Source organism: Levilactobacillus acidifarinae DSM 19394 = JCM 15949, assembly GCF_001434835.1.
Lineage (GTDB): Bacteria > Bacillota > Bacilli > Lactobacillales > Lactobacillaceae > Levilactobacillus > Levilactobacillus acidifarinae.
Genome location: NZ_AZDV01000028.1, coordinates 176,363 through 407,048, shown reverse-complemented (window position 1 = coordinate 407,048; position 230,686 = coordinate 176,363). Strand labels below are relative to the sequence as shown.

The window sequence follows — 230,686 nt, the reverse complement described above, 5'->3', positions numbered from 1 at the left end:
CTTTGCCGGGATGGACGTTGCCCAGGTGGCGGGGTTCGATCTGGAAATTGACGTGGAGCGGATTGCCAGAGACGACGAGATGATTCGTAACGTCCGCAAGATTCGCGCCACGATTCAAAATGCTCGGGCCATTACCCAGATTCAGGCCGAGTTTGGCAGCTTTGCCGACTACCTTTGGGACTTTGTGAACGGCACGCCGTTGCTATTACCCGTGGTTACGCGTGACGAAATCGTGAATCAATCGACCATCGGTTCCGCGGTTGCTAAGGATTTAAAGCGCCGCGGGTGTAAATTTGTGGGCCCGGTGGTCACGCACATGTTCTTAAAGGCGGCCGGTATTTTGCAAGATCAGATTTTGGACGAATAGCGCCTTAATGGTGCGCTGCAAGTATCTGAAATTAAGATGAGAATTCTCGTTTGACTGAGAACGATTTCTTCAAGACTGGCGGGGGCTTAACGACCAAACGCCGGTCTGACGCGTTTTGATATAAATAAATTTATTGCGGCTGCGCCTTGACACCGGATTAAAGTTGCATTAGACTTACTTGTAAATTAAGTGATTGAAAACAATGTGATCAGGAGAGTAGCCACCGGTAATGGTTTGATAGAGAGCTCGCGATTTGCTGCAAGCGGGTAGCCCACGCCGGGGTGAAGATGGCCTGAAATGAATTGGCGTTGCTGAGTTCGTTAGAATGAGGTGACGATGACTGGCACTCATTACCGTGCACGCACTTCCCGCTTTAGCGGTGAGTGTTAATGAGGAGCCGGCCGTCAAACGCTGACTTAAACTAGAATGGTACCACGACAAGTTCGTTTCTATTAACTTAGGAGCGGACTTTTTCTTTTGGTCCGGGTTCAATCACTTGGCAATTAGCTATTATAAATTTTGAGGAAAAAGGGGATTTTATTAATGAAGCAATTTAAACGATTTGCCTGGTTATTTCTATTATTGATTCCGTTGTTAATCGTTGCTGGCTGTGGGAAATCCAGCTCAAACAAGACGGTCAAGGTCGGAATCATGGGATCCGACGAAAAGATTTGGAAGCCGATTAAGACCAAGTTGGCCAAGGAAGGCGTCAACATCAAGTTAGTGACCTTTACGGATTACAATCAACCCAACGCGGCGCTGACCAACCACGAAATCGATATTAACTCGTTCCAACACACGTTCTTCATGCAAGCGTGGAACAAGGCCCACAAGACCAACATCGTTTCCATCGGGAAGACCGTCCGCGCACCACTACGGTTATATTCCAAGAAGGTTAAGAACGTGTCGGCCATCAAGAAAGGTGACCAAATCACCATTCCTAACGATTCGACCAACGAAGGGCGGGCTTTACACTTACTGCAATCCGCTGGTTTGATCAAGGTGGACAACAAGGTTGAGTTACCAACACCTAAGAACATTACGGAAAACAAATTAAAGTTAAAGATTACGCCAGTTGATGCCGCGCAAACGCCACGTTCCTTATCGGATGCGGCCGGTGCCGTGGTCAACAACGAATTTGCGGCTGAAGCGAAGTTACCGAACAACGAATGCATCTTCAAGGAAAAGCTTAACAAGGCCTCAATCCCGTACATCAACATCATTGCGGCGAACAAGGCGGATAAGAACAACAAGACTTACAAGAAGATCGTTAAGGCTTACCAAAGCGAATCAACTAAGAAGTTAATCAAGAAGTACTACCACGGGTTGTCCGTTCCAGCATGGTAGACAACCCCGTGGCGTTAAGTGAGAATTGCCGGCATGGCGAGTAAGGAGAATGCGATAGTGACCAAAGATGCGATTATTCAGTTAAAGGACGTTGACGTGACCTTCCATAATAAGGGCCAAACGGTACCAGCCGTTAAGCACGTCTCGTTAGATGTCAATCGGGGGGACATCTACGGCGTGGTCGGGTATTCCGGCGCCGGAAAGAGCACCCTCGTCCGGGTGATTAACCGTCTTCAACGGCCCACATCCGGCCAAGTCATTGTTAACGGCCAAGACATCCTCGCGATGAAGGCTAAGGATTTACGGCAAGCCCGGACGAAAATCGGGATGATCTTCCAACACTTCAACCTAATGAACGCCCGGACCATCGCCGACAACGTGGATTATCCGCTGAAGGGCGGTAAGCTGACCCACGCCCAACGGAAAGAAAAGGTCGCTAAGCTATTGGCTTTAGTCGGGTTGAGTGAAAAGGCCAACGACTATCCTGCCCAGTTATCTGGGGGCCAAAAGCAACGGGTCGCCATCGCGCGGGCGTTAGCCAACGATCCTGAAATTCTGATTAGTGACGAAGCCACCAGTGCTCTGGACCCCAAGACCACCACGGCGATCTTGGAACTGCTTAAGCAGTTGAACAAGGACCTGGGTTTGACGGTGGTCTTGATCACCCACGAAATGGAAGCTGTCAAGGAAATCTGTAACAAGGTGGCCGTGATGGAAGACGGTGAGATCATCGAACGTGGGGACCTGGTCACCATCTTCAGTGAACCCAAGCAGAAGTTGACCCAAGACTTCATCAACACCGCCACGCAGATCGACCAAGCGCTCGACAAGATCTACAAGCAAGCCAACGCACTGGGGTTGGACGACCATCACCGGTTGGTCCAACTCAAATACGTGGGCGCCAGCACCGACGCACCGCTAATCACCGAACTGTTCAAACGTTATCAGGTGGTCTCCAACATCCTGTACGGCAACGTGGAAATCCTGCAAGATACGCCATTAGGGAACCTGGTGGTGGTCATGGCCGGGGAACCCGACCAACTGGATCAGGCCTGGCAGTATTGCCGGGATGCCGGGATTCAAGTCACGCAACTCAAGCCAAATGATTCGGAGGTGGCCTAGTTGAAACTCTTTGCCCAATATTTTCCTAACGCGGTAACCATGAAGAGTGATTTCCTGCAGGCCACTGGCGAAACCATTTACATGACCCTGTTCACCGCGATCATCGCGGGGATCATCGGGATGGCCATTGGGATTGGCTTAACGGTCACCCAATCGGGCGGGATTCTCGAAAACAAGGTCGTCTATAACATCCTCGATAAACTGGTCAACCTGTTCCGGTCGATTCCGTTCGTGATCTTACTGGCCGTCATCGCGCCGGTGACGCGGCTGATCGTCGGGACGGCGATTGGGACCACGGCGGCCATTGTGCCGTTGATTATCGGGTCCGCACCGTTCTACGCGCGGCAGATTCAAAACGCTTTGGCCGAAGTCGACCGGGGCGTGATCGAAGCCGCCGAAGCAGTCGGGTCTGGTCCCATTGCCATCATCTTTCGGGTTTACCTCAAGGAAGGCTTAGCGGATATTATCCGTTCGTCCGTCCTCACGTTGATCAGTCTGATCGACCTAACCGCCATGGCCGGCGCCATTGGTGGGGGTGGCCTGGGGAACTTGGCCATCAACGTCGGGTACAGTCGCTTCGAAGGTGACGTGACCATCCTGGCCATGCTGATTATTCTGGTGATTGTTTTCGCCATTCAGCTGTGTGGGGACTTACTGGCCCGCCACGTGGACCACAACGCTTAACCTTAATTAAACAGAGAAGACGTGATCTGAGCGGATCACGTCTTTTTGTCTGGCAACCTTTTTATAAGTAAATTTATATAGAGGGAGATTAGCGGTGCCACCCATAAATTAGTGAAAAAAGTTGCTGTTTGTTAGCAAATTTTAATCATGATTCGTTAGAATTAGAAAATTAAAAATGGTGAACGAAAGCGAGGATTTTGCGCGTTGAAAACAGTAAATACGCCAGCCGGCAGTATCATGAAGGGGATTTTCTGGGCGACTGTGGCGTCGACCATGTTTGGGATTTCCGGGACCGTGTTACAGTTTATTTCACAGGGCCAGGATATTCCGGCCAGTTGGTTCTTATCCGCCCGAACTCTGGGCGCCGGCGTTGTTTTGTTACTGATTAGTTTAGTTTTATATGGTAAGAAAACGTTCGCAGTCTTTGGTAGCTTACGCGAGATTGCTTGGTTGGTGGCCTACGCCATCATTGGACTGGGGGCCAACCTGTTGACCTTCTACATGTCCGTGCAGACCGGGAACGCCGCGGCGTCGACCATCTTGCAATACTTGAGCCCCTTATTTATCGTGTTAGGCAGCTTCCTCTTTAAGCACGAGCGGCCGTTGCGTAGCGACATGGTGGCCTTCGTGGTGGCCATGATCGGGGTGTTCTTAGCGATTACCCGGGGGAACATCTCCCAACTGGCGATTCCCTTTGATTCGCTGCTCTGGGGGATCGGTTCCGGGATCACCGCGGCTTGCTACGTGGTCTTACCCCGGACGTTGGTCAGAGACGACGGGCATTCTCCAATCACCGTTTTAGGGTGGGGCACGTTGATTGCCGGGATCGTCTTTAACCTGAACCATCCGGTCTGGGTTAGTACGCCGCCGTTAACGACCGGGTTACTCGCCTCCATGAGTACCGTGATTTTGGTGGGGACGATCTTGCCGTTCTCCCTGTTGTTGTACAGTAGTCACTTTGCGCCGTCCGACGTGATCAGTATCGTGGACGCGACGCAGCCCGTGATGACGTTTATCTTGTCGATTCTCTTCTTAAGTCTTAAAATTACCATAGCTGAAGTGATTGGTTCCGTCTTGGTTATCGTGGCTATCTATCTGCTCCAACGGGGTCGACGCAAAGTCACGACTGTTTTTGAAGAACAGGAAGATTGACTGGAGGATAACGGGTATGACAACGATTGATTGGGTGCGACACGGGCAAACCCAAGCTAACGTGAATCGCATCATTCAAGGACAATTAGATACGACCGTCACCACCTTAACGACGACGGGGGAACAGCAGGTCCAAGATCTCTTGGTGCACCTCGAGATGACCGATTATAACCGCCTGGTCGTGAGTCCGTTACAACGAACACGTCAGACCGCGGCGATTCTCACTACCGGATCGGCCAAGACGTTGCCCCTGACGCTGGATTCACGGTTGATGGAGGGAAACTACGGCGATTGGACGGGGCAACCGACCGCTGAGTTACAGAAACGCTATCCGGCGGCCTTTGACCCGTTAACTCACGAGGTTTTACCGAATTGGCTGCCCCGAACCAAGGGTGAAAGCTACGGTCAGATCCAGGAACGGGTGGGCCAACTGGTGGCTGAACTGGTGGTCAAGTATCCGTATGAGCACATTCTGGTGATCAGTCACGGCCTCACCATTAAGGTGGCCGCTTTGATGATGCTGGGCTTAGAGACGTCGGTTGCGTTGCCCGAACCGCGTAACGCCAGCTTAACCCGCACCACGATTGACCCGGCCACGGGCCACCGGTATTTGCGGGGGTACAGCCTCACACGGCTGAGCCTGTGAGTTAAAATGAACCGCAACCTCGGTGAAGAGGTTGCGGTTTTTTTAAGCTTGCCGGAAACTTTTTAAGTTCCGTTAGAAGTTTTGTGTCCCGCGGTTATCCGCCTTATAATTAACTTTAAAAATTAGATATGGGGGAAACTACTATGGCAAACACTATTTTGGTGGTTGAGGATGAGGAAGCCGTGATTACCTACTTAACCAGTGAATTACAGTTTGAGGGGTATACGGTGCTCAACGCCACCGACGGGCAGGCGGCACTGGAAATCTACGAGAGTCACCGGGGACGGCTAGATTTGATTTTATTGGATTGGATGTTACCTGGTCTGGATGGGTTAGAGGTCCTACGCCGGATTCGAAAACGCGATGATTTGCCGGTCATTATGATGACGGCCAGAGACTACGTCGGTGACAAGGTGGCCGGGTTGGATACTGGGGCGGACGATTACATTACCAAGCCGTTTAATATTGAAGAGTTACTCGCTCGAATTCGGGTCATTTTGCGCCACCAACAGGGCCATCAACGGCGAGCCCAGCAATTACAGGTGGCCGATTTGACCCTCGACACCACGGCGCGACAGGTCCTACGGCAAAATGGGCTTATTCAGTTGACCCAACGCGAATACGAACTATTACTGTGCCTGATGCAACACGCCGGGCAGACGCTAACGCGTGATGAGTTGTTAGACGCCGTGTGGGGGGTAGACTTTGACGGACAACCCAACATCGTTGACGTTTACATTCGCTATCTGCGACATAAGGTGGATCTGATTACGCCCCACCTGATTCACACGGTTCGGGGCGTGGGGTACGTCTTGTCGGCCGATTACCGGTAAGGGGGCTGTCATGACGAAACGTTTAACGACCGCTCAAGAGATTCAACGCCGGTTCCTGATTATGTTAGTGGCGCTGACTCTTCTAATGGGCCTAAGCGTTGTCGGAACGGTGGGTTATCAGCTACTCAAGCAGCAGGAGCGAATCTCGAACCACGTGGTTGCCAGTCTCAAACGCTCACTGAACGATTGGGAACCCGACTGGCAAGCTTGGGACTGGCACTTGTGGCGACAAAATAGTGCCATCGATACCCGCCGAACTTACGTGCTGGCTAATCTGGAAGGGAAAGTGACGAAAACTTATTATTCGCCCAACGCACGCACGTTTATCAAAGCGAAACATTATGATATTCCCTTCTTTGAGGCGTTGACCTACACGCCGGGGTACGGGATTACCTATTATCGTTCGGGATCGCGGGCTCACGTTTCGTTCGAGACCTGGGTCAGTCTAGAACCAATTACGAGTCTATTGTGGTTGGTGGCCGCGGTGGTGACGGCGGTGGCCCTTTTGATTTTACTGATCGGGTGGGCCTACGTCCGCGTGAGTGCCCGCAGCATCACGAAACCGTTGGCGACTCTGAGTGATACCGCACGGCAACAGGCGCAAAGTCCGCAGACCAAGGTGGCGTTACCGGTGCCGGAGCAGCCCTTAGAGGTCCATCAGTTGGCCCAAAGTATTAACGCGCTATTGGGAGCCATTAATCAGCATACGCAACAGGAACGGGAATTTATTGCCAACGCCGCTCACGAACTGCGCACGCCGATCACGGCGATTCGGGGCCACGTGCAGCTGGTTCAACGGCGGGGGGCCGCGCATCCCGAAATCATTCCCCGTTCGCTGGGGTTTATCGATGACGAATCGGCGAAGATGCAACGTTTGGTTAATAGTCTGCTCACGTTATCGCGGGCCGATCGGGGGATGCTTAAATTGACGACGCTCGATGTGGTGCCCCTAATTCACGAGACGCTCGTGGAAAAGCGGGCGGTCTTTACGCAATCCATTACCTATCAGGGGCCCACAACGGCGGTCGTTAATGGGAACGCCGCTAGCGTTCAACAGATGGTGAGTGCCCTGCTCGACAATGCCGGTAAGTATAGCCCGGCTGATCAACGCATTACGGTGCGGGTAACGGTGGGGACTCACGTGACGGTGGCCGTAGAGGACCTGGGGTCGGGAATTGCGGCCGCGGACAAAACCAAAGTTTTTGACCGATTTTACCGTTCTGCGTCCGCCCGTGATCAGAAGGTGGCTGGCACGGGCTTGGGGTTAGCCATTGTTGCGCAGTTGGCGGCGTTAAACCACGTGACGGTGACGATTCAAGATAACCAGCCCACGGGAAGCCGGTTTGAATTAACCTTTGCGGCGCCCAATTCTGAAAAAATCTCAGATTAATCTCTTTTCCTATAAGTAGTTAAAAGGGCAAGTCTTGACTATCATAGAAGGTGTTCTGAAATAGAAGGCTTTTAGGCGGAAAGAGACGGGTGCAATGGGGAGTTTGCAGTTAGGCATTTTAATTGTCACGAGCTTGATTAGTTGGCTAGCCGGATAGGGGGAGACGAAGACATGTCACGACGACAAGAAAATGAATATTTTGCGCTGAGTGGTTTAGGGCTTTTTGGCATTTTAGCGTTACTGGCGAAATTTCGGTTTGCCTTTCTAACTGCCGTGGATCAGCGGGGGTTGGCCATCGTCTCGGCGCACTTAGCGCGGGGGGGGATTCGGTGGTTTCACGCTATGACGCTTATCGGGAGTCCAGTCGTGACTGGTGGCTTAATCCTGCTCATGGCGGCCGGTTATTGGTGGCGGGGACACCGTGAATGGGCCGCGTTTCTGGGGACGTTATTGATCAGTGGGGATGCCATTGCCTGGTGTTTTAAACAGCTGGTGGCTCGATCGCGACCGGTCTTGCCGGTCATTGCCGACAGCGGGTACAGCTTTCCCAGTGGCCACGTGTTTAGTGCGACGTTACTGGCGTTGGCGTTAGGGGTACTCATCGCTCAATGGTTACCGGCGGGTCGCTTACGCTTTAGTTTACAGGGATTAGTGGGCTTGGGGGTCCTCTTGATCTTAATCTCGCGGTTGGTTTTACGGGCTCATTATCCCAGCGATACGCTGGCTAGCCTGCTACTGGCCACGGGGTGGTGGTATCAATGGCGTGTCTGGTGGCCGGTATTGGTCAAACGATTACCGCAACGCCCACAGGCTAAGCATGGTCAACGGAGTAAGCAACGAGAAAAAATAAATTGGGGACACTAAAGAAGACGGCATAAAAATAACGGACGGTCTGGAATTGGGGAATTCCGGACCGTCCGTTTTTGATTGGCCAGGTAGGTTGGTGGGCATGCGGCTAAATTTAGGCCAAAAAAAATAACGCCACCATAATGGACGACGTTATTTTTAAGTGAGCCGGTTACTTCTTCAGATTTTCTTCAACGTAAGCCTTGACGTCAGCGTCAGACTTCGCATCGATCTTCTGCATCGAAGCTTCAGTTTCATCGGTGTTGTGACCATTGGCTTCCATGAAGTGATCCCAAAGGGCGTCACGAACAGGAATTGAATCCTTGGACCAGTCAAAAACTTCGTCCATCTTTTCATCCAATAAAGCGGTCTTAAATACAACAGCCATAACCATTACCTCCAATTAAAAATTGGGTCAGTGTAGCTCAGTTGATTGGCATGGGTACCACCGGCTTCAATTCTCATGATAGTTCATTTTAAGAAAAATGGGAACTAATTTATCCAGATTAGGAGGTGCTTGGTCAGGCGACCTGTAAATCTAAAATCCAATTGTCCGCTTGGCGTTTAGGACTGATGGTACTGGGATCGGCGACCAAGGCTTCGTTGACCTGAGTCACGGTACCCGCGTAAGGTGTCTTGAAATTTTCGACCGCCTTATCACTTTCGACCTCTAAGATGTCGTCGTTGGCTAGCAGGTCGTCGTCGACCATGATGGGCAGGTCGGCGAAGCTGATCTCACCGATCTGGGTGAGCGCGTCGCTGGCCAAGCCTAGGCGATAGTGACCGTGCCCCCGTTGCTCGATCCACACACCGTCCTTGACAGTCAAAGGTGGGGTGCTGGGGATGTGGCGGTGGTGCCACCAATTTTTTAGGCGTTGCCAGAAGGATGGGGTTGAATTAGTCATCATAAACTTCCTCTCAATTGTGAATTTGACTCTAGTATACGGATTTATGGAACCGCTGACAACCATCGACGTTCCGCTATCCTGGGGAGTTGTTGGGGGTCGGTGCTTATGCTAAACTTAACTTAAATTTGCTGGTTGCCTAGTGAAAAGGCACGAAGGGAGCTACCCAACTATGTTTTTGATCGATACGACGCGTCGGGGGCAAGTGGTCACCGACGCAATCGTGAATCAATCCATTGATAATTACCTGGTCAACGAGTTAAAGTTGCCGGGTCACGGCCTCATGATGTACGTCAACCAGCCGGCGGTCATCGTGGGCATTAACCAGACGGTGACGGCCGAGGTCGACTTTCGGTACCTCGCCGAGCATCACGTCCAACTAGTTCGGCGGACGTCCGGAGGCGGAGCCGTGTACCATGACGAACGCAACCTGATTTTCGAGCATATCGTTAACGGCGATCCGCAAGACGGGTCGAAATTTGGCGACTACACGGTCTTTGCCGACCCGATTTTACGGGCCCTAAAGGCCATGGGTGTGGCGGAGCTGGGCATCAGTCAGAAGAGCGCGTTGACGGTAGCCGGCAAGAAATTTTCGGGGATGACCATGTTTAAGAACGGCGACGGCTACGCGGCCGGGGGGACCATCATGTATGATTTGAACGTCGATGCCGCCCACGCGGCGTTGATTCCGGCGGGCGACCGGCCCCACCGCGGTGTGGCCTCGAACCGGGTCCCCATTACGAATCTGCGCCAATACCTCGCACCGGCATACCAGGACTTAGATATTCAAGCCTTCCGCGAGGCCTTACTCTGCCACGTCTTTGACGTCGAACGGGTCGACCAAATCGACACTTACCACCTGACCGACCACGATTGGGCGGTCATCGACCAACGCTTGGCCGAGAAGTATCACACGGATGCCTGGAATTACGGGGCCAATCCCGGTTTTCGGCAGTACCAGCGATTGACCGTGCCCGCCGGTGACCTACACGTCAACTTCACTAGTCAGCGGGGAGAACTGCGACGGGTCGCGCTCTTTGGGACGGTCGCTAGTGCGCCACAACTGGCGCAGATCGCCGAGCAGTTGGTCGGTGTTGCGACGACGGCCGCGGCGTTAACGCCCGTGTTGACCCAGCCGGCCGTAACGGCGGTGCTGGGAACCGCAACCGTTGCGCCGTTAATCGACGCATTGACGAAGGGGGCGTAAACGTGGCGAAGGCAAAGTACGCGGTGAATCAATACCTGGGGGTACCGGTAGAGACCGATGCTTCGGGACATTACCAGATCAAACGGGAGCCGGATGGCGATTTCAAACTCCATTCTTGGCGCACCGGGCGCCACAGTAAGGGCAAGTACCGGGGTGCGGGACAGATCTTTCTGACCGAAAACAATCTGAAGGTGGCGGTGGTCGCCGCCTATCCGGTCGCTTACAAGGAACGGCACGGGTACACGCCAATGCAACGCTTGACCAGTGAATTCATTGATGAGGCGGTGCTGAAGGTTGCCCAGGAGCGGTTACCCCAGGCAAAATAAGGTTAAACCATTTAAAACGCGTCCGTTCAGGTCTAAATTTCTGAACGGACGCGTTTTAAATGGTTTGCCAATCGTTTAGTGACATTATTTCACGAAGTAAGCTTCCTTGAAGTTCGACTGGGTACCCACGGTGTTAAACTGCACGCCGTTCAAGTGTGGATTGATCAGGTACGTGCTGGCGGGTTGAAACAATGGGGTGACGCCCTGTTGTTGCATCAAGATGCCATCGGCCTTGAGCAGGGTCTTCCACCGGTGGGTGTTGAACGCCGGCGCGGTGCTGGCCTGAGCTACTAAATCGTCGTAGGTAAAGTTACGCCAGTGACCGGTATTGGCCGTACTGGTGGAGGTGTACAGCGACAGCATTGACAACGGATCGGCGTACTGGGCTCGTTGGGTGGTGAGGTTGAGGTCACTCGTTAACGGTGCCGAGCGGTCGGTTGTAAGTTGCCAGACCCGGGCTTGGGGTTTGATCGTCAGGCCGGGCAGGGTTTGGGTCAACTGCTTAATCAATTGTTTGGCTAGGGACTGACTGTTTGTCGCGTCCAGATAGCTTAACGTCAGGGTGACGTGGGTCAGGCCCGCTCGTTTTAAAGCGGCGCGCCACTCGCGTTGGGCCACCTTAGGCTGGTACTTTAGTGTTTTTTGGTGAGGCTGGCTGGCCGCAAAGTCGGCGGTGCCCCTTAGGCCGCGGCTAAGGCCGGCGGGGACGATGCCTTGGGCGGGTAACGAGGCACTCCCATAGGTGTTACGTCCTAACGTTTTGCGGTTGATGGCGTGGGAGATGGCCAGACGAGCCTGGCTTTGAGCTAACAGTTGATTGTGGTGAACGTTGGGGCCGTTACGCCGGTAGTTTAGGAGAATCATGCGTGAATAAGGCCGGGCGGTGTAGGAATTCTTGTATTCGTAAGCTTTGACACTCTTCTTCGTGAGGAGACGCACCTCGTCGAGTTTGCCGGCTCGATAGTCGTGCCAGGCCTTCGCCTGACTCCGGTAAACGTTGACGTTGATGCGGGTCAGATAGACGTGCTTACGGTCCCAGTAGTGGGGGTTGGGGACCATGTGCCAGTGTTGGCGGGTGTCGCCGTGACTGCTGACCATGAAGGGGCCCGCGTAGACCTGGTATTCCGGTTTGGTGGCGTACTTTTTGCCAAACTTTTTAGCAATCCGTTGATTTTGCGGGCCGAACAGGGGATAGGCCAAGCGTTGGGGGAGTTCGGCCATGGGGTGGTCAAGGTGCACGATGAGCTTAAACTTGCCCTGGGCTTGGACGCCCAACTGGTCGGCGGGAAGCTGCCCGGCCAGAATTTGTTTGGCGTTTTGAATCCCCCGGAATAGGTCGGCGTCGGGCGCCTTGGTTCGTGGATCGAGGGCCCGGCGCCAAGCGTATACGAAATTTTGAGCGGTGATGAGGTCACCGTTACTCCAGTAGGAATCCTTCCATAAAGTGAAGGTATAGGTCGTTTTAGCGGCGTTGACCTTGACGCGTTGGGCCAGGGCTAACTGGGCCTGACCATCGCGGTTCGTTTGATATAGACCTTCGATGGTGTTGTTGAGGCGACCAAACTGATCCATTTTGTCGGTGTCTAAGGTGGTCAGCGGGTTCCCGGTCGCCAGGTCCAAGGTTTGCCGCTGGGCCATGACCCCTTTGCTGTCACTGGTAGAATTGACGGTGGTATTTTGCGTACAGCCGGCTAACCCGCCGACCAGGATAATTAAAAATGGGATAATCCAGTGTTTCACTATTGACCCCTCCGATATGTAAACAGCTTCCTGTTTGATGATAGGGGAGCAAAATAGTGGCGTCAAGTCCCAGTTAAGGGCCGTGACTTGTGATGGGCCGGGGAATTCGCTAGAATTAAGAAAATGATTATACACTAGGTTAGGATCTAAGACTCTAATCCGGGTGAGCCAACGCTGCCGGGCTAGTCAGCAACGGGCTGAAACGGGGTGGGCACAGCTTCAACTCCATAAATCAGGCCTTGAAAACCGGCCCTTGTCTAGGCCGGTAAAAGAACACCGGCCAACACAAATTTCGCCCCTGAGCCCATTTCTGACTAACCCTTCAGCTTACACTGGTCATGAAGGTAATTTTGGAAAGTAACTTGGCCTCTTCAGTTGATCAGTGTCCGGTCTGGGGGCGTGTCAACCGTTCACCCTGAGTATTGGAGGGCGCCTAATTTTAGTCTAGCTGATTTAATTAGTGCATTATTGATGTATTAAATCGTCATTCTGGAGGGATGCTCATGGAAAAATGGTCAACCACGACGATTGCCGACTTTCGGCGCACGTTACTCGCTTGGTACGATCAGGAAGGTCGCGATTTGCCCTGGCGGCATGACCAGGACCCCTATCACGTGTGGGTCAGTGAGATCATGCTCCAACAAACGCAGGTCAACACGGTGATTCCGTACTATCAACGGTTTATGGCGGCTTTTCCCACGGTTGAAGCGTTGGCCCACGCCGCCGAACCGGATTTGTTGAAGGCCTGGCAGGGGCTCGGCTACTATTCACGAGCCCGCAACCTACAACGGGCGGCCCAGCAATTAGTCACCGATTATCATGGCCAGTGGCCCCGGACCGCAGTGGCCCTCCAGGACTTAGTCGGCATCGGGCCGTACACGGCCTGCGCAATTGCCAGTATCGCCTTTAAGGAGGTGGTGCCGGCCGTCGACGGCAACGCCTTTCGGGTCTTTGCGCGGCTATTACTGATCGACGCCGACATTGCCCAGCCCAAGACGCGCCAGCTCTTCTTTGACGCGATTCACCCCATCGTGGATCCTCAGCGGCCGGGGGACTTCAACCAGGCCGTGATGGACTTGGGATCGAGCTACATGACCGCCAAAAATTCCGATCCGGCTCATTCACCCGTGCGGCGGTTTGACGCGTCGTATCGTGATAATCGGGTACTAGATTTTCCGGTAAAAACCAAGAAACCCCGGCCCAAATTGATTCCGTATTATGGCTTACTGGTTCACTCGCCGGCTGGTGACTTGGTGGTTCAGCGGACGAGTCAGCAAATGCTGACCGGTTATTGGACCTATCCGTTGGTCACTAAAGCCGATTTACAGCCGGATGAAGCCCCCGAACCAACCACGTTAGCGGCCGATATCACGGCGATAGAGCAGCGGTGGGCGCAAGACTACCACCTAGCAGTGACCTTTCAGCCACTGGGCGGCCAGGCCGTCAGTCAGACCTACACGCATCAACGGTGGCAGGTCAAACTCTTGGTCGCTGAAGTTTCAAGCGCGTTAGACCTGACCTATTTTCCGGGTGAGTGGGTGCCACGTGAGCAAGTAAAGGCGTTACCGTTACCGAAGGTGCAAGAAAAAATGATGCAGCGCTGGGCGAAAAGCCGTTCAGCCGTCAATAAATAGGGGGAGTTTACTTATGCCAACCATTTTTACGATTTTAAAATTCGTTTCCGTCAATCACCAACCCATGGCCAGTTCACAAGTCATCATTACGGATGCCACGGGCAAGCCAAACGGGTTACTGAGTGATTTGGTCCACGATTTGATCAACGATGCGCTGCTGTTTGTCAACTTAGCGGACCTGGAGACTCCGGAAGAGCTGGTTGCCAAGCTTCACGAACACACGCCACTCCCTAATGACGTTTTAGACGAATACGGTAAGATTTTAACCGAACCCTGTTTTGGGCTGAACGTGGCTCCCCAGAAGGATACGGTAGAAATCGTGGTTCACCGGTAGGGGTGGTTAATCATGAGTGAGTTGATTGAAACCATGCCCGGCGCTAATACGGCGCCACCATTGTTGTTGCTTCAGGGAACGGGCGGAACTAGCCGCGAAATCTTGGAATTTGGTCGCCGGTTAGCGCCGCAAAGTCCGCTATTGACGATTGCGGGGCGGCAGGGCGTGGGGGCCCAACGGCAGTATTACACCCAAACGGCCAGTTCACCGGCCCAACCGGCACAGGTCGACCAAGAGACCCGGTGGGTGGCCGCTCAAGCCCGCCGAGTGTGTCGTGAGAACCACTGGGACGTGTCGCAACTGGTCACGGTTGGATACTCTAACGGGGCGGCGTTAGGGGCCTACGGGATTCGTACGGGGCTGTTACCTGGTCGGGTCGCCCTGCTATTTCACCCGTTATGGTTGGACGTGGCCCAACCGGTGACGGACGCTCGGCGAGAAGTTTGGTTATCGGCGGGGCAACGAGATCCGTTGGTCAGCGTGGCCACCGTTCAAAAAATCGCGACGGCCTGTCAGAACCTGAAAATAGCGACCACCCTTGAGGTGACCGGGGGAACGCATCATTTAACACCCCACGAAGTAATGGCGGCGTACCGGTGGTTAGCGGAACGATTAGACTAATTATTATCAATTTCAGCAAATATTTAGGATTTCCCATTTGCTATTCTGGGCAATACCTGTTATCCTATGGTTAATGTATTTATGGTTCGGAAGTTTTAAAGGCTCGACGTTCTTTAAGAATGGCTCCTTTTTACCCCAGCTTTCAAATGCAAATATTATTGCGCTATGCGCACGGAGGTTTCATTCTTATGGAACAAGGTACTGTTAAATGGTTCAACGCTGATAAAGGTTACGGCTTCATCACTCTTGAAAACGGCTCAGACGTTTTCGTTCACTTCTCTGCTATCAACAGTGAAGGCTTCAAGACTCTTGAAGAAGGCCAACACGTATCCCTTGACGTAGAACAAGGCGATCGTGGCCCACAAGCTGCTAACGTTACGGTTGTTGACTAATTTACATTAGCCTATAGCCAAAAAGGTCACCATCTTCGGATGGTGACCTTTTTTCGTGCTCAACTTTTAGATTAAAAAATAATGAGTTCAATTAATACTCAGGTAAACATTGTATTTACAGGGTTTTTGAACATAACTATGCTTAATAGCCTGAAATTAAATTGACAATTATGAGAAGTTCTCTTAGAATTTGACTAATTACTGAATTCAAGGGAGTTTTGTTCATGACAAAAACATTTTTACACGCCCAGCTCTTTAACGGCGTTGATGACCAATTACAACCCGATACCTACCTGACCGTGGACGATCACGGCGTCATTACGGCCCTCGGTACGGGCGCGCCGGCAGCGGAGACCGTAGCGGGGGAAACGATTGATTTACGTGGTAAGGTGGTGATTCCCGGGCTGATGAACGTGCACACCCATATCATGAGTGGAGCGGCGGACCAACCGGGGGATCATCTCTCCGAAACGGAAGTGACCTACCGGGCGTTAAAGAACTTGAAGGCGTTACTGCACGACGGGGTGACCTATATTCGGGACTGCGGTTGTGCGTTCGGGGTGGACATCAAGTTGTCGCGCCTGCAAAAGGCCGGTGAACTGGGTGGAACCGAGATCGACGGTTCCGGGCGCCCGATTTCCATCATTGGCGGCCACGGGGATGAACCGCAGGGCCTTGACGGGGAAAGTAATCTGGGGCACCTGGTCAATTCCGCCACCGATGTGCGCCGGGCCGTCCGGGAAAACTTTAAGTTAGGGGCCGGTAACATCAAGGTCATGGCTACCGGGGGCGTCATGTCCGCCGACGACGAGGTTGACGATACGGAACTGACCGAAGAAGAGATTCGCGTGGCCGTGCAAGAAGCTCATAGTAAGCACATGACGGTGGCCTCACATGCCCAGGGTAACCGGGGGATCCAACTCTCACTTGAAGCTGGGGTAGATTCTATCGAACACGGGATCTACATCGACGCCGATCAGATTCAACTGATGAAGGACCAAGGCACTTATTTGGTGCCGACGCTGAGTCCTTGCGATAAGATCGACCGCTACGGCAAGGAAATCGTGCCAGATTACGTCTACCGAAAGAACGCCGGCGTGAAGGAAATCTTCTATAAAAATATGCGCATTGCGTTGAACTCGGGGATCAACTACGCCGTGGGAACCGATGCGGGAACCCCGTTTAACGGGTTTACCACCGGGACCACGGACGAAATCGTCTTAATGACCGAGATGGGTCTTACGCCGTACCAAGCCTTATTGGGCGCGACGCAAAACGCCGCGAAATTACTACAAATCGATGATCGATACGGCACGTTAGCAACGGGGAAGGTGGCGGACTTCGTTGTCTTAGACGCCAATCCGTTAGCCGACATTCACGCCGTCCAACAGACCGACAAACAAGTTTATAAGAAGGGGATTCTGGCCGACTAGGCCGATTCACCCAATCTTAGCAAAAAACGTCACCGTTAACGGGAATTATTCTCGTAACGGTGGCGCTTTTGATTAGAGGGCGTTGTGGTGGCCAATCTGGCTAATCAGGACAATCGCCGGTGCCAGAAGCAAGGTGAGGCTGACGCGGCCCAATGCCGGTAAAATATGGACTTGGTGCGGGTCGTAGTCTTCTAAGGGCATTAGGGGCAGACCCGCGGCGTAGAGGGCGGCGCGAGGTTTCGGTGCGGTGGGGGCTGATTCGGCGCGTTGACTCAGTAAATTGATGAGATGGCGCACGTCTCGGTCCGCCAACGGAAACAGCCCGTAACTCAGGAACCAATACCAGTTTATCGGTGACCAATTCCAAACGAAATGGCCGACGATGAACTGACAATTTAACAATACAAGAATGCTGACTAACGGTAATGCCTTTAAATAAGCACTCGCCACTTGATGGGCGAGTGGGTGTTTAAATGTTGTCATGGAACCCCCTCCTTAGATTATCCTCAGCATAGGACCAATTTAGAAGTGAGCGGGGTTAAACGGCCTTACAGGGAAATGGTTAGGATGACTATTATGGAAACACGCACACATTGATTACGGGGGTCAATAAAAAACTCGCGGCTGATTGCGGCCACGAGTTTTGAAAAGGATTAAGGTTACCGATCCGTTCTGGCCCGTAAGGCGTAGAGAATCGTAATGGTGTCCACGGCCTCTTGGAACAAGGCGCCGATGATGGCGGGGATGATCCCGAAGCTGGCAATCAGCATGAGCCCAGTGCAGATGGCGATGCCGATCAGAACCGATTGACGGGCAATCCGCATGGTGTCCCGCGAAATTTTGACGGCGGTGCTGACCCGGGTCAGGTCGTCTTTTAAGACCACCGCGTCGGCGGATTCACTGGCCGCGGTGGCGCCGTGAGCGCCCATGGCGATCCCCACATCGGCCGTGACCAGCGACGGTGCGTCGTTGACCCCGTCACCGACCATGGCCACGGGCCGCTGGTCGGTGGGAAGCTGACGTAACACGTCAATTTTATCGGCCGGTAGGCACTCCGCGTGAATTTGGTCGATACCGACCTCGCGGGCAATCTGGTGGGCGATAGCCGGTTGGTCCCCGGAAATCATTAGAAGATTGGTGATGCCCAGCCGGTGAAGGGTGGCCATGGTCGTGGCCGCTTCCGGCCGTACCCGGTCGGTAAAGGTAACGCACCCCACGTACTGGTCGTTGACCGCGACGTAAACGGCGGTCTGTTGGACCTTCCGAATGGGTTCGTTAGTCACGTAGCCGGCTTTACCGGCCCGGACCGTTTGACCGTCAATGGTGGCCTGAATCCCGGCCGCGGTGGTCTCCGTAACGTCGCTGGCGGCTAGTAAGGCTTGTTGGTTAGCGGCCAGTAACGATCGCGCTAACACGTGATTGGAGTGCTGTTCCACGCTGGCGGCGAGCTGGAGTAGCCGGTCGCTGGTCATCCCGGCCTGGGGCAAGACGCTGGCCACGACCAGGTGACCCTGGGTAATCGTTCCCGTTTTGTCGAAAGCAAAACTGCGAACCTGGGCCAATTTTTCTAGCGTGGTCCCGGTCTTGACGATGATGCCGTTCCGACTGGCGCGACTCATCCCGGAGACGAGGGCGATGGGCGCGGCTAAAATCAACGGACATGGCGACGCCACCACTAAGACCTCGGCGACGCGGACGGGATCACCCGATAACCACCAAGCGATACCGGCGATGAGGTAGGCCCCCAAGGTAAAGGGGACGGCGTAACGGTCGGCCATGCGGACGAAGTGGGCCGGTTGATTTTCGGCCTGTTGGACCAAGCGCACGATGTTTTGGTATTGACTATTGGCCGCGGTCTGGTCGGCCCGGATATGGATGGCTTGATCGCCGTTGATGGCCCCAGACATCACGGTGTCGTTGGGCCCCTTATCGATGGGACGAGATTCACCGGTCAGCGAGGATTCATCGACCGTGGTGGTCCCTTGCAACACCGTGCCGTCTACGGGGATGGCTTCGCCGGGTTTAACCAGCAGCTCTTGGCCGACGGTGACGGCGTCAATATGAATGTCCGTGAGGGTATTGGCCGTGACCAGGTGGGCATCTTGGGGCGAATTTGCCAAGAGGCTTTGCAGCTCGGTGTTGGCCCGGTGGGCGGCAAAGTCTTCTAGGGCGTCCCCACCGGTCAGCATGAGCAAAACGATGAGGGCGGCCCAGTATTCACCTACGGCCAGCGTGGCGATCACCGCCGTGATGGCTAAGAGGTCGACCCCAAATTTACCGGATTTTAAAGTCTGCACCATGTCGATGAACATAAGTAGGGCGATCAGACTGCCGGCGACGATCAGAATCCCGGCCGTCCAGTGTGGTTGTTGAAAGATGAACTGAGCACTTAACGCGGCGATCCCGGCCACCAGAACGCCCCATAAGCGTTTATAATTTGCGAGTTTCACGTGACACGCCTCCTAATAACGGACCACATCTTGGGATAACTGATACAGCCCGTAAAGTAATTATCTTTAGTATAACAACTTTTTTGCTGGGCGTATTCCACCAAGTTGCCGAGAACGCATGGTACACTTTATCTAGACAATGATTAACGTGGGAGGGAGTTCGATAGGATGGCGACGAAACAGGAAACCGATCAACGGATTCTAACCGCCTTTTCGGAATTGGTTTTAAAGTACGGCTATCACGGCACCACGACCCGGAAGATTGCGGACCGGGCGGGGGTCAACGAAAGCACGGTCTTTCGCCACTTTAAAGATAAGCATCATCTATTAGACCAGTTGATTGAGCTGTACATTGAAGATATTGACAAGATCAATAAAACGTTTCAAGTTGACGGCGACATCGAAACGGATCTGCAACGGGTCGCAGAACTCTACGCCGACTTTATTCAACGGCACCAGGCCGTATCGCTACTGGGTGTTAAGGAGGGGAATCAATTCCCCGAGATTCGGCAGGCGGTCAAAAAGTTGCCGTTGCAATTTGCGGCTTCGTTAACCAACACCTTTAATCAGATGGTGGCTAGCGGGGAGATCAATGCGCAGGTCAACGTTCCCCAAGAAGTCAGTAACTTTATTCTGATTAACTTTGGGAACGCCGTGTTCAACGACGTGTACTCGTACGGTGAGCTTGGAATCCCGCTCGATCGGTTCGTAGCGGAAAATATTAAGACCTTTGCTCAACATTTAAAGTAGCTAACCAAGAGTGGGACAAAAGGCGCTTAGCTGGCTTACGGGGTTAAGCGGAACCAGCTGCCCTTTGGCGCACGTTTCGGCACAGATGTTCGGAAAACAAAAAAGCCTGAGACTTTTGCCCCAGACTCTGGTGTTTCAATCGATTAAACGATTTAACGATGTCGCAAGAGAGATTCGAACCCTCGACCTACGGTTTAGAAGACCGTTGCTCTATCCAGCTGAGCTATTGCGACAAAATCACTCACAGTCATTTATTATAGAGAAGCCAACGCGCCGTGTCAATCGCGAGTCGTCGGGCGTGTTAAGGGCGAAACCACGTCGATTAGAGGGGGGCGAGACCATGACCATTGTGCATATCTTGGCGGAAATTGGGGTATTTTTTGCCGCCATTAGTTTGATTTACTATTTCTTTCAGATCACCCAGGCACAGGGAGATCGCCGGAAGAATTTACGCAACGTCGGCATCGCCATCGTGGTGTTGCTGATTGCCTACCCGGTATCGAACCTGGCGGGGAAAAAGGACGTTAGCCCAACCAACCAAATTTCTAACCAGGTCAAGAAGGTTAAAAAACAGCATCAAGACCGCCAACGCGAGTCTTCCCGTTCTTCGGAATCAACCTCAGAATCGACCAGTTCAGCACGCTAATTCTCAAGAAATTTCAATTTTTGGCGATTGGGTCTTGCAATCTTTCTGTAACATTACGATAATGTAATTGTAATCTCATGTTGACGGGGGGAATTTCTGATGATGGCTGTTTTGATCATTTTGTTGATTATCTTGTTCGCTGCGGGAGGGCAATTGTACCTCAATAATTTAGCGGCCTTTCGGAAAAAGAGTAAGCATTTGGCCGGCCACGACCGCTTCACGGATCATTCCAAGCAACGATTAAGTTAAAACGACGGCTCACAAGCGCTGGCTTGCGGGCCGTTTTTGCTGGTAAAAAAGTAGTTCTATGCTACAGTAAACCCAACGATAAAGGAGTTGACGGAGATGCAGACGTTAGTCTTGGTGGCCCATCCGCATTTGGCGGATTCGACCACCCAACAATTTTTTAAGGCGAGTTTACCCGCGACGGGGGTGACCTACGAGTCTTTGGATGCGCAGGAGACGTACGCGGTTGACCGGGAACAGGCCGCGTTGCGGCAGGCCGACCGGATTATCTTGCAGTTTCCCCTGTACTGGTACGCGGCCCCGGCCAGTTTGGCTCGCTGGGAAGCAGCCGTTTTGACCCGGACCTTTGTTTACGGCGATCGGCGCTACCCACTTGCGGATAAGGAACTGGGCGTCGTGGTCACCACGGGGATGCCCGCGCAGGCCTTTCGCCGCGGGGGCCTCGAAAACGTCACCATTGATACACTGATGGCCCCGTTAGCGGCCCTGGCGCACCGCGCGCACATGACTTGGTTACCGACGATGGCGGTCCATCAATTTAACTATTTAGACGAAACCCAAAAATTACAACTAGTAGTGGCTTATCAGCGCTACCTGACCCAATCCGCGCCCGATACGCTGGCTAACCGGCAGGCTTGGTTTGCGGCCCGCCTACCGGCCATGGTGGCAAAGTTAGCCCCGAAGGACCGGGCGATCGGGAAACTAATTACCGCGACTTTGACGCAACAAGCAGACGAGCTAGAAGCGCTCATGGCGACGTTAGCCATGATTAAGGAGCAAGACGATGACTGATAACCAAGCGTGGTTACACCAACAGTTACAAACGGTGGCCCAGCACCAGACAAAATTTACGGACCGGGCCTTTTGGGTCGCGTTAGACCATCTAGCGGCCGAACAAGCGCAACGTCAAGATCAATTACAGGGCGAAATCGACGGTCGCACCTGGCGACCGGATAAATGGTAAGCCATGACGACCAAAAACGCCCCGGACGATTGTCCAGGACGCTAGGATTTAGAGCTGTTCGTAAGCCCGATTTTGGGCGGCCCAATGGTTGATAGGACCAAACTTGTGAGCAACGTCGATGGGGTGGCCAATCGCGGTGTTGACGAAGGCCTTGGCAATGGTGATGGCTTGCTTCATCGGCGTACCCTTGGCTAGTTCGGCCGTGATGCAGGCCGATAAGGAGTCCCCGGTACCGTTGACCCGATCGGTCGCGTGGTAGGGTTCGCTCAGCCAGAAGCTGTCGCCGGATTCAAGAAGCACGAAATCTCTAACGGTGGTCTGGTCGGCGATGGCGTGGCTACCCTTGGCGATGATGTTCTTCGCCCCCATGGCCTGCATCTTTTGGGTGGCGGCGACCATGTCCGCGTCGGTGCGAATCGTGGTTTCGGCAATTTTTTCGACCTCGTAGAAGTTCGGGGTGAGCACCGTCGCTAAGGGGAGTAGTTGCGTCCGCAACGTTTCAAAGGCGCTTTCTTCCAATAACTGATTGCCGTGCTTGGTCATGATGACGGGATCGACTACTAAGGGACCAAAATCGGCGGCTTGGTAATTTTGAACCACGTCGTTGATCAGTTCGGAGTCGGCGAGCATCCCGGTCTTAGCGGCCCGAATGTGGTAGTCGGCCGCCAGGTCTTTAAACTCCTGATCAATGAAGTCGGTGGGCATGGGAACGCTAGCATGGATACCGTACGAATTACCGGCCACGCAGGCCGTAATCACGGAAGCACCGTAAACGCCCCGGGCAAAAAAGGTATGTAAATCGGCTTGCATGCCGGCGCTCCCATCGCTATCAGAGCCCGCAATGGTGAGGGCCTGTGGATAAGTATTAGTCATCTGAATTCCTCCTTAGAACAAACCTGATTGTTCTAAGGATAGCATGAAATCGTGAAAATGCGACCAGAGATGTTTCCAAGATGAAACGAGGGGATGAAAGAGATGTCGCGACAACAATGGTGGGGGTTAATCTGGGGCCTAGTGGGACTTCTGGCAGGAATATTTGCCCTGAACGGGGCCACGGGTTGGGCCTACCGGATTATTGGTCAGGAACCCGTGACTTTATCGCTCGGTTTAGGTGGATGTGTGATAAGCTTAATAGGAATCGTGAAGGCGTTTCCTCACCAGTCGGGCTGGTGGCTAGCGTGGCTGGTCGTGGCAACTTGGGTTGCGGGACTTGGTGCGCTGGCTGATGGACTGTTGTTGTGGTTCGGCCAAACGATTTCGGGATTTTATTAAGTCGGGTTGCAACGCATCGGATGGTGTGGCGACGGACATACCCGTTTCAGGAGGAAATAGTAGACATGTTAATTCAACAAGGATTGATTGAAAATGCCACCGCCCCACAGGACATTCGCATTGAGGACGGGAAGTTTACCGCCATTGCGGCGCACCTTACGCCTAAAGATCACGAGACGGTCATTGACGCGCACGGCAAGCTGATCTTGCCACCGTTTGTCGATCCCCACGTGCATCTGGATAGCACCATGACGGCGGGAGATCCCGAATGGAACCAGTCCGGGACCCTGTTCGACGGGATTCGGATCTGGGGAGAACGGAAGAAAACGTTGACTCACGACGACGTGAAGCAACGGGCCCGGCAAGCGTTGGAACTCCAAGCTTCGCACGGGATTCAGTTCGTGCGTTCCCACGTGGACGTGACCGACCCGAACCTCACGGCGTTAAAGGCACTGTTAGAAGTGCGAGATGAGGTCAAGGACTTCATTGAACTTCAGTTGGTGGCCTTTCCGCAAGACGGGATCTTGTCGTTTCCTCACGGCAAGGAATTGATGGAGCAGGCGGCTAAGCTGGGCGTCGACGTGATCGGGGCCATTCCTCATTTTGAATTTACTCGCGAATACAGCGTGGAATCACTACACTTTGCGGTTGGTTTGGCGCAGAAATACGGTAAGTTGGTTGACGCTCACTGTGACGAAATCGACGACCCGGCTTCCCGGGGCTTGGAAACGTTGGCGACGTTGGCTTACGAAACCGGCTTGGGCGACCAAGTCACGGCTAGTCACACCACGGCCATGGGCTCGTACAACAACGCCTACGCTTACAAATTGATGCGGTTATTACAACTCTCGCACATTAATATGATTTCCAATCCACTGATCAACACTCACTTGGGCGGACGGTTCGACACGTATCCTAAACGGCGGGGCTTGACCCGGGTCAAGGAACTCAACGAAGCCGGCGTTAACGTGGCCTTCGGGGAAGACGACATCAAGGATCCTTGGTACCCGATGGGCGACGGCAACATGCTTGACGCGCTGCACACCGGGATTCACGTGACTCAGATGATGGGGTACGACGATATCTTGAACTCGTACCAGTTCGTCACGACTCACGGGGCCAAGGCCATGCACGTGAGTGATCACTACGGCTTAACGGTGGGCAAGCCCGCCAACCTGGTCATCATGAACAGCGATAACTTCTATAACGCGTTGAACACCCGGGCGGAGATTCTATACTCAATCCACCACGGCCGCGTTATTGTGCAGACCGATCCTAAGCAGGTTCACTTGAACTTAACTAAATAACACTAAATTTAGAGGCCAGGACATCAGTATAAGTCCTGACCTCTTTTCTACGGTTAGTCAAGGACAGATTGTGAAAGTCATCCGTCTTGCCGGTTGGCCCTGAGGGAAGCCAGCGCAAAGACGCTGACTACCCCCAACGACACCACTACTAACCGCCTTCTGGCTCACTCTTTGAATGCGGGGCAAACAAAAAGCGCTCCGAGGATTCGGACCGCTTACTTTTTTAAGTGTTTCGTCTTTTTCACCGTGGAAACCGTGGGCTTCTTGGGTGTCTCGACGCTCTTCTTCTTTTCGTGATGTTGCGTGCGGAGCTGTTCTTTTAAAACCTCAATCTCGGCGACGTGGTTGGTTTTCCATTCCTGGTAGGAACTCGTCGAATCGGTGTCGTTGGGTTTTAAGCCGGTATTTAACCAAAAGCAGGCTTCGGATAGACTAGGGAAGTTATGAATCCATAACGTTTGACCGTTATCGGAGTCAAAGGCGACGTAGGAGCGAAAATGCTTCTTTAAAAACGTATGCCGCCGAATCTTAAAGGCTTCCCGTTTCCGCGTTAAGCGATAATCTGGCAGGATGTACTGGCCGGAGAGTGCAAGTTCGGGAAAACGTTCACCCCGTTGGTCACGTTGATCTTTCAACATGGCGCGGGCTTGGTCGACGGTGATGAGGGTGGCGCGAATAGGACTTTCCATAAAAAACCTCCTTAAAAATTTGGGCGAGACAATTGGTTATTTACCCGCCGGTCAGTAAAATCCTTCTACCTACTAGGTTAGCATAATCCCTACATGATGAAAACAATTTCTCCCTCTAAGTTACCCATTCTTAACGTTCTAGTTACCGTAAAAGTCAGTTGGCACGGGACCCACAAATGAGTGGCGTGGTAACGGCTTCATGATTTTGGTAATACTCAATTTCATCGAAGTGCGGGAAAAGTATGGTAAACTAGCTAAGATTAGTGCGAAAGTGGGGATAGAATGGCACAAAAGTTTTATGCGGTCCGTCAAGGACGCCAAACCGGAATCTATCGGACCTGGCCGGATGCGCAAAAGCAGGTGAGTGGGTACCCGGGCGCGCAATATAAGAGTTTTCCCACCGAGGCGGCGGCCCAGGCCTTTATGGCCGGCACGTCGACGCCGACTCACGCCACCCCCGGGGCAGCTAAGGTACGAGCAACCGGTTCGGCAACTCCCGCTGACATTACCGTCTACACGGACGGGGGGTCCCGGAACACGGGCAATGTCGCGGGCGGTCACGTGCGCAATGACGACAAGGCGGCCTGGGCTTACCGAATGGAACTGCCGGACCAAGTGGTGACTGATTCGGCTGGCGAGTGGGGGGCCAGCAACAACCGGATGGAAATCATGGCGTTTTTGCGGGCCTTACAACAGTTAAGTCGGTTGGGACAAGCAACTAAGTCCGTGCAGTTCGTCTTGGACTCCCGTTACGTTTTAAATGCGGTGACGCAGGGCTGGTTAGCTGGTTGGAAACGGCGCGGTTGGAAGCGCAGTGCTGGTCCGTTGGCTAACGCCGAATTATGGCGGGAAGTCGACCAGTTACTGCCCCAATTTTCGCACCTGAGTTTTCATTGGACCAAGGGCCACGCCACCAACCAAGGTAACGTGTTTGTCGATCACCTATTAAATCAAACGATGGATCACATGACGACGCCGGGCGTAACGCCACCAGCCAAGGGACCCGTCACCACGGCGAGTCCTAAAGCAGCGCCGGCGTCTGTCGCACCGCACCCCACTCAGGTGGCCGCCCAACCCGCGAGTCATCAGACGGTGGACCGTTCGGTGGCGGCGATTCGGCAGATCTTGCGGGATGCAGGCGTCAGTGACGATCAGTAACTACCAGACTAAATAAAGTAACGAGGTACCGATGATGCAAGCAAAGTTAATTCCCTATTTGGAATTTGAAAGTGCCAAGGAAGCCCTGGCGTACTACCAGGATGTCTTTGGCGCAACGAACGTTTACCGGGTCAGCCCAACGGCGGATGAGGCGGAACAGTACGGATTAGAACCGGATGTGGACTTAGACCAGTTGACCATGCGCGGGGGCTTTCAATTATTAGGCCTGGACGTGCAGTGTGCCGACGCGCTGATGGGGCAACCGACCTCGTCAACGTTAATTTCACTGATGCTGGTCGTCGATGAAGACGATAACGACAGCGTCAAGGAATTATTGGCGCTGTATCAGCGGCTGATCAAGTCCGACGTGAAGGTGATCAATCCGTTTGCCGACCAGACTCAGGGCGGTAAAATGGGACAAATCGTGGACGCTTACGGGATCACTTGGATCCTCAGAGAAGCGCCATCGATGAGCATGAATCCTAACGTTGAAGATTAAGTTTAAACCCAGTTAATGGCGGTCGTCCCAGGGATGGCCGCCATTTTTGGTTTGACTCGTCTTTTGAGGCCCGTCCCTTAGAAGTGGTATGATGGCCCCAAGAGGAGTGATGTTAGACTATGGCAACAGAACGGGAAAAGATGACAGCTGGTCAACCGTATGATCAATTTGATCACGAGTTGATTGCTCGGCGGACGACCGCCCGGAAGCAACTGCGGGCCGTTAACCAGTTAGACGACAACGACGAGCGTAATCACGGGTACCGCCAACTCATCACCGATACCGGTGACGATTTCTTCGTGGAAGCGGGATTTAAGTTCGATTATGGGTGGAACATCCACATTGGGGACCACTTCTACGGAAACTACGACATGACCTTCCTGGACACCTGTCCAATCACCATCGGGGAACACTGCTACTTCGGCCCGAACATCGGCCTGTACACCCCCGTACACCCCTTAAACGCTATGGCTCGCGTGGCTGACGTGGAAATGGGGGCGCCCATCACCATTGGCGATAACGCTTGGTTGGGTGGTCGGGTAACCATTTTACCCGGCGTAACGCTGGGGAATAACGTGGTCGTTGGCGCGGGGTCCGTGGTGACCAAGTCGTTTGGCGACGACGTGGTAATCGCAGGGAACCCGGCACGCGTAATCAAGGTAATTGATAACGGCGCGACCGGAGATGCGGCCGCAAAGGCGCAGTGGCCCCACGCTTTTTAGTTGCCGACCAAACGATGGTGGACAACTAAAATTCTCATCAAATTCTTAGATTCGTATCATGATAGGCGGTGAAACCGGTTACTTTGTTCAGAAAACTTGGAAACCAGTTGTGCCATTTTACTAATCATGCCGTCCGCGTATAATGAAACGTGGATATTGCTTCACAGGAATGCAGTCGCAACGGCTGTTTAGGCGCATGGCGTCGGACTCGTGGGACGACCCGGTTCGGCGCTTTTTGTGTATCTTGGGAAGTAACGCTCTGAACAAATGGGGTTCAGGCAAAAAATGAGGAGGTAATTGATGATTTCTAAATTCAATTAAACATCTGCTGGTGCAGTTTGCCAGCAACGTTTCGAATGCGGTTATCATTTACGATTACCGAAGATTGGCTGGCTGTTGAGTTCAACGTTTCTGGCAGTTATGTCCGTGTGACCAGACCCATTGGCGTTTTGCCAATCGTGAGGCCTCAACTTGCGACGCCGTGGCGCGTCAGACGGACAGGGAACTTGAACGCAACTCCCGTAGGCACTAATTTTAGTTAAGAGGCTTCTCGTCAGTATCTTGCACTGCAGGCCAGACCGAAGAAGGAAGGAAAATCTGCTACTGATTTTAACCTAGCGAAACTAGGCTGAACGTGCAAAAACTCTATCAGAGACGTTAACCGCGTCGCTGCGCCCAACGAAGTGTCGTCAAAGCTTCGTTAAAAATCTAGAGATACTGAAAACTTTGTGCGGTTAACCGCCGCCAACAAAGCGCTGTACCGGTTGCTAGCCGGGAATTTACGCTTGTGGACTAGGCACTCAGTTGTACAGGATACAATTTGACCAGTGCCAACTAGGACGAAGCAAGAAATTCTGGAACTTAAACTGAGTCATCAGTAGCAGGATTTTTATTTTAGCGCGAAAAAATATTGATAAGTTAGTGTTCGTGCCAACGTTTGTCTTGTTTGCCATTGCGTCCGTGATCTTTATCATGGGCGGGGATCGGCTACAAGCGGTATTAGGGGCAATTCTTAACTGGATTGATACCCAGATGTCGTGGGCTTACCTGTTGGTCTATGCGATTAACTTTTTATTCTTTATGTATCTCGCTTTTGGAAAGTTTGGGAAGGTTAAGTTGGGGGATCCCGACGATAAACCGCGTTACAGCAGCTTCCAGTGGGGAAGCATGGTGTTCGCCACGGCGATCGATGCCAGCATCTTGATGCTGTCGATCGTCGATCCCTTACGGTACCTGCAACACCCAGCCTTTGGGTTGAAGCCGTTTTCGACGGCGGCCTACGGGGCAGCGCACATGTACGGCCAGTTCAACTGGGGCCCCATGGCGTGGATGATGTTTGCGCCCGCGACCATTGCGATTGCTTACGTCTTATTCGTCAAGCACGGTAAGGTTCAACGGGTCAGTGCCGCCATTACCAGCCTCCAAGGCGATAGTCGCGGGAAAAAGATTGCGCGGCAGATCATCGACTTCTTGGTGGTCTTCGGCATCATGGGCGGGATTGGCTCTTCCGTCGGGATGGAAATTCCAATTATCTCGAAGGTTCTGAGTCGCCTGACCGGGGTTCAAGATAACCTCGCTTTAAAGATTGAGCTCTTTATTATTCTGTTTATTCTCTTTGCCGTAACGGTCTTCCACGGGTTAAACGGGGGGATCGACCGGTTAAGTGCCGCGCATATCTGGACGGCCTTAGGACTCTTGGCCTTGATTTTAATCATTGGCCCGACCGTCTACATTTTAAATTCCGAAACCAATAGTCTGGGTTTAATGGCCCAAAAGTTCATTTCGATGTCCACCAACACGTTACCGAACGGTGGGGATTCCACGGCTCAGCAGGAAACCATTTTCTACTGGGGCTGGTGGTTGTCTTATATGCCCGTTATGGGACTGTTTATCGCCCGGATCTCTAAGGGTCGGACAATCAAGCAGGTCTTGGTCGGAATGTTGACTTACGGGGCCTTAGGGTGCATGAGCTTCTACGCCATCTTCGGGGGTTACTCCCTGTGGCTGCAACGGACCGGGGCCGTGAACTTGGTCCACATCTTAAACACGCAGGGTCAAGCCGCCGTGGTTGCCACGGTGATTGCCACGTTACCGTTTAAGATGATTGTCTTAGCCCTGTACTGTATCTCGTGTTTCATCTTCTTGGCCACCACGATTTCGTCTTCGGCGTTTATCGTGTCGTCGTTTACCAGTCTTCACTTGGATGACGGCCAACAACCAAGTCGCTGGAACCGGATGATCTGGGTCGTAGTCTTCATCGTCTTCTCCTTCGGGATTGTGATGGTTGGGGGCTTCAAGACCGTGCAAACCGTGTCAACGATTGCCGGCTTCCCGTTGATGATTGTCTGTTTGCTGCTGATCCATTCGATCTGGCACATGCTGACGGCCAAGACGGCGCCAGCGAAGGTGACCGAACCGGTGGTGGTTCCCAAGCCCGTCGTCATGCGCCGGATTACCGTCGAATTACCCCGTGCCGTTCGCGGACCAATGATCTTATCGCCGGATCACGCGCGGTAAACAATTAACTAAAAATCAATTTAAACTTAAAGCAGCAACCCGAATTTTACCGTTTGGGCTGCTGCTTTTTACGGGAGAAGTACTTAACCAGAATCTAGCTGCTAATTAGCGTCCAGTCTAGCGTTAACCGGGACGCCAGTTGCGTTTCCAATTAGGCTTGTTATAATGAGACCAGAGATTGTGACGCCAGGAGGGGTTTTATGCCAGATGAAAATTACCGACCACTGTTTTTCCACCGCGTGTTGATTACGATCGATGAAGATGATCGGCCGTCAACCGCCCGGGCCTTTCGCTTTGCGTTGACCACGGCCCGAGATTACGGGGCGGAACTCGGAATTGCGTCGGTCCTAGAGAGCGACGATATCAGTATCTACGAATCGTTGATGCCGGATAAGGTCCACGAGAAGCGTCAGGAACTCCAAGACGTGGTCAAGGATTACGCCGCTAAGGCCAAGGAATTTGGCGTGGAGAACGTGCGGCCCATCGTGGCGGAAGGCGGCGACGTCGACGACGTGATCTTGCAACAGATCATTCCGGACTTTCAACCGGACTTAGTCGTTTGCGGGGCCGACGTAGATTTTGCCAGTCACGGACATCCGGGGGCTATCGGGTTACGCTTGGCGCGGAAATCCGACGTTTCCGTGATTGTGATTCGGTAACAGAATCGTTAAACCAAGTAACTTAAATAAGCGCCAACGGTAAAGGCCGTTGACGCTTTTTTGCTGCGCGATAGGTGTATAATAAGACTTGTTAACACCCATGATGACGAGGGGGTAATCGAATGACGACGATTCACGGGTTTTTATTCGATCTGCACGGGGTCATTGCGGACTCGTGGCAGTACCATTTGAAGTCTTGGCAAACCGTTGCGCGGGAACTAGATATTCCTTGGACGTCAACGTTAGCGACTCGCTTACCAGGAATGAGTCGTGCGGACTCACTGACTACGATTTTAGCCTCGGTCGGCCGCGCAAAGACGCTGACGGCGGCTCAGTTTCAAGCCATGACCGACCACGAAAACGACCTGTATCGCCAGTACGTGACCGCTATGACCCCGGCCAACCGGTTGCCCGGGGTGACGGCTTTTTTGACCGAACTCCAACAAGCGGGGTACCCGTTAGCGTTAGCTTCGGCATCCACGAACGCGGCGGCCGAAATTGACCGGTTGGGGTTGTCCGCCGTTTTCGATAAAATCGTACCGGCCGCTAATCTGGGTGCCAGTAAGCCTGCGCCGGACGTTTACCTGGCGGCGGCCGAACTCTTAGATTTGGCCCCGGGGGCCTGCGTGGCGTTTGAAGACACCGTAACGGGCGTTCAGGCGGCTACGGCGGCTGGCTGTGTGACCATCGGCATCAATGCGGTCCCCTTGACCCCCGTAGCGGCCATGTTGCCGGGAACTCACGCTCTTAGTCTTGCAACCGTGCGGCGGGTACTTGCCCCGCAAGCTGTGCTTGCAGAAAAGCTTTAAGCACGACGGCCTGGTTATGGGTCTCGTCCTTAGCGCCGTACAGGAGGATCACGTCCTGGGTGGCGAGTTGTTCGGTGAGTTGTTGCAAGAACGCTGGCAACGCGGGGTTAGCTTTTAATTCCGCGAGGTAGCGGGTTTTAAATTCGGAAAATTTTTCGGGATCATGGTTAAACCATTTTCGTAAATCGGTCGAAGGGCCGATTTCTTTGTCCCAGTGGTCGAGATGGGCGTTGACCTTAGAGATCCCGCGGGGCCATAGGCGGTCGACCAGGACCCGGTAACCGGTAAGGTCGGCGGGTTTTGTGTAAATACGTTCTAACTTTAATGCCATAAAAACATCATCTCCTAGGCCTATTCTACCGTTTGTTAGTGGTCATGCAAAGGAACGGGGGAGCTGAAAAAATAGTTATGGGGCAACAGTAACTTTTATTAATTGAAAGGAGTTCTAGCAATGACAGCAATCGGCGATTTTTACATGGGCCGGCCCACCCCGGAGATTGCCCGCGACCTGTTGGGCCACGAGTTGATCTATGAGACTAAGGCCGGAATAATGAGCGGCTGGATTGTGGAGACCGAAGCTTATCTGGGGGAACAGGATACCGCCGCGCACGCGTTTAACGGGCGACACACGGCGGCTAATGCGGCGCTATACGATGCGCCGGGAACCATTTACATATACGTCTTGCGGGGGTATTACATGTTGAACGTGGCGGCCCAACCGCAAGGCACCCCCCAAGGAATCTTAATTCGGGGAATTGAGCCCCACCAGGGACTAGAATTGATGCAACTGCACCGTGATAAGCCGGTGCCGGACGTGACCAACGGCCCGGGAAAGTTAATGGCGGCGTTGGGGATTCACACCAAGGATTTGAACCGGACCCTATTAGGGGCGCACAATCTGCGGATTACCCCTACGGCTAGCCGGACGCCCCGGCAGATCGCGACGTCGGCCCGGATCGGGGTCAGTGAGGGCAGTTGGCACAATCAGCCGCTACGCTTTACGGTCGCGGGTAACCCGTTCGTGTCGGCGAGCCGTAAGCGTGATTGGGACAAAAATCAGCATGGTTGGCAATCAGGTGATAATCTTGTACACTAAAAAGACAAGCCCAAAACCATTCAAGGGATGAGGAACTGACAACATGAACGTAGAAATCTTCATTGAGACCCGCAAACGGATGCACCTGTCGCAAGATCAACTAGCCCAGGGAATTTGCACGCAGGCAACTTTAAGTAAATTTGAACGGAACGGGAAGGTCCCGTCATTAAAAATCTTACTGCAACTCTGTGACCGTTTGGAGCTCACGCTAGACGATCTGTTTCCGGTCAATCAGAGTGGTGATTCTAAGCGCGCGGTGATTCTGGAGTCGGCCGAAACACACCTCCAACAAGAGATGTACCCAATGGTGCATGCGGATTTGGAGAAGTTAGGCGATCCCATCGACGATTCCGTGACTTTTCAACTGCGCTACTACTTCCTGCGGGGATACGCCACGGCGCTGTCGCACGGGAGTATTAGCGATGCGTTGTACGATTTTTCGCAGATTTTAAACCGGTTGGACGAGGGCCATCACTCGATGTATGCCATGTTGGCCTACACGGGGATGGGGATCGCCTACAATCAGGCCGACGATTCTAAACGCGCGGAGTTTTATTTCAATAAAGTCTTCGGTGAGATCCGTAAGTTATCGTTTAAGACCCGGCACAGTATCTGGCGGGCGCTCAACATTATTAACTACACTGCCGAGTTCTACAGTCAGCAGGGCGATTATGAGACCAGTAATGATCTACTTGATTACGGGGTCAAGGTCTGTGCACAGTACCACGTGACGTTTTATCTGGCACGGATTATTTTGCGGCGGGCGTTGAATCGGCAACAACATCACGCTGACCGCGCCAAAATCCAGCAGGATCTAGACGATGCGGCGGCCTTTGCGCGGCTCAACGATAACCAGCACGTGTTGGGGTTGATTCGCGATGCCGAAGCCACTTTGGACTAGGCGAAAGGGATGAACTAGTGGTAATCAGTCGCCTTACCGGGTGGCTCTGAGCAAGCTGGAACGTGGTGGGCGCAACTTGAAGCCAAAGAGCGGTCTTCAAGATTGGCCTTTGGGTAAGCCAGCTCAGGACGCTGACTAACCCAAACGACACCACTGAGCTCGCTCAGAGCCACCCTCACGGCTAAGCTTGTGAGTGGAGGTTACGGGCCACGATTGCCCACCGTACGGACTTATCATTGCCAAATGGTAATTCAAAGGCACTGTCTAAGAAGATCATCTTCTTAGACAGTGCCTTTGATGTTTATGATAATTAGGATATCTATCGGCGCTTAATTGTGGTGTTAACTCTAGTGCGAGCTGGAGAGCCGGTCAGAAATGGACTTAGGCAAAGGTCGGTCTTCAAGCCCCAGTGTTTGGGGCTTGAAGCCGTACCTCCCCCGTTCCAGCCCATTCTGACTGGCTCGGAAGCGGTGGTTCGGATAAGTCTTTAATCATTTTGAGCGCGGCTTTAGTCCGAAGTGCACGGCCGCCGCGCCCAGATTGAACCGAGCAAAGTGCACCTGTTGCAGCCCCGCTTGGGTGAACATTTGCGCTAAAGTCTCGGCCGAGACGAATTCGTGAGTGGTCCGTTGGAGGTAGTTGTAGGCTTGGTAATGGTGCGCTACCACCCGCCCCATTAGCGGTACCAGGTGACCGAAGTAAACCTGCCAACCGGCGTGGACTAACGGATTGGTGGGTTGCGACGTTTCCAGACAAACCACCTGACCGCCGGGCTTGACCACCCGAGTCATTTCGTTTAAGACCTGCTGAGCATCGGGGACGTTACGTAGGCCGAACCCGATGGTGACCACGTCGAAGTGGTTATCCGGGTAGGGGAGGTGCATCGCGTCGCCAGCCTTTAGCGTGATTTGACTTTGCAGATGGGCCGCTGTCACCTTCTGGCGAGCGACCGCCAACATTTCGGAACTCAGGTCGAGGCCAACGACTTGACCACGGGGGCCGACTGCTTGAGCCAAAGCCAACGTCCAATCACCGGTGCCGCAACACAGGTCGAGAGCGAAGTTACCCGGCGCCACCCGCATGGCGCCCATGACCCGTCGGCGCCAGAGTCGGTGAGTGCCCAGACTGATGACGCTATTCATCTGGTCGTACTGGGGTGCAATCTGATTGAACAGGTGCGCCACGTTTTTCTCGGACGTGTGGTTGGTTAACGCCATGGGGATCGCCTCCTTAATTAAAGATACTTGGCGTCAAATTCGGGATCTTGAGACGTTAAGATCTTGGGACCGTCCTTGGTAATGGCCAGGGTGTGTTCGTATTGGCAGGACAGCGATCCGTCGGCCGAAACGTAGTATTCCCACGATTTGTCAGCCGTGGGCTTAGATTTGATTTCCCAAGTGCCTAAGTTGACCATGGGTTCGATGGTGATAGTCATGCCTTCGCGTAACCGTAACCCGTGACCGGCTTCCCCGTAGTGGGGGACGTTGGGTTGTTCGTGCATGGTCGGGCCGATACCGTGGCCAATCAATTCCCGAACGTCGCCCATGTGATTTTGAGTTTCGACGTAGTCTTGAATGGCGTGACCGATATCACCGATGCGGTTCCCCACAACGGCTTGATCGATGCCCAGGTACAACGCCTTTTTCGTAACGGCCATTAGCCGCTTGGCGTCGTCACTGATCTCACCGACCGCGTAAGCCCAGCAAGAGTCGCTTTCAAAACCGTCCAAGTTAACGGTCATGTCGACCTTGACCACGTCACCGTTCTTTAGAATTAAGTTCTTGCGCGGAATAGCGTGGGCCACTTCGTCGTTGACGCTGACGCAGGTGGCGTACTTATAGCCTTCGAAGCCCTTTTCGGACGGTTTAGCCCTGTGTTCTTCGATGTACTTGTTGGCAAATTCTTCAATTTCCCAACTGGAGATACCGGGCTTGATGAGCTTACGTAAGCCCAAATGAACACCAGCCAGGACCGCACCGGATTCACGCATTTTTTCAATTTCACGAGCTGATTTAATGGTTATCAACGTGTTACCCCCTCTAAATTGATTGACACTTCTAATTTACACCAAAACGACCGATTCGGCGAACTAAGTGGTGGCTTAGATTCGCTGAAAGCCAAAACGAGGGCGAGATGGTGGCCTCGCCCTCGTTGAATCACCTATTCGGTTTTGGTCAGTTGAGTGATGTCTCCGGCTTCAATCTTGTTTAAGAGGTGCTTGGCTTCTTCGATCCGGGCATCGCAGAGAAACCGCATGGAGCTGTTCTTATCTTTTTCCGCTTCGTTCATTTGTTCGGTGAGAAAGTTAATTTCATCATGTAAATAGCTTACTAAGTCCATGGCTTGCCCTCAATTCCTTTAATTTACCAGAATGATTTCTATTCCTAATAAACTCCATTGTACCAAAAAAGGCGCTGGAAGTAACTTATCCTGCCGGAGGGAAACCGGGAACCGTCCTGGCTAAGTCAGTGGCCAAACTAGGGCGATTACCGGGCGTTACGAGTTTACAGAAACTAAGAAAAGGGCTACGATAGAATAGTTAAGAACAGTTCTAAACTAGGCAAAGAGGAGTGGGTAAGATGGCAGAAGCACAACCAATCGATTTAAAGGGGCGGCCTTATAATCATTTAGCGTTTATCTGGACGCTACTGGCCGGGACGTTTACTATGTCCATCAGTCAGTCATCGCTCTCAACGGCCTATCCGACACTGATGCACTACTTCAACGTGCCGGCGTCAACCGTGCAGTGGTTGACCACCGGATTCATGTTGGTGATGGTGGTGATGATGCCGGTCAGTCCGTGGTTGTTGAATAATTTACGGTTTCCCGTTTTGTTCATGAGTATGTTGGCCTTATTCGATGTGGGGACCTTTATCATTTACTTAGCGACTAGTTTTCCGATGATGATGCTCGGGCGGGTCATGGAAGCCATGGCCGTCGGGGTGATGTTCCCGTCGTATCAAACCGTGATGTTGCGCATTACGCCGGAGGATAAACGGGGTGGTGTGATGGGCTTCGCCGGATTGGTCATGGGGTCCGCGTTAGCCGTGGGGCCGATCATTTCCGGGATCGTCCTGAAATACACCACCTGGCAGGGACTCTTCGTGGTCTTCATGTTGATCATCACGGTGGTCTTCGTCCTGTCGCTTAAGACCATTAAGGACGTCATGCCCCAGCACACGTCACGGTTGGATTACTTGTCCGTTGTGGGGAGCTTAGGGTTCATCGGGATTTTGTACGTGGTCAACCAAATCGGGAAGGCCGGTGTCAACTGGGGGTTACAAGGGGCCCTGTTGATCGTCAGTCTGTTACTGGTCACGTTCTTCGTTTGGCGGCAGTTCCACGTCGACACGCCCTTGCTGGAGTTACGGGTCTTAAAGACCTTTAACTTCGACTTGGCGGTTTTGCTGACCGGGACCTCGTACATTGCGTTGATCGTGGTCACCATCATCTTTCCGTTGTATTATCAAACGGTGCTGGGCTTATCGCCGTTTGCTTCCGGGATGTCACTGGTTCCTGGGGCCGTCTTACTCAGCCTGTTGAACCCGGTTACCGGACACTTAGCGGATAAGATTGGGTTTAAGGGTACCATGTTGACCGGGATGGGCATGATTGTCGTCGGTTGGGCCTTACTGGTCTTGATGCCGGGGAAACAACCCTTACTCAGCATGATCTTGATTGCAGCCCTGATTGAAGGGGGTAACGCCTTCGTCATGATGCCAGCCGTTACCTTGGGCGCTAACTCGTTACCCGATAACCTGATTTCACACGGAACCGCCGTGATTACCACGGTCCGGCAGATCCTAGGGTCGACCGGGGTTGCCGTGGCCACGCTGATTTTGGCGATGGTGACGGCCAGCCACAAGGCCACGACCACGGCGGCGAACGCCAACTTGGCGGGTTACCGGGCGGTCTTTGCGACCTTCTTGGTCGTCTCCATCGTGGGCTTTATCTTCGCGGCCATGTTACGGGATGGTCGGAAGACCAAGGCGCAAGCTTAAACCGATGATTGGCTTGATCCGGGTCGCTTGAGGGTGACCGGTTCAATCAACTAAACAAGGCTAAAATTAAAGACGTCCATTGTGCGCTGAATGCGTTCAATGGGCGTCTTTTTGCGTGATTAGTGGGCTTAATCGCCGGGACCGTCGTTACCTAATGGAGTGAAGTAGGCGTGACCGCCAACCGTGTAGCAACTATAAAACCAGCCGGCGAGGTCGTTATCACTGTTACCCGGATTGTGGATGGGGCGGTGATTATTGGTCAACGTGAGGCGGTACCGGGCCGTTCCCGTTCGTTGGACGTATTTGGTGGTGAGACCCGGAAGCTTGGTTTTGAAATACAGGTAACGCGTCCCGTTTTTGGTCACTTGAGTCCGCTGGATTTTCGCGTGAAGCGTGGGGGTGACCTGTAAGCGAGCGGTTGCGAGAACCTGATGGTTGGGTTTGTAGCGGTCTAAGTAACCATCGGCCGTTAGCTGAATTCGGTTAGCTTCTTGGTTGCCCGCGGCCCGGGTAATGGCGGCCTGGCTGTGGCCGGGATAGAGGTCACCGTAGCTGTAGGCTGGCAGAAACGCAGGTCGTTTGACCTTGACTAGTGTGCGGGACTTCAGGGTGGTCATCTCCCCCGAAACGGGAACATAACCCTGGCTGATCAACGGCTTGAGCCGTCGATAACTGAGTAGAGAAGCGTCTAACCGATAGTTGGCACCATTTTCGTGTTTAGCGGCCAGCGTCACGCCCTTGGGGAGGGTGAGCGTTTTGGTCTTAGCACTTTGGTGGCTGTGAATGGCCGTGACCATCACGTGGAGCTTGGTGGTTCGGGTCGTGCGGTAATGTTGCGCAATATGTAAGAAGGTTTTGTCCGCAGAAACAGAGCCGATTTTGACGGTCCCACTGGCGGCCAGTGCGGTGTTGGGAGCACTCAGAAATCCCAAGCTCAGAAGGCACGTCATAAGACCTAGTGCGTGTTTATTAATAAAATCATCTCCCAAAAAATTGTTAACTCACAGTATAAGCCTGTAGTTTCGGGGAAGGCAACTCCCTAGGGCGGTACCATGAGACGAAAAGTGAGTACAAAAACTGGTCCGGGGCGCAGTGGCCTAGGACCAGTTAATTTAGAAGATCATATCTGTTAGTCGCCGGACCCGTCGTTACCCAGCGGCGTGAAATAGGTTTGCTTACCTAAGCGGTACAAACTGTAGAAGCTACCGGCACCGTCATCATCCGAGTTTCCCTGTTGGTAGATGGGCTGATGGCGGTTGGCCAACGCGAGGCGGTAGCGGTAGTTCCCCGTTGAGCGAACGTGTTTAGTGGGGATGCCCGCGACCTTAGTCTTAAAGTACAGGTAGCGCGTTGCCCCCTTGACCGTGGTTTTTTGAATCTTGGCGCTGCTCTGGGGACGTAGCTGTAAACGCACAAATTGGTTGGCCTTCAAGTTGGTGGCCACGTGACGTTCGAGGTAACCATCGGAGGTCAGGAGGACTTTGGGGCCGACCTGTTCACCGAAAACGTGATTGATGGTCTGAGTGGTTTGGCCGGGGTAGAGATCCCCGTAACTGTATGCCGGCAAATAGGTGGGCCGAGCCACCTTCGTTAGGGCGTGAGCGCTGGCCTTAATTTTGCCGTAGAACTGGTCGGTGGGGACGACGCCCTTCTTAATCAGGGGTTTTAAAACACCGTAGCTTAATTGCGCCGCATCGATCTGATAAACTTTACGGTTAGCGATGTTGTTGGCGGCCAGGACGGTTCCTTTGGGAATGGTCAGCGTTTGCGTAGCTGCCGCGGTGCTAGTGCGGGTGATGGGGTTGGTGTCAATCTGAGCCTTGACGGTCTTAGTGGTGCGATAGTACGGCGAGATATGTAAAAATTCTTTAAAAGCCGTGGTGGGACCAATCTTGACAGTGTATTTAGCCGCCTGAACGGGAGTGCTTCCCAGAAGTCCCAGTCCCATGAGTAGGGCGATACTGCCCAGTAACCATTTTTTCATCGGTAAATGCCTCCATGGTGATTAGTTACACTTAGTATACGCCAGTTTAGGGGGCGGTAACTAGGAGAAACAGGAGAAACAGGAGAAACAAAAGGTGTAGCCGCCACCCCGAAAACGGGCTGATAGTTACACCTAAAATTAGCGATTAGCTCTGGAATTAATTAGAAATGGTTAGTGCGTTTCTGCAAAGCCCCGGCGGCCACCGGGCTTAGGAATCTGGTTTTGCATCATCACGCTGAAACCGCCATCGATGGGAAGGGCCGCGGCGTTGACGTAGCTGGAGCGGTCGCTGGCCAGAAATAAGATGGCGTTGGCGATGTCTTGGGTGGTTCCGATTCGCTTGCTGGCGGTCAGTTCTTTACGACCGTTTTCGACTTGCGGGTCCGCGTAGAAGGCCGCCGACATGGGCGTCTTGACCAAGCAGGGTTCCAGCACGTTGCTGCGGATGCCGAACATGCCCCATTCGGCGGCCACCTGTTTGGACAGCATGTTGACGCCGGCCTTACTGGTGCTGTAAGCGCCACTGTAAGTCTCGGGGATGTCGCTGGCGACCGTGGAAATGTGGACAAAGGTCCCGTGTTTCTGAGCGATCATTAGCTTACCAAATTCGTGAGTCACCAGGTAGTAGCCGTTTAAATTAACGTCGAGAACTTGTTTCCAGGTGGCATAGTCGAGATCCTCTAACGGGTCAAACTTCAAGATGCCGGCGGTGTTGATCACCACGTCGACCCGGCCAAACGCCGCTTTGACCTGGGCGACGGCCCGTTGCACGCTGGCCTCGTCGGTGACGTCGCAGACCACGTCGAGGGCTGAAACGTTTTCAGTGTCCTTTAAGTGATTAACCAACTTGTTTAGTGGGTCCGCCTGTCTGTCTAGGGCGACGACCGTTGCCTTTTGGGCGGCTAAGTCGCCACAAATTTTGGTGCCCATGCCGCCGACCGCCCCGGTGACCACGCACACCTGATCCTTGAGTCCTAACCAATCGGTTGTCATCTCATCATCCTCCTTAAATTGTGTAACCGTTCACTATCTATGCTAGTCGGGTGAGGACCAAAGTCCAATAGCAACGGGTAGAGAAATTGATAGGCGGCTTCTATGAGTTAGGCCATTCACTAACCAAACGGGAGGTGATCAGCCGAATTTAATTTTAAGCCAAGCTTGGTGAAAGGCTTTCATCTGGTTGGAAAATAGGCTAAACTTGTCATAATCAAATAATGAGACAACTATGAGAGGGGTTTTTCTATGTCAGTACCAGCACCGATTGATTTACGGACCTTCTACGCCAACCCGGACCGCAACGTGGCCGTGTTGAACTACAGTGCTCGCTTCTTATCAAGCACCTTTGATTTGATCAACAGTGACGAGTTCGCCGCCTTCGTCAAGCTCTTTTTGGACGAACAACGGGCCTTTATTCCCGACGATGCCGATCCCGAGACCACCTATGACCGGGTGGACCCCGAGACCTACATCACCACCTTAAAGGACGTCTTGACCGATCAACCGCGGGCGTTTGACCACTTCTCGCGTAAAGAGATCCTGGTCAGCATCGAAGACCTCTACTCGTATTACCGGTCATACTTACGGGTCGCCACGATGACCACCCAACAAAATCACGTGGTCGCCAGTGAATTTATGACCATCGACCAACGCTTCAACGACGTGGTCTTACGTCTGTATCGCACGGTGGAGGAAAAGCTACAGGGCCACGCCAACCACGTCTACCGGCAAACCAACGCTGCGACCAGCGCCTGCGTCCTGTTACAACAGGTTCAGTGGCCCGTTCCGGCAGGGTACGAAGCCTTAACGGACATTCGGTTCATGAACCGCTTGATGCTGCGGCCACCGATGATGCTCCACACTAAGAGTAACAAGCGGAAGGGCCGCTTCACGGCCAGTCACGAAAACCCCTTGAAGAACTTCACGGGGACCACGCAAGACTGGCTGTGCTACCCGGCTAAAATTGGTGAAAGCTTGGCTTATATCTACTTCCACCGCGACTACATGGCGTCGGGATTGGCTCTGGCCAACTTATTCCAACTGGCCGATCGTAAGGAAGTCTTGAACCAGAAGCCGGACCTGATCTTACTTTTCGGGTCACCGAGTGCGCAGGGCGATGCGGATCCCGAAAATGGACACTACTTCTACGATGCGCAGAACCAAATCTACGTGGGGCAAGTGCCGTACAACGACCAGACGACCTACTTTGGGTACATGAAGAAGATGTGCCTGACGCTGCATAACCTGCACCAGATCGCCCAAAAGCGCCTGCCGATTCACGGTTCAATGGTCAAGATTACCTTTGCGAACGGCAAGACCAAGACCGTGGTCTTCTTCGGGGACTCCGGGGCGGGCAAGTCCGAATCCATCGAAGCCTTGCAGAACGTGGCCGACGAACAAATTGTTAATATTGAAACCATCTTCGACGACATGGGGAGCTTTACCCTCGATCCCGAGAAGGGCGTTTACGCGCAGGGGACCGAAACCGGGGCCTTTGTTCGTTTGGACGACCTCAGCAGCGAAGTCGCCTTTAACAACATGGATCGCGGGATTTACATGAATCCCGAATTATCTAACGCCCGGGTGATTATCCCAGCTAACACCTGGGATCGCGTGGTGGCCCAACACCACATCGATATGTGGGTCTACGCCAACAACTATGACGATGCCGTTGGCGTGCACCGCTTCACGGACCGCGACGAGGCCGAGGCGACCTTCGTGGCCGGCAAACGGCGGGCGTTAGGGACCACCGATGAGGTCGGCATGAGCACCACCTTCTTTGCCAACCCGTTTGGCCCCGTTCAAGAAGAGGCTCAGACGCGGCCCATCATTGACGCGGTCTTTACCGAACTCTTCAAGGAACAGGTGTACATCGGTGAAATCTACACCCATTTAGGCAACGATAAGTCCCAGGACAAGTTAAATGCGTCTGCCCGGGACCTCTTAACCGAATTAATGAATAACTAGCCCGAGGAGGCGATAGCGATGGTGACTCCCGAACAACGCGATTTGATTTTGCATACGCTGCTTCAAATTGACGATCCGTATTACCTGAATCAATTTCAGGATGCCAGCAGTGAAGACGAGTGGTTTCATATTAACGAACAGTTCATTCAGCAGGATTTACAGCGCTTTTTCCCGTCCACCATCGATACCCACGACCCCGAGACCTGGCAAATCATCCGGGCCCAACTTAAGCAGTATTAAGAGTGGGGAGACGCTTCCGAACGTTCCAGTGTTATTTAATCGGAAAAGTCTATCCGAGTAGCCATCGTGATCAGTGTGAGCCGGAGGGCCAGGCAGAAAATGGGCTCAGGGGTGAAATTGGTCTTAGTCGGCGTTCTTAGACGACTTAGACCAAGGTCGGTCTTCAAGACCCGGTTTGGGGGGCTTGAAGCCGTGCCCGCTCCGTTCCAGCCCGTTTTCTGACCGGTCCCGGAAGCGTCTGGCCTATCTAAATTGATTTTGCGTAATGATCATTAATTTATAGAAAGTCCCAGCTCCCGCTACGCGCGGTGAGCGGGGGCTTTTTGTTAGGAAAATTTGCGTAAAATTTTACTTAATCGCGAAAAACAATGGTACTTAAACGCCGAGTATTATACAATGTAACCGTATTCTTAGAATTTTTGGAGGTGTCTCTTTTATGCAAATTACTCAAGAAGTTGCTGGCGAACTTCACCAACAAAAAGTGACCAAGTACGTTTTAACCAATCAACACGGGACCCGCGCGGCGATTCTGACCTGGGCGGCCACCCTGCAAGAATTTAGTGCCTTAGAAGATGGGAAACGGCAACAACTCGCCGTTCACGAAGACAACTTAGCGGCTTACGATAACAATACTTATTGTCTCTGCCAAGCTCTCGGTCGGGTTGCCGGACGGATCAAGGGGGCCGAGTTTGAAATTGATGGGACGCCCCACCACATCGAAGCTACGGAGGGCAAAAACGCCATTCATGGTGGGCCCCACGGCTTTCTGCACGTTAACTGGGACGCCACGACGAAGGAAACGGCCAGCACGGCTAGTGTGATTTTGACCCACACCTCAACCCCGCAAGATGACCAGTATCCGGGGAACTTAACGACCACGATTACCTATACCTTGGACGAAAACGACCGGTTAACGGTAACGTTTGACGGGAAGAGCGACGCTGCGACGCTGTTTAATCCCACAATTCACGCGTACTTTAATGTAACTGACGATCAACATGATTTGGATCAACAATGGTTGACCTTGAATGCCGACAAGCGTTTAATTTTAAACGACGAAAAGATCCCAACTGGTGAAAAGGCTGACGTGGCTGGTACGGGCTACGATTTCCGTGAATCCCGGACCATCAAAGACGGGTTAGCCCAACTCGCCGAAAATGGCGGTGTCGAATACGACGATGCCTTTGAGGTCAAGGCGGGCGACGAGCCAATTGCCACGGTCGGCGATACGACCGGTCACCGGGAAGTGCGGATCTATTCCGACCGCAACGGGGTGGTGGTCTTCACAGCCAACGCCACGGATCCGGCCCGGGCTGCCAAACGCGATTACAACGCCTTGGCTTTGGAAGCGCAGAATCTCCCCGATGCTATTCATCACGAGGACTTTGGGGACATTGTTCTTCCTGCTAACCAACCGGTCACGCACACGATTGCCTACCAATACGTCCGCAAGTAACGGCGTAACTGGTCAGTCCCAGTAGAAACGAGTACGATAGAGATTAACTAAGGTTATCAGCAGAAGGAGAGATTCGATTTGAGTTGGCAAGAAAACTATGCCGTTTGGCAAAAACAACCGACCATGTTACCGGACGTGCAGCGTGAACTGGACGCCATGGCGGGCGACGACCAAGCCCTCGAAGCCGCTTTTAGTGGGCCGATGAGCTTCGGGACCGCCGGTATGCGGGGCGTTATGGGCCCCGGTATCGGGCAAATGAACGTTTACACGGTGCGGCAAGCGACCGAAGGGGTGGCCCGGTATCTGGACACCCTAGACGACGCCACCAAGCAACGTGGGGTCGCCATTAGCTTTGATTCGCGCTACCATTCCACGGAATTCGCCCACGAAGCGGCCCGGGTCTTAGGGGCTCATCAGATTCCGAGCTTCGTGTTTGATGACTTACGGCCCACGCCGGAATTGTCCTTTGCCGTGCGGCACCTGCACACGGCCATGGGAATCATGATCACGGCCAGCCACAACCCCAAGCAGTACAACGGTTACAAGATCTACGGCCCCGATGGCGGGCAGATGCCGCCCAAGGCCTCGGACATGATCACCAAGTTCGTCCGGTCCGCTACCGACGTGTTTGCCATCCAGGTGGCCGACGAACAGGCACTGCGCCAGGCTAAACTGATGCACATCATCGGTGAGGACGTTGACCAGCCCTACCTGCAAAACGTCACCAGTGTGACCATCAACCATGACCTCATCAATAAGGTCGGGAAGACCATGAAGTTGATTTACACACCCCTGCACGGAACCGGGAAAGTGATCGGTGAACGGGCCTTACGAAAAGCCGGTTTCGAGAACTTTACCATGGTGCCACAACAGGCGATTGCCGACCCTGAATTTCCGACGGTTGATTTTCCGAACCCCGAATTTCCGGCGGCCTTTGACATGGCCATCGCGTTAGGGAAGCAAGAAGGGGCCGACCTGTTAGTGGCTACCGATCCCGATGCCGACCGGTTAGGCGCCGCTGTCCGGCAACCGAACGGTGAGTACCAACTATTGACTGGGAACCAGATTGCGTCGATCTTGTTAGCCTACATCTTAAAGGCGCGCAAGGCCGCGGGTGATTTGCCAGCGAACGGCCGCGTAGTCAAGTCCATCGTGTCAACCGAATTAGCCACCAAGATTGCGGCGGCTTACGGCGTGGAAATGACCAACGTGTTGACCGGCTTTAAGTTTATTGCCGAACAGATCCACCAGTACGAAACGACCCACGACCACACCTTCCTGTTTGGGTTTGAGGAAAGTTACGGTTACCTGATCAAACCGTTCGTGCGCGATAAGGACGCCATTCAATCGACGGTCCTGTTGGCCGAAGTGGCGGCGGACTACAAGCAACGGGGAATGACCCTGTACGACGGCATCGAGGAGCTCTACGCGACTTACGGCTACTACGCCGAAAAGACCACGTTTGAGGAATTCCAGGGCGTCGACGGTTCCGCGCAACGGGCGAAGTTGATGAGTGAATTCCGTGAAAATGCACCGCACGACTTTGCCGGCACCGCGATTGACGCCGTCGAAGACTTCCAGACCAGCGTGAAGACGGCGGCCGATGGGACGACCACGGCCATTGATCTGCCACAATCCAACGTCCTGAAGTACTGGTTACACGATGGGACTTGGATTTGCATCCGGCCTTCCGGGACCGAGCCTAAGGTCAAGTTCTACATCGGGACCAGCGACCAGACGGCCGATGCAGCCAATCAACGCTTAAGCAAGTACGAACAAGCGTTGAAGGACTACGTAGCGTCGATTAACTAATTAAAAATTAAAGTGGCTCCCCGGGGTGTTCAACTGTGGGGAGCCACTTTTACGTGGACTGACTCGTTACTAGGGGCTAACTTAACGGTCGCTAGAACTAGACGGTCATCTTTTTTAAATCGGTAGCGGTTACAACATTGCCAAAACTTTCACAAGTTGCTATAATGCATTTTGGATAAACTATTAGTGACCGAAATGGTTGTAAAATAAGATAACCTAGCGACCAAATAACTGGGGAGCTGGGACGAGAAAGCGGGACTGTGTGATGGCAAAAGATAAGATGAAGTTAGATCCTGAGAAGTTTGCGGCAGCGGTATTGGGCGGTAACGCGCAGAAAAAGGACGAAGAAAATAAGTTGTACATCAAGCGGCAACTGACTTTGTACTTGGAAGCCACCCTTTTGGCCCAGGACTTTAACGGGTTGGAACAAACCCGGTTCAGCGATGCTAAGGAACAACAACGTGACGATATTCTGTTGAAGTTAATCGAACGGCGCTACAATTAATTAACCTAGAGTCTGTCTTAAAAGACTAATCTGGAAGATTCAGCGCTGGCCAGTCAGAAACGAGTTATAACAACGACTAAACCAGATTTTTCAACTGAGAGGTCATGAATGGTCATTTAACTCTGTACTTGAGTTTTAAGACGGACCCTAGTAACTCCCGTCTAACCCATTAATTGGGCTAGACGGGTCTTTTTTATGGCTTAAGTCGTTAGCTTTACTAAATTTTTTACCTCAAAATTACAACCGGTTGCAATCCCGAAAAAACGCCGATATAAAGGATTTTATGTTTAACACTACACAATGATTGAGGTTGCAACTTCGCCGGAAAGGTCCTACTATAAGTAACGTAAAGCGCTTACATTTACTTAAATTTCAGTGATAGGCTTTACCGAATCTTATGATGAACGGAAAGAGGGTATTTTTGAATGGCTGACGACAAAATCACGTTAGATCCAGCTGCTTTTGCAGCCGCGGTGTTGGGCGGTAACGCGCAACGTCCCGACGAAGCCAATAAATTGTACATTAAGCGGCAATTGACGCTGTATCTGGAAGCAACGTTGCTGGCTCAAGATTTTAACAACCTTGAGGAATCCCGCTTCGACATGGCGAAAGCCCAGAAGCGTGATGACGTGTTGTCCAAGATCATTGAACATCGTTACCACTAGGCACTTCGTTCGTTAACTTAAGTGATTAATTTGAAAGGTGTGAAAAAGAGCCATGAATTTATTTAAGCAGTATGCGTCTTATGCGTTTGGGGCGTTCGGGCACGATGCGTTCTACGCAACGTTAAGTACCTACTTCCCAATCTTCGTCACCAGTGTCCTGTTCACCGGTCACGCGAACTCCGCGCAAATGATCGGGGCCGTCAGTGCCATGCTGGTGATTATTCGGTTGATTGAAATTGCCTTTGACCCGATGATCGGTGGGGTCGTGGATAACACTCGGACCCGTTGGGGCAAGTTCAAACCGTGGTTACTCGGTGGTGGGCTGGTTAGTTCCATTACCCTGATGATCATCTTCACCAGTATTGGTGGGTTGGCCGATCACAACGACATGTTATACCTGATTGTCTTTGGCATTGTGTTTGTTATCTTAGATATTTTTTATTCCTTCAAAGATATTTCGTTGTGGTCCATGTTGCCCGCGTTGAGTGTTGATTCCAAGACCCGGACTAAGTTTGGGACGGTCGCTCGTTTTGGGTCCACGTTAGGGGCTCAAGGGGTCATCATCGTGGTTATGCCGTTGGTTTACTTCTTCAGTCAGAAGTTCTCCGGCACCACTGGTCAAACGCAGACCCGCGCCGGTTGGTTAGGGTTTGCCGCCGTCATCGCCGTCGTTTCCTTCTTAGGGGCCTTGACCGCTGCGTTTGGGACTAAGGAACAAAAGAACCTGATTCGGGAAAACACCGAAAAGACCCGTTTACGCGACGTCTTCAAGGCCATTGGGGAAAACGACCAATTAATGTGGTTGGCACTTTCCTACTTCCTGTTCGCCTTTGGGTATGTCATCACCAACTCCCTGTTGCTCTACTACTTCCGTTACGTTATTGGGAAGCCGGCCGCTTACAGTATGGTCGGGGTCATTACCGCCATCTTAGGAATTATCTCCGTGGTTCTGTTCCCATTCATGGTTAGCCTGATCAAACGGCGTGGGGTTTACGTCGGCGGGATTGCCTTGATGGTGGTCGGTTACTTAATCTTCTTGTTTGCCGGTACCAACGTCACGATGGTCTTGGTCGGGGTTGCGTTCTACTTCTTCCCATACCCAATGATCTTCTTGGCCGCCTTAATGACCATTACCGATAGTGTGGAATACGGCCAGTGGAAGAACGGCACGCGGAACGAATCCGTGACCTTAGCCGTTCGGCCGTTGATCGATAAATTGGCCGGTGCGTTCGCCAACGGGGTGGTTATGTTAGCCGCACTGCAATCCGGGATGACCGGGAACGCCAAGCCGTCCGATATTTCGGCCGGTGGGTTGATGCAGTTTAAGATGTTTATCTTCTACATTCCAATTATTCTGATTATCTTGGCCGCCATCGTTTACTTTGGCAAGATCAAGTTGTCCGAACAACGACACGCGGAAATCGTCGAAGATTTGGAAAAGAAATTAAAGGCTGAAAAGGCTGCTGGTCAAAAGATCGGGGACTAATCAGTTGTTCGGGGGTCTCAGGTCTCAGACCGGGGCCCCTTTTCTTGAAATGTTGTTGAAACCGCTTTAATTATATTTGACACTGAGACTTTTACTGAGTATAGTTAAACTATAGTAAAAGTTTACTAAAATTCTAAAGGAGTTCATCGCCATGGATTATGCCAGCCTTGCATCAGAATACAAAGAAACTTTTAACGCCGAACCACAACGGGTCTTCTTCTCCCCAGGTCGAATCAACCTGATTGGGGAATACACCGACTTCAACGGGGGCCACGTTTTCCCAGCTGCCATTAGCTTAGGGACGTACGGGGCCTTCAGTAAGCGCGATGATCGGACGGTCCGGATGTTTTCTGCCAACCTGCCCAAGGCTGGCACCATTGAATTTTCGTTAGACGACCTGAGCTACAACGACGCCGACAACTGGACCAAGTACTTTAAGGGCATGTTGTTCGAATTAGCCAAGCAGGGCAAGACCATCGATCAAGGGTTTGACCTTTACGTTCACGGGAACTTACCCGATGGCTCCGGCTTATCGTCCTCGGCTTCCGTAGAAATGCTGATGGCCCAAATCCTCTTGGATGCTTACGGTCAAGACATTTCCCGGGTGGACCTGGTCAAGGCCGGCCAATTAGTTGAAAACGACTACTTAGGCTTAAACACCGGGATCATGGACCAATTTGCGGTCTTCATGGGCAAAAAGGACCAGGCCATCTTGCTGGACACCAACACCCTGAAGTACCAATACGCCCCGGTCAAGATGGACGGGTACGTGGTGGTCATCATGAACACCAAGAAGCGTCGGGAACTGACCGACTCCAAGTACAACGAACGCCGGGCCCAATGTGAAGAAGCCTTGCGGCGCCTACAAACCAAGTTAGACATTCAAACGTTGGGTGACCTGAACGGTGACCAATTCGACGAAAACAGTTACCTGATCAACGACGACATCTTAATCAAGCGAGCACGCCACGCGGTGGTGGAAAACCAACGGACGTTGCGGGCTTTCGATGCCTTACAAAATAACGACCTGACCACCTTCGGGAACTTGGTCAACGCATCGCACGTGTCATTACACTACGACTTTGCCGTAACCGGGACGGAACTGGATACGTTGGTTGAAACCGCATGGCAACAACCAGGCGTCTTAGGTGCCCGGATGACTGGTGCCGGTTTCGGTGGTTGCGCGATCGCTATCGTGAAGGAAAGCAACGTGGACGCCTTCGAAAAGGCCGTGGGCGACACTTACAACGAAAAGATCGGCCACCCGGCTGAATTCTACATCGCTCACTTAGCCGATGGTTCCCACGAACTGACGAAGTAGGCGGTAATAGACGCCTTACCGGTCAGCCCTGATATGGCTGGAACGTAGCCGACACGACTTGAAGCCTCGCCAAAGGCGCGAGTCTTCAAGCTCGGTCTTGGTCTAACCCGAGAAATTCACTCGGCTAAGACCAACGAGGCTATTGAGCCATATCAGGGCTGACCTCACGGCTCACGTTAGATTAACATTTAACGCTAGTATAGTCGTGAGGAAGGTCCTGGTGGGGCTCAGGGGTGTCGTTTGTGTTAGTCGGGGTTCTTTCCCGGCTTACACAAAGGTCGAACTTTGAGACCTGTTTTTCGGGCTCAAAGTCGTGCCCACCCCGTTCCAGCCTCACCAGGGCCGACCGGTAGACGAATGATTCACATAAAGTAAATTTTAACAACACAAGACAGATTGAGGAGGAAATGCGCAATGACAGTTTTAGTTTTAGGTGGTGCTGGTTACATCGGCTCCCATGCCGTTGATCGATTGGTTGAGAAGGGGTACGACGTGGCCGTCGTGGATAACTTGGTCACGGGGCACCGCGCAGCCGTGAACCCTAAGGCGCGCTTTTACCAAGGTGACGTGCGGGATCAAGACTTCTTAAACGACGTCTTCGATAAGGAAGACATTGAAGGGGTCATTCACTTCGCAGCCTTCTCCGTGGTTCCTGAATCCATGAAGAAGCCGTTGAAGTACTTCGACAACAACACGGCCGGCATGGTTTCCTTACTGGAAGTCATGAACAAACACAATGTTAAACGCATCGTCTTCTCCTCAACGGCTGCCACTTACGGTGAACCGAAACAGATTCCCATCAAGGAAACCGACCCGCAAGTGCCAACCAACCCTTACGGTGAAAGTAAGCTGATGATGGAAAAGATCATGAAGTGGTCCGACGAAGCTTACGGCATCAAGTTCGTGGCTTTACGCTACTTCAACGTGGCGGGGGCCAAGCCAGATGGCAGCATCGGTGAAGACCACCACCCCGAAACCCACTTAGTCCCAATTATTTTGGAAGTCGCTGCGGGCGAACGGCAAGAACTGTCCATCTTTGGGGACGACTATCCAACCAAGGATGGGACTAACGTCCGGGACTACGTGCACGTCGTTGATTTAGCCGACGCTCACATCCTGGCCTTAGAATACCTGAAGGCCGGCCACGACAGTAACGCCTTTAACCTCGGTTCTTCGACCGGTTTCTCTAACAAAGAAATGCTGGAAGCCGCACGGAAGGTCACGGGCAAGGAAATCCCGGCTAAGATGGCGCCACGCCGGGCCGGTGACCCAAGTACCTTGATTGCGGCGAGTGACAAGGCTCGCGACGTTTTGAACTGGCAACCCCAATACGACAACGTGGAAGACATCATCCGGACGGCCTGGAACTGGAAGCAATCCCACCCCGAAGGCTACGCTGACCGGGGGGCGAACGCCTAATGGCTCAAGATACCCTACAGCTATTTTTGGACGACATCGTGGCTTCACCGTCGCCGTACACGGCACTGGATCGCCAGTACGTGGAAAACCGCATCTACGCGTTGATTGGCGACGGTGCGGTCCAAGCGGCCACGGCGGCCAATCCGATTGATTTAGTCACGGCGTTGGTCAATACGGCCATTGCTCACGGTAAAATTAACGACACGCCGAGCGAGCGTGAAATTTTAGAAGCCCAACTGATGGACTTAAAGACGCCGCTTCCGTCCGCGCTTAACCGCGGTTTCTGGGACCGGTATCAGGAGAGTCCGTCCAAGGCGACCGACTGGTTCTACCAGTTAAGCCGGGCCAACGACTATATCAAGACGCGCAACATTGCACGCAACGTGGTCTTTGACGCCGACACGCCAGCGGGGACCTTGGAAATCACGATTAACCTGTCGAAACCGGAAAAGGACCCCAAGGCCATCGCGGCCGCACGGAACCAACCGAAGACGGGTTACCCGTTAGACCAACTTTGCATGACCAACGAAGGCTACCTGGGACGGTTGGGCTATCCCGCTCGGAGTAACCACCGGATCATCCGGTTGATGCTGGGTGGCGAAATCTGGGGTTTCCAGTATTCGCCGTACGCCTACTTCGCCGAACACGCCATCTTCCTGTCTCAAGTTCACCGGCCGATGAAGGTCGACCAACACGGCATCACCAACTTGTTGGAAATCGTGCGGCAGTTCCCGACCTACTTTGTTGGTAGTAACGCCGACTTGCCAATCGTGGGCGGCTCAATGTTGAGCCACGACCACTATCAAGGCGGGAAACACACCTTCCCAATGATGAAGGCGCCGTTGGATCGCGAATTTGACCTGAACGTACCGGGCGTCACGGCCGGTGTCGTTCAGTGGCCAATGACCGACTTACGGTTACGGGGTGCGCACCCCGAAGCCTTGGTCACGGCGGCGGTCAAGATCATGAACAGTTGGAAAGACTATTCCGACGAAAGCGTCGACGTGCGGGCTTACACCGACGGCACGCGGCACCACACGGTCACCCCAATCGCGTACCGCGATGGGGACGACTACGTGTTGGACTTGGTCTTACGGGACAACCAAACGTCCGCCCAGTATCCGGATGGGATTTTCCACCCGCATCAGGACGTGCAACACATTAAGAAGGAAAATATCGGCTTGATCGAAGTCATGGGCCGGGCCATCTTGCCCGCACGCCTGAAGACGGAAATGGCCGAAGTCGAAAAGTACCTGGTCGGGCAACCGAACCAGATTGCGGCGATGCACCAGCCGTGGGCGGACGGTTTAAAGGCCCGCCACGACCTCACGCCAGAAAACGTGCAGACCGTGGTTCACCAGGCGATTGGGAACACGTTTGCCCGCGTTCTGGCCGATGCTGGGGTCTTCAAGCGAGACGCCACGGGTCAGGCAGCCTTAGACCAATTCTTAGCACAACTTTAATCAGAATTTGACTAGTAGATCAGGAGGTGAGAACGATGGCAGCAACGTTAAAGGATATTGCCCAGGCCGTGGGCGTGTCACTGGCAACGGTTTCGCGGGTCTTGAACTACGACCGGACGTTATCGGTTAGTGACCACACCAGAAAACAGATTTTTGAGGTCGCCGAGAATTTGAACTACGCCAAGCTCAAACGGCGCCCGGTCTTGGCCAACAAACAGTTGAAGATTGCCGTCGTTCAATGGTATTCCAAGACCAAGGAACTCGACGATCTGTATTACATGTCGATCCGGTTGGGACTGGAGAAGCGGAGTGAACAGCGCCACTTCATCACCATGCGCACCTTTCAAAATGACCTGACTAAGATTGACGACGATGTTGATGCGATTATCGCCATCGGGAAGTTTAGTCCCCAACAAGTCCAAAGCTTAGCGGAAATGACCCCGAACTTAGTATTCGTGGATCAGGATCAATTAGCGAACGGCTACGATAGCGTCGTAACGGACTTTCAGATTGCGGTGCAACAGGTCGTCGACTGTTTTGCCCAACAGGGGCAGACGCGGATTGGGCTTTTGCACGGAACCGAGTGGACCACCGACGAGCAGTGTGAGGTCTTGGATCCACGGTACCTGGAGTTCAAACGGGTGATGCAAAGCCGGGGACAGTACGACGAGTCGTGCGTGTTTGCGGGAGATTACACCAACCAATCCGGGTACGCTCAGATGACTCACGCGATTGAGACGTTGGGTGACCGGTTACCCGCGGCGTTCTTCGTGACCAACGATCCGATGGCCGCCGGGGCGTTAAAGGCGTTACGCGAAGCCGATATCGCGGTGCCTCAACGGGTAAGTCTGATTGGTTTTAACGACACCACAATTGCCCGCTACGTCTTTCCGGAGCTGAGTACCGTGCACGTCAACACGGAGCTACTGGGTACCACGGCGGTGGACTTGATCGAAAATCGGGTCCAGACTGGCCGAACCACCCCGCAACGGGTGACGGTCGGCACGAGTCTGGTTTTACGGGAGAGTACATTACAGAAATGAAAAGTAAACGAAAGACCGGTTGCACGCCGCTATGGTGGGTGACCGGTTTTTTTGACGGTTAGTTTCTAAAATGGATTAAACCAAAAAATCACGCCTTGGTCGGTTAGACGAGGGCGTGATTCTTAGATTCAAAGTAAAATTGTAAGTGAGTCGTGACTAGTTTCTGATGGCTTAAAGTTACCATTAACGTCAGTCTAAGCTGGAGGGTCAGTCAGAAAGGGGCTCAGGGGTGAAATTTATCTTAGCCGGTGTTGTTTGCCGGCTTAGATAAAGGTCGGTCTTCAAGACCCGGTTTTGGGGGCTTGAAGCCGCGCCCACCCCGTTCCAACCCATTTTCTGGCTGGCCCGGAAGCGATTAGTTTAGACCTGACTTACCAGATTTTCACCCGGTCGGCTGGCTTGAGGTACATGCCGTCACCCGGCTGGACGTTAAAGGTGGTGTAAAAGTCGTCGAGGTTCTTGACCTGCACGTCGGCCCGGAGCTTAGCGGGGGCGTGGACGTCGATCGACAGCAGAAGCTGCATATACTCCGTTGTGGCCTTCATCCGCCAGACGTTGGCCCAGTTGATAAAGAAGGCCCGTAAATCGACGTCAGCGGCCGATTTAGCGGCTTCTAGGGCACAACTCAGGCCCCCGGCGTCGGCGATGTTTTCGGAAACGGTCAGTTTACCGTTAACCTTCTGACCGGCAAAGTCGATACCGTCGAATTCCTTAATCATGGCTTGCGAGAGGTCCTTGAAGTGCGCCAAGTCCGCGTCGGTCCACCAGTTGTTCAGGTTCCCGAATTCGTCGAACTGGGCACCGTTGTTATCAAAGGCGTGGGAGATTTCGTGGGCCATGACGGCCCCGATTCCCCCGTAGTTAGTACTGCTGGACTGTTCCAGACTGTAGAACGGTTTTTGCAAGATGGCGGCGGGGAAGACGATTTCATTGTTCGACGGGGAGTAGTAGGCGTTGACCGTGTTGGCACTCATGTCCCATTTTTCCCGGTCAACGGGGTGACCCCAGTGGCCGAAGTGTTGGGCTAAGGCGATTTCGTCGAAGGCTTGGGCGTTGTCAAAGAGGGACTTGGTGGTGTCGACCTTAAACTTGGCGTAAAGCGGATCAATCTTGTCCGGGTAGCCAACCTTGATCGTCAGCTTCTGGAGTTTGACCACGGCCTTTTGGCGGGTCGCCTCACTGAGCCAGTCGTTGGCGGCCAACCGGTTTTGGTAAACGCCAGCCATCTTTAAGACCATCTTACGCACGTCGGCCTTGGCGGCTTCACCGAAGTACTTACGACCGTAGTAGTCGCCAACGACTTGGCTGAAGTAGCCACTGGCCAGGTAATAAGCGGCCTTTTCCTGGGAGCGGGCTTGCTTTTGACCGGATAGGGCCCGGCCGTAGGTGCCACCGACTTGGCGGAAATCCTCGGTCAAGGTGCCACTAGCGCCCAGCACCGTCTTGACCAGCATCCAACTCTTTACGAGTGGGAAGTTGGCGGGCGTTAAGAGATCGCCAATGGCATCGAAGTAGGTTGGTTGGGGCAGGATGGCTTGATCCGGTGTGGCGCCTAAGAGGGCGGTGACGGCACTGGTCAGGTCTAGCGCATCGGTCTTAGCGGCCACGTCGGCCAACGGGAACGGGTTGTAGTCCTTCACGTAGTCGGCCGCTTCTTCGGACGACTTCACGTGCGGCGCAATCAGCGCGTCGAATTGTTTGGTTTGATCGACCAGCTTAGCGGCGTCTTCCGTGGAATATCCCACCATGGTCAGTAACTTGGTAGCCATCTGGGTGTAGATCGGCAGTAACTGCTTAGCCGCCGGGTTGTCCTTGGCGTAGTAGGTTTTGTCTGGCAGAATCAGGTTGGGCGCGTCGACGTATAACGCGTAGTTGCTGGTGTCCTTCATGTCGGGGTCGACACTCAGCGTGATTGGCGTAGGAATGCCTTCTCGGTAGAAGTCGACTAGAGCGGCGTTTAGGTCGGCAAAGTTCTTCAGCGCTTCAATCTTGGCCAAATAGGGCTTGAGAGGCGCGGCCCCGGCTTGTTCACGGGCGGTAAAGTCACGGGTTAAGGTGTAGAATTTTTTGAATTCGGCCATTTCGGCGTTGGCGGGGGCCAGTTTACCCGCTAACAGGTCGTCGAAATCGGCCATCAAGGTGTGTTCGATGTTGTCGACGAGGTCCATGAAGCCCCCGGTCGAGGCGTGGTCGGCGGGAATGGTGGCCTGGGTGGCCCACTTGCCATTGACGGCATCGTAGAGGTCTTGGTTGAGCAGGGACTCGTCAACCGGAAAAGTCGTTGCGGAACCACCGGGTTGGCCGGCAGCAAAATGAGTGGTGTGCATAACGAAATTCCTCCTTAAATATTGTCATTAGTCACAGGTTAACCCACTTAGCGGGGAAAGGAAACTATTTTATCATGCAATCCTCATGATTAGCGGGGGCACTCAAAAAGGAGTTTGAGGCTGGCCCCAAACTCCCAATTTTAAACGGAATTTAGTTGGTTATTCTTCCGCTTGTCGCCGGGTTCGCGTGACGGGCCGGTGAAACTTCGGCCGGTTACGGTCCCAGATGGCAACGTTAGCCTGATAGCGGGTGAAGAAATCGGTAATGGTTTCCGGCGCTAAATCGGACGGTAATTGATTCCAAGTTCGCGCACTTTGTAAGAAGACTTGATGAATATCGTCTTCCACCCGGGTGCCTTTAGGTGTTAACCGCAGGTACTTGACCCGCCGGTCGTCCATCTTCGCTTCCTGTTCGACGTAACCGTCTAACAGTAAGGCCCGTAACTTTCGAGCTGCGGCGGAACGCGTGGTCCGGGTGTCATCCGCAAGCTCACTTAGCGTAATGTTGCGTTGTTCATGAATTTGTTTTAACAGTAAATATTGTTCGAAACTCAATGAGTATTGCCCCGTGATCTGCTCAGCGGCGTTAATCAGGACGCAGAAAATCTCCCGGTATTGCCGCAAGAAGCTCTCAAATACTCTCTCCTCGCTTTGCATGCTTGACTCCCCCTAGATAGAAACAAATTTTTGCTGACTTAGTTGCGACGCGCTGACACCATGAGCGCTGGTCTCCGCTATCACAGCTTACCGTCATTATGCGGCACTATCGATGGGGATGAAAATGATTACACTTTATTGCGCTGGGTTAAGACAACTCAGCTTTCCATCTAGTCAAGAAAGCGCTAGCGGGGATTAACCGTTAGCGCCGGGAATCAAACTTACTTAGATTAAGAATGGTTGCTTTTCGACGCTCAGAGACTGGGACACGCCGTACATTGGTGGATTGGAGTAATAATTGATTAGGAATAGTCTTAAAAGCCAATCACTAAAACAACGGCTTGTTACTGTCATAAGCAATGTGAGCTGAAGGGGCAGTTAGAAATGGGCTCAGGGATGTGGTTTGTCTTAGCCGACGTTTTTGGTCGGCTTAGACAAAGGTCGGACTTTGAGACCCGGACTTAGGGCTCAAAGCCGTGCCCATCCCGTTCCAGCCCGTTTCTGACTGCCCCAGAAGCGCCTGATTAATTAAGTTTATTTAGTCATGTAAATGTAGAGGTGGTCCGCCGAGAACCCGGTGTTAAACCGAATCCCGTTGGAGTGGATGGTCTTGGTATTGGTGGAACTACTGTTAGACTTGGCATCCTTTAGGACCTTTTCGAACTTATTGATTACGTACTTAGGCTTGGCCTTTAGCGTAGCGCCCAGTAAGGCGAAGGTGGTCCCAAATTCCTTTTGGCCGGCCTTAGTTTTCATTTGAGCGGTCGGGGTGATCAGGGCGAGTCCCATGAGTTGGCCATCCTGCACGTTAGCCCGGACGGTTGCGGCCTTGGTGGTCACGAGGTTCTGCACGCCGTCCTTAGCAGTGGTGGGCAGGAGGTCGTCCTTGGCCCGTTTTTTAGCGCTAGCCAGTTTGACCTGAAGTTGTTGGGCCGCGACCTGTTGCTGCTTAGCAGCCGCTGCTGCGGCCGTCGGATCCGTTTTGGCTAGGGCAGTTAGCTTTTGTTTAGTTTGAGCCTGAGTTTTTTGCGCGGCCTGTAACTGTTTTTGCACCTTGGTTGGCAGGTAGCTGGCGATGACCATCTGATTGTAGCTCGCCGCAAACTTTTGGTAGTCGCCTAGCGCTTTGGTGGCCTTGACCGTAACGGTCTTGTGAGCCCCGTTGGCACTGAGTTTAACCGTTTGGTCGTGGGGGGCGGCGGGAACCTGGAAGAAGTAGGTGCCGGCCGCGACCTTGGTGGATTGTTTAGCGCCATCTTCAATCTGATAGGTCACGTGTTTGGCTTTGGCGTCACCTTTGACCACCGCGGTTAAGGCCGTGGGATGGTAGGTGGACTGCTTGGTGGTGAGGGTGTTGGAGCAACCGGCTAGGGTTAAAGCCATCAACCCTAGGGCGCTCACGAGAAGTTTTTTCATAATAATTAGATACGCCATCCTTTGAATGAGTAAAGTACTTGCTACATCTTACCACAAGTCGTTCAATCCCGCGCGGGGAGATGAGTTTCCAGCCCCAGCCCATCATTAAAAATTTGATGAAAAACACCGCGAGAGGCTTTCATAAGTTAGGCTTTATTGGTATGATTAAGGTGTTGAAAGCGATACCACTCAGGTGGATTTTGGAAAGGACGGGATAGGATGTATGAACGGATTTTAGTACCCATGGATGGCAGTAAGAATGCCCACGCAGCACTAGTGGAGGCCATTAAGTTGGCGCAAAAGCTCGGCTCCAAACTGTTCATCGTCTCCGTCGCCAGTGATCAGACCTACGCACATTATGGGGCAGAATTTGGGAGTGAAATTGTCACTCATTTCAAGGACGCGGCGACGAAGTTTTTGGACAGTGCGGTACAGGAAGTGGAAGACGCCGGGGTACCGGTCGAAACCAGTTTCAAGGTGGGCCTGCCTAAACCAACGATTGCGACCACGTTGCCCCAAGAACTCAACACCAATTTAACGGTAATTGGTCGTTCCGGGGTTCACGGGTTGGGCCGGGCCATCATGGGTTCCACCACGGCCTACGTGGTGCGCAACTCGGAGACCAGCGTGCTGGTGGTTGATTAAGTCATTAAATTAAACAAAAAAACGCACTGACCAATTGGTCAGTGCGTTTTTTCAGTAATTGGCGAGATTACTTGTTCTTGATTTCGCCCTTCAACCAACGTTGAAGATTAGCGATTTCGTCGCGCCGCTTCAGGTCCTTCTTACGGTTAACCTTCCGACGGCCTTGTACGCCATTTGGATGTGCTTTTCTCATTGTAAAAACCCTCGCTTAATTAAAATAACAATCGGCTACTATTCTACTGGTTTTCTGTCGAAATTGCAAGGTCAACTAGAAATTTCACGGGACCCCCTTCGATTTACTTAAGTTTTAAGCGGGAAATCGGTGGGGTGCAGGGAAAGTGGTATATTGAAAATTGAAAGTCTACGAGAGAGGAACGGTTAGTGTGCAATCATTCAAGAAAACGACCACGGTGACCTGGTGGGTCTGGCTCGCCGTGTTAATCGTCGGTGGCCTCTTACTCTGGGGAACCGCGCACGATGCGATTTTATACCATGATCCTATCATGCGAGTGACCGCGGTGCAACAACACCAGACCACCAAGGAGACCGACGATTTTCAAAACGTCGATTATCAAACGCAGCAGACCCTGACGGGACAACTCTTAAACACGAAAAATCGGGGGCACCAGCTGAAGGTGACCAACACTTACTCGGCTTCGGGGGCCATGGATCAGCGCTACCACGTGGGCAGTCAGCTTTTCGTGGTGTTACACCGTCATGCCGGTCATCTTAGTGCGACGGTCAAGGACCGTAAACGCGACACACCACTCGTTTTCATGCTCTGGCTAGTCGTGGGATTACTGTTACTCCTCATGCAGTTCAGCGGGCTGATGGCCTTTCTCAGCGTGGCGGCTAACGGGGTCCTGTTCTTCCTGGCCATCCTGTTAAACGGTTCGACGCAGGGCGCGCAGGTCTTATGGATCTTCGGGAGCCTAGCGGTGGCCTTTGCGGCGTTAACGTTGTGGCTGGTCTTGGGACGAACCCGCCAGATGCTGATCACGTTGGCGACTACGTTGGGTGGCACCCTGTGCGCGATTTTAGTGGCGTTACTGGTCTTTCACGTCACCCACGAGAAGGGGATGTTCTACGAATCCATGCAGTACGTCACCCAACTTCCCCGGCCGTTATTTCTGGCCGAAACCTTGCTTGGTTCGCTGGGGGCAGTGATGGACGAATCGACCGATATCATCTCGTCGTTGTTCGCGTTAAAGCGGGAGCGTCCGGAAATCACGCCGCAACAGATTTTTAAGTCGGGTCGGCAAATCGGGAGTACCATCATGGGCCCCCTGATCAACGTCCTGTTCTTTATCTTTGTGGCCGACACGTTTCCGATGGCCCTGTTGTACCTGAAAAATGGCAATAGTTGGGGGTACACCTTCTCGATGAACATGTCGATGGGCGTGGTCCAGAGCCTGATTAGCGGGATTGGGATCGTCCTGGCCGTACCGTTGGCCAGTTACCTGGCTAGTCGTTGGTTGCCTAAGGAGGTGGCCGCATGAGTACGATTACCGTGTTGGGGCTGATCTTACTGCTCCTGATGGTCCTGGTCGGCGGTAAGGCGGGGGCCCAGTCGTTCCTGGCGTTACTGCTTAACTTCGGCCTATTATTCTTAGCCATCGTCCTGGTGGCCTTTCACTTCTCACCCCTCATCGTGACGGTGGTGGTGGGCCTGATGGTATTGGCGCTGACCATCTTCATGAGTAGCGGGGATGACCTTTCAAGCACCGTAGCGTTTATTGCCTCGGCCATCGTGTTGGTGGTTTTGGTCTTACTGATTGTGCCGGTCGAGCAATGGGCCATGGTTCAGGGCTTCGGACCGGAAGACAGTGAAGACCTGGAAGGCTTGTCGGTGCTAGTTGGCATCAACTTCGTCAAGGTCACTACGGCGACGGCCATCCTCAGTACGCTGGGGGCGATTGCCGAAGCGGCGATGGCGATCTCGGCGGGGCTGAGTGAGATTCTCGAGCAGCACCCCCAGGTGGGCCTAAAAGCGCTGTTTGGCGACGGCATCAGTGTGGGTAAGCAAATCATCGGGACGACGTTTAACACGCTGTTTTTCGGCTTTTTTGGCGGTTTCCTGGCGTTATTCATCTGGTTTACCGGCGTGCACTACTCGTTTGGCGAAATTTTTAACGATAAAATCTTTGTTTCGGAAATTCTGATGATCCTATTTGCGATGTTGAGTGTTCTGTTGACGGTCCCAATCACCACTTGGGTGATGACCAGAGCGGCGGCCAATCGGCGGAAACGTACGGCAAAATAGGGGAGGGCGTGGCCCCTTAAGAAAGTGACTAATTTTATTTTTCTAAACACAAGCAAAAACGAGCGGCGACAATCCATCTGGACTGTCGCCGCTCGTTTGAGGTTTGAAACGTGAATTTAAAGTTTAGTTGCTGGCACTCACGCTGCTGGTACTGGTGCTAGCTGCGCTAGTGTCGCTGGAACTCGTTGCGACCGACGAACTGTCGGAACTGCTCGTGGCACTAGCTGAATCCGCGCTGCTGTCCGCACTCGCCGTGGTGGCCGTGGCCGTCGACGTGTTCACGTCCTGGACGTCCGTTAAGACCTTTGAGTAGACCCAGTAACGTTTGCTACTGTTCTTGGAAGGCCGGATTCGGTACCAGGTTGACCCGGTCGATTTCTTAGCCGTCATGTCGACGTAGTAGGTCTTGCCAACCTTCGGCGTAATCTTCGACCACTTCTGCTTAGCGGCGTTCTTATTTGAGCCCTTAACGTGGTTGTACAGGTAGTACTTAGCGTAAGTGCTGCTCAACTTAGCCTGCTGATTGACCGTCTTGTAAGTGGCGGTCGTCAACTTGGTGTGCGTGGTGGTGCCCATGGCGGTGTAGTACTTCTTGACCATCTTATAGAAGGCGGCCATGGTGTACTTCTGACCGAAGTACTTCTTCCCAGCGGAAGCGTAGTAACCAACTGGATCGGTATGCGTTGAGCCACCCAGGTGCTTAGCTACGGATCCGTGAGACCAAACCGTTCCTTTACCATCGTAAGCGGCATCGTTAGGCTTCAGGTTGTATTCCTTTAACAGGTAAGCCGTGTACCAAGCCGCGTTGGCGATTTCGTGGGCGAAAGCGGATTTACTGTGAACTTCGATTTGTTCAAATTGAATGAACCGAGCGTTCCCAGGATAACCAACCCCCCAGGATAAATAGTTGGTATTAGCGATGTTGATGATGTGCGAAGCGTCCACGAAGCTGTGGACGAACGCGTTGTTGTAGTTACGCTTCATGTAGGCAATTTCGTTGTAGATCGTCGAAGACGGATTGGCCGTTTCGTGAATCACGACGCCTTCTGGTTTGCCGACACCATGCCGATACTTGTACTTCGGAAAGCCACTCCAAATGCTTTTAGTGACCTTCGCTGGCTTATAATTATGACTTTCAATATAACTGTTGACCTTCGAACTAGCATTAGCCGAGAGCGTACCGCCGAAGAGGCCGGCAAATCCCACAGCGGCTACTGCCGTTAGGAGAACTTTAGACATTTTCACCCGAATCATCCCTCAAATCTTTCATTATCTTATTTGTTAACAACCGTCTATACGGCTGCATCGACGTGATTTCGTACCTTACTATATCGGTAAATGCCGCTCACGACAACCGGTTAGTAAGGCCGAGGTTTTAATATTACGCTTCTAATATCAATAACCACGGGCTTTGTTTCGGGTGTTTTCAAATAGATTAAAACTGCACGACGCCTGTAATCTCACTGTAATATCAGAAGAAACCGGTTTAATTGGCCGTTGGCGCCGAAGCGGCACCTTGCGCCCACTGTTTTCTGGCGGGATCGATGTGCAACTTTTGTTGACACTCCGGACAGAGCCCGTAGACTTCCACGTGGTTGCTGGTGACCAGGTACCCGGTTTGGGCACTGGCTTCTTGGTTGAGTTGCTGTTCCAACTGGGCAAAGTCGGGCGCAAAGACGTCGGTAATCTTACCGCAGTTTTCGCAAATCACGTGGTAGTGGGGTTGACCATAGAAATCGTAACGGATACCGCCGTTATCGTTGGGTAGTTCGATCACAATACCAAGGTCCACTAAGAGGTTTAACGTGTTATAAATCGTGGCCATACTAAGATTAGGTTGTTCCGCCGCGAGTGCGGTGTAGATGGTCTCGACCGCCGGGTGATTGTGATGGTTGACCAGGTAGGTCAAGATGATCCGTCGTTGGGGTGTTACCCGAATATGGTGTTCCTTTAAGGTCTTCAATGCTTGTGCGAGAAGTTGGTTAGGTTGGGCCATGGAAATCCCTCCTTATAATTAGTCTTGTTTGACTCTATTAAACCACATTTTAGCGAGACTTCCAGCTTTCTGTTTTAATTTAGAATAATTCGCAGTTACGAAAATTTCTTGGACGCAGGTGATTTACATTTGGGATATTCGTGCTAGAATAGAATTGTTGTCAGATAAGAACGATTCTAAAATAAATAAAAATTTAGCCGTACCAAACTTTTGAATTCAATTCGTGTTATGATAAAAGTACTGCGGTTTTAAAACCATGTAGGGGGTTATATGATGAAATCAGAGAAGAAGCCAGCAACCTTAGCGCAACGGATCAACGTGCTACGGGCCAGTGTCATGGGGGCCAACGATGGTATTTTGTCCGTCGCGGGGATTGTCATTGGGGTGGCCGGTGCGGCCACGAGTAGCTTTGCCATCTTCATTTCGGGGATTGCCGGTATGATTGCCGGGACGGTATCGATGGCCATGGGGGAATACGTGTCGGTCAACACACAAAAGGACGCGCAACGTAAGGCCATTGAAACCCAAACGGTGGCGTTGGACGACGACTACGACGGTGAATTTAACTTTGTTAAGAACAAGTATATGGCTAGTGGCATTAAGCCGGAACTGGCCGAACGAGCGGCGCACGAAATGATGGCCAAGGATCCCGTCAAGGCCACGGTGCGAGAACGCTTTGGGTTTAACGTGGGGGAATATACCAATCCGTTTTCGGCGGCGATTGCTTCGATGATCTCGTTTCCAACGGGGTCCATCCTGCCGCTATTATCAATTAGCTTACTACCCAAGAATTTACGAATCTGGGGAACGTTTGTGGCAGTCATCATCGCGTTATCGATTACCGGCTACATCGCAGCAATCTTAGGTAACGCTGATCGCCGGAACGGGACCGTTCGTAACGTGGTTGCCGGGGTGATCACCATGTTGGTGACGTACTTTATCGGTCGGTTATTCGCATAAGAGGGAGCGTTAAACAATGGTAGCAAATGATACGCTGCGTTTAAAGAAGAGTAAGAAGCAACACCAAACCATGGACGAAAAACTCAATACGTTACGAGCGGGGGTCCTGGGATCTAACGACGGGATCTTGACGGTCGTCGGGGTACTGTTCAGTGTGGCCGCGGCGACCACCAATCAATTCACGATTTTCATTGCCGGGTTGTCCGACCTGATTGCCTGTGCCTTCTCGATGGCGTCCGGAGAATACGCCTCCGTCAGCACGCAAAAGGATACCGAACGGTCGGCGGTCGCCAAGGAAGCCGAACTATTAAAGACCAACTTTGACGACGAACTAGCCACGGTACAGAAGTTCTATGAGGGGCGGGGGGTGTCCGCCGAAACGTCACTGGCGATTGCCCAAGATTTGATGAGTAAAAACGCCCTGGAGACCATCGTTGAAGTGAAGTATGACATCAAGCTGGGACACTACATGAACCCGTGGGATGCGGCGTTCTCATCCCTCTTCTCCGCGTCGGCCGGTGGGGTCTTCCCACTAGTGGCGATGACGTTCTTGCCGGTCGCCTGGCAGTGGCCGGGAACCATCATTGCCGTGATCTTATCCGTGGCGTTGACCGGGTTTCTGAGTGCGAAGTTGGGTCACGGTTTAGTTAAAACGGCGATTATCCGCAACATTGTGGTGGGAATTATTACCATGTTTATTCACTACTACGTCGGGCAACTCTTCTAAGAAATTTCTAAGCCATTTGCCAGACAGGTAGTGTACAATAGCCAAATAATCCCGCGACGGGAATTAGAAACTGTCTCAAACGTTGGTCGAAGATTGAATTAGGCATGAGGCTCGTGTTATTAAAATAACAATTGGTCAATGACCATGAAGAAGGTCATTGGTGCTAGTGTGAGCTGGAGGACCAGTTAGAAATGGGCTCAGGGGCGAAATTTGTCTTAGCCGGTGATTTTTACCGGGTTAGACAAAGGTCGGTCTTCAAGACCTGGTTTAAGGGCTTGAAGCCGTGCCCGCCCCGTTCCAGCCCGTTTCTGACTGGTCCGGAAGCGTTTGACCTTTAAGCCAGTTTTTAGTGATTGTCGCGGTTGAAAGTGAGGAAATTTGGCTTGAAGCGGAAAATGAGTTTGTTTTCATTAGTCATGCTAACGCTCAGCGCCATCATTGGGTCGGGCTGGTTATTTGGGGCCGGAATGGCCGCCCAGATTGCCGGACCGGCCGCTATTTTGTCCTGGATCTTAGGGGCCGTCGTGATTGGCCTGATTGCGTTAAACTACATCGAACTAGGCACCATGTTTCCCACTAGCGGGGGCATGAGTCAGTACGCCTCCTTTTCCCACGGGCCGTTACTCGGGTTCGTGGCGGGATGGGCGAACTGGTTGTCCCTCTTAACCATCATTCCCATTGAGGCCGTGGCGGCCGTGCAGTACATGAGCTCGTGGCCCTGGGCCTGGGCCAACTGGACGCGAGGTTTCCTGCACGCCGGAAACGTGACCAACCTGGGGCTAGTCATCGTGTTCCTTTTTATCTTGGCTTTTACGTTATTAAATTTCTGGTCGGTCAAGTTGTTGACTCGTTTTACCAGTTTTATCTCGATTTTTAAACTGGGGGTCCCAACGTTAACGATTCTGGTGCTGGTGCTGACGGGGTTCGAACCGCAGAACTTTGCGGCCAAAGCGGGCTTCATGCCGGGTGGGAGTGCGTCGATCTTTGCGGCAACGACCGCGGCGGGAATCATCTTCTCGTATAACGCCTTTCAGACTACCATCAACATGGGAAATGAAATCGAGCACCCGGAACGCAACATCTTCTGGGGAATCGTGATTGCCTTTGGAATTAGTACCGTGATTTACACCCTGTTACAGGTGGCCTTTATCGGTGCCGTCCCGGCGAGTGCGTTGACGCACGGCTGGTCCGGGGTCAATTTTGAATCGCCGTTTGCCGATATTGCAATTCTGTTGAATCTAAATTGGTTATCGACGCTACTATACTTAGACGCGTTCGTATCGCCGTTTGGGACCGGGGTGTCGTTTGTGGCTACCACCAGTCGGGCGCTAGCGGCGATGACCGGGACCAAGCACATGCCCACCAAGCTGGGCGAGGTCAACCGGAAGTACCAAACACCGCGGCGGGCCATGATCGTTAACCTGGTCTTGGGCGTGGTGCTGGTCGCTGGATTTCGGAACTGGAGTGCGTTGTCGAACGTGATTTCCACGTCCACCCTGATTGCTTATTTGACCGGGCCGGTGACGGTGATGAGTCTGCGGCACCAAGCCCCGGATTTCACCCGGCCGTTTCGTTTGCGTCACCTGAACTGGTGGGCACCGTTAGCCTACGGGTTAGCCAGCCTCGCGATTTACTGGGCCAAGTGGCCAACTACGGTCGAGGTCTTTGGCGTGACTGCGTTAGGCTTAATCTTTTACGTGTATTACGAGGTTCGCCGACCAGAGGGCTGGCCGCAACTACGAGCCAGTCTTCGCGGGGGCCGTTGGCTGTTGGCCGAAATGATTTGGTTGACTCTGATGTCGGTGGTCGGGAGTCACCAATTCGGCGGGGCCGGCTGGTTGCCGTACCCGTTAGATTTTGTGGGTGTTTTGCTGGGCAGTTGGGGGTGCTACGCGTTAGGCGTGCACGATGCCTATCGTAGTGAATCCCTGAACGTGGCCGCCGAATTAAACCAACGCGTCACGGAGTAAAATCTTTTGCGTCGATTCTCATAAGTTAAAAAAGCGGCATTCCCATGACGGGAATGCCGCTTTCGTGTTAATTTTGATAGAACCAACCCATAGCGTGCTTGGGCGACCACTTGATATGTTGGCCGTCCAGGAAGCCTTCCTGAATCTTTAGGCGTTTCTGCTGGGCTAGGGGACTGTAGCTGGCCTTCACGTAAAGGATGCCACTCGATAAATAGTGACCCTTTAAATAGTAAGTATGCGCATTGATCTTCCGGTACGAGACCTTACTCAGATGGTCGGCCGCGGTGGGCGGATTTAACTGTAACGTTAACTTGGTCGTGGTGAACTTGAGGTTAGGTTTTTGACCGTTGGCGTCCTTTTTATGCATGGCGTAAGTGCCCCGTAACACCTTGGGCGTACCCGCGTGCCACTTGGCCGCCTGTGCGGTCGTGGTCGTCATGGCGGTTCCCAGCCCCCAGGCGCTGAGGGCCACTACCGTTAATATTAAGATTCGACTTTTTAACATGACAGATTCCTCCCATATTGACTGAGTGCGCTGAAAATCAGGTCATTGGTGAAACTAACTGATGAATTCGTTTTCAGTATACCACAGCTAACGGGGTGATGATGATCCGGTGGGCTGATGATTTTGACCGTTAATTGACAGGTTAGTGCTGAGACCACCGCCAATTTTGGTGGGCGTCTTGTTCGAAGCCGGCTGCGGCCACGACGGCATCGTCTAGATTTTGAGAATCTTTGAGGGTGAGGACGGTAAGTTGCAGTTCTTCACGCGCAAAGTTGACTAACCGGTCGACAATCTCTTGCTGTTCGCTGGCCGGCAACGTTTGGCCGCTCAGGTAGGCTTGTCCCTTGTGGGCGGGCAGGTCAACGGTGTGGAAGCCCCCCCAGCCCACAAGTCGGTGGGTGGCACGGCGTTCGATTCCCCAGGTCAGAGCGTTACGGCTCATGGTTTGGTGCATGGTGGTGTTGATCCATTCGGCCGTTTCCGCGAGGTCTTGGTCGGTCACGGCCGCAACCTGCTTGAGCCGAAATTGGGTCAACCAGTCGAAACGGAACTGGGGGGTGAGCAGCGGGTGGTAGCCTTCAAAGCTAGACATAAAATTGGGATCCTTTCTGTGCTAAACATGGAATGTGGCGAGAAAATAAAGTGAGTGAGTTAAGGCGTTAGCTTATCGCTCAATTAGTCGCGCCGTTAAATTAGTTTCATTGTACCGGTTATTGGCGGCGACCACCAGTGACTTAATCGTTTTTGTTTTCGGAGCTGTGCTATACTGAAAGGGGATACAGATAAGTTGAAAGGGGTAACAGTATGACCGAAGAGTTTTACATTGGGACTTATACCAAGCGCATCAGTCGTGGAATTTATCAGGTGAGCGTCGACAAGGACGCCGCTAAATTAACGAATTGCGAATGGTTGGCATCTGCCGGTAGCCCAACTTATATTGCGAAATCAAAAGCACAACGTTTATACGTCATTAACAAAAAAGAAACCGATGGCCAAACGGAAGGCGGCTTGATTATCTATGATATGTCAGATAAGAAGCCACGGGCCATTCAACAGGTCTTGAATCCGGGCTCTTCACCCGCTTACGTTTCTGTCGACGAAGCGCGGCAGTTGGTCTACACCGCCAACTACCACACGGGGAAGGTCACGGTTTATAAGATTGCGGCGGACGGATCGTTGACTCAGGCCGACGAAATTACCGATACCGATCCCGTGGGACCAGCCCCAGAACAAGCGGACGGGCCACACCCCCACTACGCTAACTTAACGCCGGATGGGCGCTTAGTCGTTTGTGACTTAGGGACCGATCGGGTTTACCTCTACGACGTGGCCGATGACGGCAAGTTGAGCGCCGTGAGTCACGTTGACCTACCAGCGGGTTACGGTCCCCGGCACATCGTGTTCGATGCGCCGAAGAGCGTCGCTTACCTGGTCGGCGAACTGAGCAGTAACGTGGCTACGTTGACTTACGACGAACAGGCCGGCAAGTTTACGGTCAAGCAGATCACCCACGTCATTCCGGATGACTGGACGGCCCACAACGGGTCCGCCGCGATTCGGTTGAGTAGCGATGGGCGGTTCGTCTACGTGTCAAACCGGGGAAACAACTCGATCACGGTCTTAAAGACCGCCGATGATGGCACCCTGACTGAGATTCAACGAATCGCCACGGAAGGTGACTTCCCCCGGGACTTCAACTGGACGGCCGATGAAAGCTTGGTTTTGGTCGTGCACCAAAAGTCCGATAACGCGAGTCTCTTCAAGCGTGATGCGGAAACCGGGAAATTAACGCTGGCCCAAAAGGACTTCATGGTTCCGGAAGGGGTCAGTGTCTTGCCCGCCTAAGCGAGAATAACTGACTTATTTTTTAAGGCGTCGACAATCATTGTCGACGCCTTTTTGCTGGGCAGATTTGGGGGAGTCCGCCACGACTGAACTCGGTGTTTTGCGGCCGGTTAGATAGTTAATAGACTATATTGTAAGTCAGCGATTGGTCAAAATAACCAACTGGGAAAAATTCAGGTATATTTATCGTGAAGGGGAAGGATGGTGATTTGAACCCATGATTTGGGGGCGACAAATCACCGGAGGCAGTCTATCTTGAAAATGGGGGTAATCACGATGTTTGCACTACTAGGGTCTTGGCTATCGTTGATTGTGACGTTTTTAGCGATTTTCTTTTTCGTCTACGGTGTGGTTACGTTCTGTTACCAACGCTGGGATAATCACAAGAAGCGCAGTGCCAAACGGAAGTTGCAAGCTTGGGCAAAACCAACGGGGGTCCAGTACTGGACGGTTACCAAGCTCGAACCGAATAAACACTAAACGAAAGGGTCTGGGACAAAAGTCCCAGACCCTTTGTGTCTCCGAACAGCTGGTGCCGAAACGTGCGCCAAAAGGCAGCTGGTTCCGCTTAACCCCGTAAGTCAGATAATCCAAGTTCGGGATTATCCGCCTTACGACGTTAATGCTCACCAGCTAATCGCCTTTTGTCCCACTCTCTTTTTGATGGACTAAACGGGATAGTTCTGGCGCAAGAAGGCCGCCATGACTTGCAAGTGGTGTTCCAGACTCAGGCGTTTGACCACGCCTAATCCCGGAAAATGGTGCTGGTCGTAATAGGCGGCCAGTTGGCGGGCCGCCGGGGTCTGCGTTGCCATGGGTTGTGCGGGTAACCAAGCCGCTAATTTGGCGACGGCTTGGAAAAACTTTTCTTTAGGGTGTTTGAAATCGTTCCGGTCGTCCGAGACGAACCGGTGAATTCGCAGTTGGTTGCCGGCAAAGTAGGTCAGGTGGAGGGTCACGGCGCGGGCCGGATAACCGTGCTCACTGTAACGTCCGCCACCGATGGTGTAGTCGCTAAAGCCCTGATTGTTAGTTTCAGTCACGCGTTGCCAATCATCGCTAAAGAAACCATCAACCAGATTGGCGTAGGTTTGCTCTTTGGCGGGAAACCACGCGTGGTCGAACAAACTGACGGTCGGCCGGTGAATCAGCTGACGAATTCGGGCTTCGGGTGGCACCAGAAGATAGGTGGGTAAGGTGAGCCATCCGGCGGCCTGCGCCGCAACGAGTTCGTCGTATTGCCGGGCAATCAGGAGGGTGCGGTGACCGGCTAGCGGTTTCAGGGCTTCCGGGGTCGTGGTCGGTCCCAGGACGTGACCCAAGATGAGGTTAGGATTATCCCGCCAGGGTTGCCAATCGTGGAGCTTTTGCTGGGTCAACGCGTAGTCACTGACCGTCGGGTTGGTCACGAGGACTAGCGGTTGATCGTGTTCGACGAAGGCGGCGACGGTTTGCGGGAGGGCTTTGATGTCGCGAACCGGTTCGATGATGGGGATGAGATTGGACGGTAAGATGTGCTGTTGGGCAACGGCCCTTAAGGCCTGCAGGTCGAACTGCCGCCCGCGAAAATACGGTAAGTAGATCATGGGCGCGCCTGCTTTACCCGTTGGTGGAGCTGATGGACATCTAAGTTGAGCGCGTCGACTTCTTCTTGGAGGGCGGTCACGGCGGTCGCCTCGGTATCGGCCACGAATTGGTCGTAGAAGTTGCGGTCGGGATTATAAACATCGTAGTGTTGGTGGCGTTTCTTCAGTTCCTGGTAAAGGTGTTCGGTACTGTATTGTTTCAGACCGGTCGCCATCTGCTTAGCCTTGAACACTTCGCGGCCCTGTGACGCAATGAACCGGCTTTGCAGTTCGGTTGCGGGAACTTGTAAGTCTTGATGCCGCGGCGGACGAGCCACCGTCAAGTACCCTGGCGTGACCGGGGGTTCGCTCGCCGTTGCCAGTAATTGCGCGTCAAACGGCCGGTAAATCAAGACTCCGATACCGGCGGGAATTTCGTCGACCACCGTTTGGTAGAGTTTTAGTGGAAGCACGAAGTAGTTGTAGTGGCCCACGAACGAGAGCTTGGCGCTGGAGTGAAAATCACTTTTAGTGACCTTGAGTTCGTAACAGCGCCATTCCACGGTGTGGTCGGGTAGTTCTTGATAACTGAGCGTGTCGACGATGCCCTGATCGTCGGGCATGGTGACCTCTTCGACCGCGGTGGCCCCGGCTTCGCGGCAATAGTAATACAGCGTGTGTTCCATGGCTAACGTGAGTTTAGTTTTCATGTTGTGGGGCCTCCTGAGTCCAAAAGTGGGCGATGGCCGGCCCTAACTGTTCGGGGCGGTAGAGTCGCTGGTAGTGTTGCCAGTGCTGCGGGTAGAGCTGGGTGTAACGTGACGTGGTGAAGCGCTGGTCCATGAGTAAGACCACCCCGACGTCCTGAGCTCCCCGAATCAAGCGGCCAGCCGCCTGGAAGACGTTGTTGAGACCGGGTAACTGGTAGGCAAAGGCGAAGCCGGGTTGTCCCTGCTGGTCAAAGTAGTCGCGAATTAGATCGTTTTCGGGACTGATGCCCGGTAGACCGACACTTACGATGCCGACGCCAATGAGCCGGCCGGCTTTCAGGTCAATACCTTCGGAGAAAATCCCCCCCAGTAGCGCGAAACCGACCAACGTTTGGTCGGGGTCGGCGGTGAAGGCGTCGAGAAAGTCCTGCCGAGCAGTTTCCGTCATTTGGGCCTCTTGGCTAATGGTGTGGAGCTTGGGGTAGGCCATCTCGAAGGCCTGTCGCACGGTCAACAGGTAGCTGTAAGACGGGAGAAAGATCAAGTAGTTGCCGGTTCGTCCGTCGACTAGCGTTTTAATGGCCAGGAGAATATTGGCCAGGTTGGCCTGACGTTGTTTGTAGGTCGTTTGGATGTAGTTGGTGATGAGTAATTGTTGATGTTCCGGGGGAAAAGGAGATTCTAGACGGTAAGCCAGACTGTCGTCACCACCGCCCAGAACGGTCTGGTAGTAATTTAGTGGTGAGAGGGTCGCCGAGAACAGCACGGCGCCGTGCCCCAGCGCCAGACTGTCGGCCAGAAAAGCACTGGGATCGAGGCAGAGTTGTTTCAGGGTGATATTGCCGTCTTCCAGGGTCAGGCGCATCCGGTAGGTATCATCGTAAAATTCACCGATGCGCTGATAACTGATGGCCGTGAAGTAGAAGTCCAGGATGGCCTGGGTGAAGGGCGTTTGGGGTTGGTCGGGCAGCCAGTCGTGAATGGCTTCAATCAAACGACCGAGGTCGTGGTTGAAGTCTTCGGGCGGCGTTAAAAAGGTGGCGTCGACCTGACCACTCTGACGCAGGGGCGCGCTGACGTCGGTAAAGGTGTCGCGGAGGTCTTGCAACCGGCGGCGGAGTTTGGCAGAGGCTTGGGGTAGGTCCTCACTTTGGTCCAGTAACCGGTCCACGGGCCGGCTACTGATGGCCGCCGAGTACATGTCCCGGGAGCGGTCGACTAGGTTATGGGCTTCGTCGATCAGAAAGAAGTTGTCGGGATCGGTGGTGGCAAAGAAGCGTTGAAGGTGAACCTGAGGATCGAAGAGGTAGTTGTAGTCGCCAATCACCACGTCACAAAAAAGACTGGCATCCAGTTGAAATTCAAACGGATCCAGGGTGTGTTTACGGGCGTAGGTTTCAATCACGTCACGGGTGAGTTGGTCGTTATGCTGAATCAGGTCGAGTAGCGCCGGCTTCAACCGGTCGTAGTACCCCAACATAAACGGGTTGTTCTCGGGTAACAGGTCGGCTTCTTCGGGGAACTGAAGCTTGTCCTTAGCGGTCAGGGTGATGCTTTTAAGTCGCAGTCCCTGAGCAGCCATGAGCGTGACGGCTTCTTCGGCCACGCGACGGGTGCTTTGTTTGGCGGTCAGGTAGAAGATGCGCTGGATGACGCCCTCGCCGATGGCCTTGATCGTGGGAAACAGCGTTGAGATGGTCTTCCCGGTCCCGGTGGGGGCTTCGGCGAAGAGCCGTTTACTGCTGAGAACGGTCTTATAAACGGCGACGGCCAGCTCACGTTGACCGGGGCGGTACTGACCAAAGGGAAAGGTTAAGGCCTTAATCGTCGGGTCGCGGCGTTGCCGGAGGTCGTCGCGGAATTTTAACCAGGTCTCGTATTCGTCGATGACCTGCTGGAAAAAGGTTTGTGCTGCGTCGCGGTCAATCGTTTGGTCGGTTTGAGTGACCTGATCCGTACTGGTCTGATAGTAGGTCAACGTCAAGGTCAAATGGGTCAGTGCCGGGAACTTACAGAAGAGCAGGTGGGCGTATAGTTTGACCTGGGCCCAGTACAGGGTCAGGGTGTTGTCGCTTAGCTGCTCAAAGTCCGTATCCGATGTTTTGATTTCTTCAATTGTGGCCGTGTCAGCCTCGTCGGTGCCTAACGTGACCCCGTCGGCGCGACCGTGGAGGAGGTAGTCGTGGCCCACGAGCGTCAAGGGAAGATCCAGGTAATATTCTTTTTGGTAGTCGGCCCCGCGTTGTTTTTGCAGGCGCCGGTGAATCTGTGCGCCCAATAAGGCGGTGTTTTGACTGTTCGACGTGGTGCCCAGGTCGCCGGTTCGTAAGGTGAACTCGACCAGGTCGCGGACCCCGAGTTTGATTGGCATGGTGACTTCCTCCGTTTCTGGGCCTAATCATACCATATTTTAAGGGTGGTTTGAACGCACGTTCGCGGGTGGAAACTGTGGGGGATAATCCTGATTGTGAAAAAGTTATAGAAGTGGCTTGGCAATTTAAATGTAATCGCTTACAATTAAGACAGAGGTGATTAGGATGAAGACAATTGGACTTCCACTATACGCAGAGATTCCCAATGTTGATGAGACGCCAGCCTTGCAAAAGATTTGCCAACACTATACCGGACGCGCCACGATTCGGGTTCGGGACCTGGACATTGATCCTCACGAACAACCCGAAGTTGCCCAGCTCGGCCAACACGGGGGCGAGTTTATTCAGATTATTGCGGACGGCCCCGATGAAGGCTTGCTCGCCGCTGCCATCCATCAGCAATTGGCGAAGGATAAGTATTGTTACTAACAGAGAAAGAAACCTTGAGAGTTTTGAAATCAAAACGACTTGACGCGTTCCGGCGCTTTCGCTAAGCTCAATTTGGGAGGCGACGGGATGAATGAACAACAGATTCAACGACTCTGTCAGGTCGTGGGCCCCAAGTATGGGCTGAACTTGACCCATGAAGGGTTAGTCATCACCAGCGTAAACGGTGAACCCACGAGCTTTGACGCCAGTCAGTATATGCCCGATCAGTTTATCGATTTTTTGACCAAGATTATTGGCACAAAAATGAAAGCCGATTTGTGGAACTGGCAATAGCCATTATTAATAGGAAAAAATAGCGACCCGAGAATTTTCTCGAGCCGCTATTTTTGCGTTAGGCTTCTTCCCAACGGTCAAAGTCCTGAGCGTGCGCCCCCAGGTAGACAATGGCTTCTTGGGTCAGAGCAGCGCTTTGCTGTTTCATGGCGTCAGTTTCCTTGACGGCGTTGACGTCTTCTTCGTCCCACAGGAATCCGGTGGCGAGTTCTTCGTACTTGGTCCGACGCCCCACCCCGTTATCCTTGAACAACTTGTCTAATCCCGTTAAGTCGGGCTGACCGGCTTGGGCCACTTGTTGCGCTAAATGCGGTTGCCGACCTAATTTAACGGCGGCATAGTCCATGAGAAAGTCGTTCATATCAACAATAATGTCATGACGTGCTTTTTTTTCATTTTTCTTTGCCACTTCAGATCACCTCTTAGGTCAATTCTAGCCATTTTGGTGAAGAGACGCAATTGTTCTGGCGGGTTAGGGGGAGTCACCGAAGAAAGGTCAGCGAAATTCACCTCAAAATAGTCAGAGTCTCCCAACGAATTGATCGGTAAATGGTTGGCCAGAGCGACCGCTAACCCTTGATATAAAAGGATTTATGGCAAACTGCCCAACATTTACTCAAAATTTACACGATTGCGACAATTACTATATATTAGTCGCTTAGAATGGGGTTTGTAAGTTAAGGGGAGGCGTCACAGAGTTCGTTGCCTAACTTACGAAGTTGACGTATCGACTATATTAAAAGACATGGAGTGACAGGGATGAATAAAGGAACAAAGTTAGCAATGGGGTTTGCCACGATCACCTTATTATTAGCAGGTTGTGGGAAAGCCACCAGTTCAACTAGCAGTAGCAAGTCTAGCAGTGCAGAACTTTCTGGTAAGGTAACCGCAGTGGGTTCAACGGCGCTACAACCCTTAGCAGCTAAGGCTGGCGCTAACTTTACGTCAAAGCACAGTAAGGTTAACTTGACGGTTCAAGGCGGCGGTTCGGGGACCGGGCTGAGCCAAGTTCAATCTGGTGCGGTTTCGCTTGGGGATTCTGATATCTTCGCCGAAGAAAAGAAGGGGATTGACGCTAGCAAGTTGACCGACCACAAGGTGGCCGTTGTCGGCATGGGTCCGGTGGTTAACAAGGACTCTGGCGTGAAGAACCTGAAGATGTCGCAATTGAAGCAAATCTTTACGGGTAAGATTACCAACTGGAAGATGGTCGGCGGTAAGGATCAAAAGATCGTCATCATCAACCGGGCCCAAGGTTCCGGTACCCGGGCAACCTTTGAAAATGCTGTCTTGAAGGGTGCCACGGCGGTGAAGTCCCAAGAACAAGACTCCAACGGTGCGGTTCAAAAGATTGTCGCCACGACGCCAGGGGCAGTGAGTTACTTAGCCTTCTCCTACTACACCAACAAGTTACAAGCCGTTTCGGTCGATAACGTGGCCCCAACGGACAACAACGTTGAAAACAACAAGTGGAAGATCTGGTCCTACGAACACATGTACACCAAGGGGACGCCGAACGCAACTACGGCTGCTTTCTTGAAGTACATGACGTCCAAGGACGTGCAAAACAGCTTAGTTAAGGATATGGGTTACATTAGTATTCATGATATGCAAGTGACCAAGGATGCTAAGGGCGTTGTGACGTCCAAGTAATCCGGGTTTAAGGTGAATGTTTGGGTGAAGGTGCGCGGTTATGCGGCACCTTCACCTTTTTTAAGGGGGAAGTTAGCTCATGGAGCAAACAAGTTCAGGCTTCAAGCAGGAAGATACCCAGCCGAAAGACTGGGCGCAACAATTGCATCACGCCACCCGAGCGACCCGGGAAGACTGGTTCGGTCGGGGAATCAGTTACCTGTGTATCGGGGTCATCATTTTGGTGGTGGCTTCGATGCTGTGGTTCATTACGTCGAAGGGGATTGCGACGTTTACGCACAACCATGTCAACGTCGGTCAATTCTTGACCGGCACCAACTGGGCGCCGGATCAAGGGAAGACCGGGGCGTTGCCCATGATTATCGGGTCGTTTGCGGTGACCTTTGCCGCCGCAATCGTCGCGACGCCGTTTGCGGTGGGCACGGCCATCTTCATGACCGAAATCGCACCGAAACGAGGGCGAAAGGTCTTACAGCCCGTGATTGAACTCCTAGTTGGGATTCCGTCCGTGGTCTACGGGTTCATCGGACTGGCCGTGGTGGTCCCGTTCATGCGCCACTTGGTCGGGGGCTCCGGGTTTGGGATTATCTCGGCAACCTTTGTGCTGTTCGTGATGGTGTTACCGACGATTACCACGATGACGGTCGATAGTCTACGGGCCGTTCCCCGTTTCTACAAGGAAGCCTCGCTGGCCTTGGGGGCAACACGCTGGCAGACCGTCTCGCGGGTGATTCTCCGGGCGGCAACGCCAGGCATCCTGACTGCCATTATTTTCGGGATGGCCCGGGCCTTCGGGGAAGCCTTAGCCGTCCAAATGGTGATTGGGAACGCGGCCATTATGCCGAAGAACCTGATTTCGCCAGCTTCTACGCTGACGAGCCAACTGACGACGGGGATTGGGGACACGATTGATGGGACCTTGCCCAACAATGCCCTGTGGTCGTTAGCGTTAATTCTATTATTGATGTCACTGTTCTTTAACGCCTTAGTGCGGATCATTGCCAAGAGGGGGCAACTTAGCCATGAACGCTAAACGGAAAGACTTATTGGCGACGATTATCATCGACGTAATTGTGGCCACGGTGGTCGGCATCTTGGTATTCTTGCTGGCCTACATCTTGATTTCGGGGTTACCCCACGTTAGCTGGTCGTTTCTGACCGGGTCCGCCGACTCCTTTAGTGGGGCCGGGGGCATTGGGGTTCAACTCTTCAACTCGTTTTATCTGTTAATCTTGACCATGCTGATCTCAATTCCCATTTCACTGGGGGCTGGGATTTACTTGGCCGAATACGCCAAGGATAATTGGCGCACACGTTTGATTCGTTCCGCCATCGAAGTGCTCAGCTCGCTACCTTCCGTGGTGGTTGGACTGTTTGGTTTCCTGTTGTTTGTGGTGAAGTTTAAAATTGGATTCTCGGTGATTTCCGGAGCCATCGCGTTAACGTTCTTTAACCTGCCGTTATTGACCCGAAACATCGAAGAGTCCCTGAGTGCGGTATCCCGTAGTCAGCGGGAAGCCGGACTTTCGTTGGGCTTATCGAAGTGGAAAACGGAAATCGGTATTATTTTACCGGTGGCCTTACCCGGCATCGTGACCGGGGTGGTTCTGAGTGCCGGCCGGGTCTTCGGGGAAGCCGCCGCGTTGATTTACACCGCGGGACAAAGTGCTCCCGTGACGAACTTTGCGGACTGGAATCCAATGGACGCGGCAAGTCCCTTGAACCCGCTACGTCCAGCCGAAACGTTGGCCGTTCACATCTGGAAGGTCAACACGGAAGGCCTCGCGTCTAATGCGGCGCAGTTATCCGCGGCGGCTTCGGCGGTCCTGATTATTGCCGTACTGTTGTTCAACCTGTTCGCCCGGGTCCTGGGGAATTACCTCTACCGGCGCGTCACGGCTAGCAAGTAAGGGGGCTCGCTCATGTTAAAAGATTATTCCTTTGATCAAACGGCCGTGCAGACGTTCGATGATCACGTTGCACTGGCTTTAAAAACTGAAGATTTACAAGTCTATTACGGGAACAACCACGCGATGCATGACGCTAATCTGGCCTTTCCTAAGAACCAGATTACCGCGTTGATTGGGGCATCGGGCTCCGGGAAATCGACCTATTTACGGTCGCTGAACCGGATGAACGATACCATTGCCACCGTCACCGGTAAAATCTGGTATCACGGGGTGGACATCAACCAACCGGACGTCAACATTTACGAAATTCGCCGACACATCGGGATGGTGTTCCAACGCCCCAACCCGTTTGCCAAATCCATTCGCGAAAACATTATTTACGCGTTGCGGGCCACGGGAATCAAGGATAAAAAGGTGCTCAATCAACGCGTGGAACAGAGCCTCAAGGGAGCGGCACTCTGGGATGAAGTCAAGGATACCCTGGATAAGAGTGCTTTAGCGTTGTCCGGGGGGCAACAGCAACGGCTGTGTATCGCCCGGTCGATTGCCATGGAACCGGATGTCTTATTACTGGATGAACCCTGCAGTGCCCTGGACCCGATTTCCACGGTCAAGGTCGAAGAGACGTTACTGGAACTGCAGAAGAAGTACACGATTATCATCGTGACGCATAACATGCAACAGGCGGCCCGGATCAGTAGTCAGTGTGCCTTCTTCCATCTAGGCCACGTGATGGAATACGCCCCGACCGCCACCATGTTCAGCACACCCAAGATTCAAGTCACCCAGGACTATGTGTCGGGTAGTTTTGGTTAAGCTAAGTGTGGTTGACGCATTAAAGGCCCCCAGGCCACAGGAGAAATCCTGCTGGTCCGGGGGCCTTTTTTAACGCAGCTAACAATAGCATTAGTATCAATGGTGCATTTTAAATTCAAGGTACCGGTCGTTGTACGTTTGAACCACGCGCGGGGCCAAATTGCGGTAGACCTGCAGGTGACGCAGTGTTTTTTCGTCCGGGTAGAATTGGCGATCGTTGCGAACGCTGGCCGGCAACAAAGCTTTGGCTTTAGCATTCGGCGTGGCGTAACCGATGTACTCGGCATTTTGCGCCGCGTTTTGGGGCCGGCTCATGAAGTTGAGAAAGGCGTAGATTGCCTGGTAGTGTTGGGCGGTCTTGGGAATCACCAAGTTATCGAACCACAGGTTACTGCCCTCACTCGGCACCACGTAATGCAGGTGCTTGTTCTGGGTGAGCATCTCGGCGGCTTCACCGGACCAATCCACCGCTACGGCAGCCTCGTCTTGACTCATGTACATCTTAATCTCGTCAGCCACCACGGCCTTGACGTTCGGACTCAACTGGTCTAACCGCTTAGTTGCCGCTAGGAGCGTTTGCGGGTTCGTGGTGTTCATAGAATGGCCCTGTTCGACCAAGGCCATGCCCAAGATGTCGCGGGCCGAATCGACTAACATGAGTTGGTCCCGGTACTTAGGGGACCAAAGTTGCGACCAATGGGTCAAGGTTCCGGGCTTCACCACCCGGTCGTTGTACACGATCCCCAGCGTTCCCCAGAAGTAGGGAAGTGAGTAACGGTTTCCCCGGTCAAACGGCTGGTTCAAGAAGCGGGTATCGTAGTTGTTGAGGCCGGTCAACCGGGTACGGTCCAACGGTTGCAGCAGGTGGGCGGCCTTCAGCTTGCTGACCATGTACTCGCTGGGCACGGCCAGGTCGTAGTGGGTACCGCCCTGTTTTAGCTTGGTGTACATGGCCTCGTTACTGTCGAAGGTTTCGACGTTGACGTGGTAGCCGGTCTCGGCCTGAAACTTTTTCAGGAGGGCCGGATCGATGTAATCGCCCCAGTTGTAGAGGTTCAAGACTTTGCCGTTAGCGGCACCGCTGGACTTCTGGAGTTGGGTGCTGGCGTAGGCCAGGCCGCCACAGACCAGGAGCAGTAGGGCCACCAAACTCATTAACCGTTTCATGGTGTCACCTCCCGTTTGCGGGCTCGTCGTTTACGACTACTCTGTTGGAGCAGGTAGTATCCCCCGACCAACAACAGGGAGAACAGGAGCATCACTCCGGACAGTGCGTTGATTTCCAGGTTGATCCCTTGGCGGGCGCGCGAGTAGATTTCCACGGACAGGGTGGAAAAGCCGTTACCGGTGACGAAGAAGGTCACGGCGAAGTCGTCTAACGAGTAGGTCAACGCCATGAAGAATCCGGCCAGAATTCCCGGCGTGATGAACGGCAGAATAATCTTGGTCAGGAGTTGATGGGTCGTGGCCCCCAGATCCTCGGCGGCACTCAGCAAGCTTGGCGACATTTCTCGTAATCGGGGTAACACCATCAGCACCACGATGGGAATTTCAAAGGCGATGTGGCTCAGCAGGACCGAGCCAAAGCCCAAGGGGATTTTTAAAGTGGTGAAGAAGATCAGAAAACTGGCCCCGATGATGACGTCGGGCGACACCATCAAGATGTTATTGAGGTTTAACAACACGTCGCGGGTGACCCGTTTAGACGTTCGCTGAATGCTCAGGGCGCCCAGGGTTCCAATGGCCGTGGCCATTAATGCCGAGAGTAGGGCCACCAGCAGGGTGTCGGCCACGATGGCGAGCATCCGGGGATCGGCGAACAAATCGCGGTAGTGTTGCCAGGTAAAGCCGTGGTAGTTCGTCATGGTATCGCCCTGGCTAAAGGAGTAGACGATTAAGTAAATAATGGGGACGTAAAGGATGATGAAAACCAAAACCAGGTATAGGCGGGAGAGCTTTTTCATTTCGCCGCCCCCTTGGTGTGGTCGTTGGTCAGTTGCATCACGATGATCATGGCGACAATTAGGACGACACCGATTGTCGAGCCCATGCCCCAGTTCATGGTCGTCAAGAAGTGTTCTTCAATGGCGGTCCCCAGGGTAATCACCTTATTGCCCCCGATTAGACGGGTCAACATGAACAGGGATAATGAGGGGATAAAGACGGCCTGAATGCCGGCCTTAACACCGGGTAAGGTCAGTGGAAAGATCACGTGGCGAAAGGTCTGCCAGTGCGTGGCGCCCAAGTCTTGACTGGCGTTGATAAACGCCGGGTTTAGGTCGTCAAGGGCGTTGTAGATGGGCAGGATCATGAACGGAATTTGAATGTAGGTCGCCACAAAGATGAAGCTCGCGTTGGTGAATAGCAGTTGGTGCGGCCCCAAGCCGATGAAGCGTAGAAAGGTGTTGGCGAGCCCGTCTTGGCTAAAGATCCCGATAAACGCGTAGGCCTTGAGCAAAATATTGATCCATGTCGGCAAGATGACCAGTAAGAGCCACAACTGCCGGTGCTTGAGCTGATGCAAGACGTAAGCGGTCGGGTAACTGATCAGACCGGTGAAAAGCGTGATTAAAAACGCATACCAGACGGAATTGAGCGTCATTTTCAGGTAGACGCCCGACCGAAAGTAGTCGGCGTAGTTGGTCAGGGTGAGTTGGTGATCCAGGTTGAAGAAGGATTGGTAGACGATGAGCGCCACGGGGGCGATGACGAACAATCCCAACCACAGGCCGTAGGGCACGAAGTAACCCCAGAAATTACGCTTGGTCATGGTTGGTTTCCGTCCCTTCGTAGGTTTCTAACCGCGCGTCGAACTCGGCTTCCTTTTCGTGAAGCCGCATTACGTGCAGGTCGTCGGCCAAAAAGGTCAACCCGACTCGCGCGCCGTCTTGGGCGGGGCGCACCGAGTGGATCAACCAGTCGTGGCCGCGGTCGTCGGTGGCACTGATTTCGTAGTAGTCCCCCCGGAAGAGTTGGGTGTCGATGGTCACCCGTAACTTGGCGTGAGCCAGGTCGGTCAGGGTAATGTCTTCGGGCCGCAGAACGATTTCGATGGGTTCGTGGTCGGGAATCCCGGCGTCGACACAGTCAAACTCGTGACCGTCAAAGCTGACCCGGTAGTCGGCGACCATCTTCCCCGGTAAGATGTTACTCTCCCCGATAAAGTCGGCGACAAAATGGTTGATGGGTTCGTCGTAGATGTCGACGGGCGAACCACTCTGCAGGACCTCGCCGTGGTTCATCACGAAGATTTCGTCACTCATCGCTAGGGCCTCCTCCTGATCGTGAGTCACGAACAGAAAGGTGATCCCCAGGCGTTGTTGTAGCTCGCGCAACTCGTACTGCATGGCCCGGCGTAATTTAGCATCTAGGGCCGAAAGGGGTTCGTCGAGGAGCAGCACCTTAGGTTGCATCACGATGGCCCGAGCAATGGCAATCCGTTGCTGTTGACCGCCGGATAACGCGGTAATGTCACGGGCACCGAAGTCGCTGAGTTGCACTAGCTTAAGGGCTTTAGCGACGCGGTCGGCGATTTCATCGGCGGGCAGCTTCTTTAAGGTTAGTCCGAAGGCCACGTTTTCGGCCACGGTCATGTTCGGGAAGAGCGCATAGTCTTGAAAAACCGTGTTCACGTTGCGCCGGTTAGCCGGCAACTCGTTGATTCGTTGGCCGGCAAACAAGACGTCCCCGGACGTGACCTGGTTGAAGCCCCCGATGGTTCGCAGAATCGTGGTTTTACCGCAACCGGAAGGTCCCAGTAGCGTGTAAAACTTCCCCGATTCCAGGGTCAAGTTGATATTGTTCAGAATGGTTTGCGCCCCGTACTTCTGGGTGACGTGACGCAGTTCGATAATGGGTTGGCTCATTTAAGCAACCTCCTTTGAAAGGTCCGCTACCGGTGAGGTTAATCCCGGCGGCTCACCTGATTATAGCGGGTTTGGGTCTAAATGAAAATACGCAAATGGTCAAAGCGCTAATTTCTGAAAAATCCTGAAAAGTGGGGGACACCTTACCGGGGCGTGTGACCCGTGAAAAGTAGCGACAATCCGGGTGGCCGTAAGCTGGCGACCGGTGAAGCGTCCTGACGAGGTGGGTCCGATTTAGGGCCGGTTTAGGGCGATTACCTTGAGAATTTGACACGACCGTGTGACGTGGTGTAACGAATAAGAGTGGCCTATAATTAAGCCCCAAAAGGAAGTGTCGGAGATTATGACCATCAAGTTTCGCTTAGCGACCCGTGCGGATTTACCCCGCATCGTGGCCATTTATAATGAAAGTATTCCCAGTCGGTTAGCCACTGCCGATTTAACGCCCGTTAGTGTGGCGGATCGGCAGGCGTGGTTTGCCGCGTTTGACCCGACCAGTCGGCCCATTTGGGTGTTTACGCAGGACTCGGTCATTGCCGGTTGGGTCAGCCTAGAGTCGTTTTACGGGCGGCCTGCTTATTACCAAACGGCCGAAATCAGTATTTACATCGCCAATGACTTTCACCACCAGGGTCTAGGCCAACGGGCGTTAGACTTCGTGTTCGGTCAATTAGACACGCTGGGGATTAAGACGGTGGTGGCCTATATCTTTCACCACAATCAGCCCAGTCAGGGCCTCTTTCATAAGAACGGCTTCACGACCTGGGGCCATTTACCCGACGTGGCCGTGATGGACGGCCAATTGCGTAGCCTGGATATCCTGGGCCGCCGCTTTCATGCGTAATCATGCCGTATAAATTAGTCGTGTTTCCGGGGCCTAAATTGTCACGGGAAAAGCCCGAGCTAACGGCCTTCCCTAAAAGTTTAATGAGAATTTAGCGCGTTTGCGTCGTCTCAGGCAAATTTGACGGCAGTTTCGGCCAAACTGCGTGCATCGGCGGGCAAGCCAACGGTCCTAAACGCTGAGAAAATTCTCAGGCAACCGAGAATTTGGACGGGTATACTCGGTCTTAACCGATAGGAGATGACAGGATGATTGACCACCAAACGCTGACCGCAACACAACTTACGCCTTACGAAACCTACAGTGAGTGCACCATAACGGCGACTAGTCTACCCAGTAAAGTGAGTGATGTGACCCTTGATAATTGTGTTTTAACGGGCACCTGGAGCCAAAGCGAATGGCTCGACTGTACCTTTCAGGCCCTCAACCTCGCCAATCAGGATTGGAACCAGGCGGTCCTTTACCGCTGTCACTTTCAGGGCTGTAACTTGCTTGGCACTAACTTCAGCAATGGGGTTTGGAAGACCGTGCAGCTAACCGATTGTCGGGCGGATTACGCCAACTGGAGTGGCGCCAAACTGACGGCCTGTACGGCACAGAACGCGAGTCTCCGCGAGGCCTATTTCCGCGACGTGACCTTTAAGCAGGGCTTTATCGCGCAACAGTGTGACCTCGACCGGGCCAGTTTTTGGGAAAGTCCGTTAGCCGGCGTGGATCTGGCGGCCAGTACCTTTGACCAACTGGAAGTGACGCCCGAATCGAAATACTTACGGGGGCTGGTCCTGAATTCATTTCAGGCCGGTACGGTCTTAGGCTTGTTCGGTGTTCGACTCAAGTAGGCGCTGACCCGTTAGTTTTGGGAAACGTCCGCGTATAATGACCCCTGAAAAAGAGAAGTTGAGACGGGGGGCGTGGACCATGGAAATTGGACCAATCTCGGAGTGGGTGGCGGCGATCGCCGAAATTTTGGCGGTCGTTGTCGCGTTGTTTCTACCGTACTATACGGCCTATAAGGCCAAAAAGCATCAGCAACGGAACTTGCGCGTCGTGTTACAGAAGCTGGTTCAGGCGGCCTTAGCCGACGAACCGGACAGTGTGAAGACGTTAGACATCTTCTTGAAAATTTCGTTTCTAGGGAATACCGATCCGGCTAACGATAATCTGCTGTTGGTGGGAAATCAGGCCTTAGCCATCTTGAAGGATCCGGCGGTGGCCGGTCCAGACAAACGGGACCGAATTACCGACCTATTCAGTCAGGTGCACTTAACGTTGACCGATTAGGCAAAACAACCTAAAAAATGGACCAGCCCAAGCAAAGTTGAACTGGTCCATTTTTTTAGGTTAGTTTTAGACTTGAGTGTGGTGAACCAAGTCGATGGTGTGTGCCGTGGTGTCTTCGGGGAAGTAGACCTGATACCACAGGATGAAGGTGTAAATGGTGAAAATCTTTTGCATGCTGGACTTGCCGTTGAGGTGTTCGTCCAGGATGTGGAGTAGAGCGTCGGGATTGAAGAATTTCTGGGCCACGTCGGAGGTGAAGGCCGCAATGATCCGGGACTTGTAAGGCTCTTCTTTGATCCAACTGGCGATAGGGGAGGGAAACCCTAACTTTTCTTTCTGGGCCACGCGAGCGGGGAGTTCGCTAAGTGCGGCGGTACGCAGGGCTACCTTGGTCTCATCGGCGTGAATCCGGGTGTGCACCGGCATGGTGGCCGCAAACTTCGCGACTTCTTTGTCCACCAACGGCGTCCGGAGTTCGAGCGAATTGGCCATACTCATTCGGTCGGCCTTGTGCAGGATGTCGTAGGGCAACCAGGTGTTGATATCGAAGTATTGCATCTGTGTCATCTCGTCGTGCCCGGCGACGTCGTTAAACAGGTGTTGGGTGTAGGCGCCGGCGTCTTGATTCAGTTCGGGATGCTTGAGAATTTGGTTACGATCGTGGTAATCAAAAACGTAATTGACCCGGTAGTACCGTTCGCTCAGCGGTTGGGCACCCCGGACCAGAAAACGGCGACCGTGGAAGCGGGGGAGTTTCTCGGCCAAGGCACCTAGACCGTGACGAATCGGCCGGGGAACCCATTTCTGGTAGCGTTCGAACGGGATGGCCTCCAGATAGGTGTTGTAGCCGCCGAAAAACTCGTCGGCCCCTTCACCGGATAACGCTACCTTAACGTGTTGCCGGGTACCCCGAGATAGATAGAACAGTTGCATGGCCGACGGGTTGGAGAGGGGTTCGTCCATGTAGTACATGATGGTCGGCAGAATGTCGAAATAGTCGTCGCCGGTCATGGTGATCGGCGTATTTTTTTGTTTAATTTCCTGAGCAAATTCGCTAGACCAGCTTAGTTCGCTGTATTTGGAATCGTTGAAACCCAGTGAAAACGACTGAATGGGCTTTAACTTGGCGGCTTCGTTGAGCACGTAGGAGGAGTCGATCCCACTGGACAGGAAGCTCCCGACTTCAACGTCGGCAATCATGTGCGTGCTGACCGTTTCGTCGACCAGGTGACGAATCTTGGCGGCGTCTTCAGTTACCGTTTGGGTGTCGTCGATGTGGTCGTAGTTGAAGTGGTAGTAGGTGTGCGTGGTGGTTTGACCGTTTTTATGCACGAAGTATTGACCGGGCAAGACCTTGTAGACGTGTTTGAACAGGGTATCGCGCGCGGGGATGAATTCGAAGCTCAGGTGAATGGGTAACAGGGCTTCGTTAAATTCCTTCTTGAAATGCGGGTGTTCCAAAAACGCTTTGATTTCCGACGCCCACAGGAAGGTCTCCCCGTCGTCGTAGTAGTACAGGGGCTTGATGCCGAAGTGGTCGCGGGCCCCGAAGACCTCCTGGGTCGCCTGATCGTAAACCACGAAGGCGTACATTCCCCGCAGATGATCGAGTAGTTTTGGTCCCCAGGCATCGTAACCGTGAATCAAGACCTCGGAGTCGACGTCGGTTTGAAAGACGTAGCCTAGCGCTTGAAGGTCGGTTCGGATGGCCTGATAATTGTAGATCTCGCCGTTAAAGGTGAGGACCTTGCTGCGGTCCTGGTTGTACATCGGTTGTTTACCGTGGGCTAAATCGATGATGGAGAGACGACGGAAGCCGATCGTGGCGGTCTCGTCACGGTAGTACGCTTCGTCATCGGGCCCCCGGTGTTTAATCCGGTCGGCCATGGCGTTGACGGTCGTAGCCGGAACGTCCTTTTGATTGAGGTAACCAACAAATCCACACATAAATAGTTTTCTCCTTAAGCTTTTAGGGTCTGTAGCGTCGTGGCAATGAGTTGTTGCACGTTGGCGGGGTAGTGGTCGGCTTGTACGGCGACCTGGATACCGTTATGTAACGTCAATAGTTGGGCGGCCAAACCGTCGAGTGGTAAGCCGGGGCGTAAGTCGGCCATCGTGGTCAACACCCGGTGGAAACAGGCGGTCAGGTGATCGTAGAGGCGGTTAGCCACCGTATCGAGTTGGGGGTTGACCTGGTCGAGTTCGCCGGAGCTGATGACCATGCAGCCGGCCGGGTAGGGGAGCTTGCCCCAATCCAGGATCAAGAGCGCGCCAATCTGTTCCTCGGCGGACCGGTCGCTGGCGAGAATCTGGTCGGCTTTGGCGATGGCCACGGTCACGTAGTGTTCCATGGCCTGAACGTACAGGGCTTCCTTACTGCCAAAGGCGTTGTAGAGACTTTGCGCCTGAACGCCGGTCAACTCGGTCAGTTCACGCAGACCGGTGTCTTGAAATCCATTGCGCCAGAAGTAGACCATGATTTGGTCCAACACGGCGGCCTTGTCGAAGCTACGTTTGCGGGGCATTCTTAAACCTTCTTTTTTATTCTTTAACAGTCGTTCAACAATAATCAAGTATAGAAAACGACCGGGACGGTGTCAATGACCTTTAGGCTTTCTTTAGAACTGGGGGTGGCGACGTGAGACTTTTTGATGGGGGTTAGTCGGTCACTGCGGTAGAATAAAACGTAACGAACATTGGGAGGTGGCGTGATGACGCCAGCAAAATTTAGTACCGGCAAGGTGCAAGTCAATAAGACCATCGCGGAACTGCGTGAGATGGGCAAGGCGGCCCGAAATCAGGTGTCGTTTGACCAGTTAGGGGAGTTTACACCCACGGGGCGGGACAGCCGCGTCATGATGGATCGGGTGCGGCAATTGTTGATTCCGGAGTTGTTGCCGGAACGGACTCAGCGGATGGGGGCCTCGGCGTTTGCTTTTTTCCGGGGAACGGCCGAATTGATGGAGGCCGACCTGGCTCAGCAGCCTAACTCGGGAATCCTGACGTTTACCTGTGGCGATGCGCATATCGGGAACTTTGGGTTCTATGCGTCCCCGGAACGGCGGTTGTTATTTGATCTGAACGACTTTGACGAAGCGGGAATCAACCCCTGGGAGTGGGACCTCAAACGGTTACTTGTCAGTGTTTTACTGGCGGCACAGGCCAACGACGTCAAGGATAAGAAGATTCGCGAGTTCTTACCGGCGGTGGTTGCCAGCTACCGCAAGAGCATTAAGCAAATGTTCGAGCTGAACACGCTGAACCGGTTCTACCCCGCTAACGACGTCGAGAAAATCATTCAGGCCAGTGCGTTAGACGAGGATAGTTCTAAGCTACTGATGAATCTGATCAACCACGCCAACAAGCACGACTCCGAACAGGTCGTACGTAAGTTCACCACGTTAGATGTCCGGGGCGGCCTGTGCTTCCGGGAAAACGCGCCCCGTACCACGCACGTTGACGACGATTTCACCACCCACGTGGCGGACTACTTCGCGGCCTACCGGCAAACGTTGCGGCCGGACGTCAATCTGTTATTGTCGCAGTACCACATCACCGACGTGGTCCGGCACAGTGTCGGGGTCGGGAGTTTCGGGTCGCGGTGTTATCTGATCTTATTGACCAGTATCGACGGCTCACACCTGGTCTTACAGGTCAAGGAAGCTTTGCCGACGCGGCGGCGCGGGAGTCAGCAGGGGACCCGCATCACGGCCGAGTTCGAACAAACCGAAGGCCAACGGATCGTGGATTCGCAGAAGATTCTGCAATCGGCGTCCGACGTCTTTTTGGGGTATTTTGCCGGGCATGAACGTAGCTTCTACGTGCGGCAGTTCCGGGATATGAAGGAATCCGTGGACCTCACGCAACTCGATTGGGACCAATTCCGGACCTACGCCAATACCTGTGCCTGGACCCTGGCGATGGCACACGCCGCGAGTCCCACGGCGGGGATGATTCGCGGATATGTGGGCAACAACGGCAAGACGTTTGACAACCAACTCGCCACGTTTGCCTGGCTGTACGCCGACCAGGTGCAAACCGACTATCAAGAATTTTGTGACTACCGGTTGGGCGCGACCGTCTAACCGGTAAACGGCTCTCGAAAAATCATGATGATTTTGCGGGAGCCGTTTTTAGCGGAATCGATTGAATCGGTGATCTGGTAACCAGAAATCATGAAGGGAGGTGGCCGAATCCGGACCGTTATTTTAAGAGAAATAACGGTTGAGGACAAATGTCCTAAATTAAAATCAGTTTTAAGCGAAAATTAGAGTAAACGGTTACATTTGGTAGACATATTTCGTATTAAAGTGACCATTTTTTCTTTATCCTATAGTTATAGAGAGGTTGAATTTACCGTGCTTGCAAGCGTTTACGAAACCATCCAATCTAATTCAAAAGTGTATCAATTGGTTAAAACGGCGCCTTTGGAGATTCTCGAAAAAATGACCGTTAAACGGTATGACACCCAACAATTTAAGTTAGCGCAGGGAAGTCAGTATCCGAACACCTACATTCTCGTCGCCGGTGAGGTTAAAGTTTACCTGGCCGCCGAAACGGGTAAGTCCGTCGTGTTGGACATTTATCAACCGGGAATGTTTATCGGGGAACAGGAGGCGATTGTCGCGCAACCTTATAGTGCGTCCATCATTAATATTTCTCCCGTGACCCTGTTACAGATTCCTAACGCCGACTTTCGGGAATGGACGACGCGAGATCATCGGTTTGCCAATTCCCTAATCTATAATTTATCGGCGCAAATTTACCATTTAACTAAACGAACGGAACGGTACAGCCTGTACTCCACCCGGCAACAAATCGGAGTTTATCTGTTAACGGATTTGACGGACCAAACGTACATTACCCGTGAACAGGTGACCTACCGGGTGGACACTTCCCTACGTAACGTTAATCGGGTTTTGAAGCAACTTGCAGAACTAGGGATTATCGAGATCACAAAGGGGAGGATTCGGCTGATCGATCGGCAGAAGTTACAGCAACTGATTAGAATCGAGGACTAAGACTATGACAGAAGAACAACAACCCCATACGCAACTGACCACGGCCATTCACACGGACAGTGCCATTATTGTCGGCGATCCCGCCCGGGTCGGGAAGGCCGCTGACCTGCTGAACAACGTTCAGGAGTGGGCCTATAATCGCGAATATAAATCCATTTTGGGAGATTACGCTGGCAAGCGAATCCTGGTGATGTCTACGGGCATCGGGGCGCCATCCACGGGGATTGGGGTTGAAGAACTACATAACGTCAACGTGAAGCGGGCGATTCGGGTCGGCTCTGCCGGGGCCATGCAGACCGGGATTAACTTTGGTGACCTCATTATTGGTGAAGGGGTTGTGCGCGACGACGGCTTGTCCCGCCAATACGTGCCTGAAATCTACCCGGCCGTTCCCGCGTTTAACCTCATGGCCTTGGCGCACAAGTATGCGCCCCAAGCGGTTTACGGCATTATTCGCTCCCACGATGGGTTCTATATGGATAATAACGCCGAAACGGAAGCCTTTTGGTCAACGAAGGGCATTGTCGGCGGCGATATGGAATCGGGAGCGCTCATGACGATTGGACGGCAGCGTCACATGGAGACCCTTTCGATTCTCAATAACGTAGTCCTGTACGAGGGCGATTTGGCCGCTGGCGTGAATGACCTGGTTAACGGGGAATCCGCGATGGTCGCTGGTGAAACGGCGTCCCTTAAATTAGCGTTAGACATTCTCAGTGATCCTAGCTTGGAGGCGTAATCATGGACGTTAAAAAACAACATGGTTGGTGGTTTAATCAACTGTTTACTAATTGGAAACCCTTTGAAGTCACCTACGTCACCATTCTGGTTTTGATTCAAGTCGGTGTTTATTTCCTAGCACCGGATAGTTGGATCGGAATGGTTTCGGGGGTTGCCGGGACCCTTTGCCTGGTTTACGGGATGAAGGGCCGGAAAATTTCCTTTGTTTTCGGGATCGTGCAATGTCTGGCCATGACCTACGTTGCGTGGATCAGTCACGCCTACGGGTCCTTTGCGATGGACATCTTCTACGTGATCTCACAACCCATCGGCTGGTTCATGTGGGGGCACGATGAGGCGACCCACACGTTTAAGCCCAACACGCGGCGCTGGTTGTTTGTCGGGGCGTTCGTCGCTTGGTTAATTGGGTGGTGGGTCTTGTCCATGCTTCACGGGCAATTACCGTACTTCGATTCGATCAACTTCGTGGTCAGCATCATCGCCCAAGTCCTGTACATCTGCAAGTACCAAGAAAACTGGTCGTTGTGGATCGTGGTCAACAGTGCCAACATTCTGTACTGGGGCATCCTCTCAGTCCAGATTGTGATCGGGGCCACCGCGATTGGGACCTTAGGGGCCAACCTGTCGCAGGTTGCCTTACAAGCCGCTTTACTGTTTAATTCGTTTTACGCGACGAAGGTTTGGGCCAGTGGTGAAGCCGATAATGAAGGGGGCGCCGGGAAATAAGCCCGGATTGATTGGGCTTATTTAAAACGGTGATCATCGATAAAATTAGCAAGGGAGTCTGCCGGTTATGCGGTCAGGCTCCCTTTTAGTCGGCGCCAAGTTAAGCACTTAGGGTTTGAACCCGCGCCGTCAACATGCTATTCTGGGACTATTCGACTAATACGAGGAGTGACGTTAATGAGTGTGGCAATCTGTCTGACGCCGTCTGAACTGAATTAGGGCGAGACAATGGACAGGACCCGTTCTCCATTGTCTGGCAACTTAGAGGAGAACTTATGACTAAAACAATTGAAGAAACGTTACAACTAGATACGATTTTAGATGCGGCCGCACAGCTGACCCATAGTGATTACGCCGCCGACCAATTACGGCAAACGCCGGTCCAGACCGACCTCAGTGCGGTCCGGCGGGAACTGGCCTTGACCCATGAGGCCCACCAGTTATTGGGCCAAGACGTGATGCTGACGTTCTTTGACCTGGACCAACTCACGGTGATTCGCACCAAACTAGATCAGGGTCGCTTACTGACGGTGGAGCAATTAAAGGCCGTTTTGGCGGCGTTGGTGAACTGGCAACGGCTGAGCATCGTCTTGCGGCAACACACCACCGAGATCCCCCAATTAATGGCTTTGTTAGCCAAACAACCCCCGTTGACCGGGTTGCGGGATCGGTTAGACGACGTGTTGGATTTAAACGGGATTCGCGATAACGCCACGCCGGAACTGGCGCAGTTGCGGAAGGATAAGGACAAGCAGTCCCGCCAGATTCAACAACAGTTGAGCCAGTTTACGTCCAAGCACTCCCATGAAATGCAGGGGAAGCAATTGATTCGCCGCGACGGCCACTACTGTGTGCAATTGAAGGCGACCTACAAACACAAATTCAAAGGGACGGTCATGGGCCAATCGGCCACCGGTTCGACGGTTTATTTCGAACCCGGGACGGTTACCAAGACTGGGTTGGCATTGGCCGCGACTTTAGGGGCGGAGGACGCCGAGGTTTACCAAATCCTGGCGACCATGACCGGGGACGTCGAAGACCACTGGACGGCCCTAGAAAAGCAAATCAATCTGTTGAGTCAACTCGACCAGATCTTTGCACGCGGCCAGTACGGGCTGGAACACCAGGCCATCTTGCCGAAGCTAAACGGCCAACAGACCCTGCACATCGTCAATGGTCGGCACCCGTTGTTGGGTGAAAAGGCGGTGCCGTTAAACGTGACGCTGACGGCCGACCAAAGCTTGATGATTACCGGGGCCAACTCTGGTGGGAAGACGGTGGTCTTGAAGACCATTGCGTTATTCTCGATGATGGTGAAGCTGGGGCTGGAGATTCCGGCCGATGAGGGCACTAACCTGGCCGTCTTTGATCAAGTCCTGATCGACATTGGGGACCAACAGAACATGGCGGCCCAGCTGAGTACCTTCTCGGGGGAAATGACCACGTTGGTGAACATCACCAACGACTTGCGGCCCAACGCGTTGATTTTGCTGGACGAAATCGGTAGCGGGACTGATCCGGAAGAGGGGACGGCCCTCGGCATTGCCATTATCCAGTACCTCATTGACCAGGGCGCTAAATTGGTGGTCACGACTCACTACACGGGCATCAAGAACTACGCGGTGGTCCAGCCGCACTTTGTGACCGGCGCGATGGCCTTTGACCGGCAAACGTTGCGGCCGGAATACCGGCTGTTACTCAACCAAGTCGGGGCCAGTGAGGCCATGTGGTTGGCCGAACGAATCGGGTTGAAACCGGAAATTCTGGCGCTAGCCAAGGAGCAATTGAAGTCTGATAATCACGAAACGTTGTAACGCCTAAAAGACTGGCCGCTTTCCCGGATGGGGGAGCGGCCAGTCTTTTAGTGAGGGATAACTAGAGAAATGTATTCGAAGTACTAGAAATTAATTTAATGAAGAAATTGCGTCACCTAAAGCGTTAAAAAGGTTGTAGGAAGCGTCATATTCATCAGCGCTGTCTGAAGAATTCATGGCATCGACGTAGCTAGCGTAAATAGCAGCTAATTTAGCATTTGTGATGGAATTGAAGCGACCTTGGAAGTATTTGTAGAACTTACCAGCGGCAGCATAATCGGCCGTTGTATCGCTGTTGTTAGTTGACCAGGAAACGACATTACTGAGTCCATCGTAGGCATCTTGTGGGGTGATATCTGAAAAATCACCGAGTAAGTCGTTTTGGGAATCCTGCGACATCGTCCGAATGATTCCTAAAACGGCTTTAATATCCTTCTTTTGTTGCGCGTAGGAACGTTTCTTTTGTAGATTACCACGCCAAGCCCAACCCTTAATGGAACCAGATTTGTTCATGACGTAGTAGTAGACGGCTTTTTTACCGTTGACTTTTTTGACGTTAGCCGACTTGTATGTATAGAGTGTTGTTTTAAGCAGATGCCGACTACTGGTTGCCTTCTTGGTCAACTTGGCATTCTTGTACAGGTAACCACCGTTAATGTTATAGGCCTGTTTCTTGATGGCCGTTGTCTTTAATACCTTAGCGGCTCGTACTTTAGCTTGAGCGGTTGTCGGTTGATTGCTAGCCAGAATGCCCAGACCTAACGATGTGGTGAGTAAGGCGCTTGCCATTAAAACATGAGCTTTTTGCATAATTAATCCATCCTCCAAATATTTGACTACGATTATTGTTGCACAAAAATCAGATTTATTAAACGTTAAATTAGCGCTTTTAATAAAGTGGATTGAGAATGGTGGGTTTGAGGGGTGAATTGGACACTTTAGCGTAGGGGGACGTGCTTGTATCAGCAGAAGAAAATACATGATTGACAAAGACCCGGTCGTTTTCCATGAGGGAAACAATCGGGTCTCTGAATAACTTTCAGTCAAATGGGGCTTTTGGTTGTCAAGGCGCTATATTAAATAATATTAGCTATTTAACCTTGTATAAGTAACGGTAAGTAGTGGCATTAGCAGGGAGAGTTAGTCTCAGGACCTTTTTTCCGTGGCGGGTCATGGGGTGATATTCGTTGTATCCGGCATAGCCGACGTTTTGCTTGGTGACTCGAGCATAGATTTCATAAGTTTTGCGGGCGTACGAGTAGGAAACATTTTCAAATTCCTTAGGAGTAAACTTCGTAGTGACCGGTTTCTTTCGCGCATCGATAATCGTATAGGATTTTTTGTAGAACTTATACGTCATCTTTTTGTTGGCCGTCCGCCACGTTCCCCGCATGACCTTGGGAATCGTTTGATAAGTTTTAAATTGAGGATTGGCTTTGGCTGCTGCGGAAACGGGAGCGTTCAGGGTGGTTAAACCACCGCCCAAGCCAAGGCCTAGAACTAGGGTTAAAATTAATTTTTTCGTCTTCATCACGAAGCACCTCCTGTAAGTGATTTTAGTTTAGCACTTTACCAATCTGATTAGTAATTGGTCTACGTAATATATGACATTGATAATTCGTAACGTATGAAGGATTAAAACAACCACCATTTTTGGAACTGAGGGGATGGTGGTTGTGGCGTTTAAAAGGGGGAACTTGACTTATTGAACGCCCCAAACTGTTGGTTAAAGATATCTTGGTTTGGTCTTAAATGAATTTGATTGTGATTATAATAACTATTGACTAAAAATAATTTTTATTGATTTTATTAGAAGCATAGATGTTACGAATCTTCTTTACTATAACAGTAAATATAAGGATAACAATGATTATTTCAGCTCGAATTTAGACGGACTAAAAAAGTCAGTTTTGTTTCTTGATATTTAATGATATGCTTATATTGTTAAATGTTGAACACTAGAAAGGAGCATTTATGATGAGTGATTTAGCTGGAAAAGTTGTTTTGGTTACTGGAGCCGCAATGGGAAATGGATTAGGAATTGTCAAAGTCTTGGCGGCCCACGGGGCTAAAGTGGCCTTAGCTGATATTTCTGAAAAATTGGATGAAACTGTTCATAATTTGCAAGCCGCAAATTATGATGTTTTTGGTGTCAAAATGAACGTTGCGGAAACGACTAGTGTGCAGCAGGGGGTTGCCCAGGTCATCGAACACTACGGAACGATTGACGGTTTAATGAATAATGCAGGGATCATTCGGTTAGGTTCACTACTTAATACCAGCGATCAGGATCGAGACCTCCAATTTTCCATCAATATAAACGGGGTCTGGAATGTTACCAAAGCGGTTTTGCCAACTATGATTGCTCATAAAAAGGGCCGAATTTGCAATATGTCCAGTGTCACGGGAGTCATGGTGGCAGACCCTGGTGAATGTGCTTACGCGACGACTAAGGCAGCAATTATGGGCTTTACCCGTGCAGTGGCCAGAGAGGTCGCCCAATATGGAATCACGGCGAATGCAATTTTACCCGGATATATTCAAACCCCAATGGCGGATCAAATCGCCCAAGAATCTACCCCGGATGATCCTAATCAAACGACTCAAGGGATTGCCAGTGCAGTGCCGCTTCAGCATCGCTTAGGAACCATCGAAGAAGTGGGAGAACTGGCAGCATTCTTATTGAGTGATCGTGCTTCTTACTTAACGGCCACGCCGGTCGTCATCGACGGGGGGAGTACCTTACCAGAAACAGTTTCGGTCGGTTCGGAATAGCGAGAGGAGAGAACCGAGGTGACAGACAAGGAAAGTGGTTTAAAGAAAAGTCTTAATCTCATTTATGTTTATATTGCGGCAACCGGGGCAATCTTTACGTTCGTTGCCTATTGGGACTCGGTCTTTTATAAGTATACGGGAGCGGGGACCTTCATTGCCTTTGCCTTAATGGCACTGTGTATTTTACCAATTGGATTTGTTTACGGCGAACTATCTTCAATTTTTAAACAAAATGGTGGGGAACTAATTTACAACACGGTGGGATTGAATAAACATGTTGGCTTTTTCTCGTCTTGGCTCATCATGGCGGCTTGGATTTCGGTTCCACCAGCGGTTGTGATGGGAATTATGACGTGGATCAGTTATCAATTTAAATTAAACTTGGATTTTAAATACATCGTGATACTGGGGATTGTCATCTTGTTGATTTACTTTATGCTCAGTCTTCAGGACGTTCAATTTTTGATTAAGGCGCAAGGAATTATGCTGTTTTCAAATATTGCGACTACTTTAATCACGAGTTTACTCATCTTGTTTAGTGGTCATTGGTCAATTTCCAACTTAACGCCGCTATTTAATTCAAAATTAATCGGTCAGGCAGGAATGCCAGCTTGGATTATTGGGATGGCTCTCTTGATTACACCCTTTTTTGGTTTTGAAACGGTTCCCGAAATGGTGGAAGAAGGAGACTTTCCGATTAAGGATACTGGAAAGGCCATTCGCGGGTCCGTCATTACGTGTGCGGCAATTTATGTCTTTTACTTTTTCTGTATTGCCGGTTTAGGAACTAGCAGTCAGCTATTAACCGCGGATTCTGCTAATGGTTTTTTGGCAATTGTAGCCATGAAAAACTTATTAGGTTGGGAAATTTGGCCGTTAATTTTTGGTTTAGCGTCCGTCCTTTTGGGGATGGGGGCTTCGTTGTTAGGATTTTGGATGGCAACGGTGCGCTTACTCTACGCCATGGGAGAACAGAACTATCTACCCAAAGCATTTACAAAGGTGAATAAGCATCAACAACCTATTTTGCCGAATATCTTTCTACTAGTGATTAGCGTGGTTTTCATTTTTTTACAGAATGCTAGTAATTTCATGGAAAGCTTCTTTAATCTAATGGCCTTCGGTTGTGCGTGCGCATATGCACTCACGATGATTTCGGCCATGAGAATTCATGGAAAACATCCCGAATGGGCCACGTATCGATTGCCAGGTGGTCAATTTACCCGGTTGATTTCCTTGATTATTGCCTTAGTTATCGCGTTCTTCACGAGTCTGGGCCAAGGCTTAAATTCGTGGCTTTCGTTCTTAGTTTACTTAGGAGTAGGGATTATCTTGTGGTTATATATGGTACTAGTTTTATGGCGGAAAACTGATGTTGTGGTTCACACACCGGACGGACCGTTAAACTTATAGTTATCAATTATAAAAACTGCTAGCCGTTAAGCTAACAGTTAAATATCCCTATCACCACTGGTTCATTTTACAATTGTGTTAAACCAGAAACGCTGCCATATCAGTGTCTTGAAGCAGGTACTTTAGTCCCGAATACACAAAAATGGATCCTACCGGATTTGAACCGACGACCTCCTGCATGCGAAGCAGGCGCTCTCCCAACTGAGCTAAGGACCCAAAAAACTTACGTGTTTAATTATAGCACTTTCCATCAAAAAGTTAATCGGGAATCTTAATTTTAGGCAAACGCTTTCTAGTTGATTACTCGTGAAAACATAAACCGACCGCCCAACTGGGAATAGTTTCCCGTCGGACGGTCGGTTTAAGTCTATTAGTGGCGACTACTACGGTGCGTACCACTACCGTGATCTTTGACTACGTGACGTTTGAACTTGGGACCGGTGGCATCGGGGACGAACTTGAAGTGCCGCAGGCGGCCGGCGTAGGGTTGACCGCTATAACGAATTTGAATCCACCCCTGCATCGCACGGGCCATGGCCTGGGTTGCTTCGACCAAGTCGTCGCGCTGTTCGGCACGCGCGGCGTCCTGTAAGTCACCCGTTAAGCGGTCAATCAACTTACGATGATAGTCCAGAAGTTCCTGGGTGAACGGGGCGTTGCGGTAACTGTTGAAGAGTTTTTGAACCTCGGTGAGGGCGTCCGTGACGTCCGAAGGTTGATAATAACGGTCTTTTTCTGACATGCAAAGGTCCTTTCTAACGGCGTTTCAACAGGTGTTGCCACACACTGTGACTATCGGTCTGTAACATCAGGTGTTGGTACTTGCGCCCAATATACCCGGCCAAAGCGGCAATCGTCAAGAGAGCCAGGCCAAGCGAGATTAGCTGAGTGCCTAGGCTGACCGTGCCGTTGATGATCCGCATCGGCATGAAGTACGACGACAGGAACGGGACGTAGGACATGATTTTGACCGGTAAGGCGTCTAAATTGTTCTGGAAGGGGAAGGTGGCAAAGAAGCCGACCATGCCCAACATGACCACCGGTTGGGCGGCCTTGGAGGCGTCCTCGGCCTTGGCGACCACGGCCCCACTGTAGGCGGCAACCAGGGTGAACAGAATCACGCCGACCAATAGGTAGAGTAAGTTGAGGTTTAAGAGGTTGTGCAGAATTGCCGTGACTAGCGCGTGGTATTGGGTCCACATCGCGTGCAAATGTGGTCGACTCAGCGCCCAACTGTAGATGGCCCAGCCACCCAACAGGTAAATGGCGATCTGGGTTAAGATCACCAGCAGAATCCCACAAATCTTCCCGACAAAGTAGCTGACCGCGGTGGTACTGGAGAAGATGATCTCCATGATCTTGGTGCCCTTATCAGAGGCGATTTCCTGAGCGGTGATCGAGGCGTAGGTCACCAGAATGATGTAGATCATGGTGACAATCAGCCAAAAAGAAATGGTCTTAGCCAGGTTGGCCGTCCCGGTGCTGGCCGCGATGTGCTGGGTCAGCTTGGGTGTGCGTTGTAGGAGCCGCTGCTGTTTGGCCGTTAGCTTAGCTTGTTGGTAGTTTTTGACCTGTTGCGTCTGGGCCAGGTAGTTTTGCACCTGGGCCTTGAGCCCCTTACTTAGGGCTTTCGGACCGTGGTAGTCGGCTTGGAGACGTTGATCGGTTTGAGTTAAGACCAGGTACCCGGCCAGGTGATTTTGGTGCAAAGCTTGTTTGGCGGCACTGACCGTCGTGATTTGCTTATCGATGTTCGACGGATTCTCGGCGATGAAGTTCTGCCGCAACGTTGGCGTTTTCGCAATGACGGCGATGTTTTGACTGCTGGCGTTACTACGGCTGCTGACGTAGGTGATCCCCACGGTCAGCCCCAGCATCAGAAACGGGCCGAGGACCATGAAGAAGAAACTCCAGGATTTGACCTGACGTAGGTAGGTTTCACAGGTAACAATCCAGGTTTTAAGCATGGGGTTCACCCACTTTCAAACGGAAGATTTCGTCGAGGGTCGGGGGTTGCTGACTGAACTCCTCGATGTAGTGACCCTGGGTCAGTTCCTGGAAAATGGCGGGCCCAGCGTCGGCGGCGGTCAGGTGTAACCGGTACTGGCCCGGCTGGCGGACCGTCACGCTGGCCACGCCAGGGAGGGCGGCTAAGCGGTCGGTCGACCAATCGGTGGTCACGAACAACTCGGTCTTACCGAACTGATTCCGAACGTCCTGCAAAGTGCCGTGCAAGACTACGTTTCCGGTTCGCAGCATCACCAGCTGGTCGCAGAGTTCCGTGACGTTTTCCATGTCGTGACTGGAGAAGATGATGGCCGCGCCGCGTTGCTTGGCGTCGAGGATGGCCTGTTTTAAGAGGTCGGCGTTGACCGGGTCCAAGCCACTAAAGGGTTCGTCGAGGATCAAAAGGTCGGGGCGGTGAATCAGGGTGCAGATCAGTTGAACCTTCTGTTGATTTCCCTTGGAAAGTGAGCCGATTTTACTCTTACGGGTCCCCTTAACGGCGAACCGGGCCAACCAGTCGTCAATTTGCGGTCGAATATCGCGGGCCTTTTGCCCCTTCAGGCGGGCCAGGTAGACGATTTGCTGCTCGATGGTCAGCTTGGTCATCAGACTGCGTTCCTCGGGCAGGTACCCGATGTGGTTAAAGTCCTGCGCGGTAAAGGCGTGGCCCTGCCAGGTAATCTGGCCGTCGTAGGTGATGAAGTTCAGGATACTGTGAAAGGTGGTCGATTTCCCGGCCCCGTTTTGACCAATCAGGCCTAAAATCTGCCCGTTGGCCACGTCGAAACTAACGTCGTTTAACGCCAGCACGTCGTCGAAACGTTTACGAATGTGTTGAATACTTAACATGGCTGAACTCCCTTAATCTAAAAGTTGAACGGGGACGAAGAGTCGTCGGCGTTCAGTGAGGGGAAGTCGGGCGTAACGCCGCGACTCGTAGTTACATTATACGTGAGTTGCGGGACAGAAAAAAGTCGTTAGCCAGCAAGGTTTGGCTAACGACTTCCTTAGTGAATGATTTATGCGGCATGCAAGATAGTGTTAATTAGGATTCTAATTGTCGCAACCGACCAGAATGAAGATGGGACTATCCTTAAACTATTTATAACTTGATGGTGTTAGTGTACAGCCCGGAGGCGAGCAGGGGCTCAGCCGGCGAAATTATTCTTGGTCGAGTGATTCTCTCGGCCTAGAATAAGGCCAATCTTCAAAACTCGCGGGTTTTGCGAGGTTCGAAGTTGTGCCCGCAAGCGTTCCAGCCCCTGAGCGCCGGAGGACGACCAGTTTTGTCAGACGTTGATTAGTGGTGCTTGGGTTGCGCGTCGCTGTTGACCTGCGCTTGGGCGGGGTGCGGTAAGCGGTTTGGTCGCAGGTTGAAGATCACGTTGAGCACGACCGCGGAGAAGCTGCCGATGACCACGCCGTTGTTAACGACGATCTGGATGGCTTGGGGTAAATCTTGGAAGATTTGAGGGTAGACGGTCACACCCAGACCCAGACCAATGGAAATTGCGGAGACCAACAGGTTGTTGTTATCCTTAAAGTCCACTTGTTGGAGCATCCGGATGCCCTGAACGCCGACCATGCCGAACATGACGATCATGGCGCCACCCAAGACGGGGGCGGGAATGACCGTGGCCAACGCTCCGACTTTCGGCAAGAGACCTAAGAGTAACAGGAAGGCCGCCGAGAAGTAGATGGGTTTGCGAGTCTTGATCCCGGAAAGTTGCACGACTCCGACGTTTTCGGAGAAGGTCGAGTAGGGGAAGGTGTTGAACAACCCACCTAAGATCACGGCGATCCCTTCGGCGCGGTAACCCCGTTTGAGGTCGGCTTCTTCAATCTTGCGGCCGGTGATTTCTCCTAAAGCGAAGAAGACCCCGGTGGATTCGACCATGGTGGTTAGTGAAACCAAAATCATGGTCAGAATCGACGACCATTCGAACTTAGGCGTACCGAAGTAGAAGAATTGCGGCAGGTGGAACCAACTGGCCTGGGCCACGGGACTCAATGAAACCATGCCTAACCAGCTGGCTACGACCGTTCCCAGTAGAATCCCTAACAGGATGGCGAGGGACTTGAGAAAGCCCTTGGCAAAGGCGTTTAGGCCTAAAATGATGGCAATGGTGAGAAAACCGACGGCTAAGAACTTTAAATCGCCGAAGTCTTTAGCGGTGACGTCGCCACCCCCGAGGTCCTGAAAGCCCACGGGAATCAGCGTAAAGCCGATGATGGTAATTAGCGAGCCAGTCACCACGGGCGGGAAGAGGTGCTTAATCTTGGAGAACCATCCGGCACTCAGGAAGACGAAGATCCCGGCCCCAATGATGGCACCGTACATGGTCCCAATTCCGTAACTTTTGCCAATGGCGGTCAACGGGGTCACGGCCTGAACCGCACACCCTAAGACTACCGGTAACGCGATCCCGGTGAGCCGGGTGCGCTTGAGTTGTAGGAGCGTGGCAATCCCACACATGAAGATGTCCGCGCTAATCAAGTAAGCCATCTGAATGGCGTTAAAGTGGAGCGCACCCCCGATTAACAGGGGAACCAGAACGTCACCGGAATACATGGCTAATAGGTGTTGAAACCCGAGAATGGCGGCCTGCCACGTGGACAGAGTCTGACCTTCGTTCGGCTTTTGAGATGAATCGGGTGTTCGGACTGGTGTTGCGGACTTTGCGGATTGCAAAAAAGCTTCCTCCTTACGGCAATTGTCGCCTAATCAGGTGGGGACTTTTTATGAAAACAAAAAAGACCCTCTTTGCAAAAAGAGCGTCTTGAAAAACTCTGCCGATGAACTCTTTTCATCGGCAAAAAGAGTTCGGGGGCCTCAATTTGCTTATAGTCTAGAATTTACGGTTCTAGGTAGAAACTCGCCAACCTTATCATGGCATTATATAGGCAATTACAATTATAGTTTGTTTTGGAATAATGCTTACTTTAGCACGGAACTCTGAAAATTACAACGGTCATTTTCACTTTCTGATTTTGTGCCAAAGTTGTTGTAAACTATCCCCAAACCATTTTAAGATGGGACCCCAGTTGGCTAAGCCCCCAGAGGAACTATACTTTTTGGGATGAACAATTGGACCGGGATGATATTCTTCATTCGTCTTTTTCGGATCTTGCGCCATCGGTATCAACTCCCTTCACGTCTATCCTTAAATTTTAACGCAAATGGGGTACAATATGGGTACTCATTTAAGCGAGAAGGGAAGATTAGCATGAAAAAGATTTTAGCCATTCACACCGGGGGCACGATTTCGATGTCGCAAAACGACCAGGGGGAAATCGTTCCCAACGCGCAGAACCCCATTGCCCAACAAGCCACCATCTTGGATGGTCAGGTCCAGTTGATCACCGACGAACTGTTTAACCTGCCATCGCCGCACGTGACACCGGTTCAGATGCTGGCCATCAAGCAACGAATTGTGCGGGCCATTGCGGACGGCATCGATGGGGTGGTGATCACGCACGGTACCGACACTTTAGAGGAAACGGCGTACTTCTTGGACCTGACGCTACCGGATACCATTCCGGTAGTGGTGACCGGCGCGATGCGGTCGTCGAACGAAGTGGGCTCCGACGGGTTACATAATTTTCAGTCGGCCATTCAGGTCGCGGCGGCGGACGTCTCACGGGGGCAAGGCGTTATGGTGGTCATGAACGACGAAATTCACACCGCCCGTTACGTGACCAAGACCCACACCACCAACGTTGCCACGTTTCGGACACCGACCTTTGGTCCCATCGGGTTGGTGGTTAAGGATCACCCCACTTACTTCCAACAACTGATTCGGCAGGAATTCTGCGATATCGATCACGTGGTCGGCCACGTTTATCTGCTTAAAGCCTTTGCGGGGATGGACGGGACACTCTTTGACGCGTTAAACAACGATCAAACGGCCGGCCTGGTCATCGAAGGCCTGGGGGCGGGGAACTTACCACCCCAGACGTTACCGGCCGTCCAACGGCTCTTAGACCGGAAAATTCCAATTGTCTTAGTTTCACGGTGTTACAATGGGGTCGCCGAGGACATCTACGATTATCAAGGCGGCGGCATCGAGCTACGGAAGATGGGGTTGATGTTGTGCCAGGGCTTAAACGGGCAAAAGGCGCGCATCAAACTATTGGTTGGGTTGAGCGCCGGGTTACCCAACGACGCGTTACGCGAATTTTTGAAGACGGCGGTCTCTTAATCAAGTCGCCACGGCCCTTGGCGAGCTATTTAGAAGCATATATGGTAGAATTTTTAAAATGGTAAAAAATATAAAGGGGGCCGTTCCAATGAATTCCATTGTTGATGATTTAAACCGGGCGCAAGCCCAACGGCTCTTGGTCAACGTGTACCAAACCAACCAGGACGTCGTTTACACGGGATACGTGACCACGGTCGGGAAAACCGGCATGATTTTGGCGACCTACGACGATTACGGGTTATCCGATGGGGCCGTGTTTCTGGCCTTAGACGTGATCGACGAGGTTGAATTTTCCAGTGACGACCTGGATAACATGGCCTTTCGGATGCAGACCGCTCAAGAAGAGCGGTTCGTGCAGGCCGGGGGGTTAACCATGCGGTTCGACGGCCAACGCGACTTGCGACGCCAGATTCTCAGTCACGCCTGGGTGGATCACCTGGTCGTGATGTTAGTCTTGGCCAACGATCAACACTTCTACGAGGGCCTGGTGACCCACGTGGGAAGTGAGACCGTTACCGTGCAGATTTTAAACAAATTCGATTATACGGACCAACCACAACGGGACCTGAATCCCGACGACATCGAGGTCATCGAGTTTCAGGGACAAGAACTTTCGTTACAAAGTTTAGCGGCACCACGGTTACAGCAGATGACGCATGTGGACGCCGAGGTTGTGACGGCGCCGGATCAGCTCCGTGACACTTTGGCGCGGTTAGTCGATCAGGACGCCCTCGTGGCCCTGATTCCCGAGCACGACCAGGAGCTCTTCTTTGTGGGGCGGGTCAACACGTTAACGCGTAACGCCGTGATTCTTAGCTTGGTGGACATGACCGGACAGTTCGGCGGCTACACGGTGATGCGGCTTAGTGAACTGCACGCGGTCTTATTGCAGTCCGACTATTTGCAAACCATGCGGTTATTCACGTTACTGAACCGGGCCAACCGGCATCAGATTCAGCCGGTCTTAAACGACGAGCGCCTCTTCGACGCCACGGTCGACCAATTTAGTGCCCGGTTGACCCAGGCCGCGGCTTTCCATACCGTGATTCGCCTGAAGTTACACGATGGCGACAATCTGTTAGGGTACCCTAGCCAGGTGGGGGCTAAACGCTTTATCTTTCATCAGGTCGAAGACGGACAACTCGATCAGGTGGGGAAGATTTATCAGGTCGCAGACGTTGATGAGTTGGCCTTTGGCTACCTCGACGCCTACTTGACCGAACGCCAGTTGAAGGTCGAGGGCGATTTGTAACCTAAAGGGGTGACTGACATGCACTGGAAGACTTGGCCACGTTGGCTACGGGATACATGTTCCGTGGTTGGCGCCATGTCGTTAGTCTTGATTGGCTATGATCTATTTTTTGCCACAAAGGTGGTTTGGTGGCAGGTGCCACTACAGATTCTCGTGGCGTTTATCGCCGTGGGGCTGTGGAGCTTCTATAGCTATCGGAGTCAGGCGAAACGCCGTGCGGCCGACCAGCAAAAGGCCTTGGCCGCCCAACAACGCGCCGAACGGTTAGCTGCTCAGCAGCAAGCGGCTGCCAAGCAGGCGGCGGCAACGCAACGGCGTAATCGGCAACGCAACCAGCAGCATCAGCACCAACAGTCAACGGAGGACCAGCGAGATGACAGCTAATTTACAGTTTTGTCCGCATTGTGGCACGGCCGTCACGGCGCAAGATGAGACGTGTCCCCAGTGCCACACGGATCTGCGGCCGTTCCGGACCACGGCGTCTCAGGAAACCAGTCAAAAATTAAACTTGAACGCGTTGTACGCTAACCCTTACAAGGAGGGAATGAAGCGACTGAAACAACGTGATGGGGCTAAAGCGGCGGCGAAACCGCATCGCTGGCGGTGGCCCTGGTCAAAGGAGTGACGACATGGCAAAGTTTAAGGTGAGTCAAGGTGACATTACGCAAAGTCACGTGGACGCCATCGTCAACGCCGCGAACACCACCCTGTTAGGGGGCGGTGGGGTTGATGGGGCGATCCATCGTGCGGCGGGGCCGGAACTCTTCGCGGCCTGTGTGCCCCTCAACGGGTGCGCGACCGGGGAAGCCAAGGTCACGCCCGGCTTTCGACTTCCAGCCAAGTGGATCATCCATACCCCGGGGCCAGTCTGGCACGGCGGGACGCGCGGCGAAGCCCAATTATTAGCCAACTCGTACCGCAACAGCCTCGATTTAGCCGCGCAAAAGGGCTGTCACAGCGTGGACTTTCCGTCGATTAGCACGGGGGTCTACGGTTACCCGTTGGACGCGGCGGCCCAGGTGGCGACCCAAACGATTGCGACCTGGCTGGCCACGCATCCGGACGTGACGGTGTGCTTAGTGGCGTTTGACGAGCACACGGCGGCCGCTTACCGGCGGGCTTGGACTGCGTTTGAGGCTAAGACCAGTTAAAATTGACCGTAAAAAAACGGGCCCGCTGAAGTTAACCTTCATTCGGACCCGTTTTTAATGGCGTTTTAGTGGGGTTTCTTGGCGATTAAACTTTGAAGCGCGCTTTGTTCGTCACTATTGGGTTGCAGTTCACCGGTTTTGATGGCGTGAAACTTCTCAACCGTCAGGCGGGAACCATAGGCCATCTCGCCGTCGGTCTTATCGTATTTCTTTTGGTAGGCGATGATTGCTTCAGCCAGACTACTTAATTCTTGACTCATTCATAATCCCTCCAAATGATAATCCTACTTGCTGCTCACCTTTTATTATACTAAAGTTTGGTCAAAGGGGCGCAATAAGTCCTTCCAAACGGTAAAAGTTTTGATTTTGACTTGATGATTGCGGTAAAATTGCGTAAACTAAAAAACAATATGACAATTACCCGTTAACGCGCAGTCTTGAAACTGTTAGCGAAATTTCGATATTCTGTCACGGTTTTGTGACGTTCGGCGGTTAAGCTAGAAGCTAGTTTTTAATTTCCGCTCCGACACAGGACTTAAATGAGGTGGCAACATGAATTTACAACGGGTAATTACCGGCCTGGGAATCGCCATTGTGATGCTGGCCGTTGTCAGCGGTCTGTCATGGTTTTTGATGGGCAAGGGTTTCACCCCACAATCGCAAATACATTCCCGGCCCAACCACCCGTCGTACGCGCGGGTCGCGCCGCAGTCTCCTGCGGACTAATCTGGAACCGGGACACCGGTAAGGTTTTCTTTAAATATCGGTAATCATAATGATTACATGACTACAGTCTTTTGTAGTTTATCAAGCAGGGAAGCAGGTCAACTTCGGTTGGCCTGTTTTCTTTTGGCACAAAAAAACTGTGACTCGCAAGTCACAGCGGTTGTCATTAAGCTTAAAATTGGGGCCAGTTGCTGTGGTTTTGCCGGACGTCGCGACTGAGACCAAAACAAAAAATCAGGAAAACCGCCACCGCAATGGCGAGCAAGATGGTCCACAACCACGCCTGGGTATGGCTGAAGACGAAATAGCCAACGCCCAGGGTACTTAGGCCAATCAGACTTAAGCGCAGTCCGAACGAGCGGTCGTGAAGAAACGCTGTGGCGAGGGCCAGCACAACGGCGCCACCAAACATATCGTCACCACTAACGGTCGTCCCGGGACGGTTGATTAGCGCGTAACCCTCGATCATCAAGCCCAAGATTAGGGCTAAGAACCCAAAGAAGTCTAAGAATGATACTTGCCGTAACTTTTTCAACGGACTCACCACTTTCTCTATCGGTGTAAGTCCATTATAGGGCAAGCCGGCCGACTTGAACAATGGGACGCTTCCGTTAGGTTAGAGGCGCCAGTCTTCGTGGTCTAACGCCATTTGCCAGAAGTGCAACTCGTACCAGCTACTCTTTTGAAAGGCCGCCAGGAGTGCTGGCGTGTTTGCCGGGGTGGCGACCCGGTTAGTCAGTGCGAGCTGGGCGGTCATGGCGTCGGTATAGTCGGTGGCAGTGTAGGTATCAATCCAGGTTTGGTAGATTGGAACGGGTGATCCGGACCGAGCTAATTGGGCCCCAATCTCGGCGTATAACCAGTAGCATGGTAACAATCCCGCAATGGCCCCGGGCGTTCCCGCCGTCACCAGCATCCGGTACAGATGACTGGTATAGGCGTAATTTGTGGGAGCCATCGGGGTTGCCGCAATTTCGGCCGGCGTGATGTTGAGTTCGTGATAGAACGTTTGGCGGTTAGCGACTTCGCCGTCTTCCAAGCTCTGCGCACCGGCACGTAGTTGGGCAGCCGCGGCGGCATCGGTCGTTTGCTGCGCGGCCAGTTCGTGGACTTTAGCGAATTCTTGCAGATAATAATGATCTTGAATCAGATAGTACCGAAACGTGCTTAACGGCAAGGTTCCGGCCTGAAGGGCTTGAATGAATGGGTGGTGCTTGGAGGCGTTCCAGCTCGCTAAGGCGGCGGTATGGGCATCATCGGTAAACATCAAAAAACTCCTTTCGAGTTAGGGCAGACCCAGGAAGAGTCCAACTTGGACTAAGACCAAGCTGCCGGTAAAGTAGACCCAGTCACGGGGCTTCAGGGGGATGGTTAGTGCGTAAGTCCGCGGAGCCCCCTCCACGTAACCGTGTGAGGTCATGGCGTCAGCCAGTTGTTCGGACCAGGTCATGGCCGTTAAAATGACTTTAAAGTACAGTTGAGGTGACCAGACGTGGAGCACCTGACCCCGCATCAAAGCGGCGGCACGCACGGTGGCGACCTCCGCACGAATCTTCGGAAACAGGTTGAAGGCGGCCAGAAAGCCGTAAGCAAATTTTGAAGGCAACTTGGCGTTTTGCTCGAGCGACCGGGTCAGCTCGAGGGGAGCCGTGGTTTGCGTAAAGGTCGCCCCAAGGTAGACGTAAACGAACATCCGGGTGAACAGAACGATTAAGAAGTGGGACGTCGCGTTCCCCCGGAGCATCAGCGACCAGACCAGCGCGCTGGCAAAGAAGAGGGGAACGACCGTCAACCACAGCAGTGTCCGGAGCCGAATATGGGCGACTAATAAAATAATCAGCCCAATCACAATCAAAGCGACGTTGACCGCCCAGACCTGGGTGAACGAGACCTCCAAGGCAATTAGGACGATGACGGCTAATTTTAACGTGGGATTCACGATGTCGCCTCCTGATAGACAAATTGTTGGTGGGTCAACGCCAAGTGATAGTCCACGTAGTCGTTGAGTCCGCCGAGCTGGTGACTGATCATTACCAGCGTCAGGTGGAGCGCCCGTTGGGTGGTGGTCAAAAGCTCCAGGGCCGCTTGGACGGATTGCAAATCGAGACCTTTGAGGGGTTCGTCGAGGAGTAACACGTCCGGGGCCATGATCAGCATACATAGAAGTTGCAGTTTTTTCTGTTGCCCGCTGCTGAGTGAATAGATGATTTGCTGATCGCGACCGGTCAGGTTGAGCTGGTCGAGGGCAGCTTGAATCCGGTCGGGTGTGAAGTACGTCGTGTTGCCGTATTTCTGAGACAGGGCCAGCTCTTCGGCGACCGTGACGTTGAGAAATTGGGCCGTGGCGGCTTGAAACATCAGGCTGACGTGACGAGCATAGGCGCGCCGACGTAACCGGTGAATGTCTTTTCCCTGGTACGTTAACGTGCCTTGGTAGGTGCCTAAGCGGACGAGCGCCCGGAAAAAGGTTGACTTACCACTCCCATTAGGCCCCGTAATGAGGGTCAACTTATGCGTGAGTAAGGGCAGGTCTTGCGGGCGAATCAGTACCCGGTCGTTCCGTGTGAGCCCAAATTGGTGTCCCTGTAAGCAACTTTTGGTGGTCGCGTCCGGTAGTTGGACGTGAGTCAACTGTAACCGTTCCGGCGTAAAGGCGGACAGGCGTTCTTGCGTGGCCGTTGCCGAAAGGGTGGTTAGTTGTCCGTTGTGGAGCACCGTTAAATGGTCGACCCACTTGGCATAACCACTCAGGTCGTGGTCGGCCAGAATGATGGTTTTGTTGCGGTCGTGACAGAGTTGAACCAGCCGCGTGAGCAACGTTTGTCGGGTGGCCGGGTCGATGCTGGCGAAGGGTTCGTCCAGTAAAATCACGTCGCTGTCCATGGCCACGATGATGGCGAGCGCAACCTTCTGCTGTTCGCCGCCGGACAGTTGCATCAAAGACCGGTCACGTAGGTTAGCAATCCCCACGAAGTCTAAGGCGGCCGTAATCTTAGCGGCCATGTCGGCGGGCGCGACCTGCTGATTTTCCAGGGCGAACCGCAGTTCGTTGGCTACGGTATTCATGGTAAACTGCGTGCTGGGTTCTTGAAAGAGCAGCGCAACGGTGCGGGACCGTTGCGTGGGTTGTTGGTCGGCGAGTGTTTGCCCGTCGAAGGTGATTTGCGCGGTAGTTGGTAACGGCGTTAAGCCCGCAATGAAGCGTAAAAGCGTTGTTTTCCCGCTACCGGACGGACCGGTTAAAAGGGAAAAGCGACCACCGGAAAAGGTGGCCGTGAGATCCCGTAAGACGGGGGCTTGATGGGTCGGGGCATAAGTTAAGTTTTGAATGGTGACGGTCGCCAAATAGGTTCCTCCAGTACTAAGCGTTTGCGCGTGGGGACAAAACGTGGGCCCGACTCAACAAGTTAGTGATGAGTTTGGTCAAGACGCCCCCGAAGACAAAGACAGAAATGAAACGGGTAATGAGTAGAACCATCATGAAACCGAATTGGTACTTGTTGTACCCACTACGGAAGAAGTCCCACCCAAAGGTCACTAACGTGGTGGTGAGGGCGCTCAGTACCAGGGTCAACCAGTTGTAGCGTTTGTATCCCGTGAGGACGAATCCTAATTCGGACCCGACGCCTTGAACGACCCCGGAAATCAGGGTTGCGGCGCCCCACATCCCGCCGAGAAACATCTCGACGACGGAGCCCAAGAGTTCACCTAACGTTGCGGCGCCGGGAATGCGAATGACGAATCCGGCCAGTGGACCGGCCATGCACCACAGACCTAACAGTAAGTCGTTAGCCATGGGTTGTAGACCAAATGGGGCGAGAGCTGCCCCTAAAACGGTGTAGAGGGGGCCGGTTACCCAGAAAATAACCCCCATAAAAATTGCTAAAATCGTGACTAGAATAATATCCTTAACGTGCCAACGTGCCATAAAATTGTCTCCTCCTCAATTTTGCCGCTGAGGTGTCCGAAGGTGAAAAGCCCCCACTAAATTGATAGTGGGGGCCAATTGCTTGATAAGTCACCGTCCCTTCGCTGGAATTGTCCAGAGCAGGTTCAATGGGTTTGATCTCAGCCATACGGGCACCCCAGTCGGATTTAAATTACTCTTAGCGTAACCATTCTCTGGGGAAAATGCAACCGCTAACGGGGGACAATCGTAACCAAGGTTTTAGCTGTTGAGATGAGAAACGGTCCTGATGAAAAACAGTGTGACCCGACAAACGGTCCAGACCAATTAAGAGCTTTGGCGTCAGTTGCCCCAAGTGGTAAACTGATAAATGGTCGAATAATTAGATGTTTTGGTTAATCAGCCAATGGATTAGTCGCCCATAATTTAGAATGTAAAGAAGGATTTCGGGTCATGCAAAGTTGGCAGTTGAAGTTAGTCGGTTACGGGGCAGTTTTAGTCGCCGGCATAGGATTGGGTAGCGGGCAACCGCTCCAGGCGCAGGCCGCATCGTACCAGACGGTCGCAACGCAGAAGGTGGCCAAACACGCCTATCACCGAAAGGGACAACAGGGTGCGCTCTATAACCGGACACACACGAAGCGAGTTGCCAGTCTGCGGGCTTACCCGCACACGACTTGGTACGCCACACAAAAGGCCACGCTCAAGCACGGTAAATCTAAAGGCGTTTATCTGTACGTGGCTAACGCGAGTCGGTCCGTGAAGGGCTGGGTCTGGCGCGGTTATCTGAAGACCGGTAAAGCGGCCTTTCACTTGAAATACGCGAAGGGAGCCGTGGCGTTAGATGCCAATACCGGAAAGGTCGTTTGGGCCAAAAACGCCAATACGGCACGGCCAATCGCGTCGACCAGTAAGATTATGACCCTCTACTTGACGCTCAAAAAGGTGCACAGTAAGTCTGGTAGTTGGCACAGTATCGTGAAGACCAACAGTAAGGGCTTGATTGCCATGGGGAAGAATTCCTCGGTCGGGGGCTTTCGGTTCAAGGTCCATCATAAATACACGGTCAAGGAACTTTACTACGCCGCCTACTTGGACTCCTCGAATAACGCGGCCATTGCCCTGGGTAAGTGGGTCGCCGGCAGTAACGGAAAGTTTATTCGGCAGATGAACGCGCAGGCGAAGGCTTGGCACCTTAGTCATGCCAAGTACGTGTCCGCTTCCGGACTGGAAAATAGCGATCTTCGGCGGTACGGCTACGCTTATGGCACGGCCAATGCCAATGAAGTATCGCCTAAGGATCTGGCCATCGTGGCCCGCCATTTGATCACCAAGTATCCGCGGGTCGTGGTGGACGGAAAGATTGGGTCGAAAACCGTGAACGGTCAGCTGTGCTATAACTACAACAACCTGCTGCCGGGACGGAAATACTACCGAGCGTCGTTAAACGTGGACGGGTTGAAGACCGGATACACGCCGTTGGCGGGCTACTGTTTTGTGGGGACGGCCGTTCGCCACGATAAGCACCGGCTCATCACGGTGGTTCTCCACGATGAGAACGAATTTACGGAAACGCGGTCGTTGATGACCCACGCGTTTGCCGCGAAGGAAATGAATTATTAAGATTTGCCGCAGGAGCCGATTAGTCGTTGGATTAATTAGCCTATGCGTGAACGGGGTGCGGACCAATGGACCGCGCCCCGTTTGTTTATTCAGAAGATTAAGTGAGAAAACTAAATGCCGCCAAGGGGTGGATTACAAGAAGATGACACGCACAACAAGCGGATTACAAAGTCTTGGTGGGCGTGTTGTTTTCGACGGGAACGTGTTAGGTTGGAAATAGCTTATCAAAACTAGAAGGGACTCATGACATGACAGTTCGTAATTTAAAGCTCGGGGCCTTGGCGTTTGTCGCCACGCTGACCCTGGGCGTCGGCTTGACCCATCCCCAAACCGCGCACGCGGCCACGTATACAACGGTCTCGTCGAAAACCTTAACGAAAACGGCGTATCACAAGAAGAGCACGAGTGGCGCCTTGTATACGCAAGGCCATTCACGCAAGGTCGCCTCACTGAAGACCTATCCGAACACGACTTGGTATGCCACGCAACAGGCGACGTGGAAGCACGGCAATTCGAAGGGTATTTACCTGTACGTGACCAACAAGGCTGGTTCCGTTAAGGGCTGGATCTGGCACGGTTATTTGACCAAGGGGACTGCGCCGTTTGGGTTGAAGTACGCCAAGGGTGCCGTGGCGATGGATGCTAGTACCGGAAAGGTCGTTTGGTCTAAGGCGGCCAACACGGCACGGCCAATTGCCTCGGTTTCTAAGATTATGACCCTCTACCTGACCTTGCAGAAGGTTAACAGCGGGTCGGGAAGCTGGAACGACGTGGTCGACACCAGCAGTAAGGGCCTGGTTGCGATGGGCAACGACGCCGCGTGCGGGGGCTTTAAGTTTAAGTCCGGTCACAAGTACACGGTGCAAGGCCTCTACTACGCGGCCTACCTTGATTCGTCCAACAACGCGGCGATTGCGCTGGGTCAATGGGTGGCCGGGAGCAACGCCAAATTCATCCAGAAGATGAACGCCCAAGCCAAGAGCTGGGGGCTGACGCATACCAGCTTCGTGTCGGCATCCGGGTTGGAAAACAGTGATCTTAAGGCCTTTGGGTACAACTACGGTTCGGCTAACGCCAATCTGGTTTCGCCCAAGGACGTGGCGACGATTTCACGCCACCTGATTAACGACTATCCCCGGGTGGTTACCGACGGAAAGATTGGCTCCAAGAGTGTCGATGGCCAATCGCTTTACAACTACAATAATCTGTTGTCCGGTCGGAAGTACTACCAGGCGTCGTTGAACGTTGACGGGTTGAAGACCGGGTACACACCGCTGGCAGGGTACTGCTTCGTGGGGACTGGCCAGAAGAGTGGCAAGCACCGGGTCATTACGGTGGTGCTTCATGATGAAAATGAATTCACGGAAACCCGCTCGCTAATGAATTATGCGTACAAATCTAGCAGTATGGCTAGCTAGGCTGGGGACTGCTGAGTCTGCATGACCTACCGAAATAAGAAAATTAACGAGCCCGTTTTATAGACAGTATTCAAATGGTTAACCAAGGGACCTTCGCGGCATTACACGCGAGGGTCCTTTTTGGCGGAACTGAGTCAAGCAAGGGTTAGTCGTTGCGTCCCGTACGGGAAATCGGTATGCTGAAAGTACTTTCATGGACGCAGAGGGGGATTGAAAAATCATGTTACCACGACTCATTGCAACGGACTTAGACGGCACTTTTTTGGACCCACGGGGCACCTACGATCACGCGCGCTTGGACCGCACGTTACGCGCGTTGACTCGCCATGGGAGCCGCTTGGTGGTGGCGACCGGTGACCCGCTCAATCACGTGCAGGCCTTATTTGGTGGGCTGCAGGAAGCGGCCCAGCTGACCTACGTGGTTGAGGACGGCGCGTTGACGGCTACGGGGCGGGGAACGATTTGCCAAACGCGGCCGATTCCGGCTGAGCTGGTCCGCACGGCGGTGGCCTGGATGCAAACGGCACCGAGCTTCACGGGCAACTTTCTGATTAGTTGTGGCGTGACGCGGGCGTACACGGAATTGCCGGCGACCGGTGACCGGTTCCGCGCGTCTCAAGCCTTCTATCCCAGTCTGACTCACGTTGCTCAGTTGGGCCGGGTCACCGTCCCCATTCTTAAATTGGACGTGACCTGGCACCACAGCGACGTTGCCCCCCAAGTCGCAGCCTTTAACCGAGAATTTGCGGGGCGGCTGGTGGCGACCAGCAGTGGGCTGGGCGGTTTAAACGTGTCGCTACCGGGGGTTAATAAGGCCACGGCCGTCCAAGCGTTAGCCCAAGACTGGCGGGTATCGCGAGAACAGGTGGCGGCCTTTGGGGATTCCGGCAATGATTTGGCCCTGTTACGGTGGGCCGGTCAGGGGATTGCGGTGGCGAATGCGGCACCCGAAGTCCGCGCCATCGCGGATCAACAAACGACACGGACCAATGCGGCGCCGGTTGTTTTAGATCAGATTGACGCGTGGTTAGCCACGTTTGAGGAGTGACCACCCTAACCAATCGTTTCGAGGAAGGTTGTCCCCGACTGACGGGTTACAATCGAAGGCGATGGGGGTGGCGGTGCATGGCAAAACAAGTGAGTCGATTCGGCCAGTGGGCCATTGCGAGGGAACTATGCTGGCGTAAACGGCAACAGGTCCGGGTGGTCATGACGGCGCTACGCCTGGTCTTTCCGTTGGTCTTGGTGGGGACCTTAGCCGACCTGGTTAACCGTAGTTGGTTGGAATCCACGGGCTACTATTACCAGACCCTCCACGTGACGTCTTGGTTGTTGCGACGGACTCGCTTACAGCAGGGAGTCTTGCTGGTTCAGACCGGTGCGTTGGGCTTGGCCGTTTTGGGTGTGGCGTTTGCCGTCAGCTATTTATTGATCGCCCGCGTGACGCGCCAAACCAGTGATCGGTTGATGGGCGGCGGCTTAGCGGTCCTGGCCCTGCAATTTTTGAACGTCAATCCGGCCACCTTGCGGGCTGGTCGGCCCCTCGACTGGACGGCGATGAACTTAGGTTTGACGGGCTTGGCCCTAGGAATCGCAATCGGGTTGCTTATTGGCAACCTGTATGGTTGGAGCGTCAAACGGTGGTCGCAACCGAGTGATGTCGTGATTCGTCCACTAACGTTAGGCACCCTGGGGGTCTTGTTGACGGCATTGCTGGGGGTATTGTGGCTCATGCGCGCGCCGCTGGGGTCAACGACCGGATTAACCGCGTGGTTGCGCGGGCCGCTGACTGGAGCGAGTGGTTGGGGATCCCTCTTAGGCGTTAGTGTGCTAAACGGGGGCTTGGCCTGGTTAGGGGTTTTGAGTCCACTACCGAGTACCCCGCAACAAGCCGCAATGGCCGCCCAGAACCTGGCGACGGTCTTGGAGACGAACAGCTGGCGCTTACCCCATCCGCTGACCGGTCAGACGATCTTACAACCGTACGCCAACATGGGGGGAACGGGGATGACCTTAGGGCTACTGGTGGCCATCTTTTTGGTGACCCACAACGCCACGCAACGGCACATCGGGTGGCTCAGCGTCCTTCCCGTGTTGGGGAATTTTAATGCGCCACTTTTAGTCGGCTTACCCGTAATCCTGAGTCCCATTTTGTGGCTGCCGTTCTTACTGGCGCCGGCGGCCTGTCTGTCGTTGAGCAGTCTGTGTTTAGCCCTCCACTGGGTGCCCGCTTCGGCGTATGCGTTTGCCGTGGGGACGCCTGGTCCGCTGATCAGCTATCTGGGAACCGGGGGTGCTTTATCGGCGTTAGGGTTAGCCAGCATCAATCTAGTCCTAAGTACGGCCATCTACTACCCGTTTGTGAAGTGGGCGGCCATTGCGGAACAACGCGTTCACGAGGAGGCCATCAGTGATGCGAAGCTTTAACCATTATTGGAGCTTAGGGATTATTCTCGCCTTGATTTGCTTACTCAGTGTGCCGGGCCTGTGTTGGCACTCGCAGCAAATTCGCGCCGCCCGGGCCACTTACCGTAGTGCCATGGCGCCGGTGATCTTGGTGCCGGGGTCCAGTGCCACGCAGAACCGGTTCAATCAGCTGGTCAAGGAACTGAACACCCAGACCAAGACCCAGCACAGCCTACTACGCGTCGAGGTTAAAACCAACAATCAATTAGTCTACAGTGGGGCCATTCGTCGGGGGGATCGGCAGCCATTTATTGTCATTGGCTTCCAGAACCGCGCCGATGGGTTGACGAATATTCGTAAACAGGCGGCGTGGTTTACGATTGCGTTTCGAGCCTTGCAGAAGACCTATCACTTTAACCACTTTTCGGCCATGGGGCATTCCAACGGCGGCTTGATCTTGACGTTGTTCATGGAAAACGCGATGGCGAAAACCGGGGCGCATGCCGACCGGTTGATGACCATCGCGTCGCCGTTCAACCTGGAAGAGGCCAATCCCAAGGTGGATACGCCGATGTTTACCCAACTGGTGGCTGGTCGACAACACCTGTCCAAAGACCTAGTTGTCTATTCACTCGCCGGCAGTCAGTCATATACCGGTGACGGTATCGTGCCGTTTGACAGTGTCGATCGGGGCAAGTACATCTTTCAAAAGCAGGTCAAAAGCTTCACCCAAATCACCGTGAGTGGGGCCAACGCTAACCACGCCAACCTCCCGGAGAACCAACAGATTGTGCGGTTGATTCGTCAGGACCTTTTGGACTAGAGGTTCACTTTTGAAATCGTAACGAGTAAACTGAGGTTAACTGGAGGTTAGACCATGATCAAGATGATTGCGCTCGATTTAGACGAGACGTTACTGAATACCGATAAGACGATTAGTGAGGAGAACGTGGCCACTTTACAACGCCTGCATCAGGCAGGGATGAAGGTGGTTCTGTGTACCGGCCGACCGATCAATGCGATTTGGGGGTACATTAAACAACTAGGCTTGACGACGCCGGGGGACTTTACGATTACCTTTAACGGGGCCTTAGTGGTGAACAATGTTACCAAAGAAACGTTGGCTCAGAGTGGGTTGAAGCACCGCGATTTTGAGCTGTTACACGCGTTTGCGTCGGCCAACGGGTACCCGTTAGATATTTTGGATTTTGAACAGGTTTATCCGATTGCCGATTTAAAACCGTCCGTGTACCAGCAGATGCTCAAGGCACCGATGGCCTTCACACCCACGAATTTTGCCGATCTGCCGGATCATCTCTACAGCAAGGCGGTCATGGCCACGGACGCCGCCGTCTTGGATCAGGTCGTAGCAACCCTAACGCCGGACCTGAAGCAGCAGTACCACGTAGTGCGGTCACAGCCGAAAATTTTGGAATTTTTAGCGGCCGACATGGATAAGGCCGTGGGCTTAGGTCAGTTATTGACGCACTTTGGCTGGAACTTTAGTAACCTAATGGCCTTTGGGGACGCGGAAAATGATCTGGGTATGATCAAGGCGGCTGGTGACGGGGTCGCCATGTTAAACGGACAGCCTGAGGTCAAGGCCGCGGCGAACCATCAAACGCCAACGGAAAATAATGCGGCCGGGGTGGCCACCTATTTACAGCAGGTCTTTGAAGACGCTATCAATTAATGAAACACCTTAACTGAGAAGGCGGGTCGAATGTGGCACACTAAATAAAACAGTTACGTTACTTAAGGAGGAAAATGAGATGCGTTTATGGGCGAAGATCGGAATGACTATGTTAGTTGCGGGCACCATGGGGGGCGTGTTAACGCCTAGTGTGGCTAGTGCCAAATCAACCCCTAAGTTTGTGAATCAAGATCTTCAAAGATATTACAAGAGTGCTAAGGCGAAGAGCGCCTTCCACTTTGCCACAATCCAATCCACGACAAATAGTAAAAAAACGGCCCCGATTCTGGTCATGGGTGATTTTGGCAGTGACCCTAGTATCAAGTACGGGACAATCACGTCACTGAAGATGAGTAAGAACAACAAGGTTTTGACCACCAAATACCGGTTGTTGAACTTTAAGCAGACGGGTGACAAGACCACCACGTCGGTGTCCAAGAAGACCTACACGTTCAAATTAACCAAGAAGTCCACGAATAAATTCAGTGCTAAGCTGACTGGGACCAAGGCTAACCGACGTTTAGGCACCAGTGGGACGACGTATACGTACACCCGGACTAAGACCAGTCCGGCCCAGGCTTACGCGACCAAGTACGTAAAACCAACGATGTACAAGAAGTACTTAAAGGCGTTTGACTCGATCGATGCCACGCAGGCCCAAAAGGAACAGGTGGCCACGCAGTACGCCAATGAAGCGGTCACAAACATGGTGAAGAACTTTAACGTGAAGTAGGTTCACCCGTGCTGTGTTAGTAGGGGGTGCTTGAAGGGTTAAATGCCATCCTAGAGGCAGGTTGCTTCATTCTAACTAGCATAATGTTTAGGTTAGCAAATTAATAACAGATCACAAAAAATCCAGTGGCCGCAAAGACCAACTGGATTTTTTTGACTTAAATCGCCAATAGGCGAGCTGAGTTGATAAATTAGTTTTGCTTGAAGAGGTTCGTCAGGTAGTCCATGAACGTCTTTAAGTAACGGTCAGCGTCCACTTGGACGGCCACCTTGACGTTAGTGGGTTCGTTCAGCCGGTTATCATCACCGATGGTCCGACCGTAATCTTCCTTACCGTACTTGACCAGCATGTTGAGATCCAGCGTTTGGACGAAGGAAGGATCCAATGAAACCCCAACGGCCAATGGATCGTGTAAGGCACAACCACCCAAGTTATCGTTGAATTGACGGTAGGCTTCGATGTAGTAGTCGACGATGTCGGCAAACTTTTCACCGGACTTAGTGCCCAGATCACGCCATTGTTGGGTTTCCTTGCGGGTCAATAAGGTCCGTAAGGTCACGTCTAAGCCGACCATCGTGGAGTGTAATGGACTCGTCAAAACGGCGTTAGCCGCTTCGGCATCCTGGTTGATGTTGGCTTCGGCAACGAAGGTCACGTTACCCGGAACGGTTAAGGCGCCACCCATGAAGGTCACGTTACCGATTTCCGTGGCAATTTCTGGGGCCTTCTTTAAGGCGGCAGCCAGGTTGGTCATGGGACCGGTTGGGACTAAGGTTAAGTCCTTACCGTATTTGTGGGTGGCGTCGATCAAGAAGTCCACTGCGGATTCTTTTTCGATGGCCCGCTTAGGTTCTGGGAGGTCGACTTGGCCAATCCCGTTTTCTCCGTGGATGTTGGCACTTACTTGCATCCGGTCAAAGTGGTCACTGGTAGAAGAGTGACTTTCCCCAACGTAAACGGGAATGTCAGTGTGACCTAATAATTCCAAAATTTTTAAGGCGTTCTTGGCACCGTCTTCAACGTAGACGTTCCCGTAAGAACCCATGATCCCGATTAAATCAACATCCGGGGCCCCCAAGGCGTAGGCGATGGCTAAGGAGTCATCGATCCCAGTATCTAGGTCCAAAATCATTTTGCGTTTTGCCATAATTGTGTATCCCCTCTGTAATCCATAGTCGGCTAAATGCCTAACTTAACTATAATGTAACGGGTTACATTCTGCAACCCTCGGCGGCATTTGTTGAAGGCGAGCAGACTTCACGGTAAGATAGGTGGGGACTATTTTAGCCCTTGGTCGTGCTGCGGTGACGGCCAAGGTAGCGTAAAGGAGGATCGGCCATGGCGAATAAGGAAACGGTCAAGCCGTTGAAACGGCGGTTTCATTATCATAATCATCTGTTAGACGACGCCACCAAGGAAATGAACGAATGGACCGGTGAGAATAAGGTGGTGGAGATTCATCTGTTTGCCATGTTCTCGGAGGTCTTCAAGGCCCACAACCGCGACGACGCCGAATCCCTGTTTATCGTGGGAACCCGTAACACCACACCCTCACTGGAGGCGGTCTCCGTGACCCCGGTCAAGCCCTGGCTGTTTTCACGAGTGTTTGCCGTTTTGGGCAGTAGCTTTGTTTTGCTAGCCATGCTTTTTTTGGTTTTTCGGAGCAATAACGCGGTACCCGGAATGATCTTTATTGGGTCGTTGACCGTGCCGTTTTCGTTACTGATTATGTTTTTCGAAATGAACGTGTTTCAGAACCTTTCGGTCTACCAGCTGTTAACGATCTTTCTGGTGGGTGGCATCCTATCGTTGGTGGCAACCATGATTCTGTACTCCCTGATTCCGTCGGGTAACGGGACTTCCTGGGAATCGGCACTGATCGTGGGATTCATCGAGGAAACGGCCAAGATGCTGGTCATTGCCTTTTTTATCAACCGGTTTCAGCTCAACTACATCTTTAACGGGTTACTGGTCGGGGCCGCCATCGGTGCGGGGTTCGCGGTCTTCGAGACGGCGGGTTACACCGGCCAATACGGGTTGGTCACGCTGCTAATGCGCAGTTGGCAAGCCATCGGCACCCACACCATCTGGTCAGCAATCATGGGCGCGGCAATTATTTTAGCCAAAGACCGCCATCAACCCGTCACGGGGAGTAACATGGTAGCCCCGAAGTTTTTACGGTTCTACCTGCTAGCCATCCTGCTGCACGCCGCGTGGGATTGGAACGCCCCGTTCGCGGTGCTGGACATGCTTTACTTGCAGCAGTGGGTCCTGATTGCCATCGGGTGGTTGGCCATCTACGTGCTGGTCAATGCTGGCTTGCGGGAGGCTCGGACCTTACAGGGACAACGAATTTTAAAGGCGACTCAGTTGGGCCGATAAAGAAACGTTGCGACTTCTCTGTCGACCGGACCACTCTCGTGTAACAAGGAGTGCTCCACCTGCCACAGGTGGCCGTGTATGATTTTGAACCGGTAACTGGCAACGTGCCCGCGAACCAACGGGGCAAGCTGGCGGGCATCGGTTAACGGGACCTCACCGTCGTTAGGCACCGCATCGATCATGCCCGCCAGGTTTAAAACCTTGAGTTGGGGATAATGCCGGGTTAGTGGGACAATTCCGGGAAAATCGGCACCGATGCATACCAGGTGCATGACGGTCACGGGAGCTTGTCGGGATAAGTTCAGGTAGGCCAAAGCGATGGTCCCACCCGACGAATGGCCCACGAAGTTCACGTGTGTGATGTGGTAACGCGTGGCTAAGTCGTTGAGGACGCCGACCAGTTGGCGGGCTTCCCGTTGGGGGTGCGTATTATCCGCGAATAGGACGGGAATAATGGGGTTATTGGCCCGGACGGAACGTAGCTGTTCCCAGCTAACGTGACCGTTAGTAGCCACGTGAGCGGTCAAACTATGGGTGGCCACGTGGGGTTGGCTTAAGGTGAGCGTCATGCTCCGTAACGAAAGCCAGTTGCCACCGTCTCCCGGTAATAACAGGGTCGCCGTACCGGTCTGGGGGACGCGCAGCTGGTGCAGGGCCCGATGATGGGCCGCCCACGCGCCCGTCAAGCCCAGCACGATGAGAAGACTAATTCCCAGACTAATCCAGCGAGCACGATGCATACTCAGACTTCCTTTCAATTAAATTTAAAAAATGGAGTGATCAACATGACTGAAACGTACGATATCACAATTATTGGGGGCGGCCCCGTGGGGATGTTTGCCGCCTTTTACGCGGGAATGCGCAACGCCAAGACCCATTTGGTGGAAAGCCTAGCCGACCTGGGGGGCCAGGTGAACGCGTTGTACCCCGAAAAGACCATCCTCGACGTTGCCGGGTATCCCGCCATTCAGGGGCGAGATCTGATCACGGCTCAACGGCAACAGTTGGCCCAATTTCCCCTGACTATTCAAACGGGGACGCCGGTCACCAATCTTCAACGGATCGTCGAGGGATTTGCAATCACCACGCCCAAGGGAATCACCCACAGTAAAACCGTGATCGTGGCGGTGGGTAACGGAGCCTTTGCGCCGCGGCCCTTGAACGTACCAAACGTCGATGACTTCATCGCTCGTGGGCAGGTGAGCTATAGTGTTCCCGATAAGGAACAGTTCCGCGGGCAGCGGGTCTTGGTGGCTGGTGGGGGCGACTCGGCCATTGACCAAGCCCTGATGCTGGAATCGGTCGCCGAGTCGGTGACTTTGTTACACCGGCGCAACACCTTTCGCGGGTTGGAGCACATGGTTGACGTGTTGCACCAATCCAGCGTGACGGTGAAGACCCCGTACCTGATCCGCAACCTCGCTCCTACGGCCGACGGTGCGGTGGACGTGACCATCAAGACGGTTGGGGCCGATACCGAAGAACACGTGATTGTCGATAAACTGCTGATCAGTTACGGTTTCACGTCCGACTACCACGTGATCGAGGGCTGGGATCTAGCCTTTGAGCGGGATCGGCGTTTGATTGCGGTCGATTCAACCATGATGACCAGCGTGCCGGGCGTTTTTGCGATTGGGGATGGCGCCACGTACACCGGTAAGCAACCGCTGATTGCCACGGGTTATGGTGAGGCCCCAATCGCGGTGCACCAGATCATGGCGGCATACTTCCCGGATAAACGGGGCCCGATTCACAGTACCTCATTGCGAGAAGGTTAACCGGTGATCGCTGTGAAGTGAAGGTTGCGTCGTGCGGTTGAGTTCTATGCTAGGTTGTCAGGCAATCAAGACAAGAATAGCTAAGGTTGGACGATGTTACGCTCAGAGCAGTTTTAAATTTGATCATTTGACGGTGCAGCCTGGAGGTGAGCAGGGGCTCAGCCAGCGAAATTATCCTTAGTTGACATCTTTTGTCGACTTAGGATAAGGTCGAGTTTTGAAACTCGCGGGTTTAGCGAGGTTCAAAATCGTGCCCGCAAGCGTTCCAGCCCCTGCTCACCTCCAGGTGACAGCTTTAGCTGAAATGATATTAATCGTAACTTAATTATAAAACCAAAAACACCATCCCGGTACTGGAAGGTCTTCCAGAATTGGGATGGTGTTTTACGTGATTACTTACCGCTGGTATCGTCTTGGTTGGTAATCTTGATGCGGTTCGAATCGGTTTCCTTGTGATTCAGTTCCGGTGCGTCGGTACTGTACCACTGCTGCGTGGATTTGTTCCCGTTGCGCGAGAAGAGGCTGGTGGACTTCAAGCCCAGCTTGTCTTCGAGCTTCTCGGCCTTTTCCAACCCGTCGGCGTAGTTATAGTCGTTCGGGTCAACGGCTTTAAAGCCCTTTGGGTGGTAGAAACGCAGGAGGTTCTTTTGGTTCAACGAGTCCGAATAGCTTAAGGCCTCGTTGACGTGTTTTTGCATCTTTTCGATGGCCGTCTTTTGCTTGCCGGTCGGGTGCAATTCTTCACCGGTTTTATTGCTGTAGATGGTGCCATCGACCGACGTATAGTCGGGACTCTCCCAATCGCGGTTTCGGAAGGCCACCACCTGGTTGTGTTCCTTAGAGAACAGATCGGTTCCAAACTGCAGGTACTTCTTGGAACTGATGCCCATCAAGTGGAGCAGGGTCGGGAGAACGTCGATTTCACCACCGTACTGGTGTTCCACCTTGCCGTGGGTGTAGCCCGGCATGTTAAACATCAGTGGCACCCGTTGAAGCTGAGCGTTATCGTAATCGTCCCAATCATCGGGATTAACGCCTAAGACTTTCGCTAAGGCCTTGTTCGACGAGTTGGAAATCCCATAATGGTCCCCGTAAAGCATGATGATCGAGTTCTTGGCTAGCCCCGATTTCTTGAGGTAGTGGTAGAATTCCTTAACGGATTGGTCCAGGTAATGGGCAGTCTTAAAGTAGTTGTCGACCGTCTTATCACCGGTATTCGGCGTCTTGAAGCTGGAATCCTCACTATCCAGCGTGTACGGGAAGTGATTGGTAACGGTTAGGTATTTGACGTAAAACGGTTGTTGCAGGTGTTGGAGATATTTGACGGAATCGTTGAACAGTAATTTGTCCTTTAACCCGTACCCCAGAGACTTATCCCCGGAGGTATCGTAATAACTGGCATCGAAGAAGTACTGGTAACCCAGGTTCTTGTAGGTGTTACTGCGGTTCCAGAAGCTGGCCACGTTCCCGTGGAAGACCGCCGTGGTGTAGCCGGACTGGTCAAAGATGGCGGGGGCCGCCTGGAAGGTGTTGTCGTTGCCTAACTGGGTAAATAACGAACCTTGCGATAGGCCGAACGTCCCGGTCTCTAGCATGGTTTCGGCGTCGGAGGTTTTCCCTTGGCCGACCTCGTGGAAGAAGTTGTCAAAACTATAGGTCGAGCGACTATTGTAGAGCTTATTCAGAAATGGCGTGACTTCCTGACCGTTGACCTTACGGTTCAGCAAGAACTGTTGGAAACTCTCCAGGTGCAAGACAATGACGTTCTTGCCCTTGGCAACGCCGTAGAGCTTTTTGTCCGGAGCGGCGTAGTTTTGGTGCACGAACTTCAAGATGCCGTCTAGCTCGGATTTCTTGGCGTGTGAGCGGACTTCGCTGGTGTGTTGGGTCTTAATGCCGTCATAGACGGTAAAGGCGTCTAACCCCAAGTATTTGACCACGTAGGTCCGGTCGAAGGTCCGGGTCAGTAGTTGCGGCCGGTCCATTTCCCCCAACGTGAGGTTTCCTGCAAATAGCAGCATGGCCAGGGACGTGACGGCTAACCCCACCCGTTTGTTGACGGGGCGTGGATCGATGTAGATGCGCCGGGTCGCGAGTAAGGCCAACACGACAACCAGATCTAACCAGTAAAGAATGTCGTGCGGTGAGGTGAGGGCCAGCGAACTACCGGACAGGCCTTGATCGACCTTGGAGTAGCCCAACATGGTGCTCACGGTCATGAAGTCGGTGAATTCTCGAAAGTAGATCACGTTGATGTAGAGGAGTAACGTGTTGAGAATGTCGATTAAAAATAAAAAGGGATAGAAAAAACGGGCACGTTTAAAGTATAAGGCGAGTCCGAAGAGTAGGAGCGTCGTCGCCAGCGGATTCAACAGGAGGATCAGAAATTGAAAGGGATCACTGAGGTTCAAGTTGAAGTCGACAAAGTAGGCGACGAGGGTCTTTAGCCAAAACAGGATAACTAGGAGGGCCACGAAGCCCATTCTAGTCCCGGTTCGGGCCCAAATCTTTTTGAAACGTTCCACGATAATTGCTCCTTCGTATCAGGATAATAATGGGCCGAGACGGGCTCGGAAACAGACTAGGTGACGAGAACTTTCAGAATAAACGCGGGTTCTCGCCGGAATAATAGCCCTATTCTACCATAATTTGCCCCCTGAACTGGCAAACTACGGGGAACCATTTTACTTATCCTAGCAAAGAACTTCCAGGTCAGCCTAGTTCTAGGGGGAAGTTTAGGAAAACTTTAAGTCAACTGCCAAAATGTAACCGCTTTGGTGGGGTTATTTGGTACACTAGAGGTAAGTTTAGACGAAAGGTGTGAAGACGTTATGGATAAAGGAATCACGCTGTACGTGGTGCGGCACGGGCAAACCTATTTCAATATTTATAATAAGTTACAGGGTTGGAGTAACTCGCCGTTGACCGAGGCGGGGCTGGCAGATGCTCGACAGGCTGGTCAGCGACTTAAGGACGTGTCGTTTGCGGCGGCCTACTGTAGTGACACCACCCGAGCCGAACAAACGGCACAGACCATTATCGCGGCCAACGCTTCGGCGCCCAAGCTTGTGACGGCCCCGTTCTTTAGAGAAGAATTTTACGGGTATTACGAGGGGACCGATATGGCGCAAGCCTGGTACGTAGCCGGTGCGCCCCACGGCGTGCCGACGTTTAAGGCCATTGAAGCCAAGTATTCCATTGGTCAGGCTAAAGACTTCTTGAAGGCCGCTGACCCGTTTCATCAAGCCGAGGATAATGCGGAATACTGGCAACGAGTGGACCAGGGGTTTGACCTGATTCGGCACAATCCGGTGCTTCACGATGGCGATAACGTCTTACTGATTAGTCATGGCAACACGTTACTGAGCTTGATGGAACGCTATGGCCAGGGGAAGTACGACCTGAGTGTCCGTCCCGCTAACGGGAGCTTAACGAAGCTACGGTTGACCGCTCAGGACATTCAGGTCCTGAGTTACAATCAAAAAGATTAGGAAACGGAGCTGACAGTATGGAATGTCGCATGGCATGGGGGACCCAGAATCCCTGTTACCAAGACGCCGTTGGAATTCGACGCCAGGTATTTATTGACGAACAGGGGATCGATCCCCACGATGAACTCGACGGGACCGATGAAGATAAGATGCATTACGTGGGGTACGTGGACGACCACCCCGTGACAACGGCGCGAATCGATATGTTGGCCGGTAACCGGGTCAAGATCCAGCGGGTCGCCACGGTGGCCACTGCGCGCCATCAGGGGTACGCCGGGACGCTTATCAAGCAGATTATCGCCGACGCGCAGAAGTCGGACGTGGCGCGCATCGAACTGGACGCCCAGTTGACCGCCCTCGCATTTTACCAGGAACTTGGTTTTGTCGCGCTAGGGGAACCGTTTGAAGAAGCGGGAATCCAGCATAAGACCATGCGTTACCAAGGCGCTAAGAACTAAATGGAAACTCAAAACGGGGACCGGCCGACAGTGCGGACCCGTTTTTGAATCACAAAAAAACGTTGCCACTAGCCATCTGCTAATGCGCAACGTTTCGAGGTTTTTCCGATCTATTTATTCATGAGAACGTTAGGAGTTAGTTGTTGCTCGTCGTATCTACCCGGGCATAACCAACGGCGTGCCACCATGGGGCGTGAACGGCTTCGCGAACCACACCACGGTTTTGTGCATCGATCATCTTACCCTTACCAATGTACATGCCGACGTGAGAAATCGAGTACTTGCTGCCACCGAAGAAGACTAAGTCACCCTTCTTGATGTTGGCGTACTTCACGTGCTTGTAAGCGTTGAATTGCGCTTGAGCGGTCCGTGGTAAGGTTACGTTAGCACCCTTCCGGTAGATGTAGCTGGTAAAGCCGGAGCAGTCAAAGACGTTTGGTCCAACGGCACCGTAGACGTATGAGGCACCTAAGTGGGCCTTAGCAACCTTGTAAACGGATTTGAACGTCGTATTCTTAGTCGCAGCTGGTGCAGTTGTCTCTGTCGTGGGATCAGTTGTTGCATCGGTACTATCAGCGGCGGCTGTCGTGGTAGCCAACGTAACGGCTCCCGAAACAACTAGTGCGATTGTCGCAATACTTTTAACTAATTTTTTCATCCTAACATCACAACTCCTCATGAATTTACAAGTACAAGGTTACCAGTCTAATATGACAATTTTGTAACAAGTGAGTTGCAATGCCGTTAAATGTCTTAAACAAAACATTACTTTCTGGGAAGATAACTTGCGATTGGCGGGTAAAGCTTGGTAAACTACTTCTTGACAAAAACAGTTCAGCCAGAGGGAGGCAATGGACGTGGCAGAATTCACGGATGAAATGCGACGCGTATTTGACGTACACCGCTTGGTCTTTCGGATTGGGGAGTTGGCCAGCATGACGGGCGTGTCGCCACGTCAGCTACGGTATTGGGAAAAAAAGGGCCTCATTAAGTCGCGTGAACGCGAAGGTGAACAGGCCCGGGTCTATTCGTTCGGGACGTTTGTGAAGGTCTCCATGATTAAGTATTTCTTGGACAGTGGTTACACCCTGGCCGCCGCCGGGCAAAAGGCCGCGGCCAGGAACTCACGAGCTAAAGTCCTTCACCGGTTTATTTCAACGGGATTACAGGGATTTGCGGAGATCGACGGTCAAATGGCCATTAATCTCGGCCCCTTTGACGATCACCAAACGTTAATGGCGCTCCTGCCCGAAGACAAATCGGTCGCGTACCGCTTGGTGCCTAATGCCCAAGCGCAAAAGTTAACGCAGGCGTCACCGGAATAAAGGGTCAAGTGACCGGTCTGGGGAGTTGGTCGCTAAACTAAAAGTAACTGTCAAAAACGGGACCTCGCATTTCTGCGGGATCCCGTTTTTTGACGGTGACTGAATTACTTATTTTTGGTCATCTTTTGGGTGGTCGGTGGACTCATCGGTGTGGTGCCGCCGCCAGGAACGCCGCGATGGCCGTTTGGCTGCAGATTTCCGCGTTGGCCAGTGGAACTGGTAAGGTTTTTGCGCGGGAATAACCACGGAGAGCTTGCCGAAGGATGACGCCATTAACGGTAGCATGATGTTAAAGATGATCGCCGTCAAGACGGTGATTAACGTGACCGCCGTTAAGACTTGTGATTCGGCCGCTAGCAAGCCGAGGACGCCGGCAATCACGATGAACAGTGAATGCCGCATGGTTTGACCGACCTCGTGAATTCCGGGGAGCAGCCAATCGAGTAACGGTGCCTCGTTTAACCGGTAACTCAACGCTAACTGGGTCAATTCGACCACGGCGAGCACCGTCAGGGGGACGAAGGCCAGTAATGGCACTTGCCAGTTGAACTGACTGTTTCCGGTTAGCCATTGCATGATCAGACGGGTCAGTTGGTAACTGGCCGCTGCGGAAGCCAGGAAGGTCAGGAACCAGTAACTGGTCTGTAACAATGACCGACTAAAGATCACGAGTAGGAGTAACGTAATCCCAAAGACTAATAATAAGACACGTGGTAAGTCGTGTTGGAACTGTTCTTGTAACGTCGACGTTACGACCGGTTGGCCGGAGAAGGTCAACGTGGCATCCTTTAGCGACGTACCCCGTAACTGACTCGTAGCCACTTGTTTGAGCGACTGGAGCGTCTTGGTCGTGGTCTTGGCGTTCGGTTCTTGTTTCAACGTGATGGTCAGGTACGTAGTCTTGACCTTGGCGTCGGTGAAGTTCACCAGGGATTGTTGGAAATCACCACTGGCTAATTGCGTTGGCGTTAGGTACAAGGATTTCGCGGCTTCGGAATTTTGCAGCCCACCTAAGTACGTGTAAATCTTGTTAATGGACGTGTTCAGCTTTTGCACTTGCTTGCGCGTTTGCCCCAGGCTAGAGTTCACGGCCTTGATAGATTCTTGGTAGGTGCTCAGGTTAGACTGTACGGTGCTGACGTCACTGCTAGTGGCGCCAACGGCTGCGGCTAAGTTGGTCAGCGTTGTTGAGGCGGTGTTCAAATCGGTGTTGATCCGATTCAGCTGGCGAATATACCGGCGAGCGGCCTTAGAAGAGCTACTGCTGGTTGAGGTATTGCTTTGAACCGAAGAGAGGGCCGATTGAAGGCGACTGCTTTGACTGACTAACTTATCAGTCTTGGTGGAGAGTTTATCGAGGCGCTTGACCTCAGCCTTTAAATCCTTTTGCTTCAAGCCGTTTTGGTCGGCCTTGATGGCGTTACGGATGGACTGCAGTTGGCCCATGGCTCCAGACAGACTGGTGGTGACCCCGTTTAATTGACGGGAAACGTAGTACTGGGTGACGGGTTGGCCCCCCGGTTGGGTAACCGACGTCACCGCCGCTACCCCTGGTTGGGCCCGTAACTTCTTGGTTAAATTGTCGAGTTGGTACAGTTGATCCTGATTATCCAGCCGTTGCTTAGTTTGCAGGTACAACGTGACCGGCGTGGCTTTTCCTTGACCAAAGTGGGCACTGAGGACCCGTGCCCCTTGCACGGCTTGGTTATTCGGAATATCTTGCGCGTTATTGTAATTCAAGTGGGATTGGGTGCCGCCAAACAGGCCGACTCCGGCAAAGTAGAGGACGACGATGACCGCAATCCAGGGTTGCCAAAGTCCGAACCGAGCGAGTTGCCGCCACAACTTGTGGTCGGCCAACTGGGGCCGGGTCTTTTTTGGCCAGAAGAGGCTGTTTCCGAGCATCCCGGCAAAGACCGGAATCAGGGTCACGCTGGCCAAGCCGGTGATGGCAAACCCAACGCCCAGAATACCGAGCGCGCGGATGCTGGAGAATTTGAAGAGCATCAGGCTACCAAAGGCTAACGTCAGGCTCAGGGTACTGATTAAGATGCGGTAGCCCAGGTTGTGAATAACTTGGGTTGTTGCGGCTTGACTGTCCGTCCCTTCGTCGACCAGGTTGCGCAGGTCCCTAAAGAACCAAAAACTGGTCAGCAGGGTAAACAGGCTGATTCCTAAGAGTAAGAAGATCGGCGTGTATTCGGAATAGGCGAAGTTCCAGTGATAGGCCAAGTTCGTTGCGAGACTGAGGGTGGAAATATAGCTAATGAGAATGGCCAAGAAGGTAATGATTGGCGCAATAATGGAAGCAAATAAAATCCCCATCGCAACTAAGGCAATCAGTAGGGTCATCAAAATGACAATCAGCGTAAACGAGGCGATATGCTCGTTGGCCGCATCGCTCACGATCTCAGGACTGGTGACGTAGGTCTCCAAGCCGACCGTGGCAATTTCGTTCTTCAGTTGTTTGGCAATGTCGCGAACGGGTCCCTGATTATGACTGACGGCCAGTTGGACAATTTCCGTGGATTGATCCTTGGATAGTAACTGTGGCCGACTAGTCGGGGTGTTGGTTATGGTAGTGATCTTTTGAATCCCGTAGTAGGTCGACTTTTTCTGTAACGACGACGTGGTCTTGTTGATGGCGGCTAACTGTTTGTTCGTCAGTTTACCCGCGGGATTGTTAAAGACCGCGTTGACCGTATAGGTCCCATCAAGATTACGACCCCAATGGTTGCGTACTTGACTGGCCTTAACGGGTTGACTCGTATTCGCCAATTGTGGTTGACCATCATATTGAATGATCGTATTGACATTCGGTAAGGTCACGATGGCCGCAAAGACCACAACTAACCAGAATACGAGTGCAAAAATTCGGTTATGATGAAGCTTTCTAATCCGTTCTTGCATATGTAATCTGAGTCCTCTCTAAGTAATTAGTTTCCCGCCGTGCAAGCAGGGTGCAATTCATGCTTAATTCTACCATATTCAGGCCCATCCGAAAGGGATAGGTGTTGATTTAGGAAAAGTTAAGGAAGTCTTTTGATTGACTTCCCGCTAAAAGCCGGTAAAGTAGGAGTACTTACGAACTAAAAGAAAGTAGATGATTTTATGGCCAAACGCCATCATGCTTACGTGAGTCCCTTTGCGGCACTGATGGGGGCCCACCGGTTCGAGTTTGCCACCCAGCTGGCCCAGCAGACGGGTTTAGACCCCAGTCAAATTTTGTTTGCTTACTTACAAATTACGGCCAGCGTGGCCGGGATGGCCCTGTCCGGTGAAACGGCCCGGCAACGGACCATCGACCAACAGTTTCAACAATTCTTAACCGACGCTCAGGCCGCAGACTAGAGGAGGCGGACCATGTGTACCAGTATTTTACAGATTGCGAAAGATGGTAGCCACATTTTAGCGCGAACCATGGATTGGCACGTGATGCGCAGCATGCCGCTCTTCGTACCGCGGGGGTATCAATGGCAAAGCTTGTTTGACGACCAGTCGCACGTGACCAAGTACGCATTAATTGGTGGGGGCGGCCCCCACGACCACGAGATTGACGTGTCCGATGGTGTTAACGAAAAGGGGCTGAGCGTGCAGAAACTCACCTTTGCGAACGGTTCGCAACTGGTCGATACGCCCACACCGGGGTACGTTCATTTAGCCCCGTTTGAGTTTTCTTTCTATTTATTAAGTCGCTACGGTTCGATTGCGGAGATTGAGGCTCACTTACCCGAGATTCAGCTAATGAGTGGGCGGTTAGCGGCCAATTCAATCGGTGACAGTGAGTTACACTTCGCGGTGGTCGACCGAACGGGACGGACCGTGGTGATCGAGCCCACACACTTTCCCATGCGTATCCGGGAAAATCCGTTGGGGGTGGTCACCAACAGTAAAGACTTCGAGTTACAGCTTGAGCGCCTGGGTCAATACGTTAATTACACCGATGACTTTGTCGCCGGAACGGTTCCGGTAAACACGCCGCGGGTGACGACCGGGCGGTTTTCGGGTAAGCCGGTGCCTAGCGGGTCGTATACTCCGGGTGGGCGCTTTGTGCGGGCCGCCTACTACAAGGAACGGGCCGACCTCCCCGCTGACGAACCGGCGGGGATCATTAGCGCCTGGCATTTGCTCGATAGCGTGACGGTCCCCCAGAGCCACCATTACCGGCCAACCTATTCGGTCTACCGGGCGGCGACTTGTAGCGAATCCTTAACGTACTACTTTCAACCCTATAACCGGTTAGATGTGGTGCGGCTGCGCTTAACCCGGGAAATGTTGTCCTGGAAAACGCCAAAATTTTACCCGATAAAAAATGAATTCACTGTGACAGATTTAAACTAAAAGAAGTCAGGAGATAAGTCCTGGCTTCTTTTCATTCACCGAATAGACGGTGCCGAAACGTGGACCAAAGGACAGCAGATTCCGCTTAACCCCATCAGTCAAATCATCCCAAAACGGGATGATCTAACTGACGACGTTAATGCTCATCTGCTAAACGCCCTTTGGCACACTCTTTTTTAGATCAAAAGCCAGAGACCATTGATGACCACCAACGTCACGAGGACGCCCCGGTGCAGGCGGGGGTGAAGCATGAGGATGGCCAGAAATTCGCGAGCCCACGCCAGCGGTAGGTAGGACCAACGCGTCGGGGCGGGGACCCCAGGACACCGAATCCCCAAATGGTGGGCGAGAATTTGAGCGCGAAAGAGGTGGTAGCTACTGGTGATCAAGACGACCTGGCCGCCCTGCTGGGGCAACTTGACCCAGAGACGTTGGCTGTTGAAGAGGTTGGTTAGGGTGTTGGTCGCCGCCGTTTCTTGGACGATTCGTTCGGCAGGAAAACCGTGGGCTTGTAAGTAGGCCGCCATGGCTGCCGCCTCACTAACGGTCTCGTCGGGCCCTTGCCCACCCGTGACCAATAGTGTGACTGGCGAGGATTGGTGTTTGGCCAACGCTAAAGCGGTGTCTAACCGGGCGCCTAAGATGCGGCCAACCTGGTTACCGTTGACGAGTCCGGCACCCAGGATGACCAGGGTGTCGGCGTTCCGAAAGCGATGGAGACTCGCCCGACCGTAGCCCACCAGACTAGCAACGTAGAGGATGCCCAGATAAAGGCTAAAGACGGGAATAAACGTGACCCAGGGCCACAGAGTATCACTGAAGTGGCCGGTCAAGACGGCCCAAGTCCAACCGCCACCCAGGACTAACCAGCCGCCGATTGCTAGACGTAACCCCCAAGTGAGCCGTTCGCGTTTACGCAAGACCCGTTGGGGCGTGATGAGAATGAGTAGGAGGGTGAGGACCCCACTGACGGCCATGAAGGTCACGACCGCCCAACCAATCAAGGCTAATCCTTGGGCCCAAGCATGGTGGGAAAAGCTGGCAATTAAGATAATTAAGCCGCCGCTTAAACTGGTGATGACGGCGCTGAACAGACCGTGGGGTTGCCAAAAGGTCATTAGCGCGGTCAGACACAGGAGAAAAAAGATCAAACTGAGTAACATGTGGCCGGCCTCCTTTCGAGAAAAGATTAAGTTTTGTTGTGGCCTGCATCAAAGTCGTTTCCCCTGACGGTAAAGGTGGTTATAATAGGACCAATTATAACGGAAATTGGGGGGACACGGGTGCCAAAACGACGTCGAAGAAGTCATCAGCGAAATAGCCACCCTGCCTTTGCCACTTGGATCTTTGTCATGGTCCTATTGGTTGTCGGCGGTGGCTTGTTGGTGCGTAGTAAATTAAAGACAGAAATTGAATCCGGATTTGTCACCCAGACCACGAGTAGCTCGTCGTCGAATGAAACTGCCGCTCAGCAGCAATTTATCAAGAAAATGGCAGCCCCCGCGGTTCGGGTCTACCAACAAAATGGGCAGGTGTTGCCGAGTATCGTGATTGCCCAGGCCATCTTGGAGTCCAGCTGGGGGACCTCGCAACTGTTCTTGCAAGCCAATAACCCGTTTGGGGTGAAGGGCGCTTATCAGGGCAGCAGTAAGGAATTCTGGACCGCCGAATACGTGAACAATAAGCGAATCAAGGTCAAGGCGGCTTTCCGCGATTATCCGAACTTGACGGACGCTATCCTGGATCACGACGCGTTGTTGAAACAAAACTATTTTAAGGGAACCGTGACGGATTATCAAACGGCCGCGAAGCTGTTACAAACTAACGGTTACGCCACGGATCCGGATTACGCTAAGAAGTTGACCAACGTGATTGCCACGTATAATTTGAATCAATACGACACGTAAAATCAAAAAAGTAGGGGATCATCGCTGAGCTTAGCGATGATCCCCTACTTTTTAACGCTAATTTTCGTTATAGTTTTCGGCGAGACTGTACAACGTCTGAGCCAAAGTATTAATTGATTTGGTTGGACTTTGGTTGGCGAAGAGAATCGCGCCGTACTTGTTGCCTTCAGTCCCGTACAGCACGGTATCGTAACCGGCTCCGGTCAAAGACCCACGGATGCGTTTCATCCCACCACTGTAGTGGTACATGCCACCGTCGTAGGTGTACTTATTGTTGTTCGCCAGATCGGTGTATTGCGCCTTGGTTAACACCTTACCGTTGCGTAGCCCCCGTTGGAAGGTCGCATAATCTTCCGGCGTGGAGTAGTAGTTACCGGCACCCAACAATGAGGACATTAAAGCTTGGGAAACGTTGGCGCTCTGGTAGTCCTTGCAGTTCGCGTAAGTGTAACCGCTGGCCGCTAATTGAGAAGTTGGTAATTGATCCCATGCGTAGGTGTTTTGTAACCCCAACGGCTTGATGATCCGGCTTTGAACCAGGTCTTCATAACTCTGGCCGGTCACCTTCGAGGCGATGGCGGCGAGTAAGGCGTAGTTAGCGTTGGTGTAATTAAAGCTGGATTTCCCGGTCGAATTCAACTGCTGTAACGTGTAGTTGATTTGGGCCGCTTGGGTGGTAAGCAGGGACCCCGGCGTACTTTCGGCCATGTTGATGCCGGAACGGTGATCCAGCAATTGTCGAATCGTAATGTTTTGGCTGTACTTCACACTGGGATAAAACTTGCTTAACTTATCGTTCATTGACAGCTTGTTGTTGCTAGCCAATTGTTCGATGATGGCCCCCGTCATCACCTTTTGTAACGAGGCGATGGGGTAGAGGGTATTGGTGGCGTTGGCCGTTTGGCTGGTCGCGTCAGCGTATCCTACACTGACGTGACTGGCGTTAGTCGAGTAGTTGTTAAACAAAATGGCCCGCCCTTTAAAGTGGGCGTTAGTCAGCAAGGCTTGGGCGTTACTGGTTCGACTGAACTTCTGCAATGCTCGCTGGTCGACCCAGCCAATGGTCTTGCCGTACCACGAAAACTTGACGAACTTCACGCCGTTAGACAGCGTGGCCGTTTGGCTGACCCGTACGAACCGGTGTTGCCAGTTTTTCCCACTGGCGTCCCTAGTCGTGGCCGACCGCCGCGTCTTATAGGGACCGTAGTAGTAGATCCCATCGTTACGCTTCGACTGACTCACGAACCGGGCGTTGTAGTCCGTATTCTGGGTGTTCGTAATTGTCAAATAGCTACTGGCGTGAGCCGCGCCCACGGGTAGCAAGCCGCCCGCAAAAAGTGCGGAAGCGGCAATTAACATGAGTTTTTTCACAATAACCATCCATTCCCCTTTGATTGGTAGTATACATTTATGGTAACGCGCTTTAGTTGCGAATTAATAACAAGATGATGGCGTTTCGGTAACATTTTCAACGATTTAAATGATGAATGACTCAGGTCAATTAACCAACGAGCGGCTCCGCCGGCAAAAAAATTTGGCGGGTTAGTCGCCAGTCGGCCCGTCGGTATGGTAAAATAGCCCCAATAAAAAAGGAGCTGAGGCATGCGGTGTTACATTTTCTAAGTCAGTTATACGGGCCGTTCTTTGACCCGCAGAACTGGGCAACTGTGATTACAACGGGTAACGATTGGCTGATTATTTTTTCGTTGGTGCTGATCGAATGCCTGTTGTCCGTCGATAATGCGGTGGTTTTGGCCGCCCAAACGCAATCATTACCGACGCAGGAATTGCGCGAGAAATCGCTGTTTTACGGAATTTGGGGAGCCTACGTTTTTCGGTTCATCATCATTGGGTTGGGGACCTATTTGATTCATTTCTGGGAGATTAAGGTCTTGGGGTCACTGTATCTGGCCTATCTGGTCTTTCAATTCTTTACCCGAACCCGCGTGAAGCACACGCGTAAATTGGTCACAGACAAGAAACACCGGGTGTTTTCGTTGTTCTGGTCCGTTGTGATTCAGATTGAATTAATGGATATTGTCTTCTCCGTGGATTCGGTCCTGGCATCGTTGGCGATTTCCAACAATCCCGTGATTGTCCTGATTGGGGGCATGATCGGAATCTTGGCGATGCGGGGGGTTGCCGAGATCATCATGAAGTTGATGCAACGGATTCCCGAGTTGGAACCCATGGCTTACATTCTGATTGGGATCATCGCGCTGAAGTTGTTTCTGTCGATCCCGGCCATCGATATCGAGATTCCGGCGGCGGTATTTGGGTTGATTGTGGTCGGAGCCATCATTGTGACGCTGCTGATTCACGTGATTCGGCAACGGCGAGGTGCACAGAAACCGGCCGAATCTAAAAAAGACTAATGATTGAGTAACGTGGGTCCAATGGCGTTTAGCCTTCGAACGTTAACGTAAAAGCGACAATTATTCCTGGTTTTGGAATAATTGTCGCTTTTGAATTAAGCGGCACCAACTGCCGGTTAGCCCACGTTTCAATCCCAGGGTTACGCAAAGTTAACTTGAAAATGATTTGAGAGTTGGTTTAGAAGAAACTTAGATTGCTGAAGGGGGCACTCACTTTTTTCGTGTGGGGGCGTCACGGTGGTCGGGGGTAATGAACCAGAGGGGCGCGTTGCTGACCCCTTATAGGGGTTTCGTGGTACGATAGGGCTAATCACAACCAAGGGGGTTAGTGAAATGCAAATTGGATTTATCGGGACGGGTGTCATGGGTACTGGCATCATTCAAAATCTATTGAAAGCGGGGCACCAGGTCGTGGTTTATAACCGGACTAAGGCGCACGCGCAAACCGTTCTGGCGGCGGGGGCCACCTGGGCGGACTCACCGCAAGCCGTAGCCGCCCAATCGACGGTGATTATCACCATGGTTGGCTTTCCTCAGGACGTTAAGGATGTGTATTCGCGCGCTGAAGGCATCTTTGCGGGGGCTAAGCCCGGTAGTATTGTAGTGGACATGACCACCAGTACGCCGGCTCTGGCCGTAGACTTGACGGCAGTCGCCCATCATCTGGGACTCCGGGCGTTAGACGCACCGGTTTCCGGTGGGGATGTGGGCGCGAAGAACGCCACGTTGACCGTGATGGTCGGCGGCGATCAAGACGCTTACGACCAGTTAAAACCCGTGTTTGGCCAAATTGGTCAACGCGTGAACTACTTTGGTGCGGCCGGCAAGGGCCAACACGCCAAGATGGCCAACCAGATTATGATTGCGGGGACCATGACCGGGCTGACCGAAATGCTGGTTTATGCTAAGGCGGCCGGTCTCGACTTACCCCAGGTCTTAGCCACGCTAAGTAGTGGGGGGGCCGACAATTGGAGCATGGATAATTACGTGCCCCGGATCCTAAAGAACGATTACACCCCGGGCTTCTTTGCGAAGCATTTCTTAAAAGACTTACGAATTGCGCTCCGGGAAGCCGACCAGATGCACTTGGACCTACCGGCGACCCAGCAAGCGAAGCAACTCTACGAAACCATGGTTGACGACTGTGGGTTGGGCGATGACGGCACGCAGGGGTTGATTAAGATTTACGAGAATAAATAAACGATGACTTAACGGGAACCCTTAAATGGGTCTCCTAACGTCAACACCCCCCAGGGACTCTCGCGAAAATGGCGAAGGCCCCTGGGGGGTGTTATTTATTGGAAGTTTTTTTAGTGAGCCTAAGTTATTCAATTTCCGCGAAGAAACTGTAGAGCTTTTCGGTGGTCAACGCGGCTTTTTCGGCTCCGGCGACGTCAAAGGTCACCTGGCCGTGGTGCAGGACAATCAGGCGGTTGCCATAGGTCAGGGCGTCTTCGAGGTGGTGGGTGATCATCAGGCAGGTCAGGTTTTGGTCCTGGACCCGCTCGTTGGTCAGGTGCATCAAGTCTTGACTGGTTTGCGGGTCCAGCGCGGCGGTGTGTTCGTCCAGCAACAATAGTTCAGGGCGCTTTAACGTGGCCATCAAGAAGCTTAGCGCTTGGCGTTGCCCCCCGGAGAGGTTCCCCGTGGCGGTGGTCAGACGCTGATCCAGGCCGTTATGCATGGTCGCCGTGATTTTCTTGAAGTGGGCCAGCTGTTTGTTCAACCGGCGTGGAAGTAGGCCCCGGCGTTGGCCCCGACGTTCGGCCAACAGGAGGTTTTCGGCCACGGTCATCCGCGGGGCGGTACCCAACTTGGGATCCTGAAAGACCCGACTGAGAAAGCGGGTGCGCTTTTCCACGGAATCGTGAGCGATGTCGCGGCCGTTGAGCAGGATCTGACCGCTATCGATCGTGAGGTCACCCCCGATGGCGTTGAACAGGGTGGATTTTCCGGCCCCGTTGGACCCCAATACCGTGATGAAGTCCCCGGCGTTGATGGTCAGGTTGAGGTGATCGAGAATCTTAATTTCTTCGGGCGTGTGGCGGTTCACCTTGAGCACCACGTCTTTAAGTTGGAGTAATGGTTTAGTCATTAGTATCTAACCCCCGTTTCAAAATGTGCTTGAAGTTGAAGGCCTGTTTGAAGACCGGTAGCATCATGCACAGGGCTAAGACGATGGCGGATAACAGGTTCAAGTCGTTGGCGTTGAAACCTAACTTCAGAACGATCAGTAAGACGAACCGGTAAAGAATACTCCCGAGCGTCACGGCAACTAACCGTTGGTTTAGCGTTAAATCGCCAAACGCGACTTCTCCGATGATGATGGAGGCCAGGGCAATCACGATGATCCCGATTCCCATGTTGACGTCGGCGTAGCCGTTGTTTTGGGCGACCAGGGCGCCCCCGAAGGCAATCAGTCCGTTAGAGACCATTAGACCCATAATTTTCATATTATCGGTGTTGATGCCTAGGGAACGCGCCATGGTTTGGTTATCCCCGGTGGCAATGAATCCTTGCCCCAACTGGGTTTGTAGGAAGTAGATCACGATACCGGTGACCACGACCATGACCAGGGTGCCTAAAAAGACGCTGTCAAAGTATTGCGGCAATCCTTCCAGAAAGTGGTTCTTAAAGAGCGTGGCTTTTCCCAGTAGGGACACGTTGGCCCGGCCCATGATCCGTAGGTTAACGGAGTAGCAGGCGGTCATGACCAAGATACCAGCTAACAGAATGGGGATGTGACCCTTGGTGTAGAGCAAACCGGTGATTAAACCGGCCAGACTACCCACGATAAAGGCCAGTAACGTGGCGACAAGGGGGGACATCCCGTTGCTGATGGCGGCGACACAGGTGGCCGCGCCCAGCGGGAAGGTGCCTTCAACCGTCATGTCGGCAAAATCTAGAATTCTAAAGGTGAGGAATAACCCCACCCCGAGGACGGCCCAAAGCAGGCCTTGTCCGATTGCAGATACCATTAAACTCATTTAAAGACCTCCCCGTGTTGTTGGGCTTCCTTGACGACGTCGCTAGGAAGCGTGATTCCCAGTTTCTTAGCGGCGGCTAAATTGATGGTCATTTCCCCGCGGCGTTCAAAGTGAATTGGCGTGGTGGCCGGGTTCTTACCCCGCAGGATGGCGGCGGTCATTTTCCCGGTTTCGACGCCCAGCTTGTACTGGTTGATACTGAGCGTGGCGAGGCCGCCCGCCTTGACCATAGTATCCACGGCTGGGAACACGGGCACTTTCTTGGCGTTGGCCGTGGCGACCAACGTTTGCATGGCACTAGCCACGGTGTTGTCGGTCGGTACGTAGACGGCGTCGACCTGCGAAACCATCTGCTGAGCGACCTGGTTCAAGTCGTTGGTGTTGGCGATGGAGTAGGCCTTGAGCTTGACGTGTTCTTGTTTACAAATGGCCGCGAATTGGTGGTATTGGGCCGTGGCCGAATCGTCGGACGACGTGTAGATGATGCCTAGCGTCTTCATGTTCGGCATGATTTTTTGAATCAATTTTAGTTGGGCCTTTAGGGGTGCCTGGTCGGAGACCCCGGTGACGTTGGTGCCCGGCCGGGTGTTACTCTTGACCAGGTCGGCGCCCTTAGGATCGGTGATGGCACCGAGGACGACCGGCGTGGTGCTGGAGGCGTTGGCTAACGCTTGGGCGGCCGGTGTGGCAATCCCAATCATGACGTTGGCGTGTTCGTTGACGAATCGCGCACTCATGGTCTTAAGGTTGCTTTGGTCGTTTTGGGCATTTTGAAAGTCGATCTTGATGTTCTTATTCACGTGGTAGCCTTCTTCGGCTAACCCGTGAATGATGCCCTTGTGGATGGCATCGAGTGCCGGGTGGGAGAGGAGCTGTAAGATCCCCACGGTTGGCGTGCCCGTTTTTTGGGCACTTTGTTGATGATTCTCCTTAACGAAGGCGAATCCCAGAAAAATGAGTAAAATAGCAATTAATCCGTATAACCGTTTCATCCTGATAAACCTCGCTTCGTGAAAGTTGACTTTTCCGACTAAAAAAGGGCACCCAGCCGCAGCGGGTACCCCAAAAATTAATGGGCCGCTGGCGGATAATTCATCCGTGCAGACCCTTTCCATCAGAAAGTTAGCCGGCGCAGATGCGAAGAGCACTCTGTGAGCTCAAGTCGCATCTACAGTGATGACGACTTGATTACCGGCTTTGCCAACGTCCATTTAAGGTCATCTTAGACATTTGCATATAACTTTCCTTCTTTCCGTATTCTGAATAAATTTAGTGTACGGCATTGCCACACGGACGTCAACTATCTTTTAGCGGTTTTTCAGCAATCGGATTTCCGCAATCACCCCATGAAAAACGGCTGGTGCTGAGGCAAGGACATGGTATACTGAAACATAATTAACTTTAGGAACGGATTGCGGCAATTTACCGCCGTAACGCCAACGAAAGCAAGGGAGATGCCGTCGTGAAGATTGCCATTGTGACGGATACGTCGGCGGGGATTACCCCCCAGGAGACCGAGATTAGGGGGATTACCCTGCTCGCGGCGCCCATTATGTTTGGGAACCGCCAGTATCATGAATATCAGGATTTAAGTCCGGCCGATTATTACCGGCTATTACGCTTGAGTAAGCCCCGGAAGATGGTGCCGACCGCCCCACAAATTTCGATGCAGACGGTTCACACCACCTGTGACCAATTAGCCCACCAGGGGGTGACGGACGTGATCGTGATTGGGCCGACCAGTGGGTTGTCGGGGTTCATGAATACGTTGGGCGCCTACGTTGAAAATATCAAGAGTGTCAAGGTTTGGCCGTGGGACTCCCGAACGATCCTTACGGGAATGGGCGACCAGGTCCGGTTAGCCGCGGCGTTGATCGCCCAAGACGTCCCGGTCGCAACGATTCTGGACCGGTTAGCCACGCTACGGCAGACGGCGCATACCGGGTTTGTGGTCGATTCGATTAGGCCCCTGTTACATACGGGGGAGATCAATCCGGGTCACGGGCCGGGGAACGCCCCGCTACTAGCGGGGAAGCCGTTACTGGTCTTTGAGGACTCCGGTAAGATTCGGTTTGCCGGGAGTACCCTGCGGTTGAAGAGTGCGTTGGGCGATTTATTAGATTTAATGGCGCCCGACCTCAACCAGAGTCCCCCGGTTAAGGCCACGATTCTTAACGCCGATCAACCGGAGACCACGGAACAGTGGTTGATGGCGGCTCACGATCGCTTCCCCCAGGTCACGTTTGACGCGGCCTTGATTGGCCCCAGCTTTGGGGTCCATGTGGGTGACGGCGCCATGGGGCTAGCCTGGGCACGGGATTATCGGGACTTGGTTAAACTATAGTTTAGACAATGAAACTAAATATGGATATTAGTGGGTCTAACGGCAATTAAATGTCGTTGGACCTTTTTTAATTTAAAAAGTTATGAAACTCATTTCATAAAATCAGCAATTTAAAATTAGCGTGTTGTACTTAATAAAGATTGTGCTCTTCTACAAGGTCATTTATGATTAGTTTAGTTTTATATAATTTTAATCGAATGCTATTTATAATTAATTGTTTTATATTCGGGGAACTATGATTATTCTGTCCAAAAGCTGAAGACATTAAAAGCTGATTTTTAAGGGAGGAAACAAAATGTCGGAGAAGGGGATAAAGTACTGTGTTCAATGTGGTGAGGAACTTCCAGAAAATGTTATGTTTTGTGCAGTGTGTGGCGCAAAGCAGACAGTTGTAGGGGATGAAAAGTCTGGAGAACAGGTGCAATTTCAGGAAGAAAGCTCACCAAATATGACTAGTGCTTTTAAGTTAGGTATTAGGGAGGCATTTACGTTAGGCAAGTGCACGAATCGTGCTAACTTTTGGTGGTTGTATTTAGATTTATTTCTAATTAATGTTCTATTGGGGATGACCTTAGTACCAAAAGCAATGTCAATGTTTAGCTATGGAATGGGATTATATAGCTTCCAACAATTAATCCTACAGATAATTGTAGGTGGTCTATGGGCCTTTTTAGCGATTCTACAATTTTCAGCGTCAGTGCGGCGACTTCACGATACTAATCGTTCGGGAAATTGTTTGTGGTTGGGGTTAATTCCCGTAGTTGGGCTTATTATGTTGATCGTATTTTTCACTAAAGAGTCAGATTCGAAGGGAAAACGCTTTGATAAGCATTATTCGTCAGAAAAATGGTATAAAAAGTGGCAGAATTGGGTAATACTTGTTATTTTAACCTTAATTTGTACAATTTCGATTAATTCTATGGCTTATGCAACAAAAATGGCGGATTATAATAAGTCGGAGAGTACTATTAGTTCAAAAGTGGAGTCCTCATCATCTAGCAGCGAGTCGGAGGATACTACTGATGAATCTAGCAGTTCTGACGCAAAAGATGGCCATACAATGACGTTAGGAAGGTCTAAAATTGATATTGCTGATCAAAAAGATTATGCAACTAAGTTTAAGGACACTACATGGGCAGGAACTAATTTCAGTATTGATAAAGTGACTGTTTATAAAACTGACGGAACATACGATGGAAACGATAGTAAAAAAACTAAATTCAATGGGATTGTGAAGGTTCACATGGCAATTAAAGTGGGGAGTAAGGATATATCAACCTTTCCAGCACAAGCAACCTTAAATACCAATGATGGTCAGCAGGTTGAAGCAGACATGTATCATAGCGACGATTTTGATGGTGACCTTAATGCTAACGCACAGAAGGATGGAAATATTTATTTCTTGATTCCTAAGTTGGAAAAGGTTAGCGATTTGACTACTGCTCGGCTTAAATGGACTGGGTCTTACGACACGGATGATTATGAAGACGACAATAGTCATAAAGATTTTGATGCGCAAATAGCTCTTTCTTAAACTCTAGGTAAAATAAAGCGATTAAAATAAGGGACCTCGCGGATGATTTGCGAGGTCCCTTATTCTGGTTCGAAGTTAAAAATTGGGTCATTAGGTTAAGCGTCTGGGGTATCAGACAAAGGCCAATAACGATAAGGCGTTATTCATAAAGTGCAGCGCAATGTCGTAACGAATGTCCCGGAAATGCAGGTAGGCAAAGCCCAAGACCCAGCCTAGCGCCGAGTACATCAGAAGCGTCCACGAGAAGCCCCCGACGTGCATGTAACCGAAAATTAGACCAGACACGAACACGCCAAGCAAGTTCATCCAACGGTTATTCTTACGGAAGAAGTAGTTCAAGAAGATGCCGCGAAAGATGAGTTCTTCAATCACCGGTGCGAAGAAGACCGAGTAGGCGAGGTTCCAGAACGGTAATAGTTGGACTTGTTGATTAATGGTCGTTTGATTGGCGGGACTACTTAACACGTGTGTCCCAATCAGAACGTTCCAGAGTATCTGAACACCATACATCAGCAAAAACAATGCGATGAGCTGACCGAGTCGTTGAAAGGTTAGCGGTGTGCGCCCAAAGTGTCGCGGATTGTCGTAATCCAACTGTTTTTGGTAGCGCCAGCTGATAAAGGCCAGGAGACCCGCTGAATAAATGAGCATGATGCCAATCATTCGGGTGGCCGCGGCGGGTTGGGTGCTGGCCAAACTGGTGGCCGTGGTTAGAATCATTGAATCGACTAAATAAATGATGATAAAGCCAACCCAGTAGCCACACCGGCCGAGCCAATCAAAGAGGGCCATGATGCCCCGAGGTGCCTTGTGCATGTGACGATTCCCCCTTATGCGTTACCACTAGTTATCGTATTTACCGATTTCGATTAAGTTTTCGTCCGGGTCGCGCACGTAGACCGAGGTCATGGGACCCTGGGCGCCTTGCTTAGGTAACGGACCGTCGATGATCTCGACCGCGTAGTTGGTCAGGTGGGAGAGAATGTTGGCCAAAGGATCGGTGGCGATGATGGCAAAGTCCGCCGCCCCAACCGTGGGGTGCTTGGCCACCGGTAAATGCGGGGCGGTGGCGACTTGGAAGTTGATCTTTTGTTTACCGAGCTTGACGCCGCGGCGACCATCGTCGAATTCAATGATAGGGAGGTCGAAAACCTCGTGGTACCAGCGCACGGAACGCTCGATGTCGCTAACGGTCAGAGTAATGTGGTCAATGTCGCGAATGTTCATACAAGATGTCAGTCCTTAGTGAAGCAAATTTTCATCATTATAGCATAGTTCTTCGGCAACCCCCTAGGGAGGCGTTGTTGACGCTGGGGCGGGTTTCGTGTTAAGTTATGACGTATTAATGTAGAAAAACGGCCTTGACGTTGTCGGGGCTTTTTTGTGCGAACGCATAAGAGCAGAAGGGAAGGATTTAACCGTGCCACTATTAGAGGTTGATAACCTGAGCATGAGCTTCGCGGACAAACAACTGTACGCCGATGCCAGCTTTCAACTGAACAAGGGTGAACATATGGGCGTCGTCGGTCAAAACGGGGTCGGTAAGTCCACACTAATCAAGATTATTACGGGCCAGGAGCTCCCCGTGACGGGGTCCGTCAAATGGCAAAACAAGGCGCGGGTCGGTTACTTGGACCAGTACGCGGACATTCCGGAGGGGATGACGCTGATCGCGTTCTTGCATACGGCTTACGCAGACTTATACGAAATGAACGATCGGATGACCGCGTTATATACGGAATACGCCGAAAAAATGGATGATAAATTACTCGAACGGGCGGGCCGCCTGCAAGAGCAACTCGACGCACGGAACTTCTACGACGTCGAAACCGAGATTGAACGGGTCATCTCCGGATTAGGCCTCGACGACATTGGTCGGGACCACGAGGTGGCTAAGATGTCCGGGGGCCAACGTTCCAAGATTATTTTGGCCAAGTTATTGCTAGAAAACAACGACGTCATCTTACTGGACGAACCGACCAACTACCTGGACGTCACGCACATCGCCTGGTTGGAAGACTACCTCAATGGGTTTGAAGGGGCTGCGCTCATCGTGTCTCACGATTACGACTTCCTGCAAAACGTCACCAACTGTATCATTAACGTGGCGTTTGGGCGCATTACCAAGTACCGGGGAAACTTCAAGCAGGCCATGCGGCAACGTGAGGAACGTGAGAAGGCCCAACAACGGGAATTTGATAAGCAACAGGTCGTCATCGAAAAGGCCGAACGCTTTATTCGCAAGAACAAGGCCGGCTCGAAGTCGACCATGGCTAAGTCCCGCGAAAAGATGCTGAACCGGATGGACCGGGTTGATCCGCCGTCGACTAACATTCAGGCGCACTTCGACTTTCCGTATCAGGATACGGGGTCGCAAAACGCCTTGGTGGTCGACCAACTCTCCGTCGGGTACGACCGGCCGTTATTAAAGCCGGTGACCTTCTCGGTAACCACTAACCAAAAGGTGGGGTTGACCGGCTTCAACGGGGTCGGGAAATCGACCCTGATCAAGTCTATTTTAGGGTTGATCAAGGCCAAGGGTGGGGAAGCCCACTTCTCCCCATCGGCCAAGATCAGTTACTTTAGTCAGGACTTAGTCTGGGATAACGACCACCAAACGCCGTTACAGATCATTCAGGCTAAGTACGAAAAGTTGCCGCAAAAGGCCATTCGAACGAAGCTGTCCAAGTGTGGGTTGGATTCGGCCAACGCCATGAAACCCATCGGGGAACTTTCCGGGGGCGAACAGACCAAGGTCAAGCTCGCGATGATGGAATTTGAACCCGCAAACTTCCTGATTATGGATGAACCGACCAATCACTTGGATGACGAAACCAAGCAAGCCCTGAAGAACGCCATTGGGTCTTTCCCGGGGAACGCCATCATCGTCAGCCATGAGGCCAGTTTTTACACCGGTCTGGTCGATAAGATCTTAAACGTCGAAAAACTGAGTTTAAAGAATTCTGCCAATTAGTCAGGACGTGTGGGGGCGACACCGTGCGGAATTTGCGTAAATTTTTGATGATTATTGGGGTGCTACTCATCGCCGGTTGGGGGCTGAACCAGTTACTCCTGTGGTTTAAGATTGGGGTCGCCCAACCGACCATTGATTGGCACGCACCTTCCGAGACGAAGGCGTACCCGAATTTAACGGCGCACCCCAACGCCTGGTTGGACGTCAATACCAATCGGCAACGGGTCTACGTCAAGGACGGGCGGCAAACGCTCTACACCATGTACTGCTCGACCGGGACGGGAATGAACGCCACGCCGACCGGCACCTTTCACATTCAAGCGGAACGGGGAAAAGTTTTTTATAACCCGACGTCTGGTGAGGGCGCCCGTTACTGGGTTTCCTGGAAAGATCACGGGGTGTACCTGTTTCACAGCGTCCCCATCGATAAGCACGGGGCGTACATTCCGAAGGAGGCCGAACAGCTCGGTAAAACGGGCGCGTCACACGGCTGTGTCCGGTTATCCGTGGCCGATGCACAATGGGTTTACCAGCACGTGCCTTACGGGATGAAGGTCGTCATTCACGCTTAATTAAAGGTGCGCTTGCGGACAGAAATGTTCGGAAGGGCGCCTTTTGCGTTTTTTTAACGGGGGTGAACTGGTCGTGAACGCCTTCAAAATGAGTTTAACGATTTGGTCAAATTAAGATTACGATTTAGTCAAATAGCTTCCTTTTTTCAGAAAAAACGGTTATGGTAGGTCATACAATGAAAATATCAATAAAAGGGTGAAATTTGATGAAGCACTTTAGAAAGTTGCTCTTGGTGGTGCTGGTGGTCTTAGTCGCCGGCTGGGGCCTGAACCACCTTTTCCAACGCTTATCCGCGACATCGACGCCGCAGACGAGTCAATCCGCAAAAAAAAACACGACTAATTCGACCACGCAAGCCGAGGCCAAGACCATCGACTGGCGTAAGCCGTCCGAAAGTAAACCGTACCCGAACTTGAAGAACCATCCCAACGCCTGGCTAGACGTGAACACCACCCGCCAACGGGTCTACATCAAGGATGGTCACCGGGTGCTCTACACCATGTACTGCTCGACGGGGACTGGCAAGAAGAACGGCACGCCAACCGGAACCTACCACATCCAAAGTGAACGGGGCACCTTCTTTTACAACCAGAGTTCCGGCGAAGGGGCCCGTTACTGGGTGTCCTGGAAAGATCACGGCATCTACCTCTTCCACAGTGTGCCCACCGATCAAGACGGCCACTACATCCAAAAGGAAGCCGAGGAACTGGGAAAGTCCGCCGCCTCCCATGGGTGTGTCCGGTTGTCCGTGGCCGATGCCAAATGGGTCTACGAGACCGTTCCTTATGGCATGAAAGTCGTCATTCACAGTTAATTCGTTGAAAGTCCTGCCGGTTGGCGGGGCTTTTTTTGGTGCTTAGACCACACACTTAGCCGCAAATGAGGGGCGTTGGCTTTCCAATTAAGGCTGGATTCGCCAGAACACTGTGGTATGATGAATAGCTGACAAAGTGTTGCCACTAAGTCATTTGGCAGCGACATAAAGGAGCGACTTATTTTGCGGAGTCATCATTTAATCGGCGGGCTGGTTTTGGGCCTAATTATTGCGGGAAGCGTTGCTTGGGGGACCACCCCGGCGCGCGTCATTGCTGAGGCGCCCGCTAAGGTTACGACGGCTAAGAAAACCATTAATTGGCACCGGCCATCGCAAGCCAAGCCTTACCCGAACCTGAAACATTACCGTCACGCGTGGTTATACGTCAGTACTAAGCGCCAACGGGTCTACGTCTACAACCATCAAGGCGCCCATAAGCAGGTTCTGTACACCATGTACTGCTCGACGGGAACCAAGAAGTCCCCGACGCCTAAGGGAACCTACCACATTCAAGCGCAACGGGGCTACTCGTTCTATAACGCAGCGTCCGGTGAAGGCGCCCGTTACTGGGTCTCTTGGAAGGACCACGGCGTCTACTTATTTCACAGTGTCCCGGTTGATCGACAGGGCCATTACGTGAAGTCGGAAGCCGCTAAACTGGGACGGAAGCCCGCTTCTCACGGCTGTGTGCGGCTCTCAATTGCCGATGCCAAGTGGGTCTACCACCACGTGCCATACGGGATGCGCGTTGAAATTCATTAACTTAAAAACCAGGACCGCCAACCGGGGGTCCTGGTTTTTAGTTTTCCTAGGCAACTAACTGCGTTTTGGGGTACACTAGGATGTAAACGATTTAGGTTAACGTAAAGGGGTTTTCAGAATGGTTAAAAAGATTAGCGCCGAGATTTTACAGCAAAGTGCACATAAGGATATTTTTCAAAAGGTGGCCGACGGGGATTGGTACCAGTACGTGCATGAACCCAAGATGCAGGCCATCGTGAAGCAAAGCGCCCAGACGGTCCAACACATTAACGATGTGGCTAAAACCGATATTCCGCAAGCCAACCAATTAATTCGGGAGTTCTTGCCCCATTTGGGGAAGGACGTCGAACTGTACTGTCCCATCGTCAGTATCGAGCACCCCAAGCAATTGACGATTGGGGCGGGCAGTTTCATTAACGCCCGGTTGCAGATCCTCAGCGCGGGTAAGGTCACGATTGGGAAGTTTTGCTTTATTGGGCCAAACTGTCAACTCTTCACCCCCAACCATCCAACCGATGATTGGCAACTGCGTGCGCAGGGCTGGGAATACGATTCGCCCATCACGATTGGCGATTACTGCTGGTTCGGCGGATCGGTCATCGTCTTGCCCGGCGTGACGATTGGCCGCAACGTGGTGGTTGGCGCGGGCTCCGTGGTGACCCACGATTTACCGGACAACGTGATTGCGGCTGGCAATCCGGCACAGATCATCCGGCCGGTGCGAAATCCTAAATAAGCCAGAACAACGGAAAAACGCTTAGCGGCCCGGAAGGTCACTAAGCGTTTTTTGACGATCAACTTATTAGTCGTTGAAGTTATCGTTTTCCACGTCACGAATGAACGTTGCCAAATGGTCGTAGTAGACCGGGGCGTTATCGATCATGTGGTGGTGACCACCTTCTGGCGTGGTGGCCCAACGGGCGTGTGGAATGGTTTCAGCCATCCGCTTACCCGTTGCTAACGGCATCGTTTCGTGTTCACTGAAAGTGACTAACGTCGGAACTTGGTCGTTTTTGAGTTGGTCCCGAACGTCCCATTCCTTGAGCTTCCCGGTGATAACAAATTCGTTATCGCCTTGGAAGGCGCCGTAAACGTCGGTCGCCGTGGTGTCGATCAGGTGAGAGATGGCAGCCGGTTGTTTCCGGTCAACGTAGCCCTTGTTCAAGATGTCGACTAAGCTTTGGTACTTGGCGTCATCGTAGTTGCCGTTGGCTTCGATTTGCTTCATGTAAGCCAATTGATCGGCCGTCATGATCTTTTCACGGATCTTGTTGACGTTGACCACGTATTCGTCGATGTTATCGACCATCGACGAGATGATGGCTCCCTTGAGGTGTTGGCCGTACTTTAAGGAGTACATTTGAACTAGCGCGCCACCCCAGGATTGGCCGATCAGGTAGAACTTGTCGATCCCGAGCTTTTGCCGAACTTCTTCCACTTCGTCTAAGAAGTAGTCGTAAGTCAATAACTTTTGGTTTTCCGGCTTGCTATAGTCGGGTTGGTCGGAGTACCAGGAGCCTAATTGGTCGTACATGTGGACTTGGACGTTCAGCCCCTGCTTGGCTAATTGCTTAGCGGTGTCTTCCCAGTATTCGTGATTGCCGCCGGGCCCCCCGTGTAAGGCCAGCAAGTGAATGTCGCCGGTTCCCTGGGTGTTGGTCCAGAGGTGGTAGCCGTTGTCGAGCGTGATGATGGTGGTTCCTTGTTTCATAATCAAATTCCCCCGATGCTTAAAGTTTTAATGATGTCTAGTTTATCATGCTTTTAATTAAAGGCCCAACTTTCTAATCCGCTAACGTGGGCACGGTCAGCGTGGCCGTATCCAGTTGGATCGAATATTGCAGGTCTTGGTTGCCCCGGACCGTCATGCCGAAGTCGGTGGCGTAGATGACTAAGCCCAGTTGGTGACCCGCCAGTAACCGGTGGTGAGTCGGTTGGAGGGTCACGCTCAGGTCGTAAAAGACGTTGGGTTTCAACTCGTCGACCTGATAGGTGTTCGTCCGGTTTTGCAGGTTGCGGTGGCCCTTGGTAATCAGGTGCCAAGGGGTCGTCCCGCCGAGCTCAAATTCACGCAGACTGTCTTCACGCCAGTGGTACCCCAAGTCAAGGGCCTGACGCAAGGGGGTTGGACTGGCCTTCAGGCGTTTAGCCTCGCCGTAGTCCACAAGTTGAAAACTCAACATCCCCACGGGCTGGTTGACGGCCACTCGCAGGTTGACGGTGGGCTTGCCATCGAGCACCAGGTCATGGTCTAACCCGGCCGACTTGAAAATCAAGCGGTGGTTGTCCATGGCGTTGTGCTTATCGCCTAGTAGGGCGGCCTGCCAGTCGTCCACGTGATGGGTGTAGTGATCAAATTGCTTGGCCGGTAACTGGTCGTTGAAGCTGATGGCACCGGTCCCCGGGGTGGCCACGGGTGCGTCGATCAATTCACCTTCACGTAGGGTAAACCGCCGTTGCGGGTTGGTCGGAGCGTCCCAGTCGGGAAAGGCCTGCCAGTGTTCGGGTTGCGTGTTGTCCTGGATGATGACGTTAGGCAACAACGTTTCGGCCTGGTTGTCCACGCCCAGGAGTTCGTGGGTCAACCAGAGGTTAACGATGTCGGTGTAGTCGATGGAACGAAAAGCGTTGATGTAGATGTGTTGTCCCTGATGGAGAATTAATTTCTTGGTGACGGGTAAGTCTCTGACCGCGTTCCATAGGTTATTGACGTTGCGGGGTTTGACGTTCCAGTCGTTGAGGCCGTGGACGAGTAGGAGGTCGGCCTTGATGTTTTGCGCGTGCTTCAGATAGTTGCGGGCGTCCCAGAACCGGTTGTAGTTCCCGGTGGTGCGGTCTTGATCGTGAGTGATTTGGGCCAACGCAGCTTGCCACTTGCCTTGAATGCGATGATAGGCGCCGGCCTGTTGCTGGCGGCTAAAGACCTCTTCGGCTAAAACGTCGGCGTCTTCGCCGGGGAACCCACCGGGGGCGATGACTAAACCGCCGTCACGGTAATAATCGTACCAACTAGAGATGGCGGCTTCACTGATGACGGTCTTGAGCCCCTTGACCCCGGTGGTCGCGGCCGCCGTCGATAGGGTCCCGAGGTAGGAACGCCCGGTCATGGCGATGGCCTGGTTGGACCACCACGCGGCGATGGCCGTGGTGGCGGCGCGCGTAGTGAAGGCCGTTCGGTTACCGGCGAGCCATTCGATCACGGCGGTGGTCGAGATGGTTTCGTCGGGGTCACCGGTGGTCCGTAACCCGTCGGAGTCCTTGGTCCCGATGCCGGCGGCGTAAGCCACGGCAAACCCCCGGGCCAAGAAGTAGTCGTTTAGCGTGTAGGAGTTCTCACGAGCGAAGTGTTCTTCGGCCGTACGCGTCGTGGCGGTCACGGGCCGGGGCGCGGGAATGGTCGGGTTGCTGTCCGGTGCCGTCACGTCGGCCAACGTTCGTTGAACGGGTTGCTTGGGCGTGAGGGGGACGTTGACGTTGTGGGTCAGCGCCTCGCCCTCGGCGTCGTTAGTCCCCTGGTTGTAGGGACTTGACGTGAATAAAACGGGGACTTTCAGCCCGTCGGCGGTCTCGGCCGGACGTAAGACTTCGACCTTTAGCAGGTCCCGTTTTCCGTCGTGGTCGGTGTCCTGCGGACTTTCCACGTAGACCACGTCGCGTAACAGGTCGTTAGTATCGAAGACCGCCTGGGCCTTGCCGTTAAAGAGCAGCGGCTTAGTGACACCGGCGTCGTGGTAGAACGGTGCGAAATAGCCGTGGGTGGTCAGTTGATCCAGGAAGATCTGACCGGTCTTGGTATGGGTGGCCAACAACAGGTACCAGGCCTGCTTGAGCTCGGCTAGCGTGAAGTCACGCCCAGCGTGAGGACTAACGGGTAATTGGATCTTGGTCATGGCGGCCAACGGATCGGCTAAGTCGAAGTCGTGGCCGACCGCAAAATTTAACCGTTGTAAGGCCAGGTTATAAAAGACCGTGACCGGCACGTTATCGTGGGCGGCCAAGAAGGTACTGGCGTCGTCAATCGGCGTTGCCATCAGATTGGCCAATTGGGCGTCCACGCTACTGGTTGCCGGGAACTCGGGCCAACTCTTAGCGTAGAAGGCTTTTAAGAGGGCCCCCGGCGTGGTGAGTCGGTCCGTGACGGTGTCTAAGAAACGAATTTGGTGCAATTCGGCTAACGCCTGTGCGGGCGTGGTGGGACGAATTGCAAATTGTTGATTACGCATAAAATCGCCTACCTTAACCTAAAAGTGTGTGTGAAACTAGTTTATAACAGACATGGTTGTTCCGCTCATTGGAGTGGTGGGTTGAGTTGGTGAGTAGCCTTTCGGAAATTTTTCTCCTATTCCTGGTCGTTTAACCGACTGTGACGTAAGCCGTAGGTCAGATAAATCACCAACCCCAACGCGAACCAGATGGTGGACGCAATCCACGTTTCGGCGGGCAGTTGGAGCATCATGTAGAAACACAGCAAGCCCGAAATGATGGGTAGGACGGGGTAGAAGGGCACCTTAAAGCCGGAATTATGGGGCATCTCTGGTAGGTGACGTAACCGAATGATCCCGAAGGACACGAACAGAAAGGCCACCAACGTTCCGATGTTGACCAGGTTGGTCAGTTGGTCCAACGGCACGAAGCCGCCTAAAATGGCGATGACCACGGTAACTACTGCCAGACTGTGCTTGGGCGTCCCTGTTTGAGCATCGATCTTGCCTAAGAACTTGGGTAACAGGCCGTCGCGACCCACCGAGTAGATCAGGCGTGACGAGCTATAGATCATAGTGACCATCATGGTGAACATGCCGGCCAGCGCTCCTAACGAGATGATGCCGGAAGTCCAGTTCTGGTGGACCAGGGTCAACGCAAAGGCCACGGGATCGGCCACGTTTAACTTGGTGTAGGTGACCATCCCGGTCAAGACGATGGCGACTAACATGTATAAGACGGTGGCGACCACCAGCGTTCCGATGATCCCGATGGGCATGTTCCGCCGGGGATTTTTGACTTCGGCGGCCGAAGAAGAGACCACGTCAAAGCCTAAGTAAGCAAAGAACACGGTTGCGGCGCCACGTCGAATCCCAGCGGCACCAAACGGGGCAAAGGGATGCCAATTTTCGGGCCGGACGTAAAACGCTCCGACCACGACAAATAAAATAATAATGGCAATTTTAACGATGACAATGGCGTTGTTGATCCGCATGGATTCGCGCATCCCCCGGTTCAGGAGCCAACTAATAAAAAAGACCACCAGAATGGCGACCAGGTTGCCGTAGGTCCCGTGAGCCGGATCGAAGGGCCCCGCGATGGCCGTGGGGATGGTCAGGTGAAAGCCGGCCACGAACGATTTAAAGTAGGCCCCAAAGGCGTTAGCCACGGCGGCCACGGCCAAGACGTATTCCAGGATCAACGCCCAGCCCAGCACCCAGCCAATAATTTCGCCGAAGACCAGGTTACCGTAAGAGTAGGCGGAGCCGGCGACGGGCAACACGGAGGCAAACTCCGCGTAACACATGGCGGCGGTGGAGCAGACGATGGCGGCTAATAGGAAGGACAAGACGATCCCGGGCCCGCTGTACTGCGCGGCGATGGTCCCGGGGAGAATGAAGATCCCGGTACCAATCACCGCACCAATCCCTAAGGACATGAGATCCTTAGCGGACATGGTTTTTGCAAAATGTTTGTCGCTGCTGAGATAACTGTCGAGTTTCTCGCGGCGAAAGAGACGTGAAATAGCCATAAGAGGCCCCCTTAAAGTAGTTGATATCTTGGCTAAGTGTACCCTAGAATTAAATTAAAAGTCAATGAGAGTTCGGCTGATTAACGGCGAAAATTCGGCTTTTTACCGGTCTCATTTTTGAAAACCGGGTGCGAAGGCTATTCGGGTGTCACTGATTCCGTTATAATAGGGATTTGCGATTACCGAAATTGGTGCGGCGGGGCGCCTCCCGAAACGTCAGCTTTGGCGGGGACCGGTATCAGCCTTAAACTGGGTACGAGCCGTGCGTTTCACGTGTAGCGGAAGACGGCATATGACGCTACCGAGTCAGCAATTGTGCGGGGGACCATCTAAAATGCCCCGACTGACGCAGCATCCCCGCTACGACACCAATTAAAACGATCAAGGAGGTCGGTTGAATGATTACCGAAAATGCTAGTGGAGCGGTCGTTTACCAGATTAAAAACGGCCAACCCCAATACTTATTGTTAAAGAGTGCTACCAGTGACTTCTGGGGCTTCCCCAAGGGTCACGTGGAAGGGACCGAAACGAACTTAGAAACGGCACACCGCGAGATCCAAGAAGAAACCCAATTGGACGTGACCGTGGATCCTGAATTTAACGTGGTCTTAGACTATGATATGAAAAACGGGCACCACAAACACGTGGTGTTGTATACCGCTAAGGTGGCCGACGACGTCACGATTACCCGGCAAAAGGTCGAAATCAGCGACTTTGGCTGGTTCCCGTACAGTGAAGCCAGAGCAACGCTGAGCTACGCCAACCTGCAGGGGGCCCTCGACAAGGCCCACGCGTATTTGACGGCGGGTGCCCTATGACGCCCAAAGTATTAGTGATTACCGGGGCGACGGGGACGGGGAAGACTACGGTCCAACGCTATCTCGCTCAAAACTACCCCGTGACCCGGATTGTGACCCACACGACCCGACCACCCCGGGCCGGCGAGGTCAACGGCCGCGATTATTACTTTGAAACCGATGAGTCGTTTGCTCAGAACCACTACTTAGAATCCGTGGTTTACGCGGGTTACCACTACGGGTCGTCCCAAGAGGGGATTGCCGCCGGCTTTAAGCGCGCACCGTTTCCGGCCATCGTGTTAGATACGAAGGGCGCCATCACCTACGCGCAAACCTTGGGCGACCGGGCCGTGGTGATCTTCTTGACGGTGACCGACTCGACTCAACTGCAGGAACGCTTGTCGTCACGCGGCGACAACGCCACCATGTTGAAACAACGGTTGGCGAGTCCGGAATACCGGCGAGATCTAACCATGCCACTCGCTTTACGTGGCCGAGCCATTGAACTCAACAACGATCATTGGCAACGAACCCAACTGGCCCTTGACGACTTGATGGCCCGATTGACCGCCGAATAGGCGCGGTAGACCGTCAGTTGCGTTTCTTAGGAAGTATGCTAAACTAACAGGGAATTCGGACTAATTATAAGGAGGCCGTCCATCATGGCAGAATCATTGACCGCCGCTGTGGCGATTTTAAAAAAGAACAAGTTAAAGCTCACCAAGCAACGGCACGCGCTCTTATCGTTCCTGTTGACCAATCAGGGTCACTACACGGACGTCGTGAACGTCGACGCCTATATGCGGACCGAATTTCCGGGAATGAGTCACAACACGGTGTACCGCAACCTCAAGGAATTTGAAGAGGTTGGCATCGTGGAGCAAAATACGGAACAGGAGCGCGCCCGGGTGAAGTACCAGTGTGATTTCCACCATCAACACCACCACCACTTCATTTGTCAGAACTGTGGGAAGGTCACGGAGTTGCAAATGTGCCCGTTGGACTTCTTCACCGATCAACTGCCGGGGTGTGACGTGACGGGGCACAGTTTTGAGCTTTACGGTCTGTGTGCCGATTGCAAGGCCGCGGGCGTTACCGAAGCAGCCTTAGTTAAAAATTAACGGAATTTTGAGAAAGTTTTTGTCTGACCGTGAGATAATGGACTGAATGAGTTAGGCATAAGGAGGAATAAAACATGGCGTACCGCACACCACCGTTTATCACGCCATTCGCGATCCTGTCGATGGCGTTGGCACTCGGGGCCACCAACGTGGTGACCAATTCCGTGACCAAGACCAACGAAGGGGCCAGTCGCGTGTCGACGACCAGTTCGTCGTTAGCGGGGCGGCTCTCGGATAGTTCTGATAAGAAGAAGCCGAGTGACGATAGTAGCAAGAAAGATAAGAGTTCGGATTCTTCCGATAGTAGCAGTAAGGACAAGGAGTCTTCGGCGGATAGTTCTTCGACGGATACGCAAAGTTCGTCGGCGGACAATACGTCGGAATCCGGGGATGATACCACCAGTACGACGGGGAATACCACGACGGGTGGCACCACCACGTCCAAGAAGAAGTCGTCTAGTTCAACCACGACGACGGGGAACACTAACAATACGACGAGTGACAATACCACGACCGATGATGATACCACGTCCGATACGACCGGCACGACCGGTAACACGACTAACGGCACGACTACGACGCAGCAGGGCACCACGAACGACGGTGGGACTACTGACAGTGGCAACTAAGCCAGAAAGGGGGACCGAAGATGTTAAGCTTTCTTGATATGGTCAATCACTACCTAGGGTACGTGAACGTCAGTGTCAAGCTCAAGAACCGGATCTATACGGTATTGGGCTTGCTGGGGGACTTTTACCTCTTCTACATTGCGGTACGTTACCTGCAAAATGGCCACCCGTTCTGGGGTCTATTGATCTTATTGGTGGCAATTATCTTGTTATACTTTGTGTTTTTGAACGGCATCTACTACTTCACTCAGAAGAAGGCCCCGTTCGATATTTCACCTAAGATTGAGAAACTGTTGGGGACGAAGCCCAAGGAGGCCGAAACGACCCAACCGCGGCGAAATAACCTGGGACGGAACATTCCGGCGAACGGGTACTTCGACGAAAAGAAGATTTTACCCGGGAAGCTGACGTCGACGCCGCTTCAGCAACAGAACATTAAAAACTTGGCGACTCAGCTTCAGCAAAACCGGCTATTGCGGCTGGATTATTCTGGGCTGGGCGACCGTGAAATCATGGAACAAGTTCAAAAGGACGGCAAGCCGGTCTACGCGTCCGGTCCCGGTGTCTTAATTCCATACTTCGAAATGCAAAATGAAGCCAATCGTTTGGTGGTCTACGCAGGCTTAAATCAGGCCGATAAGCAAGCCGTGGGAACGGTGAGCACGGTGGGGTTGCAAAACGTCAACGACGTGCGCGACCAATTCAAGTTGTACTTGGCTAACGCGACGTTGGTTGGGGGCCCGTTCAAGGTCGTCGGCAGAACCACGTTGATCGAGCAGGATAACGACTTTGCGGTGGCGGTTCAACTGGCGTACAAACACCAGAACGATTCCACAGCACCGACACCAGGCCAGGACATACAACCGACGGGAACGACCCGGCGGCAACGGTATGACCAACCATCGACGACGAGTACGTCGGCTTCTTCAGATGAAGAACCAATGACGCGGCGGTCACGGTATCACCATTAATTTAAACGTTTTGAGTCAAGTCTCGGCTGCGGCCGGGACTTTTTTTGACCGGTCATTATCGGGCGAAAACGGTTGATAGGTAACTCTTTTGAGGGGATAACGACCTGGTTGAGGACGTGGGGGCCGAGGTAATGTTTTTGACCGGCCTATTTTTTTGGTTTAAACTTTAATTTAGACCCTGCAAGTTCGAAACTTTGAGGAGCAGTAGGGACCACAATAACCTTAGTGGTGGGGCTACGGACCAGCCGTCCGGAGCCCCAACCTATTCTAGTGGAGGGAAAAATATGTCAATGATTGAATTCCACAACGTGGAGAAGTATTACGGTGACTTTCACGCGTTGCATAATATCAACTTAACCATCGAAGCCGGGGAAACCGTCGTGCTGATCGGCCCATCCGGTTCCGGGAAGTCGACACTGATTCGTTCGGTGAACGGGCTGGAACGGATTCGCGAAGGTAAGTTGATCGTTAACGGGCAAGATTTAGCCAACCCCAAGACCGATATTAACCGGATTCGGAAGAACGTGGGGATGGTGTTCCAACACTTTAACCTGTACGCGAACAAGACGATTCTGGAAAACATCATGTTAGCACCCCGAATCGTGTTACACCGGGATGAGGCTGAAAACAAAAAAGTGGCCATGGAGATGTTAGACCGTGTGGGCTTGGCCGATCAGGCCCCGAAGATGCCGGCCCAACTATCCGGGGGACAACAACAACGAATCGCCATTGCGCGGTCCTTAGCCATGAAGCCTAAGTGTCTATTGTTCGATGAACCGACCAGTGCGTTGGACCCCGAAATGGTTGACGATGTGCTGAACATCATGAAGACCATTGCCCGGGATTCCAGTATGACGTCGTTGGTCGTGACCCACGAAATGGGGTTCGCTCGCGAAGTGGCCAACCGGGTGATTTTCATGGCCGATGGGCGGATTCTCGAAGACGATTCCAAGGATCAATTCTTTAACGGTGAGCCAACCAACGAACGGGCTCGTCAATTCTTAAGCAAGATTTTGCATTAATCAGGGAGGGACACGCTTTATGAAAAAATTGATGCGTAGCCTAGGCCTGATGCTGGCACTGGTGGCCCTGACCGTGGTCGTCAGTTCTTGTGGGTCCAAACCGTTGTCATCCAGAAACGTGTTAAAGGTTGATCAACAGTCAAAGACCATTACTTGGGGGGTCAAGGCCGATACCCGGCTATTTGGTCTGTTAGATACCAAGGACGGGCAGATCAAGGGATTTGAAATTGATCTTGCCAAGGCAATCACCAAGCAAATGTTAGGGTCTAAGGGTAAAGCTAAATTCATTCAGGTGACGAGTTCGACGCGGATGCCGATGTTGAAGAACGGGAACATCGATGCCATCATCGCCACCATGACCAACACGCCAGAACGGCGCAAGCAGGTCGCGTTTACCAATACTTACTTCTATGCCGGTCAGTCGTTACTGGTTAAGAAGGGCAGTAGCATTAAAAACGTTAAGGATCTTAATCAACAAAAGGGGACGGTCCTGGGGGTTGTCGGCTCAGACTCCGTTGAAAATGTGGCCAAGGTGGCGCCGCACGCTAAGGTCTTACAATTGACCGACTACGCGCAAGCCATGACGGCCTTGAAATCGGGCCAAGGTCAAGCACTGACGACCGATAACGGGATCCTTTACGGGATGTCCGTCCAGAACCCCGACTACGTGGTTACTGGGGGCACGTTTGTCTCCGAACCTTACGGGATTGCCGTAGATAAGACCCAAACGCCGTTCCGGCAGGGCATTAACCAGGCGATTGCGGAATTACGGGCTAACGGCCAGTACCAGAAAATCCTGCACAAGTGGTTCCACAACGTCAAAGGCTTTGATTACGAGGAGGCGGCTCAAGAATGATTCATATTTTTCAAGCTTACGGTGGCACCCTCCTGTATGGGTTAGGCCAGACGCTATTATGTAGTTTGATTGCGTTAGTTTTTAGTTTGATTATTGGGACCTTCTTCGCCTTACTCGAAGAGTCGCCCAATAAGTTTGCCCGCGGCGTGGCCCGGGTCTACATCGAAATCTTCCGGAACATTCCGTTATTGGTCATCACCATGTTCTTCTACGTGGTGATTCCACTGTACGTCTTAAAGATGAACGGGTTTACCGCCGGGACGATTGGGTTGACGCTCTATACCTCGGCGTTTATCGCCGAAACGGTGCGGGCGGGGATTCAATCCGTCGATCCGGGGCAGATGGAGGGAGCCCGCTCCAACGGGTTGACCTTCTGGCAGTCGATGCGCTACATCGTGTTGCCGCAGGCCTTTCGGTACGTGATCCCACCACTGGGTAACCAGTTCGTGAACCTGGTCAAAAACTCGTCGACCTTAGCCTTCGTGGGTGGGTTTGACCTGATGTATCAGGGGAATTCGATCGCATCGAGTTCACTAGAGACCATGGCCGCGTATTCCGCCGTCGGGGTGCTCTATCTGATCATCACCATGCCGATCAGTTACTACATGCGCTACTTAGAAAAGCGTTTAGCTTAGGGGAGGATTAACCATGCTGAATAATTTTATTGCCGCATACTCCCCGGATAACTTACGCTACCTGTTCGGTGGCCTGGGGATCACCATCCTAGTGTCGGTGGCCTCCATCATCGGGAGTTTTATCATTGGTGCCATCTTAGGGGTCATCCGGTACGTCAAGATCAAGTATTTCTCCGCAATTGTCGGTTTTGTGATTGACGTGATTCGGAACCTACCGTTGATTTTGATTCTGTTCTTTATCTACTTTGGGTTGCCGAACCTGGGAGTTAAGCCCGAAGTCATTCCGGCCGCAATCTTGGCCATGACGATTTTTGAATCCGCCATGCTGGCCGAAATCGTTCGGTCGGGGATTCAGGCCGTGGACTCCGGTCAGATGGAAGGGGCCCGGGCTAACGGGTTGACCTACTGGCAGGGGTTGTGGCACATCGTGTTGCCGCAGGCCATGGTCAAGATGATCCCAGCGATCGTGAGCCAGTTTATTTCACTGGTCAAGGATACCTCGTTAGCAACCATTATCTTGTTGCCAGAAATGCTATACCGTTCCCAGATCATCTACGGGCAGAACACCAACTATATCATTCCGATGTTCGTGGCAATTGCGGTGCTGTACTTCATCGTCTGCTTCGCGTTGTCCGAATTAGCTCGGTACCTTGAAAAGCGCCAGGCTTAACTAACGGACATCATAAATCGTCTATTAAAGCGGGACCAGTCTTAACGATTGGTCCCGCTTTTTGGATGGTCTCAAGTCAGTGATTTTGCGCGGACGAAAGTAACCTATATAATAGAAGAAAACGCTTACAAAAATTATGAAAAATAACCGAATAATCCCAATCTGCCGTGTATTTTCGATCTAAAAAGGACCCGCGAAAAATCGCGGTTCCTTTTTAGTTAAATGCAAAATTTAGTTTGAAATGTGGCTACCAAGCAGGATATCTATTAATTGGCGATGGATGACTCACCGGATAACTTGAATTAATTGATTGATGGTTGATTAGCTAGTAGATGATCAACGTCTAAAATTAGTTGCCATTGACGAAACTTCTCGTGTACAGCCTGGAGGCGACCAGTTTCATCTTAACTAACTCGCCCGGAAGCGTTCAGGTCTCAGATTTCAGTCTTCGGTTGGCGTGTCGGTCACAACGTACCGTTTGAAGCGATTAAAGTCGGCTTGGGGTAATTCAACCCGCATGGCGGTTCCCGTGGCCTGATAATCCGTCTTAAGCACGTTGGCGTGGTCGTTGAGGTACGCGACGACGTCCCCGGCGTCAAACGGGATCAGGAAGTTAGCCGTCACGTAGTTGTGGAAGACCTTTTCCTTCATGGTTTGGACCAGCATATCGATGGACGCGTCGTCTTTGGCCGAGAGAATTAACTGATCGCCCGCGCGACTGGGGTAGGTTGCCGAGGTTAGATCCGCCTTGTTGAAGACGGTGATCATCGGCACGTCGGTGACCCCAATTTCTTGTAAGGTCTTTTCCGTCGTCGCCATCATGGCTTCCCGGTTTACGTCGGCGTAATCGACCACTTGAATTAACAGATCGGCGTTGGCCGCTTCTGCTAGTGTCGAGCGGAAGGCCTTGACTAAGTTGGTCGGTAGTTGGCTGACGAAACCGACCGTGTCACTCAATAGGAGTTTCTTTTGGTCGGGGAAGATCAGCTGCCGGACACTGGTGTCCAATGTGGCGAACAGCATGTTTTTGACGAATACCTGCTTGTCTTCGTTCTTGCCGAAGCGTTGCACCAGGGCGTTCATTAACGTGGATTTACCGGCGTTAGTGTAACCGACTAAGGCAATTGAGGGCAGTTGGTTACGTTCACGTTGGGCCCGTTGGGTTTCGGCGGCCTGATTAATTTCCTTTAATTCGTGGTTGACATGGTTGATCGACCGTTGGATGGTCCGCCGACTCATTTCGGTCTGCGATTCCCCGGCCCCCCGGTTGGTGAAGCCACCGCCACCACCGCTCCCGGTCTGTTGGTCGAGTCGTTGCGAGGCACTGGTGTGCAGCCGCGGTAATTGGTACTGTAACATTGCCAATTGAACCTGTAACTTAGCTTCGCGGGACTGGGCCCGGTTGGCGAAAATTTCAAGAATCAAACCGGTCCGATCGATGATGCGAGCCTTGGTGCCGGCCTCTAGGTTCCGAATTTGGCTGGGGGTCAGCTCATCGTTGACCACGATGGTGTCGACGCCGTCGTCCGCGACGATGGTGGCCAGTTCTTCTACCTTCCCGGTTCCAAAATAGGTGCCGGGATTCGGTTTACTTAAGGCCTGTTGCACCCGTTCGACCACGGTCATGTTGTTGGCTTCCACTAGGGCGTCTAATTCGGCCATAGCGTAGTCAAACGTGGCCTGTCCTGAGTTGAGGCCAATGGTAATGACGGGTGTTGCTGGTGTTTCGTCCATATGCTCACACTCCTTATTATTCTTATGGGCTCAGTATACCATGTGCTAGACCTTTCGGGGGGAATGTGGGTTAGGATACCTTACAAGATTATAGAACGATGTTGATTCTCATTGGTTTCCAATCTAGGATGGCCATAACGTCATAAGAGAGACGTGAGGGGAGTTGAGTCGTTATGAAAGTATCAGCAATGGTCAAGTTGGGGACTGTGGCCACGCTGGCAGCCGCGTTATTAGCTGCTTGTGGCAATAGCGCCTCACCGGCTAAGTCTAGTACGGCCCAGGCCAAGGACCAAACGTTGACCTGGATGGAGAGTTCATCACTGACCAGCATGGACAACTCACTGGCGACCGATATTATTTCGGGGGAAACGTTGAACAATACCGGAGCTGGTCTGTTGAAGTTTGGGGCGGGCAACAAGACGTACCCGTCGGTCGCAACCAGGTATACCAAGTCGAAGGATGGCAAGACCTATACCTTCTATCTTCGGCATTCCAAGTGGAGCAACGGGCAACCGGTTACCGCTAAGGATTTCGTCTACGGCTGGCAACGGACCGTCAATCCTAAGACCGGGTCACAATATTCTTACCTTTACGCGGACGTTAAAAATGATACCGCGATTTCTAAGGGTAAGGCCCCGGCGAGTGACTTAGGCGTTAAGGCGGAAGGTAACTACAAGTTGGTGGTTAACTTGGTTCACCCAATCAGTTACTTCCCAACCCTAGTGGCTCAGGTCAGTTTCTTCCCACAAAATAAGTCGGTCGTTCAAAAGTACGGCAAGGGCTACGCGGCTAACGCGCAAAACAACGTGTACAACGGGCCGTTTAAGCTGACTTATTGGACCGGGACGTCCGATAACTGGACGTTGACGAAGAACCCAGACTACTGGGATGCCAAGGGGGTTAAGCTACACCAGTTGAAGTTTAGTGCCGTTAAGGACCCACAAACGGCGTTGAGTCAGTATCAAAGTGGCAAGTTGGACGCCATTTATCTGACGGGCCAACAACCCCGGAACCTGAAGTCCAATCCGGGGTACCGGTCCTTGACCAGTGCCCGGGCAGCCTACGTGGAAATGAACGAGAAACACGATTCGTTGATGCGTGATACCAAGGCCCGTCAAGCGTTGTCCTTAGCCATTAACTGTCCGGAGTTTACCAAGAAGGTTTTGGCCGACGGATCGATTCCGGCAACCGGGATCGTGACTAAGGGGTTAGCAACCTATAAGGGCAAGGACTTTGCGACCGAGGCCACGGATCCAAGTGCCACGGCCTATGATCAGGCTAAGGCGAAAAAGCTGTGGGCTGAAGCCTTAAAGGAGACCGGACGGAAGAGTTACAATATGACCTTGATGTCCGATGATACGCCGGTCGGTAAGAGTACCACCGAGTACCTCCAGAGTGAATGGAGTAAGCTGCCCGGTTTAAAGGTCACCAACCAAAACATTCCGTACAAGACGCGCCTGGCTCGCTCGGCAGCGGGACAATTTGACGTCGTCGTTTCCTTGTGGGGCGCGGACTTCCCAGATCCCATTACCGATCTGCAACTGTTTACGTCGGGGAACACCTACAACAACGGCAAGTGGTCCAATCAGGCCTACGATAACCTGATCAAGAAGGTCACGACGACCGATGCCAACAACCCAGACAAGCGGTGGACCGAAATGGTTTCTGCCCAAAAGATTCTGCTGCAAAATGAAGGGATTATCCCGCTGTACCAAGGTGGGAAACCGCAACTGTTGAAGTCGAAGGTCAAGGACGTCGTCTACTACCCAATTGGGGCTAACTGGGACTTCAGTCACGCTTATATCTCGAAGTAAGCGGTTGGCCGGACTAATCTTTAAAATTTGATGATAAATGAGAACCGGGACCAATCCCACGATTGGCCCCGGTTTTTATGTGTTCAGATCAAACAAATTAATATAAAATTAAAAAATACTATTTATTCTCATCGTTTTATCATTTATCATAATGACATGTTGTATGGTTGATAGGTACATATTAGAGGGGTTGAAAGATATGAGGGTAACTTCGTTTATTAAGTTAGGGACTGTCGCCACGCTCTCGACGATTCTGTTAGCGGCGTGTGGGAGTTCTTCTAGCAGCAGCCAGGCCAAGGATCAAACCTTAACCTGGATGGAAAGTTCATCATTGTCGTCGATGGATAATTCACTAGCCACCGACATTATTTCGGCAGAGACGCTGAATAACACGGGTCAGGGGCTCTTACAATTCGGGAAGAACAACAAGACCTATCCGGCCGTGGCCAAGAGCTACACCACGTCTAAGGACGGGAAGACGTACACGTTTAATTTGCGGAAGTCTAAGTGGAGTAACGGGGATCCCGTGACCGCCAAGGACTTTGTCTATGGTTGGCAACGAACGGTCAATCCCAAGACAGCGTCGCAATACGCTTACCTGTACGCTGACGTAAAGAACGCCAACGCCATCATGAACGGCAAGAAGGCCGTCTCCACGTTAGGGGTTCAGGCCAAGGGCAATTACAAAGTGGTCGTTCACCTAACCCACGCGGTTAGTTACTTCCCGACGTTGGTCGCCCAGGTCAGCTTCTTCCCCCAGAACCAAAAGGTGGTGCAGAAGTACGGCAAGAAGTACGCCAACAACGCCCAAAATAACGTCTACAACGGGCCATTCAAGTTAACTTCCTGGACCGGGACGTCGGATAACTGGACGTTAAGCAAGAACCCGAAGTACTGGAACGCCAAGTCCGTGAAGTTGCAACACATCAAGTTTAGCGCCATCAAGGATCCCCAAACCGCGTTAAGTCAGTACCAAAGCGGTAAGATGGACGCCATCTACCTGAGCGGGCAACAACCACGGAACTACAAGAACAACAAGGACTACCGCTCATTGACCAGTTCGCGGGCGGCGTACGTGGAAATGAACCAGAAGTCCGATTCGATGATGAAAAACGTCAAGGCACGTCAAGCCCTGTCGCTGGCCATCAACCGGAGTCAGTTTACCAACAAGGTCTTAGCCGACGGGTCAACTCCGGCCACGGGCATCGTGACCAAGAAATTGGCCTTACGCGACGGCAAGGACTTTGCGGACCAAGCCACGGTCAAGTCCGCCACGACCTACGACCTGGCCAAGGCCAAGACCCTTTGGAAGCAGGCGTTAAAGGAAACCGGGCGGAAGAGTTACAACCTGACGCTGATGGCTGACGATACGCCGGTGGCCAAGAGTACCACCGAGTATCTGCAAAGCCAGTGGAGCAAGCTCTCCGGCATCAAGGTCACGAACCAAAATATTCCGTACAAGACGCGTTTGGCCCGGTCCGCTGATCAGCAGTTTAACGTGGTCGTGAGTCTCTGGGGTGCGGACTTCCCCGACCCAATCACCGACTTACAATTGTTTACGTCGGATAACTCGTACAATAACGGAAAGTGGAAGTCGGCCGCTTACGACAAGTTGATCAAGGCCGCCACGGACACCAACGCCAACAAGCCGGCCGCCCGGTGGCAGAACATGGTGGACGCCCAGAAGGTCTTATTAAAGGACGAAGGGATCATTCCGCTGTACCAGGGGGGCAAGCCACAGCTGGTGAAGTCCAAGGTCAAGAACGTGGTTTACTACTCGGTTGGGGCTAACTGGGACTTCAGTAAGGCTTACATCGCCAAGTAATCTCACCTTAAGTCAATTTAGCGTCACCCAAAGTCCGTGGTAGCCTCGGGAGGTTGCCACGGATTTAGTTTGCCAGCTTAACGTTTAATGAGTTTTTAAAGTGAATTTACTAATTTTGAAAATGATATTTATTCAATTTTAGAATGAACTTCGGGGAAAAATTTACTGAATTAATCAATTATCCTTAATTTAAAAGATTGATAAATCAGTGTTTATAACGGTTTACTAAAAATAAATTAGATATTTCTATTGATTTTAATGCTTTTCTAATATACACTAAGGCTAATCAAATTTGAGGTGTTAGTTTTTGTTCCATGACCAACTAAGAGGGGTTGAATAAGTGATGAAGATCAATTCAGCAGTCAAGTTAGGGACGGTTGCCACGTTTGCCGCAATCTTATTAGCGGCGTGTGGGAGCTCGTCCAGTAGTAACAGTGGTGCCAGCCAGGCGAAGGACCAAACCTTAGACTGGATGGAATCCTCGGCCTTACCATCTATGGATATTTCCACGGCGACCGACGTGGTTTCCGGCGAAACCCTGAACAACACCAACGAAGGGTTACTCCGGATGGGGAAGAACAGTAAGACCCATCCTGGGGTCGCCAAGAGCTATTCCAAGTCCAAGGACGGGAAAACGTATACCTTCAATTTACGGAAGTCCAAGTGGAGTAACGGGGATGCCGTTACCGCTAAAGATTTTGTTTATTCCTGGCAACGCACCGTTAATCCGAAGACCGCTTCGCAATACGCTTACTTGTTCGCTCAAGTGAAGAACGCTAACGCCATCATGAACAGTAAGAAGCCGGTTTCCAGCTTAGGGATTAAGGCGGCCGGTAACTACAAGGTCGTCGTCACCCTGACCAAGGCGACGAACTACTTCCCAGCCTTAGTCGCTAACCCAACCTTCTACCCACAAGATCAAAAGGTTGTTCAAAAGTACGGCAAGAAGTACGCTGCTAACGCGCAAAGTAACGTTTACAATGGGCCATTCAAGTTAACTTACTGGACCGGGACGTCAGACAACTGGACGTTAAGCAAGAACAGCAACTACTGGAACGCTAAGAACGTCAAGTTGAAGAAGATCAACTTCAAGACGATGAAGGATCCCCAAACTGCTTTGAGTCAATATCAAAGTGGCAAGTTGGACGCTACTTACCTGAGTGGTCAACAACCGAAGAACTACAAGAACAGTAAACAGTACGTGGTTCGGAAGGGTGCGTCAACCTTCTACATTGAATTGAACGAAAAGAAAGACAGCCTCTTTAAGAACGTCAACGCCCGGAAGGCTTTGTCCTTAGCCATCAACCGGAACCAATTCGTCAACAAGGTCTTACAAGACGGCTCCACGGTGCCATCTGGGTACGTGGCTGACGGGTTAGTTTCCTACAAGGGCACGGACTTCGCTAAGCAAGCTAAGACGGACGAAGGGACGGCTTACAACTTAGCCAAAGCCAAGACGCTTTGGAAGAAGGCCTTAAAGGAAACCGGGAAGTCGAACGTGTCGCTGACCTTAACGGCCGATGATACGCCAGCCGGCAAGAACGCTACTGAATACGTTCAGAGTCAATGGGCCAAGTTACCTGGGTTGAAGGTCACGAACAGTAACTTACCATTCAAGACGCGGTTGAGCCGGTCACAAAATGGTCAATTCGATGCCGTGGTTTCTGGCTGGGGTGCTGACTTTGCCGATCCAATCTCCTTCTTGTCACTGTTTACTTCCGACAACTCGTACAACAACGGGAAGTGGAAGTCCGCAACGTACGACAAGGACATCGACAAGGCCAACAACCAAGATGCCAACAACGAATCCGCTCGGTGGAACGACTTGGTTGACGCTGAAAAGACGTTGATGAACGATCAAGGGATCATCCCAATCTATCAACAAGCTAAGCCACAACTGGTCAAGTCCAACGTCAAGGGAATCATCTACTTCCCAACCGGCGCTAACTGGGACTTCAGTCAGACTTACATCTCCAAGTAATGCATGTATTATCGAAGCTCGCCGCTCGATTGTCGACCGGCGAGCTTCCTTAATCATCAGAGTGAATAATCGGGGGTGAAACTTAGTCAATTCCTGTATATGGTATACAGAAGTGGCAAATTAAATACACTTAAAATGTGACATCGGATTTTAATTTTTATTTTAAAACATTGTTATAACGGTATTTCTATTCGATTTAACTGAATAAATTAAATCCAACCATTGATTTTAATTGTTTTCTAATATACAATTGGAACCATCAAATTTGAGGTTGTCAATTTATTTGGCACAACCAGGATAGAGGGGTTGGATTTTCAATGAGGATCAATTCAGCAGTCAAGTTAGGGACCGTGGCCACGTTTGCCGCCATTGTGTTGGCAGCGTGTGGCTCGTCGTCGAGCTCAAGTAGTACCAGTGCGGCGAAGGGACAAACTCTGAATTGGATGGAAGCGTCTGCGCTGCCATCCATGGATATTTCTAAGGCGACCGACCAGGTTTCGGGGGAAACCATGAACAACACGGGTGAAGGACTCTTGCGGATTGGCAAGAACAACAAGTTAACGCCCGGGGTCGCCAAGAGCTACAGCAAGTCAAAGGATGGGACTGTCTATACCTTTAACCTGCGGAAGTCCAAGTGGAGTAACGGGGATCCCGTCACTGCCCAGAACTTCGTGTACTCCTGGCAACGGACGGTGAACCCGAAGACCGCTTCGCAATACGCGTACCTCTTAGCACCCGTTAAGAACGCCGACGCTATTTCGAAGGGTAAAAAGGCCGTGTCAACCTTAGGTATTCAGGCCCAGGGTAAGTATAAGGTCGTGGTCACGTTGACCAAAGCGACCGCTTACTTCCCATCCCTAGTGGCGAGCCCAACCTTCTTCCCCCAGAACGCTTCTGTGGCGAAGAAGTACGGCAGCAAGTACGCCACGACTGCTCAGGCTAACGTTTACAACGGGCCATTCAAGTTGACTTACTGGACCGGGACTTCCGATAACTGGTCGATGAGTAAGAATGCTAACTACTGGAACGCCAAGAATGTTAAACTGAAGAAGATTAATTTCAAGACGATGAAGGATCCTCAAACGGCCTTGAGTCAGTACCAAAGCGGTAAGTTAGATGCCACTTATTTGAGTGGCCAACAACCCAAGAACTACAAGAACAGTAAGGAATACGTTGAACGGAAATCAGCCGGAACCTTCTACTTGGAACTTAACGAAAAGAAGGACTCCATGCTGCGTAACAAGCACGCACGGCAAGCCTTATCTATGGCCATCAACCGGAACCAATTCATTAACAAGGTCTTAGAAGACGGTTCTACGCCGGCCAAGGGTGTGGTTGCCACGGGCTTAGCTTCCTATAAGGGGAAAGATTTCACTGACGTCGCGAACGTTAAGTCTGCCTCAACGCAGAACTTAGCCCAAGCTAAGAAGTTGTGGAAACAAGCCTTAAAGGAAACTGGCCGGAAGAACTATTCGTTGACCTTTATGGCCGACGATACGCCAGCCGGTAAGAACGCGGCCGAATTCATCCAGAGTCAATGGGCCAAGTTACCGAACCTGAAGGTCACCAACCAGAACTTACCATTCAAGACACGGTTAAGCCGTTCTCAAAATGGCCAATTCGACGTGGTGGCCACGGCTTGGGGCGCTGACTTCCCAGATCCTATTTCCTTCCTGCAATTGTTTACGTCTGACAACGCGTACAACAACGGGAAATGGAAGTCTGCGGCTTACGACAAAGACATCGCCAACGCTAATGGTAAAGATGCCAACAACGAAGGTGCCCGGTGGAACGACATGGTCAACGCCCAAAAGACGTTGCTTAACGACCAAGGGGTCATTCCGTTCTATCAACAAGGGAAAGCGCAACTGGTTAAGTCCAACGTTAAGGGCTTGATTTACTTCCCAACCGGCGCTAACTGGGACTTCAGTAAGACTTACATCGCCAAGTAATTGACGACTCATGCACAGGGTTTTTGCTTATGAGCCGGGCGACCGACTCATAAGCTTTATCGGGGAGTAAGGATCAACCGCCGTTGGTCCTTACTCTTCGATGTTATAGCAATCATTTATCATCTTGTTGTTTTTTGATAGTTTTTATTAAGTTGTGGAACTTATTATGGTAACGAATAAGTCTACTGATTGAGAGGTAAACAAATGGCAAAATACCTAGCAAAGCGGATCTTCTACTTGATCCTGACCTTATTCATCGTGATTACCGTAACGTTTTTCCTGATGAAGCTGCTTCCCGGGACGCCATTGACCAACCAAGCCAAGCTGTCCAAGAGCCAAATTGCGTTGATTTATCAGCAATATGGGTTGGATAAGCCGGTTTGGCAGCAATACGTGCTGTACCTAGCCGGGGCAGTGAAGGGGAACTTCGGGACGTCATTCCAATTCAGTGACCAACCGGTTTCTTACCTGATTTCCAGTCGGATTGAACCCTCCTTGCAGATTGGGCTGCAAGCCATCATCGTTGGGGTCATCGTGGGGATCGTCATCGGGGCGTTTGGCGCGATGAAGCAAAACAGTTGGGTCGATACGTCGGCCACGGTGGTCTCTATTTTAGGGATCTCCATTCCATCCTTCGTGTTGGCGGTCTTGTTACAGTACTACCTGGGGTTAAAACTTGGGTGGTTCCCAATCGCCGAATGGGGCGGCTTTAGTTATACCGTGCTCCCAACCTTAGCGTTGGCCGCGGCACCACTAGCCGAATCTGCGCGGTTCGTGCGAACCGAAATGGTCGATGTGTTGAGTTCGGACTACATTGAGTTGGCGAAGGCCAAGGGGCTCAGTCGGATGGGCGTGATTTACCATCACGCGTTGCGGAACAGTTTGATTCCGCTGATCACCATCGTGGGGCCGTTAGCCGTTAACATCATGACCGGGTCGATGGTTGTGGAAAACATCTTCTCGATTCCCGGGATTGGGGAACAATTCGTCAAGTCCGTCTTGACCAACGACTACCCAACCATCATGGGGCTGACCATCGTCTACTCCTTTATGTTGTGTGTCGTGCTGCTGATCACCGATATCCTTTACGGAATCGTTGATCCGCGGATTCGGATTACAGGAAAGGCTAACTAGGAGGTAAATAAATGGCAGATACAGTAAAACTCCCAGAAGATAGCTTTAAGCCGATGACGCCGGCCGAACGGCAAGCGCTCGACAGTGAAAAAATTGCTGCCCCATCGCTGACGTTCCGGCAAGATGCTTGGCGTCGACTGAAGAAAAACAAGGGGGCCTGGGTGTCCCTCATCGTCTTGGCAATTATCTTTATCATGGCTTTCGGGTCATTGGTCGTCTCACCGCATAACCCCAACGCCGTTAACCCGTCGTATGCGAACTTACCGTCTAAGATTCCGGGAGTGGGCATTAACGGGTTTAACGGAACCTTGGTCCAAGCGGGCCAACGGGTCGACGCTTACAAGCAAGCCGGGGCCAGTGCCGGGACCTACTACATCATGGGGACCGACTACTTAGGTCGGGACTTGTTCTCCCGGGTTCTTTACGGGACACGGATTTCCCTGATTATTGCGTTAGTCGCCACCCTGTTTGATTTGACCATCGGGGTGACTTACGGGATGATCTCCGGCTGGAAGGGTGGTCGCGTTGACACCATCATGCAGCGGATCATCGAAATTATTTTGTCCATTCCTAACCTGGTCGTCATCGTCCTGCTGATTTTAATCTTAAAACCCGGGATGACCTCGATCATTATCGCCATCGCGCTGACGTCGTGGGTCAACATGGCCCGACTAGTCCGAGCGCAAACGTTGGAGTTAAAGGAGCAGGAATTCATCCTAGCGGCCAGAACCTTGGGGGAAAGTTCCATGAAAATTTCCTTCAAGCACTTGTTGCCCAACCTGTCGAGTGTGATCATCATTAACACGATGTTTACCATTCCTAACGCCATCTTCTTCGAAGCCACCTTGTCCTATATCGGAATCGGGATTTCCTCACCACAGGCTTCACTAGGGACGTTGTTGAACGATGGGCAAAAGAACTTCCAGTTCTTGCCGTATCAGATGTGGTGGCCCGCGTTGATTCTTTCCATTATCATGTTAGCCTTTAACCTCTTAGGTGATGGGCTGCGGGACGCCTTTGATCCACGGACGAAAGAGTAGGTGAATGCACGTCATGGATAACGAAAAAGATATTTTGGAAGTCCGGAACTTACAGGTGAACTTCAAAACCTACGCCGGGGACGTTAAAGCGATTCGGAACGTTAACTTTGACCTGCGGAAGGGTGAAACGTTAGCCATCGTGGGGGAATCTGGGTCAGGTAAGTCCGTCACCACGCGGACCATCATGGGGTTAAACGCCTCGAACGCCCGGATCACTAGTGGGTCCATTATGTATAAGGGCCAGGACTTATTAAAGAAATCAGAAAAAGAAATGCAAGCCATTCGGGGCCAAGACATTGCCGAAATTTTCCAGGATCCCATGACTTCGTTGGATCCCACCATGCGGATCGGTCGCCAAATCGCCGAACCATTGATGGTCCACAAGGGCATGAAGAAGGAAAAGGCCTTGAAACAAGCCCTCGAAATGATGAAGTTAGTCGGGATTACCGATGCTGAAAATCGGATGAACGATTATCCGCACCAATTCTCCGGGGGGATGCGGCAACGGATCGTGATTGCGATTGCCTTGATCAACTACCCAGAGGTGCTGATCGCCGACGAACCAACCACTGCGTTGGACGTGACGATTCAGGCGCAAATTCTGAATTTGATGAAGGAATTGCAAGACAAGATTTCGACGTCGATCATCTTTATCACGCATGACTTGGGTGTCGTGGCCGGCATGGCCGACCGGGTCGCCGTCATGTATGCCGGGAAGATTGTTGAATACGGGACTGTGGATGAAATCTTCTACAACCCGAAGCACCCGTACACGTGGGGCTTGTTGAGCTCGATGCCGACCTTGGATACTAAGGGTGACGAATTGCCATCCATTCCCGGGACGCCACCGGACTTGCTGGATCCACCAACCGGGGACGCCTTTGCGGCTCGGAACCAGTACGCCTTAAAGATCGATACGGAAAAGGAACCGCCGTTCTTCAAGGTTTCCGATACGCACTACGCGGCCACCTGGTTACTCCATCCGGACGCACCGAAGGTCACGCCCCCCGCACAAATCGTGGCGCGCCAAGAGAAGTACGCCACGATGCAGAAGGACTTGTTAGCCCAACAACAGCAACACGGACCCGTTGAAGAAGAGGAGGAAAAGCAATAATGGACTACGAAAATGCCAAAAAAATCCTCGAGGTCAAGCACCTCAAACAATACTTCAACGTGGGCAAAGCCGATGAAGTCCGCGCGGTTGATGATATTTCGTTTGATATTTACAAGGGTGAAACCTTTGGGTTAGTCGGCGAATCCGGTTCCGGGAAAACCACGACTGGTCGGGCGATTATTCATTTGTACGAACCGACGTCTGGTGAAATCTTATTTGACGGCAAGAACGTCGATAACTTTACCAGTAAGGAAGAACGCCACGAATTTCACCAAGACATGCAGATGATTTTCCAAGACCCGTACGCGTCACTCAATCCGCGGATGAAGGTCAAGGACATCGTGGCGGAAGGCATCGACATTAACCACCTGGCGAAAGACGATGCCGACCGGACCAACCAAGTGGAAACGCTGCTGGAAACCGTGGGCCTGAACAAGGACCACTCCAGTCGGTATCCCCACGAATTCTCTGGGGGGCAACGGCAACGGATCGGGATTGCCCGGGCCTTAGCCGTGCACCCCAAGTTCGTGATCGCCGATGAACCGATTTCCGCGTTGGACGTATCGATTCAGGCTCAGGTGGTCAACTTGATGAAGAAGTTGCAGCGGGAACAGGACTTAACGTACCTGTTTATCGCGCATGATTTGTCGATGGTCAAGTACATTTCCGACCGGATTGGGGTCATGCACTACGGTCGGATGTTGGAAATTGCCGATGCCGACGAAATCTACGCGCACCCGTTACACGACTACACCAAGAGCCTGTTGTCCGCCGTTCCCGTGCCGGATCCCGAATTCGAACGGACGCGTCAAGAGATTCACTACGATGCGAAGAACGAAAACGATGGCAAGGAACGTCACTTAGTCGAAATTTCCCCCCATCATTACGTGCGGGCGGCCGACGATGAGATTGCAATGTATAAACAACGGGCGCACGAAGCCTCGTTAATTAAAGATTAGTCTCCTGTGAGGGACGCTAAAAAGGACTTGCCGGCTGGCAAGTCCTTTTTAGCGGTTACGGGGCGGTCGCGGGCGTGGGTCCCGGACCAAAGAAAAACGCCACCCCTACACTGATTGGTAGCGGTGACGTTTAGTTAGGTTTAGTCTTCTAAAGTTTTGGCGGTTGCTTCCGCGGTCGCCTTGGCGGCGGTCCGCCGTTGGACGGCGCCCAAGATGGCCCGCGCAATGGGCCCGACAATTAAGAGTTGGAGGGGTAACGCCATGAAGAGGTTAAAAATCCAGGTGTGCAGGTAGGTTAACCCAGGGTTGGCCCCGAAGTTTTGGGTCACGACCATGCCGAATAACGACATCAGGGTCACCATGCCGGCCACCATCAGACACGAGATGGTCAGAGCAATCCGGATTTGCTTTTGTTTCATATAATCGTTAATGATGAAGTGAAAAAAGAGATATTTGACGCCGGGACCGATGATCCCGAGATCACAGATGGCAGCGACAATTAGCGCTAACGGGTAGCCAACCAGGACTTCCCGGAGGTAGTGGTGGCCGAAGCCGTCGGTTAAGGCGATGTTGTAGCCCGCCATGACTAAGACCATGAGACCGGCCATGACAGCGGTGAATAGTAGTTCTTCTTTGAAATTTTTAGGCATGAGTTGCTCCTTGGTTAAATTTCCCACGAGCAATTAGCGTACCACACCTCAAAAAATTTCGTAAGTCTTTTTTAGGCCAGGGGATGGACGTCTTCGATTAACAGGTGGGCCTGCCGCTGTTGGATGGCCCAATTGTGGTCGATAAAGGCGTACTGGTCGTCGTAGCGTACGCTGTAATCGGTCAGCACTTGATCTTTAACCACCTTGATCTGGGCGTACAAGACCCCACTGGCCGTATTCTCGTCGGCATCTAAAGTGATCAGGTGAGGTCCGTTGAGGGTAAAGACCGTCTCCACGGTTTGGGCGTGTTGCGTGAATAGGGTTTTCAGGGCGGACCGACCGGTAGCTTCGGCGATCACGGTACCGTGCTGGTCGACCCGATAAGTCCCGTCTGCGGCCATTAAGTCGAGTTGCTGGTCGATTTTACGGTCGTCGCTCAGCACGGCCCACTGGTTGACCAACCGATCCAAGATAAGATTACTTTCTGCTTCACCATACGTCATAAGTTAAAACGCTCCTTTTTAGTCTTTAGGTTCTATTTAACCACCAACCCCGGCCGCTGTCAGTAGACGGGAACTAATTAGGGGACTGGCCGGGCTAACGGCGTAAGGCCTGGGTTAAAACGGTCAGTACTTGTTGTTGCGCGGGTGTCAGGACGTGGGTGGTCTGGTACACGATGCTGGCGATGAATTCGGGTGGTTCGTCGTCCAAAAGGTCTAAGCGAACCACATCGTTGCGGGGTTGATCGACGATGCTGGTTAAAAAGGTGATGCCAACGTTGGCGGCCACCAGGTTCATGATCACGTGGGTGTCGTTGGCGCGGTAGACCACGTCGGGCCGAAAGTGGTTGCGCCGGGACAATTGATTGAAGGCGGTGTTGTGCACGAAGTCGGCCGTAAATAAAATAAAGTGTTCGTGGCGTAGTTCACTGAAGGTTACCCGTTGCCGAGTTGCTAAGGGATGCTGACGGGATACGAAGATGGCGAACGGCTGACGGTCGAATTCTTTGGCCAGCAATTTTTGATACGACAGTGGGGCCGTGGACCCTAGAAGTGCAATGTCGGCCTCACCGTTGCGAAGCGCGCGGCGCAAGGTGACTGAGCCACCCTCGATGGTTCGAATGTTTGCCAACATCCCGTGGGCTTGTAGTTGCGCGGCAATTTGCGGGAAGTAATGGGTCTCGATGATGGGTGGGAGGGCCAGGACGGTCTGCTGCTGGGTCAGTCGGGTGATCTCCTGACGAGCGACTGTCAGCTCGTTTAGAATCGATTCGGCGTGCGTCAGGAGTTGTTGACCGGTGGCGGTGACGGTCAGTTGATTATGCACCCGGTCGCGCTGGATTAATTTAGTGCCGTAGTCGGTTTCCAGCCGTTTAAGCGCCATGGTGATGGTGGGTTGGGTCACGTGAAAATAATCGGCGACTTTGGAAAAACTTTTTTGCTGAATTAATTGATAGAAATAAGCTAAGTCTTTTGTATTCATTTGAAACCCCTCTAATTCGGCATTGATAACCCTATTATAAATTATATTGATGTAACGGTCGATAGTTGACTATAAGATTTCACCACGCCTATAGTGGGACTTGTGAAATCAAACGAACGGAGGAACTTAATATGGCACAACGCGCAGATGAAATTTTAAATAACCCATTTTTGAATAAAGGCACGGCGTTCACTCAGGCTGAACGGCAGACCCTCGGGCTAGTGGGGACCCTGCCGAGTCAGGTTCAGACCATCGCCGAGCAGGCGCAACAGGCGTACCTGCAGTTCCAAAACCGGCCGACCAACCTTGCCAAGCGGCTGTATCTGATGGACCTCTTTAACGAGAACCGGACCCTATTCTTCCACTTGATGGCCGAACACGTCACGGAATTCATGCCCATCGTCTACGATCCCACGGTATCCGATTCGATTGAATCGTACAGTCACCTGTTTAAGGACCCGCAGGACGCCGCGTTTATCTCGGTCGACGCGCCCGATGATATTGAAGCCACGCTCCGCAACGCCGCCAACGGTCGGGATATTCGGTTGGTCGTGGTGACCGACGCCGAGGGAATCTTAGGTATCGGTGACTGGGGCGTCGACGGGGTCGACATCGCCGTGGGAAAACTGATGGTCTACACGGCCGCCGCGGGGATCAATCCGGCCCAGGTCTTGGCCGTCAGTATCGACGCCGGCACCAATAACCAAAAACTCTTGCAAGATCCGCTGTACCTGGGTAACCGGCACGAACGGGTGACCGGGGATGCCTATTACGCGGTCATCGACAAGTTTGTTCAGGCCGAACGACACCTCTTTCCCGAGGCCTTGCTCCACTGGGAAGACTTCGGCCGGGACAACGCCAAGACGATTTTGGATAAGTATAAGGACCGCATGGCGACCTTTAACGACGATATTCAGGGGACCGGAATGGTCGTTCTGGCGGGCTTGCTGGGCGCCTTAAACATCTCCCACGAGGATATTAAGGACCAAAAATTTATGATCTTTGGTGCCGGGACCGCCGGCATGGGGATTGCCAGTCAGATTTTCGACGAGCTGACTCGTACCGGACTGTCCGCGACGGCCGCCAAGCAGCGCATTTACGCCGTGGACAAACAGGGGCTCTTATTCAACGACACGCCGGACCTGACCGCTGCCCAACGGGAATTTACCCGCGACCGGCAGGACTTCAGTAACGCCGAAACGTTAACTAACTTGACCGCTGCCGTTCAAGCCGTGCACCCAACCGTCTTAATTGGGACCTCCACGCAACCAGGCGCCTTTACCGAACAACTGGTCAAAGATATGGCGGCGCACACGGCGCGGCCGATCATCTTCCCGTTATCCAATCCAACTAAGTTAGCGGAGGCGAAGGCCACAGACCTGATTGCCTGGACGGCTGGCCGGGCGTTGGTGGCGACCGGGATTCCGACTCCGGACGTGACGTACAACGGGGTGACCTATCAGATTGGGCAAGGCAACAACGCCCTGATGTATCCGGGATTAGGGTTCGGGTTGATGGCGTCGACGGCGAAGATCTTAAACGGCGAAACTTTATCGGCGGCCTGCCACGCCCTCGGTGGCATTGTCGACACCACGCAACCGGGTGCCGCGGTCTTGCCACCGGTCGCTCAATTAACGGCCTTTTCACAAACTATTGCCGAGGTCGTTGCGCAAAGCGTTCTTGACCAGCAATTGAACCGCGAGCCCATTGCCGATGCCCAACAAGCGGTCGCGGCCATGAAATGGGAACCGGAATACTAACCCGTGGTTGGTAGCGACGGGCAACGCACCACAGAATAGAAGAATTTTTAAGCGTTACTAAAAATCGGGCCCCTCGTCAACTTGCGAGGGACCCGATTTATTAGTCACCGGGTGCGGAACTTACTTTAGTTTACCGGTGGTGTTGTTGTAATAATCGACCTTGTAGTGGCCGTCCTTGACGGTCAGCTTGGTGATGCTACCGTTTTCGACCGGGACGGAAATATCGATCTTTTTGTTAAACTTCGACACGATACTGCGGATGGTGGTACTGTGCGAAGCGATTAACACTTTATCCCCGTCGCTGGCCGCCGCAAGAACGCGGTCTAGGGCCGGTTGAACGCGTGCCCAGAACTCTTCGTTGTTTTCGGCGTCGTGGTAAGGATCCTGAGCTTTAAACATGTCCTTGGTTTTCTCGATGGTCAGTTCCCGGATCATCGCGTTAAAGGAGTTTAACCCGACCGGTGAGCCCACGGCGTGCCAGGTGAAGCCGGAGTCCAGACCTTCGTAGTAGCCGAAGTTTTCTTCACGGAACCCGACTTCGGTTTGGAGGTCGGCTGGCGTTAACGTCTGGTTTGCAGCCAGGATGTGTTGGGCCGTGGTCTGCGCACGGTTGGTGTCGCTAGCGTACGCGGCCGCAAAGGGTAACTGGGCCAGGCGCTCACCGGCGTGGTTGGCGTCGGCAATTCCCTTGTCGGTTAAAGGGGAATCGGACCATCCTTGGATCCGAAAATACTTGTTTAGGTAGGTTTGGCCGTGACGGACCAAATAAAGTTCAACTGTCGCCATCAAATCTCTCCTTCTCTATCAAACGATACGTCCCATTCTAACATAGTCCTAGTTTAAAATTCCCAACTCCCGTCTGATTTCCCGGGCGGTTTCGGGACTACTGGTAAAAATGAGTCGATCGTTAAACTTTAAGGTGGTGGCGCCAGTTGGGCGAATAAAGTGGCGGTCCCGGAAAATCTGACTGATGGTGATGTCGCCCACGAACGGCAACTGGCGAATGGCCTGTTCGGTATAACGTCGGTTGCGGAGGGTGACCTCGTAGACCGTGGTGGCCGAAGACGTCAGTAATTGGGAAGTGGCTGGGGTTTCAATCAGGCTACGTAACATCGCGATGTTGACGTTGGGGGTATTGAAGACCTCAATGCCCAGGTCGGTGAGTTCGTCTTCCCTGGCGTCCAAGACGTTGCGGTCTTCGAACCGGGCGATCACCCGGGAGACCCCGTAAGCCTTCGCCGCCTTAGCGAGTTGGTAGTTCTTGGTGGCGTTAAAGTGACCTAAAACGACAATATCGGCGTCAAAAGCATTCTGTTGTTCCACGTCGGCAGGTTCCAGGGTGTCGAGCAAGTCGACGGAAACTTCGGAATTGTAGGTACGGTAATTGGCGGCTTTGTCGGTGTACATGCTGATGGTGTACCAGCTCTTGGCCAGTTGCTGGGCGACCGGGACCGTCCAGAGGTTGGTGCCAATGAAGTGCACGGTGGTCTTCTTGAGGTCTTCGGCTTCGGCTACGTAACTTAAGTTAAAGACCAGCGGCCCCAGCACACAGGTTAAAATGGCGGCGAGAAGAAAGGCACCGGATTGTTGAGTCGTTACGGCGTGCATGGTCTTGGCAACTTGTAAGACGGCTAACACCATGGTGATGGTGACACTGGAGATAGCCGCACCGGCCAACGAATTTTGCCGTTTGAACCGTAGCCGTAAGATGGCGTAGACGGCCACCTTGGCCAGCAGGTAGGCGGCAAAGAAGGCCGGGATCAACAGCAGGGTGGCCGGTTGGGCCAATAACTGACGGAGGTTGAGGTCGGCGCCACTCATCATGAAGAAGATGGGGATGAAGAAGCCGTAACCGATCCCGTCGAGGCGGACCTTGGTGTCTTCGTGGGGTTGCAAGAGTTTCATCACGATTCCGGCGACAAAGGCCCCCAGAATCCCCTCGGCGCCCACGGATTCGGCAATGACTACCAGGCTAAAGATCAGAAAGAAGGCTAGCCGGATATCTAGCTGCGTGGTCGATTTGTTGATCCGTTCGTAGAAGTTGAAGAACGGTTTGAACCGTAGGAAAAGAATTCCGGCGGCCAGGAAGATGAGGAGTAACAGCCACAACGACCGACTGTGGCTACCAAAGATGGACGCGTAGAGGGTCAGGGCGAATAACGGGACAATTTCTCCTAACGCGGCAATCAGTAGAATGGTCTGGCCGAACGGTTTACTGAGCAGTTCCTTTTCCTTTAGCGTCGCAATCACGATGCCTAGCGAAATGGTCATGAAGATGATGGCCGCTAGCCAGGGATCCTTGAACAATCCCAGCCAGACGCAACCCCACCCCAGAACGAGCGCGAGAATCACGATGCTGACGTAGCTGGTCACGGCTAGAAAGACCGGTGAATATTTGGGCGCCTGACTGGCAACCTTGGCGGCAAGCGGCGTTTGGGGCACCCGTCGGCGGTTAAAGAGGCTAAAGTCGATTTCCATCCCACTTAAAAACAGGAGGAAAATTACCCCCGTGTTGGAAAGCAAAGTCAGCGTGGTGTTACTGTGGACCAGGTTGAAGGCGCTGGGGCCCAGCAAGATGCCCACCAGAATTTCTACCACGGCAGTTGGTAAGATACTTAGACGTAACCAAGCCATGGTTAAGGGCGTCACTAGCGCCGCTGTTAAAATGATTAATAGTGATAATTGATCCATCAAAGCCACCCCCGAAATGTTAGGTCCATTATAGCAAAAAAATGGGCAAAATCTGTGTCGGGGCTTGCGGGCAGAATCCTTTATTTGTCGCGGAAATAAGTGTAATATGGTTAGGCGAATTATGACAAATTGACGGTTACTGTGTCCAGGTTTAGCGAGGAGGAATTCTATTGGCAGACTCAATTAAAGCCCAAGAGCAAAAACATTTGGATATGGTCGTTGCCAAGATCAAGGTCGCCCAAGCAGCGGCGAAAAAACGAATCGACGTGGCCGAGAACGATGAAGCGGGGATTCGGAAAAACTTTGTCAACGATCTACGGCTGAAGACGGATAGTTATGAAGGCATCATGGAAACGGCCCTGTCCGTGCGGCAACAGCAACAAATGTTGGCCGAACGTCAAAACAGCTGGCAACACGCCACAACGGAATTAAGTACCTTAAAGCGGTTAGAGCAGCGGGCCTATTTTGCCCGGATTGATTTTCAGGAAAATCCCACGGCCAAGCCGGAAACCATCTATATCGGCTTAGGCTCGTTTTCCGATACGCCCGACCACTTTCTGATTTACGATTGGCGGGCCCCCATCTCCAGTATTTACTATGACGGGGAATTGGGCGCGGTCAGCTACCAGACGCCGGACGGTCAACAGACCGTCGACGTTCAATTAAAGCGGCAGTTTCAGATCGAAGACGGGAGTATCATCACCCTCTACGATACCGATCAGACCGTGACCGACCAGATGCTCCTATCGGCATTGAGTGAACATTCCGACACGCACATGAAGAGTATCGTCACCACGATTCAAAAGGAACAAAACCAGATTATCAGAGACACCAAGTCCGACCTCCTCTTCGTACAGGGGGCGGCAGGGTCCGGTAAGACCGCGGCCATCTTACAACGGGTGGCCTTTCTCCTGTACCGTTACCGGGGCAAGTTAAATGCCGGGCAGGTCATCTTGTTTTCACCTAACCAGTTATTTAACGATTACATCGACCAAGTGCTTCCCGAACTAGGGGAACATAACATGGTTCAGATGACCTATTATCAGTACGCGGGACGGCGGTTACCAAAGATTGACATCGAAACGCTGGCGCAACGGTTTGCCGAAACCAATACGCCGGTCCAAAAGCGAATCAACGCCTTAAAGGGGAGTCTCGCCTTCTTTAACGCGGTGACCGAGTATGCCGATCACCTGGAACAACGCGACATGGTCTTTAGAAACATCGTGTTCCAGGGGAAGGTCTTTATCCCGAAGGAAAAGATTCAGGAGATCTACTACAGTTTTAACCGCAACTATCACTTGGGCAACCGGCTTCAGGCGACGAAGGAAGCGCTGATTCGAATTTTAAATCGCCGCATCTCCAGTGAAATGAAGAGTAAGTGGGTTGAAGAAACCATTCAGGACCTGAGTAAGGAACAGTTGGATAGCCTGTACGGCGACCATCCCCGTGAGTTCGATTCGGCCGACAAGGAATTTCAATTCTTAGCCCGGCGAGTGGTTATGAGCTCGCTAGATCCCGTACGAAAGGCCATTGTGCGAGCACGGTTCTTGAGTATTAACAACCAGTACGTCCATATGTTACGTCAGATGCCGGAACGAATTGATTTAGCCCATTATCAGTTGACCCTCAAGGACTGGCAGGCGAGTGTGGACACCACCGTGGCGGCTTTACGCGACCACCGGATGCAACTGCTCGATACCACGCCGTACCTGTACCTGTACGACAAGATGGCCGGTAAGGCGGGGGAACGGGATATGCGTTACGTCTTTTTGGACGAGATTCAAGACTATAACGCCTTCCAGCTGGCCTTCTTGAAGGCGACCTTCCCGCGGGCCCGGTTTACCATGCTGGGGGACCTGAACCAGGCCATTTTCACCAAGGAAAACAGTCACACGTTTCTTCACGAACTCAGTACCATGTTTGACCCGGATAAGACCCGGGTGGTTCAGTTGACGCGGTCGTACCGCTCGACGCAACAGGTGACCGACTTTACTAAACACATTTTGAAGAACGGTGAGGCTGTGACCTCGTTTGCGCGGGAAGGCGAGTTACCCACGATTACCGTGGCGGCCGACGAAACTGCGGCGTTAGCCCGAGTCAAGGCGGAGCTCCAACGGAATGCGGCCGATCACGAGACCACGGCCATCATTGGCAAAGATTTGGCCGATTGTCGCCATCTGACCGAGGTTTTGAAGGCCGACGGGATAGCGGTTACGCTGATTCAGTCGGAAAATCAACGTCTGGCGCCCGGGGTCATCGTGGTGCCGTCCTTCCTGGCCAAGGGACTAGAATTCGACGCCGTGATTGTTTGGGAAGCGTCACAGAGTCGCTACAGTGCTGACGACGAACGGCAGCTCCTGTATACGATCTGTTCACGGGCGATGCACCGGCTAAGCCTGGTGGCCATCGATCAATTATCACCATTATTGAGCGATGTACCGACCGACGAGTTTGAGTTGGTGGCGGCCGAAGAGCAGGCCTAACAAAACGACTAATAGCAACAATGAAAAGGGTTTAGGAGATTTTGTCCTAACCCCTTTTTTTCGACCAGAATGCGGTATAATGGGGGGTAAATTTGCCTAAACGCCGGGACCGGGAATTCTTCCGCTGGTGGGGCAAGTGAACTTAACTTTGCGAGGTGTCTTCATGAGCGATCCTATTAACTACAACGCGTTTACCAGAGACCAGTGGAAGGCGTTTGCTAATGCCGCCACGTTACCGTTAACGCAGGAAAGTTTACGTCAAATCAAGGCGTTTAACGACCGCATTTCTCTGCAGGACGTGCAGGATATTTATATTCCGTTGATTCACCTATTACGGCTACAATACGAGCATTACCAACTGTTACAAAAAGACAAGGCCACCTTCCTACACCAACAACCGCGTCGCGTTCCGTTCATCATCGGGATTGCCGGTAGCGTGGCGGTCGGCAAGAGTACCGCCGCACGACTGTTAGAGGTCTTGTTGAACCACTATTTGAAGGACCAACGGATTCAACTGATTACCACCGACGGGTTTTTATACAGCAATCAGGAGCTTAAACAACGAAATCTGATGGCCCGTAAAGGCTTTCCGGAAAGCTACGACATGTCCGCGCTGATCCACTTCTTAAACGCGGTCAAAGGGGGCCAATCGTTGATCAAGGCACCGGTGTATTCGCATAAGGTCTACGACATCGTGCCCGACCAGTTCGAGTACATCGTGCACCCCGACATCCTGATTGTGGAAGGGATTAACACCCTGCAATTGCCGACCAACGAACAGATTTACGTCAGTGATTTCACGGATTTCTCCGTCTACGTGGATGCCGATCCGTCGTTGATTGAGACCTGGTTTCTGGAACGGTTCGAATTGTTATTGGAAACGGCTTTTCAGGACCCGACCAACTACTATTATCCCTACGCGATTGGCGATCACGACCAAGCGATTGCGAAGAGCCGTCAGGTCTGGCACGATATCGATTTAAAGAACCTAGAGGAATACATCTTGCCGACCCGTAACCGGGCGGACATGATCATTCATAAGACCTTCCATCACCGAATTGACCGGCTGTTATTACGGAAATACTGAGGGGATGACACGATGTTACGAGATGCCACGGTGGTGGACGCCGATGCGGTCGCCATGCTGGTCCTGCACGAGCTAGAGCGCCGGCAGTTACGCCAATTACGGCGGGTCAGTAAGGAACAGCTCTCCCAATTGTTATTTGTAGGGTACCACCAACCGGATTTTCGGTACGGGTTTCCCCAAGCCCGGGTTTACCAGAACCAGGGCGTTGCGGTGGGGGTCGCGTACGGTTACCCGGCGAGACGTGAAACGCAATTGGATAATCAGTGGACGGCGTTATTCGACCGGTTGCAGGTGACCGCGCCGCAGGTCCCGGTGATCCGACCGCACGCGTTGGCTGACGAGTGGTATTTAGACCTGCTAACGGTCAATTCGCGCTACGCCCACAAAACCTATCAACAGCAATGGTTCGATGAGTGGCTGATGAGTGACGTCCTGCGCCGCGCCCGGTTGAGTGGGGCCCGTTATGTGGGCCTCGACGTTCGGCCCGGGAGCCCGTTAGCCAGTCTAGCGGCCCAGTTCGGGTTCGTGGGGACCCAGTGGCGGTCGTTTGATCGGCGATCCTTATTCCATCTGCGGTATAAGCTGACGGCGGAAATTTAGAATTGACCCGTGTTTGAAAAGCCGGTATGATAAGGGCAGTGTTTTTTTAGCATACAGAAGAAAGGGTGAATGGCTTGGCAAACGTTGATCTGTCTAAATTCGACAAAATCATCGTCTTAGACTTCGGGAGTCAGTATAATCAACTGATTACCCGCCGGATCCGGGACTTAGGCGTTTACTCCGAGCTCAAAGCGCACACCATGAGTGCCGCGGAGATCAAAGCTTGGGGACCTAAGGGGATCATCTTTTCTGGAGGACCAAACAGTGTCTACGATGACGACGCTTTAGAGGTCGATCCAGAAATCTTTAACCTGGGGATTCCGATTTTAGGAATCTGCTACGGGATGCAGCTGATGGCCCACAATTTACCAGGAGGCAAGGTTGAATCCGCCGATAACCGCGAATACGGTCGCGCAGACATCCAAGTGTTGTCTGACGAGGCTCGGTTATTTAAAGATACGCCGAAGACCCAAACGGTTTGGATGAGCCACGGGGACTTAGTCACCCAAGTGCCGGACGGTTTCGACCGTGTGGCCACGAGTGAAAATTGCCCGATTTCGGCCATGCAAAACGTGGACCGTCAGTTCTACGGAATCCAATTCCACGCGGAAGTGCGCAACACGGAATATGGTAACCAGATTCTGAAGCACTTTGCGTTCGATGTTTGTGGCGCGCAAGCCAACTGGTCGATGAACGATTTCATCGATTTACAGATCGAACAGATTCGCCAGACCGTCGGCGACAAGCGTGTTCTGCTGGGCTTATCCGGTGGGGTGGATTCTTCCGTGGTCGGCGTGCTGTTGCACAAGGCCATTGGCAACCAACTGACCAGTATCTTCGTTGATCACGGCTTGCTCCGTAAAGGGGAAGCCGAACAGGTGATGGCCAGTCTGGAAGGCAAGTTTGGGCTGAACATCGTCAAGGTGGATGCCCAAGACCGCTTTTTGAAGAAGTTGGCTGGCGTGACGGAACCGGAAAAGAAGCGGAAGATCATCGGTAACGAGTTCATCCAAGTCTTTAATGACGAAGCCCAAAAGCTCGACGGCATTGACTTCCTGGCCCAAGGCACGTTGTACACCGACGTGATCGAAAGTGGGACGGATACGGCGCAGACCATTAAGTCCCACCATAACGTGGGCGGGTTGCCGAAAGACATGCACTTCCAGTTGATTGAACCGTTGCGTTCTCTATTTAAGGATGAAGCCCGCGACTTGGGTGAAAAGTTGGGGATGCCAAGCGACTTAGTCTGGCGCCAACCGTTCCCTGGTCCTGGTTTGGGGATTCGGGTGCTGGGTGAAATCACGCCCGAAAAGCTCCAAATTGTCCGGGATAGTGATTTAATCTTACGTGAAGAAATTAAAAAGGCCGGCTTGGACCGCGATATTTGGCAATACTTTACGGTGCTACCAAACATCAAGTCCGTCGGTGTGATGGGTGACGGCCGGACCTACGACTATGCCGTGGGAATTCGGGCCGTAACGTCAATTGATGGGATGACGGCGGACTTTGCGCACATTCCGTGGGATGTCTTACAAGATATCTCCGTGCGGATCGTTAACGAAGTCAAGCACGTGAACCGTATTCTGTACGACGTCACGAGTAAGCCGCCTTCGACCATTGAGTGGGAATAAGCTTCTCGCTCGGTAAATCTTAAAGGAGCCACGTTGAGTTAGTCAGCGTGGCTCCTTTTTGGGTGTTAGACAACGTAGCGATTTCCAAGGTAAGTTCACTCCCTTTAAGTGATGTTGACTGAACAAGGTAACTATTCGCGAAAGAGAAGATGAATTTTTAGGAAATGAAAACGAAAGAAATATTAAGAATGGTATAAAACATCAGTGGTGTGTACTTAATCACGTAGACAAAGTATTGATTGTAACTTATTATATCTATAACAAAAAAGACGCGCAGCCAACTAAGAAAGTGGGAACCCGCTATGTTGACCCAACGTTTACGTCCCCTCATGCAACTAATCAGTCTTCTCACGGCAACCGTGTTACTGTTGTGGGCATTTCCCCTGACGGTGACGGCTGCCGCTGTGATTCCGACGCCACATTGGGGCAGTTGGGAAACCAAGACGATTACTTACCATTACGCCGGCTCGTCAACGTACTACCGGAAGGTTTGGCAAAATGCGGCGCGACAGTGGAATCGGACCGGAACGGTGCGTCTTAAGACGGCAAAAACGGCGCGGCAAGCCCACGTCGTCGTCCGGGTGACCACTAAACAGGCGGGTTATACGGGCCTAACCCATTCGCGGTACCACGCCCAAAAGCCCGTTCACAAGATTGTGGGGGCCAAGGCCAGTCTCAATCACAAGGTCTTAGCAAAGCATCGGTATACGCAAAAGCAGCGGGCTAACGTGGCGGCTCACGAGTTTGGTCACGTGTTGGGACTAGGGCATTCTAAATGTAAGAAGAGCGTGATGCACGCGACGAACCGATACGCCGTGGTGAACGGGCAGGACCGGTTGGCAATCAAACGAGCGTATCGTAAACGACAATAGTTAAGGGTTATCCCAGTTGTGGCCAGCAACTGGGATTTTTTCGTGGTTCTAATTAAATGTTTTATCATTTTAAATATATTATTATACTAAATAATTAATAAGACGTTCTTTTAACATCTATAATCAATATTTGCTATACTCAACGTACATGAGGAGGAATGATATGGAAACAGCAGCTTTATCTGTTCGACGATTGACGAAGTCTTTTGGTCGCAAACAAGCCTTACATCACGTGAGTTTCGATTGTCAGCCCGGGCACATTGTGGGATTAATCGGGGCGAATGGGGCGGGGAAAACCACCATTATGAAGGCGATTCTCAGCCTGATCAAGGCCAAGGGTGACATCACGATCAATGGTCAAGTTAGCACGTTTAGGCACCATGCGGCGTTAGCCGACGTGGGCGCCTTAATTGAGTATCCCGGCATTTACCCGTATCTTAGTGGTCGCAATCAGATGAAACTCTTTGCCACGCCGACGGCTGATAAGAACCAACGCATCCAAACGATTATCCAAGAGCTACACATGGCGCCTTACATCGATCGGCGGGTGAAAGGTTATTCGCTAGGCATGCGGCAAAAGATGGGCATTGCCTTAGCATTAGTCAACAATCCGAGTTTGGTCATTTTGGATGAACCCATGAACGGGTTAGATCCGCAAGCGACGAAAGAGTTACGGGAACTGATCCAAAAGAAGCAGGCCAGTGGTACGACCTTCTTGATTTCGAGCCACATTTTGAGTGAACTACAAAAATTAGCAGAGGATCTTATTGTGATTGATCATGGTCGGGTTGTTCAACAGACAACCATGCGGGAGCTACTGGCGCGGAACCAGCATTTTTTGAGTCTAACGACCGATCAGGATTTACGGGCTGCCGGAATTTTAGCGGAAAACGGGTATTTGGTCACAGCTCACGCCCCCGTTCGGGTCCAGTTACGATCGACGGATACCGTGGCGGCAGTTTTGAAAATTTTAACAACATATGGGGTATCGATTGAAGATGTTCAGCATGAAGATGGTGATTTTGAACAGTCCGTCTTGGACTTAATTAGAGAGTAGGGGCATGATGAAAAATTTGTATCGGCAAGAGATGTTTAAGCTATTGAAACGGCGGGGAACTTGGTGGGGATTGGGATTTTTGGTTCTCCAGAATATCGGATTCGCGTGGCTAGGCGTGGTGTACCACACCCATACGTTGGCTAAGGAATTCTGGGTGGCCGGTTTTGCGAGTCCCGCCTTTATTGTGTTTATGATGATTGCGGCCTGTGCCGGGAGTATCTCGAGTGAATTCGAATATAATACGATGAAAAACGTGATAACTCAGGCCTATTCACGCTCCGCGGTACTGGTCAGTAAGTGGTTGGCAATGTTGACGTATTCGTTGATGCTCTACGGATTGGTTGGTGGTCTGACCTTTGCGAATCATATCGTTTGGCCCGACTATCGGTTTGCGTTGACGGCGACGTTACCAGGAAGCCAACAGGCGCTTTGGCAGGATTGGCTAACGGCAACGAGCGCTAACTTTGTGACCCTGTGGCTTTTGTTGAGCGTCGTCTTTTTGGTCGCCGCGATGCTCAAGAAGGGACTGGTTGCCACACTTTGTGGGATTGTGGGGTATTTTGCGTTAGGGGTCATTAGTCGGTTGATGTTCCAATTGATCGATAAGTGGGAACCACTCAAGTGGAATCCTATCAATTTTTTAAACTACTCGGTGCAGGTGACCATGCCGTTGCTGACGAAGTTGACGCATTTAACGAACACGCAAATGTTCTGGGGGAATTTAGGCTACATCGGCTTGTTCATGTTGCTCGGCCTTTATTTTTTCTCACAAAAAGAAGTCTAGTCTATAAACTATATTCAAAATAAGTATAAACTTTAAAACTTAGGATAGGGTATAGAAGGGTCAAGGAATTCACGACTAACTGTAAGCGGTTATCTTGCAATTTTCTATCCACATCGGGCTAAATGTTGCGAAGAAACTAACCAGACTGGGCGAAATGGTTAGAGGGTAATCCAATTTTATCCCGCATACTAAGCAACACAGAACCGAAACCCAGCGACAGTAAAGAAAGTGAGTGCTTAGTATTTTTACCCATAGACTTAGTCGGCTATTAAAAGTCAGTTTAATGATTACCACTTTAATGATTGGGCTGAGTGGTCTCCTGACCGCCCAAGCCAAGACCTATAAAACTCCATCTTGGGGACACTGGGATTCCCGCACCATTACATATAGTTTTGAAGGCCATGATCACTGTTGCCGGACGAGTTGGCAAACGGCCATCAAACGGTGGAATAAGACCAAAATTGTGCATTTAAAATTAGCCAAGGCCGGGCAACGGGCTGATATTGCGCTTGAATCGGCTCCAACCCTGAATACTAGTGATGGTAACCTCTTCACGGGCTACACACACTATTCGTTTTACCACCACGCGACGTCACTGAGCGAAATTGTGGCGGCGGAATCGACGCTGAACCGAGAACTTTTGACGGCCTACAATTACACCAAGACTCAGCGGGCGAACGTGGCGACGCACGAAATTGGTCACGCCTTAGGGTTAAGCCACTCCAAGGATAAAAAAAGCGTGATGTACGCCAAAAATCGTTACAAGAGTATCGACCATCAAGATAAGTTGGCCTTGGCGAAGGCCTACGTCAATCAATAAGCTAAGCGATGCAGTTGCGGGGGACCGGGACTGCATTTTTGTATAAAATGAGAATTGACTGAGAAGCGCGTTACAGAATAGCGGCATCGAGTCCACGAATAGCGTATAATGGATTTATTCTAATAGCTTTTTAACTTGGAGGGGAATTCATGACTGAATCGAAACACTTTTATCAGACGTTCCAACCAACGCACTACAATGTCTACATCGACATTAACCGTGCCACTAAGCAGATTAGTGGGACATCTACAATCACCGGGGATGCCAAAGAACCCACGATTTCCGTTCATGAGAAATACATGACAATTTCGTCCGTCACGGCCGATGGGACCGATGTGCCATTTACCTTGGATGAAGCTGCCGAAGGCCTACACATCGACTTGGGTAAGACCGGTGAGACTACGGTGGCCATCACCTACACCGCGCCTCTGACCGACAGTATGATGGGGATCTACCCGTCCTACTACGACTTGAACGGGGAAAAGAAACAGATTATTGGGACCCAGTTTGAAACGACGGCGGCACGACAAGCCTTTCCGTGTGTCGACGAACCCGAAGCCAAGGCCACGTTTGACCTAGCCATCAAGTTCGACGAACAACCGGGCGAAACGATTTTGAGCAACATGCCTGAAGTGAAGACCGAAAACGGCGTCCACTACTTCGACACCACCAAGAAGATGTCTTCATACCTAATTGCCTTTGCCTTTGGGGACCTGCAAAAGAAGGTTACCAAAACCAAGAGTGGCGTGGAAGTCGGCGTCTTCGCGACTAAGGCACACCAAGCCAACGAACTCGACTTTGCGTTGGATATCGCCAAGCGGTCCATTGAGTTCTATGAAGACTTTTACCAGACCCCATACCCACTACCACATTCCTGGCAGTTAGCCTTACCGGACTTTTCCGCGGGCGCCATGGAAAACTGGGGTCTGGTCACTTACCGGGAAGCCTACTTGTTGCTCGATCCCGCTAACACGGCCTTAGACATGAAGCAACGGGTTGCCACCGTGATTGCCCACGAACTGGCTCATCAATGGTTCGGTGATCTGGTCACCATGAAGTGGTGGGACGACCTCTGGTTGAACGAAAGTTTTGCCAACATGATGGAATACGTCGCGATTGACGCGATCGAACCCGATTGGCACATCTGGGAAACCTTCCAGACGTCCGACGCCCCAATGGCCTTACAGCGGGACGCTACGGACGGAGTCCAATCCGTCCACGTTCAAGTGGAAGACCCTGCCGAAATCGACGCGTTGTTTGACAGTGCCATCGTTTACGCCAAGGGTGCCCGGATGCTGGTCATGGCGCGCGCATTAGTCGGTGACGATGCACTACGCAAGGGCTTGAAGGCGTACTTTGAAGCCCACCAGTACAACAATGCCAAGGGCGCCGATCTCTGGGCTGCTTTGGGTGAAGCTTCCGGGATGGACGTCGGCAGTATCATGAATACCTGGTTGGAACAACCCGGTTATCCGGTTGTAACGGCCGCTGTGGAAAACGGCCAGTTGACCTTGAAGCAAACCCAGTTCTTTGTTGGGGAAGGTCAAGACGAAGGGCGTCAATGGAAGATTCCGTTGAACAGCAACTACGCGGCCGCTCCCGCCATTTTTGAAGACCAGACCGTGACGTTGGGGAACTACGCCGAGTTACGGCAGGCCGCTGGCGAACCGTTCAGAGTTAATGTGGGCAACAACTCGCACTTTATCGTGAAATACGATGACGCGTTATTAACCGATATTTTGGACCACGTGGCCGACCTGGATGCCATTTCCCAATTACAGGTCTTACAAGATCTGCGGTTATTAGCCGATGGTCGTCAGATTTCCTACGCGACGGTTGTGCCGTTACTGGCACGCTTTGCGGACAATCCAGCGACGGTCGTTAATGCCGCATTATACCGGATTGCCAACAACTTGAAGAAGTTCGTGACACCAGATTCCGCCGAAGAAAAGGCCTTACAAACCCTCTTCGATCGGTTAAGTGCCCAACAGGTAGCCCGGTTAGGCTGGACGCCACAAGCGACAGACACTAACGATGATCAATTGACCCGGCCATACGTGTTAAACGCGGCACTCTACGCGCAAAACGCCCAAGCCATTCAGGATGCCCATGCGTTGTTTACGGCCAATGCCGACCACTTGGGGACCTTATCAGCGGACGTTCGGGTCTTGGTCTTAGCTAACGAAGTGAAGCACTTTGGGACCGCCGAGTTATTCGATCACTTGTTGGCTGAATACCGGACGTCAACGGATCCGAGTTACAAGGCGGATCTGGCCGCGGCTGTGACGAGTACGACCGATAAGGCGTTGATCGCCAAGTTGATTGAGGTCTTTGAAGATGCCGACACGGTCAAGCCCCAAGACTTGCGAGCTTGGTACCGCGGCACGTTAGCCAATAACGCGGCCCAACAAGCGGCTTGGGATTGGTTACGCAATGACTGGCAATGGCTGGAAGACACGGTGGGTGGCGACATGGAATTCACCACGTACATCACCGTGACGGCCGGTGTATTCCACACGCCAGAACGCTTTGCTGAGTTCAAGGCCTTCTTTGAACCCAAGATCAACACGCCTGGTTTGACGCGTGAAATCAAGATGGACACTAAGGTCATCGGCAGTCGGGTTAGCCTGATTGAAGATGAAAAGGCGGCGGTTAACGCCGCCGTGGCTCAAGCTATTCAGGCTTAAGTCGACTAAAAATAAACACCCCGACGAAATTTTTCGTTGGGGTGTTTTTGATTGGAGCTAATGTTTGACGAGCTTTAAAACGGCTCCTGCCACGGTTTCTCGTCGGCGTTGGGGTAACGATTCCAGGTACTTGACCAGGGCTAAAGTTTTCACCCCAGATAACCGGTCATCAACAAAGAAATCTCCCAACCGAAGTTCCAAGGATTGGGCTAGGTCATTCAGCTTGTTGATGCTGATGTTTTTGAGGTCTCCCCGTTCAATTCGTGAAATCAGACTAACCGAAACGCCGGACCGTTGCGCAAGTTGCTCAATGGTCAGACCAAGGCTTTTACGCTTTTCGTGAACGAGTTGACTAATCGTTTCCAACATAGAAATTCTCTCCAATCAGGAACTTCTAGTCAATAATAACAAAATATTCTATATTTAAGCGTTTATAACGTAAATTTATTAGAAATAAAATAGACCAGTCCTCGAGTAAGTGCTAGTAGGGACTGGGCGTCATTATTGAATTTGTAAGACGTAAAGCTAGGGGAACGTATGGTCGCTGTGCTATTCTAAACGTAATCTAAGAGCGATAGGAGTGGGCAATATGCGCCAGATGCTAGTTAAATTGGGAAGTGGGGAACGACACGTCTTTCGAGGGACCTTTGTGCGACCGGGATTCAAGAGTTACGGACACCATTACGCTCCCACGTTGTTACTGCGGGATATTTACACCGTCACGAACCAGCTGGTCACCGATCATTTATGGTTTAACTATACGCTGGGTTTTTTAAGACTGGGGACGCTCTCCGCGGGGGATCAGGTGCAATTTGCGGCACGGGTCGCCAGCTATCGAAAAGGGAATGTGGCGCAATGTACGGTTGATTATAAGTTAGCGCGGCCGACCCAGATTCGGTGCCTAACCGCGGTTTCCCGTAAGGCGTTACCCGTTGACAATCAGCACGCGTTGATTGGGTACATCATGTTGGTCAATCAGGCTTTCTACCAAGCCAACGGTCGTCCCTTTGAGCCCTATTACGTGACCGCTTTTCATCAGTGGCAGGCCGAACGGGTCGGAAATAAGCGAGAAACGCTCCGTCCGGACTAATCTATGGTAACGTGAGGTCATTCAGGGGTTGAGGAGGTCGAGTTGAGCATGAGAATAATCGGTCAGCGAATTGGCGTGGTGATTATACTGAGTAGCCTGCTGTTTAGCGGGTTAAGTGGGTGTGCGGCTCAGGCAGGGACTACTAACACTAAGGCACCTAAATCGGTCGTTGGCACCCACGTTGCTCTGCAGGGACCGACCAACGTGCAAGATTTAGGGGGGATTCGGACCAAGAGTGGGCAGACACTGCGGCCCCACCGGCTGATTCGTTCCAGTAAGCTCGCCGATTATACGGCGCAGGACCTAAAGACGTTGCGGGTGACTTACCACTTGCGGTCCATCGTGGATTTTCGGTCGAGTCGGGAGATTCAACAGACGCCGGACCCACGAGTTGTCCACACGACCTACCATCAAGATAGCGTGGTCGCCAACAGCTACGGTCAACGGACCACGAAGCAGTTCTACCAGGGACTAGTCAGTGATCCAATCGCTCTGCGGGGGTACCGGGCATTTTTTAACCAACTTTTACAGCAACCAGCGGGAGCAACGTTATTTCACTGTACCTACGGGAAGGATCGTACGGGGATTGGCGCGATGCTGGTCCTATCGGCGTTAGGCGTCAGCAAGCAGACCATCTTACGTGAATACCTCTATTCCAATACCTACCTTGCTCGTGATCCGTACGTGGTCTTCTTGAATCAGCGGACACCAGGGAAGCGCGCGAAGACGCACTTACAACGAATCAATGCGGTGACCAAGGGTGATTTAACGGCGGCGTATCAACGAATTGACCAGAAGTACGGATCGATGGCCAATTTCTTAAAACGTTTAGGATTAACACCAGCCAGGCAGACCCAGTTGAAACGGTTGTACTTGACAAAAGGGCACTAAAGTTGAAGTTCATATAGCCATGAATGACGGTCGGGATACGAATAGGCAACGGCTAATTCGTTAGGCGTGATGCGTCGGAAGCCGTGATGTTCGTAGAACGTGTGTGAACGAGTCTCGGCGGCGGGAGTGTCCAGGACTAAGCGGGTAAAGTCGTGCTGCTGAGCAAAATTGAGCAGTTGGTCGAACAGTTGGGCACCTAATCGTACGGGTTGACCCCGGTAAGGTGGGTAGGTAAAAAATTTTTTCAGGACACCGGTATGTGCGTCTAGCGGTAGTAGCGCAATGCACCCTACAATTTGTTGGGCGTCTTGAGCAATCCAGAAGTTACCACCAGACTGTTGGTAAACCTGGGGAATGGCGAAAATATCGGCTTGCTCGGCCATTTTGATAGCTAAGTGAGCCTCGGTATTTTGACAGTAATTAATGAGATCGACCAGTTGAGCTTGCGCCAAGACACTGGGGTGATACGGTAGAATTTTCATGACAAGTCCTCATTTCAAAAGTTGATTAAAGCCTAGTGTAATTGATTGCTACACAGTTGTATAATTGATATTTATCATAGGTAAAATCAAAAATATTGATGGTTGGAGGCCTCTATGGAAATTCAAGAACTGATTACCTTTCAAACCATTGCGGCAACACGCAACTTTTCTAAAGCGGCTCAGCTCCTTGGCTACACTCAATCGGCAGTATCGATGCAGATGCGTCATCTTGAGGCAGAACTGGGCAGTAAGTTATTCGACTATCGACGGCGACAGGTACAGATTACCGTGGCGGGGACGCAATTATTACCCTTAGTCGAGCGAACGCTGGCTAACGTGGCCTCAATTCGTCAACTAGGTGCACAAAGCAGCACGGCAACGTTGCGAGTAGCCGCTCCCGAATCTTTGACGATTTCGCTAGTGGCTGCCGCACTACATCAGGTGCAGCAGGCAACGCCACAACTGCAAATCACCTTACAAAATGCCACTTGTCGGCATAACGAAGAGGTTTTATTACGTGGAGACGTCGACGTGGCCTTTATGTTGTGGCCGAGCAGACCTAGTGCCCGGTTAACGGATCACGATTTAGGTGAACAGGAGATGGTATTGGTGACGGCTCAGCCCATGACCTGGCAACAGCTACTGGCGGACTCGCAGGCCACTTTAATGACTAATGAACCCGAATGTAGTTACCGTAACCAATTTGAGACCAGCGCTTGGCAACAACATCAACGCCAGTTTCGGACGCTTTCGTTACCCAGTATTGCGGCGATTAAGGCTAGTGTTATCAGTGACTTGGGCTTTAGCTATTTACCACGGGCCATGGTTGAACGAGAATTGGCGGAGGGACAGCTAACGGTGGTTCCCACGGACATTGTTAACCATATTCACGCGCACGTGTTAACCTCCCCCAAGACGACTAATCCGGCCGTGACGGCCCTATTGACTCAGGTGGAAGCCGCCACATCCCAAGCAAAAGAAAGTTAATTGGGGGATTAAAGACGACAAAAAAACTGGGACACCGTCAGGCATCCCAGTTCCTAAAATCAGCTTAGTCGTTTAAGTTGTACCGTAACTTCATGTGTTCGGAGCCCATGATGACCATGTCACCTAAGAGCTTGGTTTGGCGTTTCAGTGATTCGGCGGCTAGGGCGTCGTTGGCCTTGGCCAAGTAGGCTTCGGGATCACTTTGATCAGCAATGGCGGCATCCGTGTCGTTTTGAATCTTCCGGTAAGCCCCCATGGCCTCCAGAGCAAAGGTGTTTCGGAAGTCCACGTACAGGTCGTAGTCGGTGTCGCCGAGAAGGGCCGTGGTACAACTCAACCAGTACATGTCGTTTAAGTTGAAGTTGCCATCGGCGTTCTTGTAGCTGGCCGGTGTGTCGTTAACGTTAGCGTAGAACGGCACCACCGTGTTGAAGGTGTTGGCACCAAAGGCTAACCAGTGAATCCCGGCAACGGCAGCGGGCACGTTGTTACGAATCTGTAAGATGTGCACGTCGTGGTTCCGGTTGATCCCGATTGGCCGGAAAAGAGTTTTGTCGGCTTCGGAGCCGCTACCGTAAGGATCGTATTTGGTGTTTTCAAAGTGAGAACTTAAGACGAACTTCACGTCTTCAATGGAAATCTTACGGTTAGCGTGGCAAATGAACGGCAGGTCTTGGCCCATTGGGTCTTGCTCAACGTCTGGCGTAAAGTACTTTTGACCAAACCAAGCCCGTGGATTGTTGTAGACCGTGTCCTTGATGGTGGCACTCCCAAAGATGTGACGGAGGTTCACTTGGTCGAAGTCCGGGTTCAGGTTGTATTGGGCAATCATGTCTTGGAGGTCGGCGGAGGCCAGCGTGTCGTCGGCATCAAAGTCGAAATCGTCGATGTTCATGCGGTTCGGGGCGACCACGTAGGCGTCGTCCGGAATCCGCTTAGCCGCCCAGTGATGGCCCCCGATGGTTTCTAACCACCAGATTTCATCCTGATCGGAAAAGGCGATCCCGTTAGGTTCGTAGGTCCCGTATTGCGCTAACAGGGCGCCAAGGCGTTCGACCCCTTCCTTAGCACTGTGAATGTAAGGCAGAACCAAGGTTACCAGGTCTTCTTCACCGATACCGCCGTCGACGTAAGGGTCGATTCCCATGATGCGGGAGTTGGTGGTAATCGTTTCCGTGGCGGACATCGCAATATTTTCACTGTTGATGCCGGCAGCGGGCCAGATTCCGTTGGTTAAAATTGAGTTCGGGATGGACGTGTACCGTAAAGGATTATCGGGTAAGTCTACCTGAACCTTACTGATGACGGATTGATAGTGACGGGGTTGGTCGGCGGGGTTAACCACCACAAACCGTTCTGGGTCGAGGGCTTCGTGACCATCGTCATTTCGAGAAATGATGGTTGAGCCGTCGATAGAAGCCTTCTTACCCACTAAAATCGTGGTACAAGAACCTTTAATTCGCTTAGTCATAACATGCGACACTCCTTTGTTAAGTTAACCTGTATTATAGCATTAGTCGCGATTGAAAACGACTGACCCGTTTACTCTGGCTACCAGGAGATTGTGGGGGTAACCGGTGGCGTGTAACTGCCAGTACAACAGGGGAGAAATTAACCTGAGTTACAGGAAAACGGGGGAACTGGTTCCTAGCTATGGCGGTCGGACTCGTAACGGTTGGACTGGTGGTACCGACACACGTACGGGTGGAGCAACTTGCCACGATATCAAAGCAATACATATGGTTGGAACGCACGGCGTACTTGCTAGACGGCGAACCGCTTACCGGCGTTAAACTAAGGTTTAGTCAGCAACTAGTTATCTTAAACAACCAGTTCCTTTTTTGCGCTTAGGGATGCTTGCACCCCAGGGCCTAAGCCCGTACACTTAAGGCAGTTAAGCATCAAGGACCCTTAAAGGAGTGGATGACTTATGGGAAAGAAAATTGTGATTATTGGTGGTGTGGCCGGCGGGACTGCCGTCGCCGCCCGGATTCGCCGCTTGGATGAAACCGCCCAGATTACCATTTACGAACGGGACGCGCACGTGTCAATCTCTAGTTGTGCCTTGCCCTACTACCTGTCCCAGACGGTAGCGCCGGCAGCGAAACTAGTGTTAATGACACCAGCGCAGTTTAAGGCGCAGTATAACGTGGACGTGGTGGTCAATCATGCGGTGACGGCCATTGATCCGGTACAACAAACCGTGCAGGTCACTAACCAACTTACCCAGGAATTAAGTACGGATACCTACGATGAGTTATTCTTGGCCACCGGAGCGACCCCTATTCGCCCAAGCACGCTAACGGGGAGTAATGGTCCACAAGTTTTTACCTTACGCAATGTGGCCGACGTCACGGCGTTTGATGACTACTTGAAGACCCATAAAGTGACTGACGTCGCCGTTATTGGGGGCGGGGCCATTGGCGTGGAGACCACCGAAAACCTGACCCAAGCGGGGTACCGGGTCACCATTATTGAACAACAAGATCAGGTACTTGCTGCCACGTTAGATAGTGACCTGGCTCAGTTGGTGCATAAACAACTATACGACCAGCACGTGGATTTGCGTTTGGGTCAGACGGCCCAACGCATTACGGCCAAAACGGTTGAATTGAGTGACGGGACTCAAGTAGCCGCCCAGGCCGTTCTCTTGGCCTTGGGCGTTCGACCGAACACCGAGTTGGCCCAGACGGCGGGCATTCGGTTAGGCACGACCGGGGCCATTCAAGTCGATCAGCACTACCAGACCAATCAGCCCCACATCTACGCGGTCGGGGATGCCATTGAGGTCACTAATGCACTGACCCGGCAACCGTTGCGGCTGAGTCTGGCCTTGCCCGCGCAGATGGAAGCCCGGCGTGCGGTGGATCACCTGTATGGTCGCCCCATTCGGCGCCGCGGTGTGATCGGTTCCCAGGGGCTTCCCGTCTTCGATCTCCGGGTCGCCGCCACCGGGTTGACCGAGCGGGTCGCGACGGCCGCAAAGCTAGCTTATCGCAGTGCGTTAGTCATTCCTAGTGACAAGGTTCCGGTGATGCCGAACGCACAGCACCTATATCTCAAGGTTCTGTTTGACCCGACGACCGGTGAATTGTTAGGCGCACAGGCCGTGGGGAAGAGTGACGTGGACCGCCAGATCAACGTGGTCGCCGCGTTGATTCAACACCACGCGACCGTTGAGGACTTGGCGGACCTCGAACTGGTCTATCAGCCAACCGTGAGTCCCGTTAAAGCGGCGGTCGTGATGGCCGGGTTGGTCGCCACCAACCTGTTGAACGGGGAATACCAGCAGGTTGATGTGCGGCAGGTCCGGCAATTGGTTACGAGCGGGGCGGTCATCATTGACGTCCGGGAGCCGGACGAATTTGCGGCCGGTCACCTGAAGGGCGCCACCAACATCCCTATGAGTCAATTTCGGGACCGGTTGGCCGAGATTCCCCATGATCGGCCGGTATATCTGCACTGTGCGACGGGAAAACGCAGTTATAACGTCACCCGGGCATTGCAGAACATTGGGTACTCGAACGTCGTCAACATTGCCGGGTCGTTTGATGCTATTTGTGAAGTCGAATTCTTCCATGATCAAACCACGAGACGTGAGCCCATCGTAACGGCCTACCATTTCGATTTGTGACCTACTCGGTCGTAAACGACTGAGCTTCAACGTGGCTTCTCACCTAAATATCAATAAAGGCGAATAAATGCTGTGTTACCGAATCATCGGGCACAGCATTTTTTAGACTGGCCAACAGTTTAGCGGTTGGCCAGTTGTTCTCGTCGGCGTTTGCCGGTAAAATGGAACCACTACTTACGAAAAAAGGAGCGCTTAGACAGGATGGATTTAACGGCGGCCCAAGGGGTCTTAAAAACAACGTTTGGATACGATGATTTTCGGCCGGGACAACGGGCGGTCTTGGAACACGTGCTGACGGGGGATAACACGTTGGCCATCATGCCCACCGGGGGCGGAAAGTCGTTATGTTACCAGATTCCCGCGCTCCTATTTACGGGGATCACGGTGGTGGTTTCCCCGTTGATCTCCCTGATGAAAGACCAGGTCGATGCGTTAAATGAAGGCGGCGTACCGGCGACCTACATTAACAGCACCGTGGCTTGGCCGGAAATTCAGGAGCGGCTAGCGGCGTTGCATCAGGGACAATACAAATTACTGTACGTCGCACCCGAGCGACTGGAATCAGCGGCCTTTCTGCAGGCGTTGGGCCAGTTACCCGTCGACCTTTTGGCCGTTGATGAAGCCCATTGCATCTCCCAGTGGGGACACGATTTTCGGCCGAGCTACTTGGCGTTGAGCACGGTTATTCAGCAGTTGCCCACGCACCCGCAGGTTCTAGCCTTGACCGCCACCGCGACGGAGCAAGTGGCGACCGATATCTGTCAACAGCTGGCCATCGACCCACAAAACGAGGTTAATACGGGGTTTGAACGGGATAATCTGAATTTGACCGTGGTGAAGGACCAGGATACGGACCGCTATATTTTGGATTACCTACACGTCAACGCCGATGCGGCGGGAATCATTTACGCCAGTACCCGGAAAGAAGTCGAGCGGTTGACCAATATGTTGATCAATCATAAAGTGGCCGTGGCGATGTATCACGCGGGGTTGCCCGACGAGGTTCGGCGGCAAAATCAGGAAGACTTTCTGTACGATCGGGTGCAGGTAATGGTAGCCACCAACGCTTTTGGGATGGGAATTGATAAGAGTAACGTGCGCTTTGTGATCCACGCGCAGGTGCCGGGAACGCTGGAAGCGTACTACCAAGAAGCGGGCCGGGCCGGCAGAGACGGGCTACCTAGTGAGGCCATCTTGTTATACCGGTCGCAGGACTTACAAATTCAACACTTTTTTATCGACCAATCGGAAATGGATGAGACTCATAAGCAGCGGGCTTATCGGAAATTACAGGTGATGAGCCAGTATGCCAACACTCAGGGCTGTCTGCAACAGTTCATTCTGGCCTACTTTGGCGAAGACTCAAAGCCGTGTGGGCGGTGTAGTAATTGCCAAGACGACCGCGAAGCCCAAGACGTGACGACGGCCGCACAAAAGGTCCTGTCCTGTGTGGTCCGCTTGCGGTCGCGTTACGGGAAGGGGATCGTGGCCCAGGTGCTGACCGGAGCGAAGAATAAACGGGTGTTAGAGCAACAGCTCGATCAATTGCCGACCTACGGGATCATGCGTAATCATCGCCAAAAGAGCGTTGGCGAACTCATTGATTTCTTAACGGCGGCCGGATACCTGCAAAGCGTCGGGGGCCAGTATCCCACGTTGCAGGTGACGACGGCTGGCGCCGGGGTGCTTAAGGGGAAAACCACGGTTTATCGCAAGATGGCCCGTCAGGCCCAGCGGTTGACGCCCGAAGACGACGCTCTCTTTGGGCAGCTGCGGGCGTTACGGAAGGATCTGGCCGAAGAACAACACGTCCCACCGTTTATGATCTTCTCTGACCGGACCCTCCATGATATGTGTGCCGTTCAGCCCCAAGATGAAGCGAGCTTTTTGAGCGTTCGGGGAGTGGGAGCCAGTAAGCTAGCGAAGTACGGGAAAGCCTTTATGGCGGCCATTCGGGCGGAGCGGGCTGACAACTAACTTTTTCGACAAATTAGAGTTAATTATAATTGATACGGATAAATATCATTGAAATCGATTTCATTGTCTGTTAGAATGCCTGTATTGAGACCAATAAATTTAAGAATGGGATGTTGGGCATGGCAAAAACGGAATTCGAAAAGATGATGGCAAGCGAGTTATACGACGTGAACGATCCGCAGTTAGTCGCAGAACGGGAACATGCCCGCGACCTCTACGAACGGATGGATACCATTCCGTTTCGGGACAAGGCGACACACGAAAAATTGATTCGGGAGCTTTTTGGGTCAACCGGACAACATCCGGAAGTCCGCTCCCGGTTTGTGTGCGATTACGGCTACAACATTCACGTGGGGAATAACTTTTTTGCCAACTTCGACTGTATTCTGTTGGATACCTGCGAGATCACCATCGGGGACAACGCCTTGTTGGCGCCCCGGGTGCAGATCTACGCGGCCGGGCATCCCTTTAATTTGAAGGACCGAACGTCCTGGTTAGGCAATGGGGCCCCGGTCAAGATCGGGAACAACTGCTGGATTGGCGGGGACGCCGTGATTCTTCCGGGCGTGACGTTGGGGAATAACGTGATGGTCGGTGGCGGATCGGTCGTCACCAAGTCGTTTGGTGATAACCTGGTCATTGCGGGGAATCCGGCTCGGGTGATTAAGCACCTAGACGCTGACGGGAACCCCGTGACCGACTCAGCAGCTGAATAGGTCCGATAGGTCGTCCGTAACCGTCAGAATTGAGCTCGGTTTCGGTCGGCTTTTTAAATTAAACCGGTTAACGACAATTAAATTTATGAAACGCCTTGAAAACCGGGACTCACAATTGGAAAAAAGTGGAAAATTTGATATGCTGGAATTGAGAACAGACAGGGCCTGAACGATTAGAAACTGGCCAAATTTAAACGGTACCGATTAACGGCACGAGTTGGAGAATATTATGGAAAGTAAATACCAAAAAGTAAAAGACGCCCTCAAGGAAGCCATCTTGTCGGGTAAGTATCCGATCGATCAGAAATTACCGACGGAAACGGAACTCATGGAACGGTTTAAGGTGTCCCGGTACACGGTCCGACGAGCAGTGGGTGATTTGGAGACGGAACACTTTATTTATCGGATTCAGGGGGGCGGCATGTTCGTCCAGGACTGGCATAAGGACTGGTCCAAGGAATCGGATAGTAAAATGATCGGAGTGGTCACGACCCACATTGCCGACTACATTTTCCCTCAGATCATCTACGGCATTGACCAGGTCATCTCGGATAACGGGTATTCGTTGTTACTGGGAAACACCCACAATAATCACGAGAAGGAACGGAAGAGCCTGATCAACATGTTGAACACTAAGGTGGCGGGGCTGATCATCGAACCCACCCAAAGTGCGTTGCCCAATCCCAACATGGATCTGTACCAGGAAATTATGGACGACCAGATTCCCACGCTATTTATCAACGCCAACTACGGCGCGACGTACCCCCAACTGAAATTCCCGTTTGTCACCACGGCCGATATGGACGCGGAACGGAAACTGATTGATTATTTGTTCGGTCTGGGCCACGAAAGTATCATTGGGGTCTTTCAGGTCGACGATATTCAGGGCGTGCACCGGATGGATGGGTTCGTGCAGGCCTATCAGCAACATCCAGATATTTCCTATAAGAGCAATCTGATTATGTATCAGTCGGGAGACGCCCTCGATAAGATTACACACCGGATCGAAACCTACTTAAAAGACGAACACCGTCCGACGGCCATTGCCTGTTACAACGACCAATTGGCGATTCGAGTCTTGGCGTTCGTGAAAAAATTGGGATTACGAGTTCCGGAGGATATCTCAATTGTCGGTTTCGATAACTACCAGATGTCCGAGTACATGAGCCCGGCGTTAACCACGCTTAACCACGAAAAAGAACAGATGGGTCAGGCGGCTGGTAAAATGATTGTTGATTTATTGAACCATAAGCCGGTCGAGTCGATCACTTACGACCCCCAATTAATTGTTCGACACTCCGCAACGGCACCGCAAAGAGCGGACCCGCGGCCCTAATAGGTAAAACGATAACCCCGTTGTCAGACCGGCATTTTGCCGGAGGCAACGGGGCTTTTAATTGGTCATAACCAATTAATTTACCGCAACAGGTAAAGCAAAACGTGAGAAAACGGGGAATAGTAGCGTTTAAAAATATTTTTATCAGCCGAATCCCTTGATATGATAGGTTTTTAACAAACTTATTAGTACGCACAATACAAATTAGTATTGATTTATGCGGACAAATATTATAAACTGACTTTGTTGACAAAATGAAAACGCTTCAGCAGGGAATGACCTACGAATCTGTAGCCGGCAAAGCATCGTCATTCAATGTAAGCGGTTTTGTAGCGTCAGGGTTTCATTAGAACACAGCTATTATTGATTGGGGTTACCCCTTAATTTATAGGAGGAACGGAAATGGATACGAAAAAGAAAATCCCAAGTGGTTTCATATATTTCTTCGGATCATTTGGTGGAATCTTGTTTGGTTATGATATCGGGGTTATGACCGGTGCCTTACCATTCTTGAAGCACGATTGGGCGTTAACCAACGCCTCATTAGTTGGGTGGATTACTTCCGCCGTGATGTTTGGGGCAATCTTCGGTGGTGCCTTAGCCGGACAGATGGCCGATAAGTTAGGTCGGCGGAAGATGATCTTAATTTCATCTTTGATCTTCGCCGTTGGGTCTATCCTTTGTGGATTCTCACCAAACAACGGGACTTACTACTTAATCATCGTGCGGATGTTCTTAGGGTTAGCCGTTGGGGCTGCTTCCGCTTTGGTTCCCGCTTACATGTCCGAAATGGCACCCGCTCGTTTACGGGGTCGGTTATCCGGGATTAACCAGACCATGATCGTTTCCGGGATGCTGTTATCCTACATCATGGACTTTATCTTAAAGGATTTACCAGAACAATTCGCATGGCGCTTGATGTTAGGGTTAGCCGCAGTGCCAGCCATCATCTTGTACTTCGGGGTTCTGAAGTTGCCTGAATCACCACGGTTCTTGATCAAGACGGGTCACCGTGACGAAGCGCGTCAAGTCTTATCTTACATTCGTAAGCCAGACGAAATTGACGGCGAAATGAAGCAAATCGAAGACACGGCCAACGTTGAAGAAAATGCCATGGAAAAATCTTCCTGGAGCACGTTATTCACGGGTAAGTACCGTTACCTGGTTATTGCCGGGGTTGGGGTTGCCGCTTTCCAGCAATTCCAAGGGGCTAACGCCATCTTCTACTACATTCCATTGATCGTTGAAAAAGCGACGGGTTCTGCCGCAAGTTCTGCCTTAATGTGGCCAATCATTCAAGGGGTCATCTTAGTTCTTGGTTCCTTACTCTTCCTCTGGATCGCCGACAAGTTCAACCGGCGGACCCTGTTGACCATGGGTGGGACGGTTATGGCCTTATCCTTCCTGTTGCCAGCTGTTATTAACAAATTAATGCCAAACGCCAGCCCAATGATGATCGTGGTCTTCTTATCGATCTACGTGGCGTTCTACTCCTTCACTTGGGCACCGTTAACTTGGGTGCTGGTTGGTGAAATCTTCCCATTAGCTATTCGGGGCCGGGCATCTGGTTTAGCCTCATCCTTCAACTGGATCGGTTCTTGGGCTGTTGGACTGCTCTTCCCAATCATGACGGCTTCCATGTCACAAGAAGCTGTGTTCGCTATCTTCGGTGTCATCTGTGTCTTGGGTGTGCTGTTCATCCGCTTCTGTGTCCCAGAAACCAAGGGTCACACGTTGGAAGAAATCGAAGCACAAGGAACTCGTGGCAAAGAAAAGCCAGAAGAAGCCGGTCAAAATTAGTCATCACTTATTCGTAAAATTTTGGAGGTCAGCGACATGAACTTAGTTGAAACCACTCAAGCTATCGATGCCGGTAAGGTATCCTTAGGGATTGAGTTAGGGTCGACCCGGATCAAAGCGGTCCTGGTTACCGATGACTTCAATACGATTGCCTCAGGCAGTTACGTCTGGGAAAACCAATTTGAAAACGGTATCTGGACTTACCCGTTAGATCAGGTTTGGACCGGGATCCAACAAAGCTACAAGCAAATGGCAGCCGACGTGCAAAGCAAGTACCACAGTACTCTAAAGCACATCAGCGCCATCGGGATCAGTGCCATGATGCATGGTTACCTCCCGTTTGATAAGAACGATCAACTGCTGGTGCCTTTCCGGACCTGGCGGAACAACATCACCGGTCAAGCGGCCGATGAGTTGACGGACCTGTTCGACTTCAACATTCCTCAACGGTGGAGCATTGCCCACCTGTACCAAGCCGTGTTAAACGGTGAAGAACACGTGCCCAACGTCGACTTCATCACGTCATTAGACGGATACGTTCACTGGAAACTTTCCGGTGAAAAGGTTTTAGGTGTCGGTGACGCTTCCGGGGTCTTCCCAATTGATGAGCAGACGGGGAGCTACGACAAAACCATGCTGGCGAAGTTCGACGGCTTGGACAAGATCAAGGCCTTACCGTGGAACGTAGAAGATGTTTTACCAGCCATCTTACCAGCCGGTAAAGTTGCCGGAACCTTGACCGCTGAAGGGGCGAAATTGCTCGATGTCAGTGGTAACTTGGAAGCCGGTAGCGTGATGGCACCGCCTGAAGGGGATGCCGGGACCGGGATGGTCGGTACGAACAGTGTTCGTAAACGGACCGGGAATATCTCCGTTGGGACGTCCGCGTTCTCCATGAACGTGCTGGACAAGCCGTTATCCAAGGTTCACCGCGATATTGATATCGTGATGACGCCAGACGGTTCACCAGTGGCCATGGTCCACGTTAACAACTGTTCTTCCGATATCAACGCCTGGGCCAGTGTGTTTAAGGAATTTGCCGATCGGTTAGGTGTCGACTTAAAGCCGGACCGCTTATACGAAACCTTATTCCTGGAATCTACAAAGGCGGATGCCAACGCCGGAGGCTTGGTCAACTATAGTTACCAGTCCGGTGAAAACATCACCAAGATTCAGGCTGGCCGGCCACTGTTTGTCCGGACGCCGAACAGCAAGTTCTCGTTACCGAACTTCATGTTGACGCAACTCTACGCAGCCTTTGCCCCATTACAAATCGGGATGGACATTCTAATCAACGAAGAACACGTCCACACCGATGTGATGATTGCGCAAGGTGGGTTATTCAGAACACCAGTGATTGGCCAACAAGTCTTGGCAAATGCCTTAGACATTCCAATCACGGTTATGAGTACCGCCGGCGAAGGTGGTCCGTGGGGGATGGCGGTCTTAGCCATCTACGCTAAGCAGAATAGTACTGAAAGTCTGGAAGATTTCTTGGATAAGGAAGTCTTTGCTAACCCAGAAAGCATGACCTTGAGCCCAGAACCAGCTGGGGTCGCCGGTTACCGCGAATTTATCCAGAAGTATCAAGCAGGCTTGCCGGTGGAAGCTGCCGCTGGCGATGCTATCACCGACTAAGAGAGAGGGTTAATTGAATGTTAGAGGAATTAAAGCAAGAGGTTTACGACGCCAACATGCAGTTACCTAAGTTGGACTTGGTTACCTTTACTTGGGGTAACGTTTCCGGAATCGACAGAGAAAAGGGCTTGTTCGTCATCAAGCCTTCCGGGGTCGATTACGATACGCTCAAGCCTAGCGACATGGTGGTTGTTAACCTCAAAGGTGAAGTGGTTGAAGGGGATATGAACCCTTCTAGCGACACCCCAACGCATACCGTACTTTACAACGCCTTTCCGAACATTGGTGGGATTGTTCACACCCACTCACCTTGGGCCGTATCCTTTGCCGCTGCCAAAATGGACATTCCGGCAATGAACACCACCCACGCTGACACGTTCTTCACCGGAGTTCCGGCGGCCGACGCGTTAACTAAGGAAGAGATCGAAGAGGATTACGAAGGCAACACGGGGAAGACCATCGTCAAAACCTTCAACGAACGGGGCTTGGATTATGAAGCCACACCAGCTGCTCTGGTGAGCCAACACGGTCCGTTCGCTTGGGGCCCGACCCCAGCTAAGGCGGTTTACAACGCCAAGGTCCTGGAAGTCGTTGCGGGTGAGGATTACCACACCATGCAATTGACGCGGGCGAACTCGGAGTTACCGCAATACCTGTTGGATAAGCATTATTACCGTAAGCACGGGAAAAACGCTTATTATGGGCAAAACAATGCCAAGTCGCAAGATCACGCGGCGCGTCAATAAATTTGGTTACAACGATATAACATCAATCATTCATTCAAAGGAGTGCTCGAATATGTTATCAGTTCCTAATTACGAATTCTGGTTTGTTACCGGTAGTCAACACCTTTATGGTGAAGAACAATTAAAGTCCGTTGCCAAGGATGCCCAAGACATCGCTGACAAGCTGAACGCTAGTGGCAAATTACCTTACAAGGTGGTCTTCAAGGATGTCATGACCACTGCCGAAAGCATCACTAACTTCATGAAGGAAGTTAACTACAACGATAAGGTTGCCGGGGTTATTACCTGGATGCACACCTTCTCCCCAGCTAAGAACTGGATCCGCGGGACGGAATTATTGCAAAAGCCATTGCTGCACTTAGCAACGCAATACTTGAACAAGATCCCATACGCCGACATTGACTTCGACTACATGAACTTGAACCAAAGTGCCCATGGTGACCGTGAATACGCCTACATCAACGCACGTTTGAAGAAGAACAACAAGATCGTCTACGGTTACTGGGGCGACGATGATGTTCAAGACGAAATCGCTCGTTGGGAAGACGTTGCCGTAGCTTACAACGAAAGCTTCAAGGTTAAGGTTGCCCGCTTTGGCGATACCATGCGGAACGTTGCCGTTACTGAAGGTGACAAAGTTCAAGCTCAAATCCAAATGGGTTGGACGGTTGACTACTACGGAATTGGTGACCTGGTTAAGGAAATCAACGCCGTTAAGGATGCCGACATCGACAAGGAATACGCTGACCTCGAATCCAAGTACGAAATGGTTCAAGGCGACAACGATGCTGAAACTTACAAGCACTCCGTTCGCGTTCAATTACAACAATACATTGGGATCAAGAGTTTCTTGGAAAAGGGTGGTTACACTGCCTTCACCACGAACTTCGAAGACCTCTACGGAATGGAACAATTACCTGGTTTAGCCGCACAACTCTTAATTCGTGACGGTTACGGCTTCGGTGCCGAAGGTGACTGGAAGACCGCTGCTTTGGGCCGTGTCATGAAGATCATGTCCCACAACAAGCAAACGGCCTTCATGGAAGACTACACGTTGGATCTGCGGAAGGGCCACGAAGCCATCCTTGGGTCTCACATGTTGGAAGTCGACCCAACCATTGCCTCCGACAAGCCACGGGTTGAAGTTCACCCATTGGACATTGGTGGTAAGGCTGACCCAGCTCGTCTGGTCTTCACTGGTTCCGAAGGTGACGCCATCGACGTTACTGTTTCCGACTTCCGTGACGGCTTCAAGATGATCAGTTACGCCGTAGCTGCGCACAAGCCAGAAGCTGAAACGCCTAAGTTGCCAGTTGCTAAGCAACTCTGGACGCCAAAGGTTGGTTTGAAGACCGGTGCCATCGAATGGATGAAGGCCGGTGGTGGTCACCACACCATGCTTTCCTTCTCCTTGACCGAAGAACAAATGGAAGACTTTGCTACCATGGTTAACATGAACAAGGCTTTCATCAAGTAAGTTAAGTGATTAAATAGTGGGGCGTTCGACTGTGAGCGAATGCCCCGCTATTTTTATACCCTCAGACATTTAGGAGGTTACGGAATTGGGTTTAAGTGAAAAAGAAAAGATGATTGCCGGTAACCAGTTGTTTAACGTCTACGACGATGAGCTAGTGGCTGAACGGGCGGCGGCCCGTAAACAGGTCGAGGCGTTTAACGCCTTGGGGGAGAGTGATCCGGCTAAGAGTCAGGCGTTGATTCGCCAGCTTTTTGGCAGCACCGGGGACGCGGTCAGTGTCCACGCCAACTTCCGGTGTGACTACGGTTACAACATTTATGTGGACGATGACTTCTTCGCCAACTACGATTGCGTGATGTTGGACGTAGCGCCCATTCGGATTGGCAAGCACTGCTTGCTCGGACCGAAAGTGCAACTCTACTCGGTCAACCATCCGGCAGAACCCGAACTTCGCCGGAACGGGGCTATGGGCGTTGGTAAGCCGATTACTCTGGGCGACGACGTTTGGGTCGGTGGTGGCGCCATTATCTGTCCGGGCGTCACGTTGGGCAACAACGTGATTGTCGGGGCCGGTAGCGTGGTCACCAAGTCGTTTGGGGATAACGTGGCGATTGCCGGTAATCCAGCCCGGGTGATCAAGTCGATTGCGCCGAAGTCGCCGGTCGACGATTAACTAATTTGATGACTTAAACGGCCTGGCAACTGCTAGGTTAAGCTAAAAAGACGCCACTCGTTATGGAGCGGCGTCTTTTTAACTTAGTTTACCTGCTTGGTAGAGTAACTAGGGTGAAACAGGAATTTGGCGGCTACGGAACCCGTCAAGAAATGGATTAACCAATCGGACTATTAAGTCAATACGTCAATTGTGGTGGGACCACAGATTGTGTATGCTGAACCTAACCGTCGCCCGACACCGAATAGGATGGTTAGAGAGGAGCGTTGAGGATGAGTAAAAAGGTCGTCGAAAGATTGACGTTTATTGGGACCGTTTTGACCACAATTTTTAGCATTACAACAGTGATTGGCCTGCTGTATCGTCGTTAAGTCACCGTTAGTTAAGTTATCGCCGTATCTGGTCTCTCAGGGGATTAAAAAACGACTAAGCCCGTAATTCATGGCTTAGTCGTTATCATTTGGGCTAAGAGAAGAAGATCCAACCACCCATGCAGGTGATTCCTAAACTGACGATTAAGTAGAGTCGGGATAGGAACCGACCGTCGACCTCCGCTTTCATCTTTGGTATGAGCTTCAAGAGAACGAAGAAAAAGAAGATGACCCCAATCACCATAATTAACGTTCCCGTCATCATGTTTTTACCAACTAACATTTTAACTCCCCCTTTATGGGTTCTATTATAACTGGTTTCGCGGCAAAATGGGGAATTATTCCCCGGGTAATCCGGGGCTATGGTAGAATAAAAGGGAATTATGACTGAAAAAATTGAAGGGGTGTGACGAGATGATTGATCGGTTAGAAACCAGCGCCGATGCGTTATGGTTAACGCCGCAAGCACCGGGAATCGTGCGGTTGGGTTTTGCGGATAATGGGCGTGAATTGGTCGGACCCGTCAAGCACTTGACGTGGCAGACGCAGACGGGGCGCGTTAATTTGGGGGATCCCTTTTTAATGGTTGAGGGAACCAAGGAAACCATCGTTTTACGGTTCCCACTAGCTGGGCGAATTAAGCAGATTAATCCGGACTTGGTCGCTCACCCCGAATGGCTAGACACGCACAACGATGCGCGTGACTGGATGGTTGATTTAGATGATGAATAAATAGGAAGGAAAGAATCTATGAAGTTATCCTGGGCCGTGACGGCTCCCGTTACCAGTATGAAACGTTTTTTAAGCCAGCAGGGCATTAGTCACCGGGGGTATAGTGACCTCAAACACCGGGGCATTATTTGGGTCAACGGTCGCAACGTGGATCAGACGGTTCAACTTCAGGTGGGGGATGAGGTCACCGTGATTTTGCCGCCCGAAGTAGCAGACCCCGAGGTGGCCGTGAGTACCGAACCGGTGACCGTACTTTTTAGTAACCGTGATTGGGTGATCGTCGATAAGCCGGCCGGCCTCAACGTGGTTCCGGGACCGGCCAACCGGACGGATACCTTAGTGAACCGGCTAAAGGGCGCCTGGCAAGCGGAAAATGCCGAGAATATGGTGCCCCATATCGTGACGCGCCTGGACCGCTTTACCAGTGGTTTGGTCTGGGTGGCCCGCCACCGGTTGGCCAATAGCTTGGCCAGTCAACTTCAGGCGGCCCATACGGTGGATAAGCGCTATTTGGCCATCGTTAGCGGACAACTTACCGCCGATCACGACCTGATCGATGCCCCGTTAGCGCCTGATCCGGCGGGCTACAACCAGATGGTCTCACCAGCGGGAAAACCGGCGCAGACCGAGTACTGGGTCCAAGAACGGTTTGCTGATGCGACGTTGGTTAAGGTTCAGTTGCATACAGGGCGCACCCACCAAATTCGGGCCCACTTTGCCTCACTGGGGCACCCGCTAGTGGGCGATGAGTTGTATCACGGACCGCTGCTGGGGGGCATGTCGCGCCAGGCCCTGCATGCGGCGACGTTAGATTTTACGGATCCGTTTACCCAGGAAGCTCGGCACTTCAGTAGTCCGGTACCGGCCGACTGGCAAGCGTTGGTCGCCGCGCTACGACAATAGGAGGACGATAGGATGACAACGGGGGAGCAACTCACGTGTTTGGTGGATCATCAGCCAATCGCGGTTGAAAGTAGTTTACAGTTAGCGGAACTGGATGCCAATTTACGGAACCGCATCAAGCGGGATTATCCGCAGGCTAAGGTGACGGACTATATCTGCGGCCACCACCTCTTAAAGTATCGTTTGGATCGGGTAGACGCGATGATTAACGCCGATCTCAAGCAAACTAAGAAGATTAATCATAAGTTGACCCGGGCCCTGCAAAGTGACGACTATGACGTGGTTGACGTCAACGAAATTTTGAAAAACAGTTTGACGTTTGGCCAAAAGGTGTCCGACGACGTGGCCCGGTTCGGCGGCTCGTGGGGCTTTATCTTCGTCTTCATGTTCGTGTTACTTGGGTGGATGATTGTGAACGGGTTGCACCTGTTTGGGGTGAATTTTGACAACTACCCCTTCATTCTGTTAAATTTAGTACTTAGTTGTGTGGCCGCGATTCAGGCGCCCATCATTATGATGAGCCAGAATCGCTCGGCGGACCGGGATCGCATGATGGCCGAAAACGACTATCACGTGAACCTGAAGTCTGAACACGAATTACGTCTCTTGCACGCCAAGGTGGATCATCTGGCTCAAAACCAGTTGCCCCATACCATGGAAATCGAACGCTTCCAGTTAGAAATTCTGGGTGAAATTCGCCAGGAATTAGCTGAATTACGCGAAGCCACCAAGCAGACGCCACCAACACGGTAACACGAAGGGAGTTTCAACATGCGTACCTGGGTAACGGCTAGTACCCTGTTCGTTGTGGGTCTGATCTTTGGTCACCGCGCGGCAGGCCACGCGGCTCATTAAGTGAGTCGATCAACGTGGCGAATCCGTTGACAAATAGGGAATCCTCCGTTAATCTGATGATATATCAGAAATGGAGGATTTTTTGTGATAATTCGTGAAGCTCAACCAGCTGATGCGCCTCAGATAGCGCCGCTGATGAACTTGATCTATGATGAGATGGCACTGACCGACCTCGAGGACGTTCCTGGCCCCGACTTACTGAAGGTCATCACGGCAGCTTACCGCACCCGGACGTATTTATCCGGCGCGGCAACTACGGTGGTGGCCGAGGCCGATGGCCAAGTCGTGGGGGTGGCCTTTGGGTACCCCGGCGAACGAGAAGACATCGTGGATGATGTGATGGTGGACTTGACCACCCAAAATGCGGCCTTTGACGGGCCGTACGAACCGGAACCGGAAACCCATCCGGGGGAATGGTATCTGGATTCGTTAGCCGTTGATCCCGCTTATCAGGGGCGCGGAATTGGCCGGCAACTCTTGTCGGCCCTGCCGCACTATGCTCGGCGGGATCGCCAAACGGTGATTGGCTTAAACGTGGACCGGGAAAATCCGGGGGCGTTTCGTCTATACGAACGAATGGGGTATCAAGTGACGGGTCCTCAGATGATTGGGGACCACACTTACGATCACATGCAATTACGAATTGGACAGCCCGTCCAGACCATACACGCTTAATTTTGATAAGGACACCACGCTCGCCGTGGTGTCTTTTTAGTGAATAGCGTATAATAGGACAATCAACCATAGACGAGGAGGCACGACCCATGAAGGATCAGTTACAATTGGGCGATGATGAATTTGGCAAGATGATGTTGGTGCTCAAGCAGCCCGTCACGCAAGCCAACCACAAGGAGTTTAAGTTTTTAGATGGTGAAATGCAGGAGATTGCGCCCGATATCTGGGCAATGCCCGCTTACATGCAAGACGATGATGACTTCACCCTGTTCTTTTTAACCACGCAAATCGAATCGGGGGAAACCGTCGTGGCTTTCTCCACCGGGGATGCGAGTCACGGTGATTTCCGACTGAGCGAACCCATGGTCACGGGAGCGGGACTGAACCTCTTGAACGGTCAACAACCGGATCGAGCTAAACGCGTTTTGAAATTTTTAAATGACATTTCGCGGGCCGATGAAGGTAATTGGCGCATGATCGACTAAAGTTTGGTTGACTAATCAGGCGCGGCTTAGCGCTAGCATCAGAATAGACACCAATAACGGACCTTCACATTTTTTTGTGAAGGTCCGTTATTAGTTGGACTGATATCCCTGGTTAATCGTTATGGGAGTTAACCGAGATTAAAGTAGCGAATAACCGCCATGGCCATGATGCCGACCACCACGACGACCAATAAACTTTTGGTGAAGATACCGGCTAGTGTAGCGGGGATGGCAGCGTAACAGTTTGCCAGATTTAGCGTTGCCCAGTGACCGACGTGCGCCACAAAAAGACTCTGGCAGCACAGCGCGGTCATGATGGCGATGGGAACAAAGGTTAGAAAATCGATGACGCCCGCGGGCAACTGTAGGCGTTGGACTAACGCGAAGGGGAGGGTCCGTGAAAGTAACGTGACGGCGCCACACCCGAGGATGACCCAGAGTTCTGGTAAGGTTAATGACATTTTTTCAGCTCCATTCCGAAGAAACAGCCCAGGACGGTGGCCGTCAGGAGGGCAAAATTACTGTTTAAGAAGCGTAACGAGACGTAGTAGGCCAGGGCGACAAATGCCATGACCAGCAGTTGGCGGGTTAAGCCTAAATGTTTATCACTAATGAGCTGCAGGTAGACGAGACCGATAAACATCGCCGTTAACGCGAAGTCGAAGCCAAACTGAGCGGGATTTGTGATGAAGCTCCCCAGGATGGCCCCCACGATGGTGGCCAGACCCCAGACCAGGTAGGCGACCACGTTCGCGGCGGACTGCCAGGCAAAGCTGAGCCGGCCGTTGGTTTTGTTTTGCTTGTTCATGGCTAACGCGAAGGTCTCGTCGGTCACCAGCGAGCCAATCAAGAGGTTTTTGGTCAGCGACTCGTGACGAAAGGCTTGGGCGAGACTGGTGCTCATCAAGATCATCCGGGAATTGACCAGAAACGTGGAGAGGAGGATGGCCGATAGGGGGTCATGAGCGACCAGCATACTGGTGATGATGAATTGGGCGGATCCGGCGTACACGATAAAGGACAGGCCGGCCACCATGAGGAGGCTGAGGTGACTGGTGTTGGCGACGATCCCGAAGGCCAGTCCTACCCCGATGTACCCAAAAACGGTGGGGAGGACGTCCTTAAGACCGGCACGAAAGGTAAGGTCAGGCGTCATGGAATCAGAATCCCTTCTATGTAAAAATTTGATGATAAGACGATAAAAAAGCAATTAAAGACTAGTGTAAAACACTGCTACGACAAGGTAAAGCGTTAATTTTAGGGGGAGATCATGTGGGACCGAAAAAAGTCCGGGAGAAAAGGTTGCATTTTGGTAAAGGTGGCTGTATGATACTCTCATCAGTTAGAAATGAACGCAGAAAGTGGGGTAGTGACGATGAAGATGAACTTGACTGAATTAGCGCACTCAGCACACGTCGATGAGAGTCGGGTGGCCGAATACGTTGAGAACGGACTGTTAGGTTCCAACCATTCAACAACGGAATTTGATGATTCCGATCTGTACTGGATCGATATGATTCAGTGTTTTCAGGAAAATGGAACGTCTTTAAGTGACTTATCCGGGTTGATGCCACGTTGCCGGCAAGCCCAATCTAAGATGACCCAGTTAAGTTAATAGGGGTCCCTGAATACCACGAAAAACGTCACGGTCCGCGGACCGTGGCGTTTTTGTGTGGTTTAAGGACAAAATAAAGGACCTCGCTAAATTGGCGAGATCCTTTATTTAACTTGGGCGAAGACCGGGGTGAGACTTGCCGGTCTAGCGCAATAAAAGTCTTCTATTCTACTAATTATTGTTTAATCTGTTGAAGCAACCGTTGCATGGCTTGGGCCTGGTAAGCGGCCGTGGCCTGCTTGATAACTTGTTGCCGTTGGGTAGCACTCATGGTTGGATTCTTGGTCATGGCGGCCATGACTTGCTTTTGGACGTACGCCTTAGCGGCCGTCTTTTGCTGAGCCTGGTAGCTCTTAGACTTAACCAACTTTTGCAGTTTCTTCGCTTGGGATGCGCTTAAAACGGTCCAATTTTGATTAATGTAAATCGTGTTGGTTTCCTTCACGTATTTATGACCGTTGTCGGCTAATCCGAACCAGAACTTGAAGGTGCCGTTCTTGTACTCCCGGTAGGTCTTTTGAGTGACAATCCGGTTCTGACCGGTCGTGCGCTTAACCACGTTTTTCGTGGTGACCTTGGCCGCAGTATGCGCCGTCTTTTTGGCGTTAGCGCTGGTCTTGTAGACGTAGACGCGGTGCTTATCGGCCGTACCGACGGATTGATACAACATTAAAGGCATCTGCTTCGACGGGGAAGCGGAGTAGATCTTCGTGGTCGTGGTCTCGGTCACGTTATGCAGCCCGTAGTGGTCGTGATCGTTTTTCACGATAAATAGGGTGCTGACCATGACCCCGATGATCATGAGCAAGGTCAGACCGTTGGCCAGCCAACGGTTGGTAATGTAGACGTAACAGATAAAGGCGAGAATCGCCGTGATAACTAAGGTAACCAGAATCATTAGGCGGCACCTCCTTGTTGGGCGTCTTCATCAGCTAAATGGGTCGAGTGATTGCGACTGCCCTTTAAGAACATAGCCACGATCAAGGCGAGAACACTAAAGCCAATGGCAATCCAGAAGGCGGCGTGGTAACCAGCCAGAGTGGCGTTGATCGCCCGGTCGGCGTAGCTTAAGGGGTTCGTGGTTAAGACGTGCTTAGCCGGCATCCCGTTCTTGGTTACGTTGGTCAAGACACTGACCATGATGGCCGTCCCCACGGAACTGGCGACCTGCCGTTGGGTGTTGTTCACGGCGGTCCCGTGACTAATCATATCCATTGGCAAGGCGTTCATCCCGGCAGTGGTAGCGGGCATCATGACCATGGCAATCCCGAACATCCGAATGGCGTAAAGGATCACGATGTAGATGGTGGCACTATCCTTGGTAATCCAAGCGAACGGGACGGTTCCAACCGTTAACAGGAACATTCCCATTAACGCTAAACGCTTGGCCCCGAAGCGGTCGAAGGCCCGCCCGGTGATGGGACTCATAACCCCCATCATTAAGGCCCCGGCTAACAGGGTTAACCCGGAATGAAAGGCGGACATGCCCTTGACCATTTGAAGGTACAGCGGAATGACCATTTCGACACCGACCATGGCCATCATGACCACGGAACTTAAGATGGCCGATACCGTAAACTCTTTGGATTTGTAAACCCGGAAGTTTAAGAACGGATCGTCCATGACTAATTGCCGCCAAATGAACAGACCAACAAAGATGACACCGACAATTAAGGTGGTCAGCACGATGGCACTGCCCCAACCGTCGTCCCCGACGGAGGAGAAGCCGTATAACATGCTCCCAAATCCGATGGTCGACAGAATAACGGACCACACGTCTAACGGTTCGCGCTTGGTATCCAAGACACTGCGCATGAGCCAGAAACTAGCTAATAGGACGACGACCACGATGGGGATGATCATCCCAAACAGGTCCCGCCAAGTCCAGTTGTCGATGACCCACCCGGATAAGGTCGGGCCAATCGCTGGGGCCAGGCCGATAACGATTCCGGCGAGTCCCATGGCAGTTCCCCGTTTATTCGCGGGGAAGATGGTCAACATCATGGTTTGGAGCAGGGGCATGGAGACCCCGACCCCGACGGCTTGAACTAACCGCCCGATTAACAGCATCGGGAAGTTGAGCGCCGTCCAGCACAGGATGGTCCCGGCTAAGAAGATGGACATCGCCCCGATGTACAGCCACTTAGAACTGATGGTGTTGATCAGCCAAGCACTGATGGGGATCATAATCCCGTTAACCAGTAAGAAGCCCGTGGTCAACCATTGAACGGTTGACGTGGACACGTCGAATGCCTTCATTAAGGTCGGAAAGGCGGTCGACAAGATCGTCTGGTTAAGGACCGTACAGAATGATCCGACTAATAGGAGAACGACAAGTAGCGTCCGGTTGTAGGGCTTGCCGTTGGTATCAATTGCATTTCCCAAAATTAATTCCCTCTTTTATCTCAAAAATTATTTCTGGAACAAATATACTCAGTTTGATGTTCTTTGTCAACTAGCTTGACACACGTTTTATAAAATATATACTGTTTAGAGAAAAGTAAACATGAGCATAAGATTCGTTTATAAAATTCACAACCGCTTTCATTGGCGGTCTGATAGATATTAGAAAATAAGGTGGTGGCAAAGCAATGCTCACAAGAGAAATGGCCGATATTATGAAAAAAATTCCCGTAGATAGTGTGACGCTGGGAATTGGGGATGTGGCTCGAGCCACGGGGATTGCCCAAAGCAAACTCCGGTATTGGGAAAGTAAGGGCTACATTAAAAGTCAATCCGTAGCGGATAACAGTAACCGGAAGTTTACCTATAAGACGGTCCTGCAGGTGCAACTCATTAAGAGTTTTTTGGACGACGGGTATACGTTAACCAGTGCGGTCCAACGGGCTCGACAACGGGGCGTTTATCTGGATGCGTTACGCTCGTTTTTTGAGGATCGGTTTACGCACATGGAAGTCACGGACCAGACTGCGGTGATTGACCTCGGTAAGTTTGATCCCGCCCCGACGAAACATTTAGTGGCCAAACGCGGAACAACGGGCTGGCACTTCCAACTAGAAGATGCGGAAAATTAGGCTTTTTGATTGTACCGGGTCATTAAGAATGGTAGGCTAAAGATGCGGAGGACTCACGAACTGAGGCAGTCAAAACCTTCGATGCTAATCGATCTTCTGGCTGGGTTAGCAGACATTCATGTTGTTAACGTGTTGTGAAACCAGGCGAATAACCAAGAGTAATAGCGCGTTTATTTTTGCGCTGGACTACGCTAGCACAAGCTAACGTAAGCGATCGTAATTGAAACGACGTGTTTTTGAAAATTAACGTGTTTTGATTTTCACTCGCCTCGTTTGCCTCTGCAGGCCCCGTACGAAGTTTAGAAGGTTCTTCGCACGGGGCTTTCGTTTGCAGTTTTCTGAAAAAAACTGGTGAAAATGAAAAAATAATGAGGGGGTCAAAGCTTGGTAAATCAAGCTTTGACCCCCTCAGGTGATTTTCGGTCGAAAAAAGTGAGCTTGGATTGTTGTTTTTTAAAACGAACGTGTTAATATAACAAAATCAATTTTAAATTGAATTTATAAAGGATGGTGTGGCACATGCTGTTACGACAAGCAACTATGGCTGATTTACCAGAAATTGAAGCAATTATTCGGGACGGGCGCGACCTTTTGGCGGCCCAATCCATTGACCAGTGGCAGGGAATTTACCCGAACACGGCGGTCTTAGTTGATGACATTCACCAGGGATGGACGGTTGTCTTGGAGGAAAATCATGAGATATTGGGGACGGCGGCAATTATTCCCGGCGTCGATCCAACTTACCGACAAATCGATGGTCAGTGGCTGACGCATGATGCCGCCTACTTGGCGATTCACCGGGTGGCCGTTTCGGCTCACCACCACGGGCACGGCTTGGCCGGGGAATTGTTCCAACGCTTATTCGCCCAGATCGATCAGGCGGACCATATCGAAAGTATTCGGATCGATACCCATCCTCAGAACATGGCGATGCAACACATCATCAAGAAGAACGGGTTCACCGAAACCGGACGGATTGATCTGGACAGTGTGGGGCTCGCGGGCGTTCAGGACTTCGCGTACGAACGACTGACGGCCCACGTTCAACCAGAACACTTATTCCAAACATCACTGGCCTAACGTCAGTATTAAACGCTGTATAATAGTAAAGAAAGTGGTTTCACAAAAACGTGGAGCCACTTTTTGTTAGGAATAGTCAGGTTCCCCTCAAACCACCTTTTATTTCCCCCGAAACTCTGCCATAATAGAGATAGTTTGGTAACGGAGGGGTGGTTTTGGTGGAAAAGAATGGGTTAACGGGCGGCCGTTTTTTGCTCGTGACCGTTTTGAACGTGGTCATCACGGGATTCGAATTATTGGGAGGCCTCCTCTCGGGGAGCTTGTCGTTACTTTCGGATGCCTTTCATAATCTTGGTGATGCGCTATCCGTCATTTTAAGTTACGTGGCCCACCGCATTGGTGGCCGCCACCAGACGCGCCAGAACACCTTTGGTTACCGACGAGTGGAAATCTTAACGGCTTTGCTGAACTCAGGGTTACTAATCCTGGTTTCCATCGGATTAGGCGGCGAAGCCATCCGGCGGTTACTCCACCCGCAACCGGTCAAGGGCGACGTGATGTTAGTGGTCGCGGTGGTTAGTTTTGCGGCTAATCTCCTCTCCACCCTCCTCTTAAATAAGGGCGCCAAGCACAATCTCAACATTCGGGCGACGTATTTGCATTTATTGAGTGATGCGCTAGCTTCGATTGGGGTGATCGTGGGGGCTTTACTGATTACCTTTTGGCAGATTAGTTGGGTGGATCCGCTCATCAGTTTACTGGTGGCCGGCTACATCATTTACGAATCTTGGCCAATTGTGAAACAGACCTTCGAGATTCTCATGGAAGGGGCCCCGAAGCTCGATTACGAGGGAATTGCACGCGATATTTGTGCGTTACCCCAGATTGAGGGGGTTCACCATTTGCACGCTTGGCAGATTGATGAAAATAACGTGGTTTTCTCCGTACACGTGAATATGGCCGATCTGCCGTTAAGCCAGGTCGAACCGGTTTACCGGCAGATTGAGGCGTTACTCTGTCACAAGTACGACGTGAATCACGTAACCATCCAAGCGGAGTGTCACCGCGGAAAAGACGAATCCCTGTTTTATAAGCAAAATGATTGGCGGCATGATTGACCTTGCACGCAATACCGCTTGTTGAATGACGTATCGATTTAGATGAGGTGAACAAAGTATGACTCCGATGAAGGAGGACTATTTAAAGATTATTTTCGAACTGGGCGGGAAACAAAAAAAGGTTTCCAATAAGCAAATCGCCATTAGTTTGAATATTGCTGCCGGCTCAGTGACCGAAATGGTCAACAAAATGGCTGCCGAAGGGTTAGCGGAACACACACCGTACGCGGGAATTTCGCTCACTAGCAAGGGGATTCGGCTGGCTGAAGACTTAGTGCGTAAGCACCGGATCTGGGAGGACTTCTTGGTGGAAAAGTTGGGCTACGAGTTACCCGACGTTCATGATGAAGCCGAGGTCTTGGAACACGTGACGAGTCCTAAACTGGTCAACGCGTTGGATGACATGTTGGGGCATCCGACCCATTGCCCCCACGGTGGGGTGATTCCTGACCGATTTGGCCACTACCACGAAGACAGTCACACCGTCTTGAACGATGCCAAGGACGGCAGTGTGGTGACCGTTGATCGGTTTATCGATAATCACGATCTCCTCACGTATCTGGGCGACTTGAAGTTAGACATCGGGGACCAACTCAAGATCGAAAAACACGATCCATTTGAAGGGCCCGTTACGGTCCGGAATCTGACCGACGATGCCGAATTAATCGTTAGTTACAAGGCGGCGCACTATATTTTTGTAAAATAACTCAACTTAAACGGCCACCGGTGCGACGGAGCGCGACGGTGGTCGTTTTTGATTGGGTAAATTTAACGTGTTGTTTTGAAAAGGGCTGACGTATAATAATTAAAAAAGTTATGGATGGGGCGCGTCCGACTGGTGTCGTGGGGCAACAACGGCTCATTAAAGGAGGAATCGCCGTGTCAGCGTCGACAGAACACGATCAGTTAATCTTACATACCGCGTTAACGGCGGGACGGATCATGATTGAGAACGGCTCGGAAATTGAACGGGTGGAAGATACTATGACCCGGATTGCCACTAACGCCGGGGCCCAAACCAGCCAGCTATTCGTCATGATTACCGGGATCTTGATGGCCATCAACGGCGAGGTTGGGGCTCAGATTCAGCCGGTCAAGCGGCGGACCTTTGACTTAGAGAAAATTGCGGTGGTCAACGAACTTTCCCGGGAGTTTGCGGTGCAGCAGATTACGTTACAACAGTTTGCGGATCGGCTGGATCACCTGGATAGTGTTAGTAAATATTTTCCGTTTTGGCTCCAACTGCTAGCGGCCGCTTTAGTGAGTGGCCCGTTGGAAGTCGTGTTTCGACATAACTTGCACGATTTTTGGATCACCTGTTTCGTGGGGATGGTCGGCTGGGTGGTCTACTACCTCATCAGTAAGTACGTCGAAATTCGGTTTTTGGCGGAATTTGCGAGTGCCGCGGTGATTGGATTACTGGCAGTGTGGAGTCATCACCTAGGGCTGGGAAACAGCGTGGACGACGTGATCATTGGCAGTGTCATGCCGTTAGTCCCCGGGGTCCCCATCACTAACTCGGTCCGAGATATTCTGGCGGGGAACCTGGTGAGTGGGCCGGCGCGAGGCGTGGAAGCCCTGGTGAGTGCCGCGGCCATCGGCTTTGGGATTGCCATGGTCTTACAATTTGTTTAGGGGGGAACGACCGTGACGATTACGGAATTTATCATTGATGTGGTTGGCAATTACGTGGCGACTATTGCGTTTGGCATCCTTTTAAACATTCCCCGGCGAGCGTTGAATCTCAGCGGTTGGATCGGCGTTTTAGGCTACTTGCTGTACCAATTCATCATCGTGTTGGGCGGCGGGTACGTCGTCGGCAATCTCCTGGGCGCCGTGGCGATTGGGGTGGCGTCCTTACAGGCGGCCCGTTGGAAAAAGATGCCGATGATTCTGTTCAACATCCCCGCACTGGTGCCACTGGTACCCGGTGGTCAAGCCTACGAGATGATCAAAAATTTTGCGTTAGGCCAAAATGATACGGCGTTAACCTTCTTACTGCAGGTGGTGATGATCTCGGGGGCCATTGCCTTTGGGTTCTTATTGTCCGAACTGGTCAACCGCCTACGTCAACGGGCCTGGCGCAAGCGCGAGTAAAGTTTTAGGAAATTGTTAAGCATTGGGTCCCTAGATATTTAACGGTGGGGTGGTATACTCAATTGCGAGGAGTTTTTCAATCAGGTATGACGAAAGGAATCTAATCTCATGATGCTATTTAACCGGGATCGAGACCGACCATGGAAGTTCGGCTTGACCACGATCCTCTTTTTGATTTTGGCGTTTTTTGTGAAGACCCAAAACGCTTACGTGGCTTTCTTGGACTCATCAATTGTCGATGTGGTGCAAAAGACTCAGCCGGGGTGGAAGACCCTGATGTACCAGGGAGTTTCGATTCTGGCCGAGCCCAAGCTCGTGATTGTCTGGACCTTCGTGCTAGCGTTTCTGCTGTGGGGCTTTAAGTTTAAGGTTCCCGCACTCTGGTGTCTAGCCACGTTGATCGGTGGTGACGTCATCGCCGCCGTTGTTAAGAACGTCGTGCAGCGAGCCCGCCCGGCGGGACACCTGGCCGCTGACAACGGCTATAGTTTTCCCAGTGGTCACGTCTTCGGGACGTTTCTACTGATCGCCATGATTTGGCTAATCTTGATTCCCATGATTGCGACACCATGGCGCGCATGGGTGGTGCGGATCATCGTTCTAATCTGGATGGCCTTAGTGATGGCTTCCCGGGTCTACCTGAACGCCCACTTCCCCACCGATACGTTCGGTGCCGCCTTATTAGCTTATCTATGGTTACAGGTGGCCCAGGGGCTGTACATTCGCCTGGCGCCGGTGATGAAACGGTGGCCATTGTTAAAGAAATCAGAGATTTAATGTAGAATATTAAACAAAAAGGACTTCGCCAGATTTGGTGAAGTCCTTTTGATTAGTTAGGGTTAATCGATGCTTCAATTGATAAGGAACGGCTCGGTGGTGGCTAGTCTAGTTCGGCCAACCATTCCGTGGCCAAGTCCAGCCAGTGGGCCACGTGCGGTAGATCAGTGCCTGGTTTCCAGGCCGTGACGGAGTTTGCTAGGGCTAAGCCGTGGGGACCGTGATGGAAAACGTGTAATTCGGTATCGACGCCGTGAGCAATTGAGGCTTGGGCGTAAGCGAGGGCGTTTTGAACGGGAACCAACGGATCACTAGCCGTGACCCAGATAAACGTGGGGACGTTCTGCGCCGTGACGTGTTGGTCGGCGGCAATGGCCGTGGGATCATCCGTCCATTGGGCCAACACGGCGGTGTCGCTCGGGAAGCCGGCGGCCGGAGTGATGACCGGGTAACCCAGGATGATGGCCCGTGGTTGGATTTCTTGAGGCGTGGTGTGGGCTTGCTGATTCAGGGCGTCACTGGCCCATTGGTCGTTGAAAAGTGCGACAATGTGACCGCCCACGGAGAAGCCGGCCAAGGTAATCTGGTCGGGGACCAGCTGCCACTCTTGGGCGTGTTGCCGGAGCGCCGCGACGCTTTGGGCCAGTTCCACCACGGGTGCGGGGAGCAGGGGCCGTTTTTCCCCCACGAAGCTATAGCGCAAGAAGAAGGCCTGATACCCCTTGGCCGACCACGCTAAAGCGAGGTCTTCGGCCTGTTGCTCGGGGATGTGGGTGTAGGAACCGCCCGGAACGATGATGATGGCGGGATAAGTGGCGTCCGGTGCATCCCGCCGTAGGTAGCCTTGTAGATAGGCTTGAGAGTCTTCTGAGAGGACGTGCTTGATGATTTGCATTTGAAAAAACCTCCAAGATAAGTCATGATAAACAGTGATAACGGGTATTTGGGATACCCGCAATAAGCTACGTTCATTGTACCGCAAAATTGAACGGGCCCAAGAAAGAAGGTCAGGAAATGCCACCAGAAATTGTGACCGCCCGGCTCCGGTTACGGTCCTTGACGACTAGTGATTTGGCCGCTTATCAAGCCATTGTGAGTGATCCCAGTGTTGCCCAGCCGGCGGGAGTGACCTTACCGTTGTCTGCGCAACACGCGGCTAATAGTTTGCGCGCCGATCAACAGCAACCCTTAGCCTATGCGGTGACCATACGACCGGCGGACTCCTTGGTTGGGACGGTGATTGGGTATGAACACGTGGATGCCCTGGGGGGCCTTGATCGAACGGCCGTGGAACTGGGCTACTTTTTGGCACCAGCGCTTTGGGGGCGCGGCATCATGCCCGAAGCACTAACGGGCCTGTTGACGACCTTGACGCGGATTGAAACGCCGATTAAAACCTTGTGGGCGACCAGTTTAGCGACGAATCAACGCTCACAGGGGGTCTTAAGTCACTTAGCATTCAAACTGATTGACGACCAAATGATGGTGCCTAACCCCGCCAACATGGCGTTAGAGCGACATTTGCTTTACCGGTATGACCTACCGTGAGTTAAATTAGCCATTTTTAGTCTTGCAATGTGGGATTAAGATGTCTATACTACGAAGTATCGAATAGAAGAGGCGCGATCAACAAGAGTCGTTTTCCGGAGGTGGGCCACACCGACGAGGGAAGACAAAAGGGGCGATCGCCGAAATTTAAACCGTCGACCAACGGTTTAGGTTGGGTCCTGGTTCAACAAATCAGGGACTGTCGCAGTCGAATAGGACTGCGGGGCGCTTTCAACGATATTGACTTGGATTTTGACTTCCATCTCTTTCGCGAAGCTCTTTTGCGAAAGAGATTTTTTAGTTTACTAGGTCGGTTCGAGAAGGTCCTTCTATAACCAGAAGGAGGAAGTAAGTATGGAACAGAGCATGACGAACGCAACAACAAGTAAGGCCTCAGATTCGGTTAAGCGGGGGCTCAAGACGCGTCACGTTTCCATGATTGCGTTAGGTGGATGTATCGGAACTGGACTCTTTGTCGCTAGTGGGTCGGCGATTTCGACGGCCGGACCAGGTGGGGCGTTAGTGGCCTACACCGCGATGGGGTTAATGGTGTACTTCTTAATGACTAGTTTAGGGGAAATGGCCACGAACATGCCCATTTCCGGGTCGTTTGCCGCTTACTCAGCGAAGTACGTGGATCCAGCCTTAGGGTTTGCCATGGGATGGAACTACTGGTTTAACTGGGCAATTACCGTGGCCGTCGATATTTCCACGGCGGCTTTGGTCATGAAGTTCTGGTTGCCCGGCATTCCCGGCTGGATCTGGAGTCTGATTGCCTTAGTCATTATCTTCACCATCAACGCGTTATCCGTCCAAGCCTTCGGGGAAACCGAATTTTGGATGTCGTTGATCAAGGTGGTCACAATCTTCGTCTTCTTGGCCGTGGGACTGTTGACTATCGTGGGGATCATGGGGGGTCACGGACCTGGTTTGAGTAACTTCACCTACAAGCAAGCACCATTTGTGGGTGGGTTCCCAGCAATCTTAAGTGTCTTCGTGGTCGCAGGATTCTCGTTTCAAGGAACGGAACTGGTTGGGATCACGGCCGGTGAATCGGAAGATCCTTCGCACAGTGTGCCTAAGGCGATTAACCAAGTGTTCTGGCGGATTATTTTATTCTACATTTTAGCCATCTTTGTCATTGCCGCCGTCTTACCTTACACGAGTCATGATTTGTTAGGCTCTTCCGCTAGTGACGTGGCCATCAGTCCCTTCACGCTGGTCTTCCGGCGTGCGGGCTTAGCCGCCGCTGCGAGTGTTATGAACGCCGTTATCTTGACGTCCGTGATCTCCGCTGCCAATTCCGGGATGTATGCGTCGACGCGGATGTTGTACTCCTTGTCCAAGGAAGGCTACGCACCACACTTCTTGGAACGGACCGGGAAGAACGGGATTCCTTATCCCGCATTGCTGGTCACGACATTCGTTGCCGCGTTGACCTTTATCAGTAGTATTGCCGGACCAAAGATTTACATGTGGTTAGTGGCTGCTAGTGGGTTGACCGGATTCATCGCGTGGTTCGGGATCGCGTTGTCACACTTCCGGTTCCGTCGGGCCTTTATCAAGCAAGGCCACAAGTTATCAGAATTGAAGTATCACGCAAAGTGGTTCCCAATTGGACCAATCCTGGCACTGGTTCTATGTATCGCCGTGATTGTGGGTCAAGATCCGCAATCCTTCTTCTCCGGTAACTGGGAACAAGTTCTGGTAACCTATATCAGTGTTCCTCTGGTCTTAGTGCTCTACATCGGGTACAAGCTCAAGAACCACACCAAGTTGATTCCGTTGAAGGAAGTTGACGTGGCACCGGTCCACAAGGAAGGTACGCTGAAGAACAACGCGGCTGCCGAAAAGGACTAGCGTTTTAACTTAAAAATTAACGACGGGTGACCGGATTGGCCGAAAGGCTGGTACGGTCACCTTTTTGTGGGGACCCTTAGCCAAAGTGGGTAAATTGGGTCCTAAAAAATGACCACGACATGTTGTCTTTTCAAAAGCAGGTTGGTACAATATGTGGTGTTGTTTTTTGCGCCCGGAGAGATTCGGGGGACGGTAACGGAAATAAAGGAGAGATATTGCATGCTTGTATTATCGGGAACTATTGGGGCTGGCAAAACGAGCCTGACGAATTTATTGGCTAAACATTTAAATAAACCAGCATTTTATGAATCGGTGGACGATAACAAGATTCTGCCACTATTCTACAAGGATCCCCAGAAGTATGCCTTCTTACTGCAGATCTACTTCTTAAACAAGCGGTTGGACAGCATCAAGGCGGCCAACGCCGATCAAGAAAGCGTCATGGACCGGTCGATTTTTGAAGATTCCCTGTTGTTCCATTTGAACGCCGACTTAGGTCGGGCCACCAACACGGAAGTGGACATCTACGATTCACTGCTGCAAAACATGATGCAGGAATTACCAGAAGCCACCTACCAGAAGAACCCCGACCTGTTGATTCACATCAACATCTCGTTTGACACCATGCTCCAACGTATCAAGAAGCGGGGCCGGTCTTACGAACAGATCGATACCGACCCGAGCCTGTACAATTATTACCAGGAACTCGACCAACGGTACACGGACTGGTACGCCAACTATGACAAGTCACCGAAGATGCAGATCAACGGGGATGACTTGGACTTCGTGGAAGACCCGGCGGCCCGGCAAAAGGTCCTGACGTTGATTGACGAAAAGATTGCGTCACTTTAAGACTTGTGCCGCTGACTGAAGTACGGTATGATAAGCGTACTTTCAAACACGGCCGTGCCTTATTAGTAGACGATCAGAGAAGCGGGGAAAGCTGCGAACCGCAACGTTGAATTATTCCAGCACGAAAATAGTGGGCAGGTAATGCTGCACGGTGCAAACCGTTATCATGTTCAAGGGTATTGTTGGGTCAGCCAACGGTGAACTTGGGTGGTACCGCGAAGGTCTTCGTCCCATGTGACGAAGGCCTTTTTTGTGCCACAATTAGCAGAAGGGAGAAACAAGACATGTTAGATTTAAAATTGATTCGCCAAGAAACGGACTTTGTAAAGGAAAAATTAGCCACCAGAGGCGTGGACCCCGCAGACATCGACGCCTTACTGGCAATGGATGCTAAGCGGCGGCAACTGATCACCAAAACGGAAACCATGAAGGCCCAACGGAACACGGTCTCGGATGAAATCTCAACCATGAAGCGTAACCAGCAAAACGCCGACGACAAGATTGCCGAAATGCGCCAGGTCAACACCGACATCAAGACGGTTGATGCCGAATTGGAGACCTTAAAGGCCCAGGTGCAAGACGCAGCGGCGCATTTACCGAATATTCCGAACGATAACGTGCCAGTTGGGTTGGACGAAACGGGTAGTGTGGAGATCCGGAAGTGGGGCGAGAAGCCGAACCTGGACTTCACTCCCAAGGCCCATTACGAAATTGGTGAAAACCTGGAGATCCTGGATTTCGAACGGGGAGCCAAGGTTTCCGGGAGTCGCTACCTGTATTACATGGGCGCTGGCGCACGGTTGGAACGGGCCATCTATAACTTCTTCTTAGATGAAAATACTAAGGCGGGCTTCAAGGAAGTCTTACCACCTTACATCGTGAATGGCGATTCCATGTACGGGACGGGACAATTTCCGAAGTTTAAGGAAGACGTTTATTCGTTAGCCGGTCAGGACATGACCCTGATCCCTACGGCGGAGGTCCCGTTAGTCAACTACTACCGTAATGAAGTGATCCCAGCCGAAAAGTTACCGGTCTGGTTCACGGCGTTGACCCCCGCATTTCGTTCGGAAGCCGGGAGTGCCGGGCGCGATACCCGCGGCCTGATTCGGTTACACCAGTTCAACAAGGTCGAAATGGTGAAGTTCTGTAAGCCGGAAGACTCCTGGAACGAATTAGAGGCGTTGACCAAGCACGCTGAGATGCTGCTACAGAAGTTGGGACTGGCGTACCACGTGATTACCCTGACCACCGGGGACATGAGCTTTACGGCCGCCATGACGCACGATTTAGAGGTCTGGTTCCCCGAACAAGGGACATACCGAGAAATTTCGAGCTGTTCGAACACGACGGACTTCCAGGCACGGCGGGCCCACATCCAATACCGTGATGATAATGGGAAGTTGCAATACGTTCACGCGTTAAACGGATCCGGGTTGGCCGTTGGCCGGACGGTCGCCGCAATTTTGGAAAACTACCAAAACGCGGACGGAACGGTTACTATTCCCGACGTTTTGGTGCCCTACATGGGTGGCATGACCAAGATTACCAAGTAAATTAATGCCCACTTAGCCGGCGTAACTAGAAGTTCAGCTTCTAGTTACGCCGGCTTTTTTGCAGACAACGAGTGGGGAAGAACCGTTGAATGATCAAAAACCTCGTGATTTTGTAAAAAAATGCAGAAAAGGGGTAGCTTTTTTGCGCTGGTTACGCTATGATATTAAATGTTGTTGAGGGAGTAGTTATTCAGCTCACGAATATTTATTCAAAAGCGTTTCAAAAAAATGTTGACAACTTCCTCGCGACATGATAAATTGTAATAGTTATCGTTGAAGAGATTACAATGTGATCTTTAATAAAGAAATCCAGCGAATATTTATTCAAAAAGATTTCAAAAAAGATATTGACAATCTTCTCGCGACATGGTAAATTATAATAGTTGTTTCAAACGAGTTAGCGATTAACTTGATTGAACAT

Annotated in this window: 227 protein-coding genes, 3 tRNA genes and 3 riboswitches (2 of these 233 cut by a window edge); of the genes, 154 read left to right on the top strand and 76 right to left on the bottom strand. The window is 52.1% G+C overall.

What is annotated here, in order from left to right; all coding sequences use genetic code 11:
• The 9 genes from FD25_RS13660 to FD25_RS13620 form a co-directional block, all read left to right on the top strand.
• A protein-coding gene (locus tag FD25_RS13660; RefSeq protein WP_146999927.1) for a DNA-3-methyladenine glycosylase I crosses the window boundary here: on the top strand, positions 1–367 show its 3' portion. It extends 182 nt beyond the left edge of the window; the window shows 367 of its 549 coding nt (coding positions 183–549); the start codon falls outside the window, past its left edge; the stop codon is at positions 365–367.
• 543 nt (positions 368–910) lie between these two features.
• On the top strand, positions 911–1,714 hold the full coding sequence (locus tag FD25_RS13655) for a MetQ/NlpA family ABC transporter substrate-binding protein (RefSeq protein WP_057804798.1): 804 nt from the start codon (positions 911–913) through the stop codon (positions 1,712–1,714).
• Between the two features lie 57 nt (positions 1,715–1,771).
• Positions 1,772–2,836 (top strand): methionine ABC transporter ATP-binding protein, encoded by a 1,065-nt coding sequence (locus FD25_RS13650; protein WP_083484180.1) that lies wholly within the window; start codon positions 1,772–1,774, stop codon positions 2,834–2,836.
• A complete protein-coding gene (locus FD25_RS13645) occupies positions 2,837–3,520 on the top strand; it encodes a methionine ABC transporter permease (protein ID WP_057804796.1) in 684 nt (227 codons plus the stop codon).
• A 237-nt stretch (positions 3,521–3,757) separates the two neighbouring features.
• Positions 3,758–4,672, top strand: coding sequence for a DMT family transporter (locus tag FD25_RS13640; RefSeq protein ID WP_057804855.1), 915 nt, complete (start codon positions 3,758–3,760; stop codon positions 4,670–4,672).
• Between the two features lie 16 nt (positions 4,673–4,688).
• Positions 4,689–5,318: a histidine phosphatase family protein gene (locus FD25_RS13635; RefSeq protein ID WP_057804795.1), complete on the top strand. Its 630-nt coding sequence runs from the start codon at positions 4,689–4,691 to the stop codon at positions 5,316–5,318.
• 143 nt (positions 5,319–5,461) lie between these two features.
• The gene (locus tag FD25_RS13630; RefSeq protein ID WP_057804794.1) at positions 5,462–6,151 is read left to right on the top strand and encodes a response regulator transcription factor; all 690 of its coding nucleotides are present in this window, start codon (positions 5,462–5,464) and stop codon (positions 6,149–6,151) included.
• Between the two features lie 10 nt (positions 6,152–6,161).
• Positions 6,162–7,541, top strand: a complete 1,380-nt coding sequence (locus FD25_RS13625; protein WP_057804793.1) for a sensor histidine kinase — start codon at positions 6,162–6,164, stop codon at positions 7,539–7,541.
• Positions 7,542–7,712: 171 nt separating this feature from the next.
• On the top strand, positions 7,713–8,405 hold the full coding sequence (locus tag FD25_RS13620; protein ID WP_057804792.1) for a phosphatase PAP2 family protein: 693 nt from the start codon (positions 7,713–7,715) through the stop codon (positions 8,403–8,405).
• Positions 8,406–8,559: 154 nt separating this feature from the next.
• Here FD25_RS13620 and FD25_RS13615 read toward each other — a convergent pair whose 3' ends face one another.
• A complete protein-coding gene (locus tag FD25_RS13615; protein ID WP_057804791.1) occupies positions 8,560–8,775 on the bottom strand; it encodes a P8 family protein in 216 nt (71 codons plus the stop codon).
• A 133-nt stretch (positions 8,776–8,908) separates the two neighbouring features.
• Entirely contained in the window at positions 8,909–9,292 is a 384-nt protein-coding gene (locus tag FD25_RS13610; protein WP_057804790.1) for a glycine cleavage system H family protein, read from the bottom strand.
• Positions 9,293–9,464: 172 nt separating this feature from the next.
• On the opposite strand from FD25_RS13610, the gene FD25_RS13605 reads away from it, so the two are divergent.
• Together FD25_RS13605 and FD25_RS13600 are read left to right on the top strand one after the other, a co-directional pair.
• The gene (locus FD25_RS13605) at positions 9,465–10,499 is read left to right on the top strand and encodes a lipoyl protein ligase domain-containing protein (RefSeq protein ID WP_057804789.1); all 1,035 of its coding nucleotides are present in this window, start codon (positions 9,465–9,467) and stop codon (positions 10,497–10,499) included.
• A gap of 2 nt (positions 10,500–10,501) precedes the next feature.
• Positions 10,502–10,825, top strand: coding sequence for a DUF7671 family protein (locus FD25_RS13600; RefSeq protein ID WP_186811152.1), 324 nt, complete (start codon positions 10,502–10,504; stop codon positions 10,823–10,825).
• An 84-nt stretch (positions 10,826–10,909) separates the two neighbouring features.
• On the opposite strand, the gene FD25_RS13595 is transcribed toward FD25_RS13600, so the two are convergent.
• Positions 10,910–12,565, bottom strand: coding sequence for a peptide ABC transporter substrate-binding protein (locus FD25_RS13595; RefSeq protein WP_225428555.1), 1,656 nt, complete (start codon positions 12,563–12,565; stop codon positions 10,910–10,912).
• Between the two features lie 503 nt (positions 12,566–13,068).
• Between FD25_RS13595 and FD25_RS13590 the strand changes: the two genes are divergently transcribed.
• The 5 genes from FD25_RS13590 (at position 13,069) to FD25_RS13570 (ending at position 16,979) form a co-directional block, all read left to right on the top strand.
• On the top strand, positions 13,069–14,199 hold the full coding sequence (locus FD25_RS13590) for an A/G-specific adenine glycosylase (RefSeq protein ID WP_057804787.1): 1,131 nt from the start codon (positions 13,069–13,071) through the stop codon (positions 14,197–14,199).
• A gap of 13 nt (positions 14,200–14,212) precedes the next feature.
• Entirely contained in the window at positions 14,213–14,533 is a 321-nt protein-coding gene (locus FD25_RS13585) for a hypothetical protein (protein WP_057804786.1), read from the top strand.
• A gap of 12 nt (positions 14,534–14,545) precedes the next feature.
• Positions 14,546–15,154, top strand: a complete 609-nt coding sequence (locus tag FD25_RS13580) for an alpha/beta hydrolase (protein ID WP_057804785.1) — start codon at positions 14,546–14,548, stop codon at positions 15,152–15,154.
• Positions 15,155–15,342: 188 nt separating this feature from the next.
• Complete coding sequence (locus FD25_RS13575) at positions 15,343–15,546, top strand: cold-shock protein (RefSeq protein WP_024746588.1); 204 nt, start codon at positions 15,343–15,345, stop codon at positions 15,544–15,546.
• A 224-nt stretch (positions 15,547–15,770) separates the two neighbouring features.
• Positions 15,771–16,979, top strand: coding sequence for a metal-dependent hydrolase family protein (locus tag FD25_RS13570; RefSeq protein WP_057804784.1), 1,209 nt, complete (start codon positions 15,771–15,773; stop codon positions 16,977–16,979).
• Positions 16,980–17,051: 72 nt separating this feature from the next.
• On the opposite strand, the gene FD25_RS13565 is transcribed toward FD25_RS13570, so the two are convergent.
• Positions 17,052–17,462, bottom strand: a complete 411-nt coding sequence (locus tag FD25_RS13565) for a hypothetical protein (protein ID WP_057804783.1) — start codon at positions 17,460–17,462, stop codon at positions 17,052–17,054.
• Positions 17,463–17,638: 176 nt separating this feature from the next.
• A complete protein-coding gene (locus FD25_RS13560) occupies positions 17,639–19,429 on the bottom strand; it encodes a heavy metal translocating P-type ATPase (protein ID WP_057804782.1) in 1,791 nt (596 codons plus the stop codon).
• Between the two features lie 168 nt (positions 19,430–19,597).
• Here FD25_RS13560 and FD25_RS13555 point away from each other — a divergent pair, with 168 nt between their 5' ends.
• On the top strand, positions 19,598–20,179 hold the full coding sequence (locus FD25_RS13555) for a TetR/AcrR family transcriptional regulator (RefSeq protein ID WP_057804781.1): 582 nt from the start codon (positions 19,598–19,600) through the stop codon (positions 20,177–20,179).
• Between the two features lie 159 nt (positions 20,180–20,338).
• Here the strand turns inward: FD25_RS13555 and FD25_RS13550 are convergent.
• Positions 20,339–20,412 (bottom strand) — tRNA-Arg (locus FD25_RS13550).
• A gap of 107 nt (positions 20,413–20,519) precedes the next feature.
• On the opposite strand from FD25_RS13550, the gene FD25_RS13545 reads away from it, so the two are divergent.
• The 4 genes from FD25_RS13545 (at position 20,520) to FD25_RS13535 (ending at position 22,035) form a co-directional block, all read left to right on the top strand.
• Positions 20,520–20,825: a hypothetical protein gene (locus tag FD25_RS13545; RefSeq protein ID WP_057804780.1), complete on the top strand. Its 306-nt coding sequence runs from the start codon at positions 20,520–20,522 to the stop codon at positions 20,823–20,825.
• A gap of 99 nt (positions 20,826–20,924) precedes the next feature.
• The gene (locus FD25_RS14225) at positions 20,925–21,074 is read left to right on the top strand and encodes a hypothetical protein (protein ID WP_164480503.1); all 150 of its coding nucleotides are present in this window, start codon (positions 20,925–20,927) and stop codon (positions 21,072–21,074) included.
• A gap of 96 nt (positions 21,075–21,170) precedes the next feature.
• Positions 21,171–21,863, top strand: a complete 693-nt coding sequence (locus FD25_RS13540; protein ID WP_057804779.1) for an NAD(P)H-dependent oxidoreductase — start codon at positions 21,171–21,173, stop codon at positions 21,861–21,863.
• On the top strand, positions 21,856–22,035 hold the full coding sequence (locus tag FD25_RS13535) for a hypothetical protein (RefSeq protein ID WP_057804778.1): 180 nt from the start codon (positions 21,856–21,858) through the stop codon (positions 22,033–22,035). Before FD25_RS13540 ends, FD25_RS13535 begins: the two co-directional genes overlap by 8 nt.
• Positions 22,036–22,083: 48 nt before the next feature.
• Here the strand turns inward: FD25_RS13535 and thiD are convergent, their stop codons facing one another.
• Complete coding sequence (gene thiD, locus FD25_RS13530) at positions 22,084–22,908, bottom strand: bifunctional hydroxymethylpyrimidine kinase/phosphomethylpyrimidine kinase (RefSeq protein WP_057804777.1); 825 nt, start codon at positions 22,906–22,908, stop codon at positions 22,084–22,086.
• A 102-nt stretch (positions 22,909–23,010) separates the two neighbouring features.
• On the opposite strand from thiD, the gene FD25_RS13525 reads away from it, so the two are divergent.
• The gene (locus tag FD25_RS13525; protein WP_057804776.1) at positions 23,011–23,307 is read left to right on the top strand and encodes a hypothetical protein; all 297 of its coding nucleotides are present in this window, start codon (positions 23,011–23,013) and stop codon (positions 23,305–23,307) included.
• A 65-nt stretch (positions 23,308–23,372) separates the two neighbouring features.
• Positions 23,373–24,614 carry a cytosine deaminase gene (gene codA / locus FD25_RS13520; RefSeq protein WP_057804775.1) on the top strand — a complete coding sequence of 414 codons (1,242 nt, stop codon included), beginning with the start codon at positions 23,373–23,375 and terminating at the stop codon, positions 24,612–24,614.
• A gap of 215 nt (positions 24,615–24,829) precedes the next feature.
• Here the strand turns inward: codA and FD25_RS13515 are convergent, their stop codons facing one another.
• Positions 24,830–25,303, bottom strand: coding sequence for a hypothetical protein (locus FD25_RS13515; protein WP_057804774.1), 474 nt, complete (start codon positions 25,301–25,303; stop codon positions 24,830–24,832).
• A 282-nt stretch (positions 25,304–25,585) separates the two neighbouring features.
• Here FD25_RS13515 and FD25_RS13510 point away from each other — a divergent pair, with 282 nt between their 5' ends.
• From FD25_RS13510 to FD25_RS13485, 6 genes are all read left to right on the top strand, one after another.
• Positions 25,586–26,461 (top strand): ribonuclease H family protein, encoded by an 876-nt coding sequence (locus FD25_RS13510; protein WP_057804773.1) that lies wholly within the window; start codon positions 25,586–25,588, stop codon positions 26,459–26,461.
• Between the two features lie 34 nt (positions 26,462–26,495).
• Positions 26,496–26,960, top strand: coding sequence for a VOC family protein (locus tag FD25_RS13505; RefSeq protein WP_083484179.1), 465 nt, complete (start codon positions 26,496–26,498; stop codon positions 26,958–26,960).
• Between the two features lie 119 nt (positions 26,961–27,079).
• Entirely contained in the window at positions 27,080–27,682 is a 603-nt protein-coding gene (locus FD25_RS13500; protein ID WP_057804771.1) for a sugar O-acetyltransferase, read from the top strand.
• 927 nt (positions 27,683–28,609) lie between these two features.
• The gene (locus FD25_RS13495) at positions 28,610–30,199 is read left to right on the top strand and encodes a BCCT family transporter (protein ID WP_057804770.1); all 1,590 of its coding nucleotides are present in this window, start codon (positions 28,610–28,612) and stop codon (positions 30,197–30,199) included.
• A 200-nt stretch (positions 30,200–30,399) separates the two neighbouring features.
• Entirely contained in the window at positions 30,400–30,858 is a 459-nt protein-coding gene (locus FD25_RS13490; RefSeq protein ID WP_057804769.1) for a universal stress protein, read from the top strand.
• Positions 30,859–30,980: 122 nt separating this feature from the next.
• Positions 30,981–31,667: an HAD-IA family hydrolase gene (locus FD25_RS13485; protein ID WP_057804768.1), complete on the top strand. Its 687-nt coding sequence runs from the start codon at positions 30,981–30,983 to the stop codon at positions 31,665–31,667.
• On the opposite strand, the gene FD25_RS13480 is transcribed toward FD25_RS13485, so the two are convergent.
• Entirely contained in the window at positions 31,606–31,998 is a 393-nt protein-coding gene (locus FD25_RS13480) for a DUF488 domain-containing protein (protein ID WP_057804767.1), read from the bottom strand. The two genes, FD25_RS13485 and FD25_RS13480, sit on opposite strands and share 62 nt — an antisense overlap.
• Before the next feature lie 120 nt (positions 31,999–32,118).
• Between FD25_RS13480 and FD25_RS13475 the strand changes: the two genes are divergently transcribed.
• The gene (locus FD25_RS13475; protein WP_057804766.1) at positions 32,119–32,763 is read left to right on the top strand and encodes a DNA-3-methyladenine glycosylase; all 645 of its coding nucleotides are present in this window, start codon (positions 32,119–32,121) and stop codon (positions 32,761–32,763) included.
• A 43-nt stretch (positions 32,764–32,806) separates the two neighbouring features.
• Positions 32,807–33,664 (top strand): helix-turn-helix domain-containing protein, encoded by an 858-nt coding sequence (locus tag FD25_RS13470; RefSeq protein WP_057804765.1) that lies wholly within the window; start codon positions 32,807–32,809, stop codon positions 33,662–33,664.
• Between the two features lie 491 nt (positions 33,665–34,155).
• Here the strand turns inward: FD25_RS13470 and FD25_RS13465 are convergent, their stop codons facing one another.
• The 3 genes from FD25_RS13465 to FD25_RS13455 all read right to left on the bottom strand — a co-directional run bounded on the left by FD25_RS13465 (position 34,156) and on the right by FD25_RS13455 (position 36,004).
• Positions 34,156–34,881 carry a demethylmenaquinone methyltransferase gene (locus FD25_RS13465; RefSeq protein WP_057804764.1) on the bottom strand — a complete coding sequence of 242 codons (726 nt, stop codon included), beginning with the start codon at positions 34,879–34,881 and terminating at the stop codon, positions 34,156–34,158.
• A gap of 17 nt (positions 34,882–34,898) precedes the next feature.
• Positions 34,899–35,690 carry a type I methionyl aminopeptidase gene (map, locus tag FD25_RS13460; RefSeq protein ID WP_057804763.1) on the bottom strand — a complete coding sequence of 264 codons (792 nt, stop codon included), beginning with the start codon at positions 35,688–35,690 and terminating at the stop codon, positions 34,899–34,901.
• Between the two features lie 134 nt (positions 35,691–35,824).
• Positions 35,825–36,004: a hypothetical protein gene (locus tag FD25_RS13455; protein WP_057732624.1), complete on the bottom strand. Its 180-nt coding sequence runs from the start codon at positions 36,002–36,004 to the stop codon at positions 35,825–35,827.
• Positions 36,005–36,243: 239 nt separating this feature from the next.
• Between FD25_RS13455 and FD25_RS13450 the strand changes: the two genes are divergently transcribed.
• Entirely contained in the window at positions 36,244–37,665 is a 1,422-nt protein-coding gene (locus FD25_RS13450; RefSeq protein ID WP_057804762.1) for an MFS transporter, read from the top strand.
• A gap of 128 nt (positions 37,666–37,793) precedes the next feature.
• Here FD25_RS13450 and FD25_RS13445 read toward each other — a convergent pair whose 3' ends face one another.
• The 3 genes from FD25_RS13445 to FD25_RS13435 all read right to left on the bottom strand — a co-directional run bounded on the left by FD25_RS13445 (position 37,794) and on the right by FD25_RS13435 (position 40,642).
• The gene (locus tag FD25_RS13445; protein WP_057804761.1) at positions 37,794–38,615 is read right to left on the bottom strand and encodes a hypothetical protein; all 822 of its coding nucleotides are present in this window, start codon (positions 38,613–38,615) and stop codon (positions 37,794–37,796) included.
• A gap of 179 nt (positions 38,616–38,794) precedes the next feature.
• A complete protein-coding gene (locus FD25_RS13440) occupies positions 38,795–39,649 on the bottom strand; it encodes a hypothetical protein (protein WP_057804760.1) in 855 nt (284 codons plus the stop codon).
• A 171-nt stretch (positions 39,650–39,820) separates the two neighbouring features.
• The gene (locus FD25_RS13435; RefSeq protein WP_057804759.1) at positions 39,821–40,642 is read right to left on the bottom strand and encodes an SDR family NAD(P)-dependent oxidoreductase; all 822 of its coding nucleotides are present in this window, start codon (positions 40,640–40,642) and stop codon (positions 39,821–39,823) included.
• A gap of 249 nt (positions 40,643–40,891) precedes the next feature.
• Here FD25_RS13435 and FD25_RS13430 point away from each other — a divergent pair, with 249 nt between their 5' ends.
• From FD25_RS13430 to FD25_RS13380, 11 genes are all read left to right on the top strand, one after another.
• Entirely contained in the window at positions 40,892–42,613 is a 1,722-nt protein-coding gene (locus tag FD25_RS13430; protein WP_057804758.1) for a phosphoenolpyruvate carboxykinase (ATP), read from the top strand.
• Between the two features lie 18 nt (positions 42,614–42,631).
• Positions 42,632–42,853 (top strand): hypothetical protein, encoded by a 222-nt coding sequence (locus tag FD25_RS13425; RefSeq protein WP_057804757.1) that lies wholly within the window; start codon positions 42,632–42,634, stop codon positions 42,851–42,853.
• Positions 42,854–43,289: 436 nt separating this feature from the next.
• The gene (locus FD25_RS13420; RefSeq protein WP_057804756.1) at positions 43,290–44,309 is read left to right on the top strand and encodes an aldose epimerase family protein; all 1,020 of its coding nucleotides are present in this window, start codon (positions 43,290–43,292) and stop codon (positions 44,307–44,309) included.
• 78 nt (positions 44,310–44,387) lie between these two features.
• Positions 44,388–46,121, top strand: a complete 1,734-nt coding sequence (locus FD25_RS13415) for a phospho-sugar mutase (RefSeq protein ID WP_057804755.1) — start codon at positions 44,388–44,390, stop codon at positions 46,119–46,121.
• A gap of 265 nt (positions 46,122–46,386) precedes the next feature.
• The gene (locus tag FD25_RS13410; protein ID WP_057804754.1) at positions 46,387–46,626 is read left to right on the top strand and encodes a hypothetical protein; all 240 of its coding nucleotides are present in this window, start codon (positions 46,387–46,389) and stop codon (positions 46,624–46,626) included.
• 425 nt (positions 46,627–47,051) lie between these two features.
• Complete coding sequence (locus tag FD25_RS13405) at positions 47,052–47,291, top strand: hypothetical protein (RefSeq protein WP_057804753.1); 240 nt, start codon at positions 47,052–47,054, stop codon at positions 47,289–47,291.
• A 52-nt stretch (positions 47,292–47,343) separates the two neighbouring features.
• Positions 47,344–48,777, top strand: coding sequence for a glycoside-pentoside-hexuronide (GPH):cation symporter (locus tag FD25_RS13400; RefSeq protein WP_057804752.1), 1,434 nt, complete (start codon positions 47,344–47,346; stop codon positions 48,775–48,777).
• 151 nt (positions 48,778–48,928) lie between these two features.
• On the top strand, positions 48,929–50,098 hold the full coding sequence (locus FD25_RS13395) for a galactokinase (protein WP_057804751.1): 1,170 nt from the start codon (positions 48,929–48,931) through the stop codon (positions 50,096–50,098).
• Between the two features lie 414 nt (positions 50,099–50,512).
• Positions 50,513–51,517, top strand: coding sequence for a UDP-glucose 4-epimerase GalE (gene galE / locus FD25_RS13390; protein ID WP_057804750.1), 1,005 nt, complete (start codon positions 50,513–50,515; stop codon positions 51,515–51,517).
• On the top strand, positions 51,517–52,980 hold the full coding sequence (locus FD25_RS13385) for a UDP-glucose--hexose-1-phosphate uridylyltransferase (protein WP_057804749.1): 1,464 nt from the start codon (positions 51,517–51,519) through the stop codon (positions 52,978–52,980). The genes galE and FD25_RS13385 overlap by 1 nt, the downstream gene beginning before the upstream one ends.
• 35 nt (positions 52,981–53,015) lie before the next feature.
• Entirely contained in the window at positions 53,016–54,023 is a 1,008-nt protein-coding gene (locus tag FD25_RS13380) for a LacI family DNA-binding transcriptional regulator (protein ID WP_057804748.1), read from the top strand.
• A gap of 371 nt (positions 54,024–54,394) precedes the next feature.
• On the opposite strand, the gene FD25_RS13375 is transcribed toward FD25_RS13380, so the two are convergent.
• From FD25_RS13375 to FD25_RS13365, 3 genes are all read right to left on the bottom strand, one after another.
• Positions 54,395–56,350, bottom strand: coding sequence for a M13 family metallopeptidase (locus FD25_RS13375; RefSeq protein WP_057804747.1), 1,956 nt, complete (start codon positions 56,348–56,350; stop codon positions 54,395–54,397).
• 159 nt (positions 56,351–56,509) lie between these two features.
• Positions 56,510–57,007: a MarR family transcriptional regulator gene (locus FD25_RS13370; RefSeq protein WP_057804746.1), complete on the bottom strand. Its 498-nt coding sequence runs from the start codon at positions 57,005–57,007 to the stop codon at positions 56,510–56,512.
• Positions 57,008–57,541: 534 nt separating this feature from the next.
• On the bottom strand, positions 57,542–58,423 hold the full coding sequence (locus FD25_RS13365; RefSeq protein ID WP_057804745.1) for a hypothetical protein: 882 nt from the start codon (positions 58,421–58,423) through the stop codon (positions 57,542–57,544).
• 219 nt (positions 58,424–58,642) lie between these two features.
• Between FD25_RS13365 and FD25_RS13355 the strand changes: the two genes are divergently transcribed.
• Positions 58,643–59,068 carry a universal stress protein gene (locus tag FD25_RS13355; RefSeq protein WP_057732660.1) on the top strand — a complete coding sequence of 142 codons (426 nt, stop codon included), beginning with the start codon at positions 58,643–58,645 and terminating at the stop codon, positions 59,066–59,068.
• A gap of 67 nt (positions 59,069–59,135) precedes the next feature.
• Here the strand turns inward: FD25_RS13355 and FD25_RS14435 are convergent, their stop codons facing one another.
• Complete coding sequence (locus tag FD25_RS14435; RefSeq protein WP_263862334.1) at positions 59,136–59,261, bottom strand: hypothetical protein; 126 nt, start codon at positions 59,259–59,261, stop codon at positions 59,136–59,138.
• 190 nt (positions 59,262–59,451) lie between these two features.
• Between FD25_RS14435 and FD25_RS13350 the strand changes: the two genes are divergently transcribed.
• Positions 59,452–60,567, top strand: coding sequence for a YibE/F family protein (locus tag FD25_RS13350; protein ID WP_057804743.1), 1,116 nt, complete (start codon positions 59,452–59,454; stop codon positions 60,565–60,567).
• On the top strand, positions 60,564–61,331 hold the full coding sequence (locus FD25_RS13345; RefSeq protein ID WP_057804742.1) for a YibE/F family protein: 768 nt from the start codon (positions 60,564–60,566) through the stop codon (positions 61,329–61,331). Before FD25_RS13350 ends, FD25_RS13345 begins: the two co-directional genes overlap by 4 nt.
• Positions 61,332–61,454: 123 nt before the next feature.
• Here FD25_RS13345 and FD25_RS13340 read toward each other — a convergent pair whose 3' ends face one another.
• Both FD25_RS13340 and FD25_RS13335 read right to left on the bottom strand, forming a co-directional pair.
• Entirely contained in the window at positions 61,455–62,570 is a 1,116-nt protein-coding gene (locus FD25_RS13340) for a peptidoglycan recognition protein family protein (RefSeq protein WP_057804853.1), read from the bottom strand.
• 247 nt (positions 62,571–62,817) lie between these two features.
• Positions 62,818–63,327, bottom strand: a complete 510-nt coding sequence (locus tag FD25_RS13335; protein WP_057804741.1) for a Fur family transcriptional regulator — start codon at positions 63,325–63,327, stop codon at positions 62,818–62,820.
• A gap of 273 nt (positions 63,328–63,600) precedes the next feature.
• On the opposite strand from FD25_RS13335, the gene FD25_RS13330 reads away from it, so the two are divergent.
• The 3 genes from FD25_RS13330 (at position 63,601) to FD25_RS13320 (ending at position 66,984) form a co-directional block, all read left to right on the top strand.
• Positions 63,601–64,287, top strand: coding sequence for a VIT1/CCC1 transporter family protein (locus FD25_RS13330; RefSeq protein WP_146999928.1), 687 nt, complete (start codon positions 63,601–63,603; stop codon positions 64,285–64,287).
• A gap of 16 nt (positions 64,288–64,303) precedes the next feature.
• Positions 64,304–65,014, top strand: coding sequence for a VIT1/CCC1 transporter family protein (locus FD25_RS13325; protein WP_057804739.1), 711 nt, complete (start codon positions 64,304–64,306; stop codon positions 65,012–65,014).
• A gap of 395 nt (positions 65,015–65,409) precedes the next feature.
• Complete coding sequence (locus FD25_RS13320; protein ID WP_057804852.1) at positions 65,410–66,984, top strand: APC family permease; 1,575 nt, start codon at positions 65,410–65,412, stop codon at positions 66,982–66,984.
• 67 nt (positions 66,985–67,051) lie between these two features.
• Here FD25_RS13320 and FD25_RS13315 read toward each other — a convergent pair whose 3' ends face one another.
• Together FD25_RS13315 and FD25_RS13310 are read right to left on the bottom strand one after the other, a co-directional pair.
• Entirely contained in the window at positions 67,052–67,489 is a 438-nt protein-coding gene (locus FD25_RS13315) for a hypothetical protein (protein ID WP_057804738.1), read from the bottom strand.
• A gap of 142 nt (positions 67,490–67,631) precedes the next feature.
• The gene (locus tag FD25_RS13310) at positions 67,632–68,081 is read right to left on the bottom strand and encodes a GNAT family N-acetyltransferase (RefSeq protein WP_057804737.1); all 450 of its coding nucleotides are present in this window, start codon (positions 68,079–68,081) and stop codon (positions 67,632–67,634) included.
• A 212-nt stretch (positions 68,082–68,293) separates the two neighbouring features.
• Between FD25_RS13310 and FD25_RS13305 the strand changes: the two genes are divergently transcribed.
• Both FD25_RS13305 and FD25_RS13300 read left to right on the top strand, forming a co-directional pair.
• Positions 68,294–69,334, top strand: coding sequence for a lactonase family protein (locus FD25_RS13305; protein ID WP_057804736.1), 1,041 nt, complete (start codon positions 68,294–68,296; stop codon positions 69,332–69,334).
• 276 nt (positions 69,335–69,610) lie between these two features.
• Positions 69,611–69,814 (top strand): hypothetical protein, encoded by a 204-nt coding sequence (locus FD25_RS13300; protein WP_057804735.1) that lies wholly within the window; start codon positions 69,611–69,613, stop codon positions 69,812–69,814.
• Between the two features lie 188 nt (positions 69,815–70,002).
• On the opposite strand, the gene FD25_RS13295 is transcribed toward FD25_RS13300, so the two are convergent.
• From FD25_RS13295 to FD25_RS13285, 3 genes are read right to left on the bottom strand one after another with little or no spacing between them, the layout of a single operon-like run.
• Positions 70,003–70,920, bottom strand: coding sequence for a sce7725 family protein (locus FD25_RS13295; RefSeq protein WP_057804734.1), 918 nt, complete (start codon positions 70,918–70,920; stop codon positions 70,003–70,005).
• Positions 70,917–71,609 (bottom strand): hypothetical protein, encoded by a 693-nt coding sequence (locus tag FD25_RS13290; protein ID WP_057804733.1) that lies wholly within the window; start codon positions 71,607–71,609, stop codon positions 70,917–70,919. Before FD25_RS13290 ends, FD25_RS13295 begins: the two co-directional genes overlap by 4 nt.
• Positions 71,599–73,980: an ATP-dependent DNA helicase gene (locus tag FD25_RS13285; protein ID WP_057804732.1), complete on the bottom strand. Its 2,382-nt coding sequence runs from the start codon at positions 73,978–73,980 to the stop codon at positions 71,599–71,601. Before FD25_RS13285 ends, FD25_RS13290 begins: the two co-directional genes overlap by 11 nt.
• Before the next feature lie 166 nt (positions 73,981–74,146).
• On the opposite strand from FD25_RS13285, the gene FD25_RS13280 reads away from it, so the two are divergent.
• Together FD25_RS13280 and FD25_RS13275 are read left to right on the top strand one after the other, a co-directional pair.
• Positions 74,147–74,410, top strand: a complete 264-nt coding sequence (locus FD25_RS13280; protein ID WP_057804731.1) for a hypothetical protein — start codon at positions 74,147–74,149, stop codon at positions 74,408–74,410.
• An 87-nt stretch (positions 74,411–74,497) separates the two neighbouring features.
• Complete coding sequence (locus FD25_RS13275) at positions 74,498–74,704, top strand: hypothetical protein (protein WP_057804730.1); 207 nt, start codon at positions 74,498–74,500, stop codon at positions 74,702–74,704.
• A gap of 58 nt (positions 74,705–74,762) precedes the next feature.
• On the opposite strand, the gene FD25_RS13270 is transcribed toward FD25_RS13275, so the two are convergent.
• On the bottom strand, positions 74,763–75,113 hold the full coding sequence (locus FD25_RS13270) for a hypothetical protein (protein WP_057804729.1): 351 nt from the start codon (positions 75,111–75,113) through the stop codon (positions 74,763–74,765).
• A gap of 350 nt (positions 75,114–75,463) precedes the next feature.
• Here FD25_RS13270 and FD25_RS13265 point away from each other — a divergent pair, with 350 nt between their 5' ends.
• The 4 genes from FD25_RS13265 (at position 75,464) to pstB (ending at position 79,083) form a co-directional block, all read left to right on the top strand.
• Positions 75,464–76,357 (top strand): phosphate ABC transporter substrate-binding protein PstS family protein, encoded by an 894-nt coding sequence (locus FD25_RS13265; protein ID WP_057804728.1) that lies wholly within the window; start codon positions 75,464–75,466, stop codon positions 76,355–76,357.
• A 79-nt stretch (positions 76,358–76,436) separates the two neighbouring features.
• A complete protein-coding gene (gene pstC, locus FD25_RS13260) occupies positions 76,437–77,390 on the top strand; it encodes a phosphate ABC transporter permease subunit PstC (protein WP_057804727.1) in 954 nt (317 codons plus the stop codon).
• Positions 77,380–78,267, top strand: coding sequence for a phosphate ABC transporter permease PstA (gene pstA / locus FD25_RS13255; protein WP_057804726.1), 888 nt, complete (start codon positions 77,380–77,382; stop codon positions 78,265–78,267). The genes pstC and pstA overlap by 11 nt, the downstream gene beginning before the upstream one ends.
• 12 nt (positions 78,268–78,279) lie before the next feature.
• Complete coding sequence (gene pstB / locus FD25_RS13250; RefSeq protein ID WP_057804725.1) at positions 78,280–79,083, top strand: phosphate ABC transporter ATP-binding protein PstB; 804 nt, start codon at positions 78,280–78,282, stop codon at positions 79,081–79,083.
• Between the two features lie 96 nt (positions 79,084–79,179).
• On the opposite strand, the gene FD25_RS13245 is transcribed toward pstB, so the two are convergent.
• From FD25_RS13245 to FD25_RS13230, 4 genes are read right to left on the bottom strand one after another with little or no spacing between them, the layout of a single operon-like run.
• Positions 79,180–80,250, bottom strand: coding sequence for an ABC transporter substrate-binding protein (locus FD25_RS13245; protein ID WP_057804724.1), 1,071 nt, complete (start codon positions 80,248–80,250; stop codon positions 79,180–79,182).
• The gene (locus tag FD25_RS13240) at positions 80,247–81,047 is read right to left on the bottom strand and encodes an ABC transporter permease (protein ID WP_057804723.1); all 801 of its coding nucleotides are present in this window, start codon (positions 81,045–81,047) and stop codon (positions 80,247–80,249) included. The genes FD25_RS13245 and FD25_RS13240 overlap by 4 nt, the downstream gene beginning before the upstream one ends.
• Positions 81,044–81,853: an ABC transporter permease gene (locus tag FD25_RS13235; RefSeq protein ID WP_057804722.1), complete on the bottom strand. Its 810-nt coding sequence runs from the start codon at positions 81,851–81,853 to the stop codon at positions 81,044–81,046. The genes FD25_RS13240 and FD25_RS13235 overlap by 4 nt, the downstream gene beginning before the upstream one ends.
• Positions 81,840–82,949 carry an ABC transporter ATP-binding protein gene (locus FD25_RS13230; protein ID WP_057804721.1) on the bottom strand — a complete coding sequence of 370 codons (1,110 nt, stop codon included), beginning with the start codon at positions 82,947–82,949 and terminating at the stop codon, positions 81,840–81,842. The genes FD25_RS13235 and FD25_RS13230 overlap by 14 nt, the downstream gene beginning before the upstream one ends.
• Before the next feature lie 343 nt (positions 82,950–83,292).
• Between FD25_RS13230 and FD25_RS13225 the strand changes: the two genes are divergently transcribed.
• The 3 genes from FD25_RS13225 (at position 83,293) to FD25_RS13215 (ending at position 85,074) form a co-directional block, all read left to right on the top strand.
• Positions 83,293–83,793 (top strand): GNAT family N-acetyltransferase, encoded by a 501-nt coding sequence (locus tag FD25_RS13225; protein ID WP_057804720.1) that lies wholly within the window; start codon positions 83,293–83,295, stop codon positions 83,791–83,793.
• A gap of 248 nt (positions 83,794–84,041) precedes the next feature.
• Positions 84,042–84,632 carry a pentapeptide repeat-containing protein gene (locus FD25_RS13220; RefSeq protein WP_057804719.1) on the top strand — a complete coding sequence of 197 codons (591 nt, stop codon included), beginning with the start codon at positions 84,042–84,044 and terminating at the stop codon, positions 84,630–84,632.
• A 79-nt stretch (positions 84,633–84,711) separates the two neighbouring features.
• Positions 84,712–85,074, top strand: a complete 363-nt coding sequence (locus FD25_RS13215; RefSeq protein ID WP_057804718.1) for a hypothetical protein — start codon at positions 84,712–84,714, stop codon at positions 85,072–85,074.
• Positions 85,075–85,140: 66 nt separating this feature from the next.
• Here FD25_RS13215 and asnB read toward each other — a convergent pair whose 3' ends face one another.
• Both asnB and FD25_RS13205 read right to left on the bottom strand, forming a co-directional pair.
• The gene (asnB, locus tag FD25_RS13210) at positions 85,141–87,021 is read right to left on the bottom strand and encodes an asparagine synthase (glutamine-hydrolyzing) (protein WP_057804717.1); all 1,881 of its coding nucleotides are present in this window, start codon (positions 87,019–87,021) and stop codon (positions 85,141–85,143) included.
• Between the two features lie 14 nt (positions 87,022–87,035).
• On the bottom strand, positions 87,036–87,599 hold the full coding sequence (locus FD25_RS13205) for a TetR/AcrR family transcriptional regulator (protein ID WP_057804716.1): 564 nt from the start codon (positions 87,597–87,599) through the stop codon (positions 87,036–87,038).
• Positions 87,600–87,785: 186 nt separating this feature from the next.
• On the opposite strand from FD25_RS13205, the gene FD25_RS13200 reads away from it, so the two are divergent.
• The 5 genes from FD25_RS13200 (at position 87,786) to FD25_RS13180 (ending at position 93,376) form a co-directional block, all read left to right on the top strand.
• Positions 87,786–89,159 (top strand): DUF2252 domain-containing protein, encoded by a 1,374-nt coding sequence (locus FD25_RS13200; RefSeq protein ID WP_057804715.1) that lies wholly within the window; start codon positions 87,786–87,788, stop codon positions 89,157–89,159.
• A 360-nt stretch (positions 89,160–89,519) separates the two neighbouring features.
• Positions 89,520–90,095, top strand: coding sequence for a Crp/Fnr family transcriptional regulator (locus FD25_RS13195; RefSeq protein ID WP_083484186.1), 576 nt, complete (start codon positions 89,520–89,522; stop codon positions 90,093–90,095).
• A 4-nt stretch (positions 90,096–90,099) separates the two neighbouring features.
• A complete protein-coding gene (locus tag FD25_RS13190) occupies positions 90,100–90,834 on the top strand; it encodes a nucleoside phosphorylase (RefSeq protein ID WP_057804713.1) in 735 nt (244 codons plus the stop codon).
• Positions 90,835–90,836: 2 nt separating this feature from the next.
• On the top strand, positions 90,837–91,562 hold the full coding sequence (gene pnuC, locus FD25_RS13185) for a nicotinamide riboside transporter PnuC (RefSeq protein WP_057804712.1): 726 nt from the start codon (positions 90,837–90,839) through the stop codon (positions 91,560–91,562).
• Positions 91,563–91,837: 275 nt separating this feature from the next.
• Positions 91,838–93,376: an endonuclease MutS2 gene (locus tag FD25_RS13180; protein WP_057804711.1), complete on the top strand. Its 1,539-nt coding sequence runs from the start codon at positions 91,838–91,840 to the stop codon at positions 93,374–93,376.
• A gap of 90 nt (positions 93,377–93,466) precedes the next feature.
• Here FD25_RS13180 and FD25_RS13175 read toward each other — a convergent pair whose 3' ends face one another.
• Entirely contained in the window at positions 93,467–94,186 is a 720-nt protein-coding gene (locus FD25_RS13175; protein ID WP_057804710.1) for a hypothetical protein, read from the bottom strand.
• A 280-nt stretch (positions 94,187–94,466) separates the two neighbouring features.
• A complete protein-coding gene (locus tag FD25_RS13170) occupies positions 94,467–94,907 on the bottom strand; it encodes a hypothetical protein (RefSeq protein ID WP_057804709.1) in 441 nt (146 codons plus the stop codon).
• Between the two features lie 446 nt (positions 94,908–95,353).
• On the opposite strand from FD25_RS13170, the gene ucpA reads away from it, so the two are divergent.
• Together ucpA and FD25_RS13160 are read left to right on the top strand one after the other, a co-directional pair.
• The gene (gene ucpA / locus FD25_RS13165; protein ID WP_057804708.1) at positions 95,354–96,151 is read left to right on the top strand and encodes an SDR family oxidoreductase UcpA; all 798 of its coding nucleotides are present in this window, start codon (positions 95,354–95,356) and stop codon (positions 96,149–96,151) included.
• A gap of 18 nt (positions 96,152–96,169) precedes the next feature.
• Entirely contained in the window at positions 96,170–97,564 is a 1,395-nt protein-coding gene (locus FD25_RS13160; RefSeq protein WP_057804707.1) for an APC family permease, read from the top strand.
• 143 nt (positions 97,565–97,707) lie between these two features.
• Here the strand turns inward: FD25_RS13160 and FD25_RS13155 are convergent.
• From FD25_RS13155 to FD25_RS13135, 5 genes are all read right to left on the bottom strand, one after another.
• Positions 97,708–97,780 (bottom strand) — tRNA-Ala (locus FD25_RS13155).
• Between the two features lie 154 nt (positions 97,781–97,934).
• The gene (locus FD25_RS13150) at positions 97,935–98,306 is read right to left on the bottom strand and encodes a hypothetical protein (protein ID WP_057804706.1); all 372 of its coding nucleotides are present in this window, start codon (positions 98,304–98,306) and stop codon (positions 97,935–97,937) included.
• 13 nt (positions 98,307–98,319) lie between these two features.
• Positions 98,320–99,531, bottom strand: a complete 1,212-nt coding sequence (locus FD25_RS13145; protein WP_057804705.1) for an ABC transporter permease — start codon at positions 99,529–99,531, stop codon at positions 98,320–98,322.
• Complete coding sequence (locus FD25_RS13140; RefSeq protein WP_057804704.1) at positions 99,524–100,420, bottom strand: ABC transporter ATP-binding protein; 897 nt, start codon at positions 100,418–100,420, stop codon at positions 99,524–99,526. Before FD25_RS13140 ends, FD25_RS13145 begins: the two co-directional genes overlap by 8 nt.
• Before the next feature lie 451 nt (positions 100,421–100,871).
• Positions 100,872–102,191, bottom strand: coding sequence for a nucleobase:cation symporter-2 family protein (locus FD25_RS13135; protein ID WP_057804851.1), 1,320 nt, complete (start codon positions 102,189–102,191; stop codon positions 100,872–100,874).
• A 205-nt stretch (positions 102,192–102,396) separates the two neighbouring features.
• Positions 102,397–102,495: riboswitch (purine riboswitch) on the bottom strand.
• A 303-nt stretch (positions 102,496–102,798) separates the two neighbouring features.
• On the opposite strand from FD25_RS13135, the gene FD25_RS13130 reads away from it, so the two are divergent.
• The 5 genes from FD25_RS13130 (at position 102,799) to FD25_RS13110 (ending at position 106,176) form a co-directional block, all read left to right on the top strand.
• Positions 102,799–103,773: an asparaginase gene (locus FD25_RS13130; RefSeq protein WP_057804703.1), complete on the top strand. Its 975-nt coding sequence runs from the start codon at positions 102,799–102,801 to the stop codon at positions 103,771–103,773.
• Positions 103,774–103,861: 88 nt separating this feature from the next.
• A complete protein-coding gene (locus FD25_RS13125; protein WP_057804702.1) occupies positions 103,862–105,025 on the top strand; it encodes a hypothetical protein in 1,164 nt (387 codons plus the stop codon).
• A gap of 18 nt (positions 105,026–105,043) precedes the next feature.
• Complete coding sequence (locus FD25_RS13120; RefSeq protein ID WP_057804701.1) at positions 105,044–105,409, top strand: hypothetical protein; 366 nt, start codon at positions 105,044–105,046, stop codon at positions 105,407–105,409.
• Positions 105,399–105,650 (top strand): zinc-ribbon domain-containing protein, encoded by a 252-nt coding sequence (locus tag FD25_RS13115; RefSeq protein ID WP_057804700.1) that lies wholly within the window; start codon positions 105,399–105,401, stop codon positions 105,648–105,650. Before FD25_RS13120 ends, FD25_RS13115 begins: the two co-directional genes overlap by 11 nt.
• Before the next feature lie 4 nt (positions 105,651–105,654).
• Complete coding sequence (locus FD25_RS13110; RefSeq protein WP_057804699.1) at positions 105,655–106,176, top strand: O-acetyl-ADP-ribose deacetylase; 522 nt, start codon at positions 105,655–105,657, stop codon at positions 106,174–106,176.
• 65 nt (positions 106,177–106,241) lie between these two features.
• Here the strand turns inward: FD25_RS13110 and FD25_RS13105 are convergent, their stop codons facing one another.
• The gene (locus FD25_RS13105) at positions 106,242–106,436 is read right to left on the bottom strand and encodes an LBP_cg2779 family protein (protein WP_057732743.1); all 195 of its coding nucleotides are present in this window, start codon (positions 106,434–106,436) and stop codon (positions 106,242–106,244) included.
• A gap of 292 nt (positions 106,437–106,728) precedes the next feature.
• Between FD25_RS13105 and FD25_RS14140 the strand changes: the two genes are divergently transcribed.
• Positions 106,729–106,902 (top strand): hypothetical protein, encoded by a 174-nt coding sequence (locus FD25_RS14140; protein WP_157050067.1) that lies wholly within the window; start codon positions 106,729–106,731, stop codon positions 106,900–106,902.
• A 172-nt stretch (positions 106,903–107,074) separates the two neighbouring features.
• On the opposite strand, the gene FD25_RS13100 is transcribed toward FD25_RS14140, so the two are convergent.
• From FD25_RS13100 to FD25_RS13080, 5 genes are all read right to left on the bottom strand, one after another.
• The gene (locus FD25_RS13100) at positions 107,075–107,446 is read right to left on the bottom strand and encodes a hypothetical protein (RefSeq protein WP_225428525.1); all 372 of its coding nucleotides are present in this window, start codon (positions 107,444–107,446) and stop codon (positions 107,075–107,077) included.
• Positions 107,447–107,518: 72 nt separating this feature from the next.
• On the bottom strand, positions 107,519–108,169 hold the full coding sequence (gene tenA / locus FD25_RS13095) for a thiaminase II (RefSeq protein ID WP_057804697.1): 651 nt from the start codon (positions 108,167–108,169) through the stop codon (positions 107,519–107,521).
• An 18-nt stretch (positions 108,170–108,187) separates the two neighbouring features.
• The gene (locus FD25_RS13090; RefSeq protein WP_057804696.1) at positions 108,188–108,841 is read right to left on the bottom strand and encodes an energy-coupling factor transporter transmembrane component T family protein; all 654 of its coding nucleotides are present in this window, start codon (positions 108,839–108,841) and stop codon (positions 108,188–108,190) included.
• Positions 108,838–110,247, bottom strand: coding sequence for an ABC transporter ATP-binding protein (locus tag FD25_RS13085; RefSeq protein ID WP_057804695.1), 1,410 nt, complete (start codon positions 110,245–110,247; stop codon positions 108,838–108,840). Before FD25_RS13085 ends, FD25_RS13090 begins: the two co-directional genes overlap by 4 nt.
• Before the next feature lie 16 nt (positions 110,248–110,263).
• Positions 110,264–110,830 (bottom strand): ECF transporter S component, encoded by a 567-nt coding sequence (locus FD25_RS13080; protein ID WP_057804694.1) that lies wholly within the window; start codon positions 110,828–110,830, stop codon positions 110,264–110,266.
• Between the two features lie 78 nt (positions 110,831–110,908).
• Positions 110,909–111,000: riboswitch (TPP riboswitch) on the bottom strand.
• Positions 111,001–111,262: 262 nt separating this feature from the next.
• Here FD25_RS13080 and FD25_RS13075 point away from each other — a divergent pair.
• The 7 genes from FD25_RS13075 to FD25_RS13045 all read left to right on the top strand — a co-directional run bounded on the left by FD25_RS13075 (position 111,263) and on the right by FD25_RS13045 (position 118,682).
• Positions 111,263–112,432 (top strand): D-alanyl-D-alanine carboxypeptidase family protein, encoded by a 1,170-nt coding sequence (locus tag FD25_RS13075; RefSeq protein ID WP_057804693.1) that lies wholly within the window; start codon positions 111,263–111,265, stop codon positions 112,430–112,432.
• Positions 112,433–112,680: 248 nt separating this feature from the next.
• Entirely contained in the window at positions 112,681–113,850 is a 1,170-nt protein-coding gene (locus FD25_RS13070) for a D-alanyl-D-alanine carboxypeptidase family protein (RefSeq protein WP_057804692.1), read from the top strand.
• A gap of 220 nt (positions 113,851–114,070) precedes the next feature.
• Positions 114,071–114,898, top strand: a complete 828-nt coding sequence (locus FD25_RS13065; RefSeq protein WP_057804691.1) for an HAD family hydrolase — start codon at positions 114,071–114,073, stop codon at positions 114,896–114,898.
• Between the two features lie 77 nt (positions 114,899–114,975).
• Complete coding sequence (locus FD25_RS13060; protein WP_057804690.1) at positions 114,976–116,277, top strand: PTS transporter subunit EIIC; 1,302 nt, start codon at positions 114,976–114,978, stop codon at positions 116,275–116,277.
• Positions 116,264–117,079, top strand: coding sequence for an alpha/beta hydrolase (locus FD25_RS13055; protein WP_057804689.1), 816 nt, complete (start codon positions 116,264–116,266; stop codon positions 117,077–117,079). Before FD25_RS13060 ends, FD25_RS13055 begins: the two co-directional genes overlap by 14 nt.
• A gap of 54 nt (positions 117,080–117,133) precedes the next feature.
• The gene (locus FD25_RS13050) at positions 117,134–117,949 is read left to right on the top strand and encodes a Cof-type HAD-IIB family hydrolase (RefSeq protein WP_057804688.1); all 816 of its coding nucleotides are present in this window, start codon (positions 117,134–117,136) and stop codon (positions 117,947–117,949) included.
• A gap of 79 nt (positions 117,950–118,028) precedes the next feature.
• On the top strand, positions 118,029–118,682 hold the full coding sequence (locus FD25_RS13045; RefSeq protein WP_057804687.1) for a hypothetical protein: 654 nt from the start codon (positions 118,029–118,031) through the stop codon (positions 118,680–118,682).
• 190 nt (positions 118,683–118,872) lie between these two features.
• On the opposite strand, the gene FD25_RS13040 is transcribed toward FD25_RS13045, so the two are convergent.
• Positions 118,873–119,829 carry a nucleoside hydrolase gene (locus FD25_RS13040; RefSeq protein ID WP_057804686.1) on the bottom strand — a complete coding sequence of 319 codons (957 nt, stop codon included), beginning with the start codon at positions 119,827–119,829 and terminating at the stop codon, positions 118,873–118,875.
• A 191-nt stretch (positions 119,830–120,020) separates the two neighbouring features.
• Between FD25_RS13040 and FD25_RS13035 the strand changes: the two genes are divergently transcribed.
• Positions 120,021–121,064, top strand: coding sequence for a PrsW family intramembrane metalloprotease (locus FD25_RS13035; protein ID WP_057804685.1), 1,044 nt, complete (start codon positions 120,021–120,023; stop codon positions 121,062–121,064).
• Here FD25_RS13035 and FD25_RS13030 read toward each other — a convergent pair.
• The gene (locus FD25_RS13030) at positions 121,049–121,804 is read right to left on the bottom strand and encodes an alpha/beta hydrolase (RefSeq protein ID WP_057804684.1); all 756 of its coding nucleotides are present in this window, start codon (positions 121,802–121,804) and stop codon (positions 121,049–121,051) included. The genes FD25_RS13035 and FD25_RS13030 overlap by 16 nt on opposite strands.
• A 45-nt stretch (positions 121,805–121,849) precedes the next feature.
• On the opposite strand from FD25_RS13030, the gene FD25_RS13025 reads away from it, so the two are divergent.
• Positions 121,850–122,842: an NAD(P)/FAD-dependent oxidoreductase gene (locus FD25_RS13025; RefSeq protein ID WP_057804683.1), complete on the top strand. Its 993-nt coding sequence runs from the start codon at positions 121,850–121,852 to the stop codon at positions 122,840–122,842.
• A gap of 392 nt (positions 122,843–123,234) precedes the next feature.
• Here the strand turns inward: FD25_RS13025 and FD25_RS13020 are convergent, their stop codons facing one another.
• Positions 123,235–125,325: an LTA synthase family protein gene (locus tag FD25_RS13020; RefSeq protein WP_057804850.1), complete on the bottom strand. Its 2,091-nt coding sequence runs from the start codon at positions 125,323–125,325 to the stop codon at positions 123,235–123,237.
• A 348-nt stretch (positions 125,326–125,673) separates the two neighbouring features.
• Between FD25_RS13020 and FD25_RS13015 the strand changes: the two genes are divergently transcribed.
• The gene (locus FD25_RS13015; protein WP_057804682.1) at positions 125,674–126,333 is read left to right on the top strand and encodes a histidine phosphatase family protein; all 660 of its coding nucleotides are present in this window, start codon (positions 125,674–125,676) and stop codon (positions 126,331–126,333) included.
• 17 nt (positions 126,334–126,350) lie between these two features.
• Complete coding sequence (locus FD25_RS13010) at positions 126,351–126,791, top strand: GNAT family N-acetyltransferase (RefSeq protein ID WP_057804681.1); 441 nt, start codon at positions 126,351–126,353, stop codon at positions 126,789–126,791.
• Positions 126,792–126,927: 136 nt separating this feature from the next.
• Here the strand turns inward: FD25_RS13010 and FD25_RS13005 are convergent, their stop codons facing one another.
• Entirely contained in the window at positions 126,928–127,449 is a 522-nt protein-coding gene (locus FD25_RS13005) for a C40 family peptidase (protein ID WP_057804680.1), read from the bottom strand.
• A gap of 199 nt (positions 127,450–127,648) precedes the next feature.
• Between FD25_RS13005 and FD25_RS13000 the strand changes: the two genes are divergently transcribed.
• Positions 127,649–128,116: a MerR family transcriptional regulator gene (locus tag FD25_RS13000; protein ID WP_083484185.1), complete on the top strand. Its 468-nt coding sequence runs from the start codon at positions 127,649–127,651 to the stop codon at positions 128,114–128,116.
• 108 nt (positions 128,117–128,224) lie between these two features.
• Here FD25_RS13000 and FD25_RS12995 read toward each other — a convergent pair whose 3' ends face one another.
• Positions 128,225–131,026, bottom strand: coding sequence for an MMPL family transporter (locus FD25_RS12995; RefSeq protein WP_057804678.1), 2,802 nt, complete (start codon positions 131,024–131,026; stop codon positions 128,225–128,227).
• A 201-nt stretch (positions 131,027–131,227) separates the two neighbouring features.
• On the opposite strand from FD25_RS12995, the gene FD25_RS12990 reads away from it, so the two are divergent.
• Positions 131,228–131,467, top strand: a complete 240-nt coding sequence (locus FD25_RS12990; protein ID WP_057804677.1) for a hypothetical protein — start codon at positions 131,228–131,230, stop codon at positions 131,465–131,467.
• Positions 131,468–131,479: 12 nt separating this feature from the next.
• The gene (locus FD25_RS12985; RefSeq protein WP_057804676.1) at positions 131,480–132,457 is read left to right on the top strand and encodes a linear amide C-N hydrolase; all 978 of its coding nucleotides are present in this window, start codon (positions 131,480–131,482) and stop codon (positions 132,455–132,457) included.
• A 176-nt stretch (positions 132,458–132,633) separates the two neighbouring features.
• Here FD25_RS12985 and FD25_RS12980 read toward each other — a convergent pair whose 3' ends face one another.
• Positions 132,634–133,620, bottom strand: coding sequence for a YdcF family protein (locus tag FD25_RS12980; protein WP_057804675.1), 987 nt, complete (start codon positions 133,618–133,620; stop codon positions 132,634–132,636).
• Positions 133,621–133,740: 120 nt separating this feature from the next.
• Between FD25_RS12980 and FD25_RS12975 the strand changes: the two genes are divergently transcribed.
• Entirely contained in the window at positions 133,741–134,364 is a 624-nt protein-coding gene (locus tag FD25_RS12975) for a glycoside hydrolase family 73 protein (RefSeq protein ID WP_057804674.1), read from the top strand.
• A gap of 57 nt (positions 134,365–134,421) precedes the next feature.
• On the opposite strand, the gene FD25_RS12970 is transcribed toward FD25_RS12975, so the two are convergent.
• Positions 134,422–135,744 carry a serine hydrolase domain-containing protein gene (locus FD25_RS12970; protein WP_371862398.1) on the bottom strand — a complete coding sequence of 441 codons (1,323 nt, stop codon included), beginning with the start codon at positions 135,742–135,744 and terminating at the stop codon, positions 134,422–134,424.
• Positions 135,745–135,971: 227 nt separating this feature from the next.
• Between FD25_RS12970 and FD25_RS12965 the strand changes: the two genes are divergently transcribed.
• Both FD25_RS12965 and FD25_RS12960 read left to right on the top strand, forming a co-directional pair.
• Positions 135,972–136,739 (top strand): TerC family protein, encoded by a 768-nt coding sequence (locus FD25_RS12965; RefSeq protein WP_057804673.1) that lies wholly within the window; start codon positions 135,972–135,974, stop codon positions 136,737–136,739.
• A gap of 333 nt (positions 136,740–137,072) precedes the next feature.
• Positions 137,073–137,939: an NAD(P)-dependent oxidoreductase gene (locus tag FD25_RS12960; RefSeq protein ID WP_057804672.1), complete on the top strand. Its 867-nt coding sequence runs from the start codon at positions 137,073–137,075 to the stop codon at positions 137,937–137,939.
• A 124-nt stretch (positions 137,940–138,063) separates the two neighbouring features.
• On the opposite strand, the gene FD25_RS12955 is transcribed toward FD25_RS12960, so the two are convergent.
• The 3 genes from FD25_RS12955 to trpX are packed head-to-tail and all read right to left on the bottom strand — an operon-like array spanning position 138,064 to position 140,718.
• Positions 138,064–138,834 (bottom strand): ABC transporter ATP-binding protein, encoded by a 771-nt coding sequence (locus FD25_RS12955; protein ID WP_057804671.1) that lies wholly within the window; start codon positions 138,832–138,834, stop codon positions 138,064–138,066.
• Entirely contained in the window at positions 138,827–139,726 is a 900-nt protein-coding gene (locus FD25_RS12950) for an ABC transporter permease (RefSeq protein WP_057804670.1), read from the bottom strand. Before FD25_RS12950 ends, FD25_RS12955 begins: the two co-directional genes overlap by 8 nt.
• A complete protein-coding gene (gene trpX, locus FD25_RS12945; protein WP_057804669.1) occupies positions 139,723–140,718 on the bottom strand; it encodes a tryptophan ABC transporter substrate-binding protein in 996 nt (331 codons plus the stop codon). The genes FD25_RS12950 and trpX overlap by 4 nt, the downstream gene beginning before the upstream one ends.
• Before the next feature lie 470 nt (positions 140,719–141,188).
• Between trpX and FD25_RS12940 the strand changes: the two genes are divergently transcribed.
• Together FD25_RS12940 and FD25_RS12935 are read left to right on the top strand one after the other, a co-directional pair.
• On the top strand, positions 141,189–142,070 hold the full coding sequence (locus FD25_RS12940; RefSeq protein WP_057804668.1) for a DegV family protein: 882 nt from the start codon (positions 141,189–141,191) through the stop codon (positions 142,068–142,070).
• A 295-nt stretch (positions 142,071–142,365) separates the two neighbouring features.
• Positions 142,366–143,604 (top strand): DUF805 domain-containing protein, encoded by a 1,239-nt coding sequence (locus FD25_RS12935; protein WP_057804667.1) that lies wholly within the window; start codon positions 142,366–142,368, stop codon positions 143,602–143,604.
• A gap of 111 nt (positions 143,605–143,715) precedes the next feature.
• Here the strand turns inward: FD25_RS12935 and FD25_RS12930 are convergent, their stop codons facing one another.
• Both FD25_RS12930 and FD25_RS12925 read right to left on the bottom strand, forming a co-directional pair.
• The gene (locus FD25_RS12930) at positions 143,716–144,420 is read right to left on the bottom strand and encodes a CPBP family intramembrane glutamic endopeptidase (protein WP_083484176.1); all 705 of its coding nucleotides are present in this window, start codon (positions 144,418–144,420) and stop codon (positions 143,716–143,718) included.
• Positions 144,421–144,447: 27 nt separating this feature from the next.
• Positions 144,448–144,831, bottom strand: a complete 384-nt coding sequence (locus FD25_RS12925) for a VOC family protein (protein ID WP_057804666.1) — start codon at positions 144,829–144,831, stop codon at positions 144,448–144,450.
• A 193-nt stretch (positions 144,832–145,024) separates the two neighbouring features.
• Between FD25_RS12925 and FD25_RS12920 the strand changes: the two genes are divergently transcribed.
• From FD25_RS12920 to FD25_RS12900, 5 genes are all read left to right on the top strand, one after another.
• Positions 145,025–146,578: an ABC-F family ATP-binding cassette domain-containing protein gene (locus FD25_RS12920; RefSeq protein WP_057804665.1), complete on the top strand. Its 1,554-nt coding sequence runs from the start codon at positions 145,025–145,027 to the stop codon at positions 146,576–146,578.
• Positions 146,579–146,610: 32 nt separating this feature from the next.
• Positions 146,611–147,150: a L,D-transpeptidase gene (locus FD25_RS12915; protein ID WP_057804847.1), complete on the top strand. Its 540-nt coding sequence runs from the start codon at positions 146,611–146,613 to the stop codon at positions 147,148–147,150.
• A gap of 206 nt (positions 147,151–147,356) precedes the next feature.
• Complete coding sequence (locus tag FD25_RS12910) at positions 147,357–147,965, top strand: L,D-transpeptidase (RefSeq protein ID WP_057804664.1); 609 nt, start codon at positions 147,357–147,359, stop codon at positions 147,963–147,965.
• A gap of 180 nt (positions 147,966–148,145) precedes the next feature.
• A complete protein-coding gene (locus FD25_RS12905) occupies positions 148,146–148,727 on the top strand; it encodes a L,D-transpeptidase (protein ID WP_057804663.1) in 582 nt (193 codons plus the stop codon).
• Positions 148,728–148,845: 118 nt separating this feature from the next.
• Positions 148,846–149,463, top strand: coding sequence for a sugar O-acetyltransferase (locus FD25_RS12900; protein ID WP_057804662.1), 618 nt, complete (start codon positions 148,846–148,848; stop codon positions 149,461–149,463).
• A gap of 66 nt (positions 149,464–149,529) precedes the next feature.
• Here FD25_RS12900 and FD25_RS12895 read toward each other — a convergent pair whose 3' ends face one another.
• The 3 genes from FD25_RS12895 to FD25_RS12885 form a co-directional block, all read right to left on the bottom strand.
• A complete protein-coding gene (locus FD25_RS12895) occupies positions 149,530–150,438 on the bottom strand; it encodes a proline-specific peptidase family protein (RefSeq protein WP_057804661.1) in 909 nt (302 codons plus the stop codon).
• A 73-nt stretch (positions 150,439–150,511) separates the two neighbouring features.
• Entirely contained in the window at positions 150,512–152,950 is a 2,439-nt protein-coding gene (locus FD25_RS12890) for a Xaa-Pro dipeptidyl-peptidase (protein ID WP_057804660.1), read from the bottom strand.
• A gap of 116 nt (positions 152,951–153,066) precedes the next feature.
• Complete coding sequence (locus tag FD25_RS12885) at positions 153,067–154,461, bottom strand: APC family permease (protein WP_057804659.1); 1,395 nt, start codon at positions 154,459–154,461, stop codon at positions 153,067–153,069.
• 398 nt (positions 154,462–154,859) lie between these two features.
• On the opposite strand from FD25_RS12885, the gene FD25_RS12880 reads away from it, so the two are divergent.
• From FD25_RS12880 to FD25_RS12840, 9 genes are all read left to right on the top strand, one after another.
• Positions 154,860–155,279, top strand: a complete 420-nt coding sequence (locus tag FD25_RS12880) for a bis(5'-nucleosyl)-tetraphosphatase (protein ID WP_057804658.1) — start codon at positions 154,860–154,862, stop codon at positions 155,277–155,279.
• Positions 155,276–155,836 carry a nucleoside/nucleotide kinase family protein gene (locus FD25_RS12875; protein WP_057804657.1) on the top strand — a complete coding sequence of 187 codons (561 nt, stop codon included), beginning with the start codon at positions 155,276–155,278 and terminating at the stop codon, positions 155,834–155,836. The genes FD25_RS12880 and FD25_RS12875 overlap by 4 nt, the downstream gene beginning before the upstream one ends.
• Before the next feature lie 84 nt (positions 155,837–155,920).
• Entirely contained in the window at positions 155,921–156,379 is a 459-nt protein-coding gene (locus FD25_RS12870) for a Fur family transcriptional regulator (RefSeq protein WP_057804656.1), read from the top strand.
• A gap of 74 nt (positions 156,380–156,453) precedes the next feature.
• Positions 156,454–157,008 (top strand): hypothetical protein, encoded by a 555-nt coding sequence (locus tag FD25_RS12865; protein ID WP_057804655.1) that lies wholly within the window; start codon positions 156,454–156,456, stop codon positions 157,006–157,008.
• 20 nt (positions 157,009–157,028) lie between these two features.
• On the top strand, positions 157,029–157,979 hold the full coding sequence (locus tag FD25_RS12860) for a DUF6681 family protein (RefSeq protein ID WP_057804654.1): 951 nt from the start codon (positions 157,029–157,031) through the stop codon (positions 157,977–157,979).
• 284 nt (positions 157,980–158,263) lie between these two features.
• A complete protein-coding gene (locus FD25_RS12855; RefSeq protein WP_057804653.1) occupies positions 158,264–159,001 on the top strand; it encodes an amino acid ABC transporter ATP-binding protein in 738 nt (245 codons plus the stop codon).
• Between the two features lie 19 nt (positions 159,002–159,020).
• The gene (locus FD25_RS12850; RefSeq protein WP_057804652.1) at positions 159,021–159,857 is read left to right on the top strand and encodes a transporter substrate-binding domain-containing protein; all 837 of its coding nucleotides are present in this window, start codon (positions 159,021–159,023) and stop codon (positions 159,855–159,857) included.
• A complete protein-coding gene (locus FD25_RS12845) occupies positions 159,854–160,492 on the top strand; it encodes an amino acid ABC transporter permease (RefSeq protein WP_057804651.1) in 639 nt (212 codons plus the stop codon). Before FD25_RS12850 ends, FD25_RS12845 begins: the two co-directional genes overlap by 4 nt.
• Before the next feature lie 16 nt (positions 160,493–160,508).
• Positions 160,509–161,162 (top strand): amino acid ABC transporter permease, encoded by a 654-nt coding sequence (locus tag FD25_RS12840; protein ID WP_186811140.1) that lies wholly within the window; start codon positions 160,509–160,511, stop codon positions 161,160–161,162.
• A 441-nt stretch (positions 161,163–161,603) separates the two neighbouring features.
• On the opposite strand, the gene hflX is transcribed toward FD25_RS12840, so the two are convergent.
• The gene (gene hflX, locus FD25_RS12835; protein WP_057804649.1) at positions 161,604–162,896 is read right to left on the bottom strand and encodes a GTPase HflX; all 1,293 of its coding nucleotides are present in this window, start codon (positions 162,894–162,896) and stop codon (positions 161,604–161,606) included.
• 173 nt (positions 162,897–163,069) lie between these two features.
• Between hflX and FD25_RS12830 the strand changes: the two genes are divergently transcribed.
• The 8 genes from FD25_RS12830 to FD25_RS12795 all read left to right on the top strand — a co-directional run bounded on the left by FD25_RS12830 (position 163,070) and on the right by FD25_RS12795 (position 174,715).
• On the top strand, positions 163,070–164,710 hold the full coding sequence (locus tag FD25_RS12830) for a peptide ABC transporter substrate-binding protein (protein WP_057804648.1): 1,641 nt from the start codon (positions 163,070–163,072) through the stop codon (positions 164,708–164,710).
• A 199-nt stretch (positions 164,711–164,909) separates the two neighbouring features.
• On the top strand, positions 164,910–166,535 hold the full coding sequence (locus tag FD25_RS12825) for a peptide ABC transporter substrate-binding protein (RefSeq protein WP_057804647.1): 1,626 nt from the start codon (positions 164,910–164,912) through the stop codon (positions 166,533–166,535).
• Positions 166,536–166,878: 343 nt separating this feature from the next.
• Positions 166,879–168,516 (top strand): peptide ABC transporter substrate-binding protein, encoded by a 1,638-nt coding sequence (locus FD25_RS12820; RefSeq protein ID WP_057804646.1) that lies wholly within the window; start codon positions 166,879–166,881, stop codon positions 168,514–168,516.
• A 317-nt stretch (positions 168,517–168,833) separates the two neighbouring features.
• Positions 168,834–170,468 carry a peptide ABC transporter substrate-binding protein gene (locus tag FD25_RS12815; RefSeq protein WP_057804645.1) on the top strand — a complete coding sequence of 545 codons (1,635 nt, stop codon included), beginning with the start codon at positions 168,834–168,836 and terminating at the stop codon, positions 170,466–170,468.
• A 204-nt stretch (positions 170,469–170,672) separates the two neighbouring features.
• The gene (opp3b, locus tag FD25_RS12810; protein ID WP_057804644.1) at positions 170,673–171,602 is read left to right on the top strand and encodes an oligopeptide ABC transporter permease; all 930 of its coding nucleotides are present in this window, start codon (positions 170,673–170,675) and stop codon (positions 171,600–171,602) included.
• Between the two features lie 11 nt (positions 171,603–171,613).
• Positions 171,614–172,642, top strand: coding sequence for an ABC transporter permease (locus tag FD25_RS12805; RefSeq protein ID WP_057804643.1), 1,029 nt, complete (start codon positions 171,614–171,616; stop codon positions 172,640–172,642).
• A 13-nt stretch (positions 172,643–172,655) separates the two neighbouring features.
• A complete protein-coding gene (locus tag FD25_RS12800) occupies positions 172,656–173,756 on the top strand; it encodes an ABC transporter ATP-binding protein (RefSeq protein WP_057804846.1) in 1,101 nt (366 codons plus the stop codon).
• Complete coding sequence (locus tag FD25_RS12795) at positions 173,756–174,715, top strand: ABC transporter ATP-binding protein (protein WP_083484175.1); 960 nt, start codon at positions 173,756–173,758, stop codon at positions 174,713–174,715. Before FD25_RS12800 ends, FD25_RS12795 begins: the two co-directional genes overlap by 1 nt.
• 140 nt (positions 174,716–174,855) lie before the next feature.
• On the opposite strand, the gene FD25_RS12790 is transcribed toward FD25_RS12795, so the two are convergent.
• From FD25_RS12790 to FD25_RS12780, 3 genes are all read right to left on the bottom strand, one after another.
• Entirely contained in the window at positions 174,856–175,365 is a 510-nt protein-coding gene (locus tag FD25_RS12790; protein ID WP_057804641.1) for a DUF2798 domain-containing protein, read from the bottom strand.
• A gap of 71 nt (positions 175,366–175,436) precedes the next feature.
• Entirely contained in the window at positions 175,437–175,868 is a 432-nt protein-coding gene (locus FD25_RS12785) for a nuclear transport factor 2 family protein (protein ID WP_057804640.1), read from the bottom strand.
• A gap of 94 nt (positions 175,869–175,962) precedes the next feature.
• Positions 175,963–176,847 carry a LysR family transcriptional regulator gene (locus tag FD25_RS12780; RefSeq protein WP_057804639.1) on the bottom strand — a complete coding sequence of 295 codons (885 nt, stop codon included), beginning with the start codon at positions 176,845–176,847 and terminating at the stop codon, positions 175,963–175,965.
• A gap of 107 nt (positions 176,848–176,954) precedes the next feature.
• Between FD25_RS12780 and FD25_RS12775 the strand changes: the two genes are divergently transcribed.
• Positions 176,955–178,607: a malolactic enzyme gene (locus FD25_RS12775; RefSeq protein WP_263862326.1), complete on the top strand. Its 1,653-nt coding sequence runs from the start codon at positions 176,955–176,957 to the stop codon at positions 178,605–178,607.
• 120 nt (positions 178,608–178,727) lie between these two features.
• Here the strand turns inward: FD25_RS12775 and FD25_RS12770 are convergent, their stop codons facing one another.
• Positions 178,728–179,393, bottom strand: coding sequence for a histidine phosphatase family protein (locus tag FD25_RS12770; RefSeq protein ID WP_057804637.1), 666 nt, complete (start codon positions 179,391–179,393; stop codon positions 178,728–178,730).
• Between the two features lie 48 nt (positions 179,394–179,441).
• Positions 179,442–181,298 (bottom strand): cation:proton antiporter family protein, encoded by a 1,857-nt coding sequence (locus FD25_RS12765; RefSeq protein WP_057804636.1) that lies wholly within the window; start codon positions 181,296–181,298, stop codon positions 179,442–179,444.
• 170 nt (positions 181,299–181,468) lie between these two features.
• Between FD25_RS12765 and helD the strand changes: the two genes are divergently transcribed.
• The 9 genes from helD (at position 181,469) to FD25_RS12720 (ending at position 193,319) form a co-directional block, all read left to right on the top strand.
• Positions 181,469–183,781 carry an RNA polymerase recycling motor HelD gene (gene helD, locus FD25_RS12760; protein ID WP_057804635.1) on the top strand — a complete coding sequence of 771 codons (2,313 nt, stop codon included), beginning with the start codon at positions 181,469–181,471 and terminating at the stop codon, positions 183,779–183,781.
• Between the two features lie 163 nt (positions 183,782–183,944).
• Positions 183,945–184,868 carry a type I pantothenate kinase gene (gene coaA, locus FD25_RS12755; RefSeq protein WP_057804634.1) on the top strand — a complete coding sequence of 308 codons (924 nt, stop codon included), beginning with the start codon at positions 183,945–183,947 and terminating at the stop codon, positions 184,866–184,868.
• Positions 184,869–184,880: 12 nt separating this feature from the next.
• Positions 184,881–185,468, top strand: a complete 588-nt coding sequence (locus FD25_RS12750) for a hypothetical protein (RefSeq protein WP_057804633.1) — start codon at positions 184,881–184,883, stop codon at positions 185,466–185,468.
• Positions 185,469–185,542: 74 nt separating this feature from the next.
• Positions 185,543–187,099: a glutamine-hydrolyzing GMP synthase gene (gene guaA, locus FD25_RS12745; protein ID WP_057804632.1), complete on the top strand. Its 1,557-nt coding sequence runs from the start codon at positions 185,543–185,545 to the stop codon at positions 187,097–187,099.
• A 302-nt stretch (positions 187,100–187,401) separates the two neighbouring features.
• Positions 187,402–187,971: a matrixin family metalloprotease gene (locus tag FD25_RS12740; protein ID WP_057804631.1), complete on the top strand. Its 570-nt coding sequence runs from the start codon at positions 187,402–187,404 to the stop codon at positions 187,969–187,971.
• Positions 187,972–188,134: 163 nt separating this feature from the next.
• A complete protein-coding gene (locus tag FD25_RS12735) occupies positions 188,135–189,028 on the top strand; it encodes an ATP-binding cassette domain-containing protein (RefSeq protein WP_057804630.1) in 894 nt (297 codons plus the stop codon).
• Between the two features lie 7 nt (positions 189,029–189,035).
• A complete protein-coding gene (locus tag FD25_RS12730; protein WP_162256275.1) occupies positions 189,036–189,812 on the top strand; it encodes an ABC transporter permease in 777 nt (258 codons plus the stop codon).
• Positions 189,813–190,095: 283 nt separating this feature from the next.
• The gene (locus FD25_RS12725) at positions 190,096–190,632 is read left to right on the top strand and encodes a matrixin family metalloprotease (protein ID WP_057804628.1); all 537 of its coding nucleotides are present in this window, start codon (positions 190,096–190,098) and stop codon (positions 190,630–190,632) included.
• Between the two features lie 149 nt (positions 190,633–190,781).
• Positions 190,782–193,319, top strand: a complete 2,538-nt coding sequence (locus FD25_RS12720) for a M1 family metallopeptidase (RefSeq protein WP_057804627.1) — start codon at positions 190,782–190,784, stop codon at positions 193,317–193,319.
• Positions 193,320–193,376: 57 nt separating this feature from the next.
• Here the strand turns inward: FD25_RS12720 and FD25_RS12715 are convergent, their stop codons facing one another.
• Positions 193,377–193,688, bottom strand: coding sequence for a helix-turn-helix domain-containing protein (locus FD25_RS12715; protein ID WP_057733016.1), 312 nt, complete (start codon positions 193,686–193,688; stop codon positions 193,377–193,379).
• Positions 193,689–193,908: 220 nt separating this feature from the next.
• Between FD25_RS12715 and FD25_RS12710 the strand changes: the two genes are divergently transcribed.
• Positions 193,909–194,409 carry a hypothetical protein gene (locus FD25_RS12710; RefSeq protein WP_057804626.1) on the top strand — a complete coding sequence of 167 codons (501 nt, stop codon included), beginning with the start codon at positions 193,909–193,911 and terminating at the stop codon, positions 194,407–194,409.
• Positions 194,410–194,457: 48 nt separating this feature from the next.
• The gene (locus FD25_RS12705; protein WP_057804625.1) at positions 194,458–195,300 is read left to right on the top strand and encodes a tyrosine-protein phosphatase; all 843 of its coding nucleotides are present in this window, start codon (positions 194,458–194,460) and stop codon (positions 195,298–195,300) included.
• On the opposite strand, the gene FD25_RS12700 is transcribed toward FD25_RS12705, so the two are convergent.
• A complete protein-coding gene (locus tag FD25_RS12700) occupies positions 195,297–195,782 on the bottom strand; it encodes a GNAT family N-acetyltransferase (protein WP_057804624.1) in 486 nt (161 codons plus the stop codon). The two genes, FD25_RS12705 and FD25_RS12700, sit on opposite strands and share 4 nt — an antisense overlap.
• 114 nt (positions 195,783–195,896) lie before the next feature.
• Here FD25_RS12700 and FD25_RS12695 point away from each other — a divergent pair, with 114 nt between their 5' ends.
• Complete coding sequence (locus FD25_RS12695) at positions 195,897–196,769, top strand: LysR family transcriptional regulator (protein ID WP_057804623.1); 873 nt, start codon at positions 195,897–195,899, stop codon at positions 196,767–196,769.
• 64 nt (positions 196,770–196,833) lie between these two features.
• On the opposite strand, the gene FD25_RS12690 is transcribed toward FD25_RS12695, so the two are convergent.
• On the bottom strand, positions 196,834–198,240 hold the full coding sequence (locus FD25_RS12690; protein ID WP_057804622.1) for a C69 family dipeptidase: 1,407 nt from the start codon (positions 198,238–198,240) through the stop codon (positions 196,834–196,836).
• A 459-nt stretch (positions 198,241–198,699) separates the two neighbouring features.
• Here FD25_RS12690 and FD25_RS12685 point away from each other — a divergent pair, with 459 nt between their 5' ends.
• The 9 genes from FD25_RS12685 (at position 198,700) to FD25_RS12645 (ending at position 210,766) form a co-directional block, all read left to right on the top strand.
• On the top strand, positions 198,700–200,403 hold the full coding sequence (locus tag FD25_RS12685; protein WP_057804621.1) for an FAD-dependent oxidoreductase: 1,704 nt from the start codon (positions 198,700–198,702) through the stop codon (positions 200,401–200,403).
• 201 nt (positions 200,404–200,604) lie between these two features.
• A complete protein-coding gene (gene recQ, locus FD25_RS12680; protein ID WP_057804620.1) occupies positions 200,605–202,380 on the top strand; it encodes a DNA helicase RecQ in 1,776 nt (591 codons plus the stop codon).
• A 119-nt stretch (positions 202,381–202,499) separates the two neighbouring features.
• Complete coding sequence (locus FD25_RS12675) at positions 202,500–203,096, top strand: sugar O-acetyltransferase (RefSeq protein ID WP_083484173.1); 597 nt, start codon at positions 202,500–202,502, stop codon at positions 203,094–203,096.
• A 229-nt stretch (positions 203,097–203,325) separates the two neighbouring features.
• Positions 203,326–204,432, top strand: coding sequence for a GntR family transcriptional regulator (locus FD25_RS12670; RefSeq protein ID WP_057804619.1), 1,107 nt, complete (start codon positions 203,326–203,328; stop codon positions 204,430–204,432).
• Between the two features lie 402 nt (positions 204,433–204,834).
• On the top strand, positions 204,835–206,232 hold the full coding sequence (locus FD25_RS12665; protein WP_057804618.1) for a sugar porter family MFS transporter: 1,398 nt from the start codon (positions 204,835–204,837) through the stop codon (positions 206,230–206,232).
• 36 nt (positions 206,233–206,268) lie between these two features.
• Entirely contained in the window at positions 206,269–207,870 is a 1,602-nt protein-coding gene (locus tag FD25_RS12660; RefSeq protein WP_057804617.1) for a xylulokinase, read from the top strand.
• Positions 207,871–207,887: 17 nt separating this feature from the next.
• Entirely contained in the window at positions 207,888–208,616 is a 729-nt protein-coding gene (locus FD25_RS12655) for an L-ribulose-5-phosphate 4-epimerase (RefSeq protein WP_057804616.1), read from the top strand.
• Positions 208,617–208,668: 52 nt separating this feature from the next.
• Entirely contained in the window at positions 208,669–210,093 is a 1,425-nt protein-coding gene (araA, locus tag FD25_RS12650; RefSeq protein WP_057804615.1) for an L-arabinose isomerase, read from the top strand.
• Positions 210,094–210,202: 109 nt separating this feature from the next.
• Complete coding sequence (locus FD25_RS12645; RefSeq protein ID WP_057804844.1) at positions 210,203–210,766, top strand: sugar O-acetyltransferase; 564 nt, start codon at positions 210,203–210,205, stop codon at positions 210,764–210,766.
• 465 nt (positions 210,767–211,231) lie between these two features.
• Here FD25_RS12645 and FD25_RS12640 read toward each other — a convergent pair whose 3' ends face one another.
• Positions 211,232–211,420 carry a hypothetical protein gene (locus tag FD25_RS12640; protein WP_057804614.1) on the bottom strand — a complete coding sequence of 63 codons (189 nt, stop codon included), beginning with the start codon at positions 211,418–211,420 and terminating at the stop codon, positions 211,232–211,234.
• A 131-nt stretch (positions 211,421–211,551) separates the two neighbouring features.
• On the opposite strand from FD25_RS12640, the gene FD25_RS12635 reads away from it, so the two are divergent.
• From FD25_RS12635 to FD25_RS12615, 5 genes are all read left to right on the top strand, one after another.
• Positions 211,552–211,869, top strand: a complete 318-nt coding sequence (locus FD25_RS12635) for a biotin/lipoyl attachment domain-containing protein (protein WP_057804613.1) — start codon at positions 211,552–211,554, stop codon at positions 211,867–211,869.
• A gap of 18 nt (positions 211,870–211,887) precedes the next feature.
• Positions 211,888–212,772, top strand: coding sequence for an RluA family pseudouridine synthase (locus tag FD25_RS12630; protein ID WP_057804612.1), 885 nt, complete (start codon positions 211,888–211,890; stop codon positions 212,770–212,772).
• A gap of 12 nt (positions 212,773–212,784) precedes the next feature.
• Positions 212,785–213,525 carry a DUF1003 domain-containing protein gene (locus FD25_RS12625; protein WP_057804611.1) on the top strand — a complete coding sequence of 247 codons (741 nt, stop codon included), beginning with the start codon at positions 212,785–212,787 and terminating at the stop codon, positions 213,523–213,525.
• Positions 213,526–213,762: 237 nt separating this feature from the next.
• Positions 213,763–214,302 (top strand): GNAT family N-acetyltransferase, encoded by a 540-nt coding sequence (locus FD25_RS12620; RefSeq protein ID WP_057804610.1) that lies wholly within the window; start codon positions 213,763–213,765, stop codon positions 214,300–214,302.
• Between the two features lie 89 nt (positions 214,303–214,391).
• Complete coding sequence (locus FD25_RS12615) at positions 214,392–214,787, top strand: hypothetical protein (RefSeq protein WP_057804609.1); 396 nt, start codon at positions 214,392–214,394, stop codon at positions 214,785–214,787.
• 128 nt (positions 214,788–214,915) lie between these two features.
• Here the strand turns inward: FD25_RS12615 and FD25_RS12610 are convergent, their stop codons facing one another.
• Together FD25_RS12610 and FD25_RS12605 are read right to left on the bottom strand one after the other, a co-directional pair.
• Positions 214,916–215,248, bottom strand: a complete 333-nt coding sequence (locus FD25_RS12610; protein WP_057804608.1) for an AzlD domain-containing protein — start codon at positions 215,246–215,248, stop codon at positions 214,916–214,918.
• Positions 215,239–215,943, bottom strand: coding sequence for an AzlC family ABC transporter permease (locus tag FD25_RS12605; protein ID WP_057804607.1), 705 nt, complete (start codon positions 215,941–215,943; stop codon positions 215,239–215,241). The genes FD25_RS12610 and FD25_RS12605 overlap by 10 nt, the downstream gene beginning before the upstream one ends.
• Before the next feature lie 219 nt (positions 215,944–216,162).
• Here FD25_RS12605 and FD25_RS12600 point away from each other — a divergent pair, with 219 nt between their 5' ends.
• Entirely contained in the window at positions 216,163–216,402 is a 240-nt protein-coding gene (locus tag FD25_RS12600; protein WP_057733053.1) for a MerR family transcriptional regulator, read from the top strand.
• A 175-nt stretch (positions 216,403–216,577) separates the two neighbouring features.
• Here FD25_RS12600 and FD25_RS12595 read toward each other — a convergent pair whose 3' ends face one another.
• Together FD25_RS12595 and FD25_RS12590 are read right to left on the bottom strand one after the other, a co-directional pair.
• On the bottom strand, positions 216,578–217,300 hold the full coding sequence (locus tag FD25_RS12595) for a DUF4811 domain-containing protein (protein WP_057804606.1): 723 nt from the start codon (positions 217,298–217,300) through the stop codon (positions 216,578–216,580).
• On the bottom strand, positions 217,300–218,787 hold the full coding sequence (locus FD25_RS12590) for an MDR family MFS transporter (protein ID WP_057804605.1): 1,488 nt from the start codon (positions 218,785–218,787) through the stop codon (positions 217,300–217,302). Before FD25_RS12590 ends, FD25_RS12595 begins: the two co-directional genes overlap by 1 nt.
• Positions 218,788–219,020: 233 nt before the next feature.
• On the opposite strand from FD25_RS12590, the gene FD25_RS12585 reads away from it, so the two are divergent.
• The 7 genes from FD25_RS12585 to FD25_RS12555 all read left to right on the top strand — a co-directional run bounded on the left by FD25_RS12585 (position 219,021) and on the right by FD25_RS12555 (position 224,449).
• Positions 219,021–219,437 (top strand): MerR family transcriptional regulator, encoded by a 417-nt coding sequence (locus FD25_RS12585; protein WP_235807933.1) that lies wholly within the window; start codon positions 219,021–219,023, stop codon positions 219,435–219,437.
• Between the two features lie 519 nt (positions 219,438–219,956).
• Entirely contained in the window at positions 219,957–220,517 is a 561-nt protein-coding gene (locus FD25_RS12580; RefSeq protein ID WP_057804603.1) for a GNAT family N-acetyltransferase, read from the top strand.
• A gap of 158 nt (positions 220,518–220,675) precedes the next feature.
• Complete coding sequence (locus FD25_RS12575; protein ID WP_057804843.1) at positions 220,676–221,575, top strand: cation diffusion facilitator family transporter; 900 nt, start codon at positions 220,676–220,678, stop codon at positions 221,573–221,575.
• Between the two features lie 58 nt (positions 221,576–221,633).
• Positions 221,634–222,281, top strand: a complete 648-nt coding sequence (locus FD25_RS12570; protein WP_057733064.1) for a metal-dependent transcriptional regulator — start codon at positions 221,634–221,636, stop codon at positions 222,279–222,281.
• Positions 222,282–222,454: 173 nt separating this feature from the next.
• On the top strand, positions 222,455–223,210 hold the full coding sequence (locus tag FD25_RS12565) for a threonine/serine exporter family protein (RefSeq protein WP_371862396.1): 756 nt from the start codon (positions 222,455–222,457) through the stop codon (positions 223,208–223,210).
• Between the two features lie 12 nt (positions 223,211–223,222).
• Positions 223,223–223,672: a threonine/serine exporter family protein gene (locus FD25_RS12560; protein ID WP_057804602.1), complete on the top strand. Its 450-nt coding sequence runs from the start codon at positions 223,223–223,225 to the stop codon at positions 223,670–223,672.
• 108 nt (positions 223,673–223,780) lie between these two features.
• On the top strand, positions 223,781–224,449 hold the full coding sequence (locus FD25_RS12555; protein ID WP_057804601.1) for a phosphatase PAP2 family protein: 669 nt from the start codon (positions 223,781–223,783) through the stop codon (positions 224,447–224,449).
• Positions 224,450–224,552: 103 nt separating this feature from the next.
• Here FD25_RS12555 and FD25_RS12550 read toward each other — a convergent pair whose 3' ends face one another.
• Complete coding sequence (locus FD25_RS12550; RefSeq protein WP_057804600.1) at positions 224,553–225,344, bottom strand: lp_1002 family arylesterase; 792 nt, start codon at positions 225,342–225,344, stop codon at positions 224,553–224,555.
• A 119-nt stretch (positions 225,345–225,463) separates the two neighbouring features.
• Here FD25_RS12550 and FD25_RS12545 point away from each other — a divergent pair, with 119 nt between their 5' ends.
• The 5 genes from FD25_RS12545 to FD25_RS14240 all read left to right on the top strand — a co-directional run.
• Positions 225,464–225,997, top strand: a complete 534-nt coding sequence (locus tag FD25_RS12545) for a GNAT family N-acetyltransferase (protein WP_057804599.1) — start codon at positions 225,464–225,466, stop codon at positions 225,995–225,997.
• A 59-nt stretch (positions 225,998–226,056) separates the two neighbouring features.
• Positions 226,057–226,236, top strand: a riboswitch (Lysine riboswitch).
• Positions 226,237–226,351: 115 nt separating this feature from the next.
• The gene (locus FD25_RS12540; RefSeq protein ID WP_371862395.1) at positions 226,352–227,857 is read left to right on the top strand and encodes an amino acid permease; all 1,506 of its coding nucleotides are present in this window, start codon (positions 226,352–226,354) and stop codon (positions 227,855–227,857) included.
• 219 nt (positions 227,858–228,076) lie between these two features.
• Positions 228,077–228,709, top strand: coding sequence for a deoxynucleoside kinase (locus FD25_RS12535; RefSeq protein WP_057804598.1), 633 nt, complete (start codon positions 228,077–228,079; stop codon positions 228,707–228,709).
• Between the two features lie 284 nt (positions 228,710–228,993).
• Positions 228,994–230,265, top strand: coding sequence for a serine--tRNA ligase (gene serS, locus FD25_RS12530; protein WP_057804597.1), 1,272 nt, complete (start codon positions 228,994–228,996; stop codon positions 230,263–230,265).
• A 402-nt stretch (positions 230,266–230,667) separates the two neighbouring features.
• Positions 230,668–230,686, top strand: a tRNA-Val gene (locus tag FD25_RS14240); it runs 65 nt beyond the window's last position.

Bases quoted from the DNA above. Each gene is read 5' to 3' on its own strand.
- FD25_RS13620 (WP_057804792.1), top strand. From the start codon at position 7,713: ATGTCACGACGACAAGAAAATGAATATTTTGCGCTGAGTGGTTTAGGG.
- FD25_RS13120 (WP_057804701.1), top strand. From the start codon at position 105,044: ATGCACTGGAAGACTTGGCCACGTTGGCTACGGGATACATGTTCCGTG.
- FD25_RS12545 (WP_057804599.1), top strand. From the start codon at position 225,464: ATGCCACCAGAAATTGTGACCGCCCGGCTCCGGTTACGGTCCTTGACG.
- FD25_RS12995 (WP_057804678.1), bottom strand. From the start codon at position 131,026: ATGCAAGAACGGATTAGAAAGCTTCATCATAACCGAATTTTTGCACTC.
- FD25_RS12730 (WP_162256275.1), top strand. From the start codon at position 189,036: ATGAAAAATTTGTATCGGCAAGAGATGTTTAAGCTATTGAAACGGCGG.
- FD25_RS12615 (WP_057804609.1), top strand. From the start codon at position 214,392: ATGAAGGATCAGTTACAATTGGGCGATGATGAATTTGGCAAGATGATG.
- FD25_RS13370 (WP_057804746.1), bottom strand. From the start codon at position 57,007: ATGCAAAGCGAGGAGAGAGTATTTGAGAGCTTCTTGCGGCAATACCGG.
- FD25_RS13200 (WP_057804715.1), top strand. From the start codon at position 87,786: ATGACGCCAGCAAAATTTAGTACCGGCAAGGTGCAAGTCAATAAGACC.
- hflX (WP_057804649.1), bottom strand. From the start codon at position 162,896: ATGGACGAAACACCAGCAACACCCGTCATTACCATTGGCCTCAACTCA.
- FD25_RS13385 (WP_057804749.1), top strand. From the start codon at position 51,517: ATGGCTCAAGATACCCTACAGCTATTTTTGGACGACATCGTGGCTTCA.
- FD25_RS13265 (WP_057804728.1), top strand. From the start codon at position 75,464: ATGAATAAAGGAACAAAGTTAGCAATGGGGTTTGCCACGATCACCTTA.
- FD25_RS13510 (WP_057804773.1), top strand. From the start codon at position 25,586: ATGGCACAAAAGTTTTATGCGGTCCGTCAAGGACGCCAAACCGGAATC.
- FD25_RS13575 (WP_024746588.1), top strand. From the start codon at position 15,343: ATGGAACAAGGTACTGTTAAATGGTTCAACGCTGATAAAGGTTACGGC.
- FD25_RS12685 (WP_057804621.1), top strand. From the start codon at position 198,700: ATGGGAAAGAAAATTGTGATTATTGGTGGTGTGGCCGGCGGGACTGCC.
- FD25_RS12950 (WP_057804670.1), bottom strand. From the start codon at position 139,726: ATGAGTTTAATGGTATCTGCAATCGGACAAGGCCTGCTTTGGGCCGTC.
- FD25_RS12570 (WP_057733064.1), top strand. From the start codon at position 221,634: ATGACTCCGATGAAGGAGGACTATTTAAAGATTATTTTCGAACTGGGC.
- FD25_RS12585 (WP_235807933.1), top strand. From the start codon at position 219,021: ATGAAAAAAATTCCCGTAGATAGTGTGACGCTGGGAATTGGGGATGTG.
- FD25_RS13115 (WP_057804700.1), top strand. From the start codon at position 105,399: ATGACAGCTAATTTACAGTTTTGTCCGCATTGTGGCACGGCCGTCACG.
- FD25_RS12695 (WP_057804623.1), top strand. From the start codon at position 195,897: ATGGAAATTCAAGAACTGATTACCTTTCAAACCATTGCGGCAACACGC.
- FD25_RS12805 (WP_057804643.1), top strand. From the start codon at position 171,614: ATGGCAGATACAGTAAAACTCCCAGAAGATAGCTTTAAGCCGATGACG.
- FD25_RS12605 (WP_057804607.1), bottom strand. From the start codon at position 215,943: ATGACGCCTGACCTTACCTTTCGTGCCGGTCTTAAGGACGTCCTCCCC.
- FD25_RS12635 (WP_057804613.1), top strand. From the start codon at position 211,552: ATGATTGATCGGTTAGAAACCAGCGCCGATGCGTTATGGTTAACGCCG.
- FD25_RS13490 (WP_057804769.1), top strand. From the start codon at position 30,400: ATGCCAGATGAAAATTACCGACCACTGTTTTTCCACCGCGTGTTGATT.
- FD25_RS13240 (WP_057804723.1), bottom strand. From the start codon at position 81,047: ATGAAAAAGCTCTCCCGCCTATACCTGGTTTTGGTTTTCATCATCCTT.
- FD25_RS12645 (WP_057804844.1), top strand. From the start codon at position 210,203: ATGATTGCCGGTAACCAGTTGTTTAACGTCTACGACGATGAGCTAGTG.
- FD25_RS13130 (WP_057804703.1), top strand. From the start codon at position 102,799: ATGAAAAAGATTTTAGCCATTCACACCGGGGGCACGATTTCGATGTCG.
- FD25_RS12535 (WP_057804598.1), top strand. From the start codon at position 228,077: ATGCTTGTATTATCGGGAACTATTGGGGCTGGCAAAACGAGCCTGACG.
- FD25_RS13355 (WP_057732660.1), top strand. From the start codon at position 58,643: ATGTATGAACGGATTTTAGTACCCATGGATGGCAGTAAGAATGCCCAC.
- FD25_RS12910 (WP_057804664.1), top strand. From the start codon at position 147,357: ATGAAGCACTTTAGAAAGTTGCTCTTGGTGGTGCTGGTGGTCTTAGTC.
- FD25_RS12895 (WP_057804661.1), bottom strand. From the start codon at position 150,438: ATGAAACAAGGAACCACCATCATCACGCTCGACAACGGCTACCACCTC.
- FD25_RS12865 (WP_057804655.1), top strand. From the start codon at position 156,454: ATGGCGTACCGCACACCACCGTTTATCACGCCATTCGCGATCCTGTCG.
- FD25_RS13295 (WP_057804734.1), bottom strand. From the start codon at position 70,920: ATGATCTACTTACCGTATTTTCGCGGGCGGCAGTTCGACCTGCAGGCC.
- FD25_RS13610 (WP_057804790.1), bottom strand. From the start codon at position 9,292: ATGACTAATTCAACCCCATCCTTCTGGCAACGCCTAAAAAATTGGTGG.
- FD25_RS13580 (WP_057804785.1), top strand. From the start codon at position 14,546: ATGAGTGAGTTGATTGAAACCATGCCCGGCGCTAATACGGCGCCACCA.
- FD25_RS14140 (WP_157050067.1), top strand. From the start codon at position 106,729: ATGAATTTACAACGGGTAATTACCGGCCTGGGAATCGCCATTGTGATG.
- FD25_RS12990 (WP_057804677.1), top strand. From the start codon at position 131,228: ATGGCCAAACGCCATCATGCTTACGTGAGTCCCTTTGCGGCACTGATG.
- FD25_RS12540 (WP_371862395.1), top strand. From the start codon at position 226,352: ATGGAACAGAGCATGACGAACGCAACAACAAGTAAGGCCTCAGATTCG.
- FD25_RS13470 (WP_057804765.1), top strand. From the start codon at position 32,807: ATGAACGTAGAAATCTTCATTGAGACCCGCAAACGGATGCACCTGTCG.
- FD25_RS14225 (WP_164480503.1), top strand. From the start codon at position 20,925: ATGATGGCTGTTTTGATCATTTTGTTGATTATCTTGTTCGCTGCGGGA.
- FD25_RS13285 (WP_057804732.1), bottom strand. From the start codon at position 73,980: ATGCCAATCAAACTCGGGGTCCGCGACCTGGTCGAGTTCACCTTACGA.
- FD25_RS12655 (WP_057804616.1), top strand. From the start codon at position 207,888: ATGTTAGAGGAATTAAAGCAAGAGGTTTACGACGCCAACATGCAGTTA.
- FD25_RS13020 (WP_057804850.1), bottom strand. From the start codon at position 125,325: ATGGGCTTCGTGGCCCTCCTAGTTATCCTGTTTTGGCTAAAGACCCTC.
- FD25_RS13540 (WP_057804779.1), top strand. From the start codon at position 21,171: ATGCAGACGTTAGTCTTGGTGGCCCATCCGCATTTGGCGGATTCGACC.
- FD25_RS13515 (WP_057804774.1), bottom strand. From the start codon at position 25,303: ATGGAAAGTCCTATTCGCGCCACCCTCATCACCGTCGACCAAGCCCGC.
- FD25_RS13570 (WP_057804784.1), top strand. From the start codon at position 15,771: ATGACAAAAACATTTTTACACGCCCAGCTCTTTAACGGCGTTGATGAC.
- FD25_RS13325 (WP_057804739.1), top strand. From the start codon at position 64,304: ATGGTAGCAAATGATACGCTGCGTTTAAAGAAGAGTAAGAAGCAACAC.
- FD25_RS12550 (WP_057804600.1), bottom strand. From the start codon at position 225,344: ATGCAAATCATCAAGCACGTCCTCTCAGAAGACTCTCAAGCCTATCTA.
- FD25_RS13635 (WP_057804795.1), top strand. From the start codon at position 4,689: ATGACAACGATTGATTGGGTGCGACACGGGCAAACCCAAGCTAACGTG.
- FD25_RS12780 (WP_057804639.1), bottom strand. From the start codon at position 176,847: ATGAATACAAAAGACTTAGCTTATTTCTATCAATTAATTCAGCAAAAA.
- FD25_RS12785 (WP_057804640.1), bottom strand. From the start codon at position 175,868: ATGACGTATGGTGAAGCAGAAAGTAATCTTATCTTGGATCGGTTGGTC.
- FD25_RS12670 (WP_057804619.1), top strand. From the start codon at position 203,326: ATGGAAAGTAAATACCAAAAAGTAAAAGACGCCCTCAAGGAAGCCATC.
- FD25_RS13365 (WP_057804745.1), bottom strand. From the start codon at position 58,423: ATGAAAAAACTTCTCGTGAGCGCCCTAGGGTTGATGGCTTTAACCCTA.
- FD25_RS13420 (WP_057804756.1), top strand. From the start codon at position 43,290: ATGCAAATTACTCAAGAAGTTGCTGGCGAACTTCACCAACAAAAAGTG.
- FD25_RS12660 (WP_057804617.1), top strand. From the start codon at position 206,269: ATGAACTTAGTTGAAACCACTCAAGCTATCGATGCCGGTAAGGTATCC.
- FD25_RS12830 (WP_057804648.1), top strand. From the start codon at position 163,070: ATGAAAGTATCAGCAATGGTCAAGTTGGGGACTGTGGCCACGCTGGCA.
- FD25_RS13035 (WP_057804685.1), top strand. From the start codon at position 120,021: ATGGCGAATAAGGAAACGGTCAAGCCGTTGAAACGGCGGTTTCATTAT.
- FD25_RS13525 (WP_057804776.1), top strand. From the start codon at position 23,011: ATGTCGCGACAACAATGGTGGGGGTTAATCTGGGGCCTAGTGGGACTT.
- FD25_RS13545 (WP_057804780.1), top strand. From the start codon at position 20,520: ATGACCATTGTGCATATCTTGGCGGAAATTGGGGTATTTTTTGCCGCC.
- FD25_RS12630 (WP_057804612.1), top strand. From the start codon at position 211,888: ATGAAGTTATCCTGGGCCGTGACGGCTCCCGTTACCAGTATGAAACGT.
- FD25_RS12985 (WP_057804676.1), top strand. From the start codon at position 131,480: ATGTGTACCAGTATTTTACAGATTGCGAAAGATGGTAGCCACATTTTA.
- FD25_RS13480 (WP_057804767.1), bottom strand. From the start codon at position 31,998: ATGGCATTAAAGTTAGAACGTATTTACACAAAACCCGCCGACCTTACC.
- FD25_RS13125 (WP_057804702.1), top strand. From the start codon at position 103,862: ATGAATTCCATTGTTGATGATTTAAACCGGGCGCAAGCCCAACGGCTC.
- FD25_RS13430 (WP_057804758.1), top strand. From the start codon at position 40,892: ATGTCAGTACCAGCACCGATTGATTTACGGACCTTCTACGCCAACCCG.
- FD25_RS12595 (WP_057804606.1), bottom strand. From the start codon at position 217,300: ATGATTCTGGTTACCTTAGTTATCACGGCGATTCTCGCCTTTATCTGT.
- FD25_RS13315 (WP_057804738.1), bottom strand. From the start codon at position 67,489: ATGTTAAAAAGTCGAATCTTAATATTAACGGTAGTGGCCCTCAGCGCC.
- FD25_RS12930 (WP_083484176.1), bottom strand. From the start codon at position 144,420: ATGCACAAGGCACCTCGGGGCATCATGGCCCTCTTTGATTGGCTCGGC.
- FD25_RS13145 (WP_057804705.1), bottom strand. From the start codon at position 99,531: ATGCTTAAAACCTGGATTGTTACCTGTGAAACCTACCTACGTCAGGTC.
- FD25_RS12980 (WP_057804675.1), bottom strand. From the start codon at position 133,620: ATGTTACTCAGTTTGATCTTTTTTCTCCTGTGTCTGACCGCGCTAATG.
- trpX (WP_057804669.1), bottom strand. From the start codon at position 140,718: ATGAAACGGTTATACGGATTAATTGCTATTTTACTCATTTTTCTGGGA.
- pstA (WP_057804726.1), top strand. From the start codon at position 77,380: ATGAACGCTAAACGGAAAGACTTATTGGCGACGATTATCATCGACGTA.
- FD25_RS12870 (WP_057804656.1), top strand. From the start codon at position 155,921: ATGGCAGAATCATTGACCGCCGCTGTGGCGATTTTAAAAAAGAACAAG.
- FD25_RS13060 (WP_057804690.1), top strand. From the start codon at position 114,976: ATGGCAAAACAAGTGAGTCGATTCGGCCAGTGGGCCATTGCGAGGGAA.
- FD25_RS12625 (WP_057804611.1), top strand. From the start codon at position 212,785: ATGACAACGGGGGAGCAACTCACGTGTTTGGTGGATCATCAGCCAATC.
- FD25_RS13340 (WP_057804853.1), bottom strand. From the start codon at position 62,570: ATGTCTAAAGTTCTCCTAACGGCAGTAGCCGCTGTGGGATTTGCCGGC.
- FD25_RS13170 (WP_057804709.1), bottom strand. From the start codon at position 94,907: ATGAAGACGAAAAAATTAATTTTAACCCTAGTTCTAGGCCTTGGCTTG.
- FD25_RS13655 (WP_057804798.1), top strand. From the start codon at position 911: ATGAAGCAATTTAAACGATTTGCCTGGTTATTTCTATTATTGATTCCG.
- FD25_RS13220 (WP_057804719.1), top strand. From the start codon at position 84,042: ATGATTGACCACCAAACGCTGACCGCAACACAACTTACGCCTTACGAA.
- FD25_RS13300 (WP_057804735.1), top strand. From the start codon at position 69,611: ATGTTTGCACTACTAGGGTCTTGGCTATCGTTGATTGTGACGTTTTTA.
- FD25_RS12710 (WP_057804626.1), top strand. From the start codon at position 193,909: ATGCGCCAGATGCTAGTTAAATTGGGAAGTGGGGAACGACACGTCTTT.
- tenA (WP_057804697.1), bottom strand. From the start codon at position 108,169: ATGTTTACCGATGATGCCCATACCGCCGCCTTAGCGAGCTGGAACGCC.
- FD25_RS12675 (WP_083484173.1), top strand. From the start codon at position 202,500: ATGGCAAAAACGGAATTCGAAAAGATGATGGCAAGCGAGTTATACGAC.
- FD25_RS13465 (WP_057804764.1), bottom strand. From the start codon at position 34,881: ATGGCGTTAACCAACCACACGTCCGAGAAAAACGTGGCGCACCTGTTC.
- FD25_RS13110 (WP_057804699.1), top strand. From the start codon at position 105,655: ATGGCAAAGTTTAAGGTGAGTCAAGGTGACATTACGCAAAGTCACGTG.
- FD25_RS13500 (WP_057804771.1), top strand. From the start codon at position 27,080: ATGGCAACAGAACGGGAAAAGATGACAGCTGGTCAACCGTATGATCAA.
- FD25_RS13330 (WP_146999928.1), top strand. From the start codon at position 63,601: ATGAAATCAGAGAAGAAGCCAGCAACCTTAGCGCAACGGATCAACGTG.
- asnB (WP_057804717.1), bottom strand. From the start codon at position 87,021: ATGTGTGGATTTGTTGGTTACCTCAATCAAAAGGACGTTCCGGCTACG.
- FD25_RS13140 (WP_057804704.1), bottom strand. From the start codon at position 100,420: ATGTTAAGTATTCAACACATTCGTAAACGTTTCGACGACGTGCTGGCG.
- FD25_RS12580 (WP_057804603.1), top strand. From the start codon at position 219,957: ATGCTGTTACGACAAGCAACTATGGCTGATTTACCAGAAATTGAAGCA.
- FD25_RS13055 (WP_057804689.1), top strand. From the start codon at position 116,264: ATGCGAAGCTTTAACCATTATTGGAGCTTAGGGATTATTCTCGCCTTG.
- FD25_RS12825 (WP_057804647.1), top strand. From the start codon at position 164,910: ATGAGGGTAACTTCGTTTATTAAGTTAGGGACTGTCGCCACGCTCTCG.
- FD25_RS12720 (WP_057804627.1), top strand. From the start codon at position 190,782: ATGACTGAATCGAAACACTTTTATCAGACGTTCCAACCAACGCACTAC.
- FD25_RS12610 (WP_057804608.1), bottom strand. From the start codon at position 215,248: ATGTCATTAACCTTACCAGAACTCTGGGTCATCCTCGGGTGTGGCGCC.
- FD25_RS13485 (WP_057804768.1), top strand. From the start codon at position 30,981: ATGACGACGATTCACGGGTTTTTATTCGATCTGCACGGGGTCATTGCG.
- FD25_RS13585 (WP_057804786.1), top strand. From the start codon at position 14,213: ATGCCAACCATTTTTACGATTTTAAAATTCGTTTCCGTCAATCACCAA.
- recQ (WP_057804620.1), top strand. From the start codon at position 200,605: ATGGATTTAACGGCGGCCCAAGGGGTCTTAAAAACAACGTTTGGATAC.
- FD25_RS13440 (WP_057804760.1), bottom strand. From the start codon at position 39,649: ATGAAAAAATGGTTACTGGGCAGTATCGCCCTACTCATGGGACTGGGA.
- FD25_RS13475 (WP_057804766.1), top strand. From the start codon at position 32,119: ATGACAGCAATCGGCGATTTTTACATGGGCCGGCCCACCCCGGAGATT.
- FD25_RS13105 (WP_057732743.1), bottom strand. From the start codon at position 106,436: ATGAGTCAAGAATTAAGTAGTCTGGCTGAAGCAATCATCGCCTACCAA.
- FD25_RS13310 (WP_057804737.1), bottom strand. From the start codon at position 68,081: ATGTCTAGCTTTGAAGGCTACCACCCGCTGCTCACCCCCCAGTTCCGT.
- FD25_RS13065 (WP_057804691.1), top strand. From the start codon at position 114,071: ATGTTACCACGACTCATTGCAACGGACTTAGACGGCACTTTTTTGGAC.
- coaA (WP_057804634.1), top strand. From the start codon at position 183,945: ATGAGCGATCCTATTAACTACAACGCGTTTACCAGAGACCAGTGGAAG.
- FD25_RS13080 (WP_057804694.1), bottom strand. From the start codon at position 110,830: ATGGCACGTTGGCACGTTAAGGATATTATTCTAGTCACGATTTTAGCA.
- FD25_RS12620 (WP_057804610.1), top strand. From the start codon at position 213,763: ATGAACTTGATCTATGATGAGATGGCACTGACCGACCTCGAGGACGTT.
- FD25_RS12955 (WP_057804671.1), bottom strand. From the start codon at position 138,834: ATGACTAAACCATTACTCCAACTTAAAGACGTGGTGCTCAAGGTGAAC.
- FD25_RS13590 (WP_057804787.1), top strand. From the start codon at position 13,069: ATGGAAAAATGGTCAACCACGACGATTGCCGACTTTCGGCGCACGTTA.
- FD25_RS12885 (WP_057804659.1), bottom strand. From the start codon at position 154,461: ATGGCTATTTCACGTCTCTTTCGCCGCGAGAAACTCGACAGTTATCTC.
- FD25_RS13345 (WP_057804742.1), top strand. From the start codon at position 60,564: ATGAGTACGATTACCGTGTTGGGGCTGATCTTACTGCTCCTGATGGTC.
- FD25_RS13230 (WP_057804721.1), bottom strand. From the start codon at position 82,949: ATGAGCCAACCCATTATCGAACTGCGTCACGTCACCCAGAAGTACGGG.
- FD25_RS13215 (WP_057804718.1), top strand. From the start codon at position 84,712: ATGGAAATTGGACCAATCTCGGAGTGGGTGGCGGCGATCGCCGAAATT.
- FD25_RS12750 (WP_057804633.1), top strand. From the start codon at position 184,881: ATGTTACGAGATGCCACGGTGGTGGACGCCGATGCGGTCGCCATGCTG.
- FD25_RS12880 (WP_057804658.1), top strand. From the start codon at position 154,860: ATGATTACCGAAAATGCTAGTGGAGCGGTCGTTTACCAGATTAAAAAC.
- FD25_RS12970 (WP_371862398.1), bottom strand. From the start codon at position 135,744: ATGGTTATTGTGAAAAAACTCATGTTAATTGCCGCTTCCGCACTTTTT.
- FD25_RS12665 (WP_057804618.1), top strand. From the start codon at position 204,835: ATGGATACGAAAAAGAAAATCCCAAGTGGTTTCATATATTTCTTCGGA.
- serS (WP_057804597.1), top strand. From the start codon at position 228,994: ATGTTAGATTTAAAATTGATTCGCCAAGAAACGGACTTTGTAAAGGAA.
- FD25_RS13275 (WP_057804730.1), top strand. From the start codon at position 74,498: ATGAATGAACAACAGATTCAACGACTCTGTCAGGTCGTGGGCCCCAAG.
- FD25_RS13615 (WP_057804791.1), bottom strand. From the start codon at position 8,775: ATGGCTGTTGTATTTAAGACCGCTTTATTGGATGAAAAGATGGACGAA.
- FD25_RS12815 (WP_057804645.1), top strand. From the start codon at position 168,834: ATGAGGATCAATTCAGCAGTCAAGTTAGGGACCGTGGCCACGTTTGCC.
- FD25_RS13015 (WP_057804682.1), top strand. From the start codon at position 125,674: ATGGATAAAGGAATCACGCTGTACGTGGTGCGGCACGGGCAAACCTAT.
- FD25_RS12890 (WP_057804660.1), bottom strand. From the start codon at position 152,950: ATGCGTAATCAACAATTTGCAATTCGTCCCACCACGCCCGCACAGGCG.
- FD25_RS13235 (WP_057804722.1), bottom strand. From the start codon at position 81,853: ATGACCAAGCGTAATTTCTGGGGTTACTTCGTGCCCTACGGCCTGTGG.
- thiD (WP_057804777.1), bottom strand. From the start codon at position 22,908: ATGACTAATACTTATCCACAGGCCCTCACCATTGCGGGCTCTGATAGC.
- FD25_RS12705 (WP_057804625.1), top strand. From the start codon at position 194,458: ATGAGAATAATCGGTCAGCGAATTGGCGTGGTGATTATACTGAGTAGC.
- FD25_RS13195 (WP_083484186.1), top strand. From the start codon at position 89,520: ATGACCGTTAAACGGTATGACACCCAACAATTTAAGTTAGCGCAGGGA.
- FD25_RS13040 (WP_057804686.1), bottom strand. From the start codon at position 119,829: ATGGCAAAACGCAAAATGATTTTGGACCTAGATACTGGGATCGATGAC.
- FD25_RS12690 (WP_057804622.1), bottom strand. From the start codon at position 198,240: ATGACTAAGCGAATTAAAGGTTCTTGTACCACGATTTTAGTGGGTAAG.
- FD25_RS13005 (WP_057804680.1), bottom strand. From the start codon at position 127,449: ATGAAAAAATTAGTTAAAAGTATTGCGACAATCGCACTAGTTGTTTCG.
- FD25_RS12765 (WP_057804636.1), bottom strand. From the start codon at position 181,298: ATGGATCAATTATCACTATTAATCATTTTAACAGCGGCGCTAGTGACG.
- FD25_RS12795 (WP_083484175.1), top strand. From the start codon at position 173,756: ATGGACTACGAAAATGCCAAAAAAATCCTCGAGGTCAAGCACCTCAAA.
- FD25_RS13380 (WP_057804748.1), top strand. From the start codon at position 53,016: ATGGCAGCAACGTTAAAGGATATTGCCCAGGCCGTGGGCGTGTCACTG.
- araA (WP_057804615.1), top strand. From the start codon at position 208,669: ATGTTATCAGTTCCTAATTACGAATTCTGGTTTGTTACCGGTAGTCAA.
- FD25_RS12770 (WP_057804637.1), bottom strand. From the start codon at position 179,393: ATGGCGACAGTTGAACTTTATTTGGTCCGTCACGGCCAAACCTACCTA.
- FD25_RS13205 (WP_057804716.1), bottom strand. From the start codon at position 87,599: ATGCCCCGCAAACGTAGCTTCGACAAGGCCGCCGTGTTGGACCAAATC.
- FD25_RS13070 (WP_057804692.1), top strand. From the start codon at position 112,681: ATGACAGTTCGTAATTTAAAGCTCGGGGCCTTGGCGTTTGTCGCCACG.
- FD25_RS13625 (WP_057804793.1), top strand. From the start codon at position 6,162: ATGACGAAACGTTTAACGACCGCTCAAGAGATTCAACGCCGGTTCCTG.
- FD25_RS12850 (WP_057804652.1), top strand. From the start codon at position 159,021: ATGAAAAAATTGATGCGTAGCCTAGGCCTGATGCTGGCACTGGTGGCC.
- FD25_RS13175 (WP_057804710.1), bottom strand. From the start codon at position 94,186: ATGCAAAAAGCTCATGTTTTAATGGCAAGCGCCTTACTCACCACATCG.
- FD25_RS13450 (WP_057804762.1), top strand. From the start codon at position 36,244: ATGGCAGAAGCACAACCAATCGATTTAAAGGGGCGGCCTTATAATCAT.
- FD25_RS12875 (WP_057804657.1), top strand. From the start codon at position 155,276: ATGACGCCCAAAGTATTAGTGATTACCGGGGCGACGGGGACGGGGAAG.
- pstC (WP_057804727.1), top strand. From the start codon at position 76,437: ATGGAGCAAACAAGTTCAGGCTTCAAGCAGGAAGATACCCAGCCGAAA.
- FD25_RS13030 (WP_057804684.1), bottom strand. From the start codon at position 121,804: ATGCATCGTGCTCGCTGGATTAGTCTGGGAATTAGTCTTCTCATCGTG.
- FD25_RS12900 (WP_057804662.1), top strand. From the start codon at position 148,846: ATGGTTAAAAAGATTAGCGCCGAGATTTTACAGCAAAGTGCACATAAG.
- FD25_RS12700 (WP_057804624.1), bottom strand. From the start codon at position 195,782: ATGAAAATTCTACCGTATCACCCCAGTGTCTTGGCGCAAGCTCAACTG.
- FD25_RS12735 (WP_057804630.1), top strand. From the start codon at position 188,135: ATGGAAACAGCAGCTTTATCTGTTCGACGATTGACGAAGTCTTTTGGT.
- FD25_RS13555 (WP_057804781.1), top strand. From the start codon at position 19,598: ATGGCGACGAAACAGGAAACCGATCAACGGATTCTAACCGCCTTTTCG.
- FD25_RS13395 (WP_057804751.1), top strand. From the start codon at position 48,929: ATGGATTATGCCAGCCTTGCATCAGAATACAAAGAAACTTTTAACGCC.
- FD25_RS13375 (WP_057804747.1), bottom strand. From the start codon at position 56,350: ATGCACACCACTCATTTTGCTGCCGGCCAACCCGGTGGTTCCGCAACG.
- FD25_RS12600 (WP_057733053.1), top strand. From the start codon at position 216,163: ATGAAGATGAACTTGACTGAATTAGCGCACTCAGCACACGTCGATGAG.
- FD25_RS13280 (WP_057804731.1), top strand. From the start codon at position 74,147: ATGAAGACAATTGGACTTCCACTATACGCAGAGATTCCCAATGTTGAT.
- ucpA (WP_057804708.1), top strand. From the start codon at position 95,354: ATGAGTGATTTAGCTGGAAAAGTTGTTTTGGTTACTGGAGCCGCAATG.
- FD25_RS12725 (WP_057804628.1), top strand. From the start codon at position 190,096: ATGATTACCACTTTAATGATTGGGCTGAGTGGTCTCCTGACCGCCCAA.
- FD25_RS13190 (WP_057804713.1), top strand. From the start codon at position 90,100: ATGACAGAAGAACAACAACCCCATACGCAACTGACCACGGCCATTCAC.
- FD25_RS13010 (WP_057804681.1), top strand. From the start codon at position 126,351: ATGGAATGTCGCATGGCATGGGGGACCCAGAATCCCTGTTACCAAGAC.
- FD25_RS13050 (WP_057804688.1), top strand. From the start codon at position 117,134: ATGATCAAGATGATTGCGCTCGATTTAGACGAGACGTTACTGAATACC.
- FD25_RS13410 (WP_057804754.1), top strand. From the start codon at position 46,387: ATGGCAAAAGATAAGATGAAGTTAGATCCTGAGAAGTTTGCGGCAGCG.
- FD25_RS13180 (WP_057804711.1), top strand. From the start codon at position 91,838: ATGACTAAAACAATTGAAGAAACGTTACAACTAGATACGATTTTAGAT.
- FD25_RS12855 (WP_057804653.1), top strand. From the start codon at position 158,264: ATGTCAATGATTGAATTCCACAACGTGGAGAAGTATTACGGTGACTTT.
- FD25_RS12555 (WP_057804601.1), top strand. From the start codon at position 223,781: ATGATGCTATTTAACCGGGATCGAGACCGACCATGGAAGTTCGGCTTG.
- FD25_RS12800 (WP_057804846.1), top strand. From the start codon at position 172,656: ATGGATAACGAAAAAGATATTTTGGAAGTCCGGAACTTACAGGTGAAC.
- FD25_RS12925 (WP_057804666.1), bottom strand. From the start codon at position 144,831: ATGAACATTCGCGACATTGACCACATTACTCTGACCGTTAGCGACATC.
- FD25_RS13025 (WP_057804683.1), top strand. From the start codon at position 121,850: ATGACTGAAACGTACGATATCACAATTATTGGGGGCGGCCCCGTGGGG.
- FD25_RS12960 (WP_057804672.1), top strand. From the start codon at position 137,073: ATGCAAATTGGATTTATCGGGACGGGTGTCATGGGTACTGGCATCATT.
- FD25_RS13630 (WP_057804794.1), top strand. From the start codon at position 5,462: ATGGCAAACACTATTTTGGTGGTTGAGGATGAGGAAGCCGTGATTACC.
- FD25_RS13225 (WP_057804720.1), top strand. From the start codon at position 83,293: ATGACCATCAAGTTTCGCTTAGCGACCCGTGCGGATTTACCCCGCATC.
- FD25_RS13305 (WP_057804736.1), top strand. From the start codon at position 68,294: ATGACCGAAGAGTTTTACATTGGGACTTATACCAAGCGCATCAGTCGT.
- galE (WP_057804750.1), top strand. From the start codon at position 50,513: ATGACAGTTTTAGTTTTAGGTGGTGCTGGTTACATCGGCTCCCATGCC.
- FD25_RS13400 (WP_057804752.1), top strand. From the start codon at position 47,344: ATGAATTTATTTAAGCAGTATGCGTCTTATGCGTTTGGGGCGTTCGGG.
- FD25_RS13445 (WP_057804761.1), bottom strand. From the start codon at position 38,615: ATGACGTGCCTTCTGAGCTTGGGATTTCTGAGTGCTCCCAACACCGCA.
- pnuC (WP_057804712.1), top strand. From the start codon at position 90,837: ATGGACGTTAAAAAACAACATGGTTGGTGGTTTAATCAACTGTTTACT.
- FD25_RS12820 (WP_057804646.1), top strand. From the start codon at position 166,879: ATGAAGATCAATTCAGCAGTCAAGTTAGGGACGGTTGCCACGTTTGCC.
- FD25_RS13335 (WP_057804741.1), bottom strand. From the start codon at position 63,327: ATGGCCCAACCTAACCAACTTCTCGCACAAGCATTGAAGACCTTAAAG.
- FD25_RS12935 (WP_057804667.1), top strand. From the start codon at position 142,366: ATGTCGGAGAAGGGGATAAAGTACTGTGTTCAATGTGGTGAGGAACTT.
- FD25_RS12640 (WP_057804614.1), bottom strand. From the start codon at position 211,420: ATGTTAGTTGGTAAAAACATGATGACGGGAACGTTAATTATGGTGATT.
- FD25_RS13425 (WP_057804757.1), top strand. From the start codon at position 42,632: ATGGTGACTCCCGAACAACGCGATTTGATTTTGCATACGCTGCTTCAA.
- FD25_RS13605 (WP_057804789.1), top strand. From the start codon at position 9,465: ATGTTTTTGATCGATACGACGCGTCGGGGGCAAGTGGTCACCGACGCA.
- opp3b (WP_057804644.1), top strand. From the start codon at position 170,673: ATGGCAAAATACCTAGCAAAGCGGATCTTCTACTTGATCCTGACCTTA.
- FD25_RS13290 (WP_057804733.1), bottom strand. From the start codon at position 71,609: ATGAAAACTAAACTCACGTTAGCCATGGAACACACGCTGTATTACTAT.
- FD25_RS13455 (WP_057732624.1), bottom strand. From the start codon at position 36,004: ATGGACTTAGTAAGCTATTTACATGATGAAATTAACTTTCTCACCGAA.
- pstB (WP_057804725.1), top strand. From the start codon at position 78,280: ATGTTAAAAGATTATTCCTTTGATCAAACGGCCGTGCAGACGTTCGAT.
- FD25_RS13505 (WP_083484179.1), top strand. From the start codon at position 26,496: ATGCAAGCAAAGTTAATTCCCTATTTGGAATTTGAAAGTGCCAAGGAA.
- FD25_RS13405 (WP_057804753.1), top strand. From the start codon at position 47,052: ATGGCTGACGACAAAATCACGTTAGATCCAGCTGCTTTTGCAGCCGCG.
- FD25_RS13075 (WP_057804693.1), top strand. From the start codon at position 111,263: ATGCAAAGTTGGCAGTTGAAGTTAGTCGGTTACGGGGCAGTTTTAGTC.
- FD25_RS12860 (WP_057804654.1), top strand. From the start codon at position 157,029: ATGTTAAGCTTTCTTGATATGGTCAATCACTACCTAGGGTACGTGAAC.
- FD25_RS14435 (WP_263862334.1), bottom strand. From the start codon at position 59,261: ATGAGAAAAGCACATCCAAATGGCGTACAAGGCCGTCGGAAGGTTAAC.
- FD25_RS13045 (WP_057804687.1), top strand. From the start codon at position 118,029: ATGCGTTTATGGGCGAAGATCGGAATGACTATGTTAGTTGCGGGCACC.
- FD25_RS13245 (WP_057804724.1), bottom strand. From the start codon at position 80,250: ATGAAACGGTTAATGAGTTTGGTGGCCCTACTGCTCCTGGTCTGTGGC.
- FD25_RS13435 (WP_057804759.1), bottom strand. From the start codon at position 40,642: ATGACAACCGATTGGTTAGGACTCAAGGATCAGGTGTGCGTGGTCACC.
- codA (WP_057804775.1), top strand. From the start codon at position 23,373: ATGTTAATTCAACAAGGATTGATTGAAAATGCCACCGCCCCACAGGAC.
- FD25_RS12790 (WP_057804641.1), bottom strand. From the start codon at position 175,365: ATGCCTAAAAATTTCAAAGAAGAACTACTATTCACCGCTGTCATGGCC.
- FD25_RS13535 (WP_057804778.1), top strand. From the start codon at position 21,856: ATGACTGATAACCAAGCGTGGTTACACCAACAGTTACAAACGGTGGCC.
- FD25_RS13640 (WP_057804855.1), top strand. From the start codon at position 3,758: ATGAAGGGGATTTTCTGGGCGACTGTGGCGTCGACCATGTTTGGGATT.
- FD25_RS12715 (WP_057733016.1), bottom strand. From the start codon at position 193,688: ATGTTGGAAACGATTAGTCAACTCGTTCACGAAAAGCGTAAAAGCCTT.
- FD25_RS12740 (WP_057804631.1), top strand. From the start codon at position 187,402: ATGTTGACCCAACGTTTACGTCCCCTCATGCAACTAATCAGTCTTCTC.
- FD25_RS13320 (WP_057804852.1), top strand. From the start codon at position 65,410: ATGAGTTTGTTTTCATTAGTCATGCTAACGCTCAGCGCCATCATTGGG.
- FD25_RS13565 (WP_057804783.1), bottom strand. From the start codon at position 17,462: ATGACAACATTTAAACACCCACTCGCCCATCAAGTGGCGAGTGCTTAT.
- FD25_RS13150 (WP_057804706.1), bottom strand. From the start codon at position 98,306: ATGTCAGAAAAAGACCGTTATTATCAACCTTCGGACGTCACGGACGCC.
- FD25_RS12845 (WP_057804651.1), top strand. From the start codon at position 159,854: ATGATTCATATTTTTCAAGCTTACGGTGGCACCCTCCTGTATGGGTTA.